Raw genomic sequence first — 220,624 nt, 5'->3', positions numbered from 1 at the left:
ATAGCATACAGACCTTGGAGAGAGTCTATAAACACTACTACTTTATAATACGAGGAGGTGATGCCGATGAAATAGAAGAAACTGATCTGGATATGCAGATATAAGCAAAGAAACAAGGCGGAGCAATCCGCCTTGTTTCCGTTTTAAGATTCTGAAAACAAGCCCATAAGACAAAACGAATCGGAGCAGAAAGCTCTCTTTTCGCTGCCGTCTTACAGGTTGTTGTATGTTACCTCAGAAAAAAGGAAACGTCAACAGCATGAAAAGAAAAGACAGCGAAAGGAGAAATGTGTATGTATTTTTTGGATTTTTTTGCTGGGATCGGGTTGTTCCGTTTGGGACTGGAGCAGGCAGGCTGGACCTGCAAAGGGCATTGTGAGATAGACAAATATGCCAATATGAGCTATCAGGCGATGCACCACATAAAGGAGGGAGAGTGGTTTGAAGAAGACATCACCAAAGTCAGTGCCCAAAGCCTACCAGATGTCGATCTTTGGACAGGCGGATTCCCTTGCCAGGATGTCTCAATGGCGGGGGAAAGGAGAGGATTATACGGAGAACGAACTGGCTTGTTTTTTGAGTTTGTTCGACTCCTCCGAGAACGAGGTTACCATAAACCCAGATGGCTTATCCTTGAAAATGTTAAGGGAATCTTTTCCTCTGGCGGAGGCTGGGATTTTGCCATTGTTCTATGTGAACTGGCCGCATTGGGGTACGGTGTGGAATACGCGCTTGTCAATTCCAAAGACTACGGTGTACCCCAAAGCAGAGAGCGTGTGTACATTATCGGAGATCTTACAGGAAGAAGTACCGGAAAAATATTTCCTCTCAGAAGTCCAGGCAAGACAGCTCCTGCACAGATTATTGGAGGCCCACAGGGAAGCAGGATCTATGACACAGGAGGTGTTTCACCAACTATCACTTCTGGAACAGGAGGATTAGGCGCAAAAACAGGTTTATACTTTGTTGCAAAGGATGAGCAAAGCGGTCTTGTGACAAAACCATACAGCGGCACCATTGACGCAAGCTATGGAAAGGGCTTGGGATGCCGACAGCATAGGACAGGCATTTTGGAAAGCAGACTGCCAAGAGCTTTGTTGAATCCAGGAAAAGAAAAAACAAGACAAAACGGAAGGAGAATCAAAGAAGAAGACGAGGAAATGTTTACACTTACGGCATCTGATATTCATGGAATCCTTTTGGATTCCCGTATCCGAAGACTGACACCATTGGAAACATTTCGTCTGCAAGGGGTACCGGATGCATATTTTGAAAGAGCAGCCAGCGTATGTTCAGACGCACAGCTGTATAAGCAGATCGGAAACGCAGTCACAGTGCCTGTGGTACGAGCCATAGGCGAAAAAATAGCGGAATATTGGAAAGGGGAAAAATAAATATGATTCAAGTGACTTTTTGCAGTAAACAACTTTTTGAAAAGAAAAATGAGGTGGATGTTTCTCTCAGACTTCCCGCAGATGCAGAAACCATGAAACGATATTTAGATGCAGCTGGCGTCAGAGATATGGATGACCTTCTGATCAGTGATTTCAGCATCCATGAGCTTTACGCATGGAGCTGTGGAGAATATCAGGAATGGGATAAAGCTGATCTTAACGAGCTGAACTATCTGGCAACAAGACTTGAGGAATTGTTTGAGGAAGACCAGGATGAGCTGTACTGTGATTTATTGGAAATGCATCAGCCTCAAAGTGCTGCTGACATGATCAATCTATCTTATGGTTTCGACAAAGTATCTTATGATCCTGCAATTCGAAGCAATCAGGAATTGGGAGAACACCTTGTAAAGAACAATCTTTTTGTGGTTCCAGAAGATATGAAATCATTTGTGGACTATAACAAGGTGGGACAGCTTTATCTTTATACCATGAAACATTCGAAAGACGCTGGCATGATGCAAGTCGATGAGAATGGTTGTATCTGTGATAGCCACAAGGAGCAGGAAAGATATGGTTATTATGACGGAGTGAATGTTCCAGAGGAATATATGATTCTGACAGAAGAAGTTTTTGAAGATCAAGCACAGCAGCATATTCAAAGCTGAGAGCAGACAGATGGTCTGTTTTTTTATTACTTATTAAGGAGGAATTTTATATGATTCGTTTGTATGTGGCAAGTGAAAAGTTGGTAAAAGAGGAAAAAGACATCTGTGTCAGATTGGTGCTTCCGGTAGAAGAAAATGAAATCTGGATTGCTCTTCAGAAGGCAGAAATGGAATCATTAGATGACTGCGAGATTTCAGATGTAGAGTGTGATGTGGAAGAAGCACAGGAGTTTTTGTGTTCTTTGGAGATCAGCAAAGCAAATATCTTTGAGTTGAACGTTTTTGCCGGTCTTCTTTCCGCATTGCCGGAAGATGAATTGATGCTTTATCGCAAGAAGCTAAAAGATCAGCAGCCCAAAAGCCTCGAAGAAGCCATTTATGAGATTTGACGCAGGCAGAAAAAATTGCAAAGGAGGTGTAGCCGTTGAATGAAGTGATAAAGCAAATGCAGAAAAGAATTGTGGAAGGCATACAGCTTCCAGATAAGAAGCAGCAAAATCAGTTAAGAAAAGATGTGGAACAAGCACTGCAGGAAAGCATCAAGGATTTAGCAGAGCATGGCGGCGGACCACAAGCAGAAGACAGGTTTTGGAAACGATTAGAGCATATTGCAGCCAAAGAGCCGAAAAATCGAATCATATATCAGCACTATCAGGATATTAGTTATTTCTGGCAGTATACGGAAAACTGGTATAGTTGCTATCCGCCGAACTTAAGTGAGGAAGAAAGAGATAAAGCTCTTGGTTATGCGGAATTTAAAAGAAAAAACGTGGAAGACAGAGAAAGGTATATGACCGTCTATTTCCCGTGCGGCAGAATTGGTTTGAAAGGTTTTTTTGTAGACAATAAATTACCTGAAAGCTGTGGGCATACGGTTTATGGAGTTTATTGCGAAAATGAAAAAACATATACCATAGGAGAAATGCTTGAAAAACTGCCAAAAGAAGAAATGGATGTATTTCAACTTAACGAGCTATTCTGCAGGTTTGATAAGCTGCCAGAGGAAATGCAGCGTGTATATGATTTGACGCTTCAATTAAAAGAACCGAGAAATGTAAAGGGAATGATCGACCTGATGGAACATCTTTCGGAAGTCTGTGTGGTAAACGGCATCCAAAATGAAAGGCAGTTAGGCGAGTTTTTGGTGGAAAATGAACTTTTTGATGTTTCATTTCCAGATGAAGTTTTGCCATATCTGGATTACGCAAAAATCGGCAGGGAACATATGCAGACACATCAGGGGAAACTTATTCAAGGTGCGTATGTGGAAGATACTTCTACTGATAATGTAAATCAATTCAGCCAAGAATCAAACGAAGAAAATGACCAAAGCGATGATTATGAAATGAAGTTGTGAAAGGAAGGGATAAAAATGGATAAAGGCTCATAGAAGTGAGGCGATGAAATATGGTAAACAGTATGATTCCATGGATTGGTGGAAAACGATTGATGCGTGAGTTCCTCATTGCACGTTTCCCACCGCATTATGATAAATATGTAGAAGTATTCGGTGGTGCTGGTTGGGTTCTTTTCGCCAAAAAGCCGGAAAGGTTTGAGGTGTATAACGATGCCAATTCTAATTTGACCAATATGTTCCATGTGGTAAAACATAAGCCCATGAGCTTTGTAAAAGAGCTTGGTTTTTTGCCGCTGAACAGCAGAGCTGAGTTTGATCTGATGCTGGACTGGCATAGAAAGCAAGATTTTTCACTGCCATATCAGACAGAAGAAATGGCACTGGCAAAGATTTATCTTTCCCCTATAGATTTTCGGGAGTATAAAGAACTGATCACAACACAGGCTGAACTGGGCGATGTCAGGCGAGCAGCTACATTTTATAAGCTGATCCGCTACAGCTATGCGGCAGGTGGAAACAGCTTCAATGGTCAGCCGGTAAATATCGCCCAGACATACCGCACCATATGGCTTGCCAACCGCAGGCTGAATGAAAACGGCGTGAAGAGTGACAGTGAGATTTTGATGGCTGGCGGAAATCCGGGCAAAGGCGTGATCATACAGAATAAAAGTTTTGAGGTCATCATCGCTTTGTATGACAGTCCAATGACTTTCTTTTATCTTGATCCTCCGTACTATGGAACAGAAAAGCAGTATGAGGAGCTGTTTACATTGGAACTGCATTATCTGCTCCGTGAAGTGCTGGGGAAGATAGAAGGATTTTTTATGCTTTCATACAATGATTGTGCGTTTATCCGTGAGTTGTATAAAGATTTTTATATCACGCCTTTTGAAAGACTCAACAGCATAGCACAGAAATATACACCAGGAGGTATGTTCAAAGAACTTGTGATTACAAATTACGATCCAAATCTGAGGTTAAACAGTCAGCCAAAACAGCTGACTTTATTATAAAAAGGAGGTATTGATATGACAATCAATTGTTTTAAAACTGTCAGTGCGAAGGGGTTGATTTATCTGCCTGTGGCACTTAGAAGATTCGTTGGAATCCATGAGGATGATGTGGTGCAGATAACCGGAAGGGGCGGGATCATTTTAATCAATAAGGCGGAAGTGACTGCGGAGAACCCTGTGGAGGTACTGCAGGCAGATTTCCAAAAAGAAAAGGAGGATGCGGAAAAAGAACGAGATCAGATCAAAAACAGAATCAAGCAGTTATTAAGCGAAGGAAAGTCCTTAGATGAAGTATTGGACGAAGTCCTTCGCTTTTTGTTTTGAAAAGGGGTGATAAGCCATGGACATTGAAAAAGCATTGAGGCAGTATCAGAAAACAAAGGATTTTTCTGATGACTGCCAGAGGAAAAAAACAGAACTTTTTGCTGATTTTCATGTTCTCCCCGATGACCTGACTATAGAACGCATGGTACTTGAGGAGAAAAGAAAAGAATTAGAAGAAAGGAGGGAATCCGTATGAAAAAAGCAATCTTATGTCTGATTGCGGCAGTATCATTGCTTCTGCCTGTATCGGCTGTGGCATCTCCGGTGAGCGTAGAAACGCCGATACAAGAGGAAAATGCAACTGAAAACACATTGCCTGTACCAATCTCCATGGAAAGGAAAAACATAGACGGTGTGGAATATCTGGTCAAGGTTTATGATCTGCCGGCGAATACACCACAAGAGCAGCTGGTGGAAGAAGACTTTGTATTGGAAGATTTCCTGTTCAGCTATATCGCTGCGGATAAACAGCTCAATGAGAATAAGGACACAAAAGAAGTCACAGAAGACGCTAAGGCAGAAGGCGGTTCCAAAAATCTGGAAGATGTCATCAAACTCTTTCCAGCAACAAAAACATACGACAAAGATGGATATCAGGGTACATTGACACTGGATACCGGCAGCATCGTCACAGAGGTAGCAGGCTATACCACCAAGAATTATACGGTATCTGCCACAAAGGAATACCCAGGCTTGATGTATGCCGATCCTTCTTACGTTGCTCAGTCAACAGTAAAAGATGGATATACATTGCCCTTGACCAATGTCAGCTGGACCGTTATGGGAACATCCCTTGCCGGAGATACTTTGGTACCCACAGAGTATAAGGCAGTAGCTACTTATTCAAAAACATTCAGCTCGCAGGTGCCTACGGGCTATGTGTCCACAGCAAGATACAAAGGCAATGTAACGAAGACAACGGCGGATACGGCAACCTTTACCATTACTTACGCAGGAAAGCTGATAGAAAATGGAATGCCGCCAGTATTAAAAGCAGTAACAGGCATTATTGCGGTACTGCTTTTGGGCTGTGCCATTGCCATGCTTTTGCTTTATCTGAAAAACAGGCAAGGGGCTGATGTGTATAATCTCATTGACAAAGAGTATATCTGCATCGGAAGACAAAATGTCGATCCAAAGCAACCTGTCATTGATTTGAATGAGTTTGAGGACTTGATTCAAAGCAATGTATTCCAGTTTGTGCTGGACAAGAAAACAACAAAGGCACTTTTCGGCAGGAACATCAGTGTGACTTATAAAGACATGACAGTCAAGCACAGAGTCAATGAGAAAAAAGGAGAATATCGATTTGAGCTGGATTTGGGAGGTGTGTTGGATGCGGAATAGAGTGAAAAAGTTTAAAATTTCTGTCCCAAGCATTATAAAAACAGCAATGGTTTTCCCTATGATTTGCGGAGTTTTTTTCTGCGTTCCAGCTTATGCTCTTGACTCAGATTTAAGTTACAATTACAAAACAGAGAATCAAGAGGAGTTTGTTATTGTGGGAAAATCCAATATCAATATTCAGGGAGAGATACCAGATTATCTCAGGGACATATACGATGTATCGCCGCAGACAGTTTATGATTCAGAGTATGGTGCCAATGTAGTGGAACCAAATGCGCCATCCATTAACCACACTACATACGCACCAGTAAATGCACCAATCAATCCTTACACCCAAAGTCCAAGCAGCCTGATTTCAGGTGCAGCCTATGGTGGTGGTACTAGTGGAAGCTATACAGCGAATATTTCCTCAGACGGCTATGTGACAAATGAGATTCCGGAACAGGTATATGACGAAGTTCTGCAGTATCCCTTAACAACCATTGAGCAGGTGCGAAACAGCGATGGGAGCATTGGCGTATTGAAGATTCCAGAAATTGGGCTGACGGTAACCGCCTATGACGGTGATACCTTCACAGCGATGAAAAAAGGTGTGGGACATTTGGCTTCCACTTCCTGCTGGAATGGAAATATCGGTTTGGTAGGACATAACAGAGGTACCAATGACTACTTTGGAAAACTGAAAAAACTGGATATTGGCGATGAAATGACCTATACCACAAAACTTGGTACAAGAACCTATGTGGTAAAATCCATTACAAAGATTGCCGATACGGACTGGTCAAAACTTCAATACACCAGTGACAACCGCCTGACATTGATTACCTGTGTGGAAGATGTGGGCGATCAGCGTCTTTGCGTGCAGGCAGTGCAGAAATAATCTTTTGCTTGCAGTGTAAATGCTTTTCCAATATAAATGATATTGAAAGGAAAACAAAGGGAAGGAGGCGAAATAAATATAGAAAGACTTTGACAGAGTATACGGTTTCCAATTGATTCAAAATGCAGTGAAAAAGAAAAAGGAGCGTGAAAAATATGAAAAAACGATTAGCAGCCATATTGGCAGCCACAATGGTATTAGGTACAGTACCATGTGCTTTCGCTGCTGACCAGATCACAGTTACAGTTGATGGGGAAAAGGTCAATTTTGAGGATCAGCAGCCAGTGAATATTGATGGTCGTATCATGGTTCCAATCAGAGATGTAGCAGAAAAAATGGGCTGGGAAGTGGAATGGTTCACATATTACGGAGATACGGTTGTAGATGGCACATTCCAAATAGAACATTCAGCTATCTTTACAAAGCCGATTGCATCTACTGATAGATATATGGCAGGCTATCACAGCAGTCTGAACATCGAAGATAAAACAAAAACAAAGTCAGTTTGGGGCGCAACACATATTTTGACACAAGGTGAAGATTTACTAGTTTCTGCTCCCGCAAAAGTAATCAATGATCGTACATTAGTAGGAATCAGAGATTTGGCAGATTGTATGTATGCAGATGCTCAGTGGGATGCAGAAACAAAAACCGTTGCAATCAAAACTACTCCAACTGAACAACTGCCACAATACAATGAAATCCTGGCAAATGTTGCTTCGGTGAAGAACCAAGAACAACAGGAAATGCCAGAAACAAAGCCAACTCTTACGATTGAAGAGGAACAGCGTCAAAGAACAGAAAAATATGCAGCAGAACAGAATGCAAAGCGTGATGAATTCGCTGAAGAAGTCATTGACCGTATCAACCAAGAACGTGAAAAGAATGGGTTAAATAAGCTTCAAATGAATGATGCTTTGATGGAAGCAGCAGATGTAAGGGTAAAAGAAATTGTAACAAACTTCTCTCATACACGTCCTGACGGAAGAAAGGCAAAAACAGCCGCAAATGAAGCAGGTTTTGAAGGAAACTATATCGGTGAGAATATCACAGGCTTTGCCAATACACCCAAATGGGCTGTAGATAATTGGACGGAATCAGATGGTCATAGAGAAAATTATCTAAATCCTGAATATACTTATACAGGTGTTGCATACCTGTATGATAAAGACAGCGAATATGGCAGTTACTGGGTACAGATATTTGCAAGGTAACAAATAGAAGTGAATAGAGCAGGCAAAAAAGAGATACAAAAATCAAATTGTATCTCTTTTTTTAATGCCAAAAATCAATAAGGAGGGAACCCAAATGTGTAAAACAAGAAGAATCATTGCTTTTTTGCTGGCGATGCTTATTGCCATTCCAACAATCTCCTTGTCAACGGTTCATGCTGCAGAAGAAGGCAGTGATATCACCAAAATTACTGTTGTTAAAGGCAAGGATATCAATGATATAAAATATGATGGAAGGAATGTATTGCATTCCTCTGCGTGGTGGTATGACGAGGAAGGCAATAAAAATCCAGCATTTTGTGTTGATCCCAATAAGGCTGGTCCTGGAGAATACTTTGCTGGAAAGTATGACTTGAATGTGGCTGGCGCAGAAACAAATGAAAAAATTGCCGCCATCATCAATAACAGCATTCCATATAAAACGTATCAGGAATTAGGTGTAAACAGTGAAGAAGAAGCCTATGCTGCTACAAAGGCAGCCATTTGGTGCGTGATTGGTGTATCACAGTACACAGACCGAGGAAAATGGAATGCACCCGATAAACCACAGGTGACAGCTTTATTTAACAAACTGGTTGATCTAGCATTGAATAATCCTGAACCAGTAAAAGCAGCAGTATACGGTACGATTAAGGTGGATGAAGAACCAGTGGAAGAAGGAAACTACTTTGTACAGCGTTTTCAGGTAAAGGAAACAAGTAATTCTGGAAAGAAAATCACAAAGTATAAGGTCGAATTGACTGGTGATTATCCAGTTGGAACAATCATTACAGGTGAAGATGGCATCGAAAAAACACAGTTCAAAGGTGATGAAACATTTGCGATCCGTATTCCCAAGACTTCTGTCCCTGTTGGTGGCAGTGTGGAAGCAAATGTAAAGATTTCGGCAAATCTGTATTCCAATGTTATCTTGATCGGCAAGCCTTTGAATGGACTGGATGGCAAAGTGCAGGATATGGAAATCGGGATGCCGAATCAGCCCATTACTATTAATGCCAAAATGGTAATTGGTAAGTCTACTGAAACGGATGAATCCGGTGATGGTAAACTAAAAGTCATCAAGCTGGATGCCACAGATAATGCAACCCCTTTGGCAGGTGTAACATTTGATTGTTATAATGCACAGGGGCATTTAATTGATACAGGTACCACAGATGAATCTGGTATTTGGGAACCGAATATTACGGAGTCTGGTACCTATACGGTAGTAGAACGCTCTACCAATAATAGATATCAGTTGACTGAGCCAACCACTTTGGTCATTACGGTAGAGCCGGATCAAACAGCAACGGCAACATTTCGTGATTATCCGCCGCATATTGTGGTGACAGAAAAAGAAGATGCAGAAACAGGTGAACCAATTCCTGGTGTGCAGTATGAAATCATGCAGATCGATGGAAAAGGGGCTTGGAGAGCAACAGGCAAAACCGATGCAGAAGGAAAAATCACATGGGAAGATGTACCAGACGGTACCTATCTTGTAAGAGAAGTATCCACTGTAGAAGGATATATCTTGGATCAGACACCTCAATATGTAACCGTAAGAAATGGACAGGCTGCCGGATTAAAATTTTTGAATAGTAAATTTCCAGGCTTGACTATCATCAAGATCGACCAGCAGACAGGCGAAGTCATTACTGATCCAGCTACTTTCAAAGTAGAACAGGTAGACGGCAGTTACACAACCACAGTCACAACAGAAAATGGTGTTGCTACACTGAAAAATGTACCCGTAGGTACTTATAAAATCACAGAAGTAACTGCACCTGAAGGATACGCATTGGGTGATTGCCCTCAGACCGTATACCTTGGCAAAGACAAGAATGTTCAGGTGGTTATGAAGAACCTGAAGAAACCTGTGCTTACCATCGAAAAGATCGACGGACAGACAGGTGATCCAGTACCAGGCACCAAGTTTGAAATCAAGAAATCCGACGGAACTTTGATCGGTACCGTAACAACAGGTGCAGATGGCAAAGTAACAGTCGGTATGAAAGGTGGCGAACTTGGGTACCTTGATCCCGATGTTTATACCGTAACAGAAGTCTTTGTACCAGAGCCTTATGTGCTGACAGGCGAACATCAGGATATCAGACTGAATGCAGGCGATAGCAAGTCCTTGTTATTTGCAAACCTTGAAATGCCCAGCATCACCGTTGAAAAATACGATGAAGAAACAGGCGAAAAATTGCCAGGTGCTCAGTTTGCTATCTATGAGCAGGCTGATACCGCACGTCCAGTTGTTGAAGGTATGACTGACGAAAACGGTAAATTTACCTCCGGCTATATCAAACCAGGTACTTATGTGGTCAAAGAACTGAATCCACCTCCTGGATATATGTTCTCTGATAAAACAAGCCCTGACAGAGTGATTGTTGCGAAACCTGGCGATGGTGAAATCATCGTGAAGGTAGACAATATCAAATTGCCAGAACTGACAATCAAGAAAATCGACTCTGTGACCAAAGAACCGATTCCAGGTGTTGTGTATGAAGTCAAGGAAGTAGACGATACCAGCGTACAGCCTACAACAGCTACTACCGATGAAAACGGTATGATCGTGATTCCTGGGCTGAAAGCAGGTACTTATGAGATCACAGAAATTTCTACACCGAAACCATACATTCTTAATGACACACCGCAGAGAGTAAAACTCGAAGCAGGAGATCATAAAACATTGATGTTTGAGAACATCAAATACCCCACATTGATCATCGAGAAAACAGACTATACGACCAATAAGGGTATTCCAAACACCACATTCAAGATTGAGCATGAGGAAGACGATGGTGCAATTACAACAGTCGGTACATTCAAGACCGATGAAAATGGCAGAATCAAACTGCCGTATGTAGAACCTGGCTGGTATATCATAACAGAAACCATTCCGGCACAGGGCTACCAAAAACCGACAAACCCTGTAACACGTATTTATTTGAACCCTGGCGATAACTCTTATCTGAAGGATGATAATATCGCAGGTGGCGGCGGTACTGGTGGCATAGGCGGCGGTACAACGACCGACGGTATTGAAATCACAAGTGGGAATGATTACGAAGTGGTAGACGGTATCGTAAACTATCCTCTGAACAGTTTGGTTATCAAGAAAGCAGATGCCAACACAGGGGAAATGCTGGATGGTGCAACCTTTGAAGTATTCCGAATCACGGGTGAAACAAGTGGTCAAAACGGCAAACTGATCTGCACGGCAACAACTGATCATTCCGGTGTTATCGTTATCACTGGATTGGAAGCAGGTGCTTATGCAGTCAGAGAAGCGAAAGCACCAAATAACTACATTATCGCAGAAACAGATATGCAGACAGTCAATATGAAAGCAGACGGAACATCTGTGGTAGAGGTAGTATTCCGAAACTATCCTTATGGATCTCTGCTCATCACAAAAGTGGATGCCTTGACCAATAAACCATTATCCAATGCCACTTTCCAAGTAACAACAGGTGATGGAACGGTGGTTGGAAACAGCAACGGTATGTATACTACAAACAGTGATGGCGAAATCCTGATTCCAAATCTGAAACCAGGCAGTTATGTAGTAACTGAGCGCATTGCACCGGAAGGATATGCCTGCGATACAAAACCGCAGACCATTGAAATTGGTACAGATGGTGCTACATACAAAGTGCATTTCCAGAACCAGCCTATGTGCTCTCTCGTGATTTTGAAGAAAGACGCAGATAACGGTAATCCATTGTCTGGTGCGCAGTTTAAGGTAACAACATCCAAAGGCGATGTCATTGGAAGAAACAATGGCATCTTTACCACAGACAGCAATGGCTCCATTACGATTTCCTACCTCGCTAAGGATAGTTATATCGTAGAAGAAGTAAAGGCACCGGATGGTTATGTGCTGGAGGAACAGTCCAAAACCATCGCGCTGGATTATGGCAAAACTTATACCTTGGAGTTCACCAATAAAAAGATGACATCATTGGTAGTAAAGAAAATTGACGCTGTGACAGGCGAACCATTGCCAGGTGCAAAGTTCTTCGTGGAGAAACAAAACGGGGAACACGTAGGTGAGTACACCACAGATAATACAGGAACAATTCTGCTTCCGACACTTGATCCAGATTGGTATGTGGTAAGAGAAACAAAAGCGCCGGAAGGCTACATCCTAGACGAAACACCAAAAACCGTTGAAGTAAAAACAAACGTGCCAACGGTGGTAACATTTGACAACAAACCGCTTTCAGGAATCAAAATCGTAAAAACAGATTCCGAAACAGGGGAACCGTTGGAAGGTGTATCGTTCTCAGTTTCTAAAATGAATGGTGAGAAAATCGGCACATTCAAAACAGATAAAGAAGGTATGGTCTATATCTCTGATTTGGAAGATGGCTACTACACTGTAACAGAAACAGAAGGATTGGAAGGCTATCACTGGGACAAAGAACCGAAAACGGTAGAAGTCAAATCCGGCAAACAAACCATTTTGGAAGTGGAAAATCAGCCATATTCCGGTTTGGTCATTGAGAAAACCAACAGCAGGACCGGCGATCCTATTGAGGGCGTAGAATTCCTCGTGACAAAATTCAACGGCGAGCAGATCGGATACTATGAAACAGATGAATCCGGCTTGATTGTTATTGAAGGATTGGAAGAAGGCACATACTTGGTAAAGGAAACAAAAGAAGCCAAAGGCTACAAACTTGACAGCGAAGCAAAAGAAGTGGAAATCAAAGACGGCAAGAGAACAACATTAAAAGTGGAAAATGATCCAATGTCTTCTGTATTGATCCATAAAATCGACTCTGTCACAGGAGAAGGCATTCCAGGAGTGAAATTCCTGTTATATGACAGTGACAATGAACCAATCGGTCAGTTTGAAACAGATGACGAAGGCTATATCTGGATCAGAAAAGAATTGCCGGAAGGTAAGTACAAACTCAGAGAATTAGAGCCTGCAGAAGGCTATATCTCTGACAACAGCGAGAAAACATTCTATGTGCAGAAAGGCAGAACAACAGAAATCGAGTGGGAGAATACACCGGAAGTCGGTCAGATCGTTATTACAAAACGTTCTTCTGAGTTCAATGAACTGACAGGTCTTCCTGCCGGTTCTCCATTGTCTGGTGCAGTATTTGAAATCTATAATACCACAGGAAATTTGGTAGACAAGATTTCTTCCGGCAGCAATGGTGTTGCGGCATCAAAAGGTTTGCCTGTAGGTGTCTACACCATCAAAGAAGTATCTGCACCAAGATATTACGCTTTGAATGATAAAACACTTTTGGCAGAAATCAGGCACAACGGTGATATCGTCAGATTTGAAGTGCTGAACAGCAGCATTTCTTTGAACCTGACCGTTCAGAAAAAAGGACCAAATGCCGCATCTCCTGGACAGACCATCCAGTATGACATTTATGAAGTGCAAAACGGTTCCACCGGCACTTTGGAAAACTTCTATATTCATGACAGGATTCCAACAGATGCCACAAGAGCGTTGAAGATTGTTACAGGCACATATTCCGAAAGAATGTATTATAAGATCACTTATAAAACAAACTACAGGGATTATCGTGTGCTTGCGGAAAATCTTTTGACAAAGAATAGTTATGAATACAGTCTCCATCCAAATGTACTTGGCTTGGCAAATGGAGAATATGTCACAGACGTGCGTCTGGAATTCCCGAAGGCAAGCCCTGGCTTCAAGATGCTTGAAAATATGTCTGTATTCTGTCAGGTAATGCCGAATATGCCGAAAGATTACCGTATCGTCAATAGAGCAGATGTAGGCGGAAGATACGGCAACGAATGGGAAAGCGCAAAGACCAGCTGGAACACAACGGTGTGGACTGTGAATACACCGCCAGTAACGCTTCCCAAAACAGGTTATTAAAAATATGATTTCTGGGGCAGTCGGAAGACTGCCCCTTTTCTACGAAAGGAGAGAAGAACAATGGCAGTAAGATGGAAAAGAGTATTTTTGCTGACAGTGGTTGTGCTTATGGCAGTGATTATATTTGCACCGCCAGTATTTGCGGCACCAGATAGTGGTCAGGTTTCCACAGCCATTGAAAGCACTTGGAAAACAGCAGCAACACAGATTAAAACCGTAACCAATAACGTTATCTTTCCAGTGGTGGATTGTGTGCTGGCGATCCTGCTTTTTGTCAAATTAGCTATGGCTTACTTTGATTACAAAAAACATGGCGAATTTGATTTTGCACCAGTGGCAATCTTGTTCTTTGGTCTGGTGTTTGCCATTACAGCACCGACTTATATCTGGAATATTCTTGGAATTTGAAAAAGAAAGGAGCTGAAATTATGGGATGCTGGGGTGTAAAAGCATTTGAATCAGATGAAGGTCTGGATGCCTTGGAATGGATCAGAAACCATATTCCGGAAGACGGCTGTCTGCGCTTAAAGGAATTGTTGGAACAGCTGAAATTAGACGAATGGTGCAGACCGCCTGCCGCGGAAAACGGAGAGTCCCACAGCAGTACAATGCTGATTGCGGAACTGATGGAAAGCTTTCAAAATGGTACTATAGAAGAATGGGAGTATCTCCCGAATAACCCCTTTGAAAAAGTGGTTTCGTTTCTTGTGGAAAAGGAATCCGTTAAAGAGATGTGCGAGTATCTTTCCAAAACATTGGAATCCGCAAGAAAAAATACGCAGGACAATCAATGGAACGGGTGGTTTGAAGAAACCAACTGGAACAAATGGCAGGAACATATGGAAAGCCTGATTGAAACTATGCGTAAAATTTTGGAGCAAGACGGAGAGGTGCTGGACTTGATACCACAGACAAAACAAGAGATTTCAGAGGAACACATAGAAGGTGGTATGAACATGGAATAACAGAAAGCGAAGGTGATGAAAAATATGTTTGGCTTGGACTTTGCCGTAGACGGTGTGCTGGATCAGTTCTGTGACTGGATCTACGGCAAACTGATCACATTCTTCGGTGAGTTTTTCAGTATGATCAATATGATGGGGGCGGAACTTTTTGAGCTGGATTGGATCAAAGCAATCCTGCTCTTTTTTTATTATTTCGCCTGGGCGTTGTATATCGTTGGTATTGTAGTGGCTGTGTTTGACACAGCCATTGATGCACGGAGAGGAAAAGGAAGTTTTCAGGACTTGGCGTTAAATATCATCAAAGGTTTTTTCGCCGTCAGCCTGTTTACTGTAGTACCTATCGACCTTTATGTCTTCTGCATTAATCTGTCAAATGAACTGATTGGTGCCATTGCTGGTATGTCGGATTCACCAGGAAAACTTGGTGCCATTGCCACTATGGTGCTGGGCAGCTTTGAAACGCCTGGTGCCAATGTGGTGGTGTCTATCGTGTTTGTCATACTGATTGGATATGCGGTCATCAAAGTGTTTTTCGCAAACTTAAAACGAGGCGGTATCCTTCTTGTCATGATGGCAACTGGCAGTCTTTATCTGTTCAGTGTACCAAGAGGATACAGCGACGGATTCGTGTCTTGGTGCAAACAGGTAGCTGCTCTCTGCCTGACAGCGTTTTTACAGACCATTGTACTGGTTGCAGGGCTAGTTACTTATAACGCAAATATGCTGCTTGGCATCGGATTGATGCTTTCCAGCACAGAGGTACCGAGAATAGCACAGAACTTTGGATTGGATACCAGTATGCGTTTCAACGCAATGAGTACGGTATATTCCGTAAATTCCGTAGTCAATATGGCACGTAATGTAGGAAGAATCGCAAGCAGATGACCTGAAAAATTATTATAAAGGAGTGAGTTCTATGAAGTGGGTAGATAATGGGAGAAGAATGGCGGAAAGAGCAAAAGAACTGTTCCCACCAGGTACCAGAATTCAGCTGATCCACATGGATGATCCATATAATCCGATACCTGACGGAACAAGAGGAACGGTCAAGTTCGTGGATGATATGGGGACCGTATTTCCAGATTGGGATAACGGCAGAGGTCTTGGTGTGGTATACGGTGAGGACAGTTTCCGAAAGCTCACACCAGAAGAATTGTTGGAAGAACAGCAGAAAGAAGACATAAATCAAGACACAGATATGGGTATGAACATGGGAATGTAAGGGAGGTTTTTGAAATGAAACTGGTATATATCTGTTCTCCATTAAGAGGAGAACCGGAAAAAAACATAGCAAAGGCGAACGAATACGCCAGAGAAGAAGCAATGAAAGGCAACTGTGCCATCGCACCACATTGTGTTTTCACACAGTTTTTGAACGATGAAGTGCCAGATGAACGCTGGCTCGGGCAGGAAATGGGGAAAGCACTTCTTTGCAGGTGTGATGAACTTTTGGTTTGCGGCAGCATCATTTCGGAAGGAATGCGTGAGGAAATCAAAATTGCCTATGAGAACGGCATTACTGTTTTAGGCAGAGATTTGTCCATTGCGGATATCGAAGATGCGGTGTTTGGAGAAACAGAACAGTGCTGTGAGATGGTATAAAAGGCAGGTGAGAAGCAATGTATATCTACCCAGAAAACCTGAAAGGCAAAAGCACCATGTTCCTTTGGACATTGCGAGATATGCTGATTATCATCATAGGTGCAGTCCTGTCAGCTGTCTTTGCGGCAGCTTTGGACTGGATTGTGCCTGGTGTTCTTATTGGCGTGTTCGCCTTTTTGACACTGCGTATTGATAACGAACTGAATATCTCGGACTACATCCGCTTTGCCTTTCGATTTTTTGTGACAACACAACAGATTTTTTATTGGAGGTTTGCCGATGACAAGAATGAGAATTGGAAAGAAGAAATCTACCAGAGAAGAAATAGGCGCCAGAAATATTGACGGGGTTGGCGTGGAAACATACGGCAATGAGTATCTGGTTTACTTTCTGGTACAGCCGGATAACATTGCGGTACTATCAGAAACAGCAGTAAAAACAAAAATCATAGCGATGTCCAGTGTCATCAAAGGACTGGACTCCATTGAGTTTTCCTGCATCAATTCCAGAGAAAACTTCGACCAGAACAAAATGTTTTACAAAGAGCGTCTGGAGGAAGAAGAAAGCCCCAAGGTACGAGAAATATTGGAAAAAGACCTGATCCATCTGGACAGAGTACAGATACAGACGGCTTCCGCAAGGGAGTTTTTGTTTATCCTCCGCTTTCGCAACTATAATCCAGAAACAAATGAAGTACAGACAGGCATCAGCAGAATGACGAAGCTGTTGAAGGATGCAGGATTTTCCTACTGTCAGGCAAGTAAGGAGGACATCAAAAGGCTCTATGCCGTTTATTTCGTACAGAATATCACGCAAGTTTATTTCGATGATTATGACGGCGAGAGATTTGTAAAGGAGGATGAATACCGTTGAAAATCAGCAGAACAAAGAAAACAAAAGCCTATATTCCCAAAACGGAAGAAGAAAAAGAGCAGGTCAGGATCAAAGAGTTTTTGGATATGTGCGCGCCTTCTGTGCTGAAGTTCTACCCTGATTACTATATCTGCGGCAGCAGTTTCAGAAGCACATGGGTGGTGCGTGAATATCCAACGGACACAGAAGAACAGGCATTGCTCAGGCATTTGGGTGACCGTTCCGGCGTTACATTAAGAGTTTATACCAGACACGTTACACCAGCGGAGGAAAGAAAAATCATTTCCAACGCAGCCAGCAGGAACAGAATGAACCGTTCTTCTGGCAACATCCAAAAGGAGATTATTGCAGAGTCAAACTTAAACGATGTCATGAACTTAATCGCACAGATGCACAGGGACAGAGAACCATTGGTACACTGTGCTGTATTCATTGAAATATCAACGCCCACACTGGAGAAGCTGAAAGAAATGCAGGCAGAAGTGGAGGCGGAGCTGACACGCTCTAAGATATCTGTAGATAAATTATTTCTAAGACAGAAAGAAGGCTTCGAGAGTACACAGCCATGCGGAAACAATGCTTTCCATGAGCAGTTCGAAAGAGTCATACCAGCAAGTAGTGCTGCCAATCTCTATCCATTCAACTATTCAGGAAAAGCCGATCCGCAAGGCTTTTATATCGGACATGACAAATATGGAAGCAACCTTTTCATTGATTTTCAAAGAAGAACAGATGACAAGACAAATGCCAACATACTAATACTTGGCAACAGCGGACAGGGCAAAAGCTATCTCATGAAACTGCTCCTTTGCAACATGAGAGAAAGTGGAATGGATATCGTCTGCCTTGATCCTGAACTTGAGTACAAAGATTTGGCAGTCAATATGGATGGCTGTTATATCGACTTGATGGAGGGAGAGTACATCATCAACATACTGGAACCAAAACGCTGGGAGGAAGACAGCGGTTCCGTACTGCCAAGGCATATTTCATTCCTTCGTGATTTTTTTCGTGCCTATAAAGACTTTACCAGTGCGGAGATTGATGTTCTAGAAATCTTTCTGGAGAAATTATATGAAAGCAAAGGTATTAAAGAAGATACTGACTTTTCAGGATTAAAACACACAGACTACCCAGTACTGTCAGATTTATATCATCTGGCAGAACAGGAACTGAACCAATATGAAGAAAGGAAGGGGAATATCTATACCAGAGAAACGGTCAGGGATTTATGCTTGAAATTAAAATCGATCTGTATTGGTGCTGACAGCAAGTTTTTTAACGGACACACCAACATCACAAGCAATCGATTTATCTGTTTTGGCACAAAGGGCATTACAGATGCGGATACGGCAATACGAAACGCAATGCTGTTCAATGTCCTTTCTTTTATGTCTGATGCCCTGCTGTCCAAAGGGAATACGGCAGCATTTATTGATGAGCTGTACCTGTTTTTGACTAACATGACTGCCATCGAATACATCCGAAACGCCATGAAGCGTGTGCGTAAAAAAGGCAGTGCAGTTATTATTGCCAGCCAGAATATCGAAGACTTCAACAGAGCTGATGTGAGAGAAATGACAAAACCCATGTTTGCCATTCCAACACATCAGTTTTTGTTTAACCCAGGGAATATCTCCAAGAAGGAATATATGGAAATGCTCAGGCTGGATGATTGTCTGTTCGACCTGATCAGCAGTCCTTTAAGAGGTGTCTGTGTGTTTCGTCATGGCTCAGAAGTTTACCATCTGGTGGTAAAAGCACCGCAGTATAAAGAGGATTTGTTTGGCAGTGCTGGAGGTAAGTAAATGAAAGGGAGTGGTAAATATGATGATAGATGCAAGAGATGAAGACTTTAAATTGGCAGAAATTGATAATGTGGTGGTGATTTTTACCAATGCACGTATTGATCGAGATACGGTGCCTTTTGATTTATACTGCTATGATGTCAGAGAGTCAGAGTGCTTTAGTGGCGATCCAGTTACGCTGGAGAAGGTTGTTTCCATAAATCACTGGGGTACCATTTTATCAAAAAAACCGTTTCCTTTGGAAGATGATGCATACTATCCGTTGAAAGACGGCATCAATTATCTGGAAGAAACCTGTACGATGGATGAGTTTATGGAAATGAATCCAGAAGACGAAATGGATGTTATGTCTTAAGAAATAAAAGAAGGTGAGGCAAATGGCAAGTCCTATGGCAGTTGCCGTTATGACGAAGAAAGCGTTGGAGCTGGCAGAAGACAAACGAGTGCGGACACTGCTGGCAAGTATTGTGGCAGGTATTGTAATCGTGATGCTGATACCGCTGCTGGTTATGGTTTCTATCTTCAATACACAAGCAGGATTCAGTCAGGAGGTTGCAAGAATCGTATTCGATGGAGGACCTATTCCAACGGATATCGATGCGGAACTTTCCAAAGCTATGGAAGAAATGATTGATGCCTTTGAGGAATTGAATCAGACGATAGAATCATTGGAAGAAGATGGATTTGACGATATCAAAGTCAAGTCTTTTTTTTATATCCTCTATTTTACAAAGGATCTGACAGATTTTGATGAGGAATTCTATGTGGGCTTTGTGGATTGTTTTGTGGGTGAAAAAGAAGAGGACGAGATTTATGAGGAACTGGAAGACTACCTTTCCTATGAGTTTACGGAAACAGAAAAGGTGGAAATCCGAAATCTATATCTCTTTATCAAGTATGGATACTCTGCGACAGACAAAATCACAGGCATTCCTGGGGAAGCATTCAACGATGCCACATTCGCACAGTTGATGCAGGAAGCCACGAAATATATCGGCTTTCCTTACCAATGGGGCGGAAGTACACCGGAAACCAGTTTCGATTGTTCCGGTTTTGTATGTTGGGTATATACCCATTCTGGAGTCCATAACCTGCCCAGAACAACCGCACAGCAGATTTATAACCAGTGTACACCGGTGTCAAAAGACGAGGTGAAACCAGGAGATTTGGTGTTTTTTACAGGAACATATCAGAGCAGCAACCCCGTAACCCATATTGGAATCTATGTTGGGGACAATCAAATGTTGCATTGCGGCGATCCCATCGGCTATGCAAACTTGGGGAATTCCTATTGGGTGAAGCATTTTTATGGGTTTGGCAGATTGTAAAGGAGTGTGAAAAATATGATGAAAGAAATTACGGTAGGAGAATTGAAAAAAATGACGGATAAAGAAGGATTGATTCTTCAAGGCTGTGGCGGAGATTTAAAAGAGTGGGAAGATGGTGTCAATGAACTGTTGACAGAGTCAGGTATTTTGCTGGAAGGAGATACATTCAAAAATGTTTATGTTTTTGAAAACGAAGGATTAACAAATTTGTTGTTTGATATGGACGATGTCAAGTTGGATGTAGGAAAGCTTGCCATGTGGAGAATCAATACCCACCAGCAGTTTGGCGGTACATGGCTCAGTGATTACCTCGCAAATAAATTTGAAATGGGAGAAGAATTAAAATCTTCTATGGAGCCGGAACTTTAAGAAAAGGGGTGAAACAGTATGAATCAAGAAAGAAAACCACATTTTGAAAGTTTGATGGCAAAGCTGGAAAACTTCCGTGAAGAAGAAATCCGAGTGCTGCAGGGATATCTGGAGCCGGTTTTGGAGGTAAGAGAAAAAATATTATCTTCGTTTTCCAATGAAAAAGCAAGCAGCAGATTCTCTGTTGGAGAGATTTCGGATGAGCTTATGTATGTGAATTTGTTGGAAGATCTGCTTCAGACAGATGAGAGGATATCTGAATGCCGAATGGATTTTGATGCCTGTGATATGATCCTCTATCATAAGCAACCAGAACATTCCTATGACAGCATGAAAACAACAGAGCAAAAATATGAAGGCGTAGCAGCCATGAATCTGTTTTATCGCGAGCTAGGAGATGCGATGTTTTACTATAACCCTGATGAGCCAAACAAAGGCTGTGTGGTAATCGAGAAAATCATTTCTCTTAGTGACGAGGACTTCTGGTTCTTTGGAGAAAACATCAAGCAGGAGGCTTCCTTCATTACGGATAACGAAGAACTGCAGTATTTTGATCAGCAGATGACTTTGCACTGCCTGTTTATCCAAAAAGAGGATGCGGAGTTTGGTGTTTTGATCAGCCATGACCAAAAAAGTGGTGAAGTTTATTCCGGCTATCTGCCGAACTTGGATCAGTTTCAGGAGATTGGGTGTGAGATTTCAGAAAAAGAAGACTATGTGGAACCACAGATGTGACCGCAAAAGGAGGTGAGTATCATGAAACTTTCTGCGATACAGGTTAAGTTTGAAACCAGCAAGTACTTGGCACTAAAGCGATATGCGGCAAAAAAGGAAGTATCTTTGGAGCAGGAACTGGAAGAAACACTGAACAGACTGTATCGAAAACTGGTGCCGCCAGATGTCCGAGAGTATATTGAAGAAGGTGAGAAAATGGAAAAAGTAAGTAAACCAAAAGCGAAAAATGAGGAAAAAGAGTCAGGGGAAGAACAGAATCAAGCAGAACAGCCGCAGGATATCCAATCCGTTTAATGGCAAGAGAGCAGATGGTATCATCTGCTCTCTTTTGCCAATATGGACATGATGTAAATGGCTGTGATATAATAAGGAAAATTTTAAGAATGGAGAGTGTTTTTATGATGAATACAAATAAAAAGGATATTGTAAAAATGGAAGGAGGAAAGGTGCAGTAAGTATTTTATACCTCCTTCCTTTGAAATAATAGGAATATATAATATGGAGGATAATGAATTGAAACAATTACAAAAATATGGTGCTACAGAACGTTTTTATACAGAATCAAAATTATATCCCGATTATCAATTAGCAAGAGTAATCGCGCAGTATCGCGGGAAATATAAAGTGATTACTGATCAACAAGAATTTTTTGCAGAAATTTCTGGAAAATTTCGATATACAACAGAAGAACTGGTTCAATTTCCAACAGTTGGAGATTTTGTTATGGTGACGGTGGAAAAAGAATTTGCATCCATCCACCAGGTTTTAACAAGAAAAAGTTTGTTTTTGCGGAAAGCTGTTGGAGTATCCAATCAATCACAGACGGTTGCTGCCAATATAGATACTGTTTTTTTGTGTATGTCCCTAAACAAAAATTTCAATTTGAATCGTATGGAACGATATTTATCTATTGCATGGGACAGTGGTGCTACACCAGTTATCGTATTGACAAAATCAGATTTGTGTGAAGATTTGTCAGAGAGGATTTCTCAGATAGAAAGCATTTCATGTTTTTCTGATATCATAGTAACATCTATGTTTGAGGATGACATATCTGCAAAATTTTTATCTTATTTTTCCAAAAATCAAACCTGTGCTTTTATTGGCTCCTCCGGTGTAGGCAAATCAACATTAATCAACCGTTTACTAGGTGTAAATACAATAGCAACACAAGAAATTGCTAAAGGAGATAAGGGACGCCATACGACTACAGGACGTGAGATGTTTTTATGTCCCCTTGGTGGAGTAGTGATTGATACACCAGGCATGAGAGAAATGGGTGCAGACAGTACAGACCTTTCAAAAACATTTTCAGAACTTGAATCATTGGCATACCAATGTAAATTTCGCAACTGTACGCATACCAATGAACCAGGTTGTGCAGTTCTAGCAGCAATAGAACGCGGTGAATTAGATATAAGACGGCTGGAGAATTACCGAAAACTACAACATGAAAGCAGCTATGATGGATTAAACAGCAAAGAAATTGAAATTAAGAAATGTGAGCGCATGTTTAAAGATGTTGGTGGTATGAAGAATGTCAGACGCTATGCCAAAGAGCAGCGTAAAAGAAAATGAGGTGGGATATATGAATATTGTTGTTCGAAATGAAGAAACAAAAGACTACCGCAGAACAGAAGAAGTTGCACGAGAAGCATTTTGGAATTTATATTTTCCAGGCGCAGCAGAGCATTATGTGGTGCATCAAATGCGTTCTCATACTGACTTTATCCCAGAACTTGCTTTTGTCATTGAGGTGGATGGCATTGTTGAAGGTGCTATATTTTACACACATTCTAAAATTGTAACGGAGCAAGGAGAATTTCCAACCATAAGTTTTGGACCTGTTTTTATTTCTCCGAAATATCATAGACAAGGTTTAGGAAGAAATTTAATTACACATTCTATTCAAAAGGCTAAAGAAATGGGATATTCTGCAATCTTAATACTGGGATACCCATATCATTATGAACCATATGGTTTTTGTGGCGGAAAAAAATTTGGTATCGCAATGGCAGATGGACATTTTTATAAAGGTCTTTTGGTATTACCGTTAAAAGAAAACGCCTTGCATGGAAAAAGTGGATATGTTGTATTCTCAGATGCACTAGAAGCGGAAGAAAAGGATATTCTGAATTTTGATGCTACTTTTCCGCAAAAAGAAAAGAAAGTATTACCTTGCCAACAAGAGTATGAAACTGCTTGTGCTATGTTAGATGAATAAATGGATATAGAAATTTTATGATTTCAACGAAGCGACTGAGTGATCAGTCGCTTTTGTTATGGATAAAATGTGTTATAAATAAGCGAAAGACCTCCTGATCCGTTTCCAAATCCCGTGACAGAAAGCGTTTCGTGATTTCAATGACGATACCTTGGCGAAATAGCTGCATCAAAGAACAATGAAGAAAACAATTTATTAGTTGCTGCTGAAACTTTTCCCAAGCACTTTTTCCCAGATATTCTATGAGTTTTTCTTCTGTTTGCCTGAAATCGACTAGGTCAACAGATAGATGATAAGAATGCATATATTCATGATAAAACTCTTTCAGTGCTTGTTCTAATAAGGAATCTGCCAGTGCAGTCCAGCAAAGTTCCATTTCAGTGGAAGTCTCCTGACAATCAAACCTGGGTATGGAACTGTCGTTATTTTCTAAATCATCCTGTATTTTCTTTTGTAAATCTGAAATGGATTGATCAATTTCATCTTCCAAAGCACAGAAATCCATTTCCACAATCAAGCGAAAAAACATGGATAGATAATGATTGAGTAGATAACTTTTCTGTCCAAGGAGCTGATGAAATTCTTTTGCGGTACGAAAAATATCTGAGAACGCTGATGTGTTTTCAGATTGGTACGAAAGAAAATATTGAAAAATATCCATAAATAAAAACCACCTGTTCACCAAAGTCGGCAAAGCCGTTTGTGGTATATAAATTCTGTTGACGAAAGGTGTCAAGTAAAAAGCAGTATATTTCTTGACTGACACAGAACTTATGGGTATGATTCTAAAAAAGCCAGAGGTGAGGATAGTGGAATTTACATTGATGCATAGAGAAATCAAAGTCGTAGATATAGAAATGGACTCGTTTTATCACATCAAAAGCATAAAAAATATATACGCAGCAGCACATATGCCAGTAGGAACGATGCAAAAACAAGACGCAGATCAGCAGGCTCTGGCAAAGTGGTGGAGCAGACGAACCATACCAAAAGGTCGAACAAGACTGCAGGAGGTCTTGGATATAAGAAATATTCTTACATCAAAAGAATTGCTCAAAGACAGTTTTGGGTTAAGTTTATCAGATCAATATTGGTTGAAACCAAAAGATTCCTCTTTGTCATGGGAGCAAATCCAGTTTTTTGACAACGATTTCTCGGAACAGTTTGGAGAAATGATGCTGGGAAATTTGGAAATTACAGAATGCTTTGACACCATGACACCAGATGTTGTGCTGGAAGGTCGGTTGGAAAAGGCATGGAAAATCAGAGATGGAAAACGAGTTTTAATAAAAGGCGGAAGTAATCCATACCAGCAGGAACCTTTATGTGAAGTGATTGCTTCTGGGATTGCGGAAAGGTTGTGCATCCCACATACGAAGTATACATTGCTGTGGGAGCATGAAAAACCGTTTTCTGTCTGCCAGGATTTCATTACTTCTGAAACGGAATTGGTATCGGCTTACCATATCATGTAGAGCAGAAAGAAGCCAAAGGATCTCTCGGACTATGAATTTTATCTGAATTGTGCGGAACAACTTGGCGTAAAAAACATAAGAGAGCAGACAGAAAAAATGATTGTTTTGGATTTTCTGATCGGAAATACGGACAGGCATTTCAATAAATTTGGCTTGATTCGGAATGCAGTTACATTGGAATGGATTGGTGTTGCACCTATATTTGACTGTGGAACATCACTGTGGTATAACACACAGGAACGTCTGATCAAACCGCTTTCTCCCAATCTACCAGCCAAGCCTTTCAAGAAAACCCATAGAGAACAGATTAAACTGGTAAAAGATTTTTCATGGTTAGACATGAAAAAGTTAAAAGGTATGGAAGAAGAAATGGAAGAAATCCTATCTCAGTCACCTTACATCAGCAGAGAACGCAGGGCAGTTTTATGCGATGCGTTCTGACAAAGAGCAGAACTGCTGGGAGAGATTGCAAACGAACACACGATAAAAGAGGATATTTCACAAGAAAATGATATGATTTTCTAATCCAGAACAATAGAATAAGCAAAACAAAGAAAAGGCGAGCCAAAAGGTTAGCCTTTTTTTGCGCCCTGTTTGCCCTTGTGTGCCGCTTTGCGGAGCAAGTGGAGTAGTTGCAGGGCAAGGCAGTTTGGAGCGAATTTGCCCCGATTTTGGGCGAAGGGAAAAAGAGGGTATTGGAAATTAATATCTGTAAAAGGGAACTTTGACAGATGCGAAAAATGTTTGCAGGTTAAATACCGGCTCAGAACAGCCGGTAAAATCCCTCAAATCCCCGCAGTGCGGGGATTTTTTGCAGACGCTGGTCAAAAGCGGACGGCACTGGTTTGTGGCTATGAAAACAAAAAATAGGAAGATTCCCTTAGAAAAAAGGCGATTTTGCACAGGTGCTGGTACCAGCTCAGTGCCAAAGTTTACGAAAGGAGAATAAAATGAGCGAGGAATATAAAAAACAAAGATACAGCGTATGGCTTTCCAAAGATGCAGTTCAAAAAAGCGATGCTGCGGTTGTAATGGAAGGTTTGACAAATCGCAGTGACTTTATTGAAAAAGCAATTCATTTTTATTCCGGATATCTTTATCAGGAAAAACACATGGATTTTTTATCTGATGTGATGATGGAAACTGTATCTGGCATTATGAAAACTTCCGAAAACAGACTGTCAAAGATGCTTTTCAAAATCGCAGTGGAGATGGCAAAGCTGGAAAGTATGCTTGCCGCTATCAATGACATGGATGAGGCAACCATGCGAAGACTTCATATCCATTGCGTCAATGAAGTAAAAAAGATAAACGGAATTCTCACTATGGAAGAAGCTGTGAGGTATCAAAGGAGTGATGAAGAGTGAGATACAAGTTTTATAGTCCTGTGCAGGGCATTATAGATTATGACTTCAACAAAGATATGGAATACGATGCTTATTTTGATGAGTATTGCATTGAAGACTTAGAAAAAAAGGATTTTGATTATTTGACAGGAGAAGACATTACAGTTTATGAGGAATACATCAATCAAATGATTGAAAAAGATTTGAAAAAAGAATTAGATGAAGGCATGGGACTGATGCAGTACTTTAATTATGGAAGCAGAGAAAACTACAAAGAATTGTTAGAAAAAGTAAAGTCAGCCTATCCAAGAATTGAAACTGTAAGAAATAAGGCATACGGTGTTATGGTCTGCGATATACAAAAGCCGCTTAATGAGAAGGAAATAGAAATACTAAAAGATTATTTTGCCGGGCAGTATAGTGACGGCTGGGGTGAGGGCTTTGCTCAGAGAGGAATTGAAACACTGTGCGGTGTATTGTATTTAGATTTTTATTCAGATGACTTCTATATTGAAACAGAAGACGAGTTGAAAAATAGTTTGGAATCGAAACAAGACAATGAGATGCAATTTGAAATGTAGGTGATGATATGCCAAGATTTATTTTATCGCTAAGATATTTGAAAATGAAAAAACCATCACAAGTAAAAAACTATGTAAAGTATGTTGCGACAAGACCAAACGCAGAAAAGTTTGAGGTGAATCAGTCACAAAGAGAAGCCACTGAACACCAGAAGAGATGGATTGAAAAAGAACTAAAAGCAAATAAAGAATTGAGAGAAAGCTGCGAACAAGAGTATGAAGACTACTTGCAAAATCCAACAAGAGAAAACGCTATGGAACTGATCAATAAAATTGCCGAAGAAGGTTTGGCAAGGGAAGACAGCATGGAAAACTATGTTGGCTACCTTGCCAAAAGACCAAGAGCAGAACGAGGAAAACAGGGACACGCACTGTGGAATGGATCAGATAAAGAAATTGATCTGAATCAGGTGGCAAAAGAAGCTGCGGAACATAACGGCAACATCTGGACATTTGTTTTGTCATTGAAACGAGAGGATGCAGTTCGTCTTGGATATGATAATGGCAATATGTGGCGAGAACTGGTACGAGGCAAAGCACCAGAGATTGCAAAGGCAATGGGAATCCCTGTAGAGCATTTTGTGTGGTATGGAGCTTTTCATAATGAGGGGCATCATCCTCATATCCATCTGATGTGCTATTCTAAAAAGCCCAAAGAAGGTTATCTTGGATCAAAAAACCTTATGAAACTAAAAAGTTCCTTTGCCAACGAGATATTCCATGATGAGCTGTATTACATCTATGAGCAGAAAGATGAAGTCAGGGACGAGCTGAAAAATTACTTTAACAGGAAACTGAAACAGGCAATGACAATGGAATATACAGATCATCCAAAAGTGGAAGCTTTGCTTTGGGAGTTATCTCAAAAACTGAAAACAGCAAAACACAAAAAGGTTTATGGAAGGCTGGAGAAAGAAAATAAAATACTGGTAGACGAGATCGTCAAAGAAATCAGCAAGGACAAAAAGATTTCACAAGCCTATGAAAGCTGGCTGGGATTGAAAGACGATATCCTTTCTACATATCAGAATCAGGAGCGAGCCAGAAGAACCCTTGCGGAAGAACCAGAGTTCCGCAATATCAAAAACATGGTTTTGAAATCTGCATTGATACTGTTGGAAATGAATGAAGTCATAGCAGCAGAACCAGAAGAACGAAATCATGAAATAGTAAATCCTCAAGAAAGCTGGCAAGAACGAACAAAAAAGTATCATCAAATGCAGGCGCAAAAACAGTTCCTGCTTCTGATGAAACACATCAGCCATATGATTGAAGAGGATTATGACAGAAAGAAACAACAGATTCATGTAGATAAGAAGCTGATGCGTAAGATCATGGAAAAGAAAGAAGCCCATGGACAGAAAATGTAAGGAGGGAAGCGTATGAGATGGAAAAAATATGGTGTTGAGATGGATATGACAGGGATTACAAGGAAAGCTGTGGCAGAGATTTTAGCGGAACAGTTTGATACAAAAGTCGTTTTCTGTCTGTCGGACAATGGATATAACGTTCCGGATCAAAATCAAAGGCTGTGGCGTATTCTTCCCTCTGACAGCATCAAGGCAGAAAAATATAACGGAGAAAAAGTGGTGGGAGCAAACTATATGTACCAAGTGAAACTGCTCTCACCATTTTTATATGAAAATGAATTTCCAATGCTGGAAAAAGCCTTGGAACAGTTGGAACTAAGAGGTGCTATCGTCAATGACTCTACAAAAATAAATTTACTTCTGGATGTAAGTTGTATTGAGAACTGGGAGAAGTACCAAATCAATCTGGAAAATCTTTATGAGAGCAAAGGGGAATTATTTCAAAAAGCGTTAGAAATTCCCTTTTCACAAGTGGCAGACACTGATCAAGATAACGGCATCATTTCCTTTCCTTATTTCAAAAGCACAATCAATAAAAAAGAATTGCTCAGTGATATTCAGTTCGCGCAGATCGTCAGCAGCTTTGCAGAAAACAACCGTACTGTCAGCCAAAAGAAAAGCGAGAATCAAAATGATAAATTCATGATGCGTACTTGGTTGGTGCGAGCTGGCATGGTAGGCGAAGAATATAAGTTTGCAAGAAAAATGCTGACAAAAAATCTGGAAGGCAACTCCGCATGGCAGAAGATGATGGAACCAACGGAAATCGAATCAAAAGAAGTCTGCAATCAGGCTCAATCAGAAGAAATGATGGATAACCATGTAGAGGAACAAGTAGTTAGTGATTTGGAATTGGAAGTATGAGGGGGCTGAAACATGATTTATTTATTGACCTATGACGGATATATGAAGGAAGAAAAGATACAGGAGATTTGTCCATCAGCAAAACTGTTTATGCAATGCGGTCTAAAAGACTGTACATTGGAATTCCACAGGTTTTATGAAACCGCTATGCCTACACTAGAGCAGGGAGAAGAAATCGTGCCAGCAGTCATTTGGAAGTTGGAAGAATCTGATTTAAAGAACATGGAAGCAATTTATCCCAATGAAATCTATCAAAAGACAAACTGGAACCTGAAAACAGAAAAAGGTGTTTTGGATGTAATGGTTTTTCTAATGAGAGAAACACCATTTGCATTCCCGAAAGAAAAAGAAGTGGAAGCAATGGAAGAAGCGTATGAGGAACACAGCTTTGATTACAGCAGTGTAGAAAATGCTCTGGACAGGGCAAAAGACAGGGAGGAAGCATATGGCACTTTATACCCAGGAACAGATCGATAAGGCAAACCAGACAAATCTGGAGGAATTCCTTCAGCAAAAAGGAGAACATCTCAGAAAAACTGGAAGTGAGTCAGTGCTGATCTACAAAGACTCCACAGGAGAACATGACAGCATTTCTGTCAGAAGGAACCGTTGGTACGATCATAAAAATATGCGAGGCGGCTATCCGTTGAAATTTATGCAGGAGTTTTACGGCATGAATTTTCGCACTGCTATGAAAGAACTTTTGAACGGAGAAGAACCAGGGCTTGGCAGGAAGAGAAACAAAGAGAATGAAAAAAACGTAAGGCAGACTGAAAAGGCAGTTGTACAGGAAAATCAAGAACGAATTACTTGCCCTTCTGAAAAATCTGAATTCATACTTCCTGAGAAAGACAACAATATGAAACGATTGTTTGCCTATCTTTTACAGACAAGATTTCTCTCCAAAGATGTGGTGAAAAGTTTTGTGGAACAGAAAATACTTTACCAAGAAAAGGAACATGGCAACGTAGTTTTTGTGGGAACAGAAAAAGACGGAGTACCAAAGTCAGCCTGCAAAAAATCCACAGCGGAGCAGACAAAAAGCTTCCGAATGACTGTTGCTGGTTCTGACTGCAGGTATGGTTTCTGTTGGCGAGGGGAAAGCAGCAAGCTCTATGTGTTTGAAGCTGCCATTGATTTAATGTCGTTTATTACATTGAAGAATTATGACTGGAAGACGGACAGCTTTCTGGCATTGGATGGGTTGTCTCCAAAGCCTCTTCTACAATTTTTGGAAGAACAAAAAAATATCCATGAGATTTTTCTCTGTCTGGATTACGATGCGGCAGGCATAGAAGCTTGTGATAAATTAAACGATATCCTCATTGAAAAGGGGCATGATGGAGAAAAAATCAAAAGGGAATACCCTCTCTATAAAGACTGGAACGAGCAGCTGAAGTCAGAACATGGTGTGGAAGCTATCCTTCCACAGTCACATCCGAAGAAAGCAGCATACCATGTTGCGGTCAGAAAACTTGGTATCATGAATGCCAACACAGAAAGCCCATATATGAAATGGCGTAAACAGGAATACGAAAAATCAGGAATTTATTTTTATCTGGAACAGATCAAAAGAGATTTCAAACAAGCAGAAAAATTGGTAAAGAAAGGAGAAGCTGACACAAAACCACTCCTTGCCAGCATTTTGCGTATGGCAGATTTGTCCGTCTGCTTGATGTGTGAAATGAAACGAGATGAGAACTTGCCAGAGCTGACTATGTACCAAACCACCATACAGAAATTGGAAAAGGCATATAAACCATATTTGGATAAATCGAGAATGGATCGACGCATACAGGAAATGAAAGAAGAGATGGAACACTTGAAAACCCTTGCGGTTCAAGATCAGCCATCTCTTTTTGTATGGGCAAAAAACATGGCGGATATGGCAATGAGAGCTATCATCTATGTGGAAACGGAGTATCCACAGGAACTGGAAAGAAAAAACAGTTTTGTGGAGCAGAGCAAGGAAGAACAAAAAACAGAACCTGATACCACAGAGCAGATGGAATTAGAGATGGGAGGTTGAAGAAATGGAGAACTTATGGAAGTTGATGCCGCTGCTATTGATTTTCGGTGCCTTTATTGTCTGTATGTTATTGATCGACAGGAAGTCTTTGAACATCAAAAGTAAGACCGTAGGCGATGGACAGCATGGCTCCGCCAGCTTTGCTACACCAAAAGAAATCGACGCGGCATTTCAGAGAGTGAGATATGAACCACAGGTCTGGAGGCGAAAGCCTCCTTGCGACCTGCCCCAAGGCATTATCATTGGATGCAATATGATGAAGTTCGGAAAGAAGAAAACAGTCACAGCAATCGTGGAGAAAGGAGATGTTCATGCACTGATGATCGGTGCTGCCGGTGTAGGCAAGACAGCCAAGTTTTTATATCCAAATCTGGAATACTGCTGTGCGTCAGGTATGAGTTTTGTCACGACTGACACAAAGGGTGACCTCCTGAGAAGCTACGCTCCCATCGCAAAAAAATATTATGGCTATGATATTTCTGTACTGGATTTGAGAAATCCAACCCAAAGCGATGGCTTCAATATGCTTCATATGGTGAACCATTACATGGATGAATATTTGCAGACAGATTCCCTTGTGGCAAAGGCAAAAGCAGAGAAGTACGCAAAGATAATATCTAAAACCGTTATGAATTCCGGTGGATTTGATTCTGCCAACGCAGGACAAAATGCTTTCTTCTATGATTCGGCAGAAGGCTTGATCACTGCTGTGATATTGGTGATTGCGGAGTTCTGCTCACCTTACGCTCTTGCGTTGGAACAGGCAAAACGAAAACAGAAAGCTTTGGAGCAGCGAAAAAAGGAAATAGCACAGATGAGAAAAGCCTGCATTGACAAAGATATAGATTTTTTGCCAAAAGCACAGACAGCCATTCTTCAAAAAGATGTTGAAGCAGAGATTTTGTTTCAGCCAGAGGAACAGAAAGAAGAAAAAGGCGAAGAAAGGCATATCATCAGTGTGTTCAAATTGATTCAAGATTTATTGGGACCATCGGAAGTGAAAGGCAAAAGTCAGTTCAAGCTGTTGATGGAACGTCTTCCAGAAGAACATAAAGCAAGATGGCTGTCTGGTGCCGCCCTGAATACTTCAGACCAGGCAATGGCGTCTGTGCTGTCAACGGCATTGTCCAGACTGAATGCTTTTCTTGATTCTGAAATTGAACAGCTGCTCTGCTTTGAAACGAAAATCAATACGGAAAAGTTTTGTAGGAACAAGTCAGCAGTGTTTTTGATTATGCCGGAGGAAGATGACAGCAAATATTTCCTCATTTCTTTGATCGTACAGCAGTTATACAGAGAAATGCTTTCCATTGCTGATGAAATGGGTGGCAAGCTGCCAAACAGAGTTATGTTCTTCCTGGATGAGTTCGGTACATTGCCAGCTATACAATCTGCGGAAATGATGTTTTCTGCCAGCCGTTCCAGACGAATCAGCTTTGTGCCTATCATACAATCATTGGCACAGCTAGAAAAGAACTATGGCAAAGAAGGTGCGGACATCATCATTGATAACTGTCAGGTCTGCATATATGGCGGCTTTGCACCAAACTCCGAAGCAGCCAATGTACTGTCCAAAACGCTGGGGGATAGGACAGTTATGACAGGAAGTATCTCACAAGGCAGAGATAAATCCAAGTCACTTCAAATGACAGGCAGACCACTGATGACGCCAGATGAGCTTAAAATCATGCCAAAAGATACGTTCATCGTCACAAGAACAGGCGTAAAGCCTATGAAAACGAAGCTGAAGCTGTTTTTTGAGTGGGGAATCGAACTGAATGAAACATATCCAATGCGTCAAGCAGTGGTGAGAAAGGTGCATTACGCAAATAAAAAGACCATTGAGGAAGCCATTGCAAAAAAATACGGTCTGCCCCAAAATCCTCTCCAACAGCCCGTCAAACGCCCAATGCAGGAACAAGATAAGCCGTTATGCAACATATCGAAAACCATGAAAGGGGTGGAAAAAAGTTATGATTGACAAAATGAAGGTCTATCAGGATACAGAGCTTTCCAGTAAAGCCGTATCTGTTTATTTATATCTTTGTGAACGTGCCAGTAAAGAAACAAAAAGCTGCTATCCCTCCATGAAAACCATAGCGAAAGATCTGCATCTTTCTTTGGCATCAGTGAAGCGTTCCATTCAAGAATTGGAAAGAAGTGCATACATCAAAAAAGAAAATCGGTTTCGTGACAATGGCGGAAAAAGCAGCAATCTCTATTTTATTGAATGAATTTGAAAAAGAACAAAAAAATCCCCCCCTCAAAAAACGATGAAAAACGCCAAAGGGGGAGGTCTGTCTTCGGCGTGAGCTATGGTATGGCTCAATGTGAGCCGAGAATGTGAACTGTTCACTTTAACAGTTACATAGTATACAGAAAAAAATCTTATTGAAAAGGAGAATGAAACATTTGATAGATATATATAGGGTTTTGAACTATAGTCAATGAAAAAGACGCGATTTTTAAATATATTTTCTGGGAATGCCTAGATTCCTTGTCGTTCCCAGAATGTTGTTTCCATTTCGTCTGGTATCAGATAGCCTAAAGAACCATGTGGTCTGCGAGAGTTATAGAAGTCTTTGATATACTGGAAGACAGAGTGGTATAGGTCACGATAGGTGCGAAAATTACGCCTATTGGTTTCTTCTTTTTTGAGATATTTGAAGAAACTTTCGCAGCAGGCGTTATCAAAAGGATATGCCTTTTTCGAGAAGGACTGGACAACATTCAGTTCATCAAGCAGTTTTCGAAATGCAAAGGTTATGTACTGTGATCCTCTATCAGAGTGAAACATCAGTCCAGCAGGACAATTTCTGGTATGATATGCTTTCTGAAAGGTCTGGATTACCAGATCTGCATTGGGTCTGGATGATATATTCCAAGAGATAATTTTTCTAGAAAAAGATCCATAATGATACAAAGGTAATACCACTTACCTCCGGCTTTGAGATATGTAAAATCACTTGTCCAGACCAAGTTGGGAGCTTTTTGATGAAAGGCTTGATGCAGGTGATTAGCATAACAGCCGGACAACTCTTTTGGGCGAGAAATGGATTTTGGTTTTATTGTGGATATAGGCGGAAGCTGCATGGAATGCATCAGGCGGTACACTCGACCGACGCTGATGAAAATGCCATAGTCACGACCTAAGATATATGTAATTTTATAAGCACCGATGCGTTTATCGTAGTCAGCGTAAATGTGTAGAATCATTTGTTTGATGTTCTGATTCTCAATGGTTCTGGAAGAAGGCAGAGAATAAAAATGTTTGTAATAAGTACTGCGGTTTACGTTGAGAACACGGCAGAGGGTTTTGATATTGTGCTGTAATCGAAGCTTATAAACTGTGCTTAATCTTTGTTTGAGTGTAGCGTGAAGATGGCAATCGCTTTTTTTAGGATGAGGTTTTCTTCTTCAAGCTGAGCATTTCTTTTCTGAAGTTCCTGAATCTGTTTAGCGGTCAGAATTTCACCATTAGATGTTTCAACAGTGGAGTATTGCTTGATCCATCTGGAAAGAGCAGTTTGAGAAACACCATACTCTTTGATTAGAGAAGCTTGCGTTTTGCCATTATGATAGAGATCAACAAGAGTTCGTTTGAAATCCTCATCATAATAATTTTTTTAGCCATAAAGATACCTCCTTTTGGTGTCTAGTATTATGGTACATCTGTTTATAAATCGTGTCCACTTATTTAATATAGATCCAAATATCGACTACATATTGATGTTGGTCGAGCAATATCATGAGGGCAACTGTGAGGATAAGGAAATTCTCACTTCGATCCGTAAGGCAGTAGATGCCAGTATGCAGCTTCGCAGCAAGAAAGAATTGATTGAAGCCTTTATCAATCGTGTCAATGTAGACACACAAGTTACAACTGACTGGCGCAGATTTGTGCTTACTCAGGAAGAAAATGACCTTGCTAAAATTATTATGGCAGAAAAGCTCAAACCAGAAGAAACCAGAAAATTTGTGTCCAATGCGTTCCGCGATGGAGTATTGAAAACGACTGGAACCGAAATTAACAAGCTCATGCCTCCGGTATCCCGTTTTGGCGGTAGTGGCAGAGCCAAGAAAAAGCAAGGTGTTATTGAGAAACTGAAAGCATTTTTTGAAAAATACTTTGGTTTAGGTATTACGGAGATGCAGTCAGAAAAAGAAGAAAATTAGAATTATGATAAAACCATATTGGCAAAATTGATTTTTGTTCCTGCCGAAAGGGCTTGTATTGTATGAATGAAATTTTAAGTTTTGTCGATCCCCTGACCACCATAATGGTGGTATCAGACTGTCAAAAAACCCCTGAATTTTGGATAAAATTCAGGGGTTTTTGACAAGTTAAACAGGTGAGAAAGCCACTTGTTATTGACATGCCATCAGCTAGATGGTATATATAGCATATGGGTGAAATCTTCTAAGTATTGCATCCATGATTATCTGAAAATAATCTTATCTATGGTTCTTTTTGAGAGTTTCTAAGATAAAACTTTTGTAATCGTATTTTGGTATATTAATTTATTTTTGAGTGAATCAATTTTTATGATATTAAATCAAAGATGATTTTTGTGGCATCTGCTATCAGTTTATTGTCATATTCTGCATCTTGTTCTGCTTTTTTTGAAAGTACAGCTACAAATATAGGTTTTTTATTTGGGGGTGTTACAATAGCGATATCATTTCGTGTTCCATAAGAACCAGCACCACTTTTATCTGCCACAATCCAATCACTTGGTACACCAGCACGAATTAATTCATCACCAGTTGCATTATTTGACATCCAATCTATAAAAATCTCTTTTTTATCATCTGACAATATATCTCCAGTTACATATTCTTTCAAATTGAAAGCCAATTGTTTAGGAGTACTAGTATCTCTTATATCGCCAGGTACAGCATCATTCAATTCAGTTTCTATTCTAGAAGGCTCACTTACAGTATCACCAATTTTACTTAATGATTGTTTAAAACCATTAGGTCCATCAAGAAGAGTAAATTGTAGATTTCCAGCAGTATTATCGCTTTGTCTAACTGCAGCATCACATATTTCTCTAATAGTCATTCCAGTATCTACTTTATCTTTTGCAACTGGTGCATAAGATAAAACATCTTCTTCTTCAAAATATATTACATTATCAAGTTCTTCAATAGAGTATTTTTCTAAAATGGCACCGGCAGCTAAAGCTTTATATGTTGAACAGTATGCAAATCTCTCATCTGCATTATAAGAAATTTCTTTATTAGTTTCTGTATCAAGTGCATAAATTCCTAATGTAGCATCATATTTTTCTTCCAGTTCTTGAAATAGAGAATCATAATCTGCATTAACATTTTCATTGCTATCAGGAATGTTTTCTTGTTTATTACTACATCCAACAGATAATAATATGATAAAGATCGTTAAAATACTTATGATAATTTTGTTGTGTTTCATAACTTTATCCTCCTAAAATATAGATTATACATAGAATTTTGAATTTTTGAAGCATTTATATCATTTCATATAGCTAACTTATGCATTTGTAATATATTATCTCCACCTTTCAAGTTTTTCATTGCAAATCCATAATAAAATAGTAGTATTTCCATTTTAAAGGATATGAGAGTTGTATTTGTCACAATATATAATTCTTTATTTAGGTTAAATTTAGTAAACCATTCATTTTAGTTGTGCTTACGAACTATAATCCAACATAGTTTATCTTTTCTCAACATATTTGTATTAAGATTTTGAAAATGTTTTGTCACCTCTCTTTATAAATAAAATGAATTCTATATGTATTTGTCAATATAAAATTTTAGTTGAGAAAATATAGCAATAAGTCTATTGTGTGAAGCACGTTTTAAATATTACAATAGTAATGTTTAAAAGTCAAGCAAAATTTAAAATAATTTTTCCTATTGTATCTGAGCATAAAAAGTGAACTGAACCAATAAAAACGGACAATGACAAAAAGCCCCCTTATTTAAAATAATAGAATCACATAAGGAGCCTGTGGTTTCAACAAAAAACACTTGATTATATGAGCAGGTTTTATTATAGCAAAAAGTAAATACACGCATATCAAATAATTGAACCAAAGCTGATTGCTATGTGTAAAGTAGGAAAAACCAATCCGTAAGCTTGTAAAATACTTTTAATTAGAGATTCGACAAATTGAAAACTGAATCAATTACTATAATCGGGAATAGACTCGTCTTATTGCTGGGCTTCTGCTAAAATACAGAGGACGTCCTAAAAACAGACAGAACCAGCTAGTATCAGAGAATATCAGTAAGAAATTGAGTGCCTGAAGATGAAAAATGAACTTTTACGGAATTTTCTGCGATTAGAAGAATGGATGTGAGAGTACAAGTGCAATATGAGTTTATATATAGACACAAAGTGTGCTATACATTATCAATGATGTATCGTTTCTTCGAGATATCTTGCTGTAGATATTATGATTTCCGAAAACATTCCAGCAAATTATGAAGAAATATGGGTTGTTGCCAGAAATTTGCCGACACAGAAAATGGGTAACGGATATTTCTTATATGCATACATAACAGGATATTTTATATCTGTCAGACATCTTTTATAACCATAAGTATATCCAATCAAAACCACTAGTAAACTAGTGGTTTGAGCAACCCCTAGAAGGGATATTACGTGCCAACCCCTAAAAGGGGCATCGAAAAAATATCATCGTATTTGTTTGCACTGCAACCTGTAAACAGGTACTATAATTGAGAATACAGTATGTTAATTAAATATTGTATATCCTTTAGTTGATAATTCGTAAATCCATAGTAATTATCATTCAAAAAAATATACTAAAGTATTTTATTTATCCCTAGTAGAACTAGGGGTTTTATTAAGCTAAAGCATCCAATGAAAAACAGGAGTGGCATCGCCACTCCGTTGGAAACTCAAATATTATCTTAACAAGAATGTTTTTTATATGATGTCCACACAATATGGGCAGTTTATCTTTTTGTGTACCATCCTTTTATCAATTTAAAGAATCGTATTAAACTAAACTGATTGAGTTATGTTGTTTTTTCTTATCTATATGATTGTTACTTTTATAATTTATAAATATTCATATCAGATAATATAGAAAGTGTAATTTCAGATGCGATACTGCCAGTTGCATTATCTATAGCTTGAATATTTGTTGCAAAAAAATATGTATGATTTTTAGATTCCACGAAACCTATAAACCAACCGTTTACATTTTTTTCTTCAATACATCCAGTACCAGTTTTACCATAAATTGTGCAATTAACATCTGAAAATAGCTGGATACTTTCTTTTGTAGTTTGAATGTTTTCTGGCGTAAATCCAAAATCATTAAAGTATAATGACTTTAAAAGTTCTACTTGTTCTATAGGAGAGATTTTTAAGGAGGATTCCATCCAATATGAAGAAAGTTCTCCATTTATGTTTTGATTTCCATATCCAATTTGTTCAATATAAGATTGCAAATTAGATTTACCTAACTTTGCATCCAAAGCTTGAAAATACCAATTAACAGAAGAATTCATTGCAGAAAACAGAGTTTGGTCTTCATTCCATGATTCAAATGGATAATTCTGTTGAGGACAGGAAATAAAAGAATTTTCTGAAGTAATAATATTTTCTTCTAAAGCAAATAGAGCATCATATATTTTATAAGTAGAGTTGGGAGATATTCGTATAGTTGCTTGTTCTATATCGTATATATTCCAATTATCTTTCTGTAAATCGTAAAGCACAAAACTTCCTTTGTACCCATCAAAATATGATGAGAGATCTACAAGCGTAATCTTTTTTGAGGAAGTATCCCAAGTATAGCATTCCTCCGATGCATATGTGGACAACATAGGAGAACAGCCAAAAAGTAAAATAGCTGTCATGAAAAAAGCAATCAATCCTTTTATTCGTTTCCAATAGGTAGGATTTTCATAAGAAGCAATGTTAAGAATACGACGTTTAATTTGCTTCATATTTCCGCCAAGTCCAGCTACAAATGGAAATGGAGTCGTAGAAATTTTTTCAGCAAAATTAATTAATGTATTTCCATAGTTAATATAGTCCTTATATTCAAGCATTTTTAATACAGAACTATCACAAGCAATTTCCCTATCATGACACATTTCTTTTAGCGCAACAAATACAATAGGATTAAACCAATAAATAATTCTAATAAGAATCATAAAATAGTTAGTAATATTATCCCTATATTTGTAATGTTGTAACTCATGTAGCAACATATATCGTAAATCAGAAGTATTATAATCAGAAATCAAATGTATCGGCAGATAAATGCATGGTTTACAAATACCAACGATGATGGGAGATTTTAAAAAAGCAGTACTGTAAATGGGGATATCCTTTTTTAAATTCATCTCATCTAAACAACTATAATAAATTTTTCGTACTTCAACATTTTGCAAAGATAGAGCGGATTTTTTTAACATATGTAAGTGTAAAACTGATTTTGTAACCAAAATAATCATTGTTAGTACACCTACAATCCAAACAGCTCCTAAAATCAATCCAAATATTGATGATGTATCTTGAGTGATAGAAAGTGTAAAGTCATTCATCCAATTCATATTATTTTCAAAAATTGTTTCATTGGTTGTATGTGATACAATATCATTATTTGGTAATCCTGATTGTGGAATGTTACTAAATAACGCAAATATGGAAAAAAATTTTGTTGGCTTTAATGGTACAAAAGGGATTAACAACAATATAAATAATAAGAACCATAAATTATATTGCATACGGCTAGTTAAAATTTTTTTGAATAATTTTTTAACTACTAAAAGGATTCCAATGATACAGCTAATCCATAAATTACAAATGAGAAAGCGTATCATAAAATCACTCATATTACTTTCCTCCTTTTTGTGACATTTTTGTGAGAATGGAACGGAGTTCCTCTATTTCTGTTGTAGGTAATGTATCATCTTCGAGATAAGAGGATATCATAGCTGTTATTTTACCATTATAATAACGATTTAAAAAAGAATGACTTTTTTGTTGAATATATTCTGATTCGTTTATTAGAGGAGAATATACAAATACTCGACTTTGTTTTTCATATGTAAGTACTTTTTTGGTCACAAGTCGTTTTAGCATTGTATGAATAGTTTGAGGACTCCAGTTTGTTATTTCTAATAGTTTTTCTGTTACTTCGTTTGTATTAATAGGTGCATATTTCCATACAATTTTCATAACTTCGAATTCGGCTTCAGAAATCTGTGGTAATTCCTTCATAAATAAATACCTCCATATTATATGTCCGTTAGAAACAGTATAATCATATTTAATAATAAAGTCAAATGGAAAGAAGGGGCTTACATTAATGTCACTACAGTTTCATTAACATGACTTTAGTTTGCATCATATTGTATTGTACTGTTGTTGCACTTTTTTGTGTTATCAATATGTTTTGTCCAATATATTCCTTTAATTGTTTTGATTTGTATACTTGAAAATGATGTTTTGGTAAAGTTTAATAATTGTGAATCTACTGTTTATCTAAAGAAAAATAAAACAAAGAAAATAACAGACCGGATTTTGATCCGGTCTAATCGTCGTGAAAATTTTATTTAGTTGAAAATCATTAAAAAGCTTGCGAAAAGGTATTGACTTTTGTTAGCAGGTTTTTATGCGAAAAAACAAGAAAAATGTAATATTTTATCGAGAAATTTTCAGGTTTTTCCGACACCATTATACAAGAATTTTCGATATATTTCGCTATGATATCCATGTTGATTTCAATAGAAATCATATAAAACTTCATGAAATACGATAAAAAATGTAATTTCATATAAAATGAAAAATTTGATCCAATATTGTAATCGAAGGAAAAACAAAAATTGCAAATGTTCATCTAATAAGAAACCATTCGTTTGTTTTCATCTCAATGCTTATGATAAAACTTATTTTCAAGCACATTATTTTTATGTGAAAAATTTCATATTTATTTTAAAAAGCGAATCTCAAACCGAGGTTTGCTTTTTTTGTTGTGTAAACAGGTGCCGATCACCGCCAGCCTCTGATTTAAATTTGCCACTCAAAACAAATTTGAATCGGAGGAATGAGTATGTGTAAAGAAGATAAAAAACAATATTTTGTTCAGATTGGAAACAAACAAGTAGAAGTAAATCAGGAAGTATATCTGGAGTTATATAAAGATCAATTATATGAAAAAAATCAGCAAAGAAAAAGAAGAAGAAATAATATTCTGAGCTTTGATGCGATGAATGAAGAAAATAATGATGTTTATGACTTTGTTCCTGATATGAATTCCAATGCTGAAGAAGAAGCAATACATAGAGCTACAATGCATAAGATAAAAGAAATTCTGAAAGAAATAGATCCAGATAATATTATATCACTCAACTATTTCTTAGAATATTCAGAACATGAAATATCAGCTATTTTAGGAATTCCAAAACATACAGTGAATAGAAGAAAAAGAAAAATTTTAAATTCCATAAAAAAATTAATGGAGTAAATATCAAAATATAGATTGATTTCAACTAAATTTTATATAAAAAATAGCCGAAAATACAATGTTAAATTATATAAAATGACAAAGTTTTGAAAATTTAAAAGTTTTTTGCATCAAAACCTTTCGTAGTGACCTGATATATGAAGGGTTTTTTATTTTCACCTTTCTGTGTTCTTTGAAAACCAAATATCCAGCAATATAAATACGTTACTCTGTTCTGCCCAAAAGGGACAAGCAGTACCATGCAGTGCGCCATGACGATTCGTTACAACAGAACGTGAAATAAAAATATTCTTGAGCGAGGTTCGTTGGTCTGTAATACATAATCCGAGCGATTTATGCTGTATGGGTATGATCTTTTGGCAGGATCAAATGCCATGACCGGAGCAGAGCCACAATGATACTTCTGCCGAGTCCCAGACATCGCAAGGACGGCAGCCCGCATGACGGGGGAGGTGAAAAGCCTATGTGTGTAGCCAAGCACAGTTTATATTGCTGCCCAATGCCGGGGAAGTAGTGTCAAATACGGCAAATTTAAGTCAGAACAGTGTGCCGCTATTAAGCGGCACACATTTGTGACTTTTCATCAGAGAAAGAGTGGCTCTTTGATGAAAGGTCATAAATAGGAAAATAGTCATTAAGGGGGGGAATTATATGTCAAAAGATCAGATGCAAAATGAAATCAGATACCAGCTTTCCAAGGAGTTATTGACAAGAATGCTCTTTCGAAACCTGATTACCGAAGAAGAATACAATCGGATGAACAGTTTGAACCTGCAAACCTTCCAGCCGGCAGAAGCCAAACTTTATGAAAAAAATAGTAGATGTGTCACTGAAAAGCAGGTATCCTTTGCTTGAAAAAAGGAGGCATAAACATGAATGATACAGCAAAAACAACAGACATAAATGAAGAACCGATGATGAAAAACGTCTGTGCCTACTGCAGAGTCAGCACCAATATTCCACACCAGAAAGGCTCTTATGAATCCCAGCTGGAGTATTATGAAAATATGATTCGTAGCAAAGCCGACTGGAATTTCGTAGGCATCTATGCGGACTATGGTAAAAGTGGAACCAAAGAAAAAGGCAGAACGGATTTTATGCGTATGCTGGAAGACTGTGAAGCAGGAGAGATTGACATCATCTGCACGAAATCTATATCAAGATTCGCCAGAAACACAGTGGAATGTATACAGGTAGTGAGAAAGCTGAAAGAAATGCACATTGATGTGTACTTTGAAAAAGAAAGAATCCATACACTCCCGGAAAAAAGCGAATTGCTGCTTTCCATTTATTCCTCTGTAGCACAGGCAGAATCAGAAAGCATTTCCTCAAACCAGAAATGGAGCATACAAAAAAGATTTCTGAATGGTACCTACATACTGCCTAATCCGGCATATGGCTACTGTACAAATGCAAACGGATTGCTTGAGCTGGATCAGAAGCAAGCAGCTGTCGTGAGATTTATATTCGACGAATATCTGGAGGGAAATGGAATATGGCGGATTGCCAAAAGCCTGAACGAGCAGAAGATACCAACAAAAACAGGAAAGGCAGCTTGGTTAGGCGGCGCCATTTATATCATTCTGAAAAACAGCGTCTACACAGGTGACTTGCTTCTTCAGAAAACATACAGTGAGGACATTGTACCATTCGTAAGAAGAAAAAATAATGGGGAATACCGTCAGGTGCTTATTGAGAATGATCATGAACCAATCGTAACACATGAGGAGTATGAAGCCGTTCAGCGAATGCTGAAACAAAAGGCAAAAGTAAAAAAAGCAGGTAAAGAAGAACAGCTGGAAGAACATTCAGAGTTTAAAGGAAAAGTCATCTGTGGTATCTGCGGTTCTTCATACAATCGTCAAGTGAAAAAAGGCAGGACAGGCAAAAGCAATATCACTTGGAGCTGTGCCAGACGCATACAAACAAAAGACTTATGCGAAAATGATATTATCAAGGAAAGCCAGTTGGAGCAATTATTTATAACCATGTGGAACAAGCTGTCAAATCACTGTGATGAGATACTGGTAGCACTGATGAAGGAGCTGGAGCATTTAAAAGCAACACCTATGATACAGAAGCAGTTGGAACAATTAGACAAACGAATACAAGAGCAGAAAAAGCAGAGAGAGATTCTCAACCACTTGGCAAGTGGAGAGATGATCGACTCTGCTTTTTATATGGAACAGCAAAACATGATTAGCAAAAACCTAAAAGAGTATCAGAGAGAAAAGGAGCAATATCTTCAGAAATCCAGACAGAGAAAAGAATTGATACAGACAAAGGAACTGATTAAGCAGTTCAAAAAAGGACCGCAATATCTGGAAGTATATGACAAGACATTATTCCAAGCAATCGTAAAAAAGATTATTGTAAATCCCAACGAGTTAGTATTTGAACTGACAAACGGATTAAAGCTAACAGAAAGAAGGAAATAAATATGGGAAGAAAAGTAACAGTATACGGCTATCAATTTAAAAATGGCATATTGCAGGCAGATAAGGAACAAAGTAGATTTGTGCAGGAGATATTCAATGTATATAACAGCGGCATTTCAGTATCAAGGCTAAAAGACCATATCGAGGGACTGGAAATCAATCGAGTAAAGCTCAATGATATGCTCAGTGACAAAAGGTATATGGGGGATGAGAACTTCCCAAAGATTATAGAACCGGAATTATTTGAAGCGGTACAGCAAATGAAAAAGGAAAGACGCAAAGCAATAGGCAAGGAACAGTCCTATATCTATTATAAAGAATACTTCCTTCTGGGTGATAAAATGAAATGCGGAGAATGCGGCAGTGAATATCACTGCTACAAGCATGGAGATAAACAGATATGGGATTGCAGTAAACGAATTGTAAAAGGCAGGGTACACTGCAGAAATCAGCATATACAGGAAGCCCAAATCAAAGAATTATTTATGCAGGCAGTAACTAAAATGAAAAACCATCCGGAAAAGATTAGAAAAATTACGATACATAAATTCAAAAGAAATATTCGTTTACAGGCAGTAGAGCATGAAATAAAGCTTCTGAAAAACGACAGCAGTCATAACATAGACGAATTGCTGGAGCTGATATATAAAAGAGCATCGTTACAGTATGAAGACTCCGATGATGGCGGAGCAGAATACTATACAAATAAAATAGTAGATTTGCTTCAGCAGCATAAAGAGCAGACAGAAGAAAAAACATTCGACAAAGACTTGTTCGAATCAATAACCCAAACAATTACTATATACAAAGATGGCAGAGTGATGTTCACACTGAAAAACGGAGTGAATGTAACAGAAATGCTGCCATAAAACGGTGTGAAGAGTATGGAAGAAAAATACAGCATAAAAAGAAAGGAAGTATATTATGAATAGCACAGCGACTGATCGAAAAATCAAAATAATTCCGCCCAAAGCTAATATGAATACAGAAAAGAAAAAGAAAGTAAAAAAAATCAATGTTGCCGCCTACTGCAGAGTCAGTACAGCACAGGAAGACCAGGAAACCAGCTATGAGGCACAGGTGGCATACTTCACAAAACTGATTACAGAAAACCCCAGTTGGAATTTGGCAGGGATATATGCAGATGATGGTATCTCCGGAACAGATATGAAGAAAAGGGATAACTTCAATGCCATGATGGAAAGATGCTTGCAAAAAGATGGAGATATCGACCTGATTCTGACAAAATCCATTAGCCGATTTGCCAGAAATACAGTTGACTGTCTGTCCTGTATCCGAAAGCTGAAAGAACGAAATATCGCTATCTACTTCGAGAAAGAGCATATCAATACACTGGAATCCACAGGAGAACTTCTGATCACCATACTCAGCAGCCAGGCACAGGAAGAAAGCCGAAATATCAGCGAAAATGTGAAATGGGGCTTAAAGCGAAAATATGAAAAAGGAGAGATGCTGGTCAGAAGAATGTTTGGATATGGCAAAGGCACAGATGGACAGCTGTATATCATTCCAGAAGAAGCAGAAGTGGTACGATTGATTTACGGAAAATATCTGGAGGGGGAAAGCCTAAACAGTATTGCCCGATTACTGAAAGAAAAAGGTATCAAAACTATCAGGGGAAATATAGAATGGAACGTGAATTCAATTCGTACCATCCTAATAAATGAAAAGTATATTGGTGATGCCATGGCACAAAAGACCTTCACAACAGATTATCTGACCAAAACACGAAAAGAGAATCAAGGGGAGCTTCAAAAGTATTATGTGGAAAATGCTCATGAAGCGATCATACCAAGGGAAGTGTTCTATAAAGTCCAGGAAGAGCTGCGCCAACGAGCAAATATATATAAGAAATCAAGCAAAAAGGAAACAGAATCAAAGGGTAAACATACAGGAAAATACGCCTTATCCAAGATCACGGTCTGTAAGGAATGCGGCTGTGAGTACCGCAGACAAATCTGGTCGAAGTACGGGGAAAAGAAAGCTGTATGGAGATGTGAAAACAGACTGAGAAATGGGACAAGATACTGCAAAGATTCCCCAACCATAGAGGAAAATGTATTACATAGAGCAGTATTACATGCCATAAATCAGGTTCTTGAAAACAAAGGTGACTTCGTCCAGACATTCAGAAAAAATGTAGTCACAGCACTGACCCATGGCACAGAGGATTCGGAATATGCCAGAGAAAAGAAAAAGCTGCAGAAAGAAATGGCAGAACTGATACAGCAGCAAGCCAAGCAGAACGGCGATAAAACTGCCTTTGAGGAACACTGTCAGGCGATCACAGCACAGATAGAAGCATTGGAAATGAAGCAGATCAAAGCAGCCAGTAGAGGCGAGAAAGGCAGGAAAATGGAAGATATCGAGAATTTTCTGGACAAAACAAACTGCATACTGACAGAGTACAATGATAAGCTGGTAAGACAGCTGATTGAGAACATCAATGTAGTGAATGCAAGAAAGGTAGAGGTAGTATTCAAATCTGGAATTACAGTTGAGGAGATGCTTCCGGAATATTAAACGAATAAGAATGGAGTAAAAAGCTGATCGTCACTTTTAACATTGAAACACATTCCAAAAAGGCATCATGTTATCAAGGGTCAAAAACTGAATTGTATTAAAACAAGTATCGGTAAAATTTCTGATACTTGTTTTATCCCCAATATTTTGTCTAAATTGATATTTTCACGCTTTCGTGATATAATACAATTTAAATGTATATCTGTGTATGGAGGAAATAATATGGCTGTCAGTTATAAAAAACTTTTTCATATGATGATTGAAAGAGATATGAGCAATGCTCAGTTAATGGAACAGGCAGGTTTTTCGGCAAATATCATTACTCGTATGAAAAGGGGCAGCTATATTTCCTTAGAAAGTGTAGAAAGTATATGTCGAGCAATGTGCTGTGGCGTAGATGATATTTTAGAGTTTATACCCGATGAACATGAAGAGGTGAATAAACAATGACACCTGAACAGAAAGCAAGACTATCGATCGATAAAAAATTAGAACAATCCGGCTGGACGGTACAAGATTTGAAGCAATTAAATCCAATGGCTTCCCTTGGCATTGCTGTGCGTGAGTTTCCAACAAATACTGGTCCGGTCGATTATGCGCTTTTTGTGAATGGAAAACCGGTTGGTGTTATTGAAGCAAAACCGAGCAATGCAGGCGAGAATATCACCACTGTAGAAGAACAGTCTGCACGTTATGCGAATAGTACCTTTAAGTGGATAAAAACGGAATATTCCATTCGATTTGCCTATGAAGCGACGGACAAGCTAATCCGATTTACGGATTATAAAGATATCAAGTTCCGTTCCCGTACAGTCTTTTCATTTCACAGACCAGAAACCTTGGAGTTATTGCTTGCAAGTCAGGATACGATCCGGAACAATATGAAGCATTTTCCTCCGCTTGATGAAACCGGATTTCGAAAATGCCAGATTAACGCCATTCAAAATTTGGATAATTCTTTTGCCAATAATCGTCCGAAAGCGTTGGTACAAATGGCAACTGGTGCAGGCAAAACATTTACGGCGATTACAGCAGCATATCGTTTGTTGAAATACGGTAAGATGAATCGTATTTTATTTTTGGTGGATACCAAAAGTCTTGGAGAACAAGCAGAGCGTGAATTTCTTGCTTATACACCAAATGATGATCCCCGCTCTTTTTCTCAGCTTTATGGAGTACGTCGATTGAAATCTTCTTATATTCCTTCTGATGTTCAGATTTGCATCAGCACGATTCAAAGAATGTATTCTATCCTCAAAGGTGAAGAATTGGATGAATCTGCTGAGGAAACATCCTTTGCAGAATATGCAACTGCCAATACCAAGGCGCCAAAAGAAGTGGTATATAATGCAAAATATCCTCCAGAATTTTTTGATTGTATTATTGTGGACGAATGTCATCGCTCTATTTATAATGTGTGGAGTCAGGTGCTTTCCTATTTTGATTCTTTTATCATTGGGCTGACTGCTACACCAGATAAGAGAACTTTTGCCTTTTTTGATGAAAATATCGTCAGCGAATATCCCCGTGAACAGGCGATTATAGACGGTGTCAATGTAGGTGAAGATATTTTTCTGATTGAAACTGAAATCACAAAAAACGGGGCACATCTGATGAAGCAGGTGATTGAACATCGTAACCGTCTGTCACGTGAAAAACGCTGGATGCAGATGGACGAAGATGTTGATTATGTTCCGCCGCAGCTTGACAGAGATATCGTCAATCCTAGTCAAATTAGGACTGTGATTCGTACTTTCAAAGAAAATTTATTTACGACGTTATTTCCACGAAGAAAAGAAGTACCGAAAACCCTTATTTTTGCAAAGACGGACAGCCATGCGGATGATATTGTCCAGATGGTGCGGGACGAATTCGGAGAAGGAAATGATTTTTGCCGTAAAATTACATATTCTGCAGAAAATCCAGAATCTGTACTTAGTTCTTTTCGAAATGACTATAATCCTAGAATTGCTGTCACAGTTGATATGATTGCTACTGGTACTGATGTAAAACCCATTGAATGCCTGATTTTTATGCGTGATGTTCGCAGTAAAAATTATTTTGAACAAATGAAAGGGCGTGGCACTCGTACACTGGGAAAAGATGATCTGCAAAAGGTCACGCCTTCTGCAACGGAGAACAAAGATCATTTTGTGATTGTAGATGCAGTGGGTGTTACCAAGTCCAAAAAGTGTGACACCCGTCCACTGGAAAGGCAACCTTATGTTTCCATGAAAGAATTGATGATGAATGTAGCACTGGGTTCTAAAGACGATGATACACTTACCTCATTGGCAAACCGTATCATACGTTTAAATAGCCAGATGAACAATTCTGAACGGAAGCAGTTTAAAGAAGTAGTGGGAGAAAGTGCGGAAAAAGTTGCAGAAAATCTGCTCAATGCCTTTGACGAAGATGTGATTACAGAAAAGGCTAAGGCAGATACAAAAACCGAAACACCATCGGATGAAGCACTGAAACAAGCACAAAAAGATTTAATTGCGCAGGCAGTAGCACCATTTATGAATCCTGATACACGTGATTTTATTGAAAATGTCCGCCGGAGTCATGACCAGATTATTGATAATGTAAATCTGGATTCGGTTTTGTTTGCCGGATATGATGTGCAGAAAGAGGAAACTGCTGACCGTGTGATACAGACATTCCGTACTTTTATTGAAGAAAACAGGGATGAAATCATTGCTTTGCGTATCATTTACAGCGAATCCTATGCAAACCGTGCGATGGCGGTAGAACAACTGAAAGCATTATACGCAAAACTCAAGTCAAAAGGTATCACCGTGGAACGTCTGTGGGATTGCTATGCCATTAAGAAGCCAGATAAAGTAAAAAAAGGTGTAATGGCACAGCTTACTGACCTTATTTCTATCATTCGCTTTGAGATGGGGTATACGGATCAGCTTTCTCCATTTGCTGATAAGGTGAATTACAACTTTATGAAGTGGACGCTCAGACGAAACGCAGGTGCAGTACATTTTACCGAGGTACAGATGGAATGGTTGAGGTTGATTAAAGACCATATTGCAAGTTCTTTGAGTATTCTGCCGGAGGATTTGGATCTGACACCATTTGATAAAAAAGGTGGACTGCTTGGCTTCTACGAAGCATTTGGAGAACAGTATGAAGAAATTTTAGAGGAAATGAATATAGAATTGGTGGCGTAAAGGAGTAAAAGTATGGGGTTTTATGATGCTTTTAAAGATGTACTTAATATGGCACAAAAAGTTGACAACATCGACTTATACAGACAATTATTAGATTTAAGCGCACAAGCTCTTGAAATGCAAGAAGAAATCATAAAATTAAAAGCAGAAAATAAAGAATTAAAAAGCCAGAAGGATATCGAAGATGATATTGAGTATCATGTAGATCCTTTTATAACCAGGAAATCGGATAAAAAACCGATTAAATATTGTGCAGCTTGTTGGGCAGATAAGAAAAAGTTACTGCCATTGCAAGATTTTGGGGGAAACGATTATCGATGTCCTTTTTGCAAGTTTAAAATAATGGATACAAGTAATTGGACTAGATAAAAACATCAACCTTTATCCTGTTGCTATGATAACAGAATTCACTCAGTGGACGCTTAAACAAAACCGCAGGCGTAGTATATTTTTCTGGGGAACAGATGGAGAGGTTGCGGTTGATTAAAGACCATATTGCAAGTTCTTTGAGCATTCTGCCGGAGGATTTGGACCTGACACCATTTGATAGAAAAGGTGGATTGTTTGGCTTTTGTGAAGCATTTGGAGAACAGTATAAAGAAATTTTAGAGGAAATGAAATATGGAATTGGTAGCATAAAGGAGAAATACTATGGCAATTGATTTTGATACTCCAATGACTTTTTATGAATTACTGGCAGTTATATTGGCTGCTATTGCAATCATTATTCCTATAGTACAGGCGATTTGGAAAAAGTGGTTTAAAAAAGCAAAACTTAATTATATTTCAAATGGTAAAGCAAAACTTTTATTCAATCAAAGTGGTTCATATTTGCAAATTGATGGTGTATATGAAGCAATAAATAAACCTATTTCGGTTAAAAAAGTTACTGTTCAGATCAATCGACAAAAGGATGATGCAAAATTAAATTTGTTATGGTCGAGTTTCAGATCTCCAGTTTACCAAAATATAGCAGGAAATGCTCTACAAACAACGGAAACAGCACATCCTTTTCGAATTGAGGAAGATAGTATCATGTGTGCTTTTATAGAATTTGCAGATGTTTTTGACTCTTTTGGAAAAACTTTTATGCAGGAAACTAAACCTTTATTTGAAAATATAGTACGAATACGCAAAGATTATGCAGATTATGCAGAGGCATTAAGCGAATATCAATCTTTAGAAGAATACAAAAAGGCTAAATCAATTATTGAAAAGGAGTTCTTTTGGAATATAGGTCAGTATAGGATAGAAATAGAAACATTTTATAAAAATGAGTCTGTTAAATATTCTTTTACATTTTCAATAAGTGAAAGTGATTATAGACAACTAAAATCCAATATTGATGAATCTTTAGTTTCTCCTCTAAAAGATAGATACGCAATAATGAGAAACTATCAATGGGCAGATATTGAACTAAAAGAAGCATAATTTAATTAAGGAGAAAATGTGAATGAATCAAGTTGAACTCGGAACAATTCTACATATGGAAAAAGGTAAAAAGCCCCAAAAACAAAGTAAGGAAATAGAAGATGGTTTTTTACCATATGTAGACATAAAGGCTTTTGAAAAGGGAATTATTGATAGTTATGCTTCTCCAGAAAAGTGCGTGCTTTGTGATGATGGTGATTTACTTATCGTATGCGATGGCTCTCGATCTGGTCTTACTGGACGAGCCATCAAAGGAGTAGTAGGGTCTACGCTCTCCAAAATTAGTGCAGACGGTTTAACGAGAGAATATCTAAGGTACTTTATTCAAAGTAAATATACACTATTAAATACTCAAAAAAAAGGAACGGGTACACCGCATTTAAATGCTCAAATATTAAAACAATCCAAGTTAATTATTCCTTCACTACCAGAGCAAGAGAGGATTGTCGCAAGGATTGAGGAGTTGTTCTCCGAACTGGATAAGGCAGTTGAAACGCTGAAAACCACGAAGCAGCAGCTTGCAGTCTACCGTCAGGCGGTGCTGAAAGAGGCGTTTTCCTGTGCTGATACATTTGAGCCATTTGGGAGTATTATGACTTCACGTCTGGGTAAGATGCTTGATAAAGAAAAAAATGTAGGTCTGCCAGAACAATATATTCGTAATATTAATGTCCGATGGTTTTCGTTTGATTTATCTGATTTGCTAAAAATGCGTATTGAGACAAAAGAAATTGAAAAATATAGTATTAAATATGGAGATCTTATAATTTGCGAGGGTGGAGAACCTGGGAGATGTGCTGTTTGGGATCGAAATGATAGTATTTTTTATCAGAAAGCACTACATAGAGTTCGTTTTAAAAATGGTGAAAATCCCAAGCTTTATATGTATTATTTGTGGTTTATATCACAAACAGGAGAATTAGAAAAATATTTCACTGGAACAGGAATAAAGCATTTAACAGGGCAATCCCTACTAAAAGTTCCTGTTCCAATTATAAGTATTTCTAAACAAAATACTGTTGTACTAAAAATTGAGTCCCAACTATCCGTCTGCAACCAAATTGAAAAAATGATTGAGCAATCTTTGCAACAGGCAGAAGCCATGCGTCAAAGTATTCTAAAACAAGCGTTTGAAGGAAGGTTAGTGTGATGCAGATTATTGATTGGTTAAATAAGAATAGTGGTGCAATGACCTTTTTAATAACAGTTGTATATGTGGTTGCAACAATTGCCATTTGTCAGGCAAATATTAAATCTGCAAAAGCTACTCGTGAGCAGTTAGAGGTATCAAAAACTCAATTTGAAGAAACAAAGCGGTTAGAATTTTTACCGTATTTACAATTTCAACAAATTTCTTCTTCACAAAATGAGTATAAATTAAAATTGGTATTATGTGATAAAGATATTGACGGTGGGACATATGTATGCTGTTTTAATGTTCAAAATATTGGGCGAGGCACAGTCAAAGATATAATATACACTTATGAATGGGATGATTTTTCGAAAAAGTACGATCGAGGACCATTTCCAATTGGAGGTTTGATGCCAAGTGGTAATTCAAATATCAGAATAGAATTTGCATTACCCAAAGAGCAACGCAATTCTGTAAAATGTGCGTTTCAACTTCATTTCAAGGATTTGTTAGAGAATGAGTACAATCAAAGAATTGAGTTTCATTTCGAATCGAAAAATACAGCACCTATGGTTTTGGAAAATTATATAGTACAATCTCCCATAGTGATCAATAAGGAGTAGAAACATGTTAGAACAAACAACAACTATAATCTCAAAAGTCTGGGGAATGTGTAATCCGCTTCGGGATGATGGCGTATCTTACGGCGATTATCTTGAACAGCTTACATACCTAATTTTTCTGAAAATGTCGGATGAATATGCAAAACCACCTTACAAACGGGATACAGGGATTCCCTCTGGCTATACTTGGTCAGATATGAATACATTAAAAGGCGCAGAGTTGGAAGACCAATATAAAGCCACACTGGAAAAACTGGGAGAACAAGCTGGCATTTTAGGACAGATATTCAAGGGCGCTGTTAACAAAATCAGCAATGCGGCGATTCTGTACCGTGTAGTACAGATGATCAATAATGAAAAGTGGGTAGCAATGTCCTCCGATGTAAAAGGCGAAATTTACGAAGGCTTATTGCAGAAGAATGCAGAAGATATCAAAAGCGGAGCAGGACAATACTTTACACCTCGTCCGCTGATTCGTGCTATGGTGCGTTGTCTGCGTCCAGAGCCGATGAAAACCATTGCTGATCCCTGCTGCGGAAGCGGTGGATTTTTCCTTGCAGCTCAGTCTTTCCTTGCTGATCCGAACAATTATGCGTTAGATAGGGAGCAGAAGGGATTTTTGAAAAATGAAACTTTTTACGGAAATGAAATTGTTCCGGCAACATATAAAACGGCGCTAATGAACCTGTATTTACACAATATTGGTGATATTTATGGAAATGTTCCGATTACGTTGGGCGATGCGTTGCTGACAGATCCAGGATATCGTGTAGACTATGTGATGACCAATCCGCCGTTCGGCAAAAAGTCCTCTATCACCTTTACAAATGAAGAAGGGGAACAGGAAGACGAAGATCTCGTTTATAATCGACAGGATTTTTGGACAACCAGCTCGAATAAACAGCTTAATTTCGTGCAGCACATTAATACAATTCTTAAAGCGACAGGGAAAGCGGCAGTTGTTGTGCCGGATAATGTTCTGTTTGAAGGCGGTGCAGGGGAAGTCGTTCGGAAAAAACTGCTGGAAACAACGGATTTGCATACCATTCTTCGATTGCCTACTGGTATTTTTTATAAACCTGGTGTAAAAGCGAATGTTTTGTTTTTTGATAAACGTCCTGCTAGTGCGCAGCGTCAGACAAAAGAGGTATGGATTTATGATTTACGTACAAACATCCATTTTACCCTCAAACAGCATCCAATGACTGATGCTGATCTGGAAGATTTCGTTTGTTGTTATCATCCAGAAAACAGATATGAACGTACAGAAACCTATTCGGCAGATAATCCAGATGGTCGTTTTCGTAAGTTTTCAATAGAAGAAATTATGGAAAGAGATAAGACAAGTTTGGATATTTTCTGGATTAAAGATAAGTCATTAGCAGATCTTGATAATCTTCCATCTCCAGATGAGCTAGCCAATGATATCATTGAAAATTTACAAAGTGCGTTGGACAGTTTTACTGCTTTGCAGGCACAGTTGAATAAAGGTTAAATTTCATGACCGTACTGTTTTTACTGTGCGGTCTTTTCGTTACATCAATTTCGTTAAGGACATTATGCAAAAGGTTTTCGTTTTTTTTGATTTTTTGCGTGGATATGTGATAAAATAATAGAAACAGATAGAAGGGAAGTGTATTTATGGCATATACAATCGAAAAGAAATATTCTATCAAAGAAACAACAAAAGTTGGTCGTGAAAAAATTGTGAATGACGCTTTGGCGATTGCGACATTGGATGCAGATGCTCCAACAGAAAGAACCATGAATTTGGTACAAGAATATATTGATGGGAAAAAAGAAATTTCTGAAATCTTAAAGGAAACCATTGCTTATTATCAGGAGCAGGCAAAACATTGCAATAATTAAGGCGGTGGAGAAATGAAGGACTTTTATTTATATGATGATGTCCCTGTATTAAGAAATTTGCTGAATATCAAAGATGAAAAATTGTTGGAGGAAGCAGAAAGCAATATTACATATGTAAAGTTGCTTGACATCGATGATAAGATTTGTGGCGATGCGTTTGATTATCAGCGTATTAAGGACATTCATACATATATTTTTGGGGATTTATATGAGTGGGCAGGAAAAGAACGAGGTATCAATATTGTAAAAGGTGAAAGGGTATTAGGCGGTGATACTGTCAGATATGCGGACACAAATAGCATCGAACCCGAAATGGAAGCAGCACTAAAGGAGCTGAATCAAGTTAAGTGGGAAGTGTTAGATATCTCTGAAACAGCGGAGTTGTTCTCTAAATTGATTGCAAAAATATGGCAAATACATCCTTTCAGAGAGGGTAATACTCGTACTATCATCACATTTGCTACACAGTTTTCTGAAAAACATGGTTTTCGTATGAATAAAGCATTATTAAAAGACAACTCGGAATATGTGAGAGATGCACTAGTTAAAGCATCTGATGGAATGTATTCCGAATATGAGTATCTCATTCGAATTATTCAAGATGCAATATTAAAAGGTTAATATCTATACATAGTGAAAAGAACAAAATCTGGAATGGCAAGAGTAAACACCCTATTCCAGATTTTTTTGTTTCCACTATCCAGAGAAACAAGAAGCAACACTTTTTTGAAAAATACCTCTACGCCAAGGCACAACCAGCTTCTTTGGGCATACTTTTTGTACAGTCATCATGGGACGAATAAGCGAAAAGAAAAACGGTTTGCGGGACATAATTCCTGCAAACCGTTTTTCCGTCTGTCCGTTGGGCCATGCGCCGGCCGAACCCTGCGGTTTAGTTGGACACCACCAGTGTTTTCAGCCCGTCTGTTGCATTGGGGGCATTGAAGATATACAGGGTGTAGGATGTATTGGCGCTCATATTGGCGGAGGTGGTTGCCACCGCGGTGTTGGGGTAGGAGCCGGTCCTGGAGATGTAGAGCTGGTACCACCCCGGATAGAAGCTGGTGTAAGGGGTCACTTCCCTGTACCGTACATTGGTGAAGGCAGTGTAGGAGGAGTTCTGGCTGCCGATGGACACGTCGAAGGGCCCCAGGTTCAGAGACAGGTTGCAGGCCCGCAGACAGCTGGTGCCGGAAGGGGCGTTGCAGGAAATGTCGGATATTTCCATGATGTCCAGGCCGCTTGCCGTATTGATGATGGCAATGGTCATGGAGGCTGAGGCGCGGACCTGTATGGTCTTCTGGATGTACACATATCCGTTGGCTCCTGAAACCGTGACGGTCTGGGTGCCGGAGGCGGACTGGACATAGCCTGTTATGTCGCCGTTTCCCAGGCCGCTTGCAATCATCCAGTTGCCCAGGTACACGTAAAAGGGCTGGTAACCGGTGGAAGCATTCAGAATGCGCACCCTGCCGAAGCTGGTGGCGATGCAGTTGTAGCATGGGAAGGTGACGCCGGGAATCACAGTGACAGAGCCGCTGTTTCCGGGGAAAATGGGCCGGAAGATAGGCGGGAAGCCGGGGCGGTTATTGCCGCTGTCCACAGGACCGCCTTCGCCCGGATTGGGAAGGGGGATGACAGGGACGTTGGAGCCGTTATTCTGATTGCTGCCGCTGTCCACAGGGCCTCCCTCGCCGGGGTTGGGAAGGGGAGCCACGGGAACATCTGCCTCACCCAGCTCTGCCGTGGTCAGGAGGGTGTCCGGATACTCGTTCATTCTGTCTGTATGATAGGACTGATTGTTCATAGAGACCTCGCAAAAGATTGATTCATTATAGTCTATTCATATGGAAGCCGGAATGTGATTGTTTTCGGAAAAAAGGGAACTGCATTTTTAACAGGCTGATGCATATAATAAAAAGAACCAGTGTATCAGGAGCGTGGGCATATGTCATGGGAACCAAAGAAAACAGCCGTATCCGCACTGGGGCTGCCCCGGGATGTAATTCTGGGGGATGTGCTTATAAGCTTTGTGGGCAGGAGCCAGGTGAATGTGGAGAATTACAGGAGCATCCTGATTTACACGGACACCCTGATTAAGCTCCAGGCTAAGAACTGCAAGGTGGTGATTCACGGAGCCCGCTTAAAGATTGATTACTATACGGCGGAGGAGATGAAGATAACCGGCCAGGTCGGTTCTTTGGAATTTGAAACATAAATCAAAGGAGGGGCCTGCTTGATTGAATGGCTGTTACATAATTGGGAAGGATATGTAAGACTCCGTCTTCACGGCTATTCTCCGGAACGCTTCCTGAATCTCTGCAATGCCAGAGGTCTGGAGGTATGGGGACTGATTTGCAACCGGGACGGGGATTATGAGTTTTTCATGACTGTGGAAGGGTACCGCCGGGTGAAGCCCCTGGTGCGCAAGGCACAGGTAAGGCTGCACATCACCGGCCGTTTCGGCCTCCCATTTTTTATTTACAGGCACAGGAAACGCTGGTATTACGGGGCGGGAATCATGGCTTTTTTCCTGGTGCTTTATGTTATGTCCCTGTTCATATGGGATATCCAGTTTGAAGGCAATTACAGGTATACCTACGACACCCTGGTCCGTTTTCTGGACACCCAGGACATTGATTACGGTATGCTGAAAGCCAGGATTAACTGCGAGGACCTGGAAGCCTCCATGCGCACAAGTTTTCCCGAGATAACCTGGGTATCTGCCCGGGTGTCAGGCACAAGACTGCTCATCCATATCAAGGAAAACGAGGTGCTGTCCACGATTCCTGAGAAGGACGAGACACCCTGCGACATAGTGGCTGCCCGGTCAGGAGTCATTACCTCCATGGTGGTGCGGCAGGGCATTGCCCAGGTCAGCGTGGGGGATGAGGTGGAGGAGGGACAGGTACTGGTCAGCGGACGCGTCCCCATCATCGGTGACAATGAGGAGGAAATCAATGCCTACATGGTTCACGCGGATGCAGATATCGTGGCAAGGACCGTCAAGCAATATGAGAAGACATTTCCTCTCCTGCACAGGGAACGGGTCCGGACAGGGCGCAGGCGGAGAGGGTGGTACATGAAGGCCGGGGCCTGGTCCTTTACCTTCCTGACCCCTGTGAGGGGACAGGGAGAGTGGGATTATTCCATGGAGGAAAAGCAGCTCAGGCTGTTTTCCAACTATTATCTGCCTGTGTATATAGGCACCATACAGGGCCGGGAGATGGCATCCTATGAGCGGAATTACAGGGAAGATGAGCTGAAGGAGCTGTCCAAAGCCATAAATTACCAATTTGTCAAAAATTTAGAGGAAAAGGGGGTACAAATTCTTGAAAATAATGATAGAATAGAAACAAGTGTTTCTGAATGCCGTCTGACGGGAGAACTTGTGACAGAGGAATCCATTGTTAAGACACAGCCGGCAGCAGAGCCTGACAAGAATTCCGGCGGGGAGCCGGGAGAAAAACCAGAGGAGACAATGACTGCTGAATGAGTGTAATTGAGACAATGATTGACATTCCCGCAGAGCATGAGAGGAATGTCTGCGGACAATTTGACACCTACTTAAAGAAAATAGAGCGCACCCTGCATGTGACCATGATTGCCAGGGACGGCGAAATAAAAATCATCGGACCGGAGAAAACCATAGGCCAGGCCAAAAGCGTGTTCAACAACCTGATTGAGCTGTCCAGGAGAGGCAATACCATCACGGAACAGAACGTGGACTACGCCCTGTCCCTGTCTTTCACGGAGAATGACGGACAGCTTCTGGAGATTGACAAGGACATCATATGCCGGACCATATCCGGCAAACCGGTGAAGCCAAAGACACTGGGACAAAAACACTATGTGGATGCCATCCGCAAGAAGATGATTGTGTTCGGCATCGGACCTGCCGGTACGGGAAAGACATACCTTGCCATGGCCATGGCCATCCAGGCTTTTAAAAACGGAGAGGTGGGGCGCATCATCCTTACCAGGCCGGCCATTGAGGCCGGCGAGAAGCTGGGATTTCTGCCGGGCGACCTCCAGAGCAAGATTGACCCCTACCTTCGTCCTCTTTACGACGCCCTGTACCAGATTATGGGAGCGGAGAGCTATCTCCATAATTCAGAAAAGGGGCTGATAGAGGTGGCGCCCCTGGCTTACATGAGGGGAAGGACCCTGGACAATGCCTACATCATCCTGGATGAGGCCCAGAACACCACTCCGGCACAGATGAAGATGTTCCTTACCAGAATCGGTTTTGGTTCCAAGGTCATCATAACAGGGGACCAGACCCAGAAGGACCTTCCGGGCGGCGCTGTTTCCGGTCTGGACACAGCCCTTAAGGTGCTGAAACGGATAGATGACATTGGTTTCTGTTACCTGACCAGTTCCGATGTGGTGCGCCATCCCCTGGTGCAGAAAATTGTACAGGCCTACGAGACTTATGAACAGAAGAATACCCCGCCCCCAGGACGGCGCAGGATACGGGAGCGGAATTAATCCGCCAAGGAGATAAGACCATGACCATTTCAATTGAATATGAAGCAGAGAAGGTACTGGATTTGCCCTACCGGGAAATCATTGAGGACATTGTGCTGGCTGCCCTGGATTATGAGGGCTGTCCCTACGAGGCAGAGGTCAGTGTCATTCTTACGGACAATGACGCCATACAGGAAATCAACCGGGAGCACCGTCAGATTGACGCCCCAACGGACGTGCTGTCCTTTCCCATGGTGGATTACGGGACGCCGTCGGATTTTGACCATGTGGAGGACGCCGTGGAGGATTATTTCAATCCTGAGACCGGCGAACTGATGCTGGGCGACATTGTGATTTCCGTGGACAAGGTGGAGGAGCAGGCTGGGAAATACGGCCATTCCCAGACCAGGGAGCTGGCTTTCCTGACAGCCCACAGCATGCTCCATCTGTTTGGCTACGACCACATGGAGGACGGCGAACGGCTGGTGATGGAAGAAAAACAGAAAGAGATACTGGAAACCAGGGGGTATACAAGATGAGAAACGGGTTCAGAAGGATGGCAATCAGTTGGACGGCAGGGCTTACCATGTCAGTACTGGCCATGGCAGTGATGTTAACGGGCTGCGCAAAGGAGGCCAGCGTGGAAGTGACCACGGCTTTGGAGACTTCTGCCGCCGCTGAGGCCACTGAACCCGATATTATCATCCGGTCGGACCCCGAGACCACAAAAGAGGATACCGGAAGCCTGCCGGATTATTATCTTCCTGAGGAACGGACAGAGGAGGGCGGAATGATACGCAGCTACCTGACCGGCCAGATGGTGGAAGCTGCCAGGGGAAACCGCCGGCCCGCTGCCGTGATGATGAGCAATGACAAGGAGGCCAGGCCCCAGTACGGCATGAACCGTGCAGGCGTTGTCTATGAGGCGCCTGTGGAGGGCGGCATGAACCGGTATATGGCCCTTATAGAGGATTATGACGGTCTGGAGCGCATAGGCTCGGTGCGCAGCTGCCGGACCTATTACACCTATTTTGCCAGGGAATTTGACGCCATCTATGTCCACTACGGCCAGAGCACCTTTGCCAAGCCGTATCTGAAGAACGTGGACAATATCAATGGTCTGGATGCCATCGGCGGCCTGGCCTTTTACCGCACAAAGGACAAGAAGTCGCCCCATAACGCGTATACCAGCGGGGACAGGATTACTGCCTCTATTGAGAAGCTGGGGTACACCCAGTCCTATGACCCTTCCTACCAGGGCCATTATCTCTTTGCCAGGGACGGCAGGGAAGCGTCCCTTGAACAGCGTCCCGGAGTCATGGATGCAGGCACGGTAAAGACCGGCTACATGATGAACCAGGCATACTTTGTATATGACCCCTCGGACGGGCTGTACCACCGTTACCAGTACGGCGGAATCCACCAGGGGGACGAAGGCCCCGTTGCAGTGAAGAACGTGATTTTCCAGTACTGCCAGACCGGCCATTACGCCACTACGGATTATCTGGATATCAATGTACATACCACGGAATGCGGGTATTTTATGACAGACGGCAAAGCGATTCCCATTAACTGGGAGAAGGACGGCGAGTTCGGCGCCACCCGTTATTATGATACCAATCACGATGAAGTTGTGCTGAATCAGGGAAAGACCTGGGTCTGCATTATTCCCACCAGGGATTTTGCCAAGTCGGAAATTATGGGAAATGAGGATACACAGTAAAAAGACATGAATCCAAGGACAAGCAGGAAAAAAACCAGGAAACAGAAAGCAGCTGATTTTGTCATACAGGGAAGCATCCTGGCCATGGCCGGTATCGTGGTGCGCATCATAGGCATGCTCTACCGGATGCCCCTTAACGACATTATCGGAAAACAGGGAAACGGATATTATACATCGGCCTTTAATGTGTATAATATCCTCCTTATATTATCCTCCTACAGCATGCCGGTGGCAGTATCCAAGATGATATCCGCCCGGCTGGCCAGGGGAGAGCACAGAAATTGCAGCCGCATCTTAAAAGCGGCTCTTATTTATGCCACGGTGGTGGGAGGCGTGGCGGCAGTGGTCCTGTGGTTTGGGGCGGATTTGTTCGCAGAACTTATCAAGACGCCTTTCAGCCGCTATGCGCTTAAGACCCTGGCGCCCACCATCTGGATTATGGCATATCTGGGAGTGCTCAGGGGATATTTCCAGGGAACAGGCACCATGGTGCCCACGGCAGTGTCCCAGATTTTAGAACAGATAGTCAATGCAGTGGTCAGCGTGGTTGCGGCCGGAATCCTCTTTGGGGTGGGCTCGTCCATCAATGCTGCCCGGGGCGCCAAGGATTATTCCTATGCGCTGGGTGCTGCAGGCGGCACCATTGGAACCGGAGCGGGCGCGCTCACGGCCTTTTTGTTTTTCATATGCCTTACTGCCTCCAGAGGGCGGGAGAGAAGGCAGCTGGTCCGGGAGGACAGGTCAGGGAGGACGGAGAGCTACCGCAGGATTTTCTACGTGCTCACCATCACCGTACTGCCCATTGTTATCAGCAGCGGCATCTACAACTGCTCCAATGTGGTGGACAATTACCTGTTTGGACAGGGCATGGATAAGCTGGGCTATCTGGAGGATTCCATCGCCACCTACTGGGGCGTGCTGGGCCAGTACCAGCTGTTGTTCAACATACCGGTGGCTGTTTCCAATGCCCTTTCTTCTTCCCTGATACCATCCCTCACAAGGGCAGTGGCAAACAGGAACAGAAGGGAGAAGCTGGAGCGGATTGCCACCTCCATCCGTTTCTCCCTGCTGATTGCCATTCCGGCCGCAGTGGGAATCACGGTGCTGGCAAAGCCGGTTTGCAACCTGCTGTTTATCAGCGAGGACAATGCCATGCTGATACGGCTCTCCATGGCTGGTTCCCTGGCCGTGGTATTTTATTCCCTGTCAACGGTTACAAACGCCATTCTCCAGGGACTGAACCACATGGACGTGCCCATACGCCATGCAGTCATTGCTCTGGTCATTCACGTGGCAGTGCTGGAGGTATTTCTCATGGTGCTGAAGATGGGAATTTACAGCGTGGTGTTCGCCAATATTATGTTCGCCTTTGTGATGTGTCTCTTAAACGGACACGCCATTGCCAGATTTGCCAGATATAAGCAGGAATACAAGAGGACCCTTATCCTGCCTTCAATATGCGCCGGATTCATGGGAGCTGCTGCTTACGGGGTATACAGAGCCATCTACGCCCTGCTTCCGGACCGGCTGATGGGGGGCAGGACCGGCATGGCCATCGTGGTATTTCCCTCCGTGGCAGTGGCCATCCTGGTCTACGCCGTGCTCCTTGTAAGGTTCAGGGCAGTGGAGGAAGAGGAGCTTAAGGGCATGCCGGGAGGAAGGAGACTGGTACGGCTTTTGAACCGTTTCCGGCTTCTGGGATAGGATGCATGGGATGCATGGGAAAAGAGTGATGGAAAATTTGAGAATTCATGATTAAAACTGGATTAGAAAGCAGATACTAACCTTAAAGCGGCTTACGGCGCCATGCCGACCGGGTATGGCGGGGCGGAGCCAGCGAGGAGGTTAGTTCATGAAGAAGCTATTATACTGCTTTGCCCTGTTTGCAGTTACATCGGTTGTGTGTCTGATTGTTGCATACGGGATTACCCGATATAGCGTTAGGCAGGAACAGGCAGTTCCCAATACGGTCATTGAAACGGAGACTGTCAATGATGTGGATGACAGGGCCGCCATGAACCAGGAACAGGTAAAGCCAATACTGGAAAGCGTTTCTCCGGCAGAAGAATACTATCTTGTGTCGGAGTCCGGCTTTCTCCTGGTATTCTGCAGTGACCGCAGCACCATCTGTCTTTACACCCATATCCCTATTACGGATTTTCCGGAAAAGGAGAGGGAAAAGCTGATGGAGGGCATATGGTTTCCGTCCATGATGGACGTATACCACTATCTGGAATCCTATACAAGCTGACAAGGTCCAGCCTATGCGGTGGCCAGATGTTCCTTTTTTTTCTTTTCATTTTTCTGGATAAAGTCTAAAAGGTCCTCGTCCTCGGAATTCTTCACATCACCATTCAGGGCGGAACTGAGCACCTGGGTGAGCTCATCCATGTAATGGTGATAGACTACGCTGGTCCTGTCATGGGGGCGTGGGATGTCTATGGTGATGTCGGCCAGTATTTTTCCTTTTTCCCTGGACATGACGATGACGCGGTCGCTGAGATAGACTGCCTCGTCCACATCGTGGGTAACCATTAAGGCCGTGGTCTTTTTTGCCTGAAGCATCTGCTCCAGCTGTTTTTGAAGCAGCTGCCGCATCTGGAAATCCACTGCCCCCAGGGGCTCGTCCAGGAGCAGGACCTCAGGGTCGCAGGCAAGGGCGCGCAGCAGGGCCACACGCTGTTTCATTCCGCCGGATATCTCATGGATATAGTAGTTGGCATAGTCCTGGAGCTGCGCCATTTCAAGAAGCTCCTTCAGGCGCTGTTCACGCTGTGTCTTTGGTATCTTTCTCTTTTTCATGGGATAGAGAATGTTTTCACCCACCTTCAGCCATGGAAGGAGGGCATAATTTTGGAATACAAAGGCACGGTCAGGACCGGGCTTTGTCACTTCACGGTTATTTACAAAAATTCTGCCGCTGTCCCGCGGCTGAAAACCCGCAATAATAGTAAGGGTGGTTGTTTTGCCGCAGCCGGAAGGACCTAACAGGGAAACGAATTCCCCGTCCCTGACTTCAAAGCTGATATCTGACAGAACAACAGTCCTTTCTTTGGCGCCGCGTTTGCTCTCAAAACTCTTGCTGAGTTCCTGCACAGTGATAGACATAATAATCTTCCTTTCTTTTAAATTCCCAAGAATTTGATGTGGACGGAATCCGGAAGAATCCCGTCAGCATTTATGACCTCAGAAAATGTTCCGGTCCGGTTTAAAGCCCGGACTGTTTTGTTATAGGCATCCACAAATTTCAGGAAGGGTTCCGTGTCCGCCACGTCTCTGCGCACAACCAGTACATAGGAGATATAGTCCTCGTCTGATATGGGCGCAATGGTTACTCCGGGCACCAGGACTGCTTTGGTGACATCCATGACCGCGGCGTCAATCTGCCCTGTTTCAAGGGAATATCCCAGAACCCTGGGACTAATTTCCGAGATTTCAGTAATCTGCGGATAGGCTTCCGACACCATCTTCGACAGATGCCTGCGGCCCTGGCTGATGCCTATGTGGGATACATGTTCCATATCCGTGCCGCTGTAAATCATCACATCTGAATTCATGATGACAGGGGCGTATATCATGAACCGTTTGTCCTCAATCAGATGGTATGCCATGTGACTGCAGTAAAATGCAACGTCAATTTCCTCTGAGCGTAAAGCCCATTGTGCGGTATTGTTTCAGCAGTCGTTGAATTCAAAGGATTCAACGGCTGTTTTTCCCTGGACCGTGTTGCTGCCGCAGTGTCTTAAAGTCTCATCCATCAGATAACCGGATATATCGTCTCCGGCTCCGACGCGCAGCAGGCCCCGGTCTGTTCCTGTGTTATCCTTAGGAAAAAGGAATATTGCAAGGAAACAGACGGTGAAGACGGCTGCTGTACACAGCAGGGCTTTTAGGGATGGGTTCATATGAATGCTCCTTTCAACAGCAGTTATCCATGCCGTCGCCGAATAAATCCTTTGGCTGTCCGTCGATGATGCGGTAAATGGCATATCCGGCCTGTCCGTTTTTTTCACCGGAGATGATAAATTCCATTTCGCCTTCATTGTCTATGTTCTTAAATTGTATGCCCTGGTTTTCAATGGGCGCAGGGATAGGGTCGGTATAAACATAACCGCCGCTGTCCTGGCCAATGGCAGTTACGAAGCGGACCAGGGAATCTTCTTTATAAATAACAAGCAGGTCAGGTATCCCGTCGTCCGTCACATCCTCCTCACAGGCCAGATAAATTTCCCGGTTGGGAAACTCCTTTTTAAAGATAAGCAGAGCCTGGTTGTCCTCCTCCACAGCAGGGGCAAAGGCCAGTCTGCGGCGTCCGGTATTTGTTTCTTCTGTCTGCTTCCGGAGATATTTGCTGGCTGAAAAAGCAAGAAAGCAGACGGATAAAAGTAGGATGGTGTACAGGGAAATCCGTTTGTATGGGGTCAGCTTTTTTGTTTTTTTACTCATCATTCGTCTCCTAAACCATTTCAGCAGCCTGGCTGCCAAGCTGTTTTTTTATGATTCGCGCCAGCGCCACACATGCATAGATAACCAGGACAAAGCTGCACAGGTATTTCAGCCACAGGGGCGCAGTGAAAATCAGTTTATTGGCAGCCCGGATTGTCTTCTGGGAGGCGTCAAAATCCAGAACAGGCTTAAAACCGGGCATAAGCAGCTGGTTTGTGATGTATCCCACAATATTGGAAATGACAGTCACCATGAAAAAGTACATAATCATGGCCCGTTTTCCAATGGTCCGGTGAATGGTAAGCAGCTCCGGTATATTAGTGGAAGCGCCTGCCATTAAAAATGTGATTGCGACCCCGGGAGCAGCGCCGCTGGCCACAAGGGCCGCGATAAAGGGGATATGACCCACCGCGCACACATACATGAGGGCGGCCACCACCGTGATTCCAAAAAGGGAGATGATTCCCGGATTCCCCAGATAGGTCTGCACGGCTGACTGGGGGAATATATTGAAAATCAGGCCGGCAATGAGCATTCCGCTTACCGCATATTTACATACGGTGACAGACAGCTCGGTAAAGGACCACTTCAGTCCGGACAGCAGCTTGTCCTTAAAAGAGGCTGGTTCCTCTTCCAGGAGGATTATGGGCTGTCCGGTCTGTTCACCGATACCCGGCATATGAAGCTCGCTGCCTGCGAATCTGTTTGCAACCATACCGATGAGCATGGGAGCCACAAATCCGGTGATTACATATATAATGGTAATTTCTTTTCCTAAAAGTCCCCAGCAGAGAATCACTGCAATGGGATTAATCATGGGGGAGGATGTCATGAATGCCAGTGTGGGGCCCAGATAGGCGCCTGAATAGTACAGGCTGATTCCCAGGGGTATGGTTCCGCAGCTGCATATGGGAATCAGCATACCGAACACAGTGACCCAGAATACGCCGGAAACCCTGGATGAACAGATGGAGCTTTTTTTCATCTTTTCAGGGCTCAGAAATTCATGTAAAGCTCCGGCAATGGCAAAGCTTATGACCATCCAGACCGAGGAACTGTTCAGCATATTAAGTGCGGAGTAACAGACATGGAAGATAAACGCAAAGAATTCATTTAACAAGATTGTATTGCCTCCTCAAATGCCGCGGTTATGGATTCACGGCTTAATTTCTTTATGGCCCTGGATTCATTAATGACCAGCATGCTTTTGGTTACCGCACCGTATTTCTTGATATAATCGAAGTCTCTGCCGGTTTTATATATGACGACTTCCAGCCTTCCTTCATATTCTTTCTTTAAGGATTCAACGAACCCAATGTAAACCTCGCATCATGCACATGCGCAAATGTATTCAATACATGGTCTGTTCATGGCAGCTTTCCCCCTTTTTTACTTGTATTTTTTTCCATTCGGAGGAATTATAACATAATAAGCGGCTGAAAGAAACACGTATAGAAATATAGTATGGATGAGGGCGGGGGCATAGATAATTCCGTTGGTTTCAGGATGGAAATACCTATAAAAATGGCGTGGGAAATAGCGGAAAAAGGGGGATTTGTTTATTCTATGGACAGGGGAAAATGAATAGAGATTAACTATTATACATCTCTGAAAAGCCATGGTAAACTCATATCGTTATGAAGAAATTACCAGTGAGGAGGTGAAAAAATGGAGGAAAAGCATAAGCTTAACAGTCAGGAAAGGCAGGTTAACAGGATGATTACGGGCGTCAGAAGACAGGACAGGCGAAACTGGAAAAAGCTGTCGGGAGAAGGATTTAATTATTATACTCCTGCAGCCGTGGCAGTGATAGCGGTCATATGGTTTTTCGGCGCTCATATAACGAATAACTTTTTCATATTCCCTACCTTAGAGAGTGTGGTTTACAGCGTATTCGACAGCCTTCGGGATTTATATGTCCTGCGCAATATAGGAATAACCATGAGACGCGTGCTGACAGGCGTCATGTATGCCTGTCTGATTGGATTTCCCATAGGCCTGCTGATGGGGTATTCCCCCAAACTGATGAAAGCCATAGCGCCGTTCATCAATTCCCTGCGCCAGGTGCCGATTATGGCGTGGGTTCCCCTTTCCATTGTATGGTTTGGCCTGGGCGACGGACCTACGATTTTTATGATTGCCTTCAGCGGGGTATTTACCCTTATCCTGAATACGATTGCAGGAGTACAGGATATCAGCCGGGATTATTACCACGCAGTGAGAAGCATGGGTGCGAGCACATGGGACGTAATCAGGGATGTAATCATGCCGGGCGCCTTACCGGGAGTGATTACAGGCATAAGACTGGCTATCAGCGCGGGATGGATGTCCGTCATATGAGCGGAGTTCATCGCGACGAGTGCCGGGTTCGGTTACTGTATGGTAGAGGCGCAAGGCCGTATGAGGACGGATGTCATGATGGCGTACATGATTATTGCAGGACTGATAGGCTTTGTGATTGACAAGGGGATGCTGCTGATTGAGTCAATCCTCTTAAAATGGAAAGTGGATTAATACTTTATAATTGAAGGAGCGGACAAATGAAAAAGAAAAGAGTGTTTTCAAGCGTCCTTGCAATCGGAGTGCTGGTAACGGCGCTGGCGGGGTGCAAGGACAGTACTCAGACAAGTGTGACCGTTTCCACCGACTATGACCCTGTTGTGGAGGCCGCCAAATATAAGGATATACTTGGCGAGATTCCGGCAGCGGATAAGGATTTTGTGGTGGAGATGGGATATAACAACTGCGACCACATGGTGGCGGCGCTTGTGGGGCAGGGAGCGGGAATCTATGACGCCCTGGGACTGAAGGTCAATATTACGAAGACAGGCAAGATTGCAGAGGCCATGTCTTCAGGTGAAATGGATGTCGGGTATCTGGGAATTGACAGCGCCATTGACGCATCCAAGAACGGAGCACCGCTTTATATGGCGGCTGCGAACCATCTGGGAGGTTCCCGGTATCTGGTTGTGAGCAATGATATTACCGACCCGGAGCAGCTTAAGGGACAGAAGCTTGCCATCGGAGGCGAGAGCGTTAAATACCGTCCGGAGTGGCACACATGGGCGGAGGAACTGGGCTTGTCCCCGGACCCGGCAGACGGGGAATACGAAGCTATCTCCATGGGTTCGTCCGATGCACTGATAGCGATGAAGGCAGGTCAGCTGGCTGCCTTTACCTGCTGAGACCCCTATGCCTCACAGGCAGAGTCCGAAGGTATCGGACATATTATGTGTACAGGATGGGGAGCTGATATCTCCTCTGATAAGGAAACAGGATGGGGTATGTGCTGCGTATATGCAATGCAGCAGGATTTTGCCAAGGAACATGAAGAACTGGCCAAGAGACTTGTACTGGCTCACGGGCTTGCCATACAGTATATGTATCTTCACCCGTACAATGCATCCATGATTTTTGCGGATACATTTGGCACCACGCAGATTGTCGGACTCAGAACCATGTACATGAAATGCGTAAAAGAAGGACGCACCATTACATGGGAATTCAGCGAGGATAATATCAAAAACCGTTTCGCCCAGTATGACAAATTCAATATTGACCCGGAACAGAGGACAAGCCTTGACACGCTGGAAGAGTTCTGCCAGCCGGAGTGGGTGGAAAAGGCCAATCTGGGAAGCTTTGATGTGTTCGCGCAGTCCATTGATTTGGATAAGAATTTCCCCTTGGGAATGGAGTACGAGGACTGGCTGAAAAAGGCAATGGAAATTGACCACATCACGGACGAGCAGCTTGCACAGGATGCTGCAAAGGCAGCGGAAGGCCATGAGGCACAGCTGAAGGCGGAGCAGGAAGCGCGTGATAAAAAGGCGGCGGAGCAGGCGGCTGAGAAAGCGGCTGAGAAAGCGGCAGAGACAACGGCCGGACAGAGCGACCATAAACATTAAGAAAAAACAAGCACAAGAGAGGATGTATGGATTTGGGACAGAATGTTCAGGCAAAGTTTAATGAAAAGCAGAATGAGGTACGTATTGCCATCATGAACTTCATAATTGATAATAAGAGGCCCTTTCATATGAAACAGGACGGGTATGAGGCACTAAAGGGAATAAGCCTTTCCGGCAAGGATGAATTTGAGGACATTTTGGATGTCCTTCACTCCAGGGATGGTTTTTCCGCGGATGAGGAGGGGAACATCAACTTCATTTATCCGGTATCCGCACTGCCCACTGCGCACCGCGTCACACTTGCCGATGGCAGGGAATTCTCGGCCATGTGCGCCATAGATGCCATTGGAGCCACGTTTACGTTTCATGAGGATACGCAGATTCATTCATCCTGCTGTGTATGCGGAAATGATGTGTATGTGGAAATGAAAAACGGGGAGTGCGCAAAACATCGGCCTGAAGGCTTATATGCGCTCTCCTTCTGTCTGGAGGAGATAACCAACTGGGCAGGTTCGTGCTGAAACGCCATGAATTTCTTCTGTACGGAGAACGAGTTTGACGAATATGCACATGATATGGGGCTTGATATGGAAAAGGTAATCAAAGCAGATATCAGCCTTGCAGTAAAGGAAGCAAGGGAGACGTTCCTTGTATAAAAAGGGGTGTGACTGGGATGGAAAAAAGAGGTGTATGCGGGATGTGCCACAATAAATGTGATATAGTGGCAACCCTGGAATCCGGAAAGCTTGTAAAGGTGGAGGCGGATTCCCAATCCCCCAGGGGACGGGTCTGTCCCCGTGGGAAGAAATCGCCGGAAATTGTGTACAGCCATAAAAGGATACTGCATCCTCTGATTCGGTGCGGGGAAAAAGGAGAAGGAACCTTCCGCCGCGCCACATGGGATGAGGCCCTTACATATGCGGCCAGGGGGTTTCTGGATATAATCAGGGAACATGGGCCTGAGGCACTGGCCAGCTATTACGGCGGGAGCGGGCTGGAAGACAGTATGTGTGCAAATGCAGGTCTGTTCCGGGTGTTCGGCTCGCCCAACGATATGGGGCCGGGCTCCATCTGCAATACCTCCTCCTGCGTGTTCACGCCCCTGACCACCTATGGCGTCACAGAGGCCATGCTGGTAAAAGATATCGGGCACAGTGAAATCATTTTTTGCTGGGGTAAAAACCCAAAGACGGATTCCGGTCCGCTGTCCGCCTACCGGGCCATTGCGGATGCAAAGAAACGGGGTGCGAAACTGGTTGTCATAGACCCATGCAAGGCAGGGATGGGAGAAATGGCTGATATATGGGTGCCAATCATCCCAGGAGCCGACGGGGCCCTTGCAATGGCCATGACAAAGCTGATACTGGAGAGACATCTGTACGACGAAGGGTTTGTAAAGAATTATACCAGAGGATTTGAAGCTTATAAAGCGTACCTGGATACCCTGTCCGTTGGCCGGCTTTCAAAGTACTGCGGAATACCGGTTCAGACCATAGAGGAGCTTACCCGGCTGTTTGTCTCAACGGAGAAGATAAGCCTTGTTTCATATACCGGGCTGGAATATCAGCTCAGCGGAGTGCAGAATAACCGCGCCATCCAGATTCTGTGGGCCATAACAGGCAAGGTGGATGTGGAGGGCGGCATCTATATTAACGGGTCCGCAATTCCCACTGTAAAACCGGCGCCAAAGCAGGAAATCATGCCTGTTGGGGCGGATAAATACCCGGTATTCTATGCCCTGACCGGATGCGGCCAGTTCATGGAATTCCCCAATGCAGTGCTTCACGGTGAGCCGTATCCGGTCAGAGGACTTTTAATCCGGGCGGCATCACCTGCCATTTCCTACCCGGAACAGGAGCTGTGGCGCCAGGTATACAGGAAACTGGATTTCATGGTGGTCCTGGACCGCTTTATGACTGAGGATGCAAGGTATGCGGATGTGGTATTGCCCGCCACCACGCTGTGGGAAAATGATTCATTCTGCGAATATCCGGGCGGCATACGTCTGAGGGAACAGATAATCGGGCCTGTAGGGGAAGCAAAGGCGGATGTGTTCATTTACCAGCAGCTGGCGGAATATATGGGCAGGCCGGATGCATTCCCGAAGAATAAGGAAGAGCTCTATGAACGGGCCTTTAAAGGCAGGGAAGCCCTTTTTAAGCGGCTGAAAGAGCATCCCGAGGGCATTGTACTTGAAAAGAAGCGGACCTACAGGAAATATGAGACAGGTGAACTCAGGGCCGACGGCGGGAAGGGATTCCCCACCCCCTCCGGCAAGTTTGAGATATCGTCCACGCTATTGGAGGATATGGGGTATACGGGATATCCTGTTTATAAGGATATAAGCGGGGTGGCGGGATTAAAAGACGGATTTGAGTTTGTCATGACATGCGGTAACAGAAGTCCGGTCAGATACAGTTCCTTTGGCCCCAATATAGAGGCGCTGGCAGTCCTTGACCCATATCCAACAGCAGATATTGACCCTTCGGACGCCGGACGCATGGGTATAGAAGACGGATGCAAAGTGGATGTGGAGACTGCCTTTGGTACAAAGCGGTTCCGGGCCAGAATCACGCCCATGCATCCGGGGACAATCCATGTGTTTTCGGGGGGCGGAAGCAGCTATCATTCAAAGGAGTGGAGAGAGGGCAATATCAATGATGTAAACAGCATGAAAATCAGGGATGAGGTATCCGGTTTTCCTGCTTTTAAGGCCATTCCGTGCAGAATCAGCAAATCCCGGATTCAGGATTGACAGATGGCGCGGCGTCTGCACGGACAGAGTGAAACGTAAACAGCAAAAGGCCGGATATAAATCAGAGGGACTGGATTTCCACGTTGGGAATCCGGTCCTTTTTGCAGAATCCAGGATTGTATGCGGTCCAATCCTGTAAATAGGCGCCGTAAATAACAGGAAACAGTTGAAATGTCACGGAAAAACATATAAAATGGGGTGTAAACTTAAGAGCAGGATAAGGAGCTTTGGATAAATCATGAGAAGACGAATCGTCATCATAGGAGGCGGGGCCTCAGGACTGGTTGCTGCCATTGGCGCGGCCGGCAGCGGGGCTGACGTGACTATTGTGGAACACATGGACCGTGTGGGAAAGAAAATCCTGTCCACAGGCAACGGCAGGTGCAACCTGACCAACCTTAGGATGGAGGCGGACTGTTACCGCTGCGGCCAGGAGGGGTTTCCCATGGAGGTCATCCGGGGCTTTGGGGTGGACGAGACCCTGGCATTTTTCAAAGGTCTTGGAATAGAGCCAAAGGACAGGAACGGATATATCTATCCCAATTCGGACCAGGCATCCGCAGTGCTGGACGTGCTCCGCTGTGAGGTGGAGCGCCTGGGCGTGGTGGTGCTGCTTTCTTGTAATGTGGAGAAGATAGTGCCGGTTGATGGGAATAAAGATGGAAAAGTGGGCGAAGAATTCAAAAATAAAGCCAAAAAATCAGTAAAGGTGGAGGAGGATTCCAACCAGCCAGCCGGCGGCAGGGTCCGCTACAAAGTGTACACGGACCAGGGCGTATTGGATGCAGATGCGGTCATCCTGGCGGCCGGCTCCAAGGCGGCCCCGTCCACCGGCTCGGACGGAAGCGGATATGAGCTGGCAAAGATGCTGGGGCACCGGGTAATCAAGCCGCTTCCCGCCCTGGTGCAGCTGCGGTGCCAGGGAAATATGTACAGGCAGATGGCGGGTATCCGTACGGATGCCAGGGTAAAGCTTATGGCGGCCAATGAACTGCTGGCCCAGGACAGGGGGGAACTGCAGCTGACAGACTACGGCCTGTCCGGCATCCCGGTATTCCAGGTCAGCCGCTTTGCGGCCAGGGCCCTGGACCAGGGAAAAAAGGTCACTGCTTTGGTGGACTTTATGCCGTCCTGGGATGACGGCGAGGCTTTTGGGCTGCTTAAAAAGCGGGCAGCCCTTCTGGGCCACAAGACGGCGGAGGAACTGTTTACAGGCCTGCTGAACAAGAAACTGGCTCTGGTGCTCATTAAGCTGGCAGGCATTCAATCCTCCCGGAAAGCAGGGGAATTGTCTTCCAGACAGCTGAAACTGCTTCTGGAACAGATAAAGACCTATGAAGCCATTGTCATGTCGGTGAATCCCTTTGCCAATGCCCAGGTGTGCTGCGGCGGCGTGGATACCAGGGAGGTAGATGCATCCACCATGGAATCCAGACTTCACGATAATCTGTATCTGGCAGGAGAACTTCTGGATGTGGACGGAATCTGCGGCGGATACAACCTGCAGTTTGCCTGGTCCAGCGGTATGACGGCAGGGATACATGCAGCAAACGGAAAGAGGAACAGGAAATGATTCGTATTAATCAGTTAAAGATGCCCCTGGGACACGACAGGGCAGGCCTTTTGGATAAGGCTGCCAGAATGCTGCATGTTCCGGCAGGGGAGATAGAGAAGCTTGCCATTATCAAGCAGTCTGTGGATGCCAGAAAAAAGCCGGATATACGGTACAGTTATGTGGTGGACATAGGAATCAGGCAGGCCGGACAGCAGAAGGAAGAAAAGCTGGTGCGCAGGCTGAAGGACCGTAATGTAACGGTCCATCAGGAGACGCCTTACCGCCTTCCTGAGCCGGGTACAGAGCCCATGGCCGGCCGGCCGGTTATCATCGGCACCGGACCTGCGGGGCTGTTCTGCGGTCTTATGCTGGCCAGAAAAGGGTACAGGCCCATTCTTCTGGAACGGGGAGAGGATGTGGACGCGCGGACGGAGCGGGTGGCCCGTTTCTGGGAAACAGGGCAGCTGGACCCGTCCTCCAATGTACAGTTCGGGGAGGGCGGGGCAGGGACATTTTCCGATGGAAAGCTTAACACCCTGGTAAAGGATACCTTTGGAAGAAACCGGGAAGTACTGCGCATATTGGCAGAGTTCGGCGGGGACCCGTCTATCCTTTATGTGAATAAGCCCCACATTGGAACCGACGTATTAAGCCGCATTGTCAAAGCCATACGCAGGGAGATTGAAAACCTGGGAGGAGAGGTCCGCTTTCTGAGCCAGGTCACGGATTTCGTGACAGACAGGGAGGCTGGAGAAAACAGGCGGATAGAGGCCCTTGTAATCAACGGCAGCCAGGTCATTGAGACGGAGACAGTGGTTCTGGCCATCGGACACAGCGCCAGGGATACCTTTGAAACCCTGCTGGCCAGGGGCGTTCCCATGGAGCCAAAGGCATTTGCAGTGGGACTCAGGGTGCAGCATCCCCAGACGCTGATAAATGAGAGCCAGTACGGCATGGAGGAATGCAGGGAATTGGGTCCTGCCAGCTACAAGCTCACCTGGAAGGCTCCGGACGGAAGGGGCGTTTACTCCTTCTGCATGTGTCCCGGAGGCTACGTGGTCAATGCATCCTCTGAGACAGGCCGTCTGGCTGTCAACGGCATGAGCTACCATGACAGGGCAGGGGAAAACGCCAACAGTGCCATTATTGTCACTGTCACGCCGGAGGATTTCAGCCGGATGGAGACAGGGCCCGGAGGGGAGAAGGGCTGTGAGGCGGAGCAGGTACGCGGGATGCCGGGAGATGCCATGTCAGGCATCAGGTTCCAGAGGCGTCTGGAGGAGGCTGCCTTCCGCCTGGGTAAAGGAAACATACCGGTACAGCTCTACGGGGATTTTAAGGCGGGCCAGGTTTCCGGGGACTTTGGAGATGTGAATCCGGCCTTTAAGGGCGGATATGCCTTTGCCAACCTCAGGGAGCTATTCCCGGAACCATTGTCCAGGGCTTTCATGGAAGGCATGGAAGGATTTGGAACCATGATTAGGGGGTTCAACCGGCCGGATGCCATCTTAGCCGGCATTGAAAGCCGCACCTCATCCCCGGTCCGCATTCCCAGGGATGAAAAGATGGAAAGCCCTGTAAAGGGAATCTTTCCCTGCGGGGAGGGCGCAGGCTATGCCGGGGGAATCACCTCAGCGGCCATGGACGGAATCAAGACAGCAGAGGAAATCATACGCAGGTACAGCCCCTTCCCTTCGGCTGTCTGAGCTTCTTTTAACGGAAGGGGAAGAGGAAGATTTGCAACATAGAAATTGACGTGACCTTTAAATTGGTGTAAGATAAACAGGAATCGTTTGAAGAGATAAAGGAGTATATCATGGAAACCCAGGAACGTCAGAATCTTGCAGAGAAGCAGAGGATTGTGATTAAGATTGGCTCATCTTCCCTTACCCATGTACAGACAGGGGAAGTGAACCTGATGAAGATAGAGAAGCTGGTGCGGGTCATCAGCGACCTGAGGGGACAGGGAAAGGACGTGGTCCTGGTGTCCTCCGGAGCTATTGCGGCAGGGCGGCAGGCCCTGGGCCATCACAGGAAGCCGGGTTCCCTGGCTGAGAAGCAGGCGTTTGCAGCTGTGGGCCAGGCCAGGCTCATGATGATTTACCAGAAGCTTTTTGCGGAATACAACCAGACAGCGGCCCAGGTTCTTCTCACAAAGGATACCATGGTCAATGATTCTTCCAGGTACAATGCCCAGAACACCTTTGACGAGCTGCTGAATCTGGGAACCATACCCATTGTCAATGAAAACGATACGGTGTCCACCTCGGAGATTCCGTATGTGGACAGCTTTGGCGACAATGACCGGCTGTCGGCCATTGTGGCGGCCCTTATCGGAGCAGACCTGCTCATCCTGTTATCCGACATAGACGGACTTTATACAGATGACCCCAGAGAGAACCCGGAGGCCGGATTCATCAGCCTGGTGCCTGAAATCACGCCTGAATTTTTACGCATGGGCAAGGATACGTCAGGCAGCGATGTGGGTACCGGAGGAATGTCAGCCAAGCTGGCAGCGGCCCGGATTGCCACGGACAGCGGAGCCGATATGGTCATTGCCAACGGAGACCAGGTGGATGTCATACTGGACATTATGTCAGGCAAGGAAAAGGGAACCCTGTTCCTGGCCCACACCAATCTGGATTTTGATTTGATGCATTATCTGAACAATGAATACTAACAGTCTGCACCCGGCCGGGTGCCAGGACCCTGAAAGAGGTGAATGTATGGACGCGTCAAGGATTGACCGTATCAATGAACTGTATCACAAGTCCCAGGCAGTGGGACTGACGGACCAGGAGAAGGAAGAACAGGCCCGGCTGCGCCAGGAGTATGTGGCAGCCATTCGTGGAAGTCTCCGCAATAACCTGAATAACATATCCATCAAGGAGCCGGACGGCTCCATCACGGATTTGGGAAAGAAACATGGCGGAATCAAGGAAGTCTGATGCATTGTGAAGGGGAGATTATGATGACATTGAATGAAATAGGCAGCCGTGCCAAAGAAGTATCGCGTGTACTGGGTACCCTGGGCTCCAGGGAGAAGAATATGGGACTGGAGGAAGCGGCCAGGGCCTTGCTGGAAGGCGAGGAGGAAATACTTGAGGCCAATTTCCGGGATTACGACAAGGCCAAATCCGACGGCATGAGCCAGGGACTGCTGGACCGCCTTAAGCTGACGCCGGCCAGGGTTCAGGCCATGGCAGACGGCCTGCTGCAGGTGGCCTCCCTGGATGACCCTGTAGGAGAAGTGCTGTCCATGAAGCTTCGCCCCAACGGGCTTCAGATAGGGCAGAAGCGTGTGCCTCTGGGGGTCATCGGTATGATTTATGAGGCCCGTCCCAATGTGACGGCAGACGCATTCGGCCTTTGTTTCAAATCAGGCAATGCAGTTATCTTAAAGGGCGGAAGCGACGCCCTCCACTCCAATATGGCCATTACCCGGTGCCTGCGTGCAGGACTCTCAAGCGCGGGCCTGCCGGAGGACTCGGTCCAGCTGATTGAGGATACCAGCAGGGACACCACCAGGGAACTGATGCGTTTAAACCGGTATATCGATGTGCTCATCCCCAGGGGAGGAGCAGGACTCATAAAGACCGTGGTGGAAAACAGCACCATCCCGGTTATAGAGACAGGCACAGGCAACTGCCATGTGTATGTGGACGCTTCCGCGGACCAGAATATGGCCCTGGACATTATTTTCAATGCCAAGACCCAGAGAATCGGCGTGTGCAATGCATGCGAATCCCTGCTGGTGCACAGAAGCATTGCAGAGGAATTCCTTCCCCTTCTCAGAAAGAAGCTGGAGGAAAAGCAGGTGGAGATTCGGGGAGACGAGGATGCCTGCGCCATTGAGCCGGCCTTTGTCCGGGCCACCCAGGAGGACTGGGGAAGGGAATACCTGGATTATATCCTGTCCTTAAAGCTGGTGGACTCTGTGGATGAGGCTGTCCGCCATATCAATACCTACAATACAGGCCACTCGGAAACAATCGTGACCTCTGATTATTTCAATGCCCAGAAGTTTTTAAACGAGGTGGACGCCGCGGCTGTCTATGTCAACGCCTCCACCCGCTTCACGGACGGTGAGGAATTCGGTTTCGGAGCGGAAATCGGCATCAGCACCCAGAAGCTTCATGCCAGAGGCCCCATGGGCCTTAAGGAACTGACCACCACCAAATACATTATTTACGGGGATGGCCAGATTCGCTGATGACAGCGACAGAGGAGCCGGGCCATTTTACATGTGTTCCCGGCTCCGTCAGACAGAATGCAGGAAAAGAGGAAATATATATGCCCGAAGAGGAAAGCAGGAAGAAAGGGAGCAGAAAACAGCAGGAGGAAGAACCCTTCAGCTGGAAAAAGGAGATTATCAGCTGGATACAGATTATCGTGGCAGCGGTTATCATCGCCCTGGTCCTTAACAACTTTATCATAGCCAACAGCCGTGTTCCAACCGGCTCCATGGAGAACACCATTATGTCCAAGAGCCGCGTTATCGGCTCCAGGCTGTCCTACCTGGCCAGCGACCCTGAGAGGGGTGATGTGGTGATTTTCCATTTTCCGGACGACCCGACGGGAAAAATCTACTACGTGAAGCGTGTCATAGGGCTTCCGGGCGAGACCGTGAACGTGGTGGACGGAAAAGTCTATATCGATGATTCCGACACCCCGCTGGACGAGCCCTATCTTCCCGAACCAATGGAAGGCTCCTATGGTCCCTATACAGTGCCGGAAGGGTGCTATTTCATGATGGGGGACAACAGGAATAATTCCCTGGATGCCCGGTTCTGGAAGAACCAGTTTGTGGAGAAGGACAAGATTATAGCCAAGGTGCTGTTTACGTATTTTCCAAGGATAGAAAAAGTGGAGTAAGGGACAGGATGAAGATAATTATATCGCCTGCCAAAAAAATGAATATCAGGGAAGACGAGCTGGAATGGGCGAATCTTCCCTGTTTCCTTTCAAAGGCAGAAGAACTGAAGAAATACATACAGAATCTGGATTTGGACCGGGCCAGACAGCTGTGGAAGTGCAATGAAACCATAGCCCGGCTTAACTACGGCCGTTTTAAGGATATGGACCTGGAACGGCGCCTGACACCGGCCCTTTTGTCCTATGAGGGAATCCAGTACCAGTACATGGCGCCGGGTGTGTTTGAGCAGGGACAGTGGGACTATGTGCAGGAGCATCTGCGTATCCTGTCCGGGTTTTACGGCGTCCTTAGGCCCTTGGACGGTATTGTGCCGTACCGCCTGGAGATGCAGGCAAAGGTGGAACTGCCTTCAGGTATCAGGAGCCTTTATGACTATTGGGGAAGTTCCATTTACCGGGAGCTGGCCGCAGATGAGACGCTGATTGTGAATCTGGCTTCCAGGGAATACAGCAGGGCGGTGGAGCCGTATCTGGAATCCCATATTGAGTATGTGACCTGTGTGTTCGGCACCCTTTCTGAGGATGGAAAGGGCGGTGCCGGGGTAAAGGTGAAAGCCACCGAGGCCAAGATGGCCAGAGGGGAAATGGTCCGGTTCATGGCAGAACGGGACATCCGGGACGCGGAAGGCCTTAAGGATTTTGACCGGCTGGGGTATTGCTACAGCCGGGAGAAATCTGGGGACAGGGAATATGTATTTGTCAAACATGGGAAAAATGAAAGAAAAGAAGAGTAAGCGGAACGTTGGGAAACAATAAAATTGAGAGAACAATGGGACAGGGACCTGTATGCCGGCTGCGGCGTACAGGTCCTCTTTTCTCTGCACAGTGAGATTCCTGTCTCACTGCCGGGATGTCAGGCCAACATCGCGGCCAGGTCCTTCCCAGGAGTGGAGATGGGGCGGATATCAAACTGTTCCACCAGATAATCCAGTATGGCCGGCGAGAGGAAGGCCGGAAGGGTGGGGCCCAGGTAAATGTTCTTAATGCCAAGATGCAGCAGGCTTAAAAGGATACAGACAGCCTTCTGCTCATACCAGGACAGCACCAGGGTAAGGGGCAGGTCGTTGACTGAGCAGCCGAACGCCTCTGACAGGGCCACGGCCACCTGGATGGCGCCAAAGGCATCGTTACACTGGCCCATGTCCAGAAGGCGGGGAAGGCCGGCCAGGGTTCCAAGCTCCAGGTCATTAAAACGGTATTTGCCGCAGGCCAGGGTCAGTACCAGCGTATCCTCAGGCGTCTGCTTTACAAAGTCCGTGTAGTAATTCCTGCCTGGACGGGCTCCGTCGCAGCCGCCTACCAGGAAGATATGGCGCAGCGCCTTCTGATTCACAGCTTCCGCCACAGTGCCTGCGGCAGCCAGAACAGCCTCCCTGCCAAAGCCGGTGGTAACGCTGGTACCGCCGTTGATTCCGGGTATAGTGGTATCCTCCTTGTATCCGCCCAGTTCCAGGGCCTTTTCGATGACCGGAGAGAAGTCCTTGCGGTCGTCAATATGGACCATGCCCGGATAGGATACCACGGCAGTGGTGAATACCCGGTCAGAGTAAGACGGCCTGGGCGGCATCAGGCAGTTGGTGGTAAAGAGCACAGGGGCCGGAAGGTCTGCAAATTCCGTTTGCTGGTTCTGCCATGCGGTTCCGAAGTTGCCTTTCAGGTGTCCGTATTTTCTGAGCTCAGGGTAGGCGTGGGCGGGCAGCATTTCCCCGTGGGTATATATGCGGATGCCCTTGCCCTGGGTCTGTTCCAGTAAAAGCTTTAAATCGTGAAGGTCATGGCCGGAGATAACGATGAAGGGACCTTTTTCCACGGTAAGGCTTACCTGCGCCGGTGCAGGGATGCCGAAGGCCCGGCGGTTGGCCTTGTCAAGCAGCGCCATGCAGTCCAGATTCACGGCGCCCAGTTCCATGACAAGGGGCAGAAGGTCCTGGATTGTATAGCTGTCATATCCGACGGCAAACAGTCCTTTATAGAAATAGTCCATGACCCTTCTGTCCTCATGGCCCAGCACCATGGCATGATACGCATAGGCTGCCATTCCTCTCATGCCGAAAAGAATGAGGGATTTGAGGGAGCGGATATCCTCGTTACCGGTCCAGAGCCGGTTCAGGTCAAAATCTTCTGTCTTGCCGCATTCTGATGTGCAGGAGCTGCACAGAGGGGACAGGGAATCCTTTAAGCGTCCGGCTTCCTCCAGAAGTTCATTCAGGGCATTGTCATCAAAGCTTACATTGGTAAGGGTGGCAAACAGTCCTTTTACAATAAGGCGGTCTGCTTCCCGGTTGTGTTCTTTCCCCTCCGCGGCCCTGGCAAGGCCGATGAGGGCTCCTGTGAGCTGGTCCTGAATCCCGGCAGTGGCAGCTGTTTTGCCGCACACGCCTGCCTTTCCCATACATCCGCTGCATCCCGCGGTCTGTTCACATTGAAAACAAAACATATTGTGTTCCATTCTGTATCCTCCTCTTAAATATGCGTGAATGGGCGGCATGTCCTGCCTGCCCTTGACGGTATGGATGAAGTATAATATAATTTTGACAACAAGTAAGTTGTTGAAACAACGTTAAAGGAGAAAAATATGGATATTCATCTGTTGGCAGGAACAAAGCTGTTTCATGGAATTAAGGAGGAGGAGATAGAGGCCATGCTCACATGCCTTTCAGCGGAAGAACGGACCTATGGCAAGGATGCCTATATATACAGGGCAGGCGATGTGACAGGCCGTCTTGGGGTGGTGATGGAAGGGGCTGTAAATATTATTAAGGACGATGTGTGGGGAAACAGGAAAATCATCGAGAATATAGGAAAGGGCCAGATATTCGGGGAGACTTATGCATGCCTTAAGGGAGAACCCCTGATGGTGGATGTGCAGGCGTCGGAACGCTCCGGAATCCTGTTTATGGACGTGAACCGCATTCTGACAACCTGCTCCTCCAGCTGCGATTTCCACAACCGTTTGATAAGGAGCCTGATGTATGTACTGGCCGGGAAGAACCTGATGCTCACGAAAAAAATGGATATCATTACGCCCAAGTCCCTGCGGGAGAGGGTTATGGTGTACCTGTCCCAGGAATCCGTGAAACAGGAAAGCCGCACCATAACAGTGCCCTTTAACCGCCAGCAGATGGCGGACTATCTGTCTGTGGACAGGAGCGCGCTGTCGGCGGAGCTGTCCAGGATGCAGAAGGACGGTGTGATTTCTTATGAGAAGAACCGTTTCACGATTCAATAAGGAATAGCAGCCTGCTTAAGTTTCCAATCAAATCACACCAGCCGCAGCCTGCAGGCAGTAACCAACAATTCCCACTTGAAACAGAACGTATGTTCTGATATATTGGAATCAGGAGGTGAAAGCAGTGGCGGCTTTAAATATACCCATACAGATGTTTGGCGCCTGCAGTACATTGGGGGATATGACGCCCCTCTGGTTCCGGTATGAGAATGGGGAGCACGGAATCATTACAGTGAAGATTGAGAGCATTGTCTCTTCCAGGGAGGAAAAGTACTGCGGCATGGAGCATATCAGCTTTGTGTGCTGGGCCGTGGCAGAGGGACAGAGGCGCCTTATAGAGCTGAGATACCGTATATCCACCCATAAGTGGTCATTTTTCAGGACCCTGTCATGAGCAGTACAGGAGAGCAGGTATGGTACCATGTGGATGTGAACAGCGCCTATCTGAGCTGGACGGCAGCCTACCGGGTCTGCATCCTGGGAGAGGATTTGGACCTGCGGGGCATTCCCTCTGTCATCGGAGGAAGCGAGGCAGACCGGCACGGCATCGTGCTGGCCAAATCCGGCCCCGCCAAACGGTATGGAATCAGGACAGGGGAGACACTGGCGGAGGCCAGGTGCAAATGTCCGGGACTTGTAATCCTGCCTCCGGATTACAACCTGTATGTGAGCTGCTCCAGAGCACTTGTGGAGCTGCTCAGGAAGTACTCACCCTATGTCCACCAGTACAGCATTGATGAGGCGTTCTGCCAGGTGGAGGGGACAAGGGGGCTGTGGGGAACACACACAGCGTTTGCCCATCAGCTGAAGGAAGAGATTTACCGGGAGCTGGGCTTTACCGTGAACATCGGTGTGTCGGACAATAAAATGCTGGCCAAGATGGCCTCTGAGTTCCAAAAGCCGGACCAGGTCCACACTCTGTTTACCGGGGAGATAGAGAGAAAGATGTGGCCATTGCCTGTAAGCCGGCTGTTCTGGGCAGGGCCTGCCACAGTGAGAAAGCTGGGCGCCCTGGGAATAAGGACCATAGGGGAGCTGGCTGCCGCGGATTTGGAGCTGTTAAAAAGACATCTTAAAAAGCAGGGAGAGTTTATCTGGAATTATGCCAACGGAAGGGATGTGTCCCCTTTCCTGAGGGAGCTTCCCCGGAATAAAGGATACGGCAATTCCATGACCACGCCCTGCGATGTGACGGACCGGGAGACAGCCGGACAGGTCATCCTGTCCCTTACGGAGACTGTATGCGCCAGGCTCAGGGCTGACGGCATGGAGGCTGCCTGCGTGGGCATTTCCATCACGGACCGGGAGTTTTTCCACAGTTCCAGGCAGACTACCCTGATTTCCGCTACAGACACCACCCTGGAAATCTACGAAGCTGCCTGCAGCCTGTTTGACAGCCTGTGGAATCATTCCCCCATCCGCCAGATAGGAGTCCATACAGGAAAGGTCAGCCCCAAAGGCCATTACCAGTATCAGCTCTTTGATAAGGGACTCCATGATAAATACTCCAGGCTGGACACGGCCGTGGACGAGATTAGGAAACGGTATGGGGAGGACTGTGTACAGAGGGCTGTTTTCATGGGAAACCAGATTTCCCACATGTCAGGCGGCATCGACAAGGTGAAACGGACCGGAGTTACGAAAGCGGTGTAGCGGAACGGTTCTTCCGGTAGGTTCTGGGAGAGCAGCCCTTTATTTTATGAAAGACCTTGGAGAAATAGTTGGGGTCGGTGAAGCCGGCCCTGAGCGCTGTCTCGGTCATGGTCAGCCTTCCTTCCAGCACATCGGGGATGCTCTTTTCAATGCGGTATTTTAGGAGGTATTCAAAGAGAGATTCCTTCATGTAACCCTTAAAGACCCGGCAGCACTCGCTCTTGCAGATATGGATGTGCCGGGAAATATCGTCCAGGGTGATGTCAGACTGATAGTTTTCATGGATGAAGGAGAGCATCTGGCGAATCCGTTCCTGGTTTTTCATGCCGGCTGAATGGGCCGGTTCCTGAACAGGGAGACAGTGCAGGTATAAAAGCTTCCAGAAACAGCACAGGTCCATCTGTATATCCATTTCATAGGTGTGGTAGCGGAGGCCGTCGATGCGTATGATATCCTCCAGAAGCCTGATAACTTCCCTGTGCCATTCCTCCGACAGGTCGAAGCAGACAGCAGGAAGAGCAGCGCTTTCCGTCAGGGGCTGCGTATACCGGCTGGCAATCCGGCTTCCCTGATAGCCGTACAGCAGCCTGGGATGGAAGGTGATGGAAATGTATTTGCAGTCATGTCCGTCCTCCATGCGGCCGGTGTGCATGGTATTGGAATTGCCAAAGAGAGCCTGGCCGGCCCTGGGGCGGAATATCCGGTCATTGATTTGATATACCATGGTTCCCTCTGTGAACAGGGTGAGCTCAATTTCCGTGTGCCAGTGCCATTGGAAGGAACCGGTATAGAATCTGGACAGGGCCTCATCGCTGACAAGGACAGGAAATTCATAGGTGCCGTGTTCCTTCAGCTCTTCCTGATGCTCGTTGGTGATAATCCGGATTTTAGATGTCATGGCATTGGACTCCTTTAATCTCAATATTGTCTGGTTATATTCCATGAATTATAACATTTTTACATAAAAAACTCAATATATTCCCTTTTCTGCGCATGATTTTCAAGGATAAATCCCTCTGTTTTTTTATAATAGGAATCAGAAGAAATACAAAATGAAGAAAAGAGGAGATTGCTTTGGAGAGAAGATGCAGGACAGCAAAGAATCAATATCTGAATCGCGTGACTGCCTATATGAGGGAGCATCTGCAGGAGAATCTGACACTGACCCGGATTGCAAGGGAAGCGGGATTGTCAGAGAGCTATCTCAATGCAGTCTTTAAGGAATGCGTCCAGTGTGCTCCCATGGACTATTACATTAACATGAAAATGGAGCAGGCCTGCTATCTTCTCAGCAGCACGGACCTGCATATATATCAGGTGGCCCAGCATCTGGGATATGACAATCAGTATTATTTTTCGCGGGCATTTAAGAAGGTGGTGGGGATGCCGCCTAAGAAGTACAAGGAAATGCCCAGGATACCGGCAGCGCCCATGCAGGTTTCCTGCTGATGACAGGAGGAAACCTGCATGGGCTGCCCTGGCTCTGAAAAACGGGATTTACAGCTTCCGCCACTGGGACATGCCTTAAGGAAAATGTAATAAACAAAATGCAATATATACTTTACATTCGGGAAGATATAAATTATAATATGCAATATAGAACGTTAAATAAGGAAGAGGATAGAGGTCCTGAGAGGAGGAATGGAATGGCAGGGAAGAACCTGAAAATGAAAGCAGCCAGGGCAGGCATGGATTTATCCCAGGAGGAACTGGCGGAGCTGGTAGGCGTAACCCGCCAGACCATTGGAATGATAGAGGCGGGGAAGTACAACCCGACGCTGAATCTTTGCCTGGCAATCTGCAGGGTGCTTCACAAGACACTGGATGAACTGTTCTGGGAGGAGTAACAGGAAATATGAAAACCGGAGGGAACGGAAACCGGAGGAAACGAAAGGAGAATCCTGATATGATGGATGAACGAATGACACAGGTAAGAAATAAAATATTAAGTGAGATGGCAATGATTATGTATGTATTTGTGGCGGCGGCCTTTGCAGTGAAGGTCCTGCTGCTGGGGAAAGGAATACGGGACTGCGTGGTGGAATATGTCGTATTGATTCTGGCTCCCCTGTATCAGTATGTAAGGGCAAGGCAGCTGAAATTCAGCCTGTACCAGCCGGAAAACAGCGGCCGGAAACAGCGTGTCAGACGCAATCTTGTTTCCGTTACAGTGGGCGCCCTGGTTTTCATCCTGTTTTTCTGGCGCAGTACAAGACAGGAAAACCTGGATGCCAACGAGATGGTTCCGGGGGTGCTGATCTTTGCTGCGGTATTCCTGCTCACAAAAGTGGCGATAGTAAGGATTGAAAAGAAAAGGGCAGACAGGCTGGAACGGGAATACGAGGATGAAGGGGAGGAGTAAGGAGAGAAACTGGGGAGGGGGTGACGGAAGAACCGTCGGAATCCTCATAAAAATCCAAAGACCGAAATCGAAATAACCCGAAATTTGTATTGTTAAATTTCAGGTATTAGGGTAAAATGGAATGGCATGTCTGACAGGCCGCATACCTGGCGGCCTTAATATTTCTATCATAAGGAGAGAGACAAACCATGCCATTTAACAACAAAAAGAAGGCCGGCGCCCCGAAGCGGGATTATACAAAGATGAAGACGCCCCATACGTACGCCATTATATTTGCTGCTATATTCGTATGCTGGATGCTGACATTTTTGATTCCGGCAGGAAAATTCAGTACCCACAAGGTGGAATATACGGATTCCAACGGTGCGGTCAAGACAAAGACCGTGCTTATGGCGGACACATTCCGCTACAGCTATCGTCTGGACCAGGAAGCGGTGAAGAATGACCTGACAGCCATGAGCGGGGATGAAGCATTGATGGAATCCCTGGGTGTTGCCCCGGGTGAGCTGGATGCATTTCTTGACACGGATTCGTCTGAGTGGACCCAGGAGGACCTGGATGAACTGGGGCTGACAGATGACGTGCTGTACGGACAGTACGGCGAATCCATCTATGATACCAGCCAGAAGCTCCATAAGACGGCGAAGATATGGGGCACAGAGGATTTTGGGGGATTCGGCTTCCTGAACTATGTGTTTGAGGGCCTGGTGACAGGGGACCGTTCCGGCTCAGCAGTCGGTATCTGCGCATTGATTCTGGTGGTGGGAGGCTCCTTTGGCATCATTATGAAAACAGGGGCCATTGATGCAGGCATTTACGCCTTTATCAAGAAGACAAAGGGATTGGAACGCCTGGCCCTGCCGCTGTTATTCATCCTGTTTTCACTGGGAGGCGCCACCTTTGGAATGGCGGAGGAGTGCATTCCCTTTTCTATGATTATGGTGCCCTTTGTAATTGCGCTGGGCTATGACTCCATTGTGGCCATTACTGTTACTTATGTGGCGTCCCAGGTGGGCAACGCGGTTTCATGGATGAGCCCCTTTTCCGTTGCAGTGGCCCAGGGAATAGCCGGAATACCGGTTCTGTCCGGCGCAGGCTTCCGTCTGGTCATGTGGGTGATTGTCACTCTGCTTTCTGCAGGATATATGATGATTTACGCTGAAAAGGTACGTAAGAATCCCGCCCACTCCGTGGTATATGAGAGCGACGCCTATTTCAGGGGAAGGATGACCAGCGTATCAGAGGAGGAAAGGGAGTTTAACCTGGGCCATAAGCTGATTCTTCTGGAGATGCTGGCAGTCCTGATTTGGATTATCTGGGGAGTTACCAGTGAAGGCTATTATATCCCGGAAATCGCCTCCCAGTTCTTTGTGATGGGATTTGCGGCCGGTGTGACCGCAGTTATTTTTAAGCTCAATGACATGACGGTTAACGGAATGGCCTCTGCATTCCAGAGCGGCGTGGCCGACCTGGCGGGAACCGCGGTGGTTGTGGGTATGGCCAAAGGAATCCTTCTGGTGCTGGGCGGTTCCGATGCAAATGTGGCTTCCACGCTGAATACGATTTTGTACACCATTGGAAATGCACTGGCAGGAGTGCCCTCATTTATCGGCGCACTGTTCATGTACCTGTTCCAGAGCTGCTTTAATCTGATTGTAACCTCCAACTCAGGACAGGCAGCCCTGACCATGCCCATCATGGCGCCTCTTGCGGACCTGGTAGGCGTCACACGCCAGGTGGCTGTGCTGGCATTCCAGATGGGCGCCGGATTTGTGGATGCGTTCACACCTGTTTCCGCCAGTCTGATTGGGGTCCTGGGCGTTGCCAGGATTGACTGGGGAAAATGGGCAAAATTCCAGATTAAGATGCAGGCGTTTTTCTTCCTTATGGGAACCGCGGCCATTGCTGTTGCCATAGCCATTAACCTGCAGTAAGGGCTTGGCAGTTGGTTTGAACCACCGGCTGCGGGGCAAAATAGTTGGAGCAGGGCATTTTCTGCCCCTGCTCCAATACTTGGTTGACTTCCCGGCCATTTTAAAGTAAAATTCATACTGTTAATCATGATTGGCTGGACCGTGCAAAAGGCCCGGCCTGCTATGCGTTTCAGGAAAGACGGAAATACTTAAATAGAAGCTAAGGAGCAGATAAATGGAAGAATCCAGAGATACCATGGACAACATAGAAAATGCAGAGACAACCATAAACCAGGGACCGCCTGCCGCGGAGCCAGAGCGGCAGCAGTACTTCATGGAGCGGGCCAGGAGACAGCTGGCTGAATGCTCCGCCAGACTGGGACGCCCCCTTACCTGCTGCATCAACACCTTCGGATGCCAGATGAATGCCAGGGATTCGGAAAAGCTTTTGGGAATTCTGGAAACCATCGGCTACAGGGCCGTGGAATCAGAGGAAGCGGATTTTGTGCTCTACAACACCTGTACGGTGCGGGAAAATGCCAACCTGCGGGTTTACGGCCGGCTGGGACAGCTGGGGGCCTATAAGAAGAAACATCCTGACATGATGATTGCCCTGTGCGGCTGTATGATGCAGGAGGAGGAAGTGGTGGCTAAAATCAGGAAGAGCTACCGCTACGTGGATTTAATCTTCGGAACCCATAACATATTTAAGCTGGCTGAGCTGGTATCCCAGTGCCTGGAGCGGCGGACCGGGGACGGACAAAAGCAGGGGAAACCGAAGATGGTGGTGGATGTCTGGAAGGATACGGACCAGATTGTGGAGGATTTGCCGGTGGAGCGCAAGTTCCCCTTCAAATCCGGAGTCAACATCATGTTTGGCTGCAATAATTTCTGCAGTTACTGCATCGTACCCTATGTAAGGGGGCGGGAGCGCAGCCGCAGGCCGGAAGAAATTATAAAGGAAATACAGAAGCTGGCAGCGGATGGAGTGGTGGAAATCATGCTCCTTGGCCAAAATGTAAATTCCTATGGAAAGAACCTGGACCATCCCATGACCTTTGCCCGGCTTTTGGAGGAAGTGGAAAAAATAGACGGAATTGAGCGAATCCGTTTTATGACATCCCATCCAAAAGATTTATCCGACGAACTTATAGAGGTCATGGCCAGGTCCAAAAAAATCTGCCGCCACCTGCACCTGCCTCTCCAGTCCGGCAGCAGCCGGATACTGAAGGTCATGAACCGCCGCTATACCAAGGAGCAGTATCTGGATTTGGCAGAGCGGATTAAGAAGGCAGTGCCGGGCATTTCACTGACAACAGACATCATTGTAGGGTTTCCGGGCGAGACGGATGAGGATTTTGAGGAGACCATGGATGTGGTGAGAAAGGTGCGGTTTGACAGCGCATTTACATTCATCTATTCCAAGCGCACCGGCACGCCGGCGGCAGCCATGGAGGACCAGGTGCCGGAGGCGGTTGTGAAGGAACGGTTTGACCGCCTTTTAAAGGAAGTACAGGATATTTCGGCAGAGGTCTGCGGGCGGGATGCAGAAACCGTCCAGGAGGTTCTGGTGGAAGAGGTCAACAGCCACACCCCGGGCCTTATGACCGGCCGCCTGTCCAACAACACAGTGGTTCACTTCCCGGGGGATGCATCCATGATTGGAAAGCTGGTGCCGGTGTATTTGCAGGAGAGCAGAGGGTTTTATTACATGGGGCATGTGGCTGATAAGGAGAATTAGCAGGCACAGCCGTCCAAAACCAGTCAGATTAAAACCAAATAAGATAAATCAAGAAAAACCAAGCATACTAGAGAAGAGAGGTCAGCATTTTGATAGATTTGTCACAATTATCTCCCATGATGCAGCATTATATGGAGACAAAGAAGGAGTACCCGGACTGTGTCCTGTTTTACCGTCTGGGGGACTTCTATGAGATGTTTTTCGATGATGCCCTGACAGTGTCAAAAGAACTGGAGATAACCCTTACAGGGAAGGACTGCGGTCTTGCTGAGCGGGCCCCTATGTGCGGGGTTCCGTTCCACGCAGTGGATTCCTACCTGTACCGCCTGGTCCAGAAGGGGTATAAGGTCGCCATCGCAGAGCAGATGGAGGACCCCAGGCAGGCCAAGGGCCTGGTGAAGCGGGAGGTAATCCGTGTGGTGACGCCGGGAACCATTACCAGCTCCCAGGTGCTGGATGAGACAAAGAACAATTACCTGATGGGTATTGTATATATGGATGGCGTTTACGGCATATCCACAGCAGATATCAGCACCGGGGATTTCATGGTGACTGAGGTGGATTCGGACCGGGAACTGTTCGATGAAATCAACAAGTTTTCCCCATCTGAGATTATCTGCAACAATGCCTTTTACATGTCCGGCGTGGATATGGACGAGCTTAAAAACCGTTATCAGGTAGTGATTTCCGCCCTGGACAGCCGCTTTTTTGGCGAGGAGTCCTGCCGGCGGGTGCTGATGGAGCATTTCAGGGTGGGAGCCCTGGTGGGACTGGGGCTGGAGGACTATGCCACGGGCATCATTGCCGCCGGAGCCGTGATGCAGTATATCTATGAGACGCAGAAGAGCACCCTGGAGCACATCACCGCCATTACCCCCTATTCCACCGGCCAGTACATGGTCATAGACACCTCCACCAGAAGGAATCTGGAGCTGGTGGAAACCATGCGTGAAAAGCAGAAACGCGGCACCCTTTTGTGGGTTCTGGATAAGACAAAAACAGCCATGGGGGCCAGGCTGCTGCGCGCCTGCATCGAACAGCCGCTGATTCACAGGGATGAAATCATCAGGCGCCAGAACGCAGTGGAAGAGCTGAACATGAACTATATTTCCAGGGAAGAAATCTGTGAGTATTTAAATCCCATCTATGACCTGGAGCGTCTGATAGGGCGAATCAGCTATAAAACAGCCAACCCAAGGGACCTGATTGCTTTCAGAAGCTCCCTGGAAATGCTTCCTTATATCAAACGGATACTGGGAGAGTTTAACAGCGAGCTTCTGGCGGAGCTGGCCAGGGAGCTGGACCCGTTGCAGGACATTTTTAAGCTCATAGGGGACTCTATTGTGGAGGACCCGCCCATTACGGTCAGGGAGGGCGGAATCATAAGGGACGGCTACAATGAGGAGGCGGACAAGCTGCGCCAGGCCAAGACGGAAGGCAAGAACTGGCTGGCGGAGTTAGAGGCAAAGGAAAAAGAAAAAACAGGCATCAAGACGCTGAAGGTAAAATTCAACAAGGTATTCGGCTATTATTTTGAAGTGACCAACTCCTTTAAGGACCAGGTGCCGGATTACTACATCCGCAAGCAGACACTGACCAATGCAGAACGGTTCACCACAGATGAATTAAAGCAGCTGGAAGATATCATCATGGGCGCGGAGGAAAAGCTGGTTTCCCTGGAGTACGACCTGTTCTGCCAGGTCAGGGACAAAATCGGAGCAGAGGTGGTCCGTATCCAGAAGACTGCCAAATCCATAGCCGGAATTGATGTATTCTGTTCCCTGTCCGTGGTGGCTACCCGCCGCAACTATGTGAAGCCCTCCATCAACGACAAGGGCGTGATTCAAATCAAGAACGGCCGTCATCCCGTTGTGGAGCAGATGATGCGGGACGACATGTTCGTGGCCAACGATACCTTCTTAGACAATGGAAAGAACCGGCTGTCCGTTATCACCGGGCCAAACATGGCAGGCAAATCCACCTATATGCGCCAGGTGGCCCTGATTGTACTCATGGCCCAGCTGGGCAGTTTTGTGCCTGCCCAGGAAGCCGACATCGGCATATGCGACCGCATTTTCACCAGGGTGGGTGCCTCCGACGACCTGGCCAGCGGCCAGAGCACCTTTATGGTGGAAATGACAGAGGTGGCCAACATTCTGCGGAACGCCACCAGGAACAGTCTTCTTGTGCTGGATGAAATCGGAAGGGGAACCAGCACCTTTGACGGCTTATCCATTGCCTGGGCTGTCATAGAACACATCAGCAATTCCAAGCTTTTGGGAGCCAAGACCCTGTTCGCCACCCATTATCATGAGCTGACAGAGCTGGAGGGCACCATAGCAGGGGTAAAGAATTATTGTATAGCGGTAAAGGAGCAGGGGGACGACATCGTGTTCCTGCGCAAGATTGTCCGCGGCGGTGCAGATAAGAGTTACGGCATCCAGGTCGCAAAACTGGCCGGCGTGCCGGATTCCGTCATAGCCAGGGCAAAAGAAATTGCAGAGGAATTAAGCGATGCGGACATCACGGCCAGGGCCAAGGAAATCGCGGAAATCAGCTCCAACATCACCCAGCACAAGGCGGTGCCGAAGCCGGATGAGGTGGACCTGCAGCAGCTGTCCTTCTTTGACACGGTAAAGGACGACGACATCATCCGGGAGCTGGACAGCCTGGAGCTGTCCACCATGACGCCGCTGGATGCCATGAACACCCTGTACCGTCTTCAGACAAAGCTTAAGAACCGCTGGAAGGAGACAGGATGAATTTTCACATACTGACACTGTTCCCTGAGATGGTCATGGGAGGCCTGGGAACCAGCATAACGGGACGGGCCATGGAGAGCAAAACCATATCCGTGGAAGCCATTGACATCAGGGATTATTCAAAGGACAAGCACAGGCATGTGGACGATGCCCCATACGGCGGCGGCGCGGGCATGGTTATGCAGCCCGGACCTGTGTGCGAGGCATACGAGGCCCTGTGCAGCCGCATCGGCAGGAGGCCCAGGCTCATATACATGACGCCCCAGGGCAGGGTATTTAACCAGACCATAGCCCAGGAGCTGGCCAGGGAGGAAGACCTGGTTTTTCTCTGCGGGCATTATGAAGGAATTGACGAGCGGGCCCTGGAGCTGATTGCCACGGACTATCTTTCCGCAGGGGACTACGTCCTCACCGGCGGGGAACTTCCCGCCATGGTCATGATAGACTGCATCTCCCGCCTGGTGCCGGGGGTGCTGAACAATGAAACCTCAGCAGAGGAGGAGTCCTTCCACGACAATCTGCTGGAATACCCCCAATACACCCGGCCTGAAGTGTTCCGCGGCATGGAAGTCCCGGAAGTACTCTTGAGCGGACACCACAAAAACATTGAGGAGTGGCGCAGGCAGCAATCCATAAAGCGCACACTGGAGCGCCGCCCCGACCTTCTGGAACAGGCCAGCCTGACCATGAAGGAAGTAAAATACCTGGATTCCATCCGGCAGGAAAAAGGCGACCTGGAAACCCTGGAGGAACTCCTGGACCAGTACGTAAAAGCCCTGGGCGACGAGTCCGGTGCCGGACGCACCAAGCGCAAAGCAATGGCCGAGGCCAAGAAGCTGCTGGCAGCCAAGGCCTGTACGGTTGGGGAGCTGGAGAGCTATTATAAAGTGAAAGGACTGCTGGCCGGGGGAACGCAGACGCAGTGAGTTTTATCCGGAATGCCATTATATTGACATTCCCTCAATTATATTGTACAATTCTCTGAAACTATCCACACATACACAGCCATTACAGGCCCCGGCAGCAGCTTTCCGGGTTTTCGGGACCGTAAAATTTGAAATAATAGGAGTTGATTTTTTTGGACCCATCGGGTGACAGTATTGCCATACGTGTCGTTATCATTATTATTTTACTGGGACTTTCCGCTTTTTTCTCATCGTCGGAGACCGCCCTCACAACCGTCAATAAAATCCGTATCAGGACATTGGCGGAGGGGGGAAACAAATCCGCACAGTGGGTCATGAAGCTGTCTGAGAATCAGGGGAAGATGCTCAGTGCCATTTTAATCGGCAACAATGTGGTAAATCTTTCGGCCTCATCCATGCTTACCGTGCTGGTGACTGAAACATTTGGAAATAAGGCCGCTGGAGCCGCGACCGGCGTACTGACGCTTTTAATTTTGATTTTTGGTGAAATAACACCTAAGACAATGGCCACTCTGGAGGCGGAACGGTATTCACTTCGGGTGGGCCATATGATTCATATTCTGATGACCGTGCTGACCCCTCTTATTGTCCTCATTAACTGGATGTCGTTGATTGTGCTTAAGGCCCTTCATGTGGACCCCAATAAGAAAAATGACGATATCACAGAGGATGAGCTCAGGACCATTGTGGATGTGGGCCATGAAAAGGGAGTCATTGAGTCGGAAGAACGGGAGATGATTAACAACGTGTTCGACCTGGGCGACTCCGTTGCAAAGGATGTCATGGTTCCCAGAATTGATATGGTGTTTGTTGACATTGAGGATGATTACGATGACCTGATTCAGATATTCAGGGAGGAGCATTATACCAGGCTTCCGGTCTATAAGGAGACAACGGACAACGTGGTGGGCATCATCAATATCAAGGACCTGCTGCTGGTGGAGGACAAGGCGTCCTTCTGCGTGTCGGATTACCTGCGCCAGCCCTTTTATACCTTTGAATCCAAGAAGCTTTCCGAGCTGATGATGGAGATTAAGAAGTCCCCCAACAATATAATCATTGTCCTGGATGAGTATGGCGCCACGGCAGGGCTGATTACGCTGGAGGATATCCTGGAAGAAATCGTGGGTGATATCCGCGATGAGTATGACGAGGACGAGGAGGAGGAGCTGGTGGATTTGGGAGAAGGCCAGTATCTGGTGGAAGGCTCCATGAAACTGGATGACCTCAATGACATCCTGGATTTGAAGCTGTCCTCTGAGGACTATGATTCTGTGGGCGGCCTTGTCATTGACCGTCTGGAACATCTTCCTTCCCAGGGCGAAGAGGTGGTGTGCGGCAATGTGCGTCTGGTGGTGGAACAGGTGGAAAAGAACCGGATTGACAAGGTCCATCTGTACATCCTTCCTGAGGCGGAAGAGGATAAAGAGTAGAATCAGGAAAGCAGCGTTGTAAAAAGAGGTAAAAACACGGCGGCATGACTCATAAAGTGCTTGCATTTTGGGACAATATATGATAAAATCAGTCGTTGTGACAAGAAATAGATGGTCCTCTGTTACTGTGAGTGGTGAATCTGATTTACTGCCGGCGTATTAAGAACATCCAATAGATGAAGGAGGTTCACACGATGAACGACATTATTAAGAACATTGAAGCAGCCCAGTTGAAGGAAAGCGTACCCAGCTTTAACGTTGGCGATACCGTTAAGGTATACAACAAGATTAAAGAGGGTAACCGCGAGAGAATCCAGATTTTCGAGGGAACTGTCATTAAGAGACAGAACGGCGGAGCCAGAGAGACCTTTACCGTAAGGAAAAACTCCAATGGTATCGGCGTTGAGAAGACCTGGCCATTACATTCCCCAAGCGTTGACAACGTAGAGGTTGTACGTAAGGGTAAAGTAAGAAGAGCGAAGCTGAACTACTTAAGAGACAGGGTTGGTAAGGCTGCCAAGGTTAAAGAATTAGTTAAATAATCAGGTAGTGGAAGTGAGAATAGAGTTTGCAGATGCAAACTCTATTTTGTTAAGCAGGCGGCATACCCGGAAACAGTCCGGGACATGCCTTAAAAGATAAGGTGTGGGTACATGGATTTTTATGTGAATGAGGATACGGCGTGGCTGAGAAAAGCGGTCCGCTGGGCGGTCAATGTGGTGTTGGTCCTGGCCTGTGCCTGGTTCCTGGTCTACAGTTTCTGTACCCAGGTGCCTGTGTCGGGCGGTTCCATGCAGCCGGTGCTGGATGCGGACGACGTGGTCCTGGTCAACCGCCTGGTTTATGATGTGGGAAAGCCGGAACGGTTTGACATCGTTGTATTTGAACGCGAGGACCACAAGAAGAACGTGAAGAGGGTTATCGGACTTCCCGGAGAGACTGTACAGATAAAGGGCGGCTATATATTCATTGACGGCCAGCTTTTAAATGCAGAGGACGACCTGGAGCAGGTGTCGCTGGCAGGCAGGGCCGACACCCCCATCAAACTGGAGGACGATGAATACTTCCTTCTGGGCGACAACCGGGACAGCAGTGAGGACAGCCGCTTTCCCAATATCGGAAATGTAAAGAGAGAACAGATACAGGGTAAGGTCTGGTTCAGGATGTTTCCTCTCCTGAAGCTGGATTTCATCCGTTCAACAAAATAAAGGGTCCCGCCAAGAGGCGGGAATTGAAGCAAGACAGAACAGGAGTTTACAAATATGAATATTCAGTGGTATCCTGGTCATATGACCAAGGCAAAACGGGCCATGAAGGAAGATATGAAGCTTATTGACCTGGTAATCGAGCTGGTAGATGCCAGGGTTCCCCTTTCCAGCCGGAATCCGGACATTGACGACCTGGGCGCGGGCAAGGCCAGGATGGTGCTCCTCAACAAGTCTGACCTGGCGGACGAACGGCAGAATGCCCGCTGGGCGGCCTGGTTTGAGGCCAAGGGCATCCATGTGGTAAAGATTGATGCCAGAAATAAGGGAACGCTTAAGCAGGTGCAGTCCGTTATCCAGGAGGCGTGTAAGGAAAAGATAGAGAGGGACCGGCGCAGGGGCATCTTAAACCGCCCCATCCGTACCATGGTGGTGGGGATTCCCAATGTGGGCAAGTCCACTTTTATCAATTCTTTTGCCGGAAAGGCCTGCGCCAAGACAGGAAACAAGCCCGGAGTCACCAAGGGTAATCAGTGGATACGCCTTAACAAGACCCTGGAGCTTTTGGACACCCCCGGCATTCTGTGGCCCAGGTTTGAGGACCAGCAGGTGGGTCTTAAGCTGGCCCTTATCGGCTCCATCAATGACCAGATTCTCAATAAGGACGAGCTGGCCTGCCAGCTGATACGTTTGCTGGAAAAGCGGTATCCCCAGGTACTGCCGGAACGGTTTGGCCTGGAGACAGAGGGAAAGGAAGCAGCGTCTGTCCTGGAGGACATTGCCAGGGTGCGTGCCTGCCTGTTAAAAGGCGGGGAGTTGGATGTGTCCAGGGCAGCGGCCCTGCTTCTGGATGATTTCAGGGCAGGCAAGCTGGGGCGGATTACGCTGGAAGAGCCGGAGAATCAAACAGATAAGGTGGAATGACAATGGCTGCAAGAGTACTAAAAGGAGAAAAGCTGGAGCAGGAGATGGCCCGTCTGGAGGCCATGGCGGAATATGAGAAGGAGTATGATGCATACACTTATATCTGCGGCATAGACGAGGCGGGCCGCGGGCCTTTGGCAGGGCCGGTGGCAGCGGGCGCCGTGGTGCTTCCCAGGGGCTGCCGCATCCTGTATCTCAACGATTCCAAGAAGCTGTCGGAAAAGCGCCGTGAGGAGCTGTTTCTGGAGATAAAGGAAAAGGCAGTGGCGTGGAATGTGGGCCTGGCCACCCCTGCCAGGATTGATGAAATCAATATCCTCCAGGCCACCTATGAGGCCATGCGGGAGGCTGTAAAGGGCCTTGCCGTGAAGCCGGAGGTATTTCTCAATGACGCTGTCACTATTCCGGGCCTGGATGGAGTGCAGGTGCCCATCATAAAGGGAGATGCAAAGAGCCTGTCCATAGCAGCAGCCAGTGTCCTGGCAAAGGTTACCAGGGACCATATGATGGCTGAATATGAGGAACTGTTTCCCGGATATGGATTCGCCAAACACAAGGGATACGGAACAGCGGCCCACATAGCTGCCATCAGGGAGCTGGGGCCCTGCCCGATTCACCGAAGAAGCTTTATACGCAATATTGTCCAGGCGGATACATATGAATAAGAGACAGACAGGCAGCCGTTATGAGGAAACAGCGGCTGCCTTTTTGACAACCAAGGGATACCGCGTGCTGGAACGGAATTTCCGGTGCCGGCAGGGAGAAATCGATTTGATTTGCCGCCATGGCAGGTATCTTGTTTTTGCAGAGGTGAAATACCGCTCCGGGCTGGCCAAGGGAAGCCCGGCCGAGGCGGTTGACGCAAGGAAGCAGGAGCGGATACGCCGGGCAGCAGCCTTTTATCTGTACAGCCACGGAATCGGGGAGGATGTTCCCTGCCGGTTTGACGTGGTGGGAATACTGGGCGGCAGCATTGAGCTGATACAGAATGCGTTTTGATAAATGACAATGAAAAAGCATCATATTTTATTACTTATAATGACCAGGGCAGATGGCGGGGATGAACGTTCAAACAAGCCCTGGGAGGAAAGGCAGTTATGAATATAAAGTGGAGTTATAAGAATGCAGGCCATGTGTTTGACACAAAAGACAGTACGGGCGTTCCTTACCTCTCGTTCAAAGCACTGGATGATACCGGTCTGGCGGTCAATGGTTTTTCCACCCGCATGGGCGGAGCCAGCAAGGGAAAATTCTCAACCATGAATTTTTCCTACAGCAGAGGAGATGCGGCGGAAGATGTGCTGGAAAACTTTACACGCATGGCAGCTGCCCTGGGAGTGGAGCGCGACCGCATGGTGGTGTCCCACCAGACCCATACAATCAACCTGCGGCGGGTAACGCAGGAGGATGCGGGAAAGGGCGTTATAAGAGACAGGGATTACAGGGACATTGACGGCTTGATTACCAATGTGCCGGGACTTACCCTGGTAACCTTTTACGCGGACTGCGTGCCGCTTTATCTGCTGGACCCGGTGAACAGGGCCATTGGACTCAGCCATTCCGGATGGCGTGGAACGGTAAAACGCATGGGCCGGGTGACAGTGGATGCCATGAAGGAAGCCTTTGGCACGAAACCCGAGGATTTGATTGCCTGCGTGGGCCCCAGCATCTGCCGGGACTGCTTTGAAGTGGGCGGCGAAGTGGCGGAGGAATTTAAGGAGGCCTTTGGTAAGGAACACTGGGAAGAACTGTATTGCAGGGGGAAAAGACCTGGAAAATACCAGCTGGATTTGTGGAAGGCCAATGAAATCATCTTCCGGGAGGCAGGTATCCGGCCGGAGAATATCCATATCACCAACATCTGCACCATGTGCAACAGCGATTACCTCTTTTCACACCGGAAGGCGGGAGAGGAACGGGGAAATCTGGCGGCATTCCTCTGCCTTAAATAGCCTGTGGTATGCAAAGGAGAAAGGGAGATGGGGATGGACCCGGCTGACTGGAGCCTGGTGTGATATCAGCCGGACAACAGGGAACGTTCAGGGAAAACAGAAAATGCACAGTCCGTTTCTGCCATGGACTGTGCATTTTTGTGCGTTGATTTTTGTACACTGCTGCGGGGCTGTTACACAAGCTTCTGGAAATACTCGTATCCGCCGTTCTGGTGCTTCTGGACCAGCTTCTGAATCTTCTCCGTGGGAGAGAGGGAGGCGCCGATGGAACGGTCATGGTTCAGTGAGTTGATGACAGCTGCCAGGTATTTGCTCATATCGGCTTCCAGATACCACTCCCTGTTAAGCAGTTCAGGCGTGCGGTAATTCAGGTTGGTGGTGATGACATAATCCAGATAGCCCTGGTTGTAGTACTCATCAAATTTTTCAAGGCCGTTGGTGAAGAGGCCGAAGGTACAGCAGACAATGACCTTGTCCGCCTTGCGTTCTTTCAGTTCCTTACAGGTATCCAGCATGCTTTCGCCGGAGGATATCATGTCGTCAATGATAAGTACGGTCTTGCCTTCCACGGAAGAACCCAGGAATTCGTGAGCCACGATTGGGTTGCGGCCGTTAATTACCTGTGAATAGTCCCTGCGCTTATAGAACATTCCCATATCCACGCCCAGGTTGTTGGCCAGGTATACGGCGCGGTTCATGGCGCCTTCATCCGGGCTGATGACCATCAGGTGTTCCTGGTCAATGCGGATATTGGAATCATGGGAGAACAGGGCCTTTACAAACTGATATGTGGGCATGAAGTTGTCAAAACCAATCAGCGGAATGGCATTCTGCACCCGGGGGTCATGGGCGTCAAAGGTGATGATGTTTTCCACTCCCAGGGCTGCCAGTTCCTCCAGGGCCATGGCACAGTCCAGGGATTCCCGCTTGCTGCGCTTGTGCTGGCGGCTTTCATATAGGAAGGGCATGACAACGTTAACCCTGTGTGCAGTGGCGGAGCAGGCCCCGATAATACGCTTCAAATCCTGGAAATGGTCGTCCGGCGACATATGGTTGGTATAACCGCTGACCGTATAGGGAATGCTGTAATTCATCACATCCACCATGACGAAAACATCGGTGCCCCTTACGGATTCATTGATGACAGCCTTGCCCTCACCTGTTCCGAATCTGGGACAGCTGCAGCGAAGCAGATAGGAATCCACGTCGTAGCCGCGGTAGTGGAGGTCCTCCTTGCGGCGCATCAGTTCCTCTATGTCATTGCGTCTGAATTGTACAATATGGTCGTTCACCTTGGCTGCAAGATTCTTACAGCTTTCCAGTGCAGCGATTTTTAAAGGCGCTACAGGAAGGGAATCTTTGAATACAAAATTGTTAGCCATGATAGCTTTGCTCCTTTGGTATCATCATTTGTTTGGGAATATCACATATGATTTATACCATTTCCATCTGACCGGGTCAAGGGGTTGATATGATTTCGTCAAAAAAAACAAGACATTTCCAGAAACATTTTCGGAAAATGAACTTTGCATTTACAAAAATAAGTTATATTGCTATGATAGAGGTTAATAAGAAAATGCTTTACAAGTTTGGTCCGGTATAGTAAAATCAAGCGGATGCGAAGAATTTGTGAAAAAGCGTATGTGCTAAAGGATATGTATCAGATGAAACCGGGAAAGAACCATAAGACCAGCTGCGAGTGCTGCGGCAATTACGTATATGATGAGGAAAATGATTACTACATCTGTGAAGTGAATCTGGACGAGGACGAGATGGGACGTTTTTTAAGAGGTACCGTAAGCGCATGCCCTTATTATCAGCCGGATGATGAGTACCGGATTGTGCGCAGGCAGATGTGACATACAGTCGTATCAGATGCTGCATCCATATCAGATGCCGTATCCTTTCAGGTGCTTTATAATGAGGAGGTTATGAAAATATGAGTAAACCAATAGTTGCAATCGTAGGCAGGCCCAATGTGGGCAAGTCTACGTTGTTTAATGTCATAGCGGGAGATACCATTTCCATCGTAAAGGACACGCCGGGCGTGACCAGGGACCGTATTTACGCGGACTGCGACTGGCTGAATATGAATTTTACGCTGATTGACACCGGCGGCATTGAGCCGGATTCCAAGGACATCATTCTGTCCCAGATGAGGGAGCAGGCGGAGATTGCCATTTCCACCGCGGACGTGATTATTTTTATCGTGGATGTGCGCCAGGGTCTGGTGGATTCGGATTCCAAGGTGGCCGACATACTGCGCAAGTCCCACAAGCCGGTGGTGCTGGCTGTGAACAAGGTGGACAGCGTTGCCAAGTACGGCAATGACGTCTATGAGTTCTACAACCTGGGAATCGGAGAGCCCATTGCCGTGTCGGCTGCTTCAAGGCTGGGAATCGGGGATTTGCTGGACGAGGTTGTGAAGCATTTTGACTCGGAGCAGGTGGAGGAAGAGGAGGATGAGCGCCCAAGGATTGCCGTGGTGGGCAAGCCCAATGTGGGAAAATCTTCCATTATAAATAAGCTTCTGGGGGAGAACCGCGTCATTGTGTCGGATATAGCAGGCACCACCAGGGACGCAGTGGACACGGAGGTGGTCCATGAGGGTACGCCCTATGTATTCATTGATACAGCAGGCCTGCGCCGCAAGAGCAGGATAAAGGAGGAGCTGGAGCGCTACAGCATTATCCGCACTGTGTCCGCTGTGGAACGGGCCGATGTGGTGGTGGTGGTCATAGATGCAAAAGAAGGCGTCACGGAGCAGGATGCCAAGATTGCCGGAATTGCCCATGAAAGGGGCAAGGGAATTATCGTGGCCGTGAATAAATGGGATGCCATCGAGAAGACGGACAAGACCATATACGAATACAGCAGGAAAATCAAGGAGGTACTGTCCTTCATTCCTTATGCGGAATATATCTTTATATCCGCGGAAACAGGACAGCGTCTTAACAAGCTTTTTGAGATAATTGACGTGGTGCGCCAGAACCAGAACCTGAGGGTGGCTACGGGCGTGCTCAATGAAATCATGACAGAGGCAGTGGCCATGCAGCAGCCGCCTTCCGACAAGGGAAAACGGCTCAAGATTTACTATATGACCCAGGTGGCTGTGAAGCCTCCTACCTTTGTGGTCTTTGTCAATGACAAGGAGCTGATGCATTTTTCTTATACCAGGTATCTGGAGAACCAAATCAGAAATGCCTTCGGCTTTAAGGGGACATCCCTGAAATTCCTTGTCAGGGAACGAAAAGGAAAAGAGCAGTAGGCATAAGGAAAGGGGGATTAAGCGTGGAACAGATTATTTGTTTGGTCATGGGATATGTCTTTGGGCTATTCCAGACCGGTTTCATCTATGGCAGGTCCAAGGGAATTGACATTCGCCAGCACGGCAGCGGCAATTCGGGAAGCACCAATGCGCTGCGCGTTATGGGAGTCAGGGCCGGACTCATTGTATTCATGGGGGATTTCCTGAAGACAGTGATACCCTGCTTCCTGGTAAGGCTTTTTTTCAGGTCCCAGCCAGGGTATATCTACGTGCTGATACTCTATACAGGCTTCGGCGTCATACTGGGCCATAATTTTCCTTTTTACCTTAAGTTTAAGGGCGGCAAGGGAATTGCGGCTACAGCAGGCATCATGTTTTCCCTGGACTGGCGGCTGACAGCTGTCTGTCTGCTGGCGTTTGTGCTTATAGTGGCAGTCACCAGGTATGTGTCCCTGGGTTCCCTGGTGGTGTCCGCCATTTTCCTGTGCTGGAACATTTACTTCGGCCATTTGGGGGCATACGGACTTGCGCCGGAGGCCAGGCCTCAGTTCTATGCTGTTTCAGCGGTGATTGCGGCCATGGCCTTCTGGAGGCACAGGGCTAATATCGTCAGGCTGGCCCAGGGCAGGGAGAACAAGGTGGGCGCTAAGAAAAAGACAGAATGATATACAAAGGACAGTAAAAAAACAATTAATGGACGGTGAGGTTATGGCATCAATCGGTGTAATCGGGTCAGGCACATGGGGCACGGCCCTGTCAGTTTTACTTAACGGCAATGGACATGGGGTACAGATATGGTCCGCCATTCCACAGGAGATTGCGGAGTTAAAGGAAACGCGCATCCACCGCAACCTTCCGGAGGTAAGGATTCCGGAGACAATCGGACTTACGGATGACCTGGAGGAGGCCATGCGCGGCAAAGACCTTCTGGTACTTGCGGTTCCCTCGGTTTTCGTGAGGCAGACATCACAAAGGATGAAGCCCTACATAAAGAAGGGACAGGTGATAACCAATGTGGCAAAGGGTATCGAGGATAAGAGCCTTATGACCCTGTCCCAGATTATTGAGGAGGAGCTGCCCGAGGCAGAGGTTACAGTCCTTTCAGGACCCAGCCATGCCGAGGAAGTGAGCAGGGGCCTTCCAACCACCTGTGTGGCAGGCGCCCATAAGCGCCATGCGGCCGAGTTTGTCCAGGGCATCTTCATGAGCGAGGTGTTCCGTGTGTATACCAGCCCGGATGTGCTGGGAATTGAACTGGGCGGCGCCCTTAAAAATGTCATTGCCCTGGCCGCCGGCATGGCCGACGGCCTGGGATACGGTGACAATACCAAGGCAGCCCTTATCACCAGGGGAATTGCAGAGATATCCCGTCTGGGCATTGACATGGGAGGCCGGATGGAGACATTTGCCGGGCTTACAGGCATCGGGGACCTGATTGTGACCTGTGCCAGCATGCACAGCCGCAACCGCAGGGCGGGCATACTGATTGGACAGGGCCGAACCATGGAAGAAGCCATGGCAGAGGTGAAAATGGTGGTGGAAGGCGTGTATTCCGCCAAGGCAGCCCTGGCCCTGTCGCAGCAGTACAAGGTGTCCATGCCCATCGTGGAGCAGGTCAACGCCATCCTGTTTGGAGGCATGCCTGCAAAGGAAGCGGTTCTGGAGCTGATGCTCAGGGATAAGCGCATTGAAAACTCGGATTTAGAGTGGACAGAGGAATAAAAAATAGGGGAAAGGAACCAGAAATGGTGCCTTTCCCCTAAAAAATAGCCTGTTTTTGGCGGATTATACCTGCTTTTGCTCTAATTTTTCGGCAAATCATCGAAAATACACCATAATTTTCATGAAACGATTGACAAAACCATTGGGACTACCTATAATATAGAAAGCTTTATATTTTATAGGCAAGAGGAGGAACTAATTATGAAGAAGAGATTTTTAAGTCTTGGCCTGGCAGCCGTTCTGGCAATGTCTTTGACAGCATGCGGCGGTTCCAATACGGCAGAGACCACAAAGGCGGCAGAGACAACTGCGGCAGAAGCAAAGGCAGAGGGAAGCGAGGCAGCTGATACCACCGCAGCGGCAGACACCGGCGCAGCAGGCGGCGTGTTTAAGATTGGCGGCATCGGTCCTGTAACCGGCGGCGCAGCCGTGTACGGCGTGGCTGTACAGCACGGTGCAGAACTGGCGGTAAAGGAAATCAACGAGGCCGGCGGCATTAACGGCGCCCAGATTGAATTCAATTTCCAGGACGATGAGCATGATGCAGAGAAGTCTGTCAATGCTTATAATACATTAAAGGACTGGGGCATGCAGGTGCTGATGGGCACAGTTACCTCCGCTCCATGTATCGCGGTTGCCGATAAGACAGCAGCCGACAACATGTTCCAGATTACACCATCCGGTTCCGCTGTAGAGTGCGCAGCTAACCCCAACGTGTTCCGTATCTGCTTCTCCGACCCGGACCAGGGCGCTGCATCCGCTAAGTACATAGGCGAGAACAAGCTGGCCAGCAAGGTTGCTGTTATCTATGACAGCTCCGATGTATATTCCAGCGGTATCTATGAGAAGTTCGCAGAAGAGTCCGGCAACCAGGGCATTGAGATTGTTGCAGCAGAGGCATTTACCGCTGACAGCAACAAGGATTTCTCCACCCAGTTACAGAAGGCAAAGGATGCAGGCGCTGAGCTGGTATTCCTGCCAATCTACTACACCGAGGCATCCCTGATACTTCAGCAGGCCAGCACCATGGGCTTTGCTCCCCAGTTCTTCGGATGCGACGGTATGGACGGTATCCTTCAGGTTCAGAACTTTGACACCAAGCTGGCAGAGGGACTTATGCTCCTGACACCATTCGCAGCAGACGCAACCGACGACCTGACCGTTAAGTTTGTGGAGAGCTACAAGGCTGCTTACAACGAGGTTCCGGTTCAGTTCGCAGCAGATGCATACGATGCAATCTACGCAATCAAGGCAGCCATGGAAGATGCCAGCGTAGCAACTGATGCAGATGCCAGCACGATTTGCGATGCATTAAAGGCGTCCATGCTGAACATTAAGTTAGACGGTCTGACCGGCGAGGGCATGACCTGGACCGAGGACGGCGAGCCTCACAAGGCGCCAAAGGCTGTTAAGGTAGTGGATGGAGCTTACTCCGCAATGTAATCAGCGCTTCGGAACAAATCAGAAAACCCAACAGAGGGTTGTCACTATGACAACCCTCTTGTTTATAATAACGATATATGATATAATTTTGATTAATCTGTCGCTTTATAGCGATAAACTAAAAAAGACTTCAGACGAAGAGGTGTAGGTATGGGCTTTATTAACTATTTGATTAACGGCGTCAGCCTGGGCAGTGTATATGCCATCATCGCACTTGGATATACAATGGTTTACGGCATTGCCAAGATGCTGAATTTCGCTCATGGCGATGTTATTATGATAGGCAGCTACGTGGTGTTTGTCACGGTCAGCACAATGGGCTTGCCGCCCATGGCGGGAGTCCTTCTTGCAGTGGCCGTATGTACGCTGTTGGGCATGACCATTGAGCGGATTGCTTATAAGCCCTTACGCGGTGCCTCTCCCCTTGCAGTGCTCATAACGGCAATCGGCGTCAGCTACCTGCTGCAGAACGTTGCCCTTCTTATCTTTGGAGCGGATACCAAGTCCTTTACCTCCGTGGTGACCCTGCCTGCCATCAAACTGGCGGGAGGAAACATGACCATCACAGGGGAAACCATTGTCACCATCCTTTCCTGTATCATCATTATGATTGGACTTACCACATTCATCAACAAGTCCAAGGCAGGACAGGCCATGCTGGCTGTTTCAGAGGACAGGGGCGCTGCCACCCTTATGGGAATCAATGTAAACGGCACCATTGCCCTGACATTTGCCATTGGTTCCGCGCTGGCGGCCATAGCGGGCGTGCTGCTCTGTTCCGCTTATCCGTCCCTTACGCCCTATACCGGCTCCATGCCGGGTATCAAGGCCTTCGTTGCAGCTGTATTCGGAGGAATCGGCTCCATTCCCGGTGCATTTATCGGCGGTATCCTTCTGGGCGTCATTGAGATTCTGTCCAAGGCATATATATCCTCACAGATGTCAGATGCCATTGTGTTTTCCGTCCTGATTATCGTGCTTCTTGTGAAGCCTACCGGTATTCTGGGCAAGAAGATTAATGAGAAAGTGTAGGTGCCGGTATGAAGAGCAATGCAAAACGAAAGACATTCATCAATAATATGATTACATACGGCATGGTGGTGGCAGCCTATATCATCATGCAGGCCCTTGTGGGAACCGGACATATATCCAGCCTTATGAAGGGACTTCTGGTTCCTTTCTGTATCTATGTTATCATGGCAGTATCCCTGAACCTGACCGTGGGCATTCTGGGTGAGCTGAGTCTGGGCCACGCCGGTTTTATGTGCGTGGGGGCTTTTGCCGGCGCCCTGTTTTCAAAGTGCATGAAGGGGGCCATTGACCCCACCCTGGGAATGGTGATTGCCATCCTTATCGGAGCTGTTACGGCAGCCCTGTTCGGCGTTATCATCGGAATTCCCGTACTGAGGCTGAGGGGCGACTACCTGGCCATTGTGACTCTGGCCTTTGGCGAGATTATCAAGAACCTGGTCAATGCCGTATATCTGGGCCGGGATGCTTCGGGCTTTCATATCTCCTTTAAGGATTCCATGTCCTTAAAGATGGGAGAGGGCGGGGAAATCCTGATTAAGGGCGCCCAGGGCATAACGGGAACGCCGCAGGCAGCCACCTTTACCATAGGCGTCATCCTGGTGCTCATCACCCTGTTTATTGTCATGAACCTGGTAAACTCCCGCACAGGCCGCGCCATCATGGCTATCCGTGACAACCGGATTGCAGCGGAGTCCATCGGCATCAACATCACCAAGTACAAGCTGCTGGCATTCTCCATTTCCGCCGGACTTGCAGGCATTGCAGGCGTACTGTATGCCCATAACCTGACCACTCTGACAGCCCTTCCCAAGAACTTCGGATACAACATGTCCATCATGATTCTGGTATACGTGGTACTGGGCGGCATCGGAAACATCCGCGGCTCCGTCATCGCAACGGTCATCCTCTATCTCCTTCCGGAGATGCTCCGCGGACTCAGCAATTACCGTATGCTTATGTACGCAATTGTGCTGATTCTGGCCATGCTTTTCAATTCCGCGCCCCAGTTTGTGGTGATGCGGGAGCGCGTGGCGGAGAAATTCAGCAGAAAAGACAAGAAACCGGCAAAGGAGGCAGCATAAGATGGCATTACTTGAAGTTAAGAATTTGAGCATATCTTTTGGCGGCCTTAAGGCGGTTGACAATTTTCAAATCAGCATCGAAAAAGGACAGCTTTACGGCCTTATCGGACCCAACGGAGCCGGCAAGACCACTATTTTCAACCTGCTGACAGGCGTGTATAAGCCGGACGCGGGAAGCATTGAGCTGGCAGGAGTCAATATTACCGGCAGGAAAACTACGGAAATCAACCAGGCCGGCATTGCCAGGACCTTCCAGAACATCCGTCTGTTTAAGGATTTGTCTGTTCTGGATAATGTAAAGGCAGGCCTGCACAATCATTACAGGTATTCCACCACAGCCGGAATCTTCCGTTTCCCCAGCTATTTCAAGGTGGAGAAGCAGATGGATGAGAGAGCCATGGAGCTGCTGAAGGTATTCGGTCTGGATGAGGAGTGCGACTATAAGGCATCCAACCTTCCCTACGGCAAGCAGAGAAAGCTGGAGATAGCCAGGGCCCTGGCCACGGAGCCGAAGCTGCTTCTCCTGGATGAGCCTGCGGCGGGAATGAATCCCAACGAGACAGCGGAACTCATGGATACCATCCGTTTTGTGAGGGATAATTTTGATATGACCATCCTTCTGATTGAACATGATATGAAGCTTGTAAGCGGCATTTGCGAAGAACTGACGGTTCTCAACTTCGGGCAGGTTCTGTGCCAGGGCGAGACAGGCGCAGTGCTTCACAATCCGGAAGTTGTCAAAGCATATCTTGGTGAATAGGAGGAGCGTATAATATGGCTATGCTTGAAGTCAGGGACCTGGAAGTATACTACGGTGTAATCCAGGCCATAAAAGGAATCTCCTTTGATGTGAACCAGGGAGAAATCGTGGCGCTGATTGGCGCCAATGGGGCAGGGAAGACCACGACCCTGCATACCATTACCGGCCTTATCAGTGCGAAAACAGGGAAAATCGTATACGAGGGTACAGACATAACCAGGGTTCCCGGTTATAAGCTGGTGGGCATGGGAATTGCCCATGTGCCGGAGGGAAGGCGTGTGTTCGCCACCCTCACGGTGCTTCAGAACCTGAAGATGGGCGCTTATACAAGAAAAGACAAGGAAGAGATTGATTCCACGCTGAAGATGATATACCAGCGTTTTCCGCGTCTGGAGGAGCGCAAGAACCAGCTGGCAGGCACATTGTCCGGCGGAGAGCAGCAGATGCTTGCCATGGGAAGGGCACTTATGAGCCATCCCAGGATGATTGTCATGGACGAGCCCTCCATGGGACTTTCCCCTATCTATGTAAATGAGATATTTGATATCATCCAGAAGATAAACGGAGATGGAACCACCGTGCTTCTGGTGGAACAAAACGCTAAAAAGGCCCTTTCCATTGCCCATAAGGCTTATGTCCTGGAGACAGGCAACATTGCCCTCAGCGGAGATGCAAAGGAACTCATGAACAATGACCAGGTAAAAAAAGCTTATCTCAGTGAATAAGGTGCGCTGTCTGAACAGCTGCGGTAAAACTGCATGCATCAGTACCAGGCATATACACATACCCCCCTGCATATACTATAAAAGCATAGCAAGGGGGTATATCTATGGACAATTTTAATGTATACAAGGATATTCAAGCGAGAACAGGCGGAGAGATTTACATAGGCGTAGTGGGGCCGGTCCGCACAGGCAAATCTACCTTCATAAAGCGGTTCATGGAACTGCTGGTGCTCCCTGCAATGGAGGATGAGAACCTGCGCAACCTGAGCCGGGATGAGCTGCCACAGAGTGCGGCCGGCAAGACCATCATGACCACGGAACCAAAGTTTATTCCCAAGGAAGCGGCCAGCATCAATCTGGCAGACGGAATTGAGGCCAAGGTAAGGGTCATTGACTGCGTGGGCTTTATGGTAGAGGGAGCAGCCGGTCATGTGGAAAACGGCGAGGAGCGTCTGGTAAAGACGCCATGGTTTGACTATGACATTCCATTTACCCAGGCAGCGGAAATCGGAACCAGAAAGGTTATCAACGACCATTCCACCATTGGAATCGTTGTGACCACGGACGGAACCATAGGGGAAATCAAACGCCCCGGATACATAGCGGCTGAGAAGCAGACCATTGATGAGCTTAAGAAGCTGGGAAAACCGTTTGTGGTACTTTTGAACTCCACAAAACCCTATTCAGACGAGACTGCCAGGCTGGCCAGGGAAATGTCTGAGGCCTACGGCGTATCGGTGCTGCCTGTAAACTGCGAGCAGCTTAAGAAAGAGGATATCTTCCATATCCTGGAACGCGTTCTGAAGGAATTTCCTGTGACTGAGATGGATTTTCATATACCGAAATGGCTGGAAATCCTGCCGTCCACCCATTGGCTGAAGGCCCAGGTTATCCAGGCTGCCAGGAATGTAATCCAGAAGGTGACCCATATGAAGGATGTGTCAGAGGAGCTGGAGCAGCAGCATACGGACACCATCCGTTCCATGAATATCAGGAACATGCAGATGGCGGACGGCAGGGTGGGTGTCCAGGTGGATATGGACGACAGCTATTATTACCAGATTCTCAGCGACTATGTGGGACTGCCCATTGAAGGGGAGTACCAGCTTATGCAGACCTTAAGCAGCCTGGCCAACATGCAGAAGGAATATGAAAAGGTGCAGAACGCCCTGTCCCAGGTGCGGTTAAAGGGGTACGGGGTAGTGACTCCGGAACGCTCGGAAATTGTGCTGGATGAGCCGCAGGTCATCAAGCACGGCAACAAGTACGGGGTGAAAATGAAGGCGGAAGCACCGTCCATCAACCTGATTAAGGCCCACATTGAGACGGAGATAGCGCCTATTGTGGGAAGCGAGCAGCAGGCCCAGGATTTGATTGCCTACATAAAGGAAAATGCCAGGGAAAGCGATGACGGAATCTGGAATACCAATATCTTTGGAAAATCCATTGAACAGATTGTGGAGGACGGTATCCAGGCCAAGGTGTCCCAGATGACGGAGGACTGCCAGCTGAAGCTGCAGGATACCCTGCAGAAAATCATCAATGACAGCAACGGCGGTATGATATGCATCATTATATAAAATCAACAAGACTGGGAATCCATGTTGAGAGAAGGACTATTCACAGAAAATTGTGCAAATATTACAATACGATTTGCATTCTTATGGGGAATATGATATACTGTAGCTATAATTGACAGAATATTCTTAGGGCAAGACTATATTATACTCAGAGGGGAGAATGCAGATGAGACTTACATTTATCGGGGCCGACCATGAGGTAACGGGCAGCTGTCATTTTCTGGAGGTGGGAAATACCAAGGTACTGATTGACTGCGGTATGGAACAGGGAAACAATGTATACCAGAATGCGGAGCTGCCCGTTGGGTATCATGAAATTGACTATGTGCTTCTGACCCATGCACATATTGACCATGCCGGTATGCTTCCCTGGATTCACGCCAGGGGATTCAGAGGCCAGGTCATAACCACCTATGCCACCGCCGACCTGTGCAACATTATGCTTAAGGACAGCGCCCATATACAGGAGATGGAGGCTGAGTGGAAGAACCGGAAAGCGCGCCGCGCAGGCCGGGGTGAGGTGGAAGCCCTCTATACCATGCAGGATGCGGAGGATGTGCTGAAGCATTTTGAGGGAGTGGCCTATGGGCAGGTATTTAAGCTCAATGACAACCTGACCCTGCGTTTTACGGATGTGGGGCATTTATTGGGTTCTGCTTCCATAGAGATATGGGCCACCGAGGGCGCCAGCAAGAAGAAAATCGTATTTTCCGGCGACATTGGAAATAAGAACAAGCCTTTGATCCGCGACCCCCAGTATATTGCGGAAGCTGATTATGTGGTGATGGAATCCACCTACGGCAACCGCTACCATAAAAAGGATGTAAACCATGTGGACAGTCTGGCCGGAATTATTCAGGAGACACTGGACCGGCAGGGGAATGTGGTCATCCCGGCCTTTGCAGTGGGACGTACCCAGGAGCTGCTGTATCTGATACGCCATATTAAGGAAGAACGGCTTGTAACGGGCCATGACAGCTTTGAGGTCTATGTAGACAGTCCCCTGGCCGTGGAGGCTACCCATGTGTTTAAGGACAATATGCTGGAGTGCTATGACGATGAGACAAAGGCGCTGGTGGAGCGGGGAATCAACCCCATTGATTTTCCCGGACTGAAGCTTTCCATTACCAGTGAGGAATCCAAAAACATAAACTTTGACATGACGCCCAAGGTCATTATTTCAGCGGCAGGCATGTGCGATGCAGGCCGTATACGCCACCATCTGAAGCACAACCTGTGGAGGCCGGAATGTTCTGTTGTGTTTGCAGGATACCAGGCAGAGGGAACCCTGGGGCGGATTCTGCAGGACGGTGCCCAGACCGTGAAGATATTTGGTGAGGAAATCGATGTGAGGGCCCATATAGAGACCATGGAGGGTATCAGCGGCCATGCGGACAGGGACGGGCTTATTACATGGATATCTGCATTTGAGAAGAAACCGGACTATGTTTTTGTGGTCCATGGAAGCGAGGAATCCTGCGTATCCTTCACGGATGTGCTGAATACCCAGCTGAAGCTGGCGGCCAAGGCGCCTTTTTCCGGCTCCCAGTTTGACCTTATAAAAGGCTTCTGGATTAAAGAGACAGAGGGCGTTCCCATTGAGAAGGAGACAGCAGCCAAACGCAGGGCCAGCGGTGTTTACACCAGGCTGGTGGATGCGGGAAAGATGCTGATGGATGTTATACACCGCAATGAAGGCGGCGCAAATAAGGACCTGACCCGGTTTACGGAACAGATTCTTTCCCTGTGCGATAAATGGGACAGATAACATGTTACTGACAGGAGATATTGACACATGACGAAAGTACAGATTTACACAGACGGTTCCGCCAGGGGAAATCCTGACGGCCCGGGAGGTTACGGGACAGTGCTTCATTTCACGGACAGCAGCGGACATCTTCATGAGAAGACCATGTCCGGCGGGTATGTGCGCACCACCAACAACCGGATGGAACTGATGGCTGCCATTGTAGGGCTGGAGGCGTTAAACCGGCCCTGCCAGGTGGAATTATATTCGGATTCCAAATACCTGACAGACGCATTTAACCAACACTGGATTGACAGCTGGGTGGCAAAGAACTGGAACCGCGGAAAAAGCGGGCCGGTAAAGAACATCGACCTCTGGAAGCGCCTGCTGAAGGCCAAGGAGCCCCACCAGGTGAAATTCATCTGGGTAAAAGGACATGCAGGCCATCCTGAAAACGAGAGATGCGATGCCCTGGCTACCTCTGCGGCAGACGGTGGGAATCTGATGACAGACGAGGGTCTGGAGGCATAAACAGACAAGAAGAATCTGTTTCTGATTTTCTTACGTATCTCTTACAATCTATTACTCCTTTTATCTTCGTATTTCTTTTCTGCCTCTTTTGTGATAAGGTTAATACAAGATTATGGCAGGGATGTGTTGCGATGAAAGATAAACGGATATGGATTGTAATTGGCTGTATCCTGGTCATAGGAACTGGTGTTACCCACTACACCAAATACTATGTGAACAGCCAGGGAGCAGCCGTGACGGCTGAGTCCACAGCAGGAGCGGCAGAAACGGCGGCGCCGTCCGCTGCACCGGCTGCCGGACAGCAGGATACAGAGGCAGGGGGAACGGACCCGGCTATGGCGGCAGGCAGGCCGCCATCCGCAACTCCTGCGGAGCGAAGGATGACAGGAGATGGGGGACAGGGAAGGGCGGCTTCCAAAGAGGCAGGACCTGGGGGTACCGTGTCTGGAAATACAGGCCCTGGAGCAGCAGGTTCCGGAGCAGCAGGCCTTGGAGCGGCTCCGGCAGCAGAGGCAGCAGGGGCCTTTGCTTCGGACCAGGCAGCTCCTGCAATGGCGGATGAGGCTGAGGAGACAGCCGCCGCCGGCACCGCAGTGGCCGCTGCCAGCGGCGGGGCGGCTGTTCCGGAAACTGCGGCGGCGGAGGATATGCCCATTTCCCCGCTCACAGGAGCCAGGACCAGGGAGTATAAGACAAACCTTATGGTAGACTACCGCAAGCGGCTGGAGGATTTGGATACCCAGATTCTTAAGATGCGGGAGGAGGAAACAGATTCCAATGTATATTCCATCAAGACCTCAGCGGAGACAGAGCTTAAACTGTGGGAGGGGGAGCTGAATTCCATTTACAACGCCCTGATGGAGATGCTGTCCCAGGAGGATGCGGCAAAGCTGGCTTCTGAACAGCAGGAATGGCTTAAGAACCGGGATGCCAGGGCGGCGGAAAGCACCGGCAGGAACAGCGGTTCCATGGAAGGAATCAGCTATGCGGCCGCGCTGGCCAATCTGACCAGGGACAGGGCTTATGAACTGGCAGGCCGCTACGAGGAAGCCAACGGAGTGTTTTACGAGGACGGGGATGCTTCTTCCGGGGTATCGCCCCAATGAGTCAAAGCGCGGGATGAACGGTCCGGATGATGAGGTCTGTTTCTTGCAGTCAAGAGGGAAAACCAATGGAAAATCATTGGTTTTCCCTCTCATTTTTGTTAAGACAGTCTTGATAATTACATAGCGTTATGGTAAAATGACGGTTATGTAATTAGAGCAATGATATGGAGGAAAATAAAGTGAAAGAACCACAGTACCGCGGCGTGAACGAGCTGCGCCGGATGTTCCTTGAATTTTTCGAGAGCAAGGGCCATCTGGCAATGAAGAGCTTTTCACTGGTGCCGCATAATGATAACAGCCTGCTTTTAATCAATTCCGGAATGGCTCCATTGAAGCCGTATTTCACAGGACAGGAGATTCCGCCCAGGAACCGTGTGACCACCTGCCAGAAGTGTATCCGCACCGGCGACATTGAAAATATAGGAAAGACAGCCCGTCACGGCACCTTTTTTGAGATGCTGGGCAATTTCTCATTTGGGGATTATTTTAAGACCGAAGCCATTCACTGGACCTGGGAATTCCTGACCGAGGTGGTGGGACTGGACCCGGACAGGCTGTATCCCAGCGTATACCTGGATGACGATGAAGCCTTTGATATCTGGAATAAGGAAATCGGCATTCCGGCTGAGCGCATCTTCAAGTTCGGCAAGGAGGACAACTTCTGGGAGCACGGCTCCGGCCCCTGCGGTCCCTGTTCCGAGGTGTATTACGACAGAGGCGAGGCCTTTGGCTGCGGTAAGCCGGGATGCACGGTGGGCTGTGACTGCGACCGCTATATAGAGGTATGGAATAACGTATTTACCCAGTTTGACAATGACGGACATGGCCATTATACCGAGCTGGAGCACAAGAACATTGATACGGGAATGGGACTGGAGCGTCTGGCCGTGGTGGTCCAGGGCGTGGACTCCCTGTTTACGGTTGACACCAATAAGGCGCTTTTGGACAGGGTGTGCCAGCTTGCGCATACAGAGTATCAGAAGGACCATGAGACAGACGTGTCCCTGCGTATTGTTACGGACCATGTTAAGTCCTGTACCTTCATGATTTCAGACGGAATCATGCCCTCCAACGAGGGAAGGGGCTATGTGCTCCGCCGCCTTCTGCGCCGGGCTGCCCGACATGGAAGGAAGCTGGGGATTGAGGGCAGGTTCCTTGCAGGCCTTTCCGAGACAGTCATCGGGCTGTCCAAGGACGGTTATCCTGAGCTGGAAGAGAAGTCTGCCATGATTTTTAAGGTACTGGCTGAGGAAGAGGAAAAGTTCAATAAGACCATTGACCAGGGGCTGAGCATCCTGGGCGAGATGGAGGAAGAGATGCACAAGACCGGGGACAAGTGTCTCTCAGGAGCCAATGCATTTAAGCTGTATGATACCTACGGATTCCCTCTGGACCTTACCAGGGAAATCCTGGAGGAGAGAGGCTGTTCCGTGGACGAGGACGGCTTTGCCGCTGCCATGAAGGAGCAGAAGGAAAAGGCCAGAAATGCCCGCAAAACCACCAATTACATGGGGGCCGACGTGACGGTATACCAGTCCATCGACCCTGCTGTTACCACTGAATTCATCGGCTATGACAAACTGACGGCCGACTCCAGGGTGACGGTGCTGACCACGGAGGACGAGCTTGTGCAGGCCCTTACAGACGGCCAGAAGGGCACCATTATCGTGGAGCAGACCCCGTTCTACGGAACCATGGGCGGCCAGCAGGGAGATACTGGTGTTATTTCCAATGAAAACGGCACCTTTAAGGTAGAAGATACCATCCACCTTCAGGGCGGCAAGGTAGGCCATGTGGGTATCATGACAAAGGGCATGTTCCAGGTGGGCGAGACAGTGACCCTGTCCGTGTGCGCCCACAACCGCGCTCTTACATGCAAGAACCACAGCGCCACCCATCTGCTTCAGAAGGCCCTGCGCAAGGTTTTGGGGGACCATGTGGAGCAGGCTGGTTCCTACGTGGATGCAGGCAGACTGCGTTTTGACTTCACCCATTTTTCAGCAATGACACCGGATGAAATCAGGAAGGTTGAGGAAATTGTGAACCAGGAAATCCAGGCAGGTCTTCCTGTGGTCACCCAGGTCATGACCCTGGATGAGGCCAAGAAGACAGGAGCCATGGCCCTGTTCGGTGAAAAATACGGAGAAAAGGTCCGCGTGGTCCGCATGGGGGATTTCTCCACAGAGCTCTGCGGCGGTACCCATGTTCCCAATACAGGCACCATTGCATATTTTAAGATTATATCCGAGGCAGGTATTGCCGCCGGCGTAAGGCGTATTGAAGCGCTTACATCCGAGGGGCTTATGAAGCATTACCAGGAGGTGGAGGAGGAGCTGCATGAGGCAGCCAGGACAGCCAAGACAACACCGTCCGCTCTGACTTCCAAGATACAGTCCCTTCTGGAAGAGATTAAGGCCCTTCATTCTGAAAATGAGAAGCTTAAGAGCAAGCTGGCCAATGATTCCTTAGGAGATGTCATGAGCCAGGTCAGGGAAGTAAACGGACTGAAGGTTCTGGCTGCCAGGGTGGCCGGAGTGGACATGAACGGCATGAGGAACTTAGGCGACCAGTTAAAGGACAAGCTGGGAGAAGGCGTGATTGTGCTGGCCTGCGAGCAGGACGGCAAGGTAAACCTGATGGCAACAGCCACAGACTCAGCCCAGAAAAAGGGAGCCCACGCAGGCAACCTGATTAAGGCCATAGCAGGTCTTGTGGGCGGAGGCGGAGGCGGCCGCCCCAACATGGCCCAGGCCGGCGGCAAGAATCCGGCAGGTATTGACGACGCCCTTAAGAAGGCGGTTGAGACAGTGGAAGAACAGACAAAATAATATGTGTGCAGATAAAATTTAAAAATAAATGTAAGAATTATAAAATAATTCTTGACGTACGGTATTTTTATGCTATAATCATAGCAGTGCTAAAAATACCCAAACAGTTGTATTATGCACAATTACACAACTGGAGGGAGGTTAGGTGTGAGCGATGTCAAACGTAATTGTTAAAGATAACGAGAGCTTAGACAGTGCTTTACGCAGATTCAAAAGAAACTGTGCAAAGGCTGGCATTCAGCAGGAAATTCGTAAGAGAGAGCATTACGAGAAGCCAAGCGTAAGACGTAAGAAAAAGTCTGAAGCTGCTCGTAAGCGCAAGTACAACTAATTCACTGGTTGGATTAGGTGTTAATGTAATGGAAAATCAACTGGCTGTCATAAGAAATTGTGGCAGGCAGTTGTTTTTTTGCTTTTTTCTATGGAGTGGGTGGGAGAGGTACGTCCAGAGGGAGGGGCAGGGCGGGGAGGGTTAAGGCTGCGGGGGCTGGTTCCGGAGCAGGTAATACTAAGGCCCTGACAGCACTGAATGAGGGGCACCGATGGCATTCACTGAGAATTTCTGAAGAAATTCTCAGCTCAGGCCCTCTCGAAAGCTTGCTTTGAGGCAAGCTTTCGTCCCCTCATTCAGCGCTGCCAGGACCTAAGTATTACTTCTCCTCCTCCACAACCCCCCGCAGCCTTAACCCTCCCTGCCCTGCCCCTCCCTCCGGACTGTCTTCTCCGGCCATAACATGAGAAAAAATGAAAAAATAAAAGACAGTGAAAGCTGTCAGTGGGGTAAAGGACTGAAAAAATTTGTTTATGGGCGGTACTTATTTCCAGCTGATTTGGATTTATATAACTGGCGGCAGGGATACACAGTCTGCGGAGAGGGGGAGCCGGGATTGGGGGCTTGTGCAGGAGGAGTAGTAATACTTAGGTCCTGGCGGTACAAAATGAGGGGACGAAAGCTTGCCTCAAAGCAAGCTTTCGAGAGGGCCTGAACCCAGAATTTCTTCAGAAATTCTGGGTGAATGCCATCGGTGCCCCTCATTTTGTGCTGTCAGGGCCTTAGTATTACCTCCTCCGGAACCAGTCCCCAATCCCGGCTCCCCCTCTCCGCGGACGTACCGCATCCACCCCCTACAATATAACTCCCAAATCACCCCACCTCATTCAACTTACACTCCGGTGCCGCCACCAAAGAATAGTTGGTATGGTAAATCACGAATCCGGGTGCTGCTCCGGCTACTTTTTTGATGTTCTTTTTCTGGATGTAGTCGATTTCTACTTTGTCATTGTCCCGGCCTTTGGAATAGTAGGCGGCCAGGGAGCCGGCTTCCTCGAAGAGACGGTCGGGCAGGTCGGTGCGGCCTTCTGTCTTTACGATGACATGGGAGCCTGGGATGCCTTTGGCGTGGAACCACCAGTCATTGCCTGTGGCCAGCTTGAAGGTGAGCTCCTCGTTCTGGTAGTTGTTCTTTCCCACATAGATGTGGAAACCGTCGGAGGAAATGTAGTGGAAGGGCTTGCTGGTGATTTTCGGCTTCTTGTCGCTTGAACGGCGTTTTTTTACGTAGCCGTATTCCATTAATTCTTCCTTAATCTGCACCAGGTCGTTTTCTGCCAGGGCGATGTCCAGGGCGGAGCTGATGGATTCCAGATGGTCGATTTCAGCCTTGGTTTCTTTTGTCAGGTCTGTCAGGGCTTCGTAGGTGCGCTTTAGTTTGTTGTATTTGTCAAAGTGCTTTTTGGCGTTGTCCTTGGCTGACAGCTGTGTGTCCAGGGGAATGGTGATTTCCTCGTTGGTATAGTAGTTTAAGCAGGTAAAGGACTTTTCGCCGCCCGTGAGTTCGTAGCCGTAGGTGTTCAGGAGCTCGCCGTATATACGGTATTTTTCGCGTTTTTCCGTGTCCTTAAGCTGCTTCAGCTGCAAATCGTATTTTTTGTAGTTGCGCTCCAGGGCTGTCTGGACAATCCGGCGCAGGTCTGAGGATTTCTGGCGGATTCTGGTGATGGTGTCCCGGGAGGCATAGTATTCCTCCAGCAGACGGCTCATGGAACGGAAGGACTGGCTGCGGTAAGCGCCGCCCTGGTAACAGGTCAGGGGAAAGGCAGCGTATTCTGCCGGCCCCTCTTCTCCGTAGACAATGGCCGGTGCAAAACGGCCCTCTCTTACATCCTCCATCAGCAGTGAGAAGGTGTTGAAGAGATGGAGGAGTTCTGCTTCGGACAGCTCTGAAGCGCCGTAGTCCGAATCAATGCTTGCCAGGTGGCATATCTCCTCGGCCATAATGGGACTGATGCCTGTGAGATGGTTGTACAGGGCTTTCTGGACAGCCATGGAGGAAGCGCCGATTGTCCGGCGGAAGGTTTCCCCGGTGACTGTAAGCGGATTTTCCTTGGCAACGGTCTGCGGGATGAAATAGGAGCGTCCAGGCAGTACCTCGCGGACAGAGCTGACCTGGGCGGATACATGTTTGATGCTGTCGATGATGGTGCCGTCCTCCCTGCAGAAAATAATGTTGCTGTGCTTGCCCATGATTTCCACAATCAGCTTTTTGCGGCACAAATCGCCCATCTCATCCAGATGCTCCAGCTCGAACTGTATGATGCGCTCCAGGCCGGGCTGGCTGATGTCCACGATTCTGGCGCTGCCAATGTGCTTGCGCAGCAGCATGCAGAAATTAGGCGCTGTCATGGGACTGGGCTTGTTCTTGTCCGTCAGGTAGATAAGGGGCAGGCTTGCGCTGGCCGATATCTGCAGGCGGTAATTTTCCTTGTTATTCTTAATGGCTATGAGAAGCTCGTCCTTTTCGGGCTGGGCGATTTTAGAAATGCGTCCGCCTTCAAGGGCTTCCTTGAACTCATGAACCAGATTTGCTATGGTGATGCCGTCAAATGCCATATGATATATACACTCCTGTCGGGCCTGTATTAACGCTGGAAACGCCGTATAAATGGGGATGGGGCTGAAAGAAAGGATTTCCCAGTCCATGGCATGTCCGGGCGCCGGGGCCGCTGAATATAAGAATACCATAAATTGAAGGAATAGAAAAGGCCGTGGTGCTTCTTTGAGAAAAGTAACGGTTCATACATCCTGTGGGAAAATTGCTTTGTTGAACAATTTGTTGACTTGATTCACCAGATGAATTATAATACTAACTAACTATGGATAAAAGCGAAAGAGAGGCATTCGTTATGTTAAAAAGCATGACTGGTTTCGGCAGATGCGAAAATGTGACGGACGAGTACAAGATTTCTGTCGAGATGAAAGCCGTAAATCACAGATATCTGGATTTGAGTATTAAGATGCCCAAGAAGTTCAATTATTTTGAGGCTTCCATCCGGACATTCCTTAAGAAATATATCCAGAGGGGAAAAGTGGATTTATTCATCAACTATGAGGATTACACAGAAGGCAACATGTGTCTTAAGTACAACCGGGCGCTGGCTGCTGAATATATGGAGTACTTTAACAGGATGTCGGATGAGTTTGGAATCCAGAACGATGTGAAGGTGTCGGCCCTGGCCAAGTTTCCGGAGGTGCTTACCATGGAACAGGTGCCGGACGATGAGGAGCATTTGTGGGAAATCCTTTCCGGAGCCCTGGAGGAGGCCGCTGTCAAGTTTGTGGAGTCCAGGGAGATTGAGGGAGAACATCTTAAGAAGGACCTGCTGGGCAAGCTGGACTATATGGAGACGCTGGTGGATTTCATCGAAGAGCGTTCCCCGCAGATTTTGGCAGAGTACAGGAACCGGCTGGAGGACAAGGTAAAGGAGCTTTTAAGCAGCACAGCCATGGAGGAGAGCCGTATCGCGGCCGAGGTTACCATCTATGCGGATAAGATATGCGTTGATGAGGAGACAGTGCGCCTCAGAAGCCATATACACAATACCAGGAATGAGCTTTTAAGCGGGGAGAGCGTTGGACGCAAGCTGGACTTCATTGCCCAGGAGATGAACCGGGAGGCTAATACCATTCTGTCCAAGTCCACGGACCTGTCCATCTCGGACAAGGCCATTGCCCTGAAGACCGAGATTGAGAAGGTTAGGGAGCAGATACAGAATATCGAATAAGTACATTGAAAAGTCAGGGAGAGCATACCATGAACCAGCAGGGAATTTTAGTGGTAGTATCCGGATTCTCCGGAGCAGGAAAGGGAACACTCATGAAGGAGCTGCTAAAGCGGTATGACAATTATGCATTGTCCGTATCCGCCACCACAAGGCAGCCCAGGGAAGGTGAAAAGGACGGGGAGGATTATTTCTTCGTCAGCAGGGAATATTTTCAGCAGATGATAGAGGAAGGGCGTCTGGTGGAGTACGCGCAGTACGTGAACCATTACTACGGTACGCCCAGGGACTATGTGGAGAAGAAGATGGCAGAGGGAAAGGACGTGATTCTGGAGATTGAGATTCAGGGCGCCCATAAGGTGAAGAAGCGCTTTCCTGATGCGCTGCTGATTTTCGTCACACCGCCCAGCGCCCAGGAGCTGCGCCGCCGTCTGGTGGGCAGGGGCACAGAGACCATCGAGGTTATCAACGCCAGGCTCCGCCGTGCGGCTGAGGAGGCGTCGGGCATGGAGGCCTATGATTACCTGCTGATTAACGACGAGATTGACGCATGTGTGGAGCAGATGCATCAGCTCATTACGCTGCAGCACAGTAAGACCTGCTATCATCTGGATTTCCTGAGCAGGATGCGGGAGGAGCTTTATCACCTGGATGACAGACAGTAAAATAATTCTAACAATCATATAACAATTTGAAAGGGGAATGTAATATGTTACATCCATCATACACCGATTTAATCAACGTAGTAAACAGCGATATTGAGCCCGGAGAGCAGCCGGTGGTACAGAGCCGTTATTCCATTGTTATCGCGGCGTCCAGGCGCGCCAGACAGCTCATAGCAGGGGAGGACCCCATGGTTGCCGGAGCAGCAGGAAAAAAGCCGCTGTCCATTGCCATCGATGAACTGTATCACCAGAAGGTAAAAATCCTTCCGGAGGAAGAGACAACGGAAGAGGAAGAGCAGAACGCATAAATCATAAGCCGTCTCCTGTACAGGGAAGCATTCTGGGTCATTCCCGGTGCTGCCCGGACAGAGATGGCTTAAATGTTCATTAGGAGTCATTTTCATATGGAGAATATCAAGTTATTTTGCGTATCCCTGGGATGCGATAAGAATCTGGTGGATACAGAGAAGATGCTGGGGCTGTTAAACGGCCGGGGCGTTATTTTTACGGACGACGAGACAGAGGCGGATGTGATACTGGTCAATACCTGCTGTTTTATCGGCGATGCCAAGGAGGAGAGCGTCAACACCATCCTGGACATGGCCCGTTATAAGGAGGAAGGAAATTTAAAGGCCCTTCTGGTTGCAGGATGCCTGGCCCAGAGATATAAGCAGGAGATTCTGGATGAGATACCTGAGGTGGACGCCATCCTTGGGACCACCTCCTATGAGGAGGTGGCAAAGGTGCTGGAGCAGGTGCTGGAGGGCAGGTCAGGCACCCATCTTTCCTGTTTCCACGATTTAAGCGAGCTTCCCCAGGTGGAGGCCAGGCGCGTGGTCACCACCGGCGGCCATTACGCTTTCCTTAAAATCGCGGAGGGCTGTGACAAGCGCTGTACTTACTGTATCATTCCCTATTTAAGGGGGCCCTACCGCAGCGTTCCCATGGAACAGCTGGTGGAGGAGGCCAGGCAGCTGGCGGAGGCAGGCGTGAAGGAGCTGATTCTGGTGGCCCAGGAAACCACCCTTTACGGCAAAGACTTATACGGGGAGAAATGTCTTCCAAGGCTTTTAAAGGAGCTGGCAAAGATTCCCGGTATTTACTGGATACGCATTCAGTACTGCTATCCGGAGGAAATCACGGACGAGCTCATAGAGACCATACGGACAGAGGAAAAGGTGTGCCATTACCTGGATATTCCCATCCAGCATGCAAGTGACCGGATTCTTAAGCGTATGGGACGCAGGACCAACAAGGAGGAACTGACGGAGCGCATCGGAAAACTCAGGCAGGAGATTCCGGATATTGCCATCAGGACCACCCTGATTTCAGGCTTTCCCGGAGAGACTGAGAGCGACCATGAGGAGCTGATGGATTTTGTCAATGAGATGGAGTTTGAGCGCCTGGGCGTATTTGCTTATTCTGCCGAGGAGGACACGCCTGCCTGTTCCTATCCGGACCAGGTGCCGGAGAAGGTGAAGGAGGAGCGCAGGGACGAAATCATGGAGCTGCAGCAGGACATTGCGTTTGAACACTGTGAGAATATGGTGGGCAGGGTGCTTACGGTTCTCATAGAAGGAAAGGTGGTGGACGAGCCCGCCTATGTGGGAAGGACTTACATGGATGCGCCGAATGTGGACGGTCTGATATTTGTGAACGGGGATGTGGAACTGATGTCAGGCGACTTTGTGAGGGTTAAGGTAACAGGAGCCGCTGAATATGATTTGATAGGAGAGGTGTATGATGAATCTGCCCAATAAACTGACGATTATAAGAGTGTGTTTGATTCCGTTTTTTGTTGCGGCCCTGCTGTTTGACCACGGCAATAACTATACCATGCGTATTGTTGCCAATGTGCTGTTCATTGTGGCCAGCCTTACGGACCTGTTTGACGGCAAGATTGCCAGGAAATACAATCTGGTGACCAATTTTGGAAAATTCATGGACCCGCTGGCAGACAAGCTGCTGGTTTGCTCTGCGCTGATTTGCCTCATTGAGCTGGGGCAGCTCCCTGCATGGGTGGTCATTATTATTATCAGCCGTGAGTTTATCATCAGCGGATTCCGTCTGGTGGCAGCAGACAACGGCGTTGTCATTGCGGCCAGCTACTGGGGCAAATTTAAGACCACATTCCAGATGACGGCTGTCATTCTGCTGATTTTCAATATTCCGGCCCTGAGGCTGGTAACCAATATTGTGGTTGTCATTGCAGTGGCCCTGACCATCATATCCCTGGTGGATTATGTGGCAAAGAATATTAAAATCCTGACAGAGGGAGGCATGTAGCATGACAGTGGAGCTCATATCCGTGGGGACTGAGATTCTTATGGGGAATATTGTGAACAGCAATACCCGGTTTTTGGCGGAGAAATGCGCCATGCTTGGATTTGACCTGTTTTTCCAGGTCACGGTGGGGGATAATTACGACAGGATGATGTCCGTGGTGCGCCAGGGGCTTTCCCGTTCCGACATTCTCATTCTGACAGGAGGACTGGGCCCTACGGAGGATGATTTGACCAAGGAGGTCTGCGCAGATGCCTTCGGGATGCCTTTGGTGGAGGATGCCCATACCAGGGAGCATCTGATGGAATTCTTCCGTAATAATATTTACAGGGATATTCCGGAAAATAACTGGAAGATGGCCACGGTGCCCCGGGGTGCCAGGGTGCTGGACAATGCAAACGGCATGGCTCCCGGCCTGATTCTGGAAAAGGACGGCAAGACAGCCATCCTGCTGCCCGGACCTCCCAATGAGCTGTATCCCATGTTCAACGGCCAGGTGTTCCCTTATCTCCAGAAAAAGCAGAATGCAGTGCTGGTATCCAGTATGGTGAAGATATGCGGCTATGGGGAGAGCCAGGTGGAGGATATGCTCCTGGACCTGATTGATGCCCAGACCAATCCCACGATTGCCACCTATGCCAAGACGGCAGAGGTCCATTTGAGGATTACCGCCAGGGCGTCAAGCCGTGAAGAAGGGCTGGCTCTCATTGCGCCTGTGGAGAGGGAGATAGAAAACCGTTTTAAGGAAGCTGTCTACACCACGGATGAACAGGTAAGCCTGGAGATGGCGGTGGCTGATTTGCTGAAACGAAATCATCTGACCATGTGTACTGCCGAGTCCTGCACCGGAGGCATGATAGCGGCCAGAATGGTGAATGTGCCGGGCGTGTCCGATGTATTCATGGAAGGTATGGTGACATATTCCAATGAGGCCAAGATGCGCCTTCTGGGAGTCAGGGAGGACACCTTAAAGGCCCATGGCGCTGTCAGCGGGGAGACAGCCAGGGAGATGGCCGAGGGCGGAGTACGGGCCAGCGGTACGGACCTGTGCGTGGCCACCACGGGCATAGCGGGGCCTGACGGCGGTACGGAGGAAAAGCCTGTGGGTCTGGTGTATATGGCCTGCTGTCTGAGGGGAGATACCTGTGTCAGAAGGTACCAGTTTAAGGGCAACCGCGAAAAGGTACGGGAACAGGCCATGATGAAGGCGCTGGACCTGGCGCGCCTGTGTCTGCTGGGTAAGCATTAGGCATCCGGTAAAACCATGTATTTCGTGAAAAAATGTTCCTGGAGGAATGGATTTTGGAATCAAGACGAATGAAGAAACAGATTTCAGCGGCCTGCCACTATGCATATACGCGGCTGGCCCTGAATTATTATATGTACTATGAGGTAATCCTGGAAGGGGACCTTTTAAGCGGCAGGCTGGAGGGACTGGGCAAAAGGTACCATTCACTGCTGAAGAGTTTCCTTAAGGGGGATCCGCAGCTGGATGAACTGGATTGCCTGAGAACTGATACGGCCTCGGCCATGGAGGCCAATACCGCTTATACGGATGTGTTCCAGGCATATGAATATGTGCTGAACCGTCTGGAGGGACGTTTTGAGCCCCAGCTCATGGGAGTCAGAAATGTCCGGATTGATGAGGAAGAATGGACAGCGGAAATCATGACCTATATCATGGACACAGACCAGGGCATGGTGGTCAATGAGCGGATACAGTCCGTGGTGGGCCAGCTTCCCATACGGCTTACCAGGAACAAGTTTTTTGCCATGGTGGAGAAGGGACTCTCTGTCTATAAAGGAGGAACGGTCTCCGGACTGGATGATATGCTGTATATTCTGCGGTCTGAGGCCATGCTGGTGCGGCCGGAGGATATGGAGACAGGGTATGAGGACCTTCACTCCATTTTCAGGGAATTTGAGAACACGGATTTTAAGGCTGTCACAGCAGAGGAATACCGGCATCTGACGGCTGAGATGGAACGGGCAGGGCAGATTCTCCTGGATACCACAGGGGAACTGATGCTGTTTATGGATTTGATAAATGACCTGTATGTGCTTATGCTTTCCAGAAAATGGGCAATGATGGAAGTATCGGAGGAAAGGCTGCTGCAGGGGATGCTGTCATCGGTGCATGCCCTTTTTGAGGGCGGGGCCGCAACGGCCATTCCCCAGGAACTGACAGATAAGCTGTCCATGCTGGAGGGAAAGCAGGAAGCTTACTTTGAGCAGTGGATGCGCCTGGAGACAGATGTCAATGGCGCGGCGGATGGAATGGATGAGGACCGGGAAATTCTCCGGAAGATAGGCCTGCTTATGTCGGACAGCTCCTTTATGTCCCTGGAACGCCCGGACAGCGGACCGGAACCGAAGGTGGATGAAGAACTGATGGCCGGAAAGCTGGAGCACTTTTTCGGAGAGCTGTCAGCTGCCTGGGAAGGAAAACCAAAGGTCCTTATCAGGGCTGTTATGTCCAAGATTCTGTCCAGGCTGCCGGTCTTTTTCGATTCCCTGGAGGAAGTGCGCCTCTATGTTGAGGGAAGTCTCAGAAGCTGTTCCGATGGGAAGGAAAAGGAGATTTCCATGCGTCTCATACGCATGATAATGGAACAGGATAACTTTGACCCGGAAGAATATTAGGGCCTGTTTGAAAATTCGTTCCCGCCATCTGACGGAAAGCAGTTTTCAAACACGTCCTGAGCCTTGACGGGAGCTGGGTCAGGCACGCTCCGGCGTGCAGACAGAGGGAGATGATTGAATGCGCTGGTGGGAGCATCTATATATGGGAGACAGAGCCGGGCAGCACCGGGCCAGGGTCCTTATGGGAATCCGTGAAAGGAAGCTCATGCCGGACACCTATGTGATTACTCTTCCTCAGAGTGGGAATCATATACTTGACATACGGCCCGTGATGCTGCTGACAGAGGAAGAACGGAAGGCGGAAGACTTCCTGATTTTAGGCGTGGCCGAGGGCTACAGGGAGGCATGTGAGGTGGTCCGCGCCATGGTGGATGATATGTACCGTCACACGGATGGTTTTGACTGGACATCATATATGGCATACCTGGGGGAGGCAAGATGATTCATATTCTGCTTTTGATATTGAGGATAATAGGCATTGTCCTGCTGGCTGTCCTGGGACTGCTGCTGGCTATTCTGCTGGCAGTGCTGTTCATCCCTGTAAGGTATAAGGCAGAAGGAAGTTATCACGGACAGCTCCTGCTGTCGGTACAGGCCGCCTGGTTCTTCCATATCCTGGCATTCAGGGCTGTCTATGAGGGCAGCGGCCTGGTGTGCAGTCTCAGGGTTCTGGGTTTCCGGCTGTGGCACAACCGGGACAAGGACGCTGCCCAGGATTTGGAGGACGGACTGGAGACCATATTGGGTGATGAGGAACAGTCCCTGTATGAGGAACTGCAGCAGGATGAGGAGCATTACAGGAAGGTCCGGGAGGAACACGGGAAAACAGGCACGGATAGCCTGTCCGGGGCCGGGCAGCCCGGCGGGGAACAGCCCCGTGACGGGCTGGCAGGAGAGGCGGACGCCGGCCGGACAGAAAACAGGACAGGGGAAGAAGAACCGGGTCCTGACAAAAAGGGGCCGGGCATCCCCGGAAAAATAAAAGGCCTTGCAGGCCGTATCAGGCAGGCCATCAGGGGTATATTGGAAAAACTTAAGTTTTCTTTTGCGAACATCTGTGATAAGCTTAAGGGAATCAGGGAATTTACCCAGGAAAAGAAAATGTGGCTGGAGGATGAGAAAAACCAGGCGTCCTTAAGGCTTCTTTACAGGCAGACCAAACGTCTCCTTGTGCATCTCTGGCCGGGAAAGGGCAGGTGCAGCGTCACCTTTGGGTTTGACGACCCCTATACCACGGGGCAGGTGCTGCAGGCAGCCAGCCTTATTTATCCATTTTACCACAAACAGCTTTTTCTGTATCCCGTGTTCGATGAAAAGATACTGGATGCAGAAGGAAGCCTGAAGGGGAGGATTCGGTTATCCGTAATCCTCTGGCTGGTGCTCCAGGTCCTGTTTGACGGGCATACCCGCAGGATGCTGAAGGGTTTTTTAAAGTGATATGACACCCGCTGCGTCTGTCCGGCGGCAGGGATTTTTGTCCCGCCGCCAGCCGGTCCGCGGGAATAAATAGAGAAGAGGACATACTATGGCAGAAAATCAATTTACATCTACGATAGACACATTATTCAGGGGCATGGACCAGTTTGTCAACACCAAGACCGTGGTGGGGGAACCGGTACAGGTGGGAGATACCATCATTGTCCCTCTCATTGATGTGACCTGCGGTATGGCGGCCGGAAGCTTTGCGGAGGGAGTCAAGCAAAAGCACCGGGGCGGCGGAGGCATGAGCGCCAAGATGAGCCCCAGCGCCGTGCTGGTGATTCAGGGAGGCGTGACCAAGCTTGTCAATGTAAAGAACCAGGATGCTATTACCAAGGTCATAGATATGGCTCCGGATTTCATCAATAAGTTCCTGGGCGGAAAACCACCTGTGTCTGAGGAAACGGTACAGGCTGCAAAGGACACGGCGGCATCCTACGATACAGGTAAGGCAGAACATATGGATGTGAAATAGGAATCCCGGGCCGCCTTTCTGCATATGATGGAATATAGCTTGTTGCAGAATGGGGGAGATAATTAAGATATGAGAAGAATATGCGGGCTTATGCTGTTCTGCTTCGGACTTGGGATGGCAGTGCTGCTCTTTATTCCGGAGACAATCTTTACCTTCCTGTTCGTTATCGGCTGCCTTGTATTAGGATATAATCTGTTCTGTTGTTAATATAAACGTATGGCGTATCGAAGAGGAAGAGGTTTACATCAGCGGTATCATATAAAATACAGGTTATGCACCCCGTACCGAGGAGGCATAGCCTGTTTTTTTGATACTGCGTGATACCGGTTTCCTGAAAAAATAAAAAAAAGCACAAAAAAAGACACCGCCCGTCTGTATGACAGAGGCAATGCCTTTTTCCGTGATATGTCCTGTTTCATTAAGCTCTTTCTACAAGGCCTGAACGTAAGCAGGAAGTACATACGTACATTCTCTGGGTTCCACCATTAACCTTGACTCTGACAGATTTAACGTTCGCTTTCCACATCTTGTTAGACCTTCTATGGGAATGGCTCACTTGAATTCCGAAATGAGCTGCCTTTTCACAGATTGCACACTTAGCCATACTATTGCACCTCCTTAACACGTTACTTGGATTCTTTCTTTAAGAAAAATCCACAACAAATGTATGATACCAGAAGTTTGCAAATTTTGCAAGTGAAAAAACTAAAATTTCTTTCTTTTTTTCAGAAAATAGTGTATACTGTCTCTAGTAAAGAAACGGAGGCATGTGTATGAAGGGACGAATCAGCAATAAAATGGGCGAAATCCAGATTAACCCGGACGTGATTGCTTTATATGCAGGAACCATCGCAGTTGAATGTTTTGGTATTGTTGGTATGGCAGCAGTCAGTATGAAGGACGGGCTGGTTAAACTATTAAAGAGAGAAAGTCTGACTCATGGGATCAATGTGGATATCAATGATAATAAGATATCCATTGATTTTCACGTAATCGTATCTTATGGGGTCAGCATTTCGGCTGTGTCTGACAACCTGATTGAAAGCGTGAAATACAGGGTAGAAGAATTCACCGGCATGGAGGTTGAGAAAATCAACATCTATGTGGAAGGTGTTAGAGTGATTGACTAGGAGGAAGTAACTTGTGGGTATAAGTACGATTGACGCCGGTATGCTTAAGAATGCCTTCCTGGCAGGAGCAAAGGGGTTAGAGGCAAAGAAGGACTGGATTAATGAACTGAATGTATTTCCCGTGCCGGACGGGGATACGGGAACAAATATGACGCTTACCATTATGGCGGCGGCAAAGGAAGTGGCGGAGCTTGAGAATCCCACCATGGACCAGCTGGCAAAGGCCATTTCATCCGGTTCCCTGCGCGGGGCAAGAGGAAATTCCGGAGTTATATTATCACAGCTTCTCAGAGGCTTTACAAAAGAAATAAAAGCAGTGGAAGAGATTGACACCACCATCCTGGCAAACGCCATGGCGAGGGGTACTGAAACAGCATACAAGGCTGTCATGAAACCAAAGGAGGGAACTATCCTGACCGTGGCAAAGGGCATGGCGGATAAGGGCCTGGAGATGGCTTCACAGACAGATGACATAGAGGAATTTGTAAAGGAAGTCATTGAGTACGGCGATTATGTACTGAGCCAGACACCGGAGATGCTTCCCGTGTTAAAGCAGGCGGGAGTGGTGGATTCCGGCGGCCAGGGCCTGATGCAGGTGGTCAAGGGAGCCGTGGACGGCCTGCTGGGCAAGACAGTGGACTTTTCACTGGACACGGTCCAGGGCAGGCGGAATCCACCGTCAGCCGGTGCGGCAGCCAGAGGCGCTGCAAGGACCGACATCGATACAGCGGATATCAAATTTGGTTACTGCACTGAATTTATCATAAACCTGGAAAAGGATTACACGGACAAGGACGAGACGGAGTTAAAGTCATACCTGGAATCCATCGGCGATTCCCTGGTAGTGGTATCGGACGATGAAATCGTGAAGGTGCATGTGCACACCAACCATCCCGGCCTGGCCTTTGAAAAGGCTCTGGCCTACGGCTCTTTATCCCGCATGAAGATAGACAACATGAGGGAGGAGCACCAGGAGCGTGTTATCCAGGATTCAGAGCGCCTGGCCAGGGAACAGGCTGCCGGGGAGCAGGACAGCGGGAACCGGGCGTCTGAAAACGAGGCACAAGAGCGCAGGCAATACGGTTTTATAGCCGTGTCCAGCGGGGAAGGCCTGAGCGATATTTTCAAGGGCATTGGCGCCGACTGCCTGATTGAAGGCGGCCAGACCATGAATCCCAGCACAGAGGATATGTTAAAGGCCATTGACCGGGTGAATGCAGATACTGTTTTCATCCTGCCCAACAATAAGAACATCATCATGGCGGCGCAGCAGGCCAGGGATTTGACGGAAGATAAGAATATTATTGTTATACCTTCCAGAACGGTTCCCCAGGGCATCACAGCATTGGTCAATTTTATGCCGGATTTGGGACCGGAGGAAAATACCCAGACCATGACCGAGGAGATGGAAAATGTAAAGACGGCCCAGATTACCTACGCAGTCCGAACCACCAATATTGACGGAACCGATATTGAGGAAGGGGATATCATGGCTCTGGGAGACCATGGTATGCTGGCAGTGGGGAAATCCGTGGATGCGGTTGCCCTTAACGCCATGAAAGAGATGCTGGATGAAGAGTGCGAACTTGTGACCATATACTACGGAGCTGATGTGCCCGGACATGAGGCGGAGGCTCTCAGGGAGCAGGTGCAGGAACAGTATCCTGATAAGGAAATCGAGCTTCAATACGGAGGCCAGCCAATATACTACTATCTGATTTCTGCTGAGTAGAAGGAGGATGGCAAAGGAGGAACCAGGAAAGAAAATGGCTAGATGGACAAGAGATGAGGTACTGAACCAGCCGGATGATTTTGTGCAGTTCATGATGGAGGATTTCCTCACTAAAAACGGCTTTAAGAAAAAGACCCACAAAGGGCAGGAGGTCTGGCAGGAAGGGGATGGCTTTCTGACCATGGCAAGGTTTATACGGTATGAGTATGCAGACGGAAACTTTCATCTGGAAGCCTGGATTGGCAAGAAAAAGGAGAATCCCATCAAGGGATTCATGGGCGCCATGCCCAAGAAGATGTTCCGGGAGAGCCTGGAGGAATTAATACGCCTTCTCCATCAGCCCCTGCCCCAGGGACAGGAAGGCGCGGGAAGCAATGTGGTCACCATTGAGGTGCCTGACCATGGGGCGTGTGCTGTTCCGGCCATGATTCTCTCTATACTGGGAATTGTGGTGGGCCTGCTGCTTTCGCCTTTGGGCGGCATTGTGCTGGGAGGTCTGGGAATCACCTTCGGACAGAAGGCCCGAAGCTCCAGCAAGAGCAATATAGGAAAGGCTGCTGTGATACTGGGTACCATTGCCATGGTAGCTGCCATCATCGGCTATATCATCAATCTGATTTTTGCATTTACATTTATATTTTAAAATAAAAGGAGCGGATGACTATGAATGAAAACATGATGAACAAATCCTATGAAGTCCAGGTGGAGGGAGACTCCCTGGGACGCTACACAGCAAAGACCTTTGGATGGATGTTTGCAGGACTTTTGATTACCTTTATTGTTGCAGTTGGCTTTGCGGTGACAGGAACGATTTTCTATGTATATTCCTTCCGGTACTGGCCTCTGGCCCTTCTGGCAGCTGAGCTGGGAGTGGTGATATATCTCTCTTCCAGGATTGAGAAGATGTCCGTGGGTATGGCCAGAAGCTTATTCTTCCTGTACGCGGCCCTGAACGGTATTGTATTCAGCGCATATTTATTTGCATTCAGCCTGGAGATTCTGTGGATGGTATTCGGTATCACCTCCCTGTTCTTTGGAATTATGGCTTTGATTGGGTGGTTTGGCAATATTAATTTTACCAAGCTCCGTCCCTTCATGCTGGGTGGACTTGTATTCCTGTTCTTTTACTGGATTTTTGCAATGTTCATTGATTTGAGTGCATTTGATACCATTGTATCAACCGTGGGAATCTTCCTGTTCCTGGTACTGACAGCTTATGATGTAAAGAAGATACAGGCGTTCCACGCATACTACGGCCAGATGCCGGAGATGGCAGCCAAGGCGTCCATTTTCTCTGCACTGCAGCTTTATCTGGACTTCATTAACCTCTTTGTCTATATTATGAGGATTCTGGGACGCAAAAAATAAGCAGGGATATGGGATGTATTTAAGGACTGCATGTACTTAATGGAAAATTATGATTAGCCAAGGGGTGCATTGACGTGACTGGATTAGGGTTGCGGCAATGCGCCCTTTTATATGATGTTTTTTGTATACAGAAAGACAGGAGGTAAATATGAAATACGTATTGGGATTCGATATAGGCGGAACAAAATCAGCAGTCCTTCTGGCCAGGCCGGGTGAGGAACAGGTGGAATTCCTGGAGCGCAAAGCCATTCCCACCTGCGGGGCATGGAGGGAGATGCTGGACTGTCTGGCGGATATGGGGGAAGCATTTCTGGAAGAACACCGGGTATCCAGGGAGGAATGCTGCGCCGGCATTTCCTGCGGAGGACCGCTGGACAGTAAAAAGGGCCTTATCCTGTCGCCTCCTAACCTGCCAGGGTGGGACCAGGTGCCGGCGGCGTCTTATCTGGAGCAGCGTCTGGGCATGGATGTCAGGCTTAGGAATGACGCAGATGCCTGTGCGCTGGCTGAATGGCGGTATGGGGCGGGAAAGGGCTGTATGCACATGGTATTCCTTACCTTTGGAACTGGCCTGGGGGCAGGACTGATTTTAAACGGAAGGCTATACGAAGGAGCCTGCGGCATGGCAGGGGAGGCCGGACATGTGCGGCTGGCAGAGGAAGGTCCTGTGGGATACGGCAAGGCGGGAAGCTTTGAGGGATTTTGCAGCGGGGGAGGAATCGCCAGGCTGGCCAGGTCCATGGCGGAGGAAGCACTTAAGGCAGGACGCACGGTATCTTACCTGAAGGAGGGCGGGATGGAAGGCATTACGGCCCGGGATGTGGCGGAGGCAGCGGGACAGGGACATGCTGATGCCAGGGCGGTCCTGGCAGTGTCGGGGCGGTATTTTGGCAGAGGACTTGCCGTGCTGGTGGACATCCTGAATCCGGAGCGGATTGTGGCGGGAGGAATCTATACCAGGGCAGGCAGCTTCCTCAAGGAAGAGATGGAAAAGGAGCTGCATAAGGAGGCGCTTCGGGCCAGCGCAAATGCCTGCCGCATCCTTCCCTCCTGCCTGGGGGAACAGATTGGGGATTATGGGGCTGTGACGGCGGCTATGGAGCTGTAAGGCATTTACAAATTTAGTTGCCTAAGAAGTCAAAGACTGATATAATTTTCATGACAGATACATTGTTTCAAACGTATAGAGTGAAATAATTATAGTTCAGAAAGGGGAGCATATATGTTAATTGGAGCATTGGAAGCAGGCGGCACAAAGATGGTGTGCGCCATAGGAAAGGAAGACGGCACCATATTGGAGCAGGTATCCATACCCACCACCACGCCGGAGGAAACCATACCTAAGCTCATTGAGTATTTTAAGGATAAGGAGATTGAGGCACTGGGCGTGGCTGCCTTTGGCCCGGTGGATGTAAAGCCGGACTCAGAGACATACGGATATATCCTGGACACGCCCAAACTGGCCTGGAGGAATAAGGATTTTCTGGGCGGGCTTAAGGAGGCGCTTAAGGTCCCCATGGGACTGGATACGGATGTAAACGGCTCCTGCCTGGGAGAGGTGACATACGGATGTGCCAAAGGATTGGACAGCGTTATCTACATCACCATAGGAACCGGCGTGGGCGTGGGTGTCTGCGTCAATGGAAAGCTCCTTCACGGAATGCTTCACCCGGAAGGCGGCCATATTCTTCTGGCGCGCCATGAGAACGACCCGGAGGGCGGTATCTGCCCTTATCACAAAAACTGCCTGGAAGGCTTTGCAAGCGGTCCCTCCATTGAGGCCAGATGGGGCAAAAAGGCTGTGGAGCTGGTGGACAGGCAGGAGGTTTGGGAGATGGAGAGCTATTATATTGCCCAGGCCCTTGTGGACTATATTATGCTGCTCTCACCCCGGAAAATCATTCTGGGGGGCGGCGTTATGCATCAGGAGCAGCTGTTCCCCATGATTCGCCAAAAGGTGAAGGACATGCTGAACGGCTATATTAAGACAAAGGAACTGGAAGACATGGACAACTATATTGTCCCGGCAAGCCTTCATGATGACCAGGGAATCATGGGATGCATCAAGCTGGGGCTGAACGCATTACAGGCATGACTTCCTTCGGAGGATTCTGACACATGTTGAACAGACAGCCGGTAGACTCGTTAAAAGGAATCGGCGAAAAGACAGGAAAATTATTTGAAAAACTGGGAGTTGCCACCATAGACGACCTGCTGTCCTATTATCCCAGGGCTTACGATGCGTATGAGGCGCCGGTGGCCATCGGGCAGTTAAAGGAGCAGACCGTTATGGCGGTGGAGTCCGCACTGGTTAAGGGAGCCGACCTTGTGCGCCTGGGCCATATGCAGATTGTCTCGGTGCAGCTTAAGGATTTGACAGGCTCCCTGCAGGTATCCTGGTATAATATGCCCTACATGAGGGCAAATTTAAAGACCGGCGTAAAGTACGTATTCCGGGGCAGGGTGGTTAAGAAACGGGGCAGGATGGTTATGGAGCAGCCGGAGGTATTTACACCGGAGAGCTATGAGGCCCTGGCAGGTTCCATGCAGCCTGTATACGGACAGACCAGGGGACTGAGCAACAAGACCATTGTGCGGGCGCAGCAGACGGCCCTGGAAGTGCGGAACATGGAGCGTGAGTACATGCCTCCGGATATAAGGCGCAGATATGAGCTGGCGGAAATCAATTATGCCATGGAGCACATCCATTTCCCGGCTGACCAGACAGAACTGCTCTTTGCCAGGAAACGCCTGGTGTTTGACGAGTTCTTCATGTTCCTGGTAGGCGTCAGGCGTCTGAAGGAACACAGGGAGGAGCGGCATTCCGCCTTTGTGATAAAGGAGGCAAAGGAGGTGGCTGCCTTTAAGTCCGGTCTGCCCTATGCCCTTACAGGGGCCCAGGAAAGAGCCCTGAGGGAAGTGTATGACGACATGGAAAAGGGGCTGGTGATGAACCGCCTGATTCAGGGAGACGTGGGTTCAGGAAAGACCATTATTGCGATTCTGGCCCTGCTGGAGGCTGCATACAATGGATATCAGGGCGCGCTCATGGTACCCACGGAGGTGCTGGCCAGACAGCATTTTGAATCCATGACCAGCCTCTTTGAGAAACAGGGAATTGATAAGATTCCTGTGCTGGTCACCGGCTCCATGACGGCCAAGGAAAAAAGACTGGCATATGCAAGGATTGCCAGCCATGAGGCGGACATCATAATCGGAACCCATGCCCTGATTCAGGAAAAAGTGGTATACGACAACCTGGCCCTGGTTATTACGGATGAGCAGCACCGGTTCGGCGTGGGTCAGAGGGAACTTCTCAGCAGCAAAGGGCAGGAGCCTCATGTGCTGGTCATGAGCGCCACGCCCATTCCCCGCACACTGGCCATTATTCTGTACGGGGATTTGGACATATCCGTCATAGATGAGCTGCCTGCGGGACGTCAGACCATAAAAAACTGTGTGGTGGACCCGGGCTACCGTCCCAAGGCATATGCGTTCATTGAGCGCCAGGTGGCGGAGGGCCATCAGGCCTATGTCATCTGCCCCATGGTGGAGGAGAGCGAGATGATTGAGGCTGAAAATGTACTGGATTACACCAAGGCCCTGAAGAAAGCGCTGCCGTCCTCCGTTACAGTGGAGTATCTCCATGGCAAGATGAAGGGCAAGGAGAAAAATGCCATTATGGAGCGCTTTGCAGCAGGAGAAATTCATGTCCTGGTATCCACCACTGTCATTGAGGTAGGGGTTAATGTGCCCAATGCCACGGTAATGATGATTGAAAACGCTGAACGGTTCGGCCTGGCCCAGCTCCACCAGCTCCGCGGACGTGTTGGCAGGGGAAAGGACCAGTCGTACTGCATTATGGTCAACTGCTCCAGGGATGAAGGGGCAGGGGAGCGCCTGGATATACTGAACCGTTCCAACGACGGATTTTATATTGCTTCAGAGGATTTGAAGCTGCGCGGTCCGGGCGATATCTTTGGTCTGCGCCAGAGCGGCGATATGGAATTTAGGCTGGCGGACATATTTACGGATGCCGATATTTTGAAAAAGGTTTCCCAGGAGGTGAACCGTATTCTGGATGAGGACCCGCAGCTGGAAAAGGATGAGCACAGGGAGCTGAAACGGAAGGTGGAGGATTACCTGGGAACCAATTATGAGAAGCTGAACCTGTAGGAGATGTCGGGCCGGCAGGCAATATATGGGCATTTAAGGTTATATAAAAGGCGAAGGAAAGAGCAGGAAGAGAAAGGAGTGTTTTACCATGAATGAGACATTGAACACGATTTTAACCAGGAGAAGTACCAGAAAGTTTTCAGACAAGCCCATTCCTGAGGAAGAGTTGGAGCTGATTGTGCAGGCGGCCCTTCATGCGCCCAGCGGAATGGGACTCCAGACATGGCAGTTCACGGTTGTCAGAAACAGGGAGAAAATCCAGATGCTGGCATCGGCCATAGAAAAGGCGCTGGACCGTCAGGGATATGATATGTACCAGCCCCGGGTGCTGGTCATTCCGTCCAATGAAAAGCAGAGCCGGTTTGGCAGGGAAGACGATGCATGTGCCATGGAAAATATATTCCTTGCAGCCCATTCCCTTGGAATCGGTTCTGTGTGGATTAACCAGCTCCAGGGAATCTGCGACGAGCCGGACATCCGCCGGATACTGACATCCTTCGGAGTGCCCTCCGGCCATGAGGTATACGGTATGGCCGCCCTTGGATATGCAGCCGACACAAAGGAAGAAAAGGCCCGCACCGGAAAAGTGGTGTATGTAGATTAGTCTGATTTGACAAAATCCCCAGACTGTGTTTCACACATAGTCTGGGGATTTTCTGCTGTTTCCAGCAACAATACAATCTTACTTCAGAAATCCTTCAGAAAGGTAGGATTTATTTACCTGCCATCTGACGCTCCTGGGCTTCAATCATCTTCTTAACCATATAGCCACCTACGGAACCATTCTGTGCAGAAGTCAGGTTACCATTGTATCCGTTGGTTAACGGAACACCAATCTCGTTGGCAACCTCCATCTTAAATCTGTCCATTGCTTCCTTTGCTTCAGGTACATTTGTTCTGTTAGAATTGTTAGACATAATAAAACGCCTCCTTGTATTGTATTTGCCATGAAATTGTTTAGTGGTTCATGGCTTGTTTTGTGTTACAATCCTATTATGTGATGATTCAAAAATTATAAACTAGAAGGTTCTTCGTATTTTGGTTAAAACAGGAAATCTTCATTTTTAACCTTATGGACATTTGAAACTGTTTGAAATCGTATATTGGAAGATGATATGTATTTTTAAGGAGGCGGTATTGGATGAGGAGAGCAGCGGCGTGTACGGCATGTATAGCAGCGGGAGCAGCCGGCCTGCTGGCCGGGGAATATTTTTTTCATATAGCCCTGGATGCGTCAACGGATAAATCAGCTCTGTTAAAACCTGCGCCCGGCGCAAAAAAGCCGGAAAAAAGGCTGGGAGCAAAACGAAATGCAGGTGAAGCTGTGAGGCGGCTTAAGGAACAATATGAGGACCGTGAAATCCTGTCCTTTGACCGTTTAAGGCTTCACGGCTATCTGTGCCTGCAAAGGGAACCAAGTAAAAAATGGGTTATACTGGTCCATGGGTATGATGATTCCGGGCTTTGGTTTGGAAGGGAAGCGCTGGCTTTTTATCAGGCGGGCTTTAATCTTCTTCTGCCGGATGCCAGAGGCCACGGAAAGAGCCAGGGTACATATGTGGGAATGGGATGGCACGACCGTTTAGATATCAAAAAATGGATATGCTGGCTTATTAAACAATATCCGGAATCGGAAATTGTCTTATACGGGGTATCCATGGGCGCGGCATCCGTGATGATGGCTGCGGGAGAGGAACTTCCTCCCAATGTAAAGGCGGCAGTGGAAGACTGCGGATATACGTCCGCCTGGTCTGTTTTGTCATATCAAATGAAGTCCCAATTCCATCTGCCGGCTTTCCCGTTTTTATACTGCGCGGATTTGGTTGCCCGCATAAGGGCAGGGTACGGCATAAAGGATGCAGATGCATTAAAATGCGTGGCCAGGACCAGGCTGCCTGTTTTCTTTATCCACGGCACGGAGGACCGGTTTGTGCCTTTTAAAATGATGAAGGAGCTCTATGATGCCTGCAAAAGCCAGAAGGAGTGCCTGGCAGTGAAAGGCGCGGCGCATGTGGAGGCCTCACTGGCGGGCGGGGATGCGTATTGGAAAGCGGTGTTCCGGTTTCTGGGCAGGTATGTGGAGGGCAGCCTGTAAACCAACGCAAAACCGTTGATTTTCAATCATAAAAATTAAGAGTAATTTAAAGGATTTTAACACTGCATATGGTATACTGATACACAAATAAAATCATCTAAGGAGGAAATACAACATGGATTACAGGATGTTGGGAGATATACTGCCGGCTGTGGAGGTCAGGCTTCAGGCAGGAGAGGCCATGTATACGCAGTCCGGAGGCATGGCATGGATGAGCGACGGGTTTACCTTGGACTCCAATGTAAAGGGAGGACTTATGAAGGGACTGGGAAGGATGTTTTCCGGGGAATCCCTTTTTATGGCTACCTATACAGCGTCCAGGCCGGACAGCGTCATTGCCTTTGCATCCACGGTACCAGGCAAGATACTGGCTATAGATACGGCTAAGACCAGCCTTATCTGTCAGAAGGGGGCGTTTCTCTGCGCCCAGCCAACTGTTGAAATCAGCACCGTACTTACAAAGAAGCTTTCAGCCGGATTCTTCGGCGGCGAGGGATTCATCCTTCAGCGGATACAGGGAAACGGCATGGCCTTTCTGGAAGTGGACGGGGATGTGGTGGAGAGGGTCTTGGCGCCGGGAGAAGTGTTTAAGGTGGATACGGGAAATGTATTTGCCTTTGAACCCAGCGTTTCCTATGAAATCGAGACGATTAAGGGCGTGAAGAATATGCTGTTCGGCGGCGAGGGCCTGTTCCTCACAAAACTGACAGGTCCGGGCAAGGTATACATGCAGACCATGAATATCGCGGAATTTACCGGCAGGATTGCCCAGGGGCTTCCCACTTCCAAATAATGAGGGAAATGTTGTAAAAATCCTAAAAAAACCCTTGTATATATGGAATTTTCATATTATACTTGTTTGGTATGAAAATTGCTGTCAACAGGCAGCGTATGGAAGCAGGAGTAATGGATGAGAGTAATTGCAGGCAGCGCCAGAAGGCTGCTTTTAAAGACACTGGATGGGCTGGATACCCGGCCCACCACGGATAGAATTAAGGAAACACTGTTTAACATGCTTCAGCCGGATTTGCCGGACTGCATGTTCCTGGACCTTTTTTCCGGCAGCGGGGCCATTGGGATTGAGGCACTGAGCCGGGGAGCCGGTCTGGCTGTAATGATTGAAAACAATCCAAAAGCATTGGAGTGCATCCGGGAGAACCTGGCCAGGACAAAGCTGGAGGACAGGTCCATGGTGATGGGCTGCGACGTGATAACCGGCCTGAAACGGCTGGAGGGCAAGAATTACAGGTTTGACATTGTATTCATGGACCCGCCCTATAACCATGAGTATGAGAAGCTGGTTCTGGATTATCTGAGCCATTCCCCTATGGTTACGGAGGACACTCTGATTGTAATTGAGGCATCTAAGGAGACGGAGTTTGGATGGCTGGAGGAGTCCGGCTGGCATATGATTAAAAGCAAAGAGTACAAGACCAACAAGCACGTGTTCGTTGGCAGAGGAGAGTAGATGAGGACAGCAGTATATCCGGGAAGCTTTGACCCAGTCACATTAGGCCATTATGACATCATTGAGCGCACAGCAAAGATGGTTGACAAATTAATCATCGGGGTCCTTAACAATAAGGCAAAATGCCCGTTGTTTTCTGCCCAGGAACGTGTTAATATGTTAAAGGAAGTGACTGCATCCCTGCCTAATGTGGAGATTCAGTCTTTTGAAGGTCTGCTCATTGACTTTGTGCGCAGGAATCATGCGGATATTGTGGTCAGGGGTCTGCGGGCCATTACTGATTTTGAATACGAGCTTCAGATGGCGCAGACCAACAGGGTTATTGCGCCGGAGATTGATACTATATTTTTGACGACTAATTTAAAATATTCATATTTGAGTTCCAGCATCGTGAAAGAGATTGCGGAGTACGAGGGGGAAATCAGTGAGTTCCTCCATCCGGTCATTGCAGCCAGGGTTAGAGAGAAGCTGGAGGAGAGGAGACGGTTGACATGATGAGTAGGATAGAGCAGTTAATCAGTGAAATCGAGGAATATATAGACAGTTGTAAATTCCAGGCATTATCTAACAGCAAGATTATTGTTAATAAGGAAGAGCTGGAGGAGCTGCTGGTGGAGCTGCGACTCAGGATACCGGATGAAATTAAGAAGTATCAGAAAATCATCAGCCAGCAGGAAACTATTTTAAATGAAGCCCAGGCCCAGGCGGACGCCATGCTGGACGACGCCAAGAAGCAGGCTGATTCCATGATGGCCCAGGTCAGCGAACAGACTTCTGAGATGATTAATGAGCATGAAATCATGCAGCAGGCATTTGCCCATGCCAATGAAGTGGTGGAGCAGGCCAGCATGCAGGCCCAGGCCATTGTGGATGCTGCTGTGAATGATGCCAATGGAATCCGCCAGAGTTCCATACAGTATACCGACGACATGCTGCGCAGTCTCCAGACCATCATCAACCATACTATGGAAGGCGCAAGGGGACGTTTCGACGCCTTCATGACTTCCATGCAGTCCAGCTATGATATTGTTTCCTCCAACCGCAATGAACTGTCAGGCGGCATAGTGAGGTCTGAGGAGGGGGAAGGCCAGGCTCCCCAGGATATGGATGAGGGCCAGCAGGTATAGGTCACCGGCGGCACAGGGCTACATAAAATATAAGACAGGACAGCGCGCTGTGGAGCAGCTTCCACAGCATATAATGCCGGATGGACAATCCGGCATTTTTTAATACGCTTTTTGTCTGGAATATCCCTGAAAATCCGCCGAAAGCAGCGGAACCAATGATAAGCAGGGCGCCCATTTTTCCGGGCACCGAGGATGCGATAATCTGGATGCCGGTGGTGATTTCCACACTTCCCAGCAGGGCCGGGCGCAGCAGCGGGGGCATCTGAAAGGGAAACACGGTCAGATACAGTGCAAGAATAGAGAACAGCATAATATACCCGCCTATTTTGACCATGGTTTCGAAACAGCTCATCATATGGGTGTCAAAGGAAAAGCAGTCACCTGTGTCCGGCTCTGACCGGGCTGTCCGGGTTGCTTCAAGACACGCTTTCCTGCGTGGCTGTCTCTTATAATGATAGCAGCATCTGGCTAACAGGGAAAGGGGAAGTATGGGCAGGTACAGGGCTGCCAGCACAGCCCACAGCGGACAGGGCCGGGCCATGGAGGGAATCAGGGCAATCTGGGCCATGACGTATCCCAATACAAACATGGGGCTTGGGTGATTGCTGATGGCCAGCAGATATTTACCTTCCCGGGGAGAAAGCCTGCCCTGGTCTAAAAAGTCGCTGGTGGTTTTGGCACCCATGGGATAACCGCATAAAAGCCCGCTCATAAGGCAGAAGCTGCCCTGGTCCGACAGGGCCAGGATGCCTGAGAGGATGGGCTTAAAGGGTCCTGTTAAGATGTGGATGGCATCCATGGCCACGATAACACCGGAGCATATCATGAAGGGAAGGAGGGTGGGGAGGACCACATTTCCCCAGAGCACAAGCCCCTGCCTGGCGCCTTCCAGCGCAAGTCCGGGGTTGAACAACAGCATGAGCAGACAGAGGACAGACAGGATGCCTCCTATGGATTTTTTCATACGCACCTGAATACAATGGTTTATACAAATATATTGTAAAGGGTGGCGGGCTATGCCTTTGATTCTCATTTTGCTGCTGGCAGTATTCCAGTGTTCCATTACCAATTATCTGATTGCGAATCCGGATTATTACCAGCTGGGGCCCTATTCCTGGGAGAGCGGCGATTTCAGGGCTATGCGTCTGGGAAATACGGTGGCCGGGCTTGACAGCCTGGACCCGGACATGGTCACTACACTGATGGTGGAGCATGATTATGACCTTACAGGCCTTAAGGACACCCGGTATAACAACAGGATACTGGCAGCCGCCAGGCCTGCGGACTACAGAAAGCTGAAACAGGCATATGAGACTGTGCTGGGGGATTTGAAGTATTTTCCAATCCCGGAGAGCCGGAACAGGAACACGCCGGAGGTGGTGTTTGAGGACGGATGGATGGACGGCCGGGGGTATGTGAGCAGCGGCCAGACGGGAGAAGGTCAGGCGGGGGGAGGCCAGGCGGGCAGCGGCCAAAACGGGGGAGGCCAGGCGGGCAGCGGCCAAAACGGGGGCGGCCAGGCGGACAGCGGCCAGACAGGCGGCAGTCAGAACGGCGGCAGCCCGAAGCGCCGCCATGAAGGCTGTGATATCATGGGTTCTGAGATGCCGCCCGGTTATTATCCGGTTGTCAGCATGACGGACGGAATCATCGAAAAAATCGGGTGGCTGGAAATGGGAGGATGGCGTATAGGCATACGGGCACCGGGAGGCGCCTATCTGTATTACGCCCATCTCTATGACTATGCCGGGGATTTTAAGGAGGGGGACAGGGTAAAGGCCGGGGAGCTGATTGGTTATATGGGGGACACAGGCTACGGAAAGACAGAAGGGACCAGAGGGAACTTTGACGTACATCTCCATGTGGGAATCTATATTAAAACAGACCACAATGAGGAGATGAGCGTGAATCCCTACTGGATTTTAAAATGGCTGGAGAAAAGGCGGCAGGTGTTTACATATTAAAGCATTTTTCTGACACATTCCAGAGTGTGTAAGCAAAGGCCAATCACGATGGATTGGCCTTGCTGGCGCGGTACTGGTTGGGGGTCACGCCGGTTATTTTCTTGAACAGGGTGCAGAAATACTTGGCATCCGGATATCCTGCCTGGAGGCAGACCATGTTGATTTTCATGTTTGTGTCCTGAAGCAGGCTTTTGGCGCGCTCTATGCGGTAGGAGGTCAGATAGTCCACAAAAGAACGGGACATCTCCTTCATGAATATCCGGCTGAGGTACTGGGGAGTGATGTTGAGCTGTTCCGCAACGGAATTCAGGGAAATCGGTTCTTTATAGCTCTTATCAATCACATGGAGGGCTTTCTGAATCAGGGGAGAGTAGCTGGCGGATGCGGGCCTGCACTGGCATGTCTCAAAATAGGAATCAATGCAGGCCCTGATTTCATGCATGGTTCTGGCGGCCGCCATCTGGTTTACCGCCTCCAGGTAAGCCTGTTTGGAGTCCAGCTTGACCAGACCGGACACGGCAGCTGCAAGTATGTGGCTGGGGTGGCAGGCGCCAGACTGCATCTGGCTGAGCTTTTTGAGCAGTATTTTTCTGCAGCCGTTAAAGTCGCTGCTGCAGAGCATGCGCTGCAGGTCCTTTTTAAAAAATGCATCCTCGCTTAATTCCCCTGCCTCCTGTTCCATGTATGCATCGTAGGCCAGAAAGGAGGAACAGCAGGTAATGGTCCAGGGAACCGCATTCCGGAGCCGTTCAAAGGCAAGGGGCCAGCTTCCGACGGAACCAGCCTGCCGCGTTTCATAAATGCAGGTCAGGTGTTCGTACGGCTCCAGCAGGGATGCAATCCGGTCTATCTTTCCGTGATGAATCATATGGTTTGTAAAGCCAATCAGAATGCCGCGGTAGTGCTTATCCGGCAGGGTCAGGATATAATGGCCCCGTTCCTCTATGACAGCCTCCTTGACCTCCAGGGGAAGATGGTGCTCCTGTTCCATATAGACCACGGCCAGAAAATAATCCGTATAGCAGCAGGGGGACAGGCGCTCTGTGAGCAGCACTGAATCCTCGTCCGACAGGAGATGGCACAGCTGGGGATTCTGGCTGTTTCTTTTTTTGTTCAGCTCCTTTAATTTGACTTCTATGAGATTCCTGAGTTTGGAGGGCACCACCGGTTTCAGAATATAATCTTCCACATGGTACTGCAGGGCCTTTCTGGCATATTCAAATTCCGCGTATCCGGTCAGCAGATATATGGTGCCTGCAAACGCCTTTTTGCAGAGCTTTTCCGTCATCACAAGTCCATCCCAGACAGGCATGTGAATATCGCTGATAATGATATCCGGATTCCAGCGGATGGCTTTGGCATAGCCCTCCCGCCCATCACAGGCAGTGTCGATTTCCAGGTTGGGTATGGGCGCCAGTGTGGCTTTCAGGCCCTTTCTTGAGTTCTCTTCATCTTCCACAATTAACAATCGAAACATATCTGTCACTCCATTTCATTCATTGGTATAAATATCTTAAAGCAGGTTCCGCGGGGAGAGGAGGACACTAAAATCCGGCTGTGAGGATAATAGCCCTTTGTCCGGTATGCAATATTGGTCAGGCCAATGCCGGCAAAGGGTGACTGGCCTGTGGTAAAGAGAAGATTGATTTCCCGCACTGTTTCTTCCGGTATGCCGCAGCCGTTGTCTGTCACCTGCAGAAGCAGGTGGGTTTTGCCGATGATGCGGCAGGCAATCTCCAGGCAGCCCTTGCGGGGCAGGCTCTCAAATCCGTGAATCAGGGCGTTTTCCAGAAATGGCTGTAAAAGCAGCTTATGGATATAAATGCGCCCGCCCTTTGTCAGGTCGCTTATGTGGTAGGAAAAACGGCCGTGAAAGCGGCTTTTCTGTAAATCCAGGTAATTCTGCATCCAGCAGATTTCATCCTGGAGGGGAACCACGGAGTTCATGTTATAGACCGTGTGGCGCAGGATGGCAGCCAGCTTATTGAGCTGCTCGCTGACAGTCAGACAGTTTTCCTGGGCAGCTGTCCAGCAGATGGAGTCCAGGGTGTTGAACAGGAAATGGGGATTGATTTGGAGTTCCAGGGATTTTAACTCAGCTTCGCAGATTTTCTTATACTGCTGCTTGTTTTCATCCAGCAGACCCCGAATCTGTCCCAGCATCCGGTTAAAGGAGGACTCTATGATGCGGAGCTCATTTCTGCTCATGTTCCTGATTTCAATATCCAGATGGTTCTCATCAAACAGATTCATTTTGGCAGCCACATTTTCAATGGAGAATATGAACTTGTGGCAGAGCACATAGGCCACCAGCATGGCCACAAGCAGGATGGCCGATATGGCCAGGGTAATGGTGGTCCACAGCGCTTCCAGGTCCTTTGTCATCTGACCGTAATCCACAATGTTTATAAGGTGCAGGTCAAAATGCTCCAGAGGTATCTGGGACACCAGATAGTCTCCCTGCATGTCCCCGGAGTCAGAGGACAGGTTATCCCAGTCAATGTCCCTGTAACCCTCCAGTGCAGTAAGGTTTTTACCGGTGTGCCTGTCTTTGGAACAAATGAGCCTTCCGGAGGAATCCACCAGAAGCTTGTCCGTAAAGGGATAGACCTGGGAATCCGGGTTATTGATGGCGGAATTCATCTTGTCCGGCGAGATGAACAGAAGTATGCTGCCTGTTATCTTCATTTTTTCGTAATGAATGGTCCTGCTGCCCAGAAAGAACACCGGGTGCTCCGGGTCGTAATAAGGGCTGTCGTCGTGTATGGTACCAATGGCGGAGCGGGTGGAGGAAAGGAGCATTTTGTTCAGCTCTTCCTTATTTGCTTTGAAATAATCAATGATTGGCTGGGTCTTCTGCCGTTTCTGAACATAGATATAGGGGGTGCCGGTGGTGCTGATGACGCACAGGGCCTGTATTTCCGGGTACATGAGAATGTTGGCCTTGATATATGTTTCCAGTGATTCTGAGATGCGCCTGTATTCTGCGGAATCAGGGGAGACCTTGGACAGTTCCAGTATATTATCCATACAGGTGACATCAGTGGACATCTGGAACAGGATGCGCTTGTAGTCTGTCAGCACATTGTTGATGCTGTTCTGTGTCAGCTGCAGGTTATCCGCCAGGAGGGAATGGTTTTTGGTCAGCAGCATCTCAGATGTCTTTTCATAGTTAAAAAGCTGAATGCTGATAACAGGAAGAAAGGTTACAAAGAACAGGAAAATGGTAATCTGGTATCGTATCTTATATAAAAAATGTGCCTTTATCCACCGGATAAATTTTCTCACACAAATCCCCCCTCGCGCTGAAATGTAGTACTAATAAGTGGCTTAATTATAGAATTAACCATCAAATTAGTCAATATGGTTTAAAAAAGTGGAATGGATTTTGGTTAAAATATCAAAATGAAGTTAAAATAATGGAATTCCCTAAATTGGATTAAATGGATATACTAGGGACATCAGATGACAGAAAATACAGGAGGGGATTACATGAAAAAACGTTTATTCACAAGAGGAATTGCCCTTGGACTGGCAGCCGTCATGCTTGCAGGCTGTTCAGGAGCCGGCACAGGCAGCAGCACAGGAACCAGCCAGGAAACCCAGGACCCGGGCACCCCAGGCCAGGCTCCAGGGACCGCAGCCCAGGCCCAGGACCAGACCACCATAGAGATGTGGTATCACATTTCTCCGGACCAGGCAACGCTTCTGCTTCAAATGATTGATGAATTCCAGGAACTGCATCCGGACATCAAGGTGGAAACCCAGAGCGTGGCTTTTGCGGAAATCAAGAAACAGCTGTCCATTGGCGTTGCTGCGGACCAGCTGCCGGATGTAACGCTGTGCGATACGGTTGACAATGTCTCCTTTGCAGCCATGGGAGCGGCCATGGATATTACAAGCGAGGTGGAGGCGTGGGGAGAACTGGAGAATTATTTTGAAGCTCCGGCCAACTCGGCCCAGTACGGGGGAAAGTATTACGGGGTTCCTTATTACAGCAACTGTCTTGCCATTATGTATAACAAAGACATTTTTGATGAAATGGGACTGGAGTATCCCACCAGCGACTGGACCTGGGATGATTTTAAGAATCTGACAGCACAGACCACCACGGCGGACCATTACGGACTTACCATGTCCCTTATTAAATCAGAGGAAGGAACCTTTGACGTGCTTCCGTTTATCTGGCAGGCAGGAGCGGATTACGACAGCCTGGATTCGGACGGGGCAAAGGAAGCCCTTACCATGATTCATGATTTCTACCAGAACGGATATATGAGCAAGGAGCTGATATCCATGACGCAGGCAGATATGTGCGCCTCCCTGTTCGCAACCGGCAAGTCAGCCATGATGGTGGCCGGAAGCTGGCTGAATACCAATATCCAGAATGAGAATCCGGACCTGAATTACGGCGTGGTCACCTTCCCCAACTACAAAAATGCTGCTTCACCCATTGGAGGCGGTAACATCATGATGATGAAGGATGACAACAGGGAAGCGTCCTGGGAATTAATGAAATTCCTCAGCAGCAAGGAGAATTCCAGGAAATTCTGTGAGGATGCCGGTTATATTTCCCCAAGGGAGGATGCTGTGGCTGAGAGTACCCTGTGGCTGGATGACCCGATTCTTTCCGTCTATACGGAACAGTTAAAGATTGCAAAGGCCAGAGGACCTCATCCCAAGTGGCCGGAGATTTCCAGCGCCATTCAGTTTGCATACCAGGATGTGCTGTCAGGCGCCAAATCAGTGGATGATGCCCTGAAGCAGGCGGCAGCAGAGGTTGCGGAAATCATCAATGAATAGGGACGGAGCGCCCTTTTTGTGAAACGGAGTGGGAATATGGGATATAAGAGAGGATATTTCTTTAAGAAGAAGCTGACACTGTTTGCATTTGTCCTGCCGGGTGCAGCGTTCATGACTATCATGATTATTTTTCCAATCATAAGCAATATAATCATGAGCTTTAAGAATGTGGATTTAATGAATTTTGCCACAGGCGACAGCCATTTTGTGGGACTTAAGATTTACCGGAAAATATGCAGGACAGATGTCACGTGGATTGCCGTAAAGAATACCCTGATATTCACCGTATGGTGCCTTGTGTTCCAATTTCCCATCGGGTTTCTCATGGCCCTGTTCTTTGGCCAGGACTTTAAGGGGGCCGGACCCCTGCGGGCCATCAATGTGGTGGCCTGGATGATTCCCATGGTTGCGGTTGCCGGCGTGTTCAAATACATGTTCAACAGCGATATAGGCATCATCAACCGCATCCTCATGGGGCTGCACCTGATACACAGGCCGGTGGAATGGCTGGCCCATGGGAACACGGCCATGGCCGCCATTATAATTGCAAACATATGGAAGGGCGTTCCCTTTAACATGATTCTTCTGGCAACAGCGCTGACCACGGTGCCCCAGGACATATATGAATCGGCCAGCATTGACGGCGCTACCAGAATACAAAGGTTTTTCTACATTACAGTGCCTCTTTTGAGACCGGCCATCATATCCGTGCTGACCTTGGGATTCATATATACGTTTAAGGTGTTTGACCTGGTATACGTGATGACAGGGGGAGGACCCGGCTCCTCCACGGAGATGCTGTCCACCCTGGCCTACCGCTATTCCTTCAGCGAATATAATTTCTCCCAGGGAGCAGCGGTGGCCAATATCCTGTTTGTACTGCTGATGGCAGTGGGAATGATTTATATTCATATTGTGACGCGGGAAGATGAAAATTAGGAGGTGGGGATAATGAAGGATAGAGAACATAATGGGGGCCGGAGGAAGGCTGTCCTGACAGCTGCGGGCATACTGATTACCTGTGTATTCCTGTTTCCTCTGTATTGGATGGTGACCACGTCCCTTAGACCGCCGGGGGAATCCTTTTCCAATCCGTCTTTTTTTCCCAGCAAAATAGTGTTTGATTCATATATTCTGAAAAACGAACATGGCGTCAGCCTGTTTACCTATCTGAAGAACAGTGTGGTGGTATCGGTGGGGGCGACAGCCCTCACCCTGGTTCTGGGGGTTCCGGCCTCCTATGGGCTGGCTAGATTTAAAAGCAGGATGATAAGCGTGCTCTTATTCATCTTCCTGGTGGCCCAGATGCTGCCCAGCTCCCTGATATTGACACCTCTGTTTGTGAATTTTAATAAGCTGGGCTTAATCAACAATCATCTGGGGGTTATCCTGTCTGACGCAACCATTACCATACCGTTTGTGGTCATTATACTCAGGACATATTTTAAGGACATACCCAGGGAACTGGAGGAGGCTGCCATCATTGACGGATGCGGCCCCCTGGGAACATTCATCCGGATTATGGTTCCCATCAGCTATCCGGGCATCGTGACAGCGACTTCCATGGCGCTGTTCATGTCCTGGGGCGACATGGTGTTCTCGCTGACATTCCTGAACCAGGAAAAGCTGAAGACCCTGCCTCTGATTCTGTATAAGGCAATGGGGGAGCTGGGAGTCAGATGGGAGATTCTCATGGCCTATTCAACCGTGGTGGTGCTGCCCATTGTAATCGTATTTATATGCCTGCAGAAATACATAGTCAGCGGTCTGACAGCTGGCTCAGTCAAAGGGTGAGAGGAGTATAAAAGATGCAGAAAAGCCTTGGAGAAATCATGCACGGCCTATCCGGCGAGAGCCTGGCCCGTGAGGAAGAATTATTTGAAAACATGCCGGTATTTCCCAGAATCAGCCGGTCAAAGAACCTGACCATGCTGCTGGTGCATAAGGTGAAATCGTGTACGAATGTTCCAAAGGGATGCGATATCCTGGCAGAGGGCGTGTACGTGGATGAAAATCATACATACAGGTATCTGGATTACCGCCATGTGTTTACGGAAAAGCCCAACCGCGGGAACCTGTCCATCCGGCTCAGGTTTGTAAATGAAAACACGCTCCGGGTCACCATGGCAGAGGGATTTTTTGTGCCGGAGAACAGAACGGAAATGATTCAGGACATGAAAGAGACTGAATGCAGCGTAACCTGTTCTGAGACGGAGAATCAGATTGTAATGTCAACCAGGTGCGTGACAGCGGTGATTCAGAAGAATCCATGGAACCTGTCGGTTAAAAACAGGCATGGGGAGGTTATTTACCGCCAGTTCGGGAAGGACAGCCATTCCTTCATGCCCTATGAGATATGCCCCATGGGATTTTTATTTGACAGGAACACAAAGGAACAGTATGCCTGCGAATCGGCATGGTCTGAACCTTATGAACAGTTCTACGGTCTGGGAGAGAATTTTACGTCCGTGTCAAGAAAGGGCCGTCTCTTCGATTTGTGGAACACCAATTCCCTTGGAGTGAACACAGAGAGGGGATATAAATACATTCCCTTTTATATAAGTTCCAGGGGATACGGGATTTTTTATAATACCTCCAGGAAAATACGGTGCGATTTGGGGGCCACTTTATCCAAGGCAAACTATACCATGGTGGAAGGAACAATACTGGACTATTTTCTGATGGAGGGGGACAGGCTTAAGGACATTATTCCCGCGTATCACAGGCTGACAGGGCTGCCTGCTGTGCCGCCCAAATGGTCCTTCGGCATCTGGATGAGTAAAATCAGCTATGGCACCAGAGAGGAAGTGGAGCGGGTGGCAAAACAGATGAGAAGCAGAAAGCTGCCCTGCGATGTCATTCACATTGATACGGACTGGTTCACGGAAAACTGGGTGTGCGACTGGAAGTTTGATGAAAGGAAATTCCCCCGGGTGGAAGAGATGATTGATAAGCTCCACCGGGACGGATTTAAACTGTCCCTCTGGCAGCTTCCCTATATTGAACGGGGAAAGACCTCCTGTGAGGTATACGATGAGGCGGCGGCCAATGGATATTTTGCCGCAGGTCCGGACGGGGACCTTAAGTTTCCCCATGGCCTTATTGATTTTACCAACCCGGAAGCAGTCCGTTGGTATAAGGAAAAGCTGATAAAGCCCCTGCTCCGGAAGGGCGTGGATGTCATCAAGGCTGACTTTGGGGAATCCGCCCCGGCGTTCTTTCAGTATGCGGGCGCCGACGGCAGGGATATGCATAATCTGTATGCCCTGCTGTACAATAAGGCTGCCTATGAGGCGGCCATGGAAGAACTGGGAGAAGAAAAAGCCCTTATATGGGCCAGAAGCGCCTGGGCCGGTTCCCAGAAATATCCGGTTCACTGGGGAGGGGATGCGGGGACGGATTTTGGAAGCCTTGCAAGCTCTTTAAAGGGATGCCTGAACCTTTCATTAAGCGGTATACCCTTCTGGTCCAGCGACATAGGGGGATTCTGGTTTGAGAGCAGCCGGGAGCTTTATATCCGGTGGCTGGAATTCGGCATGTTCTGCTCCCACGCCAGATTTCACGGGTTTTATTCCAGGGAGCCATGGGATTTTGGACAGCAGGCCGTTGATATTTACAGAAAATATGCAGGTCTGCGCTACCGCCTGATTCCCTACATCTACAATGAGGCACTGACTGTCCGGGAGGAGGATACCCTGATACACAGGCCGGTGTTCTATGACTATCCCACGGATTTTAATACAGCCGGACTGGATACCCAGTATCTGTTTGGAAAAGAGCTTATGGTGATTCCTGTGTTAAATGAGGACAATACCGTTAGAATCTACCTTCCCCAGGGCCAATGGACGGATTTTTACGATGACGGGATTGTGGAAGGCGGGAAGTGGTTGGAACAGGTGGTTCCCCTGGATAAGATACCGGTCTATGTGAGGGAGAACGCCATCATTCCTATGGGGCCTGAGATGGAATATATAGGACAGAAGGCGGATGACCAGTGGGAAATCCACTGTTATCCCATGACGGGCAAGGGCAGGTTCTGTTCCTATGAACACGGATTTACCGTTGACATGGACGGACTGGGCGGCAAAGTCCTTATACGCTGTACCAGGACGGATATGGACCTTACCTTTGTGGTCCATAATGTCTGCCCGGCCAGGGTCCAGGCAGGAGGACAGGACATTGATTTCAGGATGGACCACGGAATGGCCTGTATCCATGCAGGCAGTCTGCTGCATGACAGCGATATAACCATGGTCATTGAGAGAGGGGAGTAGGAAGTGGCATATTATACAATACCCAGATATGAGGGGAAGACAGAGGGAAACCGCATCATATGGGAGACAGCGGGAGAGCTGGTCTATATTGAACCATACGGAAAGGATGCCATACGGTTCCGTTCCAGCAAAAGCCTCCGGATTGATGAGGGGCTTAACTGGACCCTGGAGGAGCCTGCCTGTCCCGGGGAAGTATCCATAGAGGCGGATGATGAAAAGGCCAGGATAACAAACGGAAAGATTCAGGTAACCATAACAGGAGACGGCACGGTCACCTACCGGAATACCAGGACCGGAAAGGTGCTTCTGGAGGAATATTGGATTGACGGAAGGGTGCACACAGCGCCCCTTCGCAGGGCAAGGGAATACAGGGTCACCTCCGGCAGCCAGTTTAAGATAAGCCTGTACTTTAAGGCGGAGCCGGGTGAACATTTTTACGGTATGGGCCAGGACGCCAACGACTGCTTTGACCTAAAGGGAAGTACGGTGGAGCTGCTGCAGAAGAACGGAAAATGCACCATTCCTTATACCTATTCTTCCAGGGGATACGGATTCATATGGAATAATCCGGCCATAGGCCGCGCCGAGTTTGTCAACAACCATACCATGTGGCATGTGCAGTGCGCAAAGCAGATTGACTATGTGGTCATAGCAGGGGACACGCCGGGGGAAATCAATGAAAAATTCACCGCCATAACAGGCCGGGCCCCCATGTTGCCTGAATGGGCAGCCGGTTTCTGGCAGTGCAAGCTGCGCTATGAAACACAGGAGGAGCTGCTCCAGGTGGCCAGGGAGTATAAAAGAAGAGGGCTCCCCATTTCAGTCATAGTCATTGATTATTTCCACTGGACCATGCAGGGGGAATGGAAGTTTGACCCTGAGAAGTGGCCTGATCCAAAGGCCATGGTCAGTGAGCTTGCGTCCATGGGAATCAAACTGATGGTGTCCATCTGGCCCACCATAGACCCAAGGAGTGAGAATTATGCATATATGAGGGAGCATAATTACATACTCAGGGGTGAGCGGGGCGTGGATGTGGTATTCATGTTTTTTGGACCCCAGACCTATGTGGATACCACCCATCCGGGCGCCCGGGAGTTTTTCTGGTCCAGGGCAAAGGAGAATTACTACGATTATGGCATACGCACCTTCTGGCTGGATGAGGCGGAGCCGGAGATGCGGCCCTACGATTACGACAATGTGCGCATGTACCTTGGGAATGGGGAGGAGGTCAGCAATATCTACTGCGTGGGTTATGCTAAAGCATTTTATGACGGCCTGAAAGCCCAGGGCGAGGAAGTGTGCAATCTGGTCAGGTGTGCATGGCTGGGCTCCCAGCGGTATGGAATCGTACTGTGGTCTGGCGACATTGCCTCCACCTTTGACAGTCTGAGGAAACAGCTGAAGGCAGGGCTTAACGTGGCCATGTGCGGGATTCCCTGGTGGACAACGGACATCGGCGGTTTTATTAACGGGGACCCGGAGTCGGAAGAATTCCGGGAGCTGATGATAAGATGGTTTGAGTTCGGCGTATTTTGCCCTATATTCCGCCTGCACGGATTCAGGCTGCCCTATCCGGTAAGGGATATATTAAACCCGGATGGTTACTGCGGCTCAGGCGGTCCCAATGAGGTATGGAGCTTCGGGGACGAGGCATATGAAATTATACGCCGCTATATGTTTATCAGGGAAGAATTGCGGCCGTATATCATGGAGCAGATGAAGCTAGCGTCAGAAGACGGAACACCGGTCATGCGTCCTCTGTTCTATGATTTCAGCGGGGACGGAAACGTATATGACATAGGAGACGAGTACATGTTCGGGCCGGACCTTCTGGTGGCCCCGGTGGTGGAGCCGGGAGCCAGGAAACGGATGGTCTACCTGCCGGAGGGCTGCAGGTGGAAGGATGCTGGAAACAGCACGGTATATGACGGCGGAAGGTGGATTGAGGCGGATGCGCCTTTGGATAGGATTCCGTTGTTCCTGAAGGAGAGGGGGGTGTAAGGTACGCGGACGCGGGAGGTGCCGCGTCCGTGAGAGCCGGGAACGCAGGGCGGGAGGCGGCCGTTTCCGCAGTGGGAGAGACTAGAGCGCAGAGGGCAGGAAAAACCGGGGACCGCAAAAATTACGCCGGACTCTTGATGAGTCCGGCTCCATGTTTGCTTTGCTCCGGGCGCTGAACGCCCTGCGCAACCCCGGTTTTTCCTGCCCTCTGCGCCCAAGTCTCTCCGAACTGCTCCAAAGCCGCCTCCCGCCCTGCATTCCCGGCTCTCACCCACTACATATCCATAGCGTCCGCTGTCTCTTCCTCGCCGGAGAAAGAAAATTCGCTGGCTAATATGACGGGACAGCCGGAAAGCTATCGCTTAAAGGGCTGCAATCAAAGAGGCGCAGTCCTTACGGTCCTTATTATCTACTGGTATGACGGTGACTCCGGCATACCAGTTTTTTTGCTTTGATTGGTATATAAATGATGTTGGCGCAACGATACGCAGCCTGCCCCCATTTTGGTCATGGACGGTTGCATCTTCCGCCCCCGCATCTTTTACATACCAGTCTCCCCAGAAGCTCACAGGCCCTGTCCATACACAGAACCACCGTATTGTCATACAGGAAGGAGAGAACCAGGCTGATGGACAGGGTGAGCAGGAAGGATGTGAGTATGCTGCCTGCAATTCCAAAGGACAAACCGTTTATGCCAGCCATATTGTCCACAATCCGGTGCAGCACAAGCCAGTGAACCAGCAGGATGGAAAAGCTGTACCTGCCTATGGCGGAGAGCACTGTTGGAATCGCTGCAAACAGGGTGTCTCCGTGCTTTCGGAAAAAGAGGAACAGGGCGCAGGTAAAGAGCATCTGGGGCGGTGCATTGTTGTAAACCAGCGGGCCAAGGCTTTCCGAGGCCATGATGGCAGCTGCCAGCACCAGACCCGACCCAAGGCCCGCTGTCATGAACAGGCGGTAGTGTTTCATGGCAGCCTGGGTGGTGCAGTAATATCCCAGCAGGAATATGGAGTCCCACGACGAGAGAAATGCGGGGGCAGCAAGCTGTATATGCACCAGAGGCCCGTAGGTATAGAGAAAATGCAGGATGAAAATTACTGCCACCAGCGCTTCCAGCATGGGTTCTGTCATGTGCCTTAACATGAGCCGGAAAAAGGGGGCTGCAACGTAAAACATCAGGATGATATATACCAGCCAGAAATGGGGGGTCTGGCCGCTGTCATTGGACAGGAAGCTGCGAATCAGGCTGCCCCAGTTCCCGGGATGGAGGGCGGAAATGCCGTCCACATAAAAAAAGTAAAGGAGATAATAGGCAAAACAGGGAATCAGAACCCGGACAAAGCGTCTGGAATAAAAGTGTAAGACGGATTCCTCCTTACCGCCCAGCAGAAGGGCGCCGCTGAGCATTATGAACAGCAGGTTGCAGCTCAAGCCCAGACCGGCCGCCGCCGCAAGCGCACTTCCGGCAAAGGTATGGGGAGGAAGCCCGGCATAAACAGGTTCCAGCACATGGACAAGGATGACCAGAAGGGCAGCCAGAACCCGGAGATAGTCCATGTAGACAATGCGGCCCGGCTTGTTCCGGTATCCGAGGAACAGCTCTTCCCAATAACCGGAGGATGTCCCGGCCCGCCGGATGTGAATCAGGCAGGAGCATGCTGCAAGAGCTGCTGCGGCAGCAAAGTGCTTTGGGCGGAACGGCTGGATGTGAAGGCCGTACCGAAGCTCCATGAGCATATATATAAGCGCGGTTAACATGAAAAAGGTCATACCATACCGAAGTTTCGTTCCATTCATAATAAAATGTCTCCATTGTGGCTGTCTTTTGTTGCTGCCTGCGGATACGATTCCGTCAGGTTTTTTACCAGTATACCATTAAGAGGATAAAAAACAACTGGAATATTCCATGATTTTGTATTATAATGATGCCTGCTATTTTTGGAAAGGTAGAAGATTGGGCCGGGCGCTTTATCGGAGTGGACGCCCTGGCAGCTATCGGAAGCACCACATCCCTTATATTCCTGGTGATTGGATGGCTGAACGGTCTTACCAGCGGTTTTTCCATCATGGTGGCCCAGCATTTCGGGGCCCGGAAATACGCAAGGATGCGCCACAATGTGGCCATGTCCATCTATCTGTGCCTGGCCTTTGTGCTGGTTATGACAATTGCGCTGGAAATACTGAATTATCCCATCCTCCGCCTGATGAATGCGCCGGACGGAATCATTCACGACACGGCCGGCTATATGGCGGTTATTTACGCAGGACTTTTTGCCACAGCTGCCTACAACGGGCTGGCAGCAGTCATGAGGGCTCTGGGGGACAGCCGGTCCCCTCTGTATTTCCTGATTATTTCCGCAATCATCAATGTGTTCCTGGATGTGGCATTCATTATCTGGTTCGGAATGGGAGTGGAGGGCTGCGCCTATGCCACCGTCATTGCCCAGGCTGTTTCCGCCCTGCTGTGTTTCCTCTATATTGTGAAGAAATTCGATATACTGAAGCTGGGCAGGGAGGATTTTTGCATCTCCTTTGGCACCATGGGGCGTCTGTTGTCAATCGGGATTCCCATGGGACTTCAGTTCTCCATAACAGCCATAGGCACCATCATTGTCCAGGGGGCAGTGAATGTTTTTGGGTCTGTGTACATTGCCGGTTTTTCAGCCGCGGGCAAGATACAGAACATTGTATCTACTGTATTCGTGGCGTTTGGGGCAACGGCGGCAACCTATGTGGGACAGAACCGGGGCGCAGGACGTATGGACCGTGTTCACCAGGGCGTCAAATCCATACAGGTCATGATTCTGGTATGGAGCGTGGTGATGATTCTGGTCATCCGCTTCTTTGGGGATATGCTGATTCATATTTTCATCGATTCCTCGGAGACAGCGGTAATGGATGCTGCCAGAACGTATTTCAAGGCAGTGGCATGGTGCTACCCCTTCCTGGGAAGCATCTTCCTGTACAGGAATGCCCTGCAGGGCCTGGGATACGGACTCATGCCCATGATGGGCGGCGTGTTCGAGCTGCTGGCCAGGGCAGCCATAGTGGCGGCTGCGGCAGGAAGCTTCGGCTATATGGGCGTGTGCCTGGCAGACCCGGCGGCCTGGCTGGCAGCCCTGATTCCCATTGTGCCCTATTACTTTTACAAAATCTCCAGGATTTCCCGGAAAGAAACACACGGTAGCAGAATCATGGCGGATGTGATATGATTAAAACGATTGCGGCGGCCCGGTCCTGTGCTGCCGCAGAGAAACGAGGGCGGATGATATGACGGATGTGAGACAGCTTCCGGAGGCATTCCTGTCAGAGATGCAGGAGCTTCTGGGGGAGGAGTACGGGCAGTACCTGGAAAGCTTTAAAGAGGAGTGGAAGCCCGGACTCAGGGTAAATACATGGAAGGCAAAGCCCCAGGAGCTGGCAAAGCTGGTGCCGTGGAACCTGGAGCCGGTGCCGTGGACAGACAATGGCTTCTACTATGACGGGACGCTGGATGAGGAGGTATTAAGGCCCTCCAAGCATCCGGCTTACTATGCGGGACTTTATTACCTCCAGGAACCCAGCGCCATGACTCCGGCCGCAATGCTGCCTGTGGCTCCGGGAGACAGGGTGCTGGACCTCTGCGCTGCTCCGGGAGGAAAGAGCACGGAGCTGGCTTCAAGGCTTAAGGGCCAGGGTATGCTTGTGTCCAATGACATCAGCTATTCCAGGGCCAGGGCTCTGCTCAAAAATCTGGAGCTGGCCGGGGCAGCCAATATCTGCGTTACCAGTGAGACGCCTGAAAAGCTGGCCTGCGTGTGGCCGGAATTTTTTGATAAAATACTTGTGGACGCCCCTTGTTCCGGGGAAGGCATGTTCCGCCGGGATGAGAATATGGTTAGGGATTGGCTGGAAAAGGGACCGGAATATTATGCGCCCGTCCAGCGCCGTATACTTTCCCAGGCAGTTTCCATGCTCAGGCCGGGCGGGTACATGCTCTACTCTACCTGTACATTTTCCAGGCAGGAGGATGAGGAGAATGTCTCCTATGTGCTGAAGGAATTTCCCCAGATGGAATTGTGCTGTCTGGACCTTGATAAAGTGCCGGGAGCCTGCGGCGGCTTCGGGCTCTCTGGCTGTATGCGTCTGTTTCCCCACCGCTTAAGAGGCGAAGGGCATTTCCTGGCCCTGATGCGTAAACGGGGCGGGGATGACGGGGGGACCCGGGCAGCTCAGATTAGGACTTCCGGGACTGCGGACAAGGAAAAGGAGCTGGATGCATTTTTAAGGCAGTGCAGCGTGGAATGGGATTACAGCAGAATCGTTATACACCAGGACAATGCCTACTATCTGCCGGAAGGGCTTGCGTGGAACCTGCCCCTCAGATTCCTGCGCACGGGCCTGCTTTTGGGAGAGATAAAAAAAGGGCGGTTTGAACCATCCCAGGCCCTGGCCATGTCCTTACAGGCCGGACAGTTTCCGGCTGCTGTCAGTTTTTGTGCGGATGACAGCCGGATTCTCCGCTACCTGAAAGGGGAGACCATTTCCCTGGAAGGAGGGGAAGGTCCGGTAAAGGGATGGTGCCTGGCAGCCATGGAGGGCTATGCGCTGGGCTGGGCCAAGGGTACGGGCATGAGTCTGAAGAATAAGTACTATCCCGGCTGGAGATGGCAGTAGCCGGGCGGACATACCGGAAGGAAAATAACGCAGTGGGAGGAAATGAACCGATGGCTGATAAGGGCAGGAAAAGTGAGCAGATGCGCCTGGACCGGTTTCTGGCTGAAATGGGTTACGGAACCCGTACCCAGGTAAAGGATATGGTGAAAAAAGGCCGGGTCCGGATAAACGCAGAAGCGGTAAAGGCCGCGGACCGGAAGGTGAATCCGGAGACAGACCTTATAGAAGTGGACCGGAGCAGGGTGGCTTATGCCAGGATGGAATACTATATGCTCAACAAGCCCCGGGGCGTGGTGTCCGCTACCGAGGACAGAAAATATCCCACTGTGGTGGGGCTTATACGGGAAGCTCTGCGAAAAGACCTGTTTCCGGTGGGGCGGCTGGACATTGACACCGAGGGTCTTCTTCTCATCACCAATGACGGAGAGCTGGCCCATAATCTGCTGTCGCCTAAAAAGCATGTGGACAAGGTGTATCTGGCCCATGTATCGGGCGGACTCCCGGAGAACGCAGTAAGGCGTTTTGAGGAGGGAATCGGGCTGGAGGACGGCACCGTGACCCTTCCTGCAAAGCTTAAGATACAGGGGGCTGCGGGCACGGAGAAGGAGCTGCAGGAAGTCCTGGTAACCATCAGGGAGGGAAAGTTCCACCAGATTAAGCGGATGTTTGAGGCGCTGGGATGCAGGGTGGAGTATCTGAAGCGCATGTCCATGGGGCCCCTTGTGCTGGACCCGGAGCTGGAGCCGGGGGAATACCGTCCTCTGACTCCGGAGGAGGAGACTTCCATAAAGGATTGCGGGAACCGCAGAAACCGTGTATAACTATATAAGAGTCACAGAATACTTGCCAACATGTTTATAGACAGAGGAAAATGGGGAAAGATGAAGTTAAACAGGAAAAAAGCAGTTATATTTGATTTGGACGGCACCCTGGTGGATTCCATGTGGATGTGGAAGGCCATAGACATAGAATACCTGGCCAGGTTTGGCCTTAGCTGCCCGGATGACCTGCAGAAGGAAATCGAGGGCATGAGTTTCTCTGAGACCGCGGTGTATTTTAAGGAACGGTTCCGGTTAAAGGAGTCTTTGGATGAGATAAAGGATGCCTGGATTCAGATGTCCATCGAGAAATACAGGAAGGAAGTACCCCTGAAGCCGGGAGCCAGGGCGTTTCTGGAGTTTATATCGGGAAAAGGACTGGTGGCGGGTATTGCCACCAGCAACGGAAGGGCCATGGTGGATGCGGTGCTGGATTCCCTGGATATCCGCAGATACTTTAAGGTGGTGGCAACGGCCTGCGAGGTGGCTGCCGGTAAGCCTGCCCCGGACATATACCTGAATGTGGCGGAGCGCCTTCAGGTGGCGCCGGAGGACTGCGTGGTGTTTGAGGATGTGCCTGCAGGCATTCAGGCCGGCAAGAATGCGGGCATGACCGTATTTGCTGTGGAGGATGCCTTTTCCATGGAGATGAAGGCGGAGAAGGAACAGCTGGCAGATTACTATATCAGGGATTATTTTGAATTGTTGGATGGAGCGGCAGGATGAAAAACGATTATTTACCCATGAACCGGAATGATATGAGCATAAGGGGATGGAAGCAGTGCGACTTCGTGTATGTGTCCGGGGACGCCTATGTGGACCATCCCTCCTTTGGCACGGCCATCATATCGCGGCTGCTGGAGGCCCATGGATATAAGGTGGGCATTATTGCGCAGCCGGACTGGAAGGATAAAAAGAGCATTGAAGTGCTGGGAAGACCCAGGCTGGGATTCCTGGTATCGGCTGGAAACATGGATTCCATGGTAAACCACTATTCCGTGTCAAAGAAACGCCGGAAGGAAGACTCCTATACACCGGGCGGCGTCATGGGCAAACGGCCCGACTATGCAGTGGTGGTGTACTGCAACCTGATACGGTCCGTGTATAAGGATGTGCCTGTCATTATAGGAGGAATCGAGGCCAGCCTGCGCCGTCTTGCCCATTATGACTATTGGTCGGATAAACTGAAGCGCTCCGTACTGCTTGATTCCCAGGCAGACCTGATATCCTATGGCATGGGAGAACGGTCCATTGTGGAGATTGCCGATGCACTGGACAGCGGTCTGGACGTGAAGGACATCACCTTCATTGACGGTACGGTTTATAAGACAAAAAGCCTGGAATCGGTTTATGATTATAAAATGCTCTCTGATTATGAGGAGCTTTTAAAGGATAAGAAGGAGTACGCAAAGAGCTTCTATATCCAGTACAGCAATACGGACCCATTTTCCGGCAAACGGCTGGTGGAGCCTTATGGAAACCAGCTTTTTGTGGTACAGAATCCGCCGTCCAAGCCCCTGAGCCAGGAGGAGATGGATGAGGTCTATCATCTTCCCTACATGAGAAACTACCATCCGTCTTACCAGGAGCTTGGAGGCGTGCCTGCCATCCGGGAAATCAAGTTCAGTCTGATTAGCAACCGCGGATGTTTTGGCGCTTGCAGCTTCTGTGCCCTGACCTTCCATCAGGGCCGTATTATCCAGGCCCGAAGCCATGAATCCCTGGTGGAGGAGGCAAAGCTTCTGACAGAGGAGCCGGATTTCAAGGGATATATCCATGACGTGGGGGGACCAACGGCGGATTTCCGTTTCCCGGCCTGTGAAAAGCAGCTGACCAGGGGGGCATGTCCCGGCCGCCAGTGCCTTTTTCCGGAGCCCTGCAAGAATCTGCGGGCCGACCACAGCGATTACATTGCTCTTTTGAGGAAGCTGAGGGCCCTTCCCAAGGTGAAGAAGGTGTTCATCCGTTCCGGCATCCGCTTTGATTATGTACTGGCGGATTCCAACCGGAAATTTCTGCGGGAACTGTGCGAGTTCCATGTCAGCGGACAGCTTAAGGTGGCGCCGGAGCATGTGGCGGACAAGGTGCTGACGCGTATGGGAAAGCCGAAGAACAGCGTTTACCGCCAGTTTGTGAAGGAGTATAAGGAGATGAACCAGAGGCTGGGCAAGGAACAGTACCTGGTGCCTTATCTTATGTCCTCCCATCCCGGCTCCTCCATGAAGGAGGCGGTGGAGCTGGCTGAGTATCTCAGGGATTTGGGGTATATGCCGGAGCAGGTGCAGGACTTTTATCCCACCCCGTCCACCATTTCCACTTGCATGTACTACACTGGATATGACTGCAGAACCATGGAACAGGTCTATGTGCCGGTCAATCCCCATGAAAAGGCCATGCAGAGAGCCCTGATTCAGTACAGGAACCCCAAGAATTATGATTTGGTGACAGAAGCCCTTAAGATTGCTGGGCGTACGGATTTGATTGGATATGACCGGAAATGCCTGATTCGTCCAAGGGACGGATACAGGGGCGGGACGGCAGGCGCAGCAGCGGGAAAGGGTACGGGGACCGGGCGTAAGCCGGCGGACCCGGGAAGCCGCGGCCAGAAGCTGCCGGGCTCCGGAAGACCTAAGAAGACCATACGCAACATCCACAAAAAGAAAGGAACGTGACAGGTATGAAGATTGCTGTAGTGACCGGAGCGTCTTCCGGTATGGGCAGGGAAACCATCATCCAGCTGTGGGAACATTTCAAAGGCTTTGACGAGATATGGATTATAGCCAGGAGAAGGGAACGGATGGACGAACTGGACCGCCAGATAGGGGTTCCCCTGCGCAAATTCGCGCTGGACCTTACAGAGGAACGGGACAGGGACGTGCTTGGGCGGGCGCTGAGCGCCAGAAAGCCCCAGGTAAAGTTTCTGGTCAATGCAGCAGGCTTTGGTATGATTGGTCAGGTGGAGGAACTGGGGTTAAAGTGCGAGACGGATATGGTTGCCCTGAACTGCGAGGCTCTGTGCGCCGTAACCCGTATGGTGCTGCCCTATATGGAATGCAACAGCCGGATTATCCAGTATGCATCTTCAGCGGCCTTCCTGCCCCAGCCCGGATTTGCCATCTATGCAGCCACAAAATCCTTTGTCCTCAGTTACAGCAGGGCTTTGAACCAGGAGCTGCGCAGCAGGAGAATCTATGTGACGGCCGTGTGCCCCGGTCCGGTCAAGACGGAGTTCTTTGACATTGCCGAGTCCACGGGCGTGATTCCGCTTTATAAGCAGCTGGTCATGGCAAATCCCAGACGGGTGGTCCAAAAGGCTATCCGGGACAGCATAGCAGGCAGGGAGCTATCCGTCTACGGCATTACCATGAAAGCCTTCCGGCTGCTGTGTAAGGTGGTTCCCCACCGCCTGCTGCTGTCAGCCATGAGTTTCATGAATGAATAATCATCTACGAAGGAGTGTCCCCATATGCAGACACTGACGATTACCCAGAACGAGGCAGGGCAGCGGCTGGACAAGCTGCTTACAAAATATCTGAACCAGGCCGGCAAGGGTTTTATCTATAAAATGATGCGGAAAAAAAATATAACGCTGAATGGAAAGAAATGTGATGGTTCCGAACGGCTGGAAGAGGGGGACCAGGTTAAGCTGTTCCTCTCAGATGAAACCATAGAAAAGTTCTCTGTTCCGGATACCGGCGGATATACGGAACGGCCGGGAGACGGAAAGGGCGCAGCCCCGTGGCCCGATGAGAAGCGGGAAAGGGCACGGGGAACACGCGGGGAACCGCGGGGAACCGGGGAATGTGAGGGAAGGAGACATCTGGACATTGTCTATGAGGACCAGCACATCCTGGTGGTGAACAAGCCATCCGGCATGCTGTCGCAAAAGGCCAAGGACAGCGACATGTCCATGAACGAGTACATCCTTAATTATCTGATTGATTCCGGAAAGCTTCCCATATCCCAGCTGCGCACCTTCAAGCCGTCTATCTGCAACCGCCTGGACAGAAATACCAGCGGATTGGTGGTGGCCGGAAAATCCCTGGCAGGTCTTCAGGTAATGAATGAGGTCTTTAAGGACCGGAGCATACACAAGTACTACCAGTGCCTGGTTGCCGGTGAGATAAAGGAGAAGCAGCTGATTGCAGGATTCCTAAAAAAAGACGGGAGCACCAATACGGTGAGCATCTATCCGCTGGAAGTGGAGGACAGTGTGCCCATCATGACAGAATACCTGCCTCTGGCAGGCAGCGGAAGATTTACGCTGCTGCAGGTGACCCTGATTACCGGAAGAAGCCATCAAATCCGCGCCCACCTGGCATCCACCGGCCATCCCATTGTGGGTGACTATAAGTATGGAAGCCGCGGCCTGAATGACACAGTGAAGAAAAAGTACGGGGTCCGGTCCCAGCTCCTTCATTCCTGGAGGCTGGTCATGCCTGAAACCCTTCCTGCGCCGCTGGAGCAGCTGAGGGGGAAGGAGTTTTCCGCCGGTCTGCCCGGGATATTCAGAGCGGTCATGGAGGGGGAAGGGATTGGGATGCCCTCCGAAAGACAGGAGGGTTCCTGACCCGGGAGGGAAGGTTTATCCCGGACCGGGGCAGGGAATTCTTGACAGGAATTCATCTTTGGGTTATGCTAGATAATGTTTGAAAATAAGGATTTTTCAGGCATGTTTATGTACAAGTAAAAACAGCTTTTTGGCCGGCAATGGCCTGAGGCTGGAGAAATGAGAGGGATATATCAGATGGGAAAGATTATACTGACCGGTGACCGCCCCACAGGACGGCTTCACGTAGGACATTATGTAGGCTCCTTAAAACGCAGGGTGGAGCTGCAGAATTCAGGAGAGTTTGATGAAATTTATATCATGATAGCCGATGCCCAGGCGCTGACCGACAATGCAGACAATCCGGAAAAGGTGCGCCAGAATATTATAGAGGTGGCTTTGGACTACCTGGCATGCGGACTGGACCCGGAGAAATCCGTTCTGTTCATCCAGTCACAGGTGCCCGAGCTGTGCGAGATGACATTTTACTATATGGATTTAGTGACCGTATCCAGGCTTCAGCGCAATCCCACTGTAAAGTCTGAGATTCAGATGCGTAATTTTGAGGCCAGCATTCCTGTGGGCTTTTTCACATATCCAATCAGCCAGGCAGCGGATATCACTGCCTTTAAGGCAACCACTGTTCCGGTAGGCGAGGACCAGGCGCCCATGATTGAGCAGACCAGGGAAATTGTACACAAATTTAACAGTGTCTACGGGGAGACTCTGGTAGAGCCGGACATCCTTCTGCCGGACAATAAGGCGTGTCTGCGCCTGCCTGGCGTAGACGGCAAGGCCAAGATGAGCAAATCCCTTGGAAACTGTATTTACCTGTCTGATTCCGAGGAGGAGGTAAAGAAAAAAATCATGTCCATGTTCACCGACCCAAACCATCTGAGGGTGGAGGACCCGGGACAGGTGGAGGGAAATCCGGTGTTTATTTATCTGGATGCATTCTGCCGGGATGAGCATTTTGAAACATATCTGCCGGATTACAAGAACCTGGATGAGCTGAAGGCCCATTACACCAGAGGCGGTCTGGGCGATGTGAAGGTGAAGCGGTTCCTCAACAGCGTGCTTCAGGATGAACTGCGGCCAATCCGTGAGCGCCGCAGGGAAATTGCCAAGGACATTCCTGCAGTTTACCGTATCCTGGAGGAAGGCAGCCGCAAGGCGGAACAGAAGGCGGCCGAGACTCTGGCAGAGATGAAGAGGGCTATGAAAATCAACTATTTTGAGGATAAGGAGCTGATTGCAGAACAGGCTGAGCGGTTCAGGACTGAGATGCGATAGGCTTTAGCAGAGGAAAATAAAGGGATAAAGGCTCCGGCGGAAAAGGCCGGGGTCTTTTTCTGTTACATGGTACCACATCAACAAAATCCAGCAGAATTTTTCGGAAAAAACCATTGACTCTGCCCTTAGGTCAGAGATTATACTTGTAGCAGATTCGAATCAGGTAAACAGTAAATGAATGGAGGAGCGTAACATGCTGACCATAGGACAGATGTCAAAAGTATGCGGGGTGAGTGTGAAGACACTGCGTCATTATGATAAGATAGGCCTTTTAAAGCCCCAAAAAACAGATGAGATAAACGGATACCGGTACTATGAGGATGCTCAGATTGGCACCATGCTTTTGATTGGAAGGCTGAAACGCTATGGTTTCTCCCTTACGGAAATCCAGAGTCTGCTTACCATCCCGGACAGCAGGGAATTGCTGCGGCAGCTGCACAAACAAAGGTTCCGCCTGGAGCGGCAGATGGAGCATATCTCCATAACCATCAGGGAAATGGGGTATCATCTGGAAGAGTTTGAAAGGACAGGTGACATTATGAGTTATCAGAACAATTATGAGATTCAGATAAAGGAAGCAGAGGAGCAGGTCCTCATTACACAGAGGCATAAAATGTCAGTGGAGGAATTCGGCACATATTACGGAAAGATATATGAAAAGATTGCCAGGGAGCACCTGACCATAAACGGGGTGGTCATGGCCATCTATCACGACCAGGAATTTGACCCGGCCTACAGCGATATTGAGCTGGGAGTGGGGATTACGGAGCGGGAAAAGGCTGATTTTGTCATGCAGGGATGCCTGTGTGCAACTACCATTCACAAGGGAGCGTATTCCGGACTGCCGGATGCATACGGCGCCATCGTGGCCTGGATTAACGCCAACGGCTATCACATGAATGGGATGCCCTATGAGATTTACCGCAAGACCCAGTTTGACAAGCTCCCGCCGGATGAGTGGGTGACAGAGATTTTCTTCCCGGTGAAAAAGTAAAGAACAGGGAGGCCGCAAAGGCCTCTTGATTTTGCAGGGCCTTGTTTTGAATTTTATGAAGATATCCTTAATATACAGGGCCCGCCATTGACTTGCCTTCTTTGGTCCAATATACTGGATAATATAGTAAATTTTGTCCGGGCAAGGGAATAGCGGGGCGGACTGCTGAACAAAGGGCGCACTGGAATGGGATGGGGAGGATATATGGCACAGCATGAAATCATGAAGGGCAGGTACAGCAGATACAGACTGTTCTGGACAAAGGATATTTATGACAGACAGGGGACCGGACGCCTGTTTCTGTCAGCAGTCAGGGATAACTGTGACTCTCCGGTACTGCGCGGTGACTCCCCGGTACTGTGCGCGGACTCCCCTGTACTGCGCGCGGACTCCCGGGCTGCCGCCGTGAACATGTCAGAGGCAGCACTGGCATTGGAACAATATAATGACAGCCTGGAACGGATTGTGTATGGGAAAAAGGAGGAACGAAAGCTGTACCTGGGAAACGGATGCAGCCTTACAGCCTGCAAAGACCATGAGCTGGAGCTCTCACCCATGTTTGGCAACTGTCTGGTAAAGCGTCTGCCGGAGGGAACGGTGTTTGGCTGCTTAAGGCGCCATAAGGGATATCTCCAGACGGCAGGTCTGATTTGCAGGGAGGACAGACGGCCTGCGCTTATGAACCTATTGGCATCCAGCGGCGTTGGGCGTATCACCAGGGCGGGTACCATGTCGTCACCGTTTGCAGGAGAGGCACACGATGGGGAATATGCCCTGAGAAGATATGTAAGATTTGTCAGTCAGGAACAATGACAGCGTGTATGGAAACCATAGAAGCGGCTATGGGACATAAAGGAGGAGTCATATGGCATTGGAGTATCGCTTTGCCGTCAGGGATGATTTGGATTTTCTTGTCCGGATGCGGATAAGGGATTTAAAGATGTTTTCCCAGTGTGAGGCAGGAACGGAATTGGAGGAATCCATACGGGGGTTTTACGGGAATAAAATGAAGGAAAATGCCTGTCATACACTTTTGGGATATTCAGGAAAAGAGCTGGCCGCCACGGCCACCCTGTACTTTTACGATGTGCTGCCGTCCAATGAGAATCCCAGGGGACGTGTGGGACAGATTACCAATGTGTGGGTGGATGAGGCATTTCGCTGTCAGGGCATTGCCACACGGATGGTGGAGAGACTGATGGAAAAGGCCGGGAAAGAGGCTGGAATGGTATGTCTGAATTCCTCCGAACAGGCTCTGGGGATGTACAGGAGGATGGGATTTTCGGCTAAAGAGAGGTACCTGGTTTACTATTTTAACTGATGGTGTATAAGTGTTCGCGATGGGGATGGAGAACCGGAGGACAGAATATGGGGAATGAGGATAGAAAGGACAGGGAAAATGACCAGCCAATGAAACGGCTGCTTATATGGGGAGCGGGCGACCAGGGAATTGTGACCCTGGATTGCGCGTTGGCCATGAAGAGATACAGCTGTATTGATTTCATGGAATTAAAGGAAAAGGGACACCGTCCCATTCCGGGCTCCCGGATATTCAGGGAAGAAGGGAATTTGTGGGATGTCATGAAATCCTATGATGAGGTAATCGTTGCCACGGGCAGCAATGATTTGCGTGAGAAGAAAATTTCCAGGCTTAAGTCCCTGGGTATTCCGCTGGCTGTAATCATTCATCCAACGGCAGTTATAAGTCCTCTTTCCAGAATAGAAAAGGGCTGTACCATACATGCCGCTGCCGTGATAAATGCATGTGCATCCATAGGAACAGGCTGCATCATAAATACCCAGGCTGATATTGAACACGACTGTGCGGTGGAGGACTATGTAAACGTCTGTCCCAAGGTGTCCATGGCAGGTCACACCATTGTGGGGAGAAAAACATTTCTGGGCATCGGATGCACAATCATAGATGGAATTAGGATTGGAATGGAGGCCACTGTGGGGGCAGGGGCCGTGGTGGTGCGGGATGTACCCGACTATGCGGTGGTGGCGGGTGTTCCTGCAAAGGATATAAGAAAATCTGCAGATTGAAACAATGAGTACAGATTTGCACCGGATGCAGGTAACGGCTATGAATTATGAAACTGGCTTTAATGGTGATGATGCTCCTTTTGGTGGCAACCGGTATCCCGGCAGCCCGTTTCACTGCCGAAAGATTCTGTGTGCCCCTTTATCTCCTTCATGGATTTATCCTTAAATTCATCCAGCGTAGCCTGGGGGTCCGCGGTAAGGAGTTCCTGAATGGCATAATACTTGCCCAGAGACATTCCGTGCTGGTGGGCTTCCTCGCACATATGGCTGTCCACGCTTGCATACTCTGCCTGTACGCCGTGGCACTGCATTAAGGCCGTGTCCACGCATTCCTGAAGGCTTGAGAGCATCTGGTGGTTGCCGTCTTTTGTCTCCAGGGTGATGGATACAAGGGCGCCGTTCTTCAGATACTGCTGCATGGCATCGCTGCCCAGCAGAAGCGCCAGCGCTTCTTCGTATTCCAGATGTTTAAGCGAAAGAGACCGGAGGACGGTGTCGCTCTCCTCCCCGTAAGTGGTCTGGTCCACCACCTTACCCCAGCGGTTAATGTCCAGCTCAATGCTGGGATTCACATCAATGCTGATGACGGCTGCTTCTGTGTAGTACAGGCTGTAGCCGCCCAGGCCGCTGGTGGCAAAGAGCAGAAAACAGGCAAGAGATACGGCCCACTTCATTTTGCGGGAGGCCGGTTTTCTGCTGCGGCACATGTGTTTTAGCACATAGTCACAGGTTTGTTCCTTCAACATTTCATTACAGGCAACTGTATCAAATGCATCATGTATATTCTGTTTCACCCTCATCACCTCCCAGCATTTTTTTAAGCTCGGCTTTCGCTCTTGACAGATGTGTATATATGGTATTGACGTTTTTATGTAGGATACCAGCAATCTCCACAGCTGAATAGCCCTGGTAATAATGCAGATAGACAATGATTCTGTATTTACCGGGCAGCTTCATCACGGATTCCAGCACATGGGACAGGTCCGGCCGCTCCGTGTCAGCCATGGACATGGCTTCTTCCAGGGAGCAGGTGTGTGTCCGGAAGAAGCTGCGCAGCAAATCTTTGCACCGGTTCACGGACACCCGGATCAGCCATGCTTTTTTATGTTCTTCAGAATCAAAGGGTTCAGAAAAAAGGGCGTATTTCAAAAACACATCCTGAAACACGTCCTCTGTGTCACTTTCATTTTTCATATAGACAAAGCAGATATGTTTTACCATATCCGCGTATTGTCCAATTGTCTGCTCTACATCTGATTCCTGCCGCATAGCTGCTCCATGTGTCTGATACTGCCCATTGCAGTACTTTTTTCCTATCTGTGATGCGAACCGCAGCCGCGTCCGCGTCCGCCATGATGCCCGTTTCCGCTGTGGCAGCCGTATCCTGAGGCGCCGGAGGGAGATGTGCGCCCATGGTTCCCGTCCGGGCATACCCAGTCTCCGTCCTCGGTCCAGTGGCCGTCACAGTCACCATGTTCGTGGCTCCTGCAGTATTCATAATCCGTACAATCCGCATATCCTCTGGGACAGGTCCAGTCAGCGCCCCATGCAAGGCTGCTTCCTGCTGCGGTTAACAGGATGCCTGTGGCTGCTGCTGTCATTATAGTTCTGATTTTCATGTATTTCAATCTCCTTTTTTAATTGGTTCATTACTAATACGATTGGCAGGGGAGAATCCTTTCAACTATTTGAAATCCTTTTTAAATATTTTTCCGGCCGGGCAATACGCTTGTGAAAGTTCCGTGATTTTGATATACTTACCTAATGTACAGGCTTTAGACATACAATCTGAAATACATAAAAAGGAATGAAATGACATGGGTACCTGGAATTCCAGAGGCTTAAGGGGGTCCACCCTTGAAGATTTGATTAACCACACCAACGATATGTACAGGGAGAAGAAGCTGGCGCTGATACAGAAGATACCGACTCCCATTACTCCCATAGAAATTGATAAATCCAGCCGCCACATCACCCTGGCCTATTTTGACCAGAAGAGTACAGTGGACTATATCGGGGCTGTACAGGGGATTCCGGTGTGTTTTGATGCAAAGGAATGCGCGGTAAAGACATTTCCTCTTCAGAACATCCATCCCCACCAGATTGAGTTCATGCGGGAATTTAAGGAACAGGGCGGCATTGCATTTATTATTCTCTATTTTACCGGCCTGGACGAGATATATTATCTGCCTTTTGAGCAGATAGAAGGATTCTGGAAGCGGATGGAGGACGGGGGGAGAAAGAGCTTTACCTACGATGAGGTGGACAAGAGCTGGCGGGTCCGTTCCCACGCAGGCTTTCTGGTACACTATCTGGAGGAAATACAAAAAGACCTGGAAAAATCTGATTGACAGCCCCATGAATTTCTTCTATAATGGAACAATCACGTTAATGAATTAGCACTTTACCATAGGAAAGTAAACAAGGGTGAAAGTGGACGAAAAAGCATAAAGGCAGGGAACGGGATGGCAGGGAATAATCGGTTGATTCATACGCCGGAGGGCGTAAAGGACAGTTATAACGGGGAATGCAGGAAGAAGCTGGCAGTTCAGGAAAAGATTCTGGATACCTTTTACCTGTACGGATATGAGCATATCCAGACTCCGAGTTTTGAATATTTTGATATTTTCAGCAAGGACAGGGGAAGCGTGCCGGACAGGGAGATGTTTAAGTTCTTTGACAGGGATAACAACACCCTGGTGCTGAGGCCGGATATGACACCGGCTGTTGCCCGCTGCGTTGCCAAGTATTTTATGGACGATGATATGCCCTTGCGGCTGTGCTATCTGGAACGCACCTTTAAGAATAACAGCAGCTACCAGGGACGCCTTAAGGAACGGGCCGAAACAGGGGCTGAGCTGATAGGGGATGATTCCGAGGACGCGGATGCCGAGATGATAGCCATGGTCATTGACAGCTTAAGGCAGGCAGGACTTAAGGAGTTCCAGGTGGAACTGGGACAGGTGGCATTTTACAGGAGCCTTCTTAAGGAGGCCGGACTGGAAGAGGATGTGGAGGAGGAGCTGAACCAGTACATTGAAAATAAAAACTATTTTGCTGTGGAGGGGCTGCTTAAGAACCAGCCCATGGACGAGGGGCTTAAACAGGCATTTCTGAAGCTGCCGGAACTGTTTGGCTCCCTGGAGCAGATGCAGGAGGCAAAGAAGCTTACCTCCAATCCCGCAGCCCTGGCTGCCATTGAGAGGCTGGAGAAGGTCCACTCCATTCTGGAGAGCAGGGGGCTGGAAGCCTATGTGTCCTACGACCTGGGTATGCTCAGCAAATACCAGTATTATACGGGAATCATTTTCAAGGCCTATACCTATGGAACCGGGGATTATATTGTCACCGGAGGCCGGTATGACAAGCTGCTGGTGCAGTTTGGGAAGGATACGCCCGCGGTGGGATTTGTGATTGTGGTGGACCAGCTGATGGCAGCCCTTTCCAGGCAGCAGATTGATGTTCCGGTGACGCTGGTGAATACGGTGATACTCTATGAGACATCGGCCAGGGACCAGGCCCTGTGGCTGGGCAGCTATTTCAGGGACAGGGGGATGGCTGTCCAGTCCATGAAGAAAAAGGAACTGGTGCCGGTGGAGGATTACAAGGCCATGGCAGTGCAGCGGGGCATGCGCAATGTCCTGTACCTTAAGGGGGATGGGACCACAGTGACAGCCATGGATACGGTGAACGGGAATATGGACCAGATACCCATCACCGCTTACGAGTAAATGCAGGGAGGCCGTGAAGAAAGATGAGATATTTGACCATAGCGCTAGCCAAAGGAAGGCTTGCGAACAAAGCAATGGAGATGTTTGAGGCAATCGGCATTTCCTGCGATGAGATGAAGGATAAGGCGTCCAGAAAGCTTATCTTTGTAAACGAGGACCTGGGAGTCCGGTTTTTCCTTGCAAAGGCCAATGATGTGCCTACATACGTGGAATACGGGGCGGCAGACATCGGCATTGTGGGAAGGGATACCATACTGGAGGAGGGCCGCAAGCTCTACGAGGTTATGGACCTTGGCATGGGAAAGTGCAGGATGTGTGTCTGCGGACCCGAATCAGCCAGGGAACGGCTGGAACACCATGAGCTAATCCGGGTGGCCACCAAGTACCCTAACATAGCAAAGGATTATTTTTACAACCAGAAGTACCAGACCGTGGAAATCATCAAGCTCAACGGCTCCATTGAGCTGGCCCCCATTGTGGGATTGTCCGAGGTAATCGTGGATATCGTGGAGACAGGTTCCACCCTGCGTGAGAACGGGCTTATGGTGCTGGAGGAAGTGTGCAGCCTGTCCGCCAGGATGGTGGTGAACCAGGTGAGCATGAAGACTGAAAATGAACGCATCACGGCCATAATCAAGAAATTCCAGGCATACCTTAAGGAGCATGCAAAGAAGTAAGGAAAACGGAGGAATGTAAGACATGAGAATCGTGACATTAGACAATAAGTCCATGGAAAATATTCTGGCGGACATGTTAAAGCGGGACCCCAATCATTACGACAGCTATACCCAGACCGTCCAGGCCATTGTGGACGATGTGAAGGCCAGGGGAGATGAGGCGCTGTTCGAGTATACAAAGCAGTTTGACGGTGCGTCGCTGGATGCGGACAGCATACGGGTGACACAGGAGGAAATCGATGAGGCCATGAAACAGGTGGAGCCGGACCTTTTGAACGTCATGGAGAGGTCCATGGACAATATCCGCCGTTATCACGAAAAACAGAGGCAGAACAGCTGGTTTGATGCCCAGCCCGACGGTACCATCCTGGGCCAGAAGGTGACTGCCTTAGAGAGTGTGGGTGTTTATGTGCCGGGCGGCAAGGCGGCTTATCCGTCCTCTGTTCTGATGAACATTATCCCGGCCGGGGTGGCGGGAGTGAAGCGCATCGCCATGGTGACGCCGCCGGGAAAGGACGGAAAGGTGAATCCGGTGACCCTGACAGCGGCCCACATGGCAGGGGCCACAGAGGTCTATAAGGCAGGCGGGGCCCAGGCAGTGGCTGCCCTGGCTTTTGGCACGGCCTCCATTCCCAGGGTGAATAAAATCGTGGGTCCGGGCAATATCTTTGTTGCACTGGCAAAAAAGGCTGTCTATGGCCATGTAAGCATTGACAGCATAGCAGGCCCCAGCGAAATCCTGGTGATTGCCGACGACAGCGCCAACCCGCGCTTTGTGGCAGCCGACCTTTTAAGCCAGGCCGAACACGATGAGCTGGCATCCTCCATTCTGGTAACCACCAGCATGGAACTGGCGGTAAAGGTGTCAGATGAGGTGGATGGCTTCCTGAAGGTGCTGTCACGCAGTGATATTATAAGAAAGTCCCTGGAAAATTACGGTTATATCCTGGTGGCCGAATCCATGGAAAAGGCAGTGGAGACAGCCAACAGCATTGCGCCGGAGCACATGGAAATCGTGACCAGAAACCCCTTTGAGGTCATGACCAGGATTCAGAACGCAGGCGCCATCTTTATCGGGGAGTACAGTTCGGAGCCTTTGGGAGATTACTTTGCAGGCCCGAACCACATCCTGCCCACCAACGGGACGGCTAAGTTCTTCTCGCCCCTTGGCGTGGATGATTTCATCAAGAAATCCAGCATCATCTATTATTCCAGGGAGGCCCTTGAGGCGGCCCATAAGGACATAGAGGCATTTGCCGAGTCAGAGCACCTGACAGCCCATGCAAATTCCGTCAGAGTGCGTTTTGAACAGTAGGGAGGTATGACGAATATGGAACGGATTGCATCCATTACCCGGGACACCAATGAGACGCAGATATCCATGACCCTTAACCTGGATGGTTCCGGTAAAGGAAACATAAGCACAGGCATAGGTTTTTTTGACCATATGTTAAACAGCTTTGCCCGCCATGGCTTTTTTGACCTGGAGCTTACGGTCAAAGGAGATTTGGATGTGGATACCCACCACACCATCGAGGATACGGGAATCGTGCTGGGGCAGGCCATCCGCAGAGCAGTGGGGGACAAGAAGGGCATTGTGCGCTACGGCTCCCAAATCCTGCCCATGGATGAATCCCTGGTGCTCTGCGCCCTGGACCTTTGCGGCAGGCCGTACCTGGTTTACGATTTGGTTCTGGACCGGGAAAAGGTGGGGGATTTGGAGACTGAAATGGTACGGGAATTCTTTTACGCTGTCTCCTATGGAGCAGAGATGAACCTTCATTTAAAGCAGCTTTCAGGGAGTAACAACCACCATATCATTGAGGCTGCCTTCAAGGCATTTGCCAAGGCCCTGGACGGCGCGGCTGCGGCGGAACCCCGTCTGTCGGGCGTGCTTTCCACCAAGGGGAGCCTGTAGCGTGGGCGGTATGCCCTCCCTGTCCCGGAAGATGACAATGCTCCGTTATCTGGATATACGGCTCTATGCCCTGGTCCTGTGCCTGATTCTGGGATTGTCGGCGGCATTGTCCGGCTTTTTCCTGGAGAGGGTGGCCGTACAAAATTATGAGGAGGAGCTGGCTGCTCCGGTTCTCTTTGATGTCTCCGGGCCGGAGGGGTACAGCTATGTCCGGCTCCAGTATCTGACAGACAGCTTTGTGGAGCATGTAAAGAGCAAAAAACAGTACTATTTTGGGTTTGATTTCATGTTCCGCCCCTATATTATTTCTATGAAAGGGGAGCTGCCGGAAAATCTGAAGGAGCTGATGGAATACACGTACAGCGATGGTCTTCTGGAGCCGCCGGCCCCTGTGGATGTCTATGGATTTGGGGAACCCATTCAGTCAGAGCTTATGGGATATGCAAGGGAATCCTACAGCCTGATGTGGGAGGAAACCCAGATTCCCATGACCATGGAGGAAATGTCGGGTATTGTTGGAAACTATTATCTGGATGCAGAGCCCAGGACATTTCTGGAGCAGTATCCCATGGGGCTGCTGTTTTATGCGGTACCGGCAGTCCTTCTGGCAGGAGCTGTTTTCTGCGGTATCTTATACCGCAGGAGACTGAAGGGCCAGGACAGGCGGCTGGCAGGGCGTTATGAAGAACTGGCGGAAGCGGACAGGGAGCTGGCAGGAGCCGGAGCGTATATAAAGGGTATGAGGGTATATCTCACGGAACATTTCATCATTTCCGCCTCATATCAGTTTGAGGCAGTGTCCTATGCCCGGCTGCAGCAGGCGGAATACAGCTCAGGCATGGTCATCGGGGTGACAGAGGACGGGATTGCCCATATCCTGGCAGCAGGGCAAAAGTGCAGGACGTATGGAGCCGCGCTTGCCGGGGAGATTAACCGGCGGATTGGGATGCAGGGATGTTCCTTGTCCCCGGAGCATGGAGACATGGAGAAAATAACAGAATAAGAGGAGATTCATATGCAGTTATATCCGGCAATCGATATGAAGAACGGACAGTGTGTCCGGTTAAGACAGGGGGCATTTAAGGATATCACCATATACTCGGACGCCCCGGAAAAGGTGGCTGCTTACTGGCAGGAGAAGGGTGCGTCCTTCCTGCACCTGGTGGACCTGGACGGCGCGCTGGCAGGTTATTCCGTCAATGAGGAGGCCATACGGAGGATTGCGGAAACAATCTCCATCCCCATTGAGCTTGGGGGCGGCATCCGTTCCGGGGAAGCGGTGGAGCGTATGCTGGGCCTTGGGGTCAGGCGTGTTATCATCGGAACCAAGGCAGCGGAACACCCGGAATTCCTCAGGGATATGGTAAAGGAATACGGCGAGGATGCCATTGTGGCCGGGGTGGATGCCAGGGACGGCATGGTGGCCGTGGAGGGATGGGAGAAAGTCAGCGCCCTCACCGCCTCCAGCCTGTGCCTTATCATGAAGGAATATGGCGTCAAGCACATTGTCTATACCGACATATCCAGGGACGGCATGCTGTCAGGCCCCAATGTGGAGGCCACAAGGAAGCTTACAGAGGATACAGGACTTGACATCATAGCCTCCGGCGGGGTATCCTGTATGGAGGATTTAAAACGCCTTCATGAGGCGGGTATCAGGGGAGCCATTATCGGAAAGGCCCTCTATGAGAACCGGATTGACCTTGCCGAGGCCGTGAAGCTTTATGAGGCTTAAGTACCAGAGAAAATGGAGAGATTTAAATGACTGATTGCAAGAAGCTGATTATGGGATTTGGTTACAGGAATGGAAAGACATTTTCCTGGAACGGAAAGCTTGAGTATGAGGGCAGGCTGGAAGACCTTGCCAGGACAGCCTGTGACAATGGGGCGGATGAAATATTTATCTGCGACCGTTCTTTTTCAGATGAGGACCATGAGGCTGTTATCGGCGCTATCAAGGAAACAGCCCGTACTGTGGACGAACCCATACTGGCAGGAGGACGAATCAGGCGTCTGGAGGATGTGAAGAAATATCTCTATGCAGGGGCCAGCGCCGTATTCCTGGATGTGAGCTATGAAGACAATGTGGATATGATGAAGGAGGCAGCGGACCGGTTTGGCAGTGAAAAGATATATGCCTATATGCCGGACCTGTCCTATCTGAACCGGGTGGAGGAATACATTCAGCTGGGTGCATCCGTGATGATATGCAGGGCTTCAGGACCGGTTCCTTCCCTGGCTGAGCTGGGGGAAATCGGCGAGATATCCTGCAGAAGCCTTATTTTCTGCGGCGGGCATGAAAGCGTCCAGGAGATGGCAGGGGATTTGAAGCTGAGCCTGGGCTGTCCCCAGGTGGAAGGCGCTGTGCTGACCCTGGCCGAGGACTCTGTGGACAAGGTGATGGAGCTGAAGCAGATTTTAAAAGGTGCCGGAATTGTCACGGACACCTTTGAGAGCTCTGTGGAATGGAAGGACTTCAAGCTGGGGAGCGGCGGGCTTATGCCTGTCATTGTCCAGGACTATAAGACCATGGAGGTGCTGATGATGGCCTATATGAATGAGGAATCATTCCAGGCCACGCTGGCGTCCGGAAGGATGACCTATTACAGCAGGAGCCGGCAGAAGCTGTGGCTCAAGGGCGAGACAAGCGGTCACTTCCAGTATGTAAAATCCCTGAAGATTGACTGTGATAATGACACCATCCTGGCAACGGTGAAGCAGGTGGGAGCTGCCTGCCATACAGGGAACCGGTCCTGCTTCTTTACCACCCTGGCGGAGAAGGAATATAAGGAAACCAATCCGTTAAAGGTATTTGAGGAGGTATTTGGGGTCATACTGGACCGTAAGGAGCATCCCAAGGAAGGCTCCTACACCAATTATCTGTTTGACAAGGGAATCGATAAAATACTTAAGAAGCTGGGGGAGGAGGCCACGGAAATCGTCATAGCGGCCAAGAATCCCAATCCGGAAGAAATCAAATATGAGATTTCTGATTTTCTCTACCACATGATGGTGCTCATGGCGGACCGCGGCATAACATGGGAGGAAATCACGGAGGAACTGGCAAACCGTTAGCAGCCGGAACAAAGTATGGTTTTGACAGGCTGCGGCGATTTCATAAAAAGGTTAGCAGGAAATAGAGCAGGAGGTAATGGAGAGGTGGCAGAAGTATCGGAGGTTACAGGAAGATTGCTGGAATATGTTTCATATGACACCCAGTCAGAGGATGACAGGGAGTCCATTCCCAGCACGGAGAAGCAGTTTGAACTGGCCCGCAGGCTGGTCCGGGAACTGGAGGAGCTGGGGGCTTCCCAGGTAAGGATGAGTGAGCAGGGATACGTATATGCGTGTATTCCGTCCAATCTGGAGGAGGGAAAGAAAGCGCTGTCCCTGGGCTTTATCGCCCATATGGATACGGCTCCTTCCTTTTCAGGCAGGGATGTGAAGCCTCAGTTCATCCAGGATTATGACGGACAGGACATATGTCTGAACAGGGAACAGGACATATGGATGAGGACCGGGGACTTTCCGGATTTAAAGGAATATAAGGGCAAGACCCTGATTACCACGGATGGGACCACACTGCTGGGAGCAGATGATAAGGCCGGTATTGCAGAAATTATGACCATGGCCTCATATTTTCTTAAGCATCCGGAAGTAAAGCACGGAACAATCTGCATTGGTTTTACGCCGGACGAGGAGGTGGGCCGGGGAGCCGACGGCTTTGATGTGCAGGATTTTGGGGCTGATGTGGCTTACACCGTTGACGGCGGAGCCCTGGGAGAGCTGGAGTATGAAAATTTCAATGCTGCTTCCGCAAGGGTGACGGTCCATGGGGCCAATATCCATCCGGGCACAGCCAAGGGACGTATGAGAAATGCCCTGCTCATGGCTATGGAATTCCAGTCACTGCTTCCGTCAGACCAGAATCCCATGTATACAGAAGGGTATGAGGGATTTTTCCATCTGGACCGGCTGACCGGCTGCGTGGAGGAAGCCAGGATGGATTACATCATCAGGGACCATGACCGGGCTAAGTTTGAGCGCAAGAAAGAATTGTTTGTCCAGGCAGCCGGATTCATGAACCAGAAGTATGGTTCCGGAACCGTGGAGGCAATGGTAAAGGATTCTTATTATAACATGAAAGAGAAGATTGAGCCCCATATGGATTTGATTGACAAGGCCAGGGCATCCATGGAAAAGCTGGGGATTCAGCCCATTGTGGTGCCGATTCGGGGAGGCACGGACGGCGCCAGGCTGTCCTATATGGGACTTCCCTGTCCGAACCTGTGCACAGGAGGCCATAATTTCCATGGAAAGTATGAATTCATTTCGGTTCAGTCCATGGAAAAGATAACAGAGCTTCTCATAGAGATTGCCAGGTCGTTTGCAGAATAGCAGGGAAGACAGGAAGGTTAAATAAGGACGGAAATAAAGACTAAAAATAGAAAGGCCGGAAATGCGGAAGTGTGATTCCGTTTCCAGCCTTTTTATATTGTACTCCCTGCAGTTTGGGGAAGGTTCCCCTTTATTTACCGGAGACGCAGCAGGTCCCTGTCATCCGGATGCACCAGCACCTTTATCTGCGTGATGCCGGAGGGCTCGTAGGAATGCAGCTGTCTGGCCTTTAAATCCTTCAGAAACAGGTCTTTATATCTCATGAAACGTTCAAAGTCATCCGATACATCGTAATATCCGATGGTCACATATTCTCCTTTTGAAAATTCCACATAGGGCCGGATGGCGGCAGCATTATAGGTGACCTGGAAACGGATTGTTCCCCGGGGAACAGATGCATCGGCCACAATATCCTCCTCTGATTCCGGCAGATGGTTCGTCCTGAACATATTCAGAGAAGTATCCTGGCTCATGTCATATTCCAATATATCGGTTTTCATGTCAACAGGCTCCGCATCTGCATTACCCATATAGGCGAAGGATGAGAACTCTGAACATGTCATTCCTGTGCCCAGGCCTGCTGCAAATACGCCTGTGCAGAACAGGGCTATCATAGCTGACTGCAGTTTACGCATGCTGCACCTCCTCTGAAGTATTATGACCGGAAACATCTGAAACAGCCGTGCTCTTTGTGTTCCGGCGAAGCCTTAACAGGCTTATGCACAGAATGGAAAAGGAGCCTCCGCAGAGCACACAGCCAAGGCTGAGCAGGGCAGGACCTGCAAAGGGATAGCCCTGGACCATCCATACCAGAAATACCGCCATTAGATACAATGAGAACAGGGCGAGGCAGCCGCTGAACAATGACAGCATAAAAAGCAGGACGTTCCATGTCCAGCGCAGGCAGAAGAACAAGCACCACACAGCCATGGAAAGACAGGCGGAGAAAAAGACACCCAGTCCGCAGAACATGCTTTTCAGAACCAGCCATATGGATGCCCCGGTGCTCCGGACTGCGTTTCGGACAATACCTCGGCCCCGGCCGGCGTACATGCCATCCTCCTTGCCGGTATCCCGGCCGGTGTTGGGAACAGCGCCCTGGTCAGACCACCGGTCACTCCCCGGAACTGCCAGCTGTCTGGAAAGCCCGTTCTTCTTCCCTGAACTGAAACGGCTTACCATATGAGGCCGGCGGGCCGTAATCCGTGATAAAAAGGTCCGTACCCTCATAAACAGGTCACAGGCATTCCGGCCGCAGGCAGCAGACATTCTATGTAAGAAACGGCCGGCCGCCCTGACAATACCCATAAGGCCGGTCCGTACCTTCCGTACTGCGCCGCCTGCCTTAAACCCGCGGGATACGTCACTGTTTCCGTAATAATGGGGGTTTACATGATAAGCCTCAAGAATCTCTGCAGCCAGCTGGCCCAGTTCCCCAAAATCCCTGATGGCATCCTCCTCGCTGAGGCCGCTTTCCATCTTCATGTCAATATGCTGTGTATATTCCTCCAGGATATCCTGCTGTTCCTTTTCTTCCAGCACAGCCAGATGGTTTTTAAGTTCATCTAAAAATTCCGTCTTATTCATCGTTATGCTCCTTCAAAAATGTACATACTTTCTGCTGGAACTGGTCCCATTCCCGTTCCAGCTCATCCCGGTACAGAATGCCTGCGGCAGTCAGATGGTAATACTTTCTGGGAGGCCCTTCCGTGGATTCCCGCAAATAAGTTTCAAAATAATGCTCATTGGTCAGTCTCTTTAAGAGGGGGTAGATGGTCCCTTCATTGACATCAATGACCTTGGATACTTCCTCTACCAGTTCGTAGCCATACATGTCTCTTTTTCGGACTGATTCCAGTACCACCAGCTCAAGGACCCCCTTTTTAAATTGTGGATTCATGGTCATTAACCCCTCCTTGTGATTACTATATTATACACACTACTATGCATTGTCAAGTACCATAAAAAAATTAATACTTAACTTTTCCTTAACAAATCTTTCCAAAGCCTGTATAATGATAGCATAACTGTTTTTGGGAATCAATGAGACCTCAGGGGAGGGGAGACATGGAGAGAATACGCCAATTTCTCAATAAAAATATCTATATTTTTTCAGTGCGTCAGGGACTTTTGCTGACCATACCGTTTTTGATTCTGGGCTCCTTTTCCATGGTCATCATGCAGTTTCCGCTGAGGGCCTGGCAGGAGCTTTTGCCTAATCTGGCAGGGGGCAGTGTAAAGCTGCTGCTCATGGCCATATACCAGGCTACCTTTGGCTCTCTTTCCTTTATTTTCGCACTAATGATATCGTATTCCTACGGGGAAGATCAGACGGTATATAAGAATACCCACATTTTTTTCCCGGCAGTGGCCCTGTGTGCGTTCATAGCCTTTTCCTATCCGTCAGGCGGTGTGGCTATCTGGGGACCGGAGTGGAGCTTTACCGCCATATGCATTACCCTGCTCAGCTGTTTTCTTCTGACCGGAATCTACCGGTGGGTGGAGGGTTTCCGCCACCTGTACACCATGGGGGTGGCCTATAATTTTAATGCCTCCATGCAGAGCCTGATTCCTGCCGTTGCCACCATTGGCTTGTGCGGCTTTGCCGGACTGGTTCTGAGTCTGGCATTTGACGACGTGAATATCATGAATTTCGGCTCTTACCTGTTTCTTAAGCTGTTCGGCCAGATGGGAAACAGTCTGTTTTCCATGCTTTTATATATTCTTCTGTCCCATGTGCTTTGGTTTTTCGGTATTCATGGGACCAATACACTGGAGGCAGTATCCCGCAGGCTGTTTGAATCAGAGGTAGCTGCCAACCAGGCCATGGCGGCCCAGGGGCTGGTGCCCACCCATGTGTTCAGCAAGACATTTCTGGACACCTTTGTGTTCATCGGGGGCAGCGGATGCGCCCTGTGCATGGTCCTGGCTCTGTTTCTGGCCGCAAGGAAGAAGAATAACCGCAGGCTGGCCAGCCTGTCCCTGCCAGCGGTTGTCTTTAATATCAATGAGCTGGTATTGTTTGGATTTCCCATCATATTCAGCGCGGATATGATTCTGCCTTTTATTCTGACACCCATGGTGCTGTCAGTCATAAGCAGCTTTGCCATGTGGTCCGGGCTGGTGCCGGTGGCATCCAGGAGTGTGGAGTGGACCGTGCCTGTGCTGGCCAGCGGTTACTTGGCAACCGGGAGTGTAACCGGAAGCCTGCTTCAGGCTTTTAATCTGGCGGTGGGGACCCTGATTTACATTCCTTTTATCAGGCATAGCGAGCTGGTCCAGGACCGGGAATTTTTGGGAAAAATCAAGAGGCTGGAATCATCCATGAACGAGGACGAACACTCAGTATGGGTCAGGGATTTCCGCTGGAATACCTACGAAAACCAGCAGACAGCCAAGCTGCTGGCTTCGGACCTGGAGTATGCCCTGTCCAAAGGGGAGCTGGAACTCTACTACCAGCCCCAGGTGAACCGTGACGGTACCCTCTATGGATGCGAGGCGCTTTTGCGGTGGAATTATATGGGCCGGGGCTTTGTGTATCCCCCTCTTATTATTGCATTGGCTGTCCAGGGGGATTTTATCGGCCCGCTGGGCATGTATATTGTGGAGAAGGCCTGCAGGGATATGGCGGCGGCCCGGGCACAATCAGGACACCCTGTATCCTTTTCCGTGAACATACTTCCTCTGGAGCTGGAGGACCCGTCCTTTGCAGACCAGGTTTTGAAGATTCTGGAGGATGCCGGTGTGGAGGGCAGTGATTTGACCATTGAGCTGACCGAGCAGGTGGCATTGAATCCAGGACCTAATCTGGAACGCCAGCTGGAGAAGCTGAGAGAGTCACGTGTCCGCATCAGCATGGATGACTTTGGAATGGGGCATGGTTCCCTTAACTATCTGAATTCATCCCACTACGATGAGGTGAAGATTGACGGTTCCCTGATTCGGCGCCTGCCCGAACATACCCAGACATGCGAGCTGGTGGGCAATATCATGAACATGTCCCGGATTCTGGGAGTCAATACAGTGGCTGAGTGCGTGGAGACACCGGAGCAGATTCAGACTCTGGAACAGCTGGGATGCAGTATTTACCAGGGTTATTATTACAGCAGGCCCCTGCCTTTGGAGGAATTTATTGAATATGTTAAAGGTCTTTAGGGTATACGGGCGGCGGGGCTGACCTGGACTGCAGCCATGGACACAGCAGATAAAATTGATAAGGATATAGGAGTCCTGTATGGAGGAAAAAGGATTTAATATAAATTTATGGTCCGTGATGATATTTGTCCTGATGGCAGTCATCATGGTTCTTTTTGGCGCCAGGATGCAGGAGGCGGACCGTCTGGTGCGCGCGCAGACGCAGATAGAGATGAACCGGAGGATGTGCGAAAAGGAGGGGCAGCGTCTGGCAGATGCATCGGACTATCTGACCAATGAGGCATATCATTTTATTGTCACAGGGGATGAAACACATTTGGAAAATTACTGGAATGAAGCCAGGGAAGCGAGAAACCGGGACAAGGCAGCCGAAACCCTTGGCTCCCTTTCACTGACAGAAGAGGAGCTGGCCCTGGTGGACCGGGCCAAGCATAATTCCGACCGGCTGATGGAGGGAGAGGCGTGGGCCATGAGGCTCAGGGCCGACAGTCTGGGCATGGACCGGGAGCAGATGCCGGAACGCATAAGGGATGTACTGTATGAAAATGGGGAAGAGTCCCTTTCCTCCGCGCAGAAGCAGGAGCTGGCGGCCGGGTATATCTTTGGGAAGGAGTATACCTCTGCCAAGGAGGGAATCAAGAGGGATATTACGTCCTTTCGAAGGCTTTTGCGGGAGCGGAAGGAGGCAGAGCTGGAGGAAACCGTCCGGCGGACAGGGGATAACCTGAGCGCTGCCAGATATCTCATGATAGGGCTGGTCCTTACATTCTGCCTTGAATCCATTTTGTTTTACTGCCTGATTATCCGCCCCTTCTCCCACTACACGCGTACCCTCGGAATGATGGATGGAGAAGGATTTGCCGCCCTTATGCCCATGGGCGCCAGGGAGACAAGGGGATTTGCCAGGGCATTTAACCGGATATACGGGGAGTGGAGGGAGCAGACCAGACGCTTGGAAAAGGAGCAGTACCGGTTTCATGTTGCTTTGGAAAATACGTGCGTGATAGTCTATGAATACGATGTGGACTCCGATACATATTCAGCCTTTGGAAGCCTGGAGGACCTGTCTGAAGCAGGGGACAGGCACCGGCAGGAGTATACCATTGACCGGTTCATGGTCAAACATGTGCTGGATATCATGGGGCAGCCGGGTTTTTCCTATTTCCGTGCCATTTTAGAATGCGGTGCGTGGAGGGAGGCAGAGCTTCAGTTTGATTCCATGACCGGCGGCGGCCGGAAATTCTGGGTAAAGATTACAGGAACCCCGGTTCAGGATGAATCACATAAGGTGACGCGTGTCATTGGAAAGATAACCAACATCCAGTCTGAAAAGGAGAAGGAATTTGCCCTGGAAGATGCCCGCAGCCGGGACGGACTGACCGGGCTTTACAAGCGCGCAGCCGGAATCGGCAAGGTGAGGGAGTACCTGGCCGGTAAATCACCGGATGAGGAATGCGCCCTGATGCTCCTGGATATGGATGGGTTCAGGGACATAAATGAGAAAGAGGGACAGGTGTTTGCAGATGCAATCCTGCAGGATGCCGCGGATGTCCTGAGGACACTTACTGCGCCTGAGGATATTCTTGTGCGTCTGGGCGGAGATGAATTCATGCTGTTTATTGGAAACTGTCCAAGGGACAGGGCCGGCAGCCTGGGGGCGGAACTGGCCGGTAATATCCATGAACTGACAGCCGGATGCAATCCCGACCTGGAGATATCGGCCAGCATCGGAATCTGCATGACCTCGGTGACAGATGAGTACAGCGGCCTTTACCGCTGTGCAGAGAGTACTCTTAAGTATGTAAAGGAGCATGGGAAGGGTCAGGCTGCATTTTACATGGAAACCTCCAATGAGGTGGGGCGGCTGCTGACCCAGATTTACCCTCAGAGCCATACCATTAATAAGATAGACCGGCCTGACGTCATCCGGGAAGACCTTACTGTATTTGCCCTGGACCTGTTGGGTAAGTCCAGGAATCTGGACGATGCCATCCTGCTTCTGCTGGCCAGGGTGGGCAAGGTATGCGGGCTGGACCGGATTCTCATTGTGGAAATGGATTCCGGTTATTTAAGCTGCCGTCCCATGTACCAGTGGATACGCCATCCCTCTGACCGGTTGCCGGAAAAGCCGCGGTATATCACACAGGAGGAATTGGAGGCCATTTACAGGGCGTATGATGCGGACGGGCTGTGCCAGCAGCGCATCATAACCAGCAGAACACATATGGAGAGTATCCTGCATGCGGCTATATGGAATTATGGCCAGTGTGTGGGAGCCATGAGCTTTGAGGTGGCCCAGGCACATTCCTGGACCCAGGCGGAGAGAAGGCTGTTAAGCGAGCTGACCAAAATTATCTCGTCCTTTATACTGAAAGCCAGGGCGGATGCTGTGAGCAGGGCCAAGACGGATTTTCTTTCACGGATGAGCCATGAAATCCGTACTCCCATGAATGCAATTACAGGTATGACCATCATTGCCAAGACAGTTCCTGACAATCCGGCAAAGACCATGGACTGCCTGAATAAAATCGAAGCAGCCAACCGGTATCTGCTGAATCTGATAAACGATGTGCTGGATATGTCCAGGATTGAAAGCGGAAGACTGGAGATTCATCCGGCGCCTGTAAATATTGACCGCATTGTGGAGAACCTGGACTTTCTTATACGCCCACAGGCGTCTGAAAAGGGCATTGGCCTTTGGGTTGACAACCAGTTTGCCATGGGACCGGCTGTATATGCAGATGAATTAAGGTTAAACCAGATACTGGTGAATCTTTTGGGAAATGCAGTCAAGTTCACGGAAAGGGGTGGGACCATTACCCTTAGGATATGGCAGGAGCAGCAATCAGAAAGGGAGACAGTGCTGCATTTTTCCGTGTCTGATACAGGAATCGGCATCAGCCGGGAGGCACAGGGACGTATATTCAATGCCTTTGAGCAGGCAGACAGCGATACGGCTTCCAATTATGGAGGCACGGGTCTGGGGTTGACGATATCCAGCCGTCTGGTACAATTGATGGGAGGAAGCCTGGAAGTGGACAGCCGGCCGGGACAGGGCTCTGTATTCTTCTTTGCCATACCCCTGCCGTATGCACAGAATGAGGAAAAGAAGCTCACGGAACAGGCAGGACAGGATGAGACTGTGTTTCATCCGGAGGGAAAGCGGCTGCTGCTGGCAGAGGACAACGAGATGAACCGGGAGATTGCAAGGGAAATATTGGAGATGAACGGATTTTCAGTCGAGACGGCTGTCAATGGAATGGAGGCAGTGGAACGGTTCGCCGGACAGTGTCCCGGCTACTATGATGCTATCCTCATGGATATCCGTATGCCGGTCATGGATGGAATGGAGGCAGCCCGGAGAATCCGTACCCTTGGCAGGCCGGATTCCAGGACTGTGCCAATTATTGCCATGACAGCCAATGCCTTTGACGAGGATATGAAGAAATCCCTGAGAAACGGCATGGACAGCCATCTCTCCAAGCCCATAGAGGTGGATGTACTGTTAAAGACGCTGGGGCAGTTGATTGGCGCCAGGGAGCATATTTGACCGTGCAGCCCGGCCAGGAGAGCATGTCCGGCCGCATAAGCCCAGTTAGGAGAGCATGTCCGGCCGCATCAGCCCAGCCTGGAAAGTACATCCGACAGTATCAGGACAGCCTGTTCCAGCCTTCCCATATCCTCAGACCCAAGTTCCTGCTCCAGTTTATCCACAAATGAGGTGTCCTTATAAATCGTGTCTGCCATATAATCCTTGGCGCGTTCTGTTACCTCTATGACGATGCAGCGGCGGTCATGTTCCGTGGGAAGCCTTCTCACAAAGTCATGGCTGCACAGGATTTCAATCAGCTTGGTGGCCTGCTGTTTGCTGACATTTAAATGTCGGGTGAGTTCCGTCATGGTCATGGGACCCTTGCGGAGAAGTACCTGCAGACAGAAGTAGGTTTCCAGGCTCATCTTATCCTTCATGAATGCCTTGAAGGGTTTGTCAATTTTATAATGCCAGTAGGGAAACAGACGGAGCAGTTCCTCGGTAAAATTTTTGTTATCCATAAAATCCTCCGGTCCCATCTGTGGTCATCCGCCCGGCAGCCATAAAGCAGGTACAAAGCAGGAGTACAAAGCTGTGCCCCAAAGCTGCCTTATGCGGTCATTGACAAACAGGTGGGATATGATTATAATAATTAGTAAATTAAAGTGGACTATCAATCAAAATGTACTTATGGCTGCTTTCAGTTTACAACATTTTTAAAGCAGAATCAAGAGGAAGAAGGATAAGAATGGCAGAAAATGAAAAGAAAAAGATGACTTTATGGGAACAGGCCGTGGAAAATGCCCTTCGTTTTGCATTTAACCTGGCCTTTGTATTTGTATTCCAATCCATATTTGGTGTTCAGAATGTGCTTCCGGGGGTGGCAATCGGTGTGGGCATGACCATGTTCCCGGATGGGTATATCGGGGTGAAGCCAGTAACCATGGCCGGAATCATCATTGGATTATACTGCGGCTGTGTTCTGGCCGGACAGACCGCATTGATGCCGCCGGCGGCAGCGTTTGGGATTGATTTCCTGTTTGTCCTTCTTATTATGGTCCTGACCTGTGAACCGGCCATGTATAAACCGGCCATCAGTTTCCTGCTGTGCTTTGTATTTGCCCAGTCCACGCCAGTACCGGCAGGGGCATTTCCCATACGTCTGGCAGGCGCGGCGGCAGGAGGCGCAGCGGTAGCGGTTACCACGGTCATAAAATGGTACTGGAACGGACATGGAAAGGACGGACGCAGCTTAAAAGAACAGATACAGCTTTGCACGGTCAGGAAAGGCTATATCCTCAGGATGTCCGTGGGAATAGCGGCAGCCATGTTCATTGGCATGGTACTTCACCTGAAAAAGCCCCTGTGGATCAGCATAGTGGTAATGTCCCTGACACAGCTCCATTACCATGAGACCTTGGAACGCATACGCCACCGTTTCCTGGGAAATGTCCTGGGAATTTTGTTTTTCGTGGTGGTATTCCGCATGCTGGTGCCGGAGAGCTGGGCTTTTGGCATGGTATTGTTTCTGGGATATATCAGTTTTTTTACCTCGGAGTATAAATACAAACAGATAGTCAATGCAGTGTGCGCCATCAATGCTTCCCTGGTGCTGCTGGATACATCCACAGCCATTGAGAACCGGCTGCTCTGTCTGGCTGGCGGAGCAGGGATTGTGCTGATTCTGTATTTTGTGCAGAAGCTTGGAAGGGGTATGATGGGCATGAAGGTTTCCCGGGGCCCTTTGTTATTTAAGGGATATGCCGGGAAAGGAACAGAGAAAGAATGTCACGAATAAATGGAATTCTTTCAAGGGATTTGATATAATGGAGGAGGATTATGTAAAAAACGAATAAGACGCACAGCCGCGAACTGAGGAGAAAGCTGAACAATGCAATGTGGGAAAGGCTCCCGGAAGAGGGAATCGTGCTGGATGACAGCCATGTTGCAGAGTGGCAGTCCACAACCGAACTGCTGCTCAATCCGCTGACCATGAACTGCGGTCAATGCGCCAGATGTCATGGATGGACCACGGACAGGGAGAAACAGGACCCGGTGACAGGACTGTGCAATGGGGCCACTGTGAACGGTGAACTGCTATGTGACGAATGCCTGCCAAAGGGGCACAGATGGGCGTTCTAACGCCTGCTTCGAAATCAGCCAAACAGGCAGCACAATCGACATGGCGCTGCTGGAGGAAATTGTCCGGACCGATGGAAATGGCCGGAGGACGGCTATTCAGGGTCCCGCTTTAGAAGGGCCACATAACCGTCCACGGTTCCTGCTGTCTCATACCCCTGTTCATGGCAGCTGTCCAGCAGCTGTTCCAGGTCTTTTTCATATCCCTTTCTCAGGTCCACCACCATATAATCAGCCCCATGCCTGCTTGTGAGCAGATAGACTTCATCCCGCATGGAAAGCTGCGGCAGGAAAAAGGTGGAGGACTTTACAGAGGCGTCCTGTGGAATCTGTTCCAAAAGGGCTCTGGCCTGGGCGGCCTCCTCCCGGTGGCGCTGATACAGGCCGGCATAGTTTGACTTGGCGTACATTACGTTTCCGGTGAGAATAAGGCCGCACAGCAGGCCCCAGACACAGACAGCGCCCGGAAACCAGCTCTTATATCCGGAATGCTCCCTGCGGCTTCCATTGGATGTTTTTTTCATATCCCGGAAATTTACCAATGCAAGATAGATGAGCAGGGCCCCGGAACCATAGGTATACTGAAAGTAGACAGAGTGCTGGTACTTATAATTGGACATGAGATTGATGAGTACAAAGGGAATGAGCAGGGTCCATTTCTGCCAGTCCCTGGTCATAAAGGGGAGGAAACCCAGCGGAAGGAGCATTTGGAGGAAAAACAGGATTTTGTCCTTCACTGCAATCTGGGACAGCACATAAGCGGGATTGACCAGAATGGTCTTAAACATGCTGACTAAGCCCAGACCCTTGTCGGATATGAAATTGTCAAACCGGTTTATCATGGCTCCGTCCCCAAACCGGTTGATGTACCAGATGGCCATGCAGAAATACACACATGACGCCAGGAAGACAATGGCTCCCAGGCGGTACTGCTTTTTCCACAGGAACATGTAAAGGCCGATGCAGGCAGCATAAACAGGGGCATCCTCCTTTACCATAAGGAGAAGGACGGCAGAGGCCAGCAAGGATTTAAAATGGCCTGTTTCCAGAAAATACATGCACCAGAGAATGATAACGGCCAGGAATTTATTTTCGTGGAAATCATAAAAACATCCGCCCATAAAGGCGGGGTAAAAGCAATACATAAGACCGAAACACAAGGTCTGCAGGCGGGTAAGCCCAAATGACCGGGTCAAAAGACACAGAGGAACCATCCCGCTTATGACAATAAGTGACTGAAGCACCAGCAGGGTTTCCGGCCTGGGGACCAATTTGTAAAAGGGCAGCAGCAGGTAAAAAACAGGCGAGAGATGGACTGCAAAGTGGGATAAAAGCCCGTCGCGCTCACAGGTGGTCAGAGGGGACAGACCTTTATCCATGTAGTAATACATCTGTGAAAAGATTCCGAAGTCATAGGCCGATGCATAATTAAGCCGGTACCGCAGCACTGTCATGATAGCGGTAAAGGAAAACCAGGCAGCGGCCGTGATGGTGAGGATTACCAGCAGCTTTTTACCGGTAAGCCATTGTTCCATGGTTTTTATCATAGTATGAATGTTTCCTTTATCATCAGGGTGGCGATGTACATAAGCACACTTGGAGTCAGGGAAAAATGAATCCGGGAGCGGGCAGTGGGAAGCACGCAGGGAATGGCCATGCAGAGAAAGATTCCAATCCAGATGCCCAGGAAGCTTTCCAGGGAAATCTGCCTTACAAAGTCCAGGGTCACAAAGGGGACATGGCTGGCCAGAAGATACATGGTATTTGTCATCAGCCAGCTGGCAATGGCCAGTTTTCCAATGCAGCAGAGCAGAGGCGGCCGGGAATCGTGTTTCATCGTTTGAATCATAGGGTTCTCCTCCTTTAAACTGTATAGTAATCATCCCATTGGTAAATGTAAAGATGTCAGGTGCAACTGTAAGAAAAATTAGAAAAACCTTAATAAAATCCGCCGTCTCCGGGCTGATTATGCAGCTATAAAAAGAGTACGGATATACGACGTAAATGCGGATATTTATCATCAGGAGGAGAGGAAATGAGAAAAAGGAGCGGTAAAAGAAATAACAGATATATACAGCTGACAGCCCTGGCCCTGTGCGCTGTGCTTGCAGGCGGAGGCTGCAGCGCCCCTGCAGGAGGTGACGGCGCCAAGGGACAATCCCAGCCTGGGAGCAGCCAGCAGACCGTATCCGGCACAAATGACGGGCAGGGGGTAAAAAAGGAACCGGCTTATGTCTATTATATCAAGGATGCCAATCTGATGCGGGCAGATGTGAACGGGAATATGGAACCGGGGAAGAATCCGGTTGTGCTGGCAGAGAAAGCAAGCATATGGGCCAACCTTAAAACTTATGATGATGTGAAGCAGGCTGAGGACGGCAGCTTTTCCGTGTTCAATTTTGAGACTGGGGACAGCTGGTTTGATTATAATGAGAAGTTTATTTCTGTCAGGGAAGAGGACGGGAAAACGGAAGACATCATGGAAGGGGATGCGGTTGCTGAGATGTGCGGCAGCACCCTGTGGATTCAGGAGCCGGATACAGAGGATATATTTTCGGAGGACCTGAAAATCAACCTCTATTCCTACCGGCCGGGAGAAGGGAAAAAACTGGCTGTGCCCGACATCTATGGATTCTATCCTGCAGAGGAAGGGGATAATTTCTGCTTTAGCAGACTGAATGAAAGCGGGGACGGACAGGCCCTGTACCGCTATCAGGACGGACAGGAAATTCTGCTGGCAGAGGGAATGGACTTTGCGGGGCTGAATAAGGATGCTGGAATCGTGTATGTGGAACGGGCGGTTGACAAGGGAGAGGATTACTGGCATGAGCTGGCGCGGATTGGTGCGGATGGTTCCATGGAGGAAATTCTTACAGAGGAGGACCATGCAGCCAACTATTATCTGGCTCCGGAATACGGCAGCCTTTACTATCTGGTGCCTGGTGATACCCAGGATACAGATACCTATAACAGAAGCTCCCTGTATTTCTGTTCAGACGGAGCGAAAACCCTTCTCACAGACAAGTTTTCCATGGCATATGAGTTTGTGGGGGACCCCATGTTTACGGACCAGGCTCCGGTATTGTTCTACCTATGCAGTGAAGGCAGCCAGTCCCAAGGGCTGTTTGCGGCAGTGGGGGACCAGGTGACGGAAATCCGGCTTCCCGGTATCCAGGATGACTGGCTGCATGAGTACTCCTGGATTATGACGGAGGGGGACGGGGCCCTGTATATGACCGTGGCAAAGCTGGATGATGCATTCCAGTCAGCTGAAAGCTGGATATACAAATTCAGCCTGACTGACAATACCCTTACCAGTACTCCGGAATGCGTGGCGGAGGGATATGCAATTGACATCCAGAAGGTGACGGAGGACGGGATTTTTTATTCGGAACATAAGGATACATGGACATTATATTGCGACGGAAAAAAAATACTGGATAACTATTGTCCGGGTACTTTCTTTGAGTCAGGGGAACAGGGAGGGGAATACTTTGCGTTTTGCGGCAGCGGACAGGAGGCTCCTGACCTTATGAGGCTGACTTCTGCCGGTTCTTCCAAGGTGTTCGATGAACATGTGGTCCAATGCGAACCATATGCAGGCGGAATGGTCCTTCTCTCTGGCTGCAGCGGCAGCTATCCTTATCTTGGAACCCTGAAATTTTGCGGAGAGAACGGATTTAAGGTGATTGATGAGGGCATTACCGGCTTTTTCCAGCACGACGGGGAGAAGTTCATGGATGCGGTTCCAAGGGAATGGGACTGGAGCGGACAGCAGGCCCAGGAGGAGGAAGAGCTGGAATTGGACCCGAATCACGACCCATGGGGAAGGGCGGATATAGAAGACAGTACATTCCATCAGAGAACGTATGGATTTGAAATAGATTTGGCACCGGAGATGGAAAAGGACAGCAGCTTTACAATATACGGCTACGGAGAAGAAGGCGGCATTGACCTGCGCTGCTGTGAGGAAAGCGGAGGTGAGAGGTATACATTATCCATGACGGACTCCCCTTATAAGGCGGATGAAAATGCAGCGGCTTACGGCCGGAGGAAACGGGAAGAGCTGGTGGCCGGCCTGAAAAACATGGGCCTGGATTTTGACGGTGAAGTGATGACAGTGGACAAAGCAGAGGATATTACGCTGGACGGGCGGCGGGCTTTCAAGCTGACGGTCCGGCAGAATACCCTCTATGAAACCACCTATATTGAGTACATTGTGCCGGATGAAGAAAACGGGCGTATGATTGAACTCTCAGGAGGCTTTATGCCGGACAATGAATACAGCGGCAGCCAGGACATGGAGGCGTTCCAGTCTTTTGTGGAATCTATGAAATGGGTTTAAGGTCCACCACAACCAGCTCCGGCGGATTATAAATACGGGGCAGCCTGTTCAGGCACAGTCCCCGGCTGACAATCAGGGAGGTGGAGCCCAGGACATACTGTCCCCCTGCATACCGGGGAAAGAAGCCCTGGTGAGGAGCCAGAAGTCCGCCCGGACAGCCGGGAATACGGAACTGTCCCCCATGGGCGTGGCCTGCCACTACCAGGTCGAATCCGCTGTCCCTGTAATATTTGGTGAGTTCCGGACGGTGGGACAGCAGGATGGAGTAGATAAAAGGGGAGGTGCGGGAACAGCAGCGCCAGAATTGTTCCTTCCATCTGGAATCCAGCTTTACGGAGTGGTGGGAGTCCGTAAAGGCGTGGGGGTCATCCACCCCTCCTATAATCAGGGGCTGGCCTTTGATGGATGTGCGGATTGTCCGGCCGCCAAGGACAGTGACGCCGTATCGGGTGAACATTTTCCGGATATCAGGTATCTGGTGAATCCACTGCTCATGGTTTCCCGTGACATAGTAGGTGGGATACCTTCCCTTTAAGCCCTCTAAAAGCAGTAAAGTCCCCTTATGGGGGACTTTGTGGTCGGCAATGTCGCCTGCCATGAGAACCAGGTCAGGCCTGTGGCTGTGTATGGCTTCCAGCAGCGGCTCCTGGGCGCTGCCGTAGATGGTGCTGTGCAGGTCTGCAATCAGGGCTGCCCTCAGGGGGCTGGCCAGCTTCCTGGTGTATTCCGTGTAACGGCCAATTGTGAGGCCGCAGTAAAATGGGTTTTTAACATGTGCGTTACTCTGCATATCAGGCTCCTGTCTACTCATCATCGGACATCTCATAAGGCAGCAGCTCTGCCAGATAGTGTTTTTCCCTCAGGGCCTCCTCTATTTCATCCAGTATTTCCTCCTGTTCGGCGCTGACATGATGGAAGTGGTAGCCTGATGTGACATTCATGAGAGGGGCGGATTTCCCTGTCCTTATATTGTTCATGAACAGCTGTACGTCGCGGCGGTTCTTGATGTTAAGGGGGGCTGACATTTTTCCGTATACCCGGTGATTCACCATGACATCCAGTACAATCCCCCCCAGGTCCACAATGGTGACCAGCTCATCCTCTGTCTGCTCATTGGTGTGGCAGACCTTAAAGAGACGGGACGCCTGCCTGGATTCATTGAGGACATATCCGCGGGCAGTGGAGAGAATGGGATAACCCATGGTGCGCAGCAGGGCGATATCCTGGACCACCACCTGGCGGCTGACACCGGTTTGCCTGCCAAGGGCCCCGCCGGACAAGGGGGCGGAGGCCTGCCTCATCATATCCAGAAGCTTCCTGCGTCTCTGTGCTCCGTTCATCACATCTTCCATGTTCCATTCCCTCCTGTAATACATAGTCCTGCCTTAATCTGCCAGCACCTCCAGATGCTTCAGACTGATATCCAGAATCGGAGCCGAGTGGGTCAGGGCGCCGCTGGAAACATAATCCACGCCCAGCTCCGTAATGGTCCGGATGTTTTCTTTTGTCATGTTGCCGGAACACTCGGTTTTGGCCCGGCCGTCAATATAGCGTATGGCTTCGGCCATCTGCTCCGGCGTCATGTTGTCCAGCATGATGATGTCGGCGCCTGCATCCACCGCCTCCTTCACCATGTCCAGATTCTCTGTCTCCACCTCTATCTTGCGGACAAAGGGAGCATATGCCTTTGCGGCAGCAACCGCCTCCCTGACGCCGCCGGCCGCATCAATGTGGTTATCCTTTAACAGAACGCCGTCGGACAGGTTGTAGCGGTGGTTCCGTCCGCCTCCAATCCGCACCGCGTATTTTTCAAAGATACGCATGCAGGGCGTGGTTTTCCGGGTGTCTAGCAGCATTGTCCCGGTGCCCTTAAGCATTTCAGCCACAGAGTGGGTATAGGTGGCGATGCCGCTTAGGCGCTGCAGATAATTCAGTGCCGTCCGTTCACCGGACAGAAGGACGCGTACATCTCCTGTGACCGTGGCCAGATGCTGGCCTTTTTTTACTGCATCGCCGTCCCTGACATCAAAAACCACACTGGTTTCCGGGTCCAGAAGGGTAAATACACGCTCAAAAATCTGCAATCCGGCTATAATTCCGTCCTCCTTACAGATAAGCTGTACCTGTCCCTTTTTGTATTCAGGCATGACTGCGTTGGTGGATACGTCCTCACTGCTTATGTCCTCCTCCAGGGCAAGACGTATGTATTTGTCAGCAACAAGCTGCATGGTAATTGGATTCATAATCAGTTCTCCCTTTCTGGCTGTTTTCTATTCGTTCTGCGGCTTTTCCGGCAAACACCAGGCTCTCTAACAGGCTGTTGCTGGCCAGGCGGTTCTTTCCGTGGACCCCGTTGCAGCTGGTTTCACCCACTGCATACAGATGCTCCATGGTGGTCCTGGAATCCAGGTCCACCCATATGCCGCCCATAAAATAGTGCTGGGCAGGCACAACCGGAATGGGTTCTTTTGTGATGTCATACCCCTCCGCAAGACATGTCTCGTATATATGGGGAAAATGTTCCAGGATGGTTATCCGGGGCACGGGGGCAAATGACAGCCAGACATGCCTGCTTCCCTCTTTATCCATCTCAGCCTCAATGGCCTGGGATACCAGGTCCCTGGGCAGAAGCTCATTGACAAAGCGCTCTCCTTTACTGTTTAAGAGTACAGCCCCTTCACCGCGGGCCGATTCCGAGATGAGAAAGGACCTGCCCGGTTTTTCCGTGTAAAGGCTGGTGGGATGAATCTGCACGTAATCCAGGTGCTCCAGCTTCACGCCGTGCGCCCGGGCAATGGTCAGCGCATCTCCTGTAAGACAGGGAAAATTGGTGGAATGCCGGTAAAGCCCCCCAATCCCCCCGGTGGCCATAACCGTGTCCCGGGCATGGATGGAGAGGGCGCCGCCGTCCCTGGTCCTGGCCTGGATGCCTGCACAGGAGCCGTTTGCAGTCAGAATGTCTGTCATGACCGTATATTCCATGATATCCACATTGGGGAGCGCGGCTGTCCGTTCCTGGAGGACCGTGGTAATGGCCTGGCCGGTGATGTCCTCATGGAAACAGATTCTCGGCCTGGAATGGGCGCCTTCCTTCGTATATTTTAAACTACCGTCCTGGTTTTTGTCAAATCCTACCCCAAGCTCCAGCAGATGACGGATAACGGCGGGGCTGGTGCGTATCATCAAGTCCACGCTTTCCTTCCGGTTTTCGTAATGGCCAGCCTTCATGGTGTCCTCAAAATAGGAATCATAGTCCTCCTCATCCCGGAGCACGCAGATGCCTCCCTGGGCCAGCATGGAATCGCAGGTTTTCCTATCCTCCTTGCATATCATCAGGATATGCAGGTCCTCCGGCAGGTTCAGGGCCGTGTAAAGCCCTGCTACCCCGCAGCCTGCAATCACCACATCACAGTATATATGTTTTGTCATTTCCTATGCCTCCTTTTGGAATCCGCCGCCCTGAATTTACTGCGCCAGCTTAAGCATCTGTTCCAGGGCCCTGCCTGCCGACGGGACATAGGCTTCCGGCACAGATGCCTGGTTCTGCCCGGTACGAAGGACATGGATGATTTTATCCAGGGTTATTTTTTTCATATCCCGGCAGACTGGTTCCGTGTCAGGAAAATAAAACTCTTTGCCGGGATTCTGCCGTTCCAGTTCATAGCGCACGCCATTTTCCGTACATATAATGAATTCCCTGGAGGAACTTCCGGCAGCGTATTTAAGTATTCCGGCAGTGGAGCCGATATAGTCGGCCAGCTTAAGAACCTGGGCATTGCATTCCGGGTGGGCCAGTACCTGGGCGTGGGGATGGATTTCCTTTAAGGCAGATACCTCGCCGGGGGACATATGGTCGTGGACGGGACAGCAGCCCTTTACCAGCATCACATGCTTTTCAGGCACCTGGCCGGCCACATACCGGCCCAGGTTTTTATCCGGTATGAACAGAATGTCCTGGTTTGGCAGGTTCCTCACAATCCGGACTGCATTGGCGGATGTAACGCACACATCGGACCAGGATTTGATTTCTGCCGTGGAATTGATGTAACAGACCACTGCAAGGTCCGGATATTCCTTTCTGTATTGTTCCACTTCCTCCCTTGTCACCATGTGGGCCATGGGGCAGTCCGCCTGTGCGTCGGGCATCAGGACCACCTTGTCCGGACTCAGCAGCTTTCCGCTTTCGCCCATGAAGGAGACTCCGCAGAATACCAGGGTCCTGTTGCCAAGACCCGCGGCCACCTTGCTTAAATAGAATGAATCTCCTATGTAATCTGCCATTTCCTGCACCTGGGGGTCCACATAATAATGGGCCAGGATGACGGCGTCCTGTTCTGCTTTTAACTGCCTTATTTCTTCCTGCTTCGTCATAATTTCCCCTGTTCTGCCGGCAGTGATGCGCCGGCGTTTTTTCATTTGGCTTTCTGTTTGTGTCTGCAACAGTATAGCACATATATTTACATGTGACAAGACACATGGCGGGTTAATTTTTTCACCGAAACAGGGCGGTCAGCGTAATTGTAAGGATTATTAAAGAAAAGTTCAGCACTGAAAAAAGAGGATATGGTAGAATTAGGATAGGAATCATGCCGGGCCTTTTAAGGACGCGGCCCAGCGTTCCAAAAGGAGGATTTGTATGAGGAAAATCCGCGGAATAAGAGCCTGTCTCATGTTTGCGGCTGTAAGCCTGGCGGCCTGCCAGCCTGCTGACAGCAACACAAGGGACAGACAGGAACAAACCGGGACTGTCAGGGAACAGGACGGCCAAGGACAGACGGAGCCGGAAAATGGCGCCCGGGAGACAGCCGCAGCAGAGAAGACGGCAGCCGGTCCGGTGACAGAGAACCAGTGGCAGATGGTTCCCGGTTACGGCATATGCAAACAGGGAGAGCCGGTTCTGTATGTATTGGATATGGATGCCAGCAGGCTGAAAACAGATGGGGACAGAGTCAGTGCAAGGCTTCTCTCCGCGGTATACCAGGACAATGTACTCAGCGTCAAGGTGAAACTGAGGGATGATACCGTGACCCTGATACCGGATGAGAAGGTGAAGGAAATTTTGGAACAGGAGGAGGAGAACCGGAAGAAGCAGGAACAGGGACTTTATGTGCAATGGGATGACAGCTATTTCTGCATTGACAGCGGGAAGAACCTATATGGCCGCAGTGCTTTTCAGGACAGGTTACGGACCGGGAAAAAGGCGCAGAAGGAAAAGGGCGCAAGGGCGGTTACCTTTGACCGGATAAAAGGGAAGGGAATGGACGGCCTGGGTTTTCAGCAGCAGAGGAACAGCACCTCCTGCAATGACAACGGAAAAGGCGGCTACTGCATATCCACTGTGTCGGAAAAAACCATAGGGAAGGAGTGGTTTACACTGGCTAAGCCGGAGGGCGTCTATGAATTATGGCTGGAGGGCTTTCAAGAGCCTATGAAGATTGTTTTTAAGAAGGCGCCCTCCTATGGTTCGCTGGAGGATATAGAGGGAATGGTGGTGCATGAAGGATTTTACGGGATGGCTGAGGGGGAGGTGGAGGATGAGGGACTCAGACTTACCACCTATACCTACTCGCAGGATGGATACAGAATCGGATTCAGCCGCGGGAAACTGATGGCAACGCTGTCGGACGGGAAAACGTCTGAACTGGTGCCTGCGCGGGGGGAACAGCTGACCACGTCTCTGGACCAGCTCTCTGGCATCCAGCCCAGAAGCATACAGGAGACGCTGTACAGGATACCGGAGGGAACGGCTGTTACGGAAGCATACCTGCATGCAGAGAAACCTGTTGTCACATCGCCGGAACAGGGAGCCGTACTGGAGATTCCCATTCCTGAGGAACGGCAGTCCCTGGACGAGGCAGTGGAATTCAGGGACTGCAGGATATACCTGAACGGAATCCGTCCCATGGATGAACTTTATGAATATGGTACGGATGAAAACGGGGAACCTCTTACCAGGCATATGGTTTATATCAATGCCAGGGCCGAGATGAGGGATGCGGATAAGACTCTGTACTATGTGAATGCGGTACAGCCGGAGGAAGGCCAGGAGGGAGGGACCGGCGACCCCTTTAAGACAGTATACGCCCAGGCGGATATGGCAGGGGCAGATAAATATAATGCAGGAGAGCTGGCGGGATTTAAGGCTTTTTATCAGGAGGGGGACTCTGTAATCAGACTTCAGCTCCAAAGTCCTTCCTACAGGTGGAACCAGGAATTTGTATTGCCGGTACAGATGTGACCGGACGGAGAAGGAGGAGACTGTTTGCAGAACGATATCAGGAAAAATATGCTGGCTCTGGGTACGGCCGCAGCCATCATGGCTGTGGGAGGGATGGCCGGGTGCAGCAGGACAGCACATATGAATTCTGCGGCCGGGACTGTAACCGTGGCTGCGGTGGAAACCACCTCCGCAGCGGAGCTGACCGAGAAACCGGCGGAGCTGACCGAGAAACCGGCGGAGTTGACCGAGAAACCGGCGGAGTTGACCGAGAAACCGGCGGAGCTGACCGCTAAACCGGCGGACCTGGAAAAGATGTCCGACAATCTGAGCCTGCTGGGAGCTGATGGGATTGAGCTGGACTACGCAGGTCATGGGCAGATTGTATTTCATAGCTTTGCGGGACTGTTCCAGTGTATCAATACAGGGGAAGGGTGGAAGATAAACAGGACCCTGGACCTTAAGTCCCTGGGAGCAGGCACAACACAGGGAGACAATTATTCCCTTATCACAGCAGATAAGGACAGTGCTTTTATATCGCCGGAATGCTATTCGCCTAAAACGGAGATGCCGGTGACATACCGGTATACATTTGCCGACGGCAGCCTGGAGCTGAAGGGTAGGTTTCAGGAAAAACCGGATTCCATTATGCAATGGAGCCATTCGGAAGAGGCAATGGCCATCCGGGAGACAATCCGGGAAATAATCCGGGAGCAGGCAGGGCAGGAGATTCTCTGGATATCCAATCTCTGCCCTGTCATGGAAACGGATGCCAATGTATACGGGTTCGTTACATTGGGAAACGGCGGTCTGGAAACACTGGGCTACGGCCTGTACTGGATGGAAACGGACCGGCTTGAACTGGCGGCCATAGAGCGTCAGTAAAATAGATGGAATAAAGTGTAAACGCCCCTCAGGGAGGCCTTGCGGCCGCATTCCCGGACAGCTGACAGGTATGCAGGCTGGCCGGGATTTTACTTTATTTTTTCTTAATTATCCGGCTGTGCTATTGATTTTGCCAGCCACTTATGCAACAATTTATGGATGGATTCAGAGAAAGTATGCCTGAACCAGCATAATTAAAGAGAGGAAATATAATGAGAAGCAGAAGGAAGAGAAAAAAAGCAAGGGCAGTCATTATCCTTCCCGCAGTCCTGGCCTGCCTTTTGGCTGCAGCCGCGGGCACAGGGTTTTTATGGTTTTCAAAGTCAAGGGACAGCTCCGGGCCGGCTGCGCCGGATGAACGGTTCATGGAGTATACGGGCTACCTGTCCCAGGGAAATTATGAGGCCATGTACCAGATGCTGGATTCCGAAAGCCGTATGAACATCAGCAGGGAGGACTTTGTAACCAGGAATAAGAACATATACGAGGGCATAGGCGCTTCTTCCATCCAGGTGGAGATTACCGGGGTGGAGGAAAAGAATCAGGAACAGGGGATTCAGACCGTCAGCTATGAGACCAGCATGGAAAGCTCTGCCGGCGCCATCCATTTTTTCAACCAGGTGGATTTTAAGCTGGAGGCATCTTCCGTAGAAAACGGAACAGGCAGCCATGGTGAAGAAAAGAACAAAAGGAAAAAGGATGGGAAGGAAACAAAGGATTACAGGCTGGTCTGGAGCGACCGTGTCATATTTCCCAACCTGAGCTGGAACGACAAGGTACGGGTTGTGGCGGACAAGGCTATAAGAGGAAGCATTCTGGACAGAAACGGTATCATGCTGGCCGGAAAGGGCAGCGCGTCCATGGTGGGTCTTGTGCCGGGAAAGATGAGCCGGGTTGGGGACAGCTATTCAGAGGACGACTTAAGCCGTCTGTCAGAGCTTTTAGGGATTTCGGCTGACAGCATCCGCAAAAAGCTGTCGGCCGGGTGGGTAAAGGACGATTCCCTTGTTCCTGTCAAGACGTTAAAGAAAGTGGATGAGCTCAACCTCAAGTCAGCTCTGCCAGAGGAGGAGAATGTGCAGAACAGGGCGCTTCAGGACCAGCTTCTGACCATTCCGGGCGTCATGATTACGGATACGCCTGTCAGGTATTATCCCCTGGGCGGGAAAGCGGCCCATCTGGTGGGCTATGTACAGAATGTGACGGCCGAAGACCTGGAGGAGCACAAGGGGGAAGGCTATCTGTCAGACAGCGTTATAGGCAGAAGCGGAATGGAAGGGCTGTTCGAGAAGGAACTAAAGGGCCAGAATGGACGCATCATATCCATTGTCACCTCCCAGGGAGAAGAAAAGCAGGTGCTGGCCGCTATCCCCAGGATTGACGGCCAGGACATCACCCTCACCATAGACAGCAGCCTTCAGGAACTGGTGTATGATACATTCCAGGACAGCAAAAGCTGTACAGTGGCCATGAATCCCTATACAGGGGAAGTTCTGGCCCTGGTGAACACGCCCAGCTATGATAACAATGACTTTATCCTTGGCATGTCGGAGGCAGCCTGGGCAGCACTGAATGAGGATGAGAGAAAACCCATGTTAAACCGTTTCCGGCAGCGTTTTGCCCCCGGCTCGTCCTTTAAGCCCATTACAGGCGTCATTGGCCTTACCTCCGGCGCTCTTACGCCGGATGAGGATTTCGGGGAGGCAGCAGGGCTAAGCTGGCAGAAGGATGCGGGCTGGGGCGGTTATTACGTCACTACCCTTCACGGATACAGTCCGGTTAACCTTAAAAATGCCTATATCTACTCAGATAACATATATTTTGCAAAGGCAGCCCTGAAAATCGGCTATGATAATTTCATGGCGGGACTGGACCGGCTGGGATTCAACCGGAAACTGCCCTTTGAAATCTCGGTTGCGGAATCCCAGTACTCCAATACGGAACGGATAGAAACGGAAATCCAGCTGGCGGACAGCGGATACGGCCAGGGCCAGATGCTGGTAAACCCCATTCATCTGGCATCTCTTTACACCATGTACCCCAACCGCGGGAAGGTTCTGAAGCCCTATCTTGTGTATAAGGACACGCCGGAGCCGGAGGTATGGATTGAGGATGCCTGCACGCCGGAGGCGGCAGAAACCGTGGAGGACGGGATGAAGGCTGTTATCCATTCAGAGCACGGCACAGGACATGCTGCCATGCGTTCTGACATTACCCTGGCAGGAAAGACTGGAACCGCTGAGATAAAGGCATCCAAGGAGGACACCAGCGGCACGGAACTGGGGTGGTTTGCCGTGTACACGGCTGATGGGAACATTCAAAATCCGGTTCTTATGGTCAGTATGGTGGAAGATGTGAAGAACGCCGGAGGAAGCGGACTGGTGGTCAGAAAGTCCAGGGATGTGCTGGCAGCTTATATACCGTCCGGCCAGTAGTCCGTCCGGGTATAGTTCGTCCGGTATATAGTCCGGCCGGGTATATAGCCTGTCCGGTGAATAATCCGGGCGGCAGGACAATCCGGAGCAGCCGGCATATACTATAAGTGAGGAGGTAATCAACAGAAACCGTGTATCGGGGGATTGGAGGGGAAATCAATGCCTATGGATTCATTTTCATCAGAGGGGATTTTACGGAGGCTCATCAGGCTTCCCTACCTTCCGCTCTATATCAGCGTGCTTAATGCAGCCGTGGAGCTGGAGGTTTTTTCCGGCCTTACCCAGAGAAAGAGCGTAAGGGAGCTATCAGCGGAGAGAGGGTGGGATGAAGACAATACCCGGTATTTCCTGGATGCCCTTTACTGCCTGGGATTTATCTGGAAAAGGGATGGGATGTACTGCAACTGCAGGGAAACAGACCGGTATCTTGTAAAAGGCAGGCCGGAGTACATTGGAGGCCATCTGGCTTTTAACTGTGCAGAGGAGTGCATGGGATGCGGGGAGTTTAAGAAGCTGGTTGAAAAAGGCCCCGGCGGCGGCCGGGGACCGAAAGGGCAGCCGGACTTCCGGCAATACGTACAGAACATGCGGGAATCCCAAATGGGGTTCCGGCAGACTGAGATACAGGGAATCGTAAGGGAGCTTCCGGAGTACCCGGGTATCAGGAAAATCCTGGATTTAGGCTGCGGAACAGGACTGCTGGGGCTGGGAGTGATTGGGGAACGGGAGGACCTGACAGGAATCCTATATGACCGCCCGGCCATGGAACCGGCTATCCGCGAGTCCATCCGTCTGACCGGCCTGGAAGGGAGGGCAGTGCCCATGACAGGGGATTATCTGACGGACGACATAGGAAAAGGCTATGACCTGATTCTGGCCATTGCCACCCTGAGTTTTGTGGAACAGGAACTGGCTGCTCTTATGGGGAGGCTCTGTGAGGCCATGAATCCAGGGGGCGTGCTGCTGTGCTATTCAGAGGGAATCGAGAGGGATTGTTCAGGCCCGTGGGACATGATATTGGGCTGGCTGCCTTACAATATGCAGGGATATAACCTGGGGATTAAGAAGAATGAAATCGCAGAGGCTGCCATGGCAGCCGGATTCAGGAGCGCTGAAAAACGAACCGGTATTTATTCCACAGGAAACGTGGACGTGGATATATTCAGAAAACAGGTGTGAAAACCGGATAAGCAGACATAGGGATGAGCAAACCGCAATGAAAGTGAATCTGCAACGCCATGGATTACTTGGCAATGGTTTCTTAATATGATACAATAAATAAAGTTGTGTATCATTTGAAAAGAGGGAAAATAATGTTCACACAAAGAAAAATACTGGTTGTGGAAGATAACGAGATAAACCGTATGATGCTGAGTTCCATCCTGTCATCTGAATATGAGGTGCTGGAGGCGGAGAACGGGCTGGCTGCCCTGGAGGCGCTGAGGAAATACAGGGACGCAATTGCGCTGATTCTGCTGGACATCATCATGCCTGTTATGGATGGGTATACCTTCCTGGCGCGTATGCAGGAGGACCCGGCGCTGGCATCCATACCGGTCATCGTTACCACGCAGAGCGACGGTGAATCCGACGAAGTGGCCGCCCTGTCCCACGGCGCCACGGACTTCGTGGCAAAACCCTACAAACCCCAGGTCATTCTGCACCGCGTGGCCAGTATTATCAAGCTCAGGGAAACAGCAGCCATGATAAATCTGGTTCAGTATGACCGGCTGACCGGGCTCTACACAAAAGAATTTTTTTACCAGCGTGTGAAAGAAACCCTGGCCGCCCGCCCTGAGCAGGAGTATGACATCATTTATTCCAATATAGAGAATTTCAAGCTTGTCAATGACATATTCGGGGTGCCGGCCGGGGACAGACTCCTTGTGAATGTGGCCGCCATGTTTTCAAAGCGGGTGGGCAGATGGGGAATCTGCGGCCGGATTAATGCGGACCAGTTTGCCTGCCTCTTGGAACGGCGCTGGGAATATTCAGAGCAGTTATTCGTGGAGGCGGGAAACCAGATTAACACCATGTCCAATGTGAAAAACATGGTAATGAAATGGGGCGTCTACCATATTGACGACCGCTCCATATCCGTGGAACAGATGTGCGACCGGGCCCTGCTGGCAGTCCGAAGCATTAAGGGCCAGTACAGAAGGCATTTTGCAGCCTATGACGAGGCACTGCGCAGCAAGCTGCTCCGGGAACAGGCCATCACGGACAGTATGGAGGAGGCCCTGGTCCAGGGACAGTTTATTGTGTACCTGCAGCCTAAGTACAGCCTGAAGGATAAGACCCTGGCAGGGGCAGAGGCCCTGGTGCGGTGGGTTCATCCGGAATGGGGCTTCCAGTCCCCCGGGGAGTTTATTCCTCTGTTTGAGAGGAACGGGTTTATCACACAGCTGGACCAGTATGTGTGGGACCGTACCTGCGCCTATTTGCAGGACTGGGACAGGAAGGGATATCCCAGGGTTCCTGTATCCGTGAATGTGTCCAGGGCTGATATCTACAATGCAGACCTTGCCAACATCCTTTTGCGGACCGTACATAAATATGGCCTGCCGCCTTGGCGCCTGCACCTGGAGATTACGGAGAGCGCCTATACGGAGAATCCGGGCCAAATCATCGAGACAGTAACCCATCTCAGGGAATTGGGCTTCATCATTGAGATGGATGATTTCGGAAGCGGCTATTCCTCCTTAAACATGCTGAACCAGATGCCCCTTGACATTCTGAAGCTGGATATGAAGTTCATCCAGAGCGAGACGGCCAAGCCTGTGAACCAGGGAATTCTTCGTTTTATCATGAGTCTTGCGCGGTGGATGAACCTGAGCGTGGTGGCGGAGGGCGTGGAAACCGGGGAGCAGCTGGAACGGTTGAAGGAAATCGGATGCGATTATGTACAGGGCTATTTTTTCGGAAAGCCAATGCCCGGAGATGTCTTTGAGGAGCTTATGAAGTCAATGCCCCGGATGGAGACAAAGGAGCTGCAGGAACCGGAAAAGGAAAACCAGGACCCCGGCCATGCATATGACGGAGAGGAATTCCTGTACAGTACCTGCGGCGCCGGGGACAGCCAGGCATGTCTGGAGCAGAAGCTGGCTGCCATGAATGAACGGATGGAGGTTATAGTCAATTCCATTCCAGGAGGCATTGCAAGCTACCGGATTGAGGGTAACCGTTTTATACCGGATTTTTATTCCGACGGCGTCCTTGCCATTTCCGGGCATACCAGGGAAGAATTCCGGGAGCTGGTGGCCCGCGATGCCATGGATATCATATATGAGGCGGACCGGGAGCGTGTGCTGGCGGCAGCAAAGGAGGCTGTCTTAAGCGGCGGAATCCTGGATATTTCGTACCGTATGCGCCACAAGGACGGGAATATTATATGGATTCACCTGAACGGGCGGCGCATGGGGCCTGTGTCTGATAAAATGAGCTTTTATGCTGTATTTACAGGCATGTCGGCAGAGGCCCGCCTCTTCCAGAGCATTGCCAATGAAACCGTGGACAGTATCTATGTAATCAGCAAGGAAAATTATGACCTGCTCTATGCCAATGAGACAAAAGGTCCGTTTGCCGGGAAGCAGCGGAGCCTGGGACAGAAATGCCATCTGGCCCTGCGGGGGAATATGTCCCCCTGCGCCAATTGTGTGATTAAGAATTACCAGGCCGGCGGCAGGGACAATTCCATGATGCTGTCCAGTCAGGGAAGGTTTTACAGCGCCAGGTTCCGTGAGACGGACTGGAACGGCATTCCGGCCTATATCCAGTATGTGAGGGATGTGACGGAGGAAGTGCAGACCCAGAAAGAAAAGAAGCGCCTGGAACAGTATTTCCAGACAGTAGTAAAAAACCTGCCCGGCGGGGTTGCAGTGCTGCGGCGGAAAAAGGACGGGACCATGCAGCCGGAGTTTTTATCGGATGGATTTGCTGCAATGACAGATATGGAGTATGAGGAAGCATGGGAACTGTACCGGGAGGATGCCATGTACGGGGTGCATCCCCAGGACCGTGCCTATGTGGCGGGACGGATGGAGGAGTATGCGGCTGATGGCTCCTGCAGCCGCGAGATAGTGTACCGTCTGAAGAAGGGCCGCGGAGAGGGAAGCTATATATGGGTCAGGAACCGGTTTACCCTGATTGAGGACGAGGAGGGAGAAAACCGGATTTATGCCATTTACTATGACATAACAGAGGAACGGGAGGAACAGGAACGGCTGAGGGCCCGGTACAGGGAACTTCTGCTCAAACACTACCGGACGCCCGGACCCAATGCGCTGATTGTGGGGCATTACAGCATTACCCAGAACCAGGTACTGGAGGTCATTGACCACACGGATTCCGGGCTTATGGAAACCTTTGGGTCAAACCGGAAGGAATTCTTTGCCGGTATCTCCGGATTCATTGAAGATGAGGAGGAAAGGCGGGCGTACACGGCAGCCTTTGTGGATGCTCCGGGAGTGAATCAGGATGTCAACTGTTTCATCAGGCTTCCCAGGGATTCCTACGGCCGGTATGTCCGGTTTAAGGTGGATTTGCTGGAGACGCCGGATACGGGTGATATCACGGGTATCTTCACTGTGACGGATATCACGGAGCAGGTCATATCGGAGAGAATTCTTCACCGCATGACCGTGGTGGGCTGCGACATGGTCATAGATGTGGATTTGTTCCGCGACAGATACATGCTGCTTAACAGCGGCAAAGAGGCGGAGGACGTCCCCGGGCCGTCCGGCTGCCATTCCCGGCAGGTGGATTATATGCTGAAGGTGCAGGTCGTGCCCAGGGACAAGGAACATGCGGCAAGGATGATGGAGCCCGGATATATCCTGGAACAGCTGAAAAAGGAGGATTCCTATTCCTTCCACTATTCAATCATCGGGGAACAGGGCGATATACTTACAAAAAACCTGACAATTTCCTCCATAGACCTGCGCCTGGGACGCATCTGCATGGCCCGGACCGACATCACGGATTCTGTCCGGGAACAGCAGGGAATGCTGAATGTGGTTGCCTCCACCTTTGAACTCATGGGATTTGTGAATATCCGCAGCAGGCGCATGACCATGTATACCAGACAGACCGTACAGGAGAATCTGTCGCCGTATATACTGGATGACTACAATGATTCCGTGGAGCGAATTGCAGGGTATTATGATATTGGGGACGGAAAACAGTTTATCCGGACACAGTTCCGTCTGGATACCATGGTTTCCCGCCTGGAAAAGGAGCCGACCGGGTATGATTTTGTGATTCCCTATACAGCGGGGGAGGGCGTACGGTATAAGCAAATCAGCATTCTGTGGGGCGACAGGAACCGCAAGACCGTCTGCATGGTACGGGCGGACGTGACCGACATGCTGGCGGACGAACGGCGCAAGAAGGATGAACTCAGGGAAGCCCTTGCCCTGGCAGAAGAGGCCAGCCAGGTGAAAAGTGAATTCCTTTCAGCCATGAGCCATGACATACGCACGCCCATGAATGCAATCATAGGCATGACGGAACTGGCTGCGGCCCACATCGGTGAAAAGGAGCGGGTGGAGGACTGTCTGAAAAAGATATCCCTGTCCTCAGGGCATCTTATGAGTCTGATTAACAATGTGCTGGATATGAGTAAAATAGAAGGTTCCAGGCTGATTCTCAACCGTATGCACATATCCCTTCCATCCCTGGTGGAACAGATTACAGGAATGATGGAACCCCAGGCCCGCAGCAGGGGACTGGACTTTGAGGTCCGGACAGAGGGGCTTGTCCACAGGGAGTTTTACGGGGATTCCCTGCGTCTGAACCAGATTCTCATCAATCTTCTGGGAAATGCGTGCAAGTTCACGCCGGAAGGAGGCCGGGTCAGCTTCTGTGCAGAGGAATACGGTCAGGTACAAACGGAAGGATGGATTCACTACCGCTTTACGGTCAGCGACACCGGGGTTGGAATCAAGGAGAAATTTTTACAGCATATGTTTGAACCCTTTAGCCGGTGCAGGAATGACAGCTGCGTGGAAGGCAGCGGATTAGGCTTAAGCATCACCAAAGGTCTGGTGGACCTTATGGGAGGGACCATCCAGGTAAGGAGCCGGGAACACCAGGGAACCACTTTTCTGGTGGATTTGGAATTTGAACCGGCCGGGGACGAAGAAAGCGCAATGAGAGGAAAACCGGAAGGGGGCGCACAGGCGGGCAGGGAAGAGCAGGCCCTGGCCGGAGCAGGAACCCTGTCAGGATGCAGGTTCCTGATAGCTGAGGATAATGCCATCAATGCCGAGATTCTCTGCGAACTCCTTCAGATGCAGGGCGCGCAGTCCGTTATACGGACGGACGGGGTCAAGGCCCTGGATGAATTCAGGAACACTGCGCCGGGGACTTACGATGCCGTGCTTATGGATATACAGATGCCGGAGATGAACGGTTATGATACGGCCAGGGCTATCCGCGGTCTGAACCGGGAGGACGCTGCCCGGATACCCATTATAGCCATGACAGCCAATGCCTTTGCAGAGGATGTACAGGCAGCCCTTAAAGCCGGAATGACGGCCCATGTGGCCAAACCCATAGATGTCAGTGTGATGACGGCAGTGCTTTTAAAAGCCATAGGGAAGAATGCCTGATGCAGCGCGCAGACGTGATAATACAGCCTGATATAATAACATAAAGGAGAGACTAACAAATGAAACCGAATGAAACGACAGGAAAACAGGAAATCATGAACCGGCTTAAAACCTCAGGAGAGCTTTATGTCCTGCTTTCCATGTGCACAGGAGAGCCCTATGTGGTTTGCGACCAGGAAACCTATGATGATGAAATCATTGTTTTCTTTGATGCCCAGGCAGCCATAAAGGAGGCAAAGGAACAGACCGAGGCGGGAACGCCTGTAAAACCCATGAAGCTGGAGAACAAGCAGTTTCTGATGTTTTACACCAGCCTCTATACCCTGGGAGTGAATGCGCTGCTGGTAAAAGACGGGGAAAAGGACTGTCTGATTCAGCTGCAGGATTTTGTGAAGCGTAATAAGCAGCAGGGTCAGGAGTCAGGGGAGAAGATATGGGTGGAGAACCCCTCCCTTCATCTGACCATGCTGTATTATATGCAGGAACTGAGAAGAAAACCAGGGCAGGAGAGCCTTCCGCAGATTAAGGAATGGCAGGATGAGATTACCAGTGATTTCAGTAAAGGAAGTTACATTGTTCCTGCGGAGAAGGAGGGGAAGGGACTGGCAGCTGTCAAGGTGAACGAGCAGCTATTCCAGGCCATTTTTACAGACATATTAGAGTTCCAGAAGTTTAACCGGGAAGGCAGGCTGCGTCCTCTTGTGGTGACCGCAGACAAGATACCCCAGATTATGACAGAAGAGGCAAAGGGAGTGATTCTCAATCCCATGGGAGTCAGGATGCCTTTGCAGATTAAGAAGGCGTCCGGCCAGCCAAAACAGGATGCATAGGAAATATAGGAAATGAGAAAAAAACTCATTTATAAAATTCGGGTAAACAGAAGGACTTTGGAATGATGAACGTGAAAATGCTGCAATGAGGTTTTGCCTCACTGCAGCATTTTCACGTTTTGAGTTCAAGGGTCAGTTGGTTGAAGTCATCCGGTTTGTCTTTTGGCTTGTCAAGGGACGTTACCTTTTTTAATATTTCGTTCTGTGTTTTGTTGTACTCTTCCTTGGCACGCTTAAGGACAGCGGCCTGGCCCTCGCGGTATGTATTCTGGAACCAGTAAATGAGCAGGGATTCATCTGAATTCAAAAGCTTTGTGACAGATGCTCCCGCTTCATCCGGGCGCAGTGCAGCGGCCAGGGGCGTTTCCAGCGGAATGTCAAAGATGGAATGGACGGAAGTGCCGAGCGCCTTTGCAATGGCTTCCATGTGGGCCATCTTATCCTTTTGGTTTTCTCCGTTTATGATTCTCTTCAAGGTGCTGGCAGGTATGTGTGTTTCCTTTGATAAGGTAGCCTGAGTCATCCCCTTTAAATTCATTAGTGCAATCAGTTTCTCGTTTTTCACAGTAAGTCCCCATTTCCTGGTAATCCCATATCATATCGGTCCCAAACCCGATAGATAACCATAAAATACCCTTCATGGATAATTCTACCATATTATTTATAATTCTTCAAGAAATGCCATTGATTTGATGATATTTTTTCTCATGGTATTTTTTCTCGCAGCTTTCATTGAGTTATTGTGACATATTCTTTCAATTTCTTTAAATCCATGGACAGGGCCGATTAAATTGTTTACAATAGACAGGCTGGTCAGAGGCTGGCTGCATTAAATTACACAGGAGACCAGAACACATGTTAAAAGATACTAAAAAGAATACCAATCCAAAGAAACGAATGAGTAAGACCAAACAGGCCAGGAGGCGGGAGGAAGAATTTAAATCCACTCTGAAGTTCGGCGTGAAACTGGTTTTGATTCTGGCGGTTGTGATTGGCTGTGCACAGCTGTTTTTTTATGGAAAAAACGTGATGGCAGGCAGGAGCAGCGGTCCGGCTGCCTGGATAGCGGAAAAAAACAGCGAAACAAAGGACAATCAATCAGATACACCTGAGACAGGGGAAACGGCTGCCTCCCAAAAGAACTCCTCTGAAGACGGCGTTTCCAGGGACCCGTCTTCCATGGGACCGGAAGCTTCCGGCCCTGCGCAGGAACAGCAGATGCCGGAAACCATTGCGCCGTTTGCTGAATCCAGCGATGGGCCGGGTAATGTGGTGCAGGCTGCCCCGCCCTCCGGTGAAGCGTCCTTAGGTCCTGCAGGCAGCGGAAATGAGCTGTTCCCTGTTTCAGGACCGGTTGACGCATCCAGGCCCATGATTGCATTTACCTTTGACGACGGTCCTTATTACAGCGTGGACATGAGAATCCTGGACACGCTCCAGGCTTACGGGGGAAGGGCCACCTTTTTTATAGTGGGAAGCCGTGTCAATGACTACAAGGACACCCTCAAGCGAATCCAGGATTCCGGGTCTGAGATAGGGAACCATACATTTAACCACAAGAATCTGGAAACGATTGCTCCGGAAGAAGTGGCATCCCAGATTGAGATGACCAACGATGCAGTGGAGGCCGTGACAGGCTTCCGGCCCAGGCTGGTGCGGGTGCCCTACGGCGCCTTTAAGGGCCAGGTGCCCGGCCTGGTATCCTACCCCATGATTCAGTGGGACATTGATACGCAGGACTGGTCCAGTAAGGACAAGGATGCCATTGCGGCCTCTGTGCTTTCCCAGGCAAAGGATGGAAGTATTGTGCTGATGCACGATTTGTATTCCTCCACGGCCGAGGCATTTGAAACCCTTATTCCCCAGCTGGCCGCCCAGGGATATCAGTTTGTCACGGTCAGCGAGATGTTTGCAGCCAAAGGGCTGCCTCTGGAAGCTGGGCAGGTTTATTTTAATATCCGCAATAAGTAGGAGGCAGCCGGCTTCACCATATTCGTATTTCCCAACATCACTAAACGGGGAACTAAATGGACAGAGGGGAGGCGCGGTGCACTTCTCTATTGACACAGGATTAAATCAACCATATAATAAAAGCAGTAAAATATGCGAATGGCACCTGCCGTTCGCATATTGTTGTTTCAGGGAAGATGAACATGTTCGTTCATCTAACGCAGGAAAGGAGGGGAGACAATTGGAACAAACGTATTGGCTGCTGGCCGTTGACGACGAGCCGGACATTTTAAGAACCAACCGAAAATATTTGGAAGCCAGGGGGTACAAGGTTGATACGGCGATTTGCGCCATGGACGGCCTGGAATTGCTGCGTCAGCGCAGCTATGACTGTATTCTGCTGGATGTGCTTCTGCCGGATTTAAATGGGTTTGAGCTCTGTCAGGCGGTACGCAATATTACATCAGCGCCCATTCTGTTTTTAAGCTGTATGGATGATGAGGAGGATAAAATCCGGGGATTAATGGCCGGCGGGGATGATTATATCACCAAACCCTACAGTTTAAAGGAACTGGCCGCCCGGGTTTATGCGCAGGTGCGGCGCAGCGTCATGCAGGAATTCATTATTGACCATCATCAGCAAAGCCTGACCGCGGGAAACCATGTGATTTTGCTGTCCCCAAAGGAGTTTGACTTGTTCCTGTATTTTCTGGGGAATTCCGGCCGGATTTTAACACCGGAGGAAATGTACAGAGATGTATGGAGAACCGGGAAGCCTGATACCACAAATACGGTTGCAGTACATATTGCAAGGCTGCGGCGCAAGCTGGACGAGGCAGGCCATCTGGTCGGTAACATTGAAACAGTGCGCGGAGAAGGTTATGAGTTCCGGCCCAGGTCGGAAGCGAGGATAAAGCTATGAAACGGTTCCTGTGTTTAGTTACCCTCATATTAACCGTCTGCATCATTCTGCTTTTTACCGCATGCCAGCCGTTTGTTTCGGAAGGACCGAAGGCGGCAAAAGGAGTAATGGATTACAGGGAGACGGATTTTAACTCAGATGTCTATGCGCTGGGTGGGGAATGGGAGTTTTATTATGGAAAACTCTATACCCCGCAGGACTTTTATCAAGGGCGGACAGAGGGAGGGGAGTATATTGACCTGCCCGGGCCATGGATTAAGAAGGGATATCCGGGGCTGGGGTATGCAACGTACCGCCTGCATATCCGGACTGCCACGGACCGGGCCCTGCTTCTTTATGTACCGGAAATCATGTCATCCTCCGTCATCTGGGTGAATGGAACTGAAATCTTTGCAGCCGGACAGCCGGGTGATTCGGCGCAACACACGGTTCCCGGAGTGAAAAATGACCTTCTGGCCCTGGTGCCGCAGGACGGCAGGATAGAACTGGTGATTCAGGCAGCCAATTACCATATGAACGGGAGCGGTATATTTTATTCCCTTCTCATTGGCCGCGATACGGTGCTGAGCCATCACATATTCTGGCAGCGGACCTTGATTGCCTTTGCACTGGGCGGTATCCTGTTTATGGGCATCTATCATCTGTTCCTGTTTGCATTCCGCAGGAGGGAGAAAATTTATCTCATTTACAGTGTGACCTGTCTTGTGACAACGGTCCGCCTTGCCATGGAGAGCAACAACCTGTTCCAGTATTTTCTTCCGGGTGGGATTGGTCCGGTGCTTAACCGGGTGTTCCTGCTCTTGTTTACCCTCCAGAACCTGTGTATCTGCATGTTTATGCTTCAGATATTCCGCGTCCGCCTGGGCCGGACTCTGCGGGTGGTATATGGAATCAGTTTTATCCTGCCCATGGTTCTGATTTGCATCCGGAGTGTTCCCTATGCAACTGCAGTCAACTGGATGTTCCTGGTGCTGCTCCCCTATGGGATTTCGGTGGTATTGGCAGCAAAGAACGGAAAAATAGGAAAAGATCCGTACCGGTTTCTCTATTTTTTGAGCTTAATCATTTTTATTTTCTTCGGCCCGCTGTCGAAGACGGTCTTTGAAGGGGCGCTTTTTGTACCGGGAATTGTCCCGAACCTGTTTTTGCTGCTCTGCCAGTGCACCATGCTTTCGCGGAATTATGCGCAAGCCCACAATGAGGTGGAGCATATCAATGAACATCTGGAACTACTGGTGGAACAGAGGACGGAGCAGTTAAACAGCGCCAACCGGCAGCTGGCAGCATCCCAGGCAGCCCTGCGGGAAATGATTGCCAATATCTCCCACGACCTCAAAACTCCGCTGACCGTGCTGAACAATTATCTGGAACTGCTGGGTGATGATACGATTGCGGCAAATGAGCAGGAGCGGGCGGAGTATCTGGGGATTGCCTATCACAAGAACCTGGACCTTCAGAGACTAATCCACAACCTGTTTGAAGTGACCCGGCTGGAGGGCGGTACGGCGGTTTACCGCAAGGACCGGATACAGGCGGAGAGACTGATGAAAGAGTCGGAACACAAGTATGCGGAGCTGGTCAGGGATAATGGAATGCAGTTCTCGGCCGAGGCAGAGGAGGGAATTGAACTGCAGGTGGATGGCAATAAAATCTGGAGTGTGCTGGATAACCTGGTTTACAATGCAATCCGCCATACGCCGGCCGGAGGAAGCATTTCGCTTTCAATCCGGAGAAACGGCGGTCAGGTTGAACTGAAGGTATCGGATACAGGGGAGGGAATTGCACCGGAACATCTGCCTCACATCTTTGAGCGCTTCTACAAGGTATCGCCGGAACGCGGGGAAAAGGACGGCTCCAGCGGCTTAGGGCTGTATATAGTCAAAACAGTTGTGGAGGCCATGGGAGGCTCGGCGGAGGCGGAAAGCGCTCCCGGAAGAGGTACGGTATTTACAATCAGATTTCCTTAAAGGGCTCTGTAAATAATTTCCACTATGAAAGAATTCCTGTTGTTTCCCCATCAGGGTTCTGGTATAATAAGATTATATAAGAATAGACAGAAATGCGAACCCGTGAAGAACGTGTTCGCATTTCGTCGTTTTAGGGATTATGAACGAATCTGTTCATAATCGAACGTTCAATCATATAGAACAATTTCTGCCATGAATCAGGCATACCGGCGGGAAAAGAGGAGGAAACATGAGGGGTAAGTTAAAGAGAAAGTTTGCGGTTGTAATGGCGTCTGTACTGGCATTGTCCAATATCCAGTCAATCCCGGTATTTGCAGGGGGGGGGGTGAAATGGAGAAGACCATCCTCCGATTCGAAGAACTGCCGGAAAAATATGCGGTTCAGGAATTGGAACTGGGGGCAGCGGAGGAGGATATCCGCTTCCCGGGCAGCCTGTGGGCGGACATGGTGATTGTGAAGCAGAGGAATGAGGAGAGCAAAGCAGAGGAAACAGAGGCCGGCAAAACCGAAGTGGGGAAGGCGGAGACGGAAGCTTCTGTTGAAGCGGAGGAGAGTTTGGGGGCTGACAGCACCACGGAACAGCAGGCTGGCGATGCGGACTTGTCTGTTTCCGCAGAGGAGGAGAAGGCGTTACCGGAGGATGCGGAAAAAGCTTCATCGGATGAGTCCTCCAATGATGGAACGGTTAATGAACCGGAAACAACCGGTTCCGATACCACAGGAACAGCGGAGCCGGAGGAAGAAGAGGAGCCGGAGATAAAGCAGACGGAGGTAAAGCAGCCGGAGTCAGACGCAGGAGAGGCTGACAGCCCGGATACCGGGGTGGAATCTGAGAAACCTGCAAAAGAAGAGAATGATGCCGGGAAACCATCCGGAAACCTGCGGGATGATTCCGAAAATACGGAAGAACCGAAGGCCCCTGTGGCAACCGGTTCAGAGGCGGAAAAAACGGAGAAAGATAATGAGTCTGACGATAGAATTGAAAAGACCGTCAGGAGAAAAATACGGGATATTGAATGGGAGCTGAATTTTACAGAAAGCAGCGATTCGGAATTTCAAGCTGAGGTACCAGGAACCTATGTCTATGAGCCGGTCATACCATCCGGATATGAGATAGACTTGGAAGTGGAACTGCCGCAGATTCTCGTAAAGGTCGGAACTTTTGATGAAGAAGAAAATGCCAATGCGGAATTCAGAAAAGTACTTGCCAGCAGCAGCCTGTCGGCCGCTGAATCATTTGCGCAGTCTATAAGTACGTTCAATCATGGCGGCAGCGGACAGTTATTTACAACCATCTCCGGCGATACAGTCACCGTAGAAGGCAGCGTGACCGGAGCAACGAATTCGCTGAGCTATACGTATGAAGGAAGCCCGGATCTCATCATAGACTGGAGGGCAGACTATGAGGGGAAGGGCAGCTCTGGAGGGCTTTTAGAATTTCACGGATCCGCAATTCAGTTTGAGATGAATGACGGTGAAATCATACGTTCCGGTTCAACCGATGTGGGAGCTTATGTGTTTGTCTTTTTCGGCTGTCAAGCTAGTTTGAATAGCGGGACGATACAGGGAGATTTGGGAATCCACATTTGGAATGGAACATTGGTTATTGAAAACGGAGCGGTGATATCCTCTCTTGAAACTGCACTTTACTCAAAAGAGAGTTGCATAGAAATAACCGGTGGTACTCTTTCGGCTTCTGGTGATTTAGAGGAATGTATCTATCTTACTGAGAGCAGTGAATTAACGATGACCGATGGCAATATAAGCGCTGACGGTAAGCGGGGCTGCGCAATATTTGCAGGAGAGAACAGTGTTGTCGATGTACAGGGAGGAACTATTTCCGCTGCCGGACCAGGCGGACGTGCGGTACGCAATTATCGGGCCAGCAAAATCACGATTATCAATTCCGACATATCCTTGTCTGGTTTATGGGTGAACGAAACAGTGGCTGTTATTGATGAAGACGATTACACGGCGTATGTAGTCCTGCCTGACCAAACCCCGTTCCCCACAGAGGCAAGTGCAATAACCATGATACCGAAGGATGCGGATGCAAGCATCAGCCTCCCCATAATGTTAGATGAACATACATGGCTGTTTACGATAGAATCCGGCTGTCTGATACAAAGCTATCAAGTAAAGATATCAAAAAATCCATTGAAGGCAGACCCGACCACGATAGATTTTGGGAGCTTAGCGGCCGGATATGAAACACTGCCCGCCCCGCAGACTATTAGCATCGTAAACAACGGCTCATCCTACATTAATGGCTTTACGGTATCGGGCGGTGTAAATTATCATATCATATGGAAGGACAGCCCTATACCTCAAGGCGGGTCCGTTACCATTACAGTTCAACCAAAAACAGGGCTGACAGAAGGGGTATGGCGGGAAACTATTATTATCTCAGCAGATGGAAGCGTTATTGCCAATGTGGAAGCTGTTGTAGAAATCATACCAGCGTCCGGCAGAGTATCCAGAGACTCCTCCTCGGGAAGCGCCGCCACGGATTCCTTTGTTTTGATTGGTACATGGGAGCGCACGGATTCTGGTTTTTGGAAATTCCGCCTGAACACAGGCCGCTATGCAGCAAACCGCTGGGGTATTGCAGATGGAAGATGGTACTATTTTGATTACAGCGGCCTCATGGTGACGGACTGGCAGCAGCTGAATGGAGTATGGTATTACATGGCTACATCAGAAGATGCAAAACGGACTGAAGGAATGAAAGAGGGGGAGATGAGAACCGGCTGGATTTATGATTTGTTTTATCAAAAATGGTTCTATTTAGACAAAGACGGAGCCATGGCCGCCGGCTGGCGGGAGATTGACGGAAAATGGTATTATTTTAACCCGGCACCAGATGGAACGGGAGGAGCCATGGTGACTGATGCATGGGTTGATGACTGGTATCTGAATCAGGACGGCATAGGCATGAATCAGACAAGGAGGTAGCGATGTCATTGAACAGGGCTTAAGCGGGGTGCCGCACTGGTCACAGTCCACCGGCAAGACTGAGCAGAAAGTTTTGAGTTTCTTTGATATGAGAAGCAGGTTCCTAATAAAAAGGCGGCAAAACGCGACAAAATAAATAGTTGCGTTTTGCCGCCTTTTTGCTTCATAGTTTCTTTCTTGTCAAAGTCCTTCATACCATCTGCATAAGAATTTTAGTGACGGAAGGCAGCCCGCCACCATATTGGGTCTGAATTCCTAAATCTGGCGAATCTACCCTGCAGGAGGTGTTAACACATTTATATAGTTATTCTTGTTTGTTCCATGTGTGCTTCGATAATAGCCTATGCTGCTTCATCATTAGACGCTGCAACAAAGCAAGAGTATTATAAAATATATGCGAAAATTGTTAATGAGATATCGCAGGAGTCCGGAAAAGAGGTTGGACTTCTCCCAATGGATGATTTTAGGGATGAAGACTGGAAAACCCCTGAAGAGTTTAGGAAGTTTGTGAGCCAATTGGTTTATGGCCAATTGGTTGTGGTCGATTTGCCGAATACACGTTCCGGCAGCAGCGCAGCAAAAAAGGTTACGATAACTGAAGATGGTACCCCATTTTCCATTTCAATTACTGGCAAGTTCACAACCCAGTATAATTCCAGCACGGGAAGACAGCATTTTAGCGGCGTAACTTCTTTGACATCAAAATCTTCTGGTTCTGGTGATTGGAAGCAGATTTCGTATGATGCGGATTTTATCGATGCCGCCAGAACATGTTACATAATTGTAAGTGGTAAACTTACGGTATCTGGCGTCTATACAACCAAATATGCATCTGTATATTTCTACTGTGGTTCTAACGGTGGTATCAGTTAAGTTTAAGGGATATATTATGGAACGAATCAGCCATTTTAAAGAAGTTCTCTGTGTTTTCAGGAAAACCGGATTCAAACGCTGGCTACTTTTTCGTATACGCTTAATAAAATCCGTATTAACATTTATATATATTTTCGATATAATAAAAATATTTAGAAAGGCGGAAACGTAATGGAAAAATTGAGTCCAGCAGAATATCGTTATATGCGAGTCATATGGAATCATCCAGAAGGTATAACCAGCAACGAGCTATATAGGCCATACTCATTGACCATGGGTGGACAATCGACTCTTTTACGCAATGTTGTCAGGAAAGGATACGCCACATCAAAGCACGTAGGAAAGCAGGTTTATTATTATCCTGTAGGAACCAGGCTGGAATATGACCGGCAGGTGGTTGGTGAACAGCTCGAAAAGAAAATGGGCCTTCCTTCCCTTGGCGCTTTGGTGGCTGCCTTTTGCGGCCGGGATGAACTCAACGAAGAAGAAGAAAAGAAACTGGAGTTTTTAATTCAGGAATTGGAGCAAAGGCAGAAAAATGATGGCGAGTAATATCTTTACATGTTTAATTTCAGGCTCCCTAGCAGGCAGTATTCTCTTCGGACTATTACTGCTGCTGGATTGTGTATTTGGCAAAATTTATGTAAGGTACATTTATCAGTTCGCCAAAATTATCCTGATTGTATATCTTGGCTCTGGTATTGCGATAGTCTATATGGTTTTTTTTATTGGTACCAGATATAACGTTTTACTGTATAAGTCTGAGGATTTCCAATACATCAGGCAGATACGGGGACTTGTACTTTCACAATTCAGTTTTGCTTCAGATGTCATTTCTATTATATTATTGGTCTGGCTTGTATTATTTATTGCAGTTTTCTTCTTATCAATCATTCGAA

The 220,624-nt window shown here is 48.4% G+C and carries 207 protein-coding genes and 4 pseudogenes (1 of these 211 only partly in view); 174 read left to right on the top strand and 37 right to left on the bottom strand.

Features of this window, described 5'->3' with window-relative positions; all coding sequences use genetic code 11:
* Positions 1–293 precede the first annotated feature (293 nt).
* The 27 genes and pseudogenes from dcm to FGS84_RS08545 all read left to right on the top strand — a co-directional run bounded on the left by dcm (position 294) and on the right by FGS84_RS08545 (position 23,982).
* Positions 294–1,394: a DNA (cytosine-5-)-methyltransferase gene (dcm, locus tag FGS84_RS08670; RefSeq protein WP_002567405.1), complete on the top strand. Its 1,101-nt coding sequence runs from the start codon at positions 294–296 to the stop codon at positions 1,392–1,394.
* Positions 1,395–1,396: 2 nt separating this feature from the next.
* Positions 1,397–2,062, top strand: a complete 666-nt coding sequence (locus tag FGS84_RS08665) for an antirestriction protein ArdA (protein ID WP_002567406.1) — start codon at positions 1,397–1,399, stop codon at positions 2,060–2,062.
* 50 nt (positions 2,063–2,112) lie between these two features.
* Positions 2,113–2,451 carry a hypothetical protein gene (locus FGS84_RS08660; protein WP_002567407.1) on the top strand — a complete coding sequence of 113 codons (339 nt, stop codon included), beginning with the start codon at positions 2,113–2,115 and terminating at the stop codon, positions 2,449–2,451.
* A gap of 44 nt (positions 2,452–2,495) precedes the next feature.
* The gene (locus FGS84_RS08655; RefSeq protein ID WP_235622251.1) at positions 2,496–3,419 is read left to right on the top strand and encodes a hypothetical protein; all 924 of its coding nucleotides are present in this window, start codon (positions 2,496–2,498) and stop codon (positions 3,417–3,419) included.
* A gap of 50 nt (positions 3,420–3,469) precedes the next feature.
* Positions 3,470–4,432: a DNA adenine methylase gene (locus FGS84_RS08650; protein WP_002567409.1), complete on the top strand. Its 963-nt coding sequence runs from the start codon at positions 3,470–3,472 to the stop codon at positions 4,430–4,432.
* Positions 4,433–4,447: 15 nt separating this feature from the next.
* Entirely contained in the window at positions 4,448–4,756 is a 309-nt protein-coding gene (locus FGS84_RS08645) for a hypothetical protein (RefSeq protein WP_002567410.1), read from the top strand.
* A gap of 16 nt (positions 4,757–4,772) precedes the next feature.
* Positions 4,773–4,952: a hypothetical protein gene (locus FGS84_RS08640; protein ID WP_002583659.1), complete on the top strand. Its 180-nt coding sequence runs from the start codon at positions 4,773–4,775 to the stop codon at positions 4,950–4,952.
* Positions 4,949–6,103 (top strand): hypothetical protein, encoded by a 1,155-nt coding sequence (locus FGS84_RS08635; RefSeq protein ID WP_002567411.1) that lies wholly within the window; start codon positions 4,949–4,951, stop codon positions 6,101–6,103. Before FGS84_RS08640 ends, FGS84_RS08635 begins: the two co-directional genes overlap by 4 nt.
* Positions 6,093–6,983: a class D sortase gene (locus FGS84_RS08630; RefSeq protein ID WP_002567412.1), complete on the top strand. Its 891-nt coding sequence runs from the start codon at positions 6,093–6,095 to the stop codon at positions 6,981–6,983. The genes FGS84_RS08635 and FGS84_RS08630 overlap by 11 nt, the downstream gene beginning before the upstream one ends.
* Positions 6,984–7,138: 155 nt before the next feature.
* A complete protein-coding gene (locus tag FGS84_RS08625; RefSeq protein ID WP_002567413.1) occupies positions 7,139–8,197 on the top strand; it encodes a CAP domain-containing protein in 1,059 nt (352 codons plus the stop codon).
* Between the two features lie 94 nt (positions 8,198–8,291).
* A complete protein-coding gene (locus tag FGS84_RS08620; protein WP_002567414.1) occupies positions 8,292–14,078 on the top strand; it encodes a SpaA isopeptide-forming pilin-related protein in 5,787 nt (1,928 codons plus the stop codon).
* 60 nt (positions 14,079–14,138) lie between these two features.
* Entirely contained in the window at positions 14,139–14,486 is a 348-nt protein-coding gene (locus FGS84_RS08615) for a DUF3852 domain-containing protein (RefSeq protein ID WP_002567415.1), read from the top strand.
* A gap of 20 nt (positions 14,487–14,506) precedes the next feature.
* A complete protein-coding gene (locus FGS84_RS08610; RefSeq protein WP_002567416.1) occupies positions 14,507–15,043 on the top strand; it encodes a DUF4259 domain-containing protein in 537 nt (178 codons plus the stop codon).
* 24 nt (positions 15,044–15,067) lie between these two features.
* Positions 15,068–15,928 carry a conjugal transfer protein TrbL family protein gene (locus tag FGS84_RS08605; protein ID WP_002567417.1) on the top strand — a complete coding sequence of 287 codons (861 nt, stop codon included), beginning with the start codon at positions 15,068–15,070 and terminating at the stop codon, positions 15,926–15,928.
* 31 nt (positions 15,929–15,959) lie between these two features.
* Entirely contained in the window at positions 15,960–16,265 is a 306-nt protein-coding gene (locus tag FGS84_RS08600; RefSeq protein WP_002567418.1) for a DUF4314 domain-containing protein, read from the top strand.
* Positions 16,266–16,279: 14 nt separating this feature from the next.
* Entirely contained in the window at positions 16,280–16,645 is a 366-nt protein-coding gene (locus FGS84_RS08595; protein WP_002567419.1) for a DUF4406 domain-containing protein, read from the top strand.
* A gap of 17 nt (positions 16,646–16,662) precedes the next feature.
* The gene (locus FGS84_RS08590) at positions 16,663–16,989 is read left to right on the top strand and encodes a hypothetical protein (protein ID WP_007037356.1); all 327 of its coding nucleotides are present in this window, start codon (positions 16,663–16,665) and stop codon (positions 16,987–16,989) included.
* The gene (locus FGS84_RS08585) at positions 16,925–17,518 is read left to right on the top strand and encodes a hypothetical protein (RefSeq protein ID WP_002567420.1); all 594 of its coding nucleotides are present in this window, start codon (positions 16,925–16,927) and stop codon (positions 17,516–17,518) included. Before FGS84_RS08590 ends, FGS84_RS08585 begins: the two co-directional genes overlap by 65 nt.
* Positions 17,515–19,326, top strand: coding sequence for a DUF87 domain-containing protein (locus FGS84_RS08580; protein WP_002567421.1), 1,812 nt, complete (start codon positions 17,515–17,517; stop codon positions 19,324–19,326). Before FGS84_RS08585 ends, FGS84_RS08580 begins: the two co-directional genes overlap by 4 nt.
* Before the next feature lie 19 nt (positions 19,327–19,345).
* A complete protein-coding gene (locus FGS84_RS08575) occupies positions 19,346–19,681 on the top strand; it encodes an LPD28 domain-containing protein (RefSeq protein WP_002567422.1) in 336 nt (111 codons plus the stop codon).
* A gap of 574 nt (positions 19,682–20,255) precedes the next feature.
* A pseudogene (locus FGS84_RS31960) lies at positions 20,256–20,654 on the top strand (C40 family peptidase); the annotation flags it as partial.
* Between the two features lie 15 nt (positions 20,655–20,669).
* The gene (locus FGS84_RS08565; protein ID WP_002567424.1) at positions 20,670–21,023 is read left to right on the top strand and encodes a hypothetical protein; all 354 of its coding nucleotides are present in this window, start codon (positions 20,670–20,672) and stop codon (positions 21,021–21,023) included.
* A gap of 18 nt (positions 21,024–21,041) precedes the next feature.
* Positions 21,042–21,758, top strand: coding sequence for a hypothetical protein (locus FGS84_RS08560; RefSeq protein WP_002567425.1), 717 nt, complete (start codon positions 21,042–21,044; stop codon positions 21,756–21,758).
* Positions 21,759–21,779: 21 nt separating this feature from the next.
* Complete coding sequence (locus tag FGS84_RS08555; protein WP_002567426.1) at positions 21,780–22,052, top strand: DUF6103 family protein; 273 nt, start codon at positions 21,780–21,782, stop codon at positions 22,050–22,052.
* Positions 22,052–22,213 (top strand): hypothetical protein, encoded by a 162-nt coding sequence (locus FGS84_RS30750; protein ID WP_002567427.1) that lies wholly within the window; start codon positions 22,052–22,054, stop codon positions 22,211–22,213. Before FGS84_RS08555 ends, FGS84_RS30750 begins: the two co-directional genes overlap by 1 nt.
* Before the next feature lie 43 nt (positions 22,214–22,256).
* Positions 22,257–23,336, top strand: coding sequence for a ribosome small subunit-dependent GTPase A (rsgA, locus tag FGS84_RS08550; protein WP_002567428.1), 1,080 nt, complete (start codon positions 22,257–22,259; stop codon positions 23,334–23,336).
* Positions 23,337–23,346: 10 nt separating this feature from the next.
* Positions 23,347–23,982 (top strand): N-acetyltransferase, encoded by a 636-nt coding sequence (locus tag FGS84_RS08545; protein WP_002567429.1) that lies wholly within the window; start codon positions 23,347–23,349, stop codon positions 23,980–23,982.
* Positions 23,983–24,025: 43 nt separating this feature from the next.
* Here the strand turns inward: FGS84_RS08545 and FGS84_RS08540 are convergent, their stop codons facing one another.
* Complete coding sequence (locus FGS84_RS08540; protein ID WP_002567430.1) at positions 24,026–24,643, bottom strand: hypothetical protein; 618 nt, start codon at positions 24,641–24,643, stop codon at positions 24,026–24,028.
* A 112-nt stretch (positions 24,644–24,755) separates the two neighbouring features.
* Between FGS84_RS08540 and FGS84_RS08535 the strand changes: the two genes are divergently transcribed.
* From FGS84_RS08535 to FGS84_RS08490, 11 genes are all read left to right on the top strand, one after another.
* Positions 24,756–25,457, top strand: a complete 702-nt coding sequence (locus tag FGS84_RS08535) for a hypothetical protein (RefSeq protein ID WP_007037353.1) — start codon at positions 24,756–24,758, stop codon at positions 25,455–25,457.
* A gap of 96 nt (positions 25,458–25,553) precedes the next feature.
* Positions 25,554–25,898, top strand: a complete 345-nt coding sequence (locus tag FGS84_RS08530) for a hypothetical protein (RefSeq protein WP_002567432.1) — start codon at positions 25,554–25,556, stop codon at positions 25,896–25,898.
* A gap of 283 nt (positions 25,899–26,181) precedes the next feature.
* Entirely contained in the window at positions 26,182–26,406 is a 225-nt protein-coding gene (locus FGS84_RS31180; protein ID WP_207671112.1) for a hypothetical protein, read from the top strand.
* Between the two features lies 1 nt (position 26,407).
* On the top strand, positions 26,408–26,824 hold the full coding sequence (locus FGS84_RS08525; protein ID WP_002567433.1) for a hypothetical protein: 417 nt from the start codon (positions 26,408–26,410) through the stop codon (positions 26,822–26,824).
* Positions 26,821–27,384, top strand: a complete 564-nt coding sequence (locus tag FGS84_RS08520; RefSeq protein ID WP_002567434.1) for a hypothetical protein — start codon at positions 26,821–26,823, stop codon at positions 27,382–27,384. The genes FGS84_RS08525 and FGS84_RS08520 overlap by 4 nt, the downstream gene beginning before the upstream one ends.
* Before the next feature lie 8 nt (positions 27,385–27,392).
* Entirely contained in the window at positions 27,393–28,754 is a 1,362-nt protein-coding gene (gene mobP3 / locus FGS84_RS08515; RefSeq protein ID WP_002567435.1) for a MobP3 family relaxase, read from the top strand.
* A 12-nt stretch (positions 28,755–28,766) separates the two neighbouring features.
* On the top strand, positions 28,767–29,618 hold the full coding sequence (locus FGS84_RS08510) for an amidoligase family protein (protein ID WP_002567436.1): 852 nt from the start codon (positions 28,767–28,769) through the stop codon (positions 29,616–29,618).
* A gap of 12 nt (positions 29,619–29,630) precedes the next feature.
* The gene (locus tag FGS84_RS08505) at positions 29,631–30,095 is read left to right on the top strand and encodes a hypothetical protein (RefSeq protein WP_002567437.1); all 465 of its coding nucleotides are present in this window, start codon (positions 29,631–29,633) and stop codon (positions 30,093–30,095) included.
* Entirely contained in the window at positions 30,064–31,647 is a 1,584-nt protein-coding gene (locus FGS84_RS08500) for a DUF3991 and toprim domain-containing protein (RefSeq protein ID WP_002567438.1), read from the top strand. The genes FGS84_RS08505 and FGS84_RS08500 overlap by 32 nt, the downstream gene beginning before the upstream one ends.
* A 4-nt stretch (positions 31,648–31,651) precedes the next feature.
* Positions 31,652–33,628 (top strand): type IV secretory system conjugative DNA transfer family protein, encoded by a 1,977-nt coding sequence (locus FGS84_RS08495; RefSeq protein ID WP_002567439.1) that lies wholly within the window; start codon positions 31,652–31,654, stop codon positions 33,626–33,628.
* Positions 33,621–33,881: a helix-turn-helix domain-containing protein gene (locus FGS84_RS08490; protein ID WP_002567440.1), complete on the top strand. Its 261-nt coding sequence runs from the start codon at positions 33,621–33,623 to the stop codon at positions 33,879–33,881. The genes FGS84_RS08495 and FGS84_RS08490 overlap by 8 nt, the downstream gene beginning before the upstream one ends.
* A gap of 254 nt (positions 33,882–34,135) precedes the next feature.
* Here FGS84_RS08490 and FGS84_RS08485 read toward each other — a convergent pair.
* Positions 34,136–35,264, bottom strand: a pseudogene (locus FGS84_RS08485) (IS3 family transposase); the annotation flags it as partial.
* Between the two features lie 46 nt (positions 35,265–35,310).
* Here FGS84_RS08485 and FGS84_RS08480 point away from each other — a divergent pair.
* Entirely contained in the window at positions 35,311–35,823 is a 513-nt protein-coding gene (locus FGS84_RS08480) for a restriction endonuclease subunit R (protein ID WP_002567441.1), read from the top strand.
* 367 nt (positions 35,824–36,190) lie between these two features.
* Here FGS84_RS08480 and bla read toward each other — a convergent pair whose 3' ends face one another.
* The 3 genes from bla to FGS84_RS08465 form a co-directional block, all read right to left on the bottom strand.
* The gene (gene bla / locus FGS84_RS08475; RefSeq protein ID WP_002567442.1) at positions 36,191–37,084 is read right to left on the bottom strand and encodes a class A beta-lactamase; all 894 of its coding nucleotides are present in this window, start codon (positions 37,082–37,084) and stop codon (positions 36,191–36,193) included.
* A 1,634-nt stretch (positions 37,085–38,718) separates the two neighbouring features.
* Complete coding sequence (locus tag FGS84_RS08470; RefSeq protein ID WP_002567443.1) at positions 38,719–40,515, bottom strand: BlaR1 family beta-lactam sensor/signal transducer; 1,797 nt, start codon at positions 40,513–40,515, stop codon at positions 38,719–38,721.
* Position 40,516: 1 nt separating this feature from the next.
* Positions 40,517–40,903, bottom strand: a complete 387-nt coding sequence (locus FGS84_RS08465; protein WP_002588697.1) for a BlaI/MecI/CopY family transcriptional regulator — start codon at positions 40,901–40,903, stop codon at positions 40,517–40,519.
* A gap of 832 nt (positions 40,904–41,735) precedes the next feature.
* Between FGS84_RS08465 and FGS84_RS08460 the strand changes: the two genes are divergently transcribed.
* The 15 genes and pseudogenes from FGS84_RS08460 (at position 41,736) to FGS84_RS08390 (ending at position 55,992) form a co-directional block, all read left to right on the top strand.
* Positions 41,736–42,149 (top strand): sigma-70 family RNA polymerase sigma factor, encoded by a 414-nt coding sequence (locus FGS84_RS08460; protein WP_002567445.1) that lies wholly within the window; start codon positions 41,736–41,738, stop codon positions 42,147–42,149.
* Between the two features lie 651 nt (positions 42,150–42,800).
* Complete coding sequence (locus tag FGS84_RS08455) at positions 42,801–43,004, top strand: SHOCT domain-containing protein (protein WP_002567446.1); 204 nt, start codon at positions 42,801–42,803, stop codon at positions 43,002–43,004.
* 17 nt (positions 43,005–43,021) lie between these two features.
* A complete protein-coding gene (locus FGS84_RS08450) occupies positions 43,022–44,587 on the top strand; it encodes a recombinase family protein (protein ID WP_002567447.1) in 1,566 nt (521 codons plus the stop codon).
* Between the two features lie 2 nt (positions 44,588–44,589).
* The gene (locus FGS84_RS08445) at positions 44,590–45,456 is read left to right on the top strand and encodes a zinc ribbon domain-containing protein (RefSeq protein WP_002567448.1); all 867 of its coding nucleotides are present in this window, start codon (positions 44,590–44,592) and stop codon (positions 45,454–45,456) included.
* Between the two features lie 55 nt (positions 45,457–45,511).
* Positions 45,512–47,131 (top strand): recombinase family protein, encoded by a 1,620-nt coding sequence (locus tag FGS84_RS08440; protein ID WP_002567449.1) that lies wholly within the window; start codon positions 45,512–45,514, stop codon positions 47,129–47,131.
* Between the two features lie 222 nt (positions 47,132–47,353).
* Complete coding sequence (locus tag FGS84_RS08435) at positions 47,354–47,581, top strand: helix-turn-helix transcriptional regulator (RefSeq protein WP_002567450.1); 228 nt, start codon at positions 47,354–47,356, stop codon at positions 47,579–47,581.
* Positions 47,578–50,316, top strand: a complete 2,739-nt coding sequence (locus tag FGS84_RS08430; RefSeq protein ID WP_002567451.1) for a DEAD/DEAH box helicase family protein — start codon at positions 47,578–47,580, stop codon at positions 50,314–50,316. Before FGS84_RS08435 ends, FGS84_RS08430 begins: the two co-directional genes overlap by 4 nt.
* Positions 50,317–50,328: 12 nt before the next feature.
* Entirely contained in the window at positions 50,329–50,685 is a 357-nt protein-coding gene (locus tag FGS84_RS08425) for a hypothetical protein (RefSeq protein ID WP_002567452.1), read from the top strand.
* An 89-nt stretch (positions 50,686–50,774) separates the two neighbouring features.
* Positions 50,775–50,978: pseudogene (locus FGS84_RS08420) on the top strand (type I restriction-modification enzyme R subunit C-terminal domain-containing protein); the annotation flags it as partial.
* The gene (locus FGS84_RS08415) at positions 50,968–51,747 is read left to right on the top strand and encodes a hypothetical protein (RefSeq protein ID WP_002567453.1); all 780 of its coding nucleotides are present in this window, start codon (positions 50,968–50,970) and stop codon (positions 51,745–51,747) included. The pseudogene FGS84_RS08420 and the gene FGS84_RS08415, both read left to right, overlap by 11 nt.
* 22 nt (positions 51,748–51,769) lie before the next feature.
* Positions 51,770–52,897, top strand: a complete 1,128-nt coding sequence (locus tag FGS84_RS08410; protein WP_002567454.1) for a restriction endonuclease subunit S — start codon at positions 51,770–51,772, stop codon at positions 52,895–52,897.
* Positions 52,897–53,502 (top strand): hypothetical protein, encoded by a 606-nt coding sequence (locus tag FGS84_RS08405; RefSeq protein ID WP_002567455.1) that lies wholly within the window; start codon positions 52,897–52,899, stop codon positions 53,500–53,502. The genes FGS84_RS08410 and FGS84_RS08405 overlap by 1 nt, the downstream gene beginning before the upstream one ends.
* 4 nt (positions 53,503–53,506) lie before the next feature.
* On the top strand, positions 53,507–54,997 hold the full coding sequence (locus FGS84_RS08400) for a class I SAM-dependent DNA methyltransferase (RefSeq protein WP_002567456.1): 1,491 nt from the start codon (positions 53,507–53,509) through the stop codon (positions 54,995–54,997).
* Positions 54,998–55,143: 146 nt separating this feature from the next.
* A complete protein-coding gene (locus FGS84_RS08395; protein ID WP_002567457.1) occupies positions 55,144–55,371 on the top strand; it encodes a hypothetical protein in 228 nt (75 codons plus the stop codon).
* 12 nt (positions 55,372–55,383) lie between these two features.
* Positions 55,384–55,992, top strand: a complete 609-nt coding sequence (locus FGS84_RS08390; protein ID WP_002567458.1) for a Fic family protein — start codon at positions 55,384–55,386, stop codon at positions 55,990–55,992.
* A 271-nt stretch (positions 55,993–56,263) separates the two neighbouring features.
* Here FGS84_RS08390 and FGS84_RS08385 read toward each other — a convergent pair whose 3' ends face one another.
* Positions 56,264–57,178 (bottom strand): DUF4397 domain-containing protein, encoded by a 915-nt coding sequence (locus FGS84_RS08385; protein ID WP_138307501.1) that lies wholly within the window; start codon positions 57,176–57,178, stop codon positions 56,264–56,266.
* A gap of 141 nt (positions 57,179–57,319) precedes the next feature.
* On the opposite strand from FGS84_RS08385, the gene FGS84_RS08380 reads away from it, so the two are divergent.
* The 7 genes from FGS84_RS08380 (at position 57,320) to FGS84_RS08350 (ending at position 63,815) form a co-directional block, all read left to right on the top strand.
* On the top strand, positions 57,320–57,589 hold the full coding sequence (locus FGS84_RS08380; RefSeq protein ID WP_138307499.1) for a YabP/YqfC family sporulation protein: 270 nt from the start codon (positions 57,320–57,322) through the stop codon (positions 57,587–57,589).
* Positions 57,590–57,607: 18 nt separating this feature from the next.
* A complete protein-coding gene (locus FGS84_RS08375; RefSeq protein ID WP_138307496.1) occupies positions 57,608–58,867 on the top strand; it encodes a sporulation protein YqfD in 1,260 nt (419 codons plus the stop codon).
* The gene (locus tag FGS84_RS08370) at positions 58,864–59,862 is read left to right on the top strand and encodes a PhoH family protein (RefSeq protein ID WP_138307494.1); all 999 of its coding nucleotides are present in this window, start codon (positions 58,864–58,866) and stop codon (positions 59,860–59,862) included. Before FGS84_RS08375 ends, FGS84_RS08370 begins: the two co-directional genes overlap by 4 nt.
* Positions 59,863–59,882: 20 nt before the next feature.
* A complete protein-coding gene (gene ybeY, locus FGS84_RS08365; RefSeq protein ID WP_138307492.1) occupies positions 59,883–60,380 on the top strand; it encodes an rRNA maturation RNase YbeY in 498 nt (165 codons plus the stop codon).
* The gene (locus FGS84_RS08360) at positions 60,377–61,564 is read left to right on the top strand and encodes a DUF3048 domain-containing protein (RefSeq protein ID WP_138307490.1); all 1,188 of its coding nucleotides are present in this window, start codon (positions 60,377–60,379) and stop codon (positions 61,562–61,564) included. The genes ybeY and FGS84_RS08360 overlap by 4 nt, the downstream gene beginning before the upstream one ends.
* 6 nt (positions 61,565–61,570) lie before the next feature.
* Entirely contained in the window at positions 61,571–63,268 is a 1,698-nt protein-coding gene (locus tag FGS84_RS08355; RefSeq protein ID WP_138307488.1) for a polysaccharide biosynthesis protein, read from the top strand.
* Between the two features lie 148 nt (positions 63,269–63,416).
* Positions 63,417–63,815 carry a hypothetical protein gene (locus FGS84_RS08350; RefSeq protein ID WP_138307486.1) on the top strand — a complete coding sequence of 133 codons (399 nt, stop codon included), beginning with the start codon at positions 63,417–63,419 and terminating at the stop codon, positions 63,813–63,815.
* An 11-nt stretch (positions 63,816–63,826) separates the two neighbouring features.
* Here FGS84_RS08350 and saoA read toward each other — a convergent pair whose 3' ends face one another.
* The 6 genes and pseudogenes from saoA to saoT all read right to left on the bottom strand — a co-directional run bounded on the left by saoA (position 63,827) and on the right by saoT (position 67,381).
* A complete protein-coding gene (gene saoA, locus FGS84_RS08345) occupies positions 63,827–64,672 on the bottom strand; it encodes an ABC transporter ATP-binding protein SaoA (protein WP_138307484.1) in 846 nt (281 codons plus the stop codon).
* Between the two features lie 17 nt (positions 64,673–64,689).
* A pseudogene (gene saoB, locus FGS84_RS08340) lies at positions 64,690–65,223 on the bottom strand (ABC transporter substrate-binding (seleno)protein SaoB); the annotation flags it as partial.
* A gap of 15 nt (positions 65,224–65,238) precedes the next feature.
* Positions 65,239–65,469: a hypothetical protein gene (locus FGS84_RS08335; RefSeq protein WP_138307480.1), complete on the bottom strand. Its 231-nt coding sequence runs from the start codon at positions 65,467–65,469 to the stop codon at positions 65,239–65,241.
* Positions 65,470–65,482: 13 nt separating this feature from the next.
* On the bottom strand, positions 65,483–66,013 hold the full coding sequence (gene saoC / locus FGS84_RS08330; RefSeq protein WP_171042567.1) for a Cys-Cys-COOH (seleno)protein SaoC: 531 nt from the start codon (positions 66,011–66,013) through the stop codon (positions 65,483–65,485).
* A 7-nt stretch (positions 66,014–66,020) separates the two neighbouring features.
* A complete protein-coding gene (gene saoE / locus FGS84_RS08325; protein ID WP_243129911.1) occupies positions 66,021–67,130 on the bottom strand; it encodes an efflux transporter SaoE in 1,110 nt (369 codons plus the stop codon).
* Complete coding sequence (gene saoT / locus FGS84_RS31780; protein WP_264469615.1) at positions 67,124–67,381, bottom strand: thioredoxin-like (seleno)protein SaoT; 258 nt, start codon at positions 67,379–67,381, stop codon at positions 67,124–67,126. Before saoT ends, saoE begins: the two co-directional genes overlap by 7 nt.
* A gap of 345 nt (positions 67,382–67,726) precedes the next feature.
* Between saoT and saoP the strand changes: the two genes are divergently transcribed.
* The 11 genes from saoP (at position 67,727) to yaaA (ending at position 79,894) form a co-directional block, all read left to right on the top strand.
* A complete protein-coding gene (saoP, locus tag FGS84_RS08315) occupies positions 67,727–68,524 on the top strand; it encodes an ABC transporter permease subunit SaoP (protein ID WP_243129913.1) in 798 nt (265 codons plus the stop codon).
* 26 nt (positions 68,525–68,550) lie between these two features.
* Complete coding sequence (gene saoX / locus FGS84_RS31775) at positions 68,551–69,915, top strand: ABC transporter substrate-binding subunit SaoX (protein ID WP_279232800.1); 1,365 nt, start codon at positions 68,551–68,553, stop codon at positions 69,913–69,915.
* A 26-nt stretch (positions 69,916–69,941) separates the two neighbouring features.
* A complete protein-coding gene (gene saoL, locus FGS84_RS08300) occupies positions 69,942–70,571 on the top strand; it encodes a MerB-like organometallic lyase SaoL (protein WP_264469614.1) in 630 nt (209 codons plus the stop codon).
* Positions 70,572–70,588: 17 nt separating this feature from the next.
* Entirely contained in the window at positions 70,589–72,670 is a 2,082-nt protein-coding gene (locus FGS84_RS08295; protein WP_227146292.1) for a molybdopterin-dependent oxidoreductase, read from the top strand.
* A 238-nt stretch (positions 72,671–72,908) separates the two neighbouring features.
* Complete coding sequence (locus tag FGS84_RS08290) at positions 72,909–74,243, top strand: NAD(P)/FAD-dependent oxidoreductase (RefSeq protein ID WP_138307464.1); 1,335 nt, start codon at positions 72,909–72,911, stop codon at positions 74,241–74,243.
* Positions 74,240–75,931: an FAD-dependent protein gene (locus FGS84_RS08285; RefSeq protein ID WP_138307461.1), complete on the top strand. Its 1,692-nt coding sequence runs from the start codon at positions 74,240–74,242 to the stop codon at positions 75,929–75,931. The genes FGS84_RS08290 and FGS84_RS08285 overlap by 4 nt, the downstream gene beginning before the upstream one ends.
* A gap of 110 nt (positions 75,932–76,041) precedes the next feature.
* Positions 76,042–76,905, top strand: coding sequence for a glutamate 5-kinase (gene proB / locus FGS84_RS08280; protein WP_138307459.1), 864 nt, complete (start codon positions 76,042–76,044; stop codon positions 76,903–76,905).
* Between the two features lie 46 nt (positions 76,906–76,951).
* Positions 76,952–77,173, top strand: a complete 222-nt coding sequence (locus tag FGS84_RS08275; RefSeq protein WP_138307457.1) for a DUF896 domain-containing protein — start codon at positions 76,952–76,954, stop codon at positions 77,171–77,173.
* A gap of 23 nt (positions 77,174–77,196) precedes the next feature.
* Entirely contained in the window at positions 77,197–78,438 is a 1,242-nt protein-coding gene (locus tag FGS84_RS08270) for a glutamate-5-semialdehyde dehydrogenase (RefSeq protein ID WP_138307530.1), read from the top strand.
* Positions 78,438–79,100 carry a signal peptidase I gene (lepB, locus tag FGS84_RS08265; protein WP_138307456.1) on the top strand — a complete coding sequence of 221 codons (663 nt, stop codon included), beginning with the start codon at positions 78,438–78,440 and terminating at the stop codon, positions 79,098–79,100. Before FGS84_RS08270 ends, lepB (FGS84_RS08265) begins: the two co-directional genes overlap by 1 nt.
* Before the next feature lie 8 nt (positions 79,101–79,108).
* Positions 79,109–79,894: a peroxide stress protein YaaA gene (gene yaaA, locus FGS84_RS08260; protein WP_138307454.1), complete on the top strand. Its 786-nt coding sequence runs from the start codon at positions 79,109–79,111 to the stop codon at positions 79,892–79,894.
* A gap of 119 nt (positions 79,895–80,013) precedes the next feature.
* Here the strand turns inward: yaaA and hcp are convergent, their stop codons facing one another.
* Positions 80,014–81,609, bottom strand: coding sequence for a hydroxylamine reductase (gene hcp, locus FGS84_RS08255; protein ID WP_138307452.1), 1,596 nt, complete (start codon positions 81,607–81,609; stop codon positions 80,014–80,016).
* Between the two features lie 126 nt (positions 81,610–81,735).
* Between hcp and FGS84_RS08250 the strand changes: the two genes are divergently transcribed.
* The 3 genes from FGS84_RS08250 (at position 81,736) to FGS84_RS08240 (ending at position 84,042) form a co-directional block, all read left to right on the top strand.
* Positions 81,736–82,389, top strand: coding sequence for a Crp/Fnr family transcriptional regulator (locus FGS84_RS08250; RefSeq protein WP_138307450.1), 654 nt, complete (start codon positions 81,736–81,738; stop codon positions 82,387–82,389).
* A gap of 124 nt (positions 82,390–82,513) precedes the next feature.
* Positions 82,514–82,783, top strand: coding sequence for a hypothetical protein (locus FGS84_RS08245; protein ID WP_138307448.1), 270 nt, complete (start codon positions 82,514–82,516; stop codon positions 82,781–82,783).
* Entirely contained in the window at positions 82,780–84,042 is a 1,263-nt protein-coding gene (locus tag FGS84_RS08240) for a DNA polymerase IV (RefSeq protein ID WP_138307446.1), read from the top strand. The genes FGS84_RS08245 and FGS84_RS08240 overlap by 4 nt, the downstream gene beginning before the upstream one ends.
* Here the strand turns inward: FGS84_RS08240 and FGS84_RS08235 are convergent.
* Positions 84,026–84,940, bottom strand: coding sequence for an AraC family transcriptional regulator (locus FGS84_RS08235; RefSeq protein ID WP_138307444.1), 915 nt, complete (start codon positions 84,938–84,940; stop codon positions 84,026–84,028). The two genes, FGS84_RS08240 and FGS84_RS08235, sit on opposite strands and share 17 nt — an antisense overlap.
* A 176-nt stretch (positions 84,941–85,116) precedes the next feature.
* On the opposite strand from FGS84_RS08235, the gene FGS84_RS08230 reads away from it, so the two are divergent.
* The 14 genes from FGS84_RS08230 to pgeF all read left to right on the top strand — a co-directional run bounded on the left by FGS84_RS08230 (position 85,117) and on the right by pgeF (position 99,260).
* Entirely contained in the window at positions 85,117–85,491 is a 375-nt protein-coding gene (locus tag FGS84_RS08230; protein ID WP_138307442.1) for an AraC family transcriptional regulator, read from the top strand.
* A gap of 197 nt (positions 85,492–85,688) precedes the next feature.
* Entirely contained in the window at positions 85,689–85,889 is a 201-nt protein-coding gene (locus FGS84_RS08225; protein WP_138307440.1) for a helix-turn-helix transcriptional regulator, read from the top strand.
* Between the two features lie 59 nt (positions 85,890–85,948).
* Positions 85,949–86,404 (top strand): DUF6773 family protein, encoded by a 456-nt coding sequence (locus tag FGS84_RS08220; RefSeq protein ID WP_138307438.1) that lies wholly within the window; start codon positions 85,949–85,951, stop codon positions 86,402–86,404.
* 188 nt (positions 86,405–86,592) lie between these two features.
* Positions 86,593–88,338, top strand: coding sequence for a putative basic amino acid antiporter YfcC (yfcC, locus tag FGS84_RS08215; RefSeq protein WP_138307436.1), 1,746 nt, complete (start codon positions 86,593–86,595; stop codon positions 88,336–88,338).
* A 235-nt stretch (positions 88,339–88,573) separates the two neighbouring features.
* Positions 88,574–90,058, top strand: a complete 1,485-nt coding sequence (gene miaB / locus FGS84_RS08210) for a tRNA (N6-isopentenyl adenosine(37)-C2)-methylthiotransferase MiaB (RefSeq protein ID WP_347563810.1) — start codon at positions 88,574–88,576, stop codon at positions 90,056–90,058.
* 116 nt (positions 90,059–90,174) lie between these two features.
* Complete coding sequence (gene mutS / locus FGS84_RS08205) at positions 90,175–92,820, top strand: DNA mismatch repair protein MutS (RefSeq protein WP_171042569.1); 2,646 nt, start codon at positions 90,175–90,177, stop codon at positions 92,818–92,820.
* The gene (gene trmD / locus FGS84_RS08200) at positions 92,817–93,746 is read left to right on the top strand and encodes a tRNA (guanosine(37)-N1)-methyltransferase TrmD (RefSeq protein ID WP_138307433.1); all 930 of its coding nucleotides are present in this window, start codon (positions 92,817–92,819) and stop codon (positions 93,744–93,746) included. Before mutS ends, trmD begins: the two co-directional genes overlap by 4 nt.
* 143 nt (positions 93,747–93,889) lie before the next feature.
* Complete coding sequence (locus FGS84_RS08195) at positions 93,890–95,179, top strand: hemolysin family protein (RefSeq protein ID WP_347563805.1); 1,290 nt, start codon at positions 93,890–93,892, stop codon at positions 95,177–95,179.
* A gap of 194 nt (positions 95,180–95,373) precedes the next feature.
* Complete coding sequence (gene rplS / locus FGS84_RS08190) at positions 95,374–95,721, top strand: 50S ribosomal protein L19 (RefSeq protein ID WP_002567490.1); 348 nt, start codon at positions 95,374–95,376, stop codon at positions 95,719–95,721.
* A gap of 111 nt (positions 95,722–95,832) precedes the next feature.
* Positions 95,833–96,387, top strand: coding sequence for a signal peptidase I (gene lepB / locus FGS84_RS08185; RefSeq protein ID WP_138307429.1), 555 nt, complete (start codon positions 95,833–95,835; stop codon positions 96,385–96,387).
* A 54-nt stretch (positions 96,388–96,441) separates the two neighbouring features.
* The gene (ylqF, locus tag FGS84_RS08180; protein ID WP_138307427.1) at positions 96,442–97,308 is read left to right on the top strand and encodes a ribosome biogenesis GTPase YlqF; all 867 of its coding nucleotides are present in this window, start codon (positions 96,442–96,444) and stop codon (positions 97,306–97,308) included.
* A gap of 2 nt (positions 97,309–97,310) precedes the next feature.
* On the top strand, positions 97,311–97,973 hold the full coding sequence (locus FGS84_RS08175; RefSeq protein WP_138307425.1) for a ribonuclease HII: 663 nt from the start codon (positions 97,311–97,313) through the stop codon (positions 97,971–97,973).
* Entirely contained in the window at positions 97,966–98,307 is a 342-nt protein-coding gene (locus FGS84_RS08170; RefSeq protein ID WP_138307423.1) for a YraN family protein, read from the top strand. The genes FGS84_RS08175 and FGS84_RS08170 overlap by 8 nt, the downstream gene beginning before the upstream one ends.
* A gap of 98 nt (positions 98,308–98,405) precedes the next feature.
* Entirely contained in the window at positions 98,406–99,260 is an 855-nt protein-coding gene (gene pgeF, locus FGS84_RS08165) for a peptidoglycan editing factor PgeF (RefSeq protein WP_138307421.1), read from the top strand.
* Between the two features lie 173 nt (positions 99,261–99,433).
* Here the strand turns inward: pgeF and FGS84_RS08160 are convergent, their stop codons facing one another.
* Positions 99,434–100,642 carry a ribose-phosphate pyrophosphokinase gene (locus tag FGS84_RS08160; RefSeq protein ID WP_138307419.1) on the bottom strand — a complete coding sequence of 403 codons (1,209 nt, stop codon included), beginning with the start codon at positions 100,640–100,642 and terminating at the stop codon, positions 99,434–99,436.
* Between the two features lie 282 nt (positions 100,643–100,924).
* On the opposite strand from FGS84_RS08160, the gene FGS84_RS08155 reads away from it, so the two are divergent.
* The 16 genes from FGS84_RS08155 to FGS84_RS31175 all read left to right on the top strand — a co-directional run bounded on the left by FGS84_RS08155 (position 100,925) and on the right by FGS84_RS31175 (position 118,070).
* Positions 100,925–101,119, top strand: coding sequence for a DUF6472 family protein (locus FGS84_RS08155; RefSeq protein ID WP_138307417.1), 195 nt, complete (start codon positions 100,925–100,927; stop codon positions 101,117–101,119).
* A gap of 80 nt (positions 101,120–101,199) precedes the next feature.
* Positions 101,200–102,528, top strand: coding sequence for a ribosome biogenesis GTPase Der (der, locus tag FGS84_RS08150; protein ID WP_138307415.1), 1,329 nt, complete (start codon positions 101,200–101,202; stop codon positions 102,526–102,528).
* A 23-nt stretch (positions 102,529–102,551) separates the two neighbouring features.
* On the top strand, positions 102,552–103,193 hold the full coding sequence (gene plsY, locus FGS84_RS08145) for a glycerol-3-phosphate 1-O-acyltransferase PlsY (protein ID WP_138307413.1): 642 nt from the start codon (positions 102,552–102,554) through the stop codon (positions 103,191–103,193).
* 43 nt (positions 103,194–103,236) lie between these two features.
* Positions 103,237–104,250, top strand: a complete 1,014-nt coding sequence (locus FGS84_RS08140; protein ID WP_138307411.1) for an NAD(P)H-dependent glycerol-3-phosphate dehydrogenase — start codon at positions 103,237–103,239, stop codon at positions 104,248–104,250.
* Positions 104,251–104,451: 201 nt separating this feature from the next.
* The gene (locus FGS84_RS08135; RefSeq protein WP_138307409.1) at positions 104,452–105,693 is read left to right on the top strand and encodes an ABC transporter substrate-binding protein; all 1,242 of its coding nucleotides are present in this window, start codon (positions 104,452–104,454) and stop codon (positions 105,691–105,693) included.
* 150 nt (positions 105,694–105,843) lie between these two features.
* Positions 105,844–106,725: a branched-chain amino acid ABC transporter permease gene (locus FGS84_RS08130; RefSeq protein WP_138307407.1), complete on the top strand. Its 882-nt coding sequence runs from the start codon at positions 105,844–105,846 to the stop codon at positions 106,723–106,725.
* Positions 106,726–106,733: 8 nt separating this feature from the next.
* On the top strand, positions 106,734–107,807 hold the full coding sequence (locus FGS84_RS08125; protein WP_138307405.1) for a branched-chain amino acid ABC transporter permease: 1,074 nt from the start codon (positions 106,734–106,736) through the stop codon (positions 107,805–107,807).
* 1 nt (position 107,808) lies between these two features.
* Positions 107,809–108,567 (top strand): ABC transporter ATP-binding protein, encoded by a 759-nt coding sequence (locus tag FGS84_RS08120; protein WP_138307402.1) that lies wholly within the window; start codon positions 107,809–107,811, stop codon positions 108,565–108,567.
* Positions 108,568–108,581: 14 nt separating this feature from the next.
* A complete protein-coding gene (locus tag FGS84_RS08115) occupies positions 108,582–109,292 on the top strand; it encodes an ABC transporter ATP-binding protein (RefSeq protein ID WP_138307400.1) in 711 nt (236 codons plus the stop codon).
* 104 nt (positions 109,293–109,396) lie between these two features.
* Complete coding sequence (gene spoIVA, locus FGS84_RS08110; protein WP_138307398.1) at positions 109,397–110,872, top strand: stage IV sporulation protein A; 1,476 nt, start codon at positions 109,397–109,399, stop codon at positions 110,870–110,872.
* Positions 110,873–111,038: 166 nt separating this feature from the next.
* On the top strand, positions 111,039–112,640 hold the full coding sequence (locus FGS84_RS08105; RefSeq protein WP_330640917.1) for an MBL fold metallo-hydrolase: 1,602 nt from the start codon (positions 111,039–111,041) through the stop codon (positions 112,638–112,640).
* A 27-nt stretch (positions 112,641–112,667) separates the two neighbouring features.
* A complete protein-coding gene (gene rnhA / locus FGS84_RS08100; protein ID WP_138307394.1) occupies positions 112,668–113,150 on the top strand; it encodes a ribonuclease HI in 483 nt (160 codons plus the stop codon).
* Between the two features lie 131 nt (positions 113,151–113,281).
* Complete coding sequence (locus tag FGS84_RS08095) at positions 113,282–114,256, top strand: lysozyme inhibitor LprI family protein (protein ID WP_138307392.1); 975 nt, start codon at positions 113,282–113,284, stop codon at positions 114,254–114,256.
* Between the two features lie 179 nt (positions 114,257–114,435).
* Positions 114,436–117,084: an alanine--tRNA ligase gene (alaS, locus tag FGS84_RS08090; RefSeq protein WP_171042565.1), complete on the top strand. Its 2,649-nt coding sequence runs from the start codon at positions 114,436–114,438 to the stop codon at positions 117,082–117,084.
* Between the two features lie 154 nt (positions 117,085–117,238).
* Entirely contained in the window at positions 117,239–117,415 is a 177-nt protein-coding gene (gene rpsU / locus FGS84_RS08085; RefSeq protein ID WP_003504099.1) for a 30S ribosomal protein S21, read from the top strand.
* Between the two features lie 403 nt (positions 117,416–117,818).
* Positions 117,819–118,070, top strand: coding sequence for a hypothetical protein (locus FGS84_RS31175; RefSeq protein ID WP_178332074.1), 252 nt, complete (start codon positions 117,819–117,821; stop codon positions 118,068–118,070).
* Positions 118,071–118,228: 158 nt separating this feature from the next.
* On the opposite strand, the gene FGS84_RS08080 is transcribed toward FGS84_RS31175, so the two are convergent.
* Positions 118,229–119,974, bottom strand: a complete 1,746-nt coding sequence (locus FGS84_RS08080; RefSeq protein ID WP_138307388.1) for an NFACT RNA binding domain-containing protein — start codon at positions 119,972–119,974, stop codon at positions 118,229–118,231.
* A 293-nt stretch (positions 119,975–120,267) separates the two neighbouring features.
* Between FGS84_RS08080 and FGS84_RS08075 the strand changes: the two genes are divergently transcribed.
* The 11 genes from FGS84_RS08075 (at position 120,268) to FGS84_RS30745 (ending at position 128,895) form a co-directional block, all read left to right on the top strand.
* Positions 120,268–121,146: a YicC/YloC family endoribonuclease gene (locus FGS84_RS08075; protein WP_138307386.1), complete on the top strand. Its 879-nt coding sequence runs from the start codon at positions 120,268–120,270 to the stop codon at positions 121,144–121,146.
* A 29-nt stretch (positions 121,147–121,175) separates the two neighbouring features.
* The gene (gene gmk / locus FGS84_RS08070) at positions 121,176–121,808 is read left to right on the top strand and encodes a guanylate kinase (RefSeq protein WP_138307384.1); all 633 of its coding nucleotides are present in this window, start codon (positions 121,176–121,178) and stop codon (positions 121,806–121,808) included.
* 44 nt (positions 121,809–121,852) lie between these two features.
* Complete coding sequence (gene rpoZ, locus FGS84_RS08065; RefSeq protein WP_002567515.1) at positions 121,853–122,116, top strand: DNA-directed RNA polymerase subunit omega; 264 nt, start codon at positions 121,853–121,855, stop codon at positions 122,114–122,116.
* A gap of 105 nt (positions 122,117–122,221) precedes the next feature.
* Positions 122,222–123,568 (top strand): 30S ribosomal protein S12 methylthiotransferase RimO, encoded by a 1,347-nt coding sequence (gene rimO / locus FGS84_RS08060; protein WP_347563809.1) that lies wholly within the window; start codon positions 122,222–122,224, stop codon positions 123,566–123,568.
* The gene (gene pgsA / locus FGS84_RS08055; RefSeq protein ID WP_138307526.1) at positions 123,552–124,094 is read left to right on the top strand and encodes a CDP-diacylglycerol--glycerol-3-phosphate 3-phosphatidyltransferase; all 543 of its coding nucleotides are present in this window, start codon (positions 123,552–123,554) and stop codon (positions 124,092–124,094) included. Before rimO ends, pgsA begins: the two co-directional genes overlap by 17 nt.
* A gap of 1 nt (position 124,095) precedes the next feature.
* Positions 124,096–125,340 (top strand): competence/damage-inducible protein A, encoded by a 1,245-nt coding sequence (locus FGS84_RS08050; RefSeq protein ID WP_138307379.1) that lies wholly within the window; start codon positions 124,096–124,098, stop codon positions 125,338–125,340.
* A gap of 68 nt (positions 125,341–125,408) precedes the next feature.
* Positions 125,409–126,734, top strand: coding sequence for a hypothetical protein (locus FGS84_RS08045; RefSeq protein ID WP_243129909.1), 1,326 nt, complete (start codon positions 125,409–125,411; stop codon positions 126,732–126,734).
* Positions 126,735–126,876: 142 nt separating this feature from the next.
* Positions 126,877–127,176 (top strand): hypothetical protein, encoded by a 300-nt coding sequence (locus FGS84_RS08040; protein ID WP_138307375.1) that lies wholly within the window; start codon positions 126,877–126,879, stop codon positions 127,174–127,176.
* A complete protein-coding gene (locus tag FGS84_RS08035; RefSeq protein WP_138307373.1) occupies positions 127,173–128,171 on the top strand; it encodes a DUF2953 domain-containing protein in 999 nt (332 codons plus the stop codon). The genes FGS84_RS08040 and FGS84_RS08035 overlap by 4 nt, the downstream gene beginning before the upstream one ends.
* Positions 128,172–128,259: 88 nt before the next feature.
* Positions 128,260–128,688 (top strand): GerW family sporulation protein, encoded by a 429-nt coding sequence (locus tag FGS84_RS08030; protein ID WP_138307371.1) that lies wholly within the window; start codon positions 128,260–128,262, stop codon positions 128,686–128,688.
* 69 nt (positions 128,689–128,757) lie between these two features.
* Complete coding sequence (locus FGS84_RS30745) at positions 128,758–128,895, top strand: hypothetical protein (RefSeq protein WP_002567523.1); 138 nt, start codon at positions 128,758–128,760, stop codon at positions 128,893–128,895.
* A gap of 211 nt (positions 128,896–129,106) precedes the next feature.
* Here FGS84_RS30745 and rpmB read toward each other — a convergent pair whose 3' ends face one another.
* The gene (gene rpmB, locus FGS84_RS08025; protein WP_002567524.1) at positions 129,107–129,292 is read right to left on the bottom strand and encodes a 50S ribosomal protein L28; all 186 of its coding nucleotides are present in this window, start codon (positions 129,290–129,292) and stop codon (positions 129,107–129,109) included.
* A 169-nt stretch (positions 129,293–129,461) separates the two neighbouring features.
* Between rpmB and FGS84_RS08020 the strand changes: the two genes are divergently transcribed.
* The 8 genes from FGS84_RS08020 to FGS84_RS07985 all read left to right on the top strand — a co-directional run bounded on the left by FGS84_RS08020 (position 129,462) and on the right by FGS84_RS07985 (position 137,698).
* Positions 129,462–129,818, top strand: coding sequence for an Asp23/Gls24 family envelope stress response protein (locus tag FGS84_RS08020; protein WP_002567525.1), 357 nt, complete (start codon positions 129,462–129,464; stop codon positions 129,816–129,818).
* Between the two features lie 13 nt (positions 129,819–129,831).
* The gene (locus FGS84_RS08015) at positions 129,832–131,550 is read left to right on the top strand and encodes a DAK2 domain-containing protein (protein WP_138307370.1); all 1,719 of its coding nucleotides are present in this window, start codon (positions 129,832–129,834) and stop codon (positions 131,548–131,550) included.
* 34 nt (positions 131,551–131,584) lie between these two features.
* On the top strand, positions 131,585–132,193 hold the full coding sequence (locus FGS84_RS08010; RefSeq protein WP_138307368.1) for a DUF4190 domain-containing protein: 609 nt from the start codon (positions 131,585–131,587) through the stop codon (positions 132,191–132,193).
* 20 nt (positions 132,194–132,213) lie between these two features.
* On the top strand, positions 132,214–132,918 hold the full coding sequence (locus FGS84_RS08005; protein WP_138307366.1) for a Bax inhibitor-1/YccA family protein: 705 nt from the start codon (positions 132,214–132,216) through the stop codon (positions 132,916–132,918).
* Positions 132,919–133,066: 148 nt separating this feature from the next.
* Complete coding sequence (locus FGS84_RS08000; protein WP_138307365.1) at positions 133,067–134,026, top strand: ROK family protein; 960 nt, start codon at positions 133,067–133,069, stop codon at positions 134,024–134,026.
* Between the two features lie 114 nt (positions 134,027–134,140).
* Complete coding sequence (locus FGS84_RS07995) at positions 134,141–135,013, top strand: ROK family protein (RefSeq protein WP_138307363.1); 873 nt, start codon at positions 134,141–134,143, stop codon at positions 135,011–135,013.
* A gap of 23 nt (positions 135,014–135,036) precedes the next feature.
* Positions 135,037–137,094: an ATP-dependent DNA helicase RecG gene (gene recG / locus FGS84_RS07990; protein ID WP_138307361.1), complete on the top strand. Its 2,058-nt coding sequence runs from the start codon at positions 135,037–135,039 to the stop codon at positions 137,092–137,094.
* A gap of 88 nt (positions 137,095–137,182) precedes the next feature.
* Positions 137,183–137,698 carry a nitroreductase family protein gene (locus tag FGS84_RS07985; protein WP_138307359.1) on the top strand — a complete coding sequence of 172 codons (516 nt, stop codon included), beginning with the start codon at positions 137,183–137,185 and terminating at the stop codon, positions 137,696–137,698.
* Positions 137,699–137,807: 109 nt separating this feature from the next.
* Here the strand turns inward: FGS84_RS07985 and FGS84_RS07980 are convergent, their stop codons facing one another.
* The gene (locus FGS84_RS07980; RefSeq protein ID WP_347563808.1) at positions 137,808–138,014 is read right to left on the bottom strand and encodes an alpha/beta-type small acid-soluble spore protein; all 207 of its coding nucleotides are present in this window, start codon (positions 138,012–138,014) and stop codon (positions 137,808–137,810) included.
* A 221-nt stretch (positions 138,015–138,235) separates the two neighbouring features.
* Between FGS84_RS07980 and FGS84_RS07975 the strand changes: the two genes are divergently transcribed.
* From FGS84_RS07975 to FGS84_RS07955, 5 genes are all read left to right on the top strand, one after another.
* Positions 138,236–139,189 (top strand): alpha/beta fold hydrolase, encoded by a 954-nt coding sequence (locus FGS84_RS07975; protein WP_138307357.1) that lies wholly within the window; start codon positions 138,236–138,238, stop codon positions 139,187–139,189.
* Between the two features lie 115 nt (positions 139,190–139,304).
* Positions 139,305–139,982 (top strand): TIGR00266 family protein, encoded by a 678-nt coding sequence (locus tag FGS84_RS07970; RefSeq protein WP_138307355.1) that lies wholly within the window; start codon positions 139,305–139,307, stop codon positions 139,980–139,982.
* A gap of 117 nt (positions 139,983–140,099) precedes the next feature.
* On the top strand, positions 140,100–140,657 hold the full coding sequence (rsmD, locus tag FGS84_RS07965; RefSeq protein ID WP_138307353.1) for a 16S rRNA (guanine(966)-N(2))-methyltransferase RsmD: 558 nt from the start codon (positions 140,100–140,102) through the stop codon (positions 140,655–140,657).
* Entirely contained in the window at positions 140,658–141,152 is a 495-nt protein-coding gene (gene coaD / locus FGS84_RS07960; RefSeq protein ID WP_138307351.1) for a pantetheine-phosphate adenylyltransferase, read from the top strand.
* Positions 141,152–141,784, top strand: coding sequence for a vacuolar family H+-ATPase subunit H (locus FGS84_RS07955; protein WP_347563807.1), 633 nt, complete (start codon positions 141,152–141,154; stop codon positions 141,782–141,784). The genes coaD and FGS84_RS07955 overlap by 1 nt, the downstream gene beginning before the upstream one ends.
* 1 nt (position 141,785) lies before the next feature.
* Here the strand turns inward: FGS84_RS07955 and FGS84_RS07950 are convergent, their stop codons facing one another.
* Positions 141,786–142,748: a nucleoside recognition protein gene (locus tag FGS84_RS07950; protein ID WP_138307348.1), complete on the bottom strand. Its 963-nt coding sequence runs from the start codon at positions 142,746–142,748 to the stop codon at positions 141,786–141,788.
* A gap of 52 nt (positions 142,749–142,800) precedes the next feature.
* On the opposite strand from FGS84_RS07950, the gene FGS84_RS07945 reads away from it, so the two are divergent.
* Positions 142,801–143,748 (top strand): M23 family metallopeptidase, encoded by a 948-nt coding sequence (locus FGS84_RS07945; RefSeq protein WP_138307345.1) that lies wholly within the window; start codon positions 142,801–142,803, stop codon positions 143,746–143,748.
* A 43-nt stretch (positions 143,749–143,791) separates the two neighbouring features.
* On the opposite strand, the gene FGS84_RS07940 is transcribed toward FGS84_RS07945, so the two are convergent.
* The gene (locus FGS84_RS07940) at positions 143,792–145,225 is read right to left on the bottom strand and encodes a helix-turn-helix domain-containing protein (protein ID WP_138307343.1); all 1,434 of its coding nucleotides are present in this window, start codon (positions 145,223–145,225) and stop codon (positions 143,792–143,794) included.
* 5 nt (positions 145,226–145,230) lie between these two features.
* A complete protein-coding gene (locus FGS84_RS07935; protein WP_138307341.1) occupies positions 145,231–147,036 on the bottom strand; it encodes a histidine kinase in 1,806 nt (601 codons plus the stop codon).
* 204 nt (positions 147,037–147,240) lie between these two features.
* On the opposite strand from FGS84_RS07935, the gene FGS84_RS07930 reads away from it, so the two are divergent.
* From FGS84_RS07930 to FGS84_RS07910, 5 genes are read left to right on the top strand one after another with little or no spacing between them, the layout of a single operon-like run.
* On the top strand, positions 147,241–148,551 hold the full coding sequence (locus FGS84_RS07930; protein ID WP_138307339.1) for an ABC transporter substrate-binding protein: 1,311 nt from the start codon (positions 147,241–147,243) through the stop codon (positions 148,549–148,551).
* 36 nt (positions 148,552–148,587) lie between these two features.
* Positions 148,588–149,490, top strand: coding sequence for a sugar ABC transporter permease (locus tag FGS84_RS07925; RefSeq protein WP_138307336.1), 903 nt, complete (start codon positions 148,588–148,590; stop codon positions 149,488–149,490).
* 12 nt (positions 149,491–149,502) lie between these two features.
* Entirely contained in the window at positions 149,503–150,345 is an 843-nt protein-coding gene (locus FGS84_RS07920; RefSeq protein ID WP_138307334.1) for a carbohydrate ABC transporter permease, read from the top strand.
* Positions 150,346–150,359: 14 nt separating this feature from the next.
* A complete protein-coding gene (locus tag FGS84_RS07915) occupies positions 150,360–152,825 on the top strand; it encodes a TIM-barrel domain-containing protein (RefSeq protein ID WP_138307332.1) in 2,466 nt (821 codons plus the stop codon).
* 3 nt (positions 152,826–152,828) lie between these two features.
* Positions 152,829–154,829, top strand: coding sequence for a glycoside hydrolase family 31 protein (locus FGS84_RS07910; protein WP_138307330.1), 2,001 nt, complete (start codon positions 152,829–152,831; stop codon positions 154,827–154,829).
* Positions 154,830–155,336: 507 nt separating this feature from the next.
* Here the strand turns inward: FGS84_RS07910 and FGS84_RS07905 are convergent.
* The gene (locus FGS84_RS07905; protein ID WP_138307328.1) at positions 155,337–156,626 is read right to left on the bottom strand and encodes an acyltransferase; all 1,290 of its coding nucleotides are present in this window, start codon (positions 156,624–156,626) and stop codon (positions 155,337–155,339) included.
* A gap of 125 nt (positions 156,627–156,751) precedes the next feature.
* Here FGS84_RS07905 and FGS84_RS07900 point away from each other — a divergent pair, with 125 nt between their 5' ends.
* The 12 genes from FGS84_RS07900 (at position 156,752) to FGS84_RS07850 (ending at position 169,185) form a co-directional block, all read left to right on the top strand.
* Positions 156,752–158,041, top strand: coding sequence for an MATE family efflux transporter (locus FGS84_RS07900; protein WP_243129908.1), 1,290 nt, complete (start codon positions 156,752–156,754; stop codon positions 158,039–158,041).
* Between the two features lie 58 nt (positions 158,042–158,099).
* On the top strand, positions 158,100–159,485 hold the full coding sequence (locus FGS84_RS07895; protein ID WP_138307326.1) for an RsmB/NOP family class I SAM-dependent RNA methyltransferase: 1,386 nt from the start codon (positions 158,100–158,102) through the stop codon (positions 159,483–159,485).
* 50 nt (positions 159,486–159,535) lie between these two features.
* Positions 159,536–160,306 carry a pseudouridine synthase gene (locus FGS84_RS31395; protein WP_178332270.1) on the top strand — a complete coding sequence of 257 codons (771 nt, stop codon included), beginning with the start codon at positions 159,536–159,538 and terminating at the stop codon, positions 160,304–160,306.
* A gap of 60 nt (positions 160,307–160,366) precedes the next feature.
* On the top strand, positions 160,367–161,029 hold the full coding sequence (locus tag FGS84_RS31390) for an HAD family phosphatase (RefSeq protein WP_178332269.1): 663 nt from the start codon (positions 160,367–160,369) through the stop codon (positions 161,027–161,029).
* Positions 161,026–162,975 carry a YgiQ family radical SAM protein gene (locus tag FGS84_RS07885; RefSeq protein ID WP_138307323.1) on the top strand — a complete coding sequence of 650 codons (1,950 nt, stop codon included), beginning with the start codon at positions 161,026–161,028 and terminating at the stop codon, positions 162,973–162,975. Before FGS84_RS31390 ends, FGS84_RS07885 begins: the two co-directional genes overlap by 4 nt.
* Positions 162,976–162,980: 5 nt before the next feature.
* Positions 162,981–163,745 (top strand): SDR family NAD(P)-dependent oxidoreductase, encoded by a 765-nt coding sequence (locus FGS84_RS07880; protein WP_138307321.1) that lies wholly within the window; start codon positions 162,981–162,983, stop codon positions 163,743–163,745.
* 24 nt (positions 163,746–163,769) lie between these two features.
* Positions 163,770–164,873 carry an RluA family pseudouridine synthase gene (locus FGS84_RS07875; protein WP_138307319.1) on the top strand — a complete coding sequence of 368 codons (1,104 nt, stop codon included), beginning with the start codon at positions 163,770–163,772 and terminating at the stop codon, positions 164,871–164,873.
* 177 nt (positions 164,874–165,050) lie between these two features.
* Positions 165,051–166,145 (top strand): tryptophan--tRNA ligase, encoded by a 1,095-nt coding sequence (trpS, locus tag FGS84_RS07870; RefSeq protein ID WP_138307317.1) that lies wholly within the window; start codon positions 165,051–165,053, stop codon positions 166,143–166,145.
* A 193-nt stretch (positions 166,146–166,338) separates the two neighbouring features.
* A complete protein-coding gene (locus FGS84_RS07865; protein ID WP_138307314.1) occupies positions 166,339–167,139 on the top strand; it encodes a MerR family transcriptional regulator in 801 nt (266 codons plus the stop codon).
* A 204-nt stretch (positions 167,140–167,343) separates the two neighbouring features.
* Positions 167,344–167,952, top strand: coding sequence for an acyl-CoA reductase (locus tag FGS84_RS07860; RefSeq protein ID WP_243129907.1), 609 nt, complete (start codon positions 167,344–167,346; stop codon positions 167,950–167,952).
* Positions 167,953–168,004: 52 nt separating this feature from the next.
* Positions 168,005–168,460, top strand: a complete 456-nt coding sequence (locus tag FGS84_RS07855; RefSeq protein WP_138307312.1) for a GNAT family N-acetyltransferase — start codon at positions 168,005–168,007, stop codon at positions 168,458–168,460.
* Between the two features lie 47 nt (positions 168,461–168,507).
* Positions 168,508–169,185: an acetyltransferase gene (locus FGS84_RS07850; RefSeq protein WP_243129906.1), complete on the top strand. Its 678-nt coding sequence runs from the start codon at positions 168,508–168,510 to the stop codon at positions 169,183–169,185.
* 59 nt (positions 169,186–169,244) lie between these two features.
* Here the strand turns inward: FGS84_RS07850 and FGS84_RS07845 are convergent, their stop codons facing one another.
* The 3 genes from FGS84_RS07845 to FGS84_RS07835 are packed head-to-tail and all read right to left on the bottom strand — an operon-like array spanning position 169,245 to position 170,804.
* Complete coding sequence (locus FGS84_RS07845; protein WP_138307310.1) at positions 169,245–169,985, bottom strand: hypothetical protein; 741 nt, start codon at positions 169,983–169,985, stop codon at positions 169,245–169,247.
* Positions 169,960–170,454: an RNA polymerase sigma factor gene (locus FGS84_RS07840; RefSeq protein WP_138307308.1), complete on the bottom strand. Its 495-nt coding sequence runs from the start codon at positions 170,452–170,454 to the stop codon at positions 169,960–169,962. Before FGS84_RS07840 ends, FGS84_RS07845 begins: the two co-directional genes overlap by 26 nt.
* A 44-nt stretch (positions 170,455–170,498) precedes the next feature.
* Positions 170,499–170,804 (bottom strand): hypothetical protein, encoded by a 306-nt coding sequence (locus tag FGS84_RS07835; protein WP_138307306.1) that lies wholly within the window; start codon positions 170,802–170,804, stop codon positions 170,499–170,501.
* Positions 170,805–171,002: 198 nt separating this feature from the next.
* Between FGS84_RS07835 and FGS84_RS07830 the strand changes: the two genes are divergently transcribed.
* The 9 genes from FGS84_RS07830 to pepT all read left to right on the top strand — a co-directional run bounded on the left by FGS84_RS07830 (position 171,003) and on the right by pepT (position 179,909).
* Positions 171,003–171,536, top strand: coding sequence for a Holliday junction resolvase RecU (locus FGS84_RS07830; RefSeq protein ID WP_138307304.1), 534 nt, complete (start codon positions 171,003–171,005; stop codon positions 171,534–171,536).
* 114 nt (positions 171,537–171,650) lie between these two features.
* Positions 171,651–172,916 (top strand): ATP phosphoribosyltransferase regulatory subunit, encoded by a 1,266-nt coding sequence (hisZ, locus tag FGS84_RS07825; RefSeq protein ID WP_138307302.1) that lies wholly within the window; start codon positions 171,651–171,653, stop codon positions 172,914–172,916.
* Between the two features lie 23 nt (positions 172,917–172,939).
* A complete protein-coding gene (hisG, locus tag FGS84_RS07820; protein WP_138307300.1) occupies positions 172,940–173,593 on the top strand; it encodes an ATP phosphoribosyltransferase in 654 nt (217 codons plus the stop codon).
* A gap of 22 nt (positions 173,594–173,615) precedes the next feature.
* Positions 173,616–174,908, top strand: a complete 1,293-nt coding sequence (hisD, locus tag FGS84_RS07815) for a histidinol dehydrogenase (protein WP_138307299.1) — start codon at positions 173,616–173,618, stop codon at positions 174,906–174,908.
* 15 nt (positions 174,909–174,923) lie between these two features.
* Complete coding sequence (gene hisB, locus FGS84_RS07810) at positions 174,924–175,511, top strand: imidazoleglycerol-phosphate dehydratase HisB (RefSeq protein WP_138307296.1); 588 nt, start codon at positions 174,924–174,926, stop codon at positions 175,509–175,511.
* A gap of 10 nt (positions 175,512–175,521) precedes the next feature.
* Positions 175,522–176,514, top strand: coding sequence for a hypothetical protein (locus tag FGS84_RS07805; RefSeq protein WP_207739878.1), 993 nt, complete (start codon positions 175,522–175,524; stop codon positions 176,512–176,514).
* A 12-nt stretch (positions 176,515–176,526) separates the two neighbouring features.
* Positions 176,527–177,246 (top strand): 1-(5-phosphoribosyl)-5-[(5-phosphoribosylamino)methylideneamino]imidazole-4-carboxamide isomerase, encoded by a 720-nt coding sequence (hisA, locus tag FGS84_RS07800; RefSeq protein ID WP_138307292.1) that lies wholly within the window; start codon positions 176,527–176,529, stop codon positions 177,244–177,246.
* 26 nt (positions 177,247–177,272) lie between these two features.
* On the top strand, positions 177,273–178,586 hold the full coding sequence (hisIE, locus tag FGS84_RS07795) for a bifunctional phosphoribosyl-AMP cyclohydrolase/phosphoribosyl-ATP diphosphatase HisIE (RefSeq protein ID WP_138307290.1): 1,314 nt from the start codon (positions 177,273–177,275) through the stop codon (positions 178,584–178,586).
* Between the two features lie 84 nt (positions 178,587–178,670).
* Positions 178,671–179,909, top strand: a complete 1,239-nt coding sequence (gene pepT / locus FGS84_RS07790; protein WP_138307288.1) for a peptidase T — start codon at positions 178,671–178,673, stop codon at positions 179,907–179,909.
* Positions 179,910–180,043: 134 nt separating this feature from the next.
* Here pepT and FGS84_RS07785 read toward each other — a convergent pair whose 3' ends face one another.
* Genes FGS84_RS07785 through FGS84_RS07775 form a run of 3 tightly spaced genes read right to left on the bottom strand, consistent with a single transcriptional unit; the run spans position 180,044 to position 181,809 of the window.
* Entirely contained in the window at positions 180,044–180,544 is a 501-nt protein-coding gene (locus FGS84_RS07785) for a hypothetical protein (RefSeq protein ID WP_138307286.1), read from the bottom strand.
* A complete protein-coding gene (locus tag FGS84_RS07780; RefSeq protein WP_138307284.1) occupies positions 180,537–181,496 on the bottom strand; it encodes a DUF1700 domain-containing protein in 960 nt (319 codons plus the stop codon). Before FGS84_RS07780 ends, FGS84_RS07785 begins: the two co-directional genes overlap by 8 nt.
* Positions 181,489–181,809 (bottom strand): PadR family transcriptional regulator, encoded by a 321-nt coding sequence (locus tag FGS84_RS07775; protein ID WP_138307282.1) that lies wholly within the window; start codon positions 181,807–181,809, stop codon positions 181,489–181,491. The genes FGS84_RS07780 and FGS84_RS07775 overlap by 8 nt, the downstream gene beginning before the upstream one ends.
* A 167-nt stretch (positions 181,810–181,976) precedes the next feature.
* Between FGS84_RS07775 and FGS84_RS07770 the strand changes: the two genes are divergently transcribed.
* On the top strand, positions 181,977–184,064 hold the full coding sequence (locus FGS84_RS07770; RefSeq protein ID WP_138307280.1) for an EAL domain-containing protein: 2,088 nt from the start codon (positions 181,977–181,979) through the stop codon (positions 184,062–184,064).
* A 79-nt stretch (positions 184,065–184,143) separates the two neighbouring features.
* Complete coding sequence (locus FGS84_RS07765; RefSeq protein WP_138307279.1) at positions 184,144–187,614, top strand: ATP-binding protein; 3,471 nt, start codon at positions 184,144–184,146, stop codon at positions 187,612–187,614.
* A gap of 68 nt (positions 187,615–187,682) precedes the next feature.
* Here the strand turns inward: FGS84_RS07765 and FGS84_RS07760 are convergent, their stop codons facing one another.
* Positions 187,683–188,117: a MarR family transcriptional regulator gene (locus tag FGS84_RS07760; protein ID WP_138307277.1), complete on the bottom strand. Its 435-nt coding sequence runs from the start codon at positions 188,115–188,117 to the stop codon at positions 187,683–187,685.
* 227 nt (positions 188,118–188,344) lie between these two features.
* Between FGS84_RS07760 and FGS84_RS07755 the strand changes: the two genes are divergently transcribed.
* A complete protein-coding gene (locus tag FGS84_RS07755; protein WP_243129905.1) occupies positions 188,345–189,394 on the top strand; it encodes an FUSC family protein in 1,050 nt (349 codons plus the stop codon).
* A 98-nt stretch (positions 189,395–189,492) separates the two neighbouring features.
* The gene (locus tag FGS84_RS07750; protein WP_243129904.1) at positions 189,493–189,738 is read left to right on the top strand and encodes a hypothetical protein; all 246 of its coding nucleotides are present in this window, start codon (positions 189,493–189,495) and stop codon (positions 189,736–189,738) included.
* Between the two features lie 92 nt (positions 189,739–189,830).
* Here FGS84_RS07750 and FGS84_RS07745 read toward each other — a convergent pair whose 3' ends face one another.
* Positions 189,831–191,282, bottom strand: a complete 1,452-nt coding sequence (locus tag FGS84_RS07745) for a DUF2079 domain-containing protein (protein ID WP_138307275.1) — start codon at positions 191,280–191,282, stop codon at positions 189,831–189,833.
* Positions 191,279–191,584 carry a hypothetical protein gene (locus FGS84_RS07740; RefSeq protein WP_138307273.1) on the bottom strand — a complete coding sequence of 102 codons (306 nt, stop codon included), beginning with the start codon at positions 191,582–191,584 and terminating at the stop codon, positions 191,279–191,281. Before FGS84_RS07740 ends, FGS84_RS07745 begins: the two co-directional genes overlap by 4 nt.
* 186 nt (positions 191,585–191,770) lie before the next feature.
* Between FGS84_RS07740 and FGS84_RS31385 the strand changes: the two genes are divergently transcribed.
* A complete protein-coding gene (locus FGS84_RS31385) occupies positions 191,771–194,080 on the top strand; it encodes a hypothetical protein (RefSeq protein ID WP_243129903.1) in 2,310 nt (769 codons plus the stop codon).
* Here FGS84_RS31385 and FGS84_RS07730 read toward each other — a convergent pair.
* The 5 genes from FGS84_RS07730 to nadA are packed head-to-tail and all read right to left on the bottom strand — an operon-like array spanning position 194,064 to position 198,496.
* The gene (locus FGS84_RS07730) at positions 194,064–194,870 is read right to left on the bottom strand and encodes a metallophosphoesterase (RefSeq protein WP_138307271.1); all 807 of its coding nucleotides are present in this window, start codon (positions 194,868–194,870) and stop codon (positions 194,064–194,066) included. The two genes, FGS84_RS31385 and FGS84_RS07730, sit on opposite strands and share 17 nt — an antisense overlap.
* A gap of 13 nt (positions 194,871–194,883) precedes the next feature.
* A complete protein-coding gene (locus FGS84_RS07725) occupies positions 194,884–195,432 on the bottom strand; it encodes a transcription repressor NadR (protein WP_138307269.1) in 549 nt (182 codons plus the stop codon).
* A gap of 33 nt (positions 195,433–195,465) precedes the next feature.
* Complete coding sequence (nadC, locus tag FGS84_RS07720; RefSeq protein WP_138307267.1) at positions 195,466–196,323, bottom strand: carboxylating nicotinate-nucleotide diphosphorylase; 858 nt, start codon at positions 196,321–196,323, stop codon at positions 195,466–195,468.
* On the bottom strand, positions 196,292–197,509 hold the full coding sequence (locus FGS84_RS07715) for an L-aspartate oxidase (RefSeq protein WP_138307265.1): 1,218 nt from the start codon (positions 197,507–197,509) through the stop codon (positions 196,292–196,294). Before FGS84_RS07715 ends, nadC begins: the two co-directional genes overlap by 32 nt.
* Before the next feature lie 36 nt (positions 197,510–197,545).
* On the bottom strand, positions 197,546–198,496 hold the full coding sequence (nadA, locus tag FGS84_RS07710) for a quinolinate synthase NadA (RefSeq protein ID WP_347563804.1): 951 nt from the start codon (positions 198,494–198,496) through the stop codon (positions 197,546–197,548).
* 220 nt (positions 198,497–198,716) lie between these two features.
* On the opposite strand from nadA, the gene FGS84_RS07705 reads away from it, so the two are divergent.
* From FGS84_RS07705 to FGS84_RS07680, 6 genes are all read left to right on the top strand, one after another.
* Positions 198,717–200,318, top strand: coding sequence for a hypothetical protein (locus FGS84_RS07705; RefSeq protein ID WP_243129902.1), 1,602 nt, complete (start codon positions 198,717–198,719; stop codon positions 200,316–200,318).
* A 24-nt stretch (positions 200,319–200,342) separates the two neighbouring features.
* The gene (locus FGS84_RS07700; RefSeq protein WP_138307261.1) at positions 200,343–201,182 is read left to right on the top strand and encodes a hypothetical protein; all 840 of its coding nucleotides are present in this window, start codon (positions 200,343–200,345) and stop codon (positions 201,180–201,182) included.
* Between the two features lie 212 nt (positions 201,183–201,394).
* On the top strand, positions 201,395–203,617 hold the full coding sequence (locus FGS84_RS07695; RefSeq protein ID WP_138307259.1) for a penicillin-binding transpeptidase domain-containing protein: 2,223 nt from the start codon (positions 201,395–201,397) through the stop codon (positions 203,615–203,617).
* A gap of 165 nt (positions 203,618–203,782) precedes the next feature.
* Positions 203,783–204,796, top strand: coding sequence for a methyltransferase dimerization domain-containing protein (locus FGS84_RS07690; RefSeq protein WP_243129901.1), 1,014 nt, complete (start codon positions 203,783–203,785; stop codon positions 204,794–204,796).
* A gap of 134 nt (positions 204,797–204,930) precedes the next feature.
* Positions 204,931–210,228, top strand: coding sequence for an EAL domain-containing protein (locus FGS84_RS07685; protein WP_138307254.1), 5,298 nt, complete (start codon positions 204,931–204,933; stop codon positions 210,226–210,228).
* Positions 210,229–210,287: 59 nt separating this feature from the next.
* Positions 210,288–211,058 carry an SseB family protein gene (locus FGS84_RS07680; RefSeq protein ID WP_138307252.1) on the top strand — a complete coding sequence of 257 codons (771 nt, stop codon included), beginning with the start codon at positions 210,288–210,290 and terminating at the stop codon, positions 211,056–211,058.
* Positions 211,059–211,170: 112 nt separating this feature from the next.
* Here FGS84_RS07680 and FGS84_RS07675 read toward each other — a convergent pair whose 3' ends face one another.
* Complete coding sequence (locus FGS84_RS07675) at positions 211,171–211,623, bottom strand: helix-turn-helix transcriptional regulator (RefSeq protein WP_138307249.1); 453 nt, start codon at positions 211,621–211,623, stop codon at positions 211,171–211,173.
* A gap of 290 nt (positions 211,624–211,913) precedes the next feature.
* Here FGS84_RS07675 and FGS84_RS07670 point away from each other — a divergent pair, with 290 nt between their 5' ends.
* From FGS84_RS07670 to FGS84_RS07640, 7 genes are all read left to right on the top strand, one after another.
* Entirely contained in the window at positions 211,914–213,029 is a 1,116-nt protein-coding gene (locus FGS84_RS07670; protein WP_138307247.1) for a polysaccharide deacetylase family protein, read from the top strand.
* Positions 213,030–213,249: 220 nt separating this feature from the next.
* A complete protein-coding gene (locus FGS84_RS07665; protein ID WP_138307245.1) occupies positions 213,250–213,930 on the top strand; it encodes a response regulator transcription factor in 681 nt (226 codons plus the stop codon).
* Between the two features lie 107 nt (positions 213,931–214,037).
* Positions 214,038–215,897 (top strand): sensor histidine kinase, encoded by a 1,860-nt coding sequence (locus FGS84_RS07660; protein ID WP_243129900.1) that lies wholly within the window; start codon positions 214,038–214,040, stop codon positions 215,895–215,897.
* A 330-nt stretch (positions 215,898–216,227) separates the two neighbouring features.
* Positions 216,228–218,852 carry a hypothetical protein gene (locus tag FGS84_RS07655; protein WP_138307241.1) on the top strand — a complete coding sequence of 875 codons (2,625 nt, stop codon included), beginning with the start codon at positions 216,228–216,230 and terminating at the stop codon, positions 218,850–218,852.
* Positions 218,853–219,173: 321 nt separating this feature from the next.
* Entirely contained in the window at positions 219,174–219,725 is a 552-nt protein-coding gene (locus FGS84_RS07650; RefSeq protein WP_171042564.1) for a hypothetical protein, read from the top strand.
* A 171-nt stretch (positions 219,726–219,896) separates the two neighbouring features.
* Positions 219,897–220,277: a BlaI/MecI/CopY family transcriptional regulator gene (locus FGS84_RS07645; RefSeq protein ID WP_138307237.1), complete on the top strand. Its 381-nt coding sequence runs from the start codon at positions 219,897–219,899 to the stop codon at positions 220,275–220,277.
* Positions 220,264–220,624 carry the 5' portion of a M56 family metallopeptidase gene (locus FGS84_RS07640; RefSeq protein ID WP_138307235.1) on the top strand. 1,049 nt of this gene lie beyond the right edge of the window, so 361 of the gene's 1,410 nt are visible here — the first part of the coding sequence; it begins with the start codon at positions 220,264–220,266; its stop codon lies beyond the right edge, outside the window. Before FGS84_RS07645 ends, FGS84_RS07640 begins: the two co-directional genes overlap by 14 nt.

It is taken from the genome of Clostridium sp. 1001271st1 H5 (genome assembly GCF_005845215.1).
GTDB lineage: Bacteria > Bacillota > Clostridia > Lachnospirales > Lachnospiraceae > Enterocloster.
Note: the sequence above shows the minus strand (reverse complement) of the source record. Positions and strands in the feature narration are given on the sequence as shown.

Coding starts and splice junctions, on each gene's coding strand:
- FGS84_RS07945 (WP_138307345.1), top strand. CDS start 142,801: ATGCCTTTGATTCTCATTTTGCTGCTGGCAGTATTCCAGTGTTCCATT.
- FGS84_RS07690 (WP_243129901.1), top strand. CDS start 203,783: ATGGATTCATTTTCATCAGAGGGGATTTTACGGAGGCTCATCAGGCTT.
- FGS84_RS07860 (WP_243129907.1), top strand. CDS start 167,344: ATGGCACAGCATGAAATCATGAAGGGCAGGTACAGCAGATACAGACTG.
- FGS84_RS07705 (WP_243129902.1), top strand. CDS start 198,717: ATGAGGAAAATCCGCGGAATAAGAGCCTGTCTCATGTTTGCGGCTGTA.
- FGS84_RS08635 (WP_002567411.1), top strand. CDS start 4,949: ATGAAAAAAGCAATCTTATGTCTGATTGCGGCAGTATCATTGCTTCTG.
- yaaA (WP_138307454.1), top strand. CDS start 79,109: ATGAAGATAATTATATCGCCTGCCAAAAAAATGAATATCAGGGAAGAC.
- saoC (WP_171042567.1), bottom strand. CDS start 66,013: ATGATGAGTAAAAAAACAAAAAAGCTGACCCCATACAAACGGATTTCC.
- FGS84_RS07950 (WP_138307348.1), bottom strand. CDS start 142,748: ATGAAAAAATCCATAGGAGGCATCCTGTCTGTCCTCTGTCTGCTCATG.
- FGS84_RS08290 (WP_138307464.1), top strand. CDS start 72,909: ATGAGAAGACGAATCGTCATCATAGGAGGCGGGGCCTCAGGACTGGTT.
- FGS84_RS08035 (WP_138307373.1), top strand. CDS start 127,173: ATGATTCATATTCTGCTTTTGATATTGAGGATAATAGGCATTGTCCTG.
- FGS84_RS08125 (WP_138307405.1), top strand. CDS start 106,734: ATGAAGAGCAATGCAAAACGAAAGACATTCATCAATAATATGATTACA.
- FGS84_RS08235 (WP_138307444.1), bottom strand. CDS start 84,940: ATGACATCTAAAATCCGGATTATCACCAACGAGCATCAGGAAGAGCTG.
- FGS84_RS08020 (WP_002567525.1), top strand. CDS start 129,462: ATGAAGGGACGAATCAGCAATAAAATGGGCGAAATCCAGATTAACCCG.
- FGS84_RS08630 (WP_002567412.1), top strand. CDS start 6,093: ATGCGGAATAGAGTGAAAAAGTTTAAAATTTCTGTCCCAAGCATTATA.
- nadC (WP_138307267.1), bottom strand. CDS start 196,323: ATGAATCCAATTACCATGCAGCTTGTTGCTGACAAATACATACGTCTT.
- bla (WP_002567442.1), bottom strand. CDS start 37,084: ATGAAACACAACAAAATTATCATAAGTATTTTAACGATCTTTATCATA.
- FGS84_RS08615 (WP_002567415.1), top strand. CDS start 14,139: ATGGCAGTAAGATGGAAAAGAGTATTTTTGCTGACAGTGGTTGTGCTT.
- FGS84_RS08225 (WP_138307440.1), top strand. CDS start 85,689: ATGGCAGGGAAGAACCTGAAAATGAAAGCAGCCAGGGCAGGCATGGAT.
- FGS84_RS08250 (WP_138307450.1), top strand. CDS start 81,736: ATGGATATTCATCTGTTGGCAGGAACAAAGCTGTTTCATGGAATTAAG.
- spoIVA (WP_138307398.1), top strand. CDS start 109,397: ATGGACAATTTTAATGTATACAAGGATATTCAAGCGAGAACAGGCGGA.
- FGS84_RS08095 (WP_138307392.1), top strand. CDS start 113,282: ATGAAAGATAAACGGATATGGATTGTAATTGGCTGTATCCTGGTCATA.
- FGS84_RS07695 (WP_138307259.1), top strand. CDS start 201,395: ATGAGAAGCAGAAGGAAGAGAAAAAAAGCAAGGGCAGTCATTATCCTT.
- FGS84_RS08560 (WP_002567425.1), top strand. CDS start 21,042: ATGAATCAAGAAAGAAAACCACATTTTGAAAGTTTGATGGCAAAGCTG.
- FGS84_RS08080 (WP_138307388.1), bottom strand. CDS start 119,974: ATGGCATTTGACGGCATCACCATAGCAAATCTGGTTCATGAGTTCAAG.
- gmk (WP_138307384.1), top strand. CDS start 121,176: ATGAACCAGCAGGGAATTTTAGTGGTAGTATCCGGATTCTCCGGAGCA.
- FGS84_RS07770 (WP_138307280.1), top strand. CDS start 181,977: ATGGAGAGAATACGCCAATTTCTCAATAAAAATATCTATATTTTTTCA.
- FGS84_RS08660 (WP_002567407.1), top strand. CDS start 2,113: ATGATTCGTTTGTATGTGGCAAGTGAAAAGTTGGTAAAAGAGGAAAAA.
- FGS84_RS08425 (WP_002567452.1), top strand. CDS start 50,329: ATGGGGTTTTATGATGCTTTTAAAGATGTACTTAATATGGCACAAAAA.
- FGS84_RS07850 (WP_243129906.1), top strand. CDS start 168,508: ATGGGGAATGAGGATAGAAAGGACAGGGAAAATGACCAGCCAATGAAA.
- pgsA (WP_138307526.1), top strand. CDS start 123,552: ATGAATCTGCCCAATAAACTGACGATTATAAGAGTGTGTTTGATTCCG.
- FGS84_RS07750 (WP_243129904.1), top strand. CDS start 189,493: ATGTGGGAAAGGCTCCCGGAAGAGGGAATCGTGCTGGATGACAGCCAT.
- FGS84_RS08440 (WP_002567449.1), top strand. CDS start 45,512: ATGAATAGCACAGCGACTGATCGAAAAATCAAAATAATTCCGCCCAAA.
- FGS84_RS08545 (WP_002567429.1), top strand. CDS start 23,347: ATGAATATTGTTGTTCGAAATGAAGAAACAAAAGACTACCGCAGAACA.
- FGS84_RS08360 (WP_138307490.1), top strand. CDS start 60,377: ATGAGAAACGGGTTCAGAAGGATGGCAATCAGTTGGACGGCAGGGCTT.
- FGS84_RS07760 (WP_138307277.1), bottom strand. CDS start 188,117: ATGGATAACAAAAATTTTACCGAGGAACTGCTCCGTCTGTTTCCCTAC.
- coaD (WP_138307351.1), top strand. CDS start 140,658: ATGAGGACAGCAGTATATCCGGGAAGCTTTGACCCAGTCACATTAGGC.
- FGS84_RS08385 (WP_138307501.1), bottom strand. CDS start 57,178: ATGAACAATCAGTCCTATCATACAGACAGAATGAACGAGTATCCGGAC.
- hisA (WP_138307292.1), top strand. CDS start 176,527: ATGCAGTTATATCCGGCAATCGATATGAAGAACGGACAGTGTGTCCGG.
- FGS84_RS07925 (WP_138307336.1), top strand. CDS start 148,588: ATGGGATATAAGAGAGGATATTTCTTTAAGAAGAAGCTGACACTGTTT.
- FGS84_RS07840 (WP_138307308.1), bottom strand. CDS start 170,454: ATGCGGCAGGAATCAGATGTAGAGCAGACAATTGGACAATACGCGGAT.
- FGS84_RS07995 (WP_138307363.1), top strand. CDS start 134,141: ATGTTAATTGGAGCATTGGAAGCAGGCGGCACAAAGATGGTGTGCGCC.
- FGS84_RS08500 (WP_002567438.1), top strand. CDS start 30,064: ATGGCACTTTATACCCAGGAACAGATCGATAAGGCAAACCAGACAAAT.
- FGS84_RS08620 (WP_002567414.1), top strand. CDS start 8,292: ATGTGTAAAACAAGAAGAATCATTGCTTTTTTGCTGGCGATGCTTATT.
- FGS84_RS07880 (WP_138307321.1), top strand. CDS start 162,981: ATGAAGATTGCTGTAGTGACCGGAGCGTCTTCCGGTATGGGCAGGGAA.
- FGS84_RS08450 (WP_002567447.1), top strand. CDS start 43,022: ATGAATGATACAGCAAAAACAACAGACATAAATGAAGAACCGATGATG.
- FGS84_RS07780 (WP_138307284.1), bottom strand. CDS start 181,496: ATGAATAAGACGGAATTTTTAGATGAACTTAAAAACCATCTGGCTGTG.
- hisG (WP_138307300.1), top strand. CDS start 172,940: ATGAGATATTTGACCATAGCGCTAGCCAAAGGAAGGCTTGCGAACAAA.
- FGS84_RS07730 (WP_138307271.1), bottom strand. CDS start 194,870: ATGCAGAGTAACGCACATGTTAAAAACCCATTTTACTGCGGCCTCACA.
- FGS84_RS08390 (WP_002567458.1), top strand. CDS start 55,384: ATGAAGGACTTTTATTTATATGATGATGTCCCTGTATTAAGAAATTTG.
- FGS84_RS07985 (WP_138307359.1), top strand. CDS start 137,183: ATGAATGAGACATTGAACACGATTTTAACCAGGAGAAGTACCAGAAAG.
- FGS84_RS07660 (WP_243129900.1), top strand. CDS start 214,038: ATGGATTACAGGGAGACGGATTTTAACTCAGATGTCTATGCGCTGGGT.
- FGS84_RS08350 (WP_138307486.1), top strand. CDS start 63,417: ATGAAGAAGCTATTATACTGCTTTGCCCTGTTTGCAGTTACATCGGTT.
- saoA (WP_138307484.1), bottom strand. CDS start 64,672: ATGTCTATCACTGTGCAGGAACTCAGCAAGAGTTTTGAGAGCAAACGC.
- dcm (WP_002567405.1), top strand. CDS start 294: ATGTATTTTTTGGATTTTTTTGCTGGGATCGGGTTGTTCCGTTTGGGA.
- FGS84_RS08650 (WP_002567409.1), top strand. CDS start 3,470: ATGGTAAACAGTATGATTCCATGGATTGGTGGAAAACGATTGATGCGT.
- ybeY (WP_138307492.1), top strand. CDS start 59,883: ATGACCATTTCAATTGAATATGAAGCAGAGAAGGTACTGGATTTGCCC.
- FGS84_RS08600 (WP_002567418.1), top strand. CDS start 15,960: ATGAAGTGGGTAGATAATGGGAGAAGAATGGCGGAAAGAGCAAAAGAA.
- rpmB (WP_002567524.1), bottom strand. CDS start 129,292: ATGGCTAAGTGTGCAATCTGTGAAAAGGCAGCTCATTTCGGAATTCAA.
- FGS84_RS08160 (WP_138307419.1), bottom strand. CDS start 100,642: ATGGCTAACAATTTTGTATTCAAAGATTCCCTTCCTGTAGCGCCTTTA.
- FGS84_RS08135 (WP_138307409.1), top strand. CDS start 104,452: ATGAAGAAGAGATTTTTAAGTCTTGGCCTGGCAGCCGTTCTGGCAATG.
- FGS84_RS08175 (WP_138307425.1), top strand. CDS start 97,311: ATGGCTGCAAGAGTACTAAAAGGAGAAAAGCTGGAGCAGGAGATGGCC.
- FGS84_RS07745 (WP_138307275.1), bottom strand. CDS start 191,282: ATGATAAAAACCATGGAACAATGGCTTACCGGTAAAAAGCTGCTGGTA.
- FGS84_RS07915 (WP_138307332.1), top strand. CDS start 150,360: ATGCAGAAAAGCCTTGGAGAAATCATGCACGGCCTATCCGGCGAGAGC.
- FGS84_RS08275 (WP_138307457.1), top strand. CDS start 76,952: ATGGACGCGTCAAGGATTGACCGTATCAATGAACTGTATCACAAGTCC.
- FGS84_RS08480 (WP_002567441.1), top strand. CDS start 35,311: ATGGTACATCTGTTTATAAATCGTGTCCACTTATTTAATATAGATCCA.
- FGS84_RS08430 (WP_002567451.1), top strand. CDS start 47,578: ATGACACCTGAACAGAAAGCAAGACTATCGATCGATAAAAAATTAGAA.
- FGS84_RS08525 (WP_002567433.1), top strand. CDS start 26,408: ATGAGCGAGGAATATAAAAAACAAAGATACAGCGTATGGCTTTCCAAA.
- FGS84_RS08075 (WP_138307386.1), top strand. CDS start 120,268: ATGTTAAAAAGCATGACTGGTTTCGGCAGATGCGAAAATGTGACGGAC.
- FGS84_RS08105 (WP_330640917.1), top strand. CDS start 111,039: ATGAGACTTACATTTATCGGGGCCGACCATGAGGTAACGGGCAGCTGT.
- FGS84_RS08510 (WP_002567436.1), top strand. CDS start 28,767: ATGAGATGGAAAAAATATGGTGTTGAGATGGATATGACAGGGATTACA.
- FGS84_RS08410 (WP_002567454.1), top strand. CDS start 51,770: ATGAATCAAGTTGAACTCGGAACAATTCTACATATGGAAAAAGGTAAA.
- FGS84_RS07680 (WP_138307252.1), top strand. CDS start 210,288: ATGAAACCGAATGAAACGACAGGAAAACAGGAAATCATGAACCGGCTT.
- FGS84_RS08335 (WP_138307480.1), bottom strand. CDS start 65,469: ATGAACCCATCCCTAAAAGCCCTGCTGTGTACAGCAGCCGTCTTCACC.
- FGS84_RS31385 (WP_243129903.1), top strand. CDS start 191,771: ATGAGAAAAAGGAGCGGTAAAAGAAATAACAGATATATACAGCTGACA.
- FGS84_RS07655 (WP_138307241.1), top strand. CDS start 216,228: ATGGAGAAGACCATCCTCCGATTCGAAGAACTGCCGGAAAAATATGCG.
- FGS84_RS08490 (WP_002567440.1), top strand. CDS start 33,621: ATGATTGACAAAATGAAGGTCTATCAGGATACAGAGCTTTCCAGTAAA.
- FGS84_RS08395 (WP_002567457.1), top strand. CDS start 55,144: ATGGCATATACAATCGAAAAGAAATATTCTATCAAAGAAACAACAAAA.
- FGS84_RS07855 (WP_138307312.1), top strand. CDS start 168,005: ATGGCATTGGAGTATCGCTTTGCCGTCAGGGATGATTTGGATTTTCTT.
- FGS84_RS08535 (WP_007037353.1), top strand. CDS start 24,756: ATGGGTATGATTCTAAAAAAGCCAGAGGTGAGGATAGTGGAATTTACA.
- FGS84_RS08220 (WP_138307438.1), top strand. CDS start 85,949: ATGATGGATGAACGAATGACACAGGTAAGAAATAAAATATTAAGTGAG.
- FGS84_RS08370 (WP_138307494.1), top strand. CDS start 58,864: ATGAGTGTAATTGAGACAATGATTGACATTCCCGCAGAGCATGAGAGG.
- mutS (WP_171042569.1), top strand. CDS start 90,175: ATGATGCAGCATTATATGGAGACAAAGAAGGAGTACCCGGACTGTGTC.
- rpsU (WP_003504099.1), top strand. CDS start 117,239: ATGTCAAACGTAATTGTTAAAGATAACGAGAGCTTAGACAGTGCTTTA.
- FGS84_RS08005 (WP_138307366.1), top strand. CDS start 132,214: ATGAATGAAAACATGATGAACAAATCCTATGAAGTCCAGGTGGAGGGA.
- FGS84_RS08120 (WP_138307402.1), top strand. CDS start 107,809: ATGGCATTACTTGAAGTTAAGAATTTGAGCATATCTTTTGGCGGCCTT.
- proB (WP_138307459.1), top strand. CDS start 76,042: ATGGAAACCCAGGAACGTCAGAATCTTGCAGAGAAGCAGAGGATTGTG.
- FGS84_RS08460 (WP_002567445.1), top strand. CDS start 41,736: ATGTGTAAAGAAGATAAAAAACAATATTTTGTTCAGATTGGAAACAAA.
- FGS84_RS08625 (WP_002567413.1), top strand. CDS start 7,139: ATGAAAAAACGATTAGCAGCCATATTGGCAGCCACAATGGTATTAGGT.
- FGS84_RS08495 (WP_002567439.1), top strand. CDS start 31,652: ATGGAGAACTTATGGAAGTTGATGCCGCTGCTATTGATTTTCGGTGCC.
- rsgA (WP_002567428.1), top strand. CDS start 22,257: ATGGAGGATAATGAATTGAAACAATTACAAAAATATGGTGCTACAGAA.
- FGS84_RS07755 (WP_243129905.1), top strand. CDS start 188,345: ATGGCAGAAAATGAAAAGAAAAAGATGACTTTATGGGAACAGGCCGTG.
- miaB (WP_347563810.1), top strand. CDS start 88,574: ATGGACAACATAGAAAATGCAGAGACAACCATAAACCAGGGACCGCCT.
- FGS84_RS08295 (WP_227146292.1), top strand. CDS start 70,589: ATGGAAAAAAGAGGTGTATGCGGGATGTGCCACAATAAATGTGATATA.
- pgeF (WP_138307421.1), top strand. CDS start 98,406: ATGAATATAAAGTGGAGTTATAAGAATGCAGGCCATGTGTTTGACACA.
- FGS84_RS30750 (WP_002567427.1), top strand. CDS start 22,052: ATGGCAAGAGAGCAGATGGTATCATCTGCTCTCTTTTGCCAATATGGA.
- trpS (WP_138307317.1), top strand. CDS start 165,051: ATGGGAAAGATTATACTGACCGGTGACCGCCCCACAGGACGGCTTCAC.
- FGS84_RS07685 (WP_138307254.1), top strand. CDS start 204,931: ATGTTCACACAAAGAAAAATACTGGTTGTGGAAGATAACGAGATAAAC.
- FGS84_RS08140 (WP_138307411.1), top strand. CDS start 103,237: ATGGCATCAATCGGTGTAATCGGGTCAGGCACATGGGGCACGGCCCTG.
- FGS84_RS08010 (WP_138307368.1), top strand. CDS start 131,585: ATGGCTAGATGGACAAGAGATGAGGTACTGAACCAGCCGGATGATTTT.
- FGS84_RS08000 (WP_138307365.1), top strand. CDS start 133,067: ATGAAATACGTATTGGGATTCGATATAGGCGGAACAAAATCAGCAGTC.
- FGS84_RS08640 (WP_002583659.1), top strand. CDS start 4,773: ATGGACATTGAAAAAGCATTGAGGCAGTATCAGAAAACAAAGGATTTT.
- FGS84_RS07975 (WP_138307357.1), top strand. CDS start 138,236: ATGAGGAGAGCAGCGGCGTGTACGGCATGTATAGCAGCGGGAGCAGCC.
- FGS84_RS08530 (WP_002567432.1), top strand. CDS start 25,554: ATGATTGTTTTGGATTTTCTGATCGGAAATACGGACAGGCATTTCAAT.
- FGS84_RS08115 (WP_138307400.1), top strand. CDS start 108,582: ATGGCTATGCTTGAAGTCAGGGACCTGGAAGTATACTACGGTGTAATC.
- FGS84_RS07875 (WP_138307319.1), top strand. CDS start 163,770: ATGCAGACACTGACGATTACCCAGAACGAGGCAGGGCAGCGGCTGGAC.
- lepB (WP_138307456.1), top strand. CDS start 78,438: ATGACAGCGACAGAGGAGCCGGGCCATTTTACATGTGTTCCCGGCTCC.
- FGS84_RS07725 (WP_138307269.1), bottom strand. CDS start 195,432: ATGGAAGATGTGATGAACGGAGCACAGAGACGCAGGAAGCTTCTGGAT.
- FGS84_RS08565 (WP_002567424.1), top strand. CDS start 20,670: ATGATGAAAGAAATTACGGTAGGAGAATTGAAAAAAATGACGGATAAA.
- FGS84_RS08555 (WP_002567426.1), top strand. CDS start 21,780: ATGAAACTTTCTGCGATACAGGTTAAGTTTGAAACCAGCAAGTACTTG.
- FGS84_RS08645 (WP_002567410.1), top strand. CDS start 4,448: ATGACAATCAATTGTTTTAAAACTGTCAGTGCGAAGGGGTTGATTTAT.
- FGS84_RS07845 (WP_138307310.1), bottom strand. CDS start 169,985: ATGAGGGTGAAACAGAATATACATGATGCATTTGATACAGTTGCCTGT.
- FGS84_RS08455 (WP_002567446.1), top strand. CDS start 42,801: ATGTCAAAAGATCAGATGCAAAATGAAATCAGATACCAGCTTTCCAAG.
- FGS84_RS08445 (WP_002567448.1), top strand. CDS start 44,590: ATGGGAAGAAAAGTAACAGTATACGGCTATCAATTTAAAAATGGCATA.
- FGS84_RS07670 (WP_138307247.1), top strand. CDS start 211,914: ATGTTAAAAGATACTAAAAAGAATACCAATCCAAAGAAACGAATGAGT.
- FGS84_RS08400 (WP_002567456.1), top strand. CDS start 53,507: ATGTTAGAACAAACAACAACTATAATCTCAAAAGTCTGGGGAATGTGT.
- FGS84_RS07805 (WP_207739878.1), top strand. CDS start 175,522: ATGCCCTCCCTGTCCCGGAAGATGACAATGCTCCGTTATCTGGATATA.
- hisB (WP_138307296.1), top strand. CDS start 174,924: ATGGAACGGATTGCATCCATTACCCGGGACACCAATGAGACGCAGATA.
- lepB (WP_138307429.1), top strand. CDS start 95,833: ATGGATTTTTATGTGAATGAGGATACGGCGTGGCTGAGAAAAGCGGTC.
- der (WP_138307415.1), top strand. CDS start 101,200: ATGAGTAAACCAATAGTTGCAATCGTAGGCAGGCCCAATGTGGGCAAG.
- FGS84_RS07970 (WP_138307355.1), top strand. CDS start 139,305: ATGGATTACAGGATGTTGGGAGATATACTGCCGGCTGTGGAGGTCAGG.
- FGS84_RS08170 (WP_138307423.1), top strand. CDS start 97,966: ATGAATAAGAGACAGACAGGCAGCCGTTATGAGGAAACAGCGGCTGCC.
- FGS84_RS08040 (WP_138307375.1), top strand. CDS start 126,877: ATGGGAGACAGAGCCGGGCAGCACCGGGCCAGGGTCCTTATGGGAATC.
- FGS84_RS07895 (WP_138307326.1), top strand. CDS start 158,100: ATGACGGATGTGAGACAGCTTCCGGAGGCATTCCTGTCAGAGATGCAG.
- FGS84_RS07920 (WP_138307334.1), top strand. CDS start 149,503: ATGAAGGATAGAGAACATAATGGGGGCCGGAGGAAGGCTGTCCTGACA.
- FGS84_RS07865 (WP_138307314.1), top strand. CDS start 166,339: ATGCTGACCATAGGACAGATGTCAAAAGTATGCGGGGTGAGTGTGAAG.
- FGS84_RS30745 (WP_002567523.1), top strand. CDS start 128,758: ATGAGAAGAATATGCGGGCTTATGCTGTTCTGCTTCGGACTTGGGATG.
- hisZ (WP_138307302.1), top strand. CDS start 171,651: ATGGCAGGGAATAATCGGTTGATTCATACGCCGGAGGGCGTAAAGGAC.
- nadA (WP_347563804.1), bottom strand. CDS start 198,496: ATGAAAAAACGCCGGCGCATCACTGCCGGCAGAACAGGGGAAATTATG.
- FGS84_RS07775 (WP_138307282.1), bottom strand. CDS start 181,809: ATGAATCCACAATTTAAAAAGGGGGTCCTTGAGCTGGTGGTACTGGAA.
- FGS84_RS08240 (WP_138307446.1), top strand. CDS start 82,780: ATGAGCAGTACAGGAGAGCAGGTATGGTACCATGTGGATGTGAACAGC.
- FGS84_RS08355 (WP_138307488.1), top strand. CDS start 61,571: ATGAATCCAAGGACAAGCAGGAAAAAAACCAGGAAACAGAAAGCAGCT.
- hisD (WP_138307299.1), top strand. CDS start 173,616: ATGAGAATCGTGACATTAGACAATAAGTCCATGGAAAATATTCTGGCG.
- FGS84_RS07765 (WP_138307279.1), top strand. CDS start 184,144: ATGGAGGAAAAAGGATTTAATATAAATTTATGGTCCGTGATGATATTT.
- FGS84_RS07645 (WP_138307237.1), top strand. CDS start 219,897: ATGGAAAAATTGAGTCCAGCAGAATATCGTTATATGCGAGTCATATGG.
- FGS84_RS07930 (WP_138307339.1), top strand. CDS start 147,241: ATGAAAAAACGTTTATTCACAAGAGGAATTGCCCTTGGACTGGCAGCC.
- FGS84_RS08130 (WP_138307407.1), top strand. CDS start 105,844: ATGGGCTTTATTAACTATTTGATTAACGGCGTCAGCCTGGGCAGTGTA.
- trmD (WP_138307433.1), top strand. CDS start 92,817: ATGAATTTTCACATACTGACACTGTTCCCTGAGATGGTCATGGGAGGC.
- rpoZ (WP_002567515.1), top strand. CDS start 121,853: ATGTTACATCCATCATACACCGATTTAATCAACGTAGTAAACAGCGAT.
- FGS84_RS07830 (WP_138307304.1), top strand. CDS start 171,003: ATGGGTACCTGGAATTCCAGAGGCTTAAGGGGGTCCACCCTTGAAGAT.
- FGS84_RS08155 (WP_138307417.1), top strand. CDS start 100,925: ATGAAACCGGGAAAGAACCATAAGACCAGCTGCGAGTGCTGCGGCAAT.
- FGS84_RS07905 (WP_138307328.1), bottom strand. CDS start 156,626: ATGAATGGAACGAAACTTCGGTATGGTATGACCTTTTTCATGTTAACC.
- FGS84_RS31175 (WP_178332074.1), top strand. CDS start 117,819: ATGAGAAAAAATGAAAAAATAAAAGACAGTGAAAGCTGTCAGTGGGGT.
- FGS84_RS08045 (WP_243129909.1), top strand. CDS start 125,409: ATGAAGAAACAGATTTCAGCGGCCTGCCACTATGCATATACGCGGCTG.
- FGS84_RS08590 (WP_007037356.1), top strand. CDS start 16,663: ATGTATATCTACCCAGAAAACCTGAAAGGCAAAAGCACCATGTTCCTT.
- FGS84_RS08610 (WP_002567416.1), top strand. CDS start 14,507: ATGGGATGCTGGGGTGTAAAAGCATTTGAATCAGATGAAGGTCTGGAT.
- FGS84_RS07715 (WP_138307265.1), bottom strand. CDS start 197,509: ATGACAAAACATATATACTGTGATGTGGTGATTGCAGGCTGCGGGGTA.
- FGS84_RS08405 (WP_002567455.1), top strand. CDS start 52,897: ATGCAGATTATTGATTGGTTAAATAAGAATAGTGGTGCAATGACCTTT.
- FGS84_RS08575 (WP_002567422.1), top strand. CDS start 19,346: ATGATGATAGATGCAAGAGATGAAGACTTTAAATTGGCAGAAATTGAT.
- FGS84_RS07885 (WP_138307323.1), top strand. CDS start 161,026: ATGAAAAACGATTATTTACCCATGAACCGGAATGATATGAGCATAAGG.
- FGS84_RS07940 (WP_138307343.1), bottom strand. CDS start 145,225: ATGTTTCGATTGTTAATTGTGGAAGATGAAGAGAACTCAAGAAAGGGC.
- FGS84_RS07740 (WP_138307273.1), bottom strand. CDS start 191,584: ATGATTCAAACGATGAAACACGATTCCCGGCCGCCTCTGCTCTGCTGC.
- FGS84_RS08435 (WP_002567450.1), top strand. CDS start 47,354: ATGGCTGTCAGTTATAAAAAACTTTTTCATATGATGATTGAAAGAGAT.
- rplS (WP_002567490.1), top strand. CDS start 95,374: ATGAACGACATTATTAAGAACATTGAAGCAGCCCAGTTGAAGGAAAGC.
- FGS84_RS08595 (WP_002567419.1), top strand. CDS start 16,280: ATGAAACTGGTATATATCTGTTCTCCATTAAGAGGAGAACCGGAAAAA.
- FGS84_RS08540 (WP_002567430.1), bottom strand. CDS start 24,643: ATGGATATTTTTCAATATTTTCTTTCGTACCAATCTGAAAACACATCA.
- FGS84_RS08380 (WP_138307499.1), top strand. CDS start 57,320: ATGTCATGGGAACCAAAGAAAACAGCCGTATCCGCACTGGGGCTGCCC.
- FGS84_RS08415 (WP_002567453.1), top strand. CDS start 50,968: ATGGCAATTGATTTTGATACTCCAATGACTTTTTATGAATTACTGGCA.
- recG (WP_138307361.1), top strand. CDS start 135,037: ATGTTGAACAGACAGCCGGTAGACTCGTTAAAAGGAATCGGCGAAAAG.
- yfcC (WP_138307436.1), top strand. CDS start 86,593: ATGCCATTTAACAACAAAAAGAAGGCCGGCGCCCCGAAGCGGGATTAT.
- FGS84_RS08470 (WP_002567443.1), bottom strand. CDS start 40,515: ATGAGTGATTTTATGATACGCTTTCTCATTTGTAATTTATGGATTAGC.
- mobP3 (WP_002567435.1), top strand. CDS start 27,393: ATGCCAAGATTTATTTTATCGCTAAGATATTTGAAAATGAAAAAACCA.
- hcp (WP_138307452.1), bottom strand. CDS start 81,609: ATGGAACACAATATGTTTTGTTTTCAATGTGAACAGACCGCGGGATGC.
- hisIE (WP_138307290.1), top strand. CDS start 177,273: ATGACTGATTGCAAGAAGCTGATTATGGGATTTGGTTACAGGAATGGA.
- FGS84_RS07835 (WP_138307306.1), bottom strand. CDS start 170,804: ATGAAAATCAGAACTATAATGACAGCAGCAGCCACAGGCATCCTGTTA.
- FGS84_RS08605 (WP_002567417.1), top strand. CDS start 15,068: ATGTTTGGCTTGGACTTTGCCGTAGACGGTGTGCTGGATCAGTTCTGT.
- FGS84_RS08030 (WP_138307371.1), top strand. CDS start 128,260: ATGGCAGAAAATCAATTTACATCTACGATAGACACATTATTCAGGGGC.
- rnhA (WP_138307394.1), top strand. CDS start 112,668: ATGACGAAAGTACAGATTTACACAGACGGTTCCGCCAGGGGAAATCCT.
- FGS84_RS07650 (WP_171042564.1), top strand. CDS start 219,174: ATGTGTGCTTCGATAATAGCCTATGCTGCTTCATCATTAGACGCTGCA.
- FGS84_RS07900 (WP_243129908.1), top strand. CDS start 156,752: ATGATGCCTGCTATTTTTGGAAAGGTAGAAGATTGGGCCGGGCGCTTT.
- FGS84_RS08665 (WP_002567406.1), top strand. CDS start 1,397: ATGATTCAAGTGACTTTTTGCAGTAAACAACTTTTTGAAAAGAAAAAT.
- FGS84_RS07785 (WP_138307286.1), bottom strand. CDS start 180,544: ATGCGTAAACTGCAGTCAGCTATGATAGCCCTGTTCTGCACAGGCGTA.
- ylqF (WP_138307427.1), top strand. CDS start 96,442: ATGAATATTCAGTGGTATCCTGGTCATATGACCAAGGCAAAACGGGCC.
- FGS84_RS31395 (WP_178332270.1), top strand. CDS start 159,536: ATGGCTGATAAGGGCAGGAAAAGTGAGCAGATGCGCCTGGACCGGTTT.
- FGS84_RS08285 (WP_138307461.1), top strand. CDS start 74,240: ATGATTCGTATTAATCAGTTAAAGATGCCCCTGGGACACGACAGGGCA.
- FGS84_RS31390 (WP_178332269.1), top strand. CDS start 160,367: ATGAAGTTAAACAGGAAAAAAGCAGTTATATTTGATTTGGACGGCACC.
- FGS84_RS07955 (WP_347563807.1), top strand. CDS start 141,152: ATGAGTAGGATAGAGCAGTTAATCAGTGAAATCGAGGAATATATAGAC.
- FGS84_RS08050 (WP_138307379.1), top strand. CDS start 124,096: ATGACAGTGGAGCTCATATCCGTGGGGACTGAGATTCTTATGGGGAAT.
- FGS84_RS08465 (WP_002588697.1), bottom strand. CDS start 40,903: ATGAAGGAATTACCACAGATTTCTGAAGCCGAATTCGAAGTTATGAAA.
- FGS84_RS08505 (WP_002567437.1), top strand. CDS start 29,631: ATGATTTATTTATTGACCTATGACGGATATATGAAGGAAGAAAAGATA.
- rsmD (WP_138307353.1), top strand. CDS start 140,100: ATGAGAGTAATTGCAGGCAGCGCCAGAAGGCTGCTTTTAAAGACACTG.
- FGS84_RS08270 (WP_138307530.1), top strand. CDS start 77,197: ATGACATTGAATGAAATAGGCAGCCGTGCCAAAGAAGTATCGCGTGTA.
- FGS84_RS08585 (WP_002567420.1), top strand. CDS start 16,925: ATGACAAGAATGAGAATTGGAAAGAAGAAATCTACCAGAGAAGAAATA.